Source organism: Deinococcus aquatilis DSM 23025 (assembly GCF_000378445.1).
GTDB lineage: Bacteria > Deinococcota > Deinococci > Deinococcales > Deinococcaceae > Deinococcus > Deinococcus aquatilis.
Map to the genome: position 1 here is coordinate 1 of NZ_KB899695.1, position 226,901 is coordinate 226,901.

At 63.2% G+C, this 226,901-nt stretch carries 216 protein-coding genes, 6 tRNA genes and 1 other RNA gene (1 of these 223 running past the window's edge); 116 read left to right on the top strand and 107 right to left on the bottom strand.

Annotated features, from left to right (window positions below; translation table 11 throughout):
* A partial coding sequence (locus tag F561_RS0100005) for a 3-oxoacid CoA-transferase subunit B (protein WP_019007877.1) occupies positions 1-429 on the bottom strand: 429 nt, incomplete at its 3' end.
* Positions 429-1,124 (bottom strand): CoA transferase subunit A, encoded by a 696-nt coding sequence (locus tag F561_RS0100010; RefSeq protein ID WP_019007878.1) that lies wholly within the window; start codon positions 1,122-1,124, stop codon positions 429-431. The genes F561_RS0100010 and F561_RS0100005, both read right to left, overlap by 1 nt.
* A gap of 133 nt (positions 1,125-1,257) precedes the next feature.
* Between F561_RS0100010 and F561_RS0100015 the strand changes: the two genes are divergently transcribed.
* The 3 genes from F561_RS0100015 (at position 1,258) to F561_RS0100025 (ending at position 4,367) form a co-directional block, all read left to right on the top strand.
* A complete protein-coding gene (locus F561_RS0100015; protein WP_019007879.1) occupies positions 1,258-2,526 on the top strand; it encodes an MFS transporter in 1,269 nt (422 codons plus the stop codon).
* Between the two features lie 127 nt (positions 2,527-2,653).
* Complete coding sequence (locus tag F561_RS0100020) at positions 2,654-3,175, top strand: pyridoxamine 5'-phosphate oxidase family protein (protein ID WP_019007880.1); 522 nt, start codon at positions 2,654-2,656, stop codon at positions 3,173-3,175.
* Positions 3,176-3,443: 268 nt separating this feature from the next.
* Positions 3,444-4,367 (top strand): DMT family transporter, encoded by a 924-nt coding sequence (locus tag F561_RS0100025; protein WP_019007881.1) that lies wholly within the window; start codon positions 3,444-3,446, stop codon positions 4,365-4,367.
* 152 nt (positions 4,368-4,519) lie between these two features.
* On the opposite strand, the gene F561_RS0100030 is transcribed toward F561_RS0100025, so the two are convergent.
* Complete coding sequence (locus F561_RS0100030) at positions 4,520-4,951, bottom strand: hypothetical protein (RefSeq protein WP_019007882.1); 432 nt, start codon at positions 4,949-4,951, stop codon at positions 4,520-4,522.
* 376 nt (positions 4,952-5,327) lie between these two features.
* Between F561_RS0100030 and sdhC the strand changes: the two genes are divergently transcribed.
* From sdhC to F561_RS0100055, 4 genes are all read left to right on the top strand, one after another.
* Positions 5,328-5,684: a succinate dehydrogenase, cytochrome b556 subunit gene (sdhC, locus tag F561_RS0100040; protein ID WP_019007884.1), complete on the top strand. Its 357-nt coding sequence runs from the start codon at positions 5,328-5,330 to the stop codon at positions 5,682-5,684.
* On the top strand, positions 5,684-6,061 hold the full coding sequence (locus tag F561_RS0100045) for a succinate dehydrogenase hydrophobic membrane anchor subunit (protein ID WP_019007885.1): 378 nt from the start codon (positions 5,684-5,686) through the stop codon (positions 6,059-6,061). The genes sdhC and F561_RS0100045 overlap by 1 nt, the downstream gene beginning before the upstream one ends.
* A 62-nt stretch (positions 6,062-6,123) precedes the next feature.
* A complete protein-coding gene (gene sdhA, locus F561_RS0100050; RefSeq protein ID WP_019007886.1) occupies positions 6,124-7,875 on the top strand; it encodes a succinate dehydrogenase flavoprotein subunit in 1,752 nt (583 codons plus the stop codon).
* A 102-nt stretch (positions 7,876-7,977) separates the two neighbouring features.
* Positions 7,978-8,739, top strand: coding sequence for a succinate dehydrogenase iron-sulfur subunit (locus F561_RS0100055; protein WP_019007887.1), 762 nt, complete (start codon positions 7,978-7,980; stop codon positions 8,737-8,739).
* Between the two features lie 70 nt (positions 8,740-8,809).
* On the opposite strand, the gene F561_RS0100060 is transcribed toward F561_RS0100055, so the two are convergent.
* Positions 8,810-9,058, bottom strand: a complete 249-nt coding sequence (locus F561_RS0100060; protein WP_211214784.1) for a hypothetical protein — start codon at positions 9,056-9,058, stop codon at positions 8,810-8,812.
* A 105-nt stretch (positions 9,059-9,163) separates the two neighbouring features.
* Positions 9,164-9,670 (bottom strand): lipoprotein, encoded by a 507-nt coding sequence (locus F561_RS0100065; RefSeq protein WP_019007889.1) that lies wholly within the window; start codon positions 9,668-9,670, stop codon positions 9,164-9,166.
* 204 nt (positions 9,671-9,874) lie between these two features.
* Here F561_RS0100065 and F561_RS0100070 point away from each other — a divergent pair, with 204 nt between their 5' ends.
* A complete protein-coding gene (locus tag F561_RS0100070) occupies positions 9,875-11,548 on the top strand; it encodes a glycerol-3-phosphate acyltransferase (protein WP_019007890.1) in 1,674 nt (557 codons plus the stop codon).
* A gap of 22 nt (positions 11,549-11,570) precedes the next feature.
* Here the strand turns inward: F561_RS0100070 and F561_RS0100075 are convergent, their stop codons facing one another.
* Positions 11,571-12,527, bottom strand: coding sequence for a glycerophosphodiester phosphodiesterase family protein (locus F561_RS0100075; RefSeq protein WP_245556391.1), 957 nt, complete (start codon positions 12,525-12,527; stop codon positions 11,571-11,573).
* Positions 12,528-12,661: 134 nt separating this feature from the next.
* Between F561_RS0100075 and F561_RS0100080 the strand changes: the two genes are divergently transcribed.
* A complete protein-coding gene (locus F561_RS0100080; protein ID WP_051096773.1) occupies positions 12,662-14,215 on the top strand; it encodes a phospholipase D-like domain-containing protein in 1,554 nt (517 codons plus the stop codon).
* A 45-nt stretch (positions 14,216-14,260) separates the two neighbouring features.
* Positions 14,261-15,259 carry a 4-hydroxy-3-methylbut-2-enyl diphosphate reductase gene (gene ispH / locus F561_RS0100085; RefSeq protein ID WP_019007893.1) on the top strand — a complete coding sequence of 333 codons (999 nt, stop codon included), beginning with the start codon at positions 14,261-14,263 and terminating at the stop codon, positions 15,257-15,259.
* A gap of 242 nt (positions 15,260-15,501) precedes the next feature.
* Here the strand turns inward: ispH and F561_RS0100090 are convergent, their stop codons facing one another.
* The 3 genes from F561_RS0100090 to F561_RS0100100 all read right to left on the bottom strand — a co-directional run bounded on the left by F561_RS0100090 (position 15,502) and on the right by F561_RS0100100 (position 17,723).
* Complete coding sequence (locus F561_RS0100090) at positions 15,502-16,638, bottom strand: hypothetical protein (RefSeq protein ID WP_019007894.1); 1,137 nt, start codon at positions 16,636-16,638, stop codon at positions 15,502-15,504.
* Positions 16,635-17,156, bottom strand: coding sequence for a gamma carbonic anhydrase family protein (locus F561_RS0100095; RefSeq protein WP_019007895.1), 522 nt, complete (start codon positions 17,154-17,156; stop codon positions 16,635-16,637). Before F561_RS0100095 ends, F561_RS0100090 begins: the two co-directional genes overlap by 4 nt.
* 126 nt (positions 17,157-17,282) lie before the next feature.
* Positions 17,283-17,723 (bottom strand): NUDIX hydrolase, encoded by a 441-nt coding sequence (locus F561_RS0100100; protein WP_019007896.1) that lies wholly within the window; start codon positions 17,721-17,723, stop codon positions 17,283-17,285.
* 426 nt (positions 17,724-18,149) lie between these two features.
* On the opposite strand from F561_RS0100100, the gene F561_RS0100105 reads away from it, so the two are divergent.
* From F561_RS0100105 to F561_RS24380, 3 genes are all read left to right on the top strand, one after another.
* Complete coding sequence (locus F561_RS0100105) at positions 18,150-18,416, top strand: cold-shock protein (RefSeq protein ID WP_019007897.1); 267 nt, start codon at positions 18,150-18,152, stop codon at positions 18,414-18,416.
* Between the two features lie 141 nt (positions 18,417-18,557).
* Positions 18,558-19,736 (top strand): YjgN family protein, encoded by a 1,179-nt coding sequence (locus F561_RS0100110; RefSeq protein ID WP_245556392.1) that lies wholly within the window; start codon positions 18,558-18,560, stop codon positions 19,734-19,736.
* A complete protein-coding gene (locus tag F561_RS24380) occupies positions 19,736-20,890 on the top strand; it encodes a M48 family metallopeptidase (protein WP_019007899.1) in 1,155 nt (384 codons plus the stop codon). The genes F561_RS0100110 and F561_RS24380 overlap by 1 nt, the downstream gene beginning before the upstream one ends.
* A 138-nt stretch (positions 20,891-21,028) precedes the next feature.
* Here the strand turns inward: F561_RS24380 and F561_RS0100120 are convergent, their stop codons facing one another.
* Positions 21,029-22,867 carry a WD40 repeat domain-containing protein gene (locus tag F561_RS0100120; RefSeq protein WP_019007900.1) on the bottom strand — a complete coding sequence of 613 codons (1,839 nt, stop codon included), beginning with the start codon at positions 22,865-22,867 and terminating at the stop codon, positions 21,029-21,031.
* A gap of 355 nt (positions 22,868-23,222) precedes the next feature.
* Here F561_RS0100120 and F561_RS0100125 point away from each other — a divergent pair, with 355 nt between their 5' ends.
* Positions 23,223-24,002, top strand: coding sequence for a class I SAM-dependent methyltransferase (locus F561_RS0100125; protein ID WP_019007901.1), 780 nt, complete (start codon positions 23,223-23,225; stop codon positions 24,000-24,002).
* A 63-nt stretch (positions 24,003-24,065) separates the two neighbouring features.
* On the opposite strand, the gene F561_RS0100130 is transcribed toward F561_RS0100125, so the two are convergent.
* From F561_RS0100130 to F561_RS0100185, 11 genes are all read right to left on the bottom strand, one after another.
* Positions 24,066-25,409, bottom strand: a complete 1,344-nt coding sequence (locus F561_RS0100130; RefSeq protein WP_019007902.1) for an alanyl-tRNA editing protein — start codon at positions 25,407-25,409, stop codon at positions 24,066-24,068.
* Complete coding sequence (locus F561_RS0100135) at positions 25,406-25,798, bottom strand: cupin domain-containing protein (protein ID WP_019007903.1); 393 nt, start codon at positions 25,796-25,798, stop codon at positions 25,406-25,408. Before F561_RS0100135 ends, F561_RS0100130 begins: the two co-directional genes overlap by 4 nt.
* A 115-nt stretch (positions 25,799-25,913) precedes the next feature.
* The gene (gene gnd, locus F561_RS0100140; protein WP_019007904.1) at positions 25,914-27,422 is read right to left on the bottom strand and encodes a decarboxylating NADP(+)-dependent phosphogluconate dehydrogenase; all 1,509 of its coding nucleotides are present in this window, start codon (positions 27,420-27,422) and stop codon (positions 25,914-25,916) included.
* A 166-nt stretch (positions 27,423-27,588) separates the two neighbouring features.
* Positions 27,589-29,478, bottom strand: a complete 1,890-nt coding sequence (locus F561_RS0100145; RefSeq protein WP_019007905.1) for an MDR family MFS transporter — start codon at positions 29,476-29,478, stop codon at positions 27,589-27,591.
* Positions 29,475-30,044 carry a MarR family winged helix-turn-helix transcriptional regulator gene (locus F561_RS24385; protein ID WP_019007906.1) on the bottom strand — a complete coding sequence of 190 codons (570 nt, stop codon included), beginning with the start codon at positions 30,042-30,044 and terminating at the stop codon, positions 29,475-29,477. Before F561_RS24385 ends, F561_RS0100145 begins: the two co-directional genes overlap by 4 nt.
* A gap of 294 nt (positions 30,045-30,338) precedes the next feature.
* On the bottom strand, positions 30,339-31,190 hold the full coding sequence (gene lysX / locus F561_RS0100155; RefSeq protein WP_019007907.1) for a lysine biosynthesis protein LysX: 852 nt from the start codon (positions 31,188-31,190) through the stop codon (positions 30,339-30,341).
* Positions 31,191-31,397: 207 nt separating this feature from the next.
* On the bottom strand, positions 31,398-31,571 hold the full coding sequence (gene lysW, locus F561_RS0100160; protein WP_019007908.1) for a lysine biosynthesis protein LysW: 174 nt from the start codon (positions 31,569-31,571) through the stop codon (positions 31,398-31,400).
* Positions 31,572-31,801: 230 nt separating this feature from the next.
* Positions 31,802-32,155 carry a hypothetical protein gene (locus F561_RS0100165; protein WP_019007909.1) on the bottom strand — a complete coding sequence of 118 codons (354 nt, stop codon included), beginning with the start codon at positions 32,153-32,155 and terminating at the stop codon, positions 31,802-31,804.
* A 111-nt stretch (positions 32,156-32,266) separates the two neighbouring features.
* Entirely contained in the window at positions 32,267-34,132 is a 1,866-nt protein-coding gene (locus tag F561_RS0100170; protein ID WP_169389467.1) for a PD40 domain-containing protein, read from the bottom strand.
* A 157-nt stretch (positions 34,133-34,289) separates the two neighbouring features.
* The gene (locus F561_RS0100175) at positions 34,290-34,793 is read right to left on the bottom strand and encodes a LeuD/DmdB family oxidoreductase small subunit (RefSeq protein WP_019007911.1); all 504 of its coding nucleotides are present in this window, start codon (positions 34,791-34,793) and stop codon (positions 34,290-34,292) included.
* Between the two features lie 467 nt (positions 34,794-35,260).
* Positions 35,261-36,544, bottom strand: a complete 1,284-nt coding sequence (locus F561_RS0100185; protein WP_019007913.1) for a 3-isopropylmalate dehydratase large subunit — start codon at positions 36,542-36,544, stop codon at positions 35,261-35,263.
* 250 nt (positions 36,545-36,794) lie between these two features.
* Here F561_RS0100185 and F561_RS0100190 point away from each other — a divergent pair, with 250 nt between their 5' ends.
* A complete protein-coding gene (locus F561_RS0100190) occupies positions 36,795-38,219 on the top strand; it encodes an esterase/lipase family protein (protein ID WP_019007914.1) in 1,425 nt (474 codons plus the stop codon).
* Between the two features lie 70 nt (positions 38,220-38,289).
* Here F561_RS0100190 and F561_RS0100195 read toward each other — a convergent pair whose 3' ends face one another.
* The 5 genes from F561_RS0100195 to icd form a co-directional block, all read right to left on the bottom strand.
* Positions 38,290-39,828, bottom strand: a complete 1,539-nt coding sequence (locus F561_RS0100195; protein ID WP_019007915.1) for a class I adenylate-forming enzyme family protein — start codon at positions 39,826-39,828, stop codon at positions 38,290-38,292.
* Entirely contained in the window at positions 39,825-40,808 is a 984-nt protein-coding gene (locus F561_RS0100200; protein ID WP_019007916.1) for an SDR family NAD(P)-dependent oxidoreductase, read from the bottom strand. The genes F561_RS0100195 and F561_RS0100200 overlap by 4 nt, the downstream gene beginning before the upstream one ends.
* A gap of 155 nt (positions 40,809-40,963) precedes the next feature.
* Positions 40,964-42,442: a radical SAM protein gene (locus F561_RS0100205; RefSeq protein WP_051096786.1), complete on the bottom strand. Its 1,479-nt coding sequence runs from the start codon at positions 42,440-42,442 to the stop codon at positions 40,964-40,966.
* 280 nt (positions 42,443-42,722) lie between these two features.
* Positions 42,723-43,130, bottom strand: a complete 408-nt coding sequence (locus F561_RS29835) for a hypothetical protein (protein WP_019007918.1) — start codon at positions 43,128-43,130, stop codon at positions 42,723-42,725.
* Positions 43,131-43,256: 126 nt separating this feature from the next.
* A complete protein-coding gene (gene icd / locus F561_RS0100215; protein WP_019007919.1) occupies positions 43,257-44,513 on the bottom strand; it encodes an NADP-dependent isocitrate dehydrogenase in 1,257 nt (418 codons plus the stop codon).
* 260 nt (positions 44,514-44,773) lie between these two features.
* Here icd and F561_RS0100220 point away from each other — a divergent pair, with 260 nt between their 5' ends.
* The 11 genes from F561_RS0100220 (at position 44,774) to F561_RS0100270 (ending at position 53,630) form a co-directional block, all read left to right on the top strand.
* Entirely contained in the window at positions 44,774-45,022 is a 249-nt protein-coding gene (locus F561_RS0100220) for a hypothetical protein (RefSeq protein WP_019007920.1), read from the top strand.
* Positions 45,023-45,168: 146 nt separating this feature from the next.
* A complete protein-coding gene (locus tag F561_RS0100225) occupies positions 45,169-46,104 on the top strand; it encodes a carbohydrate ABC transporter permease (protein WP_019007921.1) in 936 nt (311 codons plus the stop codon).
* Positions 46,097-47,041 carry a carbohydrate ABC transporter permease gene (locus F561_RS0100230; RefSeq protein ID WP_019007922.1) on the top strand — a complete coding sequence of 315 codons (945 nt, stop codon included), beginning with the start codon at positions 46,097-46,099 and terminating at the stop codon, positions 47,039-47,041. Before F561_RS0100225 ends, F561_RS0100230 begins: the two co-directional genes overlap by 8 nt.
* A 161-nt stretch (positions 47,042-47,202) precedes the next feature.
* Positions 47,203-47,469, top strand: a complete 267-nt coding sequence (locus F561_RS0100235) for a hypothetical protein (RefSeq protein WP_211214785.1) — start codon at positions 47,203-47,205, stop codon at positions 47,467-47,469.
* A complete protein-coding gene (locus tag F561_RS0100240; protein ID WP_019007924.1) occupies positions 47,466-48,881 on the top strand; it encodes an FAD-dependent oxidoreductase in 1,416 nt (471 codons plus the stop codon). The genes F561_RS0100235 and F561_RS0100240 overlap by 4 nt, the downstream gene beginning before the upstream one ends.
* Positions 48,878-49,453 (top strand): DinB family protein, encoded by a 576-nt coding sequence (locus F561_RS0100245; protein WP_019007925.1) that lies wholly within the window; start codon positions 48,878-48,880, stop codon positions 49,451-49,453. The genes F561_RS0100240 and F561_RS0100245 overlap by 4 nt, the downstream gene beginning before the upstream one ends.
* On the top strand, positions 49,450-49,965 hold the full coding sequence (locus F561_RS0100250) for a histidine phosphatase family protein (RefSeq protein ID WP_019007926.1): 516 nt from the start codon (positions 49,450-49,452) through the stop codon (positions 49,963-49,965). The genes F561_RS0100245 and F561_RS0100250 overlap by 4 nt, the downstream gene beginning before the upstream one ends.
* Positions 49,962-50,759: an alpha/beta fold hydrolase gene (locus F561_RS0100255; RefSeq protein ID WP_019007927.1), complete on the top strand. Its 798-nt coding sequence runs from the start codon at positions 49,962-49,964 to the stop codon at positions 50,757-50,759. Before F561_RS0100250 ends, F561_RS0100255 begins: the two co-directional genes overlap by 4 nt.
* Positions 50,756-52,315: a DUF4127 family protein gene (locus F561_RS0100260; RefSeq protein WP_019007928.1), complete on the top strand. Its 1,560-nt coding sequence runs from the start codon at positions 50,756-50,758 to the stop codon at positions 52,313-52,315. The genes F561_RS0100255 and F561_RS0100260 overlap by 4 nt, the downstream gene beginning before the upstream one ends.
* Positions 52,312-52,662, top strand: a complete 351-nt coding sequence (locus F561_RS0100265) for a hypothetical protein (protein WP_019007929.1) — start codon at positions 52,312-52,314, stop codon at positions 52,660-52,662. Before F561_RS0100260 ends, F561_RS0100265 begins: the two co-directional genes overlap by 4 nt.
* Before the next feature lie 11 nt (positions 52,663-52,673).
* On the top strand, positions 52,674-53,630 hold the full coding sequence (locus tag F561_RS0100270; protein WP_019007930.1) for an ROK family protein: 957 nt from the start codon (positions 52,674-52,676) through the stop codon (positions 53,628-53,630).
* A 90-nt stretch (positions 53,631-53,720) separates the two neighbouring features.
* Here F561_RS0100270 and F561_RS0100275 read toward each other — a convergent pair whose 3' ends face one another.
* Positions 53,721-54,767: an HD-GYP domain-containing protein gene (locus tag F561_RS0100275; RefSeq protein ID WP_019007931.1), complete on the bottom strand. Its 1,047-nt coding sequence runs from the start codon at positions 54,765-54,767 to the stop codon at positions 53,721-53,723.
* Between the two features lie 368 nt (positions 54,768-55,135).
* On the opposite strand from F561_RS0100275, the gene F561_RS0100280 reads away from it, so the two are divergent.
* The gene (locus F561_RS0100280; protein ID WP_019007932.1) at positions 55,136-55,984 is read left to right on the top strand and encodes a TIGR00282 family metallophosphoesterase; all 849 of its coding nucleotides are present in this window, start codon (positions 55,136-55,138) and stop codon (positions 55,982-55,984) included.
* Positions 55,968-58,493, top strand: a complete 2,526-nt coding sequence (locus F561_RS0100285) for a phosphoenolpyruvate carboxylase (protein ID WP_019007933.1) — start codon at positions 55,968-55,970, stop codon at positions 58,491-58,493. Before F561_RS0100280 ends, F561_RS0100285 begins: the two co-directional genes overlap by 17 nt.
* A gap of 187 nt (positions 58,494-58,680) precedes the next feature.
* Here the strand turns inward: F561_RS0100285 and F561_RS0100290 are convergent, their stop codons facing one another.
* Together F561_RS0100290 and F561_RS0100295 are read right to left on the bottom strand one after the other, a co-directional pair.
* Positions 58,681-59,205 carry an NUDIX domain-containing protein gene (locus tag F561_RS0100290; protein ID WP_019007934.1) on the bottom strand — a complete coding sequence of 175 codons (525 nt, stop codon included), beginning with the start codon at positions 59,203-59,205 and terminating at the stop codon, positions 58,681-58,683.
* A gap of 28 nt (positions 59,206-59,233) precedes the next feature.
* A complete protein-coding gene (locus F561_RS0100295) occupies positions 59,234-59,758 on the bottom strand; it encodes a hypothetical protein (RefSeq protein WP_157451426.1) in 525 nt (174 codons plus the stop codon).
* A gap of 134 nt (positions 59,759-59,892) precedes the next feature.
* On the opposite strand from F561_RS0100295, the gene F561_RS0100300 reads away from it, so the two are divergent.
* Together F561_RS0100300 and F561_RS0100305 are read left to right on the top strand one after the other, a co-directional pair.
* Positions 59,893-61,104 carry an ABC transporter permease gene (locus F561_RS0100300; RefSeq protein ID WP_019007936.1) on the top strand — a complete coding sequence of 404 codons (1,212 nt, stop codon included), beginning with the start codon at positions 59,893-59,895 and terminating at the stop codon, positions 61,102-61,104.
* Between the two features lie 139 nt (positions 61,105-61,243).
* Entirely contained in the window at positions 61,244-62,269 is a 1,026-nt protein-coding gene (locus tag F561_RS0100305; RefSeq protein ID WP_026298480.1) for a PEGA domain-containing protein, read from the top strand.
* A 118-nt stretch (positions 62,270-62,387) separates the two neighbouring features.
* On the opposite strand, the gene F561_RS0100310 is transcribed toward F561_RS0100305, so the two are convergent.
* Both F561_RS0100310 and F561_RS0100315 read right to left on the bottom strand, forming a co-directional pair.
* A complete protein-coding gene (locus tag F561_RS0100310) occupies positions 62,388-62,972 on the bottom strand; it encodes an NUDIX hydrolase (protein ID WP_019007938.1) in 585 nt (194 codons plus the stop codon).
* Positions 62,969-63,607: a MazG family protein gene (locus F561_RS0100315; RefSeq protein ID WP_019007939.1), complete on the bottom strand. Its 639-nt coding sequence runs from the start codon at positions 63,605-63,607 to the stop codon at positions 62,969-62,971. The genes F561_RS0100310 and F561_RS0100315 overlap by 4 nt, the downstream gene beginning before the upstream one ends.
* 238 nt (positions 63,608-63,845) lie before the next feature.
* On the opposite strand from F561_RS0100315, the gene F561_RS0100320 reads away from it, so the two are divergent.
* The 7 genes from F561_RS0100320 (at position 63,846) to F561_RS0100355 (ending at position 72,208) form a co-directional block, all read left to right on the top strand.
* Positions 63,846-64,316 carry a hypothetical protein gene (locus F561_RS0100320; RefSeq protein ID WP_019007940.1) on the top strand — a complete coding sequence of 157 codons (471 nt, stop codon included), beginning with the start codon at positions 63,846-63,848 and terminating at the stop codon, positions 64,314-64,316.
* A 527-nt stretch (positions 64,317-64,843) separates the two neighbouring features.
* Positions 64,844-65,560, top strand: coding sequence for an SDR family oxidoreductase (locus F561_RS0100330; RefSeq protein ID WP_019007942.1), 717 nt, complete (start codon positions 64,844-64,846; stop codon positions 65,558-65,560).
* Between the two features lie 253 nt (positions 65,561-65,813).
* Positions 65,814-66,245 carry an SsrA-binding protein SmpB gene (gene smpB, locus F561_RS0100335; RefSeq protein ID WP_019007943.1) on the top strand — a complete coding sequence of 144 codons (432 nt, stop codon included), beginning with the start codon at positions 65,814-65,816 and terminating at the stop codon, positions 66,243-66,245.
* Positions 66,242-67,660 carry an N-acetylmuramoyl-L-alanine amidase gene (locus F561_RS24395; RefSeq protein WP_051096775.1) on the top strand — a complete coding sequence of 473 codons (1,419 nt, stop codon included), beginning with the start codon at positions 66,242-66,244 and terminating at the stop codon, positions 67,658-67,660. The genes smpB and F561_RS24395 overlap by 4 nt, the downstream gene beginning before the upstream one ends.
* Positions 67,661-67,665: 5 nt before the next feature.
* Complete coding sequence (locus F561_RS0100345; RefSeq protein WP_026298481.1) at positions 67,666-68,208, top strand: GerMN domain-containing protein; 543 nt, start codon at positions 67,666-67,668, stop codon at positions 68,206-68,208.
* 161 nt (positions 68,209-68,369) lie between these two features.
* The gene (locus F561_RS0100350; protein WP_019007946.1) at positions 68,370-71,735 is read left to right on the top strand and encodes an AAA family ATPase; all 3,366 of its coding nucleotides are present in this window, start codon (positions 68,370-68,372) and stop codon (positions 71,733-71,735) included.
* Between the two features lie 89 nt (positions 71,736-71,824).
* Positions 71,825-72,208, top strand: coding sequence for a hypothetical protein (locus F561_RS0100355; protein ID WP_019007947.1), 384 nt, complete (start codon positions 71,825-71,827; stop codon positions 72,206-72,208).
* Between the two features lie 88 nt (positions 72,209-72,296).
* On the opposite strand, the gene F561_RS0100360 is transcribed toward F561_RS0100355, so the two are convergent.
* The 6 genes from F561_RS0100360 to mraZ all read right to left on the bottom strand — a co-directional run bounded on the left by F561_RS0100360 (position 72,297) and on the right by mraZ (position 78,387).
* Positions 72,297-73,811: an alpha-amylase family glycosyl hydrolase gene (locus F561_RS0100360; protein WP_083922234.1), complete on the bottom strand. Its 1,515-nt coding sequence runs from the start codon at positions 73,809-73,811 to the stop codon at positions 72,297-72,299.
* A gap of 128 nt (positions 73,812-73,939) precedes the next feature.
* Positions 73,940-74,605, bottom strand: coding sequence for an RlpA-like double-psi beta-barrel domain-containing protein (locus F561_RS0100365; protein WP_019007949.1), 666 nt, complete (start codon positions 74,603-74,605; stop codon positions 73,940-73,942).
* A gap of 586 nt (positions 74,606-75,191) precedes the next feature.
* Positions 75,192-76,538, bottom strand: a complete 1,347-nt coding sequence (locus F561_RS0100370; protein ID WP_019007950.1) for a peptidoglycan D,D-transpeptidase FtsI family protein — start codon at positions 76,536-76,538, stop codon at positions 75,192-75,194.
* A complete protein-coding gene (locus F561_RS0100375; RefSeq protein WP_019007951.1) occupies positions 76,529-76,939 on the bottom strand; it encodes a hypothetical protein in 411 nt (136 codons plus the stop codon). The genes F561_RS0100370 and F561_RS0100375 overlap by 10 nt, the downstream gene beginning before the upstream one ends.
* Entirely contained in the window at positions 76,936-77,889 is a 954-nt protein-coding gene (gene rsmH / locus F561_RS0100380) for a 16S rRNA (cytosine(1402)-N(4))-methyltransferase RsmH (protein ID WP_019007952.1), read from the bottom strand. Before rsmH ends, F561_RS0100375 begins: the two co-directional genes overlap by 4 nt.
* 69 nt (positions 77,890-77,958) lie before the next feature.
* The gene (mraZ, locus tag F561_RS0100385; protein WP_019007953.1) at positions 77,959-78,387 is read right to left on the bottom strand and encodes a division/cell wall cluster transcriptional repressor MraZ; all 429 of its coding nucleotides are present in this window, start codon (positions 78,385-78,387) and stop codon (positions 77,959-77,961) included.
* A 348-nt stretch (positions 78,388-78,735) separates the two neighbouring features.
* Between mraZ and F561_RS0100390 the strand changes: the two genes are divergently transcribed.
* Positions 78,736-79,149: a DUF423 domain-containing protein gene (locus tag F561_RS0100390; RefSeq protein WP_019007954.1), complete on the top strand. Its 414-nt coding sequence runs from the start codon at positions 78,736-78,738 to the stop codon at positions 79,147-79,149.
* Between the two features lie 94 nt (positions 79,150-79,243).
* Here F561_RS0100390 and rnpB read toward each other — a convergent pair.
* From rnpB to F561_RS0100400, 3 genes are all read right to left on the bottom strand, one after another.
* An RNA gene (rnpB, locus tag F561_RS26960) (RNase P RNA component class A) lies at positions 79,244-79,682 on the bottom strand.
* 190 nt (positions 79,683-79,872) lie between these two features.
* Positions 79,873-80,685 carry a pseudouridine synthase gene (locus F561_RS0100395; RefSeq protein WP_019007955.1) on the bottom strand — a complete coding sequence of 271 codons (813 nt, stop codon included), beginning with the start codon at positions 80,683-80,685 and terminating at the stop codon, positions 79,873-79,875.
* Positions 80,682-81,062 carry a hypothetical protein gene (locus tag F561_RS0100400; RefSeq protein ID WP_026298485.1) on the bottom strand — a complete coding sequence of 127 codons (381 nt, stop codon included), beginning with the start codon at positions 81,060-81,062 and terminating at the stop codon, positions 80,682-80,684. Before F561_RS0100400 ends, F561_RS0100395 begins: the two co-directional genes overlap by 4 nt.
* A 212-nt stretch (positions 81,063-81,274) precedes the next feature.
* Between F561_RS0100400 and truB the strand changes: the two genes are divergently transcribed.
* Positions 81,275-82,219, top strand: coding sequence for a tRNA pseudouridine(55) synthase TruB (gene truB / locus F561_RS0100405; protein ID WP_019007957.1), 945 nt, complete (start codon positions 81,275-81,277; stop codon positions 82,217-82,219).
* Between the two features lie 164 nt (positions 82,220-82,383).
* On the opposite strand, the gene gatA is transcribed toward truB, so the two are convergent.
* On the bottom strand, positions 82,384-83,853 hold the full coding sequence (gene gatA / locus F561_RS0100410) for an Asp-tRNA(Asn)/Glu-tRNA(Gln) amidotransferase subunit GatA (RefSeq protein ID WP_019007958.1): 1,470 nt from the start codon (positions 83,851-83,853) through the stop codon (positions 82,384-82,386).
* A gap of 537 nt (positions 83,854-84,390) precedes the next feature.
* Here gatA and F561_RS0100420 point away from each other — a divergent pair.
* The 4 genes from F561_RS0100420 to F561_RS0100435 all read left to right on the top strand — a co-directional run bounded on the left by F561_RS0100420 (position 84,391) and on the right by F561_RS0100435 (position 88,962).
* Entirely contained in the window at positions 84,391-85,650 is a 1,260-nt protein-coding gene (locus F561_RS0100420; RefSeq protein ID WP_019007959.1) for an ABC transporter substrate-binding protein, read from the top strand.
* Positions 85,651-85,886: 236 nt separating this feature from the next.
* Complete coding sequence (locus F561_RS0100425; RefSeq protein WP_019007960.1) at positions 85,887-86,819, top strand: carbohydrate ABC transporter permease; 933 nt, start codon at positions 85,887-85,889, stop codon at positions 86,817-86,819.
* A 15-nt stretch (positions 86,820-86,834) separates the two neighbouring features.
* Complete coding sequence (locus tag F561_RS0100430; protein ID WP_019007961.1) at positions 86,835-87,686, top strand: carbohydrate ABC transporter permease; 852 nt, start codon at positions 86,835-86,837, stop codon at positions 87,684-87,686.
* Positions 87,687-87,840: 154 nt separating this feature from the next.
* Positions 87,841-88,962, top strand: coding sequence for a hypothetical protein (locus F561_RS0100435; protein WP_019007962.1), 1,122 nt, complete (start codon positions 87,841-87,843; stop codon positions 88,960-88,962).
* 19 nt (positions 88,963-88,981) lie between these two features.
* Here F561_RS0100435 and trpC read toward each other — a convergent pair whose 3' ends face one another.
* The gene (trpC, locus tag F561_RS0100440) at positions 88,982-89,794 is read right to left on the bottom strand and encodes an indole-3-glycerol phosphate synthase TrpC (protein ID WP_019007963.1); all 813 of its coding nucleotides are present in this window, start codon (positions 89,792-89,794) and stop codon (positions 88,982-88,984) included.
* A gap of 106 nt (positions 89,795-89,900) precedes the next feature.
* Here trpC and hpt point away from each other — a divergent pair, with 106 nt between their 5' ends.
* The 5 genes from hpt to F561_RS30265 all read left to right on the top strand — a co-directional run bounded on the left by hpt (position 89,901) and on the right by F561_RS30265 (position 95,482).
* Positions 89,901-90,428 carry a hypoxanthine phosphoribosyltransferase gene (hpt, locus tag F561_RS0100445; RefSeq protein WP_019007964.1) on the top strand — a complete coding sequence of 176 codons (528 nt, stop codon included), beginning with the start codon at positions 89,901-89,903 and terminating at the stop codon, positions 90,426-90,428.
* A gap of 118 nt (positions 90,429-90,546) precedes the next feature.
* Complete coding sequence (gene arsB, locus F561_RS0100450; RefSeq protein ID WP_019007965.1) at positions 90,547-91,821, top strand: arsenical efflux pump membrane protein ArsB; 1,275 nt, start codon at positions 90,547-90,549, stop codon at positions 91,819-91,821.
* Between the two features lie 33 nt (positions 91,822-91,854).
* Positions 91,855-92,316 (top strand): GNAT family N-acetyltransferase, encoded by a 462-nt coding sequence (locus tag F561_RS0100455; protein WP_040379416.1) that lies wholly within the window; start codon positions 91,855-91,857, stop codon positions 92,314-92,316.
* A 223-nt stretch (positions 92,317-92,539) separates the two neighbouring features.
* Positions 92,540-94,996 carry a leucine--tRNA ligase gene (leuS, locus tag F561_RS0100460; RefSeq protein WP_019007967.1) on the top strand — a complete coding sequence of 819 codons (2,457 nt, stop codon included), beginning with the start codon at positions 92,540-92,542 and terminating at the stop codon, positions 94,994-94,996.
* Between the two features lie 363 nt (positions 94,997-95,359).
* On the top strand, positions 95,360-95,482 hold the full coding sequence (locus tag F561_RS30265; RefSeq protein ID WP_019007968.1) for a hypothetical protein: 123 nt from the start codon (positions 95,360-95,362) through the stop codon (positions 95,480-95,482).
* An 80-nt stretch (positions 95,483-95,562) separates the two neighbouring features.
* Here F561_RS30265 and F561_RS0100470 read toward each other — a convergent pair whose 3' ends face one another.
* Positions 95,563-95,817 (bottom strand): hypothetical protein, encoded by a 255-nt coding sequence (locus F561_RS0100470; RefSeq protein ID WP_019007969.1) that lies wholly within the window; start codon positions 95,815-95,817, stop codon positions 95,563-95,565.
* Positions 95,818-95,854: 37 nt separating this feature from the next.
* Complete coding sequence (locus F561_RS0100475) at positions 95,855-96,880, bottom strand: alpha/beta fold hydrolase (protein WP_083922242.1); 1,026 nt, start codon at positions 96,878-96,880, stop codon at positions 95,855-95,857.
* A gap of 159 nt (positions 96,881-97,039) precedes the next feature.
* Between F561_RS0100475 and F561_RS0100480 the strand changes: the two genes are divergently transcribed.
* Entirely contained in the window at positions 97,040-97,312 is a 273-nt protein-coding gene (locus tag F561_RS0100480) for a hypothetical protein (RefSeq protein WP_157451427.1), read from the top strand.
* Between the two features lie 62 nt (positions 97,313-97,374).
* On the opposite strand, the gene F561_RS0100485 is transcribed toward F561_RS0100480, so the two are convergent.
* On the bottom strand, positions 97,375-97,794 hold the full coding sequence (locus F561_RS0100485) for a hypothetical protein (protein ID WP_019007972.1): 420 nt from the start codon (positions 97,792-97,794) through the stop codon (positions 97,375-97,377).
* Positions 97,795-97,970: 176 nt separating this feature from the next.
* On the opposite strand from F561_RS0100485, the gene F561_RS0100490 reads away from it, so the two are divergent.
* Complete coding sequence (locus F561_RS0100490) at positions 97,971-99,200, top strand: lipid-A-disaccharide synthase-related protein (RefSeq protein ID WP_019007973.1); 1,230 nt, start codon at positions 97,971-97,973, stop codon at positions 99,198-99,200.
* Between the two features lie 96 nt (positions 99,201-99,296).
* Here F561_RS0100490 and F561_RS0100495 read toward each other — a convergent pair whose 3' ends face one another.
* Positions 99,297-99,992 (bottom strand): response regulator, encoded by a 696-nt coding sequence (locus tag F561_RS0100495; protein ID WP_019007974.1) that lies wholly within the window; start codon positions 99,990-99,992, stop codon positions 99,297-99,299.
* Between the two features lie 366 nt (positions 99,993-100,358).
* Positions 100,359-102,113, bottom strand: a complete 1,755-nt coding sequence (locus F561_RS0100505; protein WP_019007976.1) for an ABC transporter substrate-binding protein — start codon at positions 102,111-102,113, stop codon at positions 100,359-100,361.
* Between the two features lie 414 nt (positions 102,114-102,527).
* Between F561_RS0100505 and hslO the strand changes: the two genes are divergently transcribed.
* From hslO to F561_RS0100530, 5 genes are all read left to right on the top strand, one after another.
* Positions 102,528-103,439: an Hsp33 family molecular chaperone HslO gene (gene hslO, locus F561_RS0100510; RefSeq protein ID WP_019007977.1), complete on the top strand. Its 912-nt coding sequence runs from the start codon at positions 102,528-102,530 to the stop codon at positions 103,437-103,439.
* A 117-nt stretch (positions 103,440-103,556) separates the two neighbouring features.
* Positions 103,557-104,834 (top strand): S1C family serine protease, encoded by a 1,278-nt coding sequence (locus F561_RS0100515; RefSeq protein WP_019007978.1) that lies wholly within the window; start codon positions 103,557-103,559, stop codon positions 104,832-104,834.
* Positions 104,831-105,982: a tRNA nucleotidyltransferase/poly(A) polymerase family protein gene (locus F561_RS0100520; RefSeq protein WP_019007979.1), complete on the top strand. Its 1,152-nt coding sequence runs from the start codon at positions 104,831-104,833 to the stop codon at positions 105,980-105,982. Before F561_RS0100515 ends, F561_RS0100520 begins: the two co-directional genes overlap by 4 nt.
* Positions 105,979-106,620, top strand: a complete 642-nt coding sequence (locus F561_RS0100525) for a hypothetical protein (RefSeq protein WP_019007980.1) — start codon at positions 105,979-105,981, stop codon at positions 106,618-106,620. The genes F561_RS0100520 and F561_RS0100525 overlap by 4 nt, the downstream gene beginning before the upstream one ends.
* A gap of 82 nt (positions 106,621-106,702) precedes the next feature.
* Positions 106,703-107,311 (top strand): site-2 protease family protein, encoded by a 609-nt coding sequence (locus F561_RS0100530; protein ID WP_019007981.1) that lies wholly within the window; start codon positions 106,703-106,705, stop codon positions 107,309-107,311.
* A gap of 102 nt (positions 107,312-107,413) precedes the next feature.
* Here the strand turns inward: F561_RS0100530 and trhA are convergent, their stop codons facing one another.
* Both trhA and guaB read right to left on the bottom strand, forming a co-directional pair.
* Positions 107,414-108,073 carry a PAQR family membrane homeostasis protein TrhA gene (trhA, locus tag F561_RS0100535; RefSeq protein WP_019007982.1) on the bottom strand — a complete coding sequence of 220 codons (660 nt, stop codon included), beginning with the start codon at positions 108,071-108,073 and terminating at the stop codon, positions 107,414-107,416.
* Between the two features lie 148 nt (positions 108,074-108,221).
* Positions 108,222-109,748, bottom strand: a complete 1,527-nt coding sequence (gene guaB, locus F561_RS0100540; protein WP_019007983.1) for an IMP dehydrogenase — start codon at positions 109,746-109,748, stop codon at positions 108,222-108,224.
* A 140-nt stretch (positions 109,749-109,888) separates the two neighbouring features.
* Here guaB and F561_RS0100545 point away from each other — a divergent pair.
* Positions 109,889-109,964: transfer RNA gene (locus F561_RS0100545), tRNA-Ala, on the top strand.
* 66 nt (positions 109,965-110,030) lie between these two features.
* On the opposite strand, the gene F561_RS0100550 is transcribed toward F561_RS0100545, so the two are convergent.
* Positions 110,031-111,749, bottom strand: coding sequence for an outer membrane protein assembly factor BamB family protein (locus tag F561_RS0100550; protein ID WP_019007984.1), 1,719 nt, complete (start codon positions 111,747-111,749; stop codon positions 110,031-110,033).
* Positions 111,750-111,884: 135 nt separating this feature from the next.
* Here F561_RS0100550 and F561_RS0100555 point away from each other — a divergent pair, with 135 nt between their 5' ends.
* The 4 genes from F561_RS0100555 (at position 111,885) to F561_RS0100570 (ending at position 114,591) form a co-directional block, all read left to right on the top strand.
* Positions 111,885-112,448 carry a hypothetical protein gene (locus F561_RS0100555; RefSeq protein ID WP_169389468.1) on the top strand — a complete coding sequence of 188 codons (564 nt, stop codon included), beginning with the start codon at positions 111,885-111,887 and terminating at the stop codon, positions 112,446-112,448.
* Between the two features lie 84 nt (positions 112,449-112,532).
* Positions 112,533-113,003 (top strand): metallophosphoesterase family protein, encoded by a 471-nt coding sequence (locus F561_RS0100560; RefSeq protein WP_019007986.1) that lies wholly within the window; start codon positions 112,533-112,535, stop codon positions 113,001-113,003.
* A 34-nt stretch (positions 113,004-113,037) separates the two neighbouring features.
* The gene (locus F561_RS0100565; RefSeq protein ID WP_019007987.1) at positions 113,038-114,030 is read left to right on the top strand and encodes an MBL fold metallo-hydrolase; all 993 of its coding nucleotides are present in this window, start codon (positions 113,038-113,040) and stop codon (positions 114,028-114,030) included.
* A gap of 105 nt (positions 114,031-114,135) precedes the next feature.
* Positions 114,136-114,591, top strand: coding sequence for a hypothetical protein (locus F561_RS0100570; protein ID WP_019007988.1), 456 nt, complete (start codon positions 114,136-114,138; stop codon positions 114,589-114,591).
* Positions 114,592-114,681: 90 nt separating this feature from the next.
* Here the strand turns inward: F561_RS0100570 and F561_RS0100575 are convergent, their stop codons facing one another.
* Positions 114,682-115,812 carry a citrate/2-methylcitrate synthase gene (locus tag F561_RS0100575; protein WP_019007989.1) on the bottom strand — a complete coding sequence of 377 codons (1,131 nt, stop codon included), beginning with the start codon at positions 115,810-115,812 and terminating at the stop codon, positions 114,682-114,684.
* A 154-nt stretch (positions 115,813-115,966) separates the two neighbouring features.
* Positions 115,967-116,698, bottom strand: a complete 732-nt coding sequence (locus tag F561_RS0100580; protein WP_157451429.1) for a hypothetical protein — start codon at positions 116,696-116,698, stop codon at positions 115,967-115,969.
* 381 nt (positions 116,699-117,079) lie between these two features.
* Between F561_RS0100580 and ccsA the strand changes: the two genes are divergently transcribed.
* The 10 genes from ccsA (at position 117,080) to F561_RS24410 (ending at position 124,118) form a co-directional block, all read left to right on the top strand.
* Positions 117,080-117,808: a cytochrome c biogenesis protein CcsA gene (ccsA, locus tag F561_RS0100585; RefSeq protein ID WP_019007991.1), complete on the top strand. Its 729-nt coding sequence runs from the start codon at positions 117,080-117,082 to the stop codon at positions 117,806-117,808.
* Positions 117,801-117,992 carry a hypothetical protein gene (locus F561_RS24400; RefSeq protein ID WP_019007992.1) on the top strand — a complete coding sequence of 64 codons (192 nt, stop codon included), beginning with the start codon at positions 117,801-117,803 and terminating at the stop codon, positions 117,990-117,992. Before ccsA ends, F561_RS24400 begins: the two co-directional genes overlap by 8 nt.
* A 1-nt stretch (position 117,993) precedes the next feature.
* The gene (gene ccmE / locus F561_RS0100595) at positions 117,994-118,470 is read left to right on the top strand and encodes a cytochrome c maturation protein CcmE (RefSeq protein ID WP_019007993.1); all 477 of its coding nucleotides are present in this window, start codon (positions 117,994-117,996) and stop codon (positions 118,468-118,470) included.
* A 22-nt stretch (positions 118,471-118,492) separates the two neighbouring features.
* Complete coding sequence (locus F561_RS0100600) at positions 118,493-120,490, top strand: heme lyase CcmF/NrfE family subunit (RefSeq protein WP_019007994.1); 1,998 nt, start codon at positions 118,493-118,495, stop codon at positions 120,488-120,490.
* 131 nt (positions 120,491-120,621) lie between these two features.
* Entirely contained in the window at positions 120,622-121,200 is a 579-nt protein-coding gene (locus F561_RS0100605; RefSeq protein WP_019007995.1) for a TlpA family protein disulfide reductase, read from the top strand.
* Positions 121,201-121,241: 41 nt separating this feature from the next.
* The gene (locus tag F561_RS24405) at positions 121,242-121,733 is read left to right on the top strand and encodes a cytochrome c-type biogenesis protein (RefSeq protein WP_019007996.1); all 492 of its coding nucleotides are present in this window, start codon (positions 121,242-121,244) and stop codon (positions 121,731-121,733) included.
* Positions 121,730-122,776, top strand: coding sequence for a c-type cytochrome (locus F561_RS0100615; protein WP_019007997.1), 1,047 nt, complete (start codon positions 121,730-121,732; stop codon positions 122,774-122,776). Before F561_RS24405 ends, F561_RS0100615 begins: the two co-directional genes overlap by 4 nt.
* The gene (locus F561_RS0100620; RefSeq protein WP_019007998.1) at positions 122,773-123,357 is read left to right on the top strand and encodes a Rieske (2Fe-2S) protein; all 585 of its coding nucleotides are present in this window, start codon (positions 122,773-122,775) and stop codon (positions 123,355-123,357) included. The genes F561_RS0100615 and F561_RS0100620 overlap by 4 nt, the downstream gene beginning before the upstream one ends.
* A 33-nt stretch (positions 123,358-123,390) precedes the next feature.
* Positions 123,391-123,624, top strand: coding sequence for a KTSC domain-containing protein (locus F561_RS0100625; RefSeq protein WP_019007999.1), 234 nt, complete (start codon positions 123,391-123,393; stop codon positions 123,622-123,624).
* Positions 123,625-123,674: 50 nt separating this feature from the next.
* On the top strand, positions 123,675-124,118 hold the full coding sequence (locus F561_RS24410) for a GNAT family N-acetyltransferase (RefSeq protein ID WP_019008000.1): 444 nt from the start codon (positions 123,675-123,677) through the stop codon (positions 124,116-124,118).
* A gap of 22 nt (positions 124,119-124,140) precedes the next feature.
* On the opposite strand, the gene F561_RS0100635 is transcribed toward F561_RS24410, so the two are convergent.
* Positions 124,141-124,428 carry a hypothetical protein gene (locus F561_RS0100635; RefSeq protein ID WP_019008001.1) on the bottom strand — a complete coding sequence of 96 codons (288 nt, stop codon included), beginning with the start codon at positions 124,426-124,428 and terminating at the stop codon, positions 124,141-124,143.
* Positions 124,429-124,889: 461 nt separating this feature from the next.
* Here F561_RS0100635 and metH point away from each other — a divergent pair, with 461 nt between their 5' ends.
* On the top strand, positions 124,890-128,735 hold the full coding sequence (gene metH / locus F561_RS0100640) for a methionine synthase (RefSeq protein WP_019008002.1): 3,846 nt from the start codon (positions 124,890-124,892) through the stop codon (positions 128,733-128,735).
* A gap of 92 nt (positions 128,736-128,827) precedes the next feature.
* The gene (locus F561_RS0100645) at positions 128,828-129,505 is read left to right on the top strand and encodes a methylenetetrahydrofolate reductase (RefSeq protein WP_019008003.1); all 678 of its coding nucleotides are present in this window, start codon (positions 128,828-128,830) and stop codon (positions 129,503-129,505) included.
* Positions 129,506-129,616: 111 nt separating this feature from the next.
* Here F561_RS0100645 and F561_RS0100650 read toward each other — a convergent pair whose 3' ends face one another.
* The 13 genes from F561_RS0100650 to F561_RS0100705 all read right to left on the bottom strand — a co-directional run bounded on the left by F561_RS0100650 (position 129,617) and on the right by F561_RS0100705 (position 141,703).
* Positions 129,617-130,147 carry a transposase gene (locus tag F561_RS0100650; protein WP_019008004.1) on the bottom strand — a complete coding sequence of 177 codons (531 nt, stop codon included), beginning with the start codon at positions 130,145-130,147 and terminating at the stop codon, positions 129,617-129,619.
* A gap of 32 nt (positions 130,148-130,179) precedes the next feature.
* Complete coding sequence (locus tag F561_RS0100655) at positions 130,180-130,680, bottom strand: helix-turn-helix domain-containing protein (protein ID WP_019008005.1); 501 nt, start codon at positions 130,678-130,680, stop codon at positions 130,180-130,182.
* An 88-nt stretch (positions 130,681-130,768) separates the two neighbouring features.
* Positions 130,769-132,055, bottom strand: coding sequence for a DUF4139 domain-containing protein (locus tag F561_RS0100660; RefSeq protein WP_019008006.1), 1,287 nt, complete (start codon positions 132,053-132,055; stop codon positions 130,769-130,771).
* Positions 132,056-132,181: 126 nt separating this feature from the next.
* Positions 132,182-132,979, bottom strand: coding sequence for a hypothetical protein (locus F561_RS28520; RefSeq protein ID WP_051096776.1), 798 nt, complete (start codon positions 132,977-132,979; stop codon positions 132,182-132,184).
* An 86-nt stretch (positions 132,980-133,065) separates the two neighbouring features.
* Positions 133,066-133,509: a hypothetical protein gene (locus F561_RS28525; RefSeq protein ID WP_051096778.1), complete on the bottom strand. Its 444-nt coding sequence runs from the start codon at positions 133,507-133,509 to the stop codon at positions 133,066-133,068.
* A gap of 125 nt (positions 133,510-133,634) precedes the next feature.
* On the bottom strand, positions 133,635-134,537 hold the full coding sequence (locus F561_RS24420) for an ABC transporter ATP-binding protein (RefSeq protein ID WP_019008007.1): 903 nt from the start codon (positions 134,535-134,537) through the stop codon (positions 133,635-133,637).
* 130 nt (positions 134,538-134,667) lie between these two features.
* The gene (locus F561_RS0100675; protein WP_019008008.1) at positions 134,668-135,714 is read right to left on the bottom strand and encodes an ABC transporter ATP-binding protein; all 1,047 of its coding nucleotides are present in this window, start codon (positions 135,712-135,714) and stop codon (positions 134,668-134,670) included.
* A gap of 125 nt (positions 135,715-135,839) precedes the next feature.
* Positions 135,840-136,982: an ABC transporter permease gene (locus tag F561_RS0100680; protein WP_019008009.1), complete on the bottom strand. Its 1,143-nt coding sequence runs from the start codon at positions 136,980-136,982 to the stop codon at positions 135,840-135,842.
* A 7-nt stretch (positions 136,983-136,989) separates the two neighbouring features.
* A complete protein-coding gene (locus tag F561_RS0100685) occupies positions 136,990-137,970 on the bottom strand; it encodes an ABC transporter permease (protein ID WP_019008010.1) in 981 nt (326 codons plus the stop codon).
* Positions 137,971-138,049: 79 nt separating this feature from the next.
* Positions 138,050-139,807, bottom strand: coding sequence for an ABC transporter substrate-binding protein (locus F561_RS0100690; RefSeq protein ID WP_019008011.1), 1,758 nt, complete (start codon positions 139,805-139,807; stop codon positions 138,050-138,052).
* Positions 139,808-140,155: 348 nt separating this feature from the next.
* Positions 140,156-140,380, bottom strand: a complete 225-nt coding sequence (secG, locus tag F561_RS0100695) for a preprotein translocase subunit SecG (RefSeq protein ID WP_019008012.1) — start codon at positions 140,378-140,380, stop codon at positions 140,156-140,158.
* A 136-nt stretch (positions 140,381-140,516) separates the two neighbouring features.
* A complete protein-coding gene (locus tag F561_RS0100700; RefSeq protein ID WP_019008013.1) occupies positions 140,517-140,912 on the bottom strand; it encodes a hypothetical protein in 396 nt (131 codons plus the stop codon).
* Between the two features lie 362 nt (positions 140,913-141,274).
* Entirely contained in the window at positions 141,275-141,703 is a 429-nt protein-coding gene (locus F561_RS0100705; RefSeq protein ID WP_019008014.1) for a hypothetical protein, read from the bottom strand.
* Between the two features lie 156 nt (positions 141,704-141,859).
* Here F561_RS0100705 and F561_RS0100710 point away from each other — a divergent pair, with 156 nt between their 5' ends.
* The 4 genes from F561_RS0100710 (at position 141,860) to F561_RS0100725 (ending at position 147,381) form a co-directional block, all read left to right on the top strand.
* A complete protein-coding gene (locus F561_RS0100710) occupies positions 141,860-142,351 on the top strand; it encodes a hypothetical protein (protein ID WP_019008015.1) in 492 nt (163 codons plus the stop codon).
* Between the two features lie 197 nt (positions 142,352-142,548).
* Positions 142,549-143,178, top strand: a complete 630-nt coding sequence (locus F561_RS0100715; RefSeq protein ID WP_019008016.1) for a hypothetical protein — start codon at positions 142,549-142,551, stop codon at positions 143,176-143,178.
* A gap of 385 nt (positions 143,179-143,563) precedes the next feature.
* Positions 143,564-144,370, top strand: coding sequence for a hypothetical protein (locus tag F561_RS0100720; protein WP_019008018.1), 807 nt, complete (start codon positions 143,564-143,566; stop codon positions 144,368-144,370).
* Between the two features lie 302 nt (positions 144,371-144,672).
* Entirely contained in the window at positions 144,673-147,381 is a 2,709-nt protein-coding gene (locus F561_RS0100725; RefSeq protein WP_157451431.1) for a PcfJ domain-containing protein, read from the top strand.
* Positions 147,382-147,696: 315 nt separating this feature from the next.
* On the opposite strand, the gene F561_RS0100730 is transcribed toward F561_RS0100725, so the two are convergent.
* The 4 genes from F561_RS0100730 to F561_RS0100745 all read right to left on the bottom strand — a co-directional run bounded on the left by F561_RS0100730 (position 147,697) and on the right by F561_RS0100745 (position 148,171).
* A tRNA-Ser gene (locus tag F561_RS0100730) sits at positions 147,697-147,786 on the bottom strand.
* Positions 147,787-147,828: 42 nt separating this feature from the next.
* Positions 147,829-147,916: transfer RNA gene (locus F561_RS0100735), tRNA-Ser, on the bottom strand.
* A gap of 3 nt (positions 147,917-147,919) precedes the next feature.
* A tRNA-Ser gene (locus F561_RS0100740) sits at positions 147,920-148,009 on the bottom strand.
* A gap of 75 nt (positions 148,010-148,084) precedes the next feature.
* A tRNA-Tyr gene (locus tag F561_RS0100745) sits at positions 148,085-148,171 on the bottom strand.
* Between the two features lie 347 nt (positions 148,172-148,518).
* Between F561_RS0100745 and F561_RS0100750 the strand changes: the two genes are divergently transcribed.
* Positions 148,519-148,797, top strand: a complete 279-nt coding sequence (locus F561_RS0100750) for a hypothetical protein (protein WP_157451432.1) — start codon at positions 148,519-148,521, stop codon at positions 148,795-148,797.
* A gap of 118 nt (positions 148,798-148,915) precedes the next feature.
* Here the strand turns inward: F561_RS0100750 and F561_RS0100755 are convergent, their stop codons facing one another.
* A complete protein-coding gene (locus tag F561_RS0100755) occupies positions 148,916-150,001 on the bottom strand; it encodes an erythromycin esterase family protein (RefSeq protein WP_245556393.1) in 1,086 nt (361 codons plus the stop codon).
* 548 nt (positions 150,002-150,549) lie between these two features.
* On the bottom strand, positions 150,550-150,867 hold the full coding sequence (locus F561_RS0100760) for a hypothetical protein (RefSeq protein ID WP_019008022.1): 318 nt from the start codon (positions 150,865-150,867) through the stop codon (positions 150,550-150,552).
* A 709-nt stretch (positions 150,868-151,576) separates the two neighbouring features.
* Between F561_RS0100760 and F561_RS24425 the strand changes: the two genes are divergently transcribed.
* Complete coding sequence (locus F561_RS24425; protein ID WP_019008024.1) at positions 151,577-151,888, top strand: hypothetical protein; 312 nt, start codon at positions 151,577-151,579, stop codon at positions 151,886-151,888.
* 305 nt (positions 151,889-152,193) lie between these two features.
* Here F561_RS24425 and F561_RS24430 read toward each other — a convergent pair whose 3' ends face one another.
* The 3 genes from F561_RS24430 to F561_RS26955 form a co-directional block, all read right to left on the bottom strand.
* Positions 152,194-153,378, bottom strand: coding sequence for an ADP-ribosylglycohydrolase family protein (locus F561_RS24430; protein WP_019008025.1), 1,185 nt, complete (start codon positions 153,376-153,378; stop codon positions 152,194-152,196).
* Between the two features lie 279 nt (positions 153,379-153,657).
* A complete protein-coding gene (locus tag F561_RS0100780; protein WP_019008026.1) occupies positions 153,658-154,437 on the bottom strand; it encodes a hypothetical protein in 780 nt (259 codons plus the stop codon).
* A gap of 89 nt (positions 154,438-154,526) precedes the next feature.
* Complete coding sequence (locus F561_RS26955; protein WP_157451434.1) at positions 154,527-155,312, bottom strand: HNH endonuclease signature motif containing protein; 786 nt, start codon at positions 155,310-155,312, stop codon at positions 154,527-154,529.
* Between the two features lie 3 nt (positions 155,313-155,315).
* Here F561_RS26955 and F561_RS28530 point away from each other — a divergent pair, with 3 nt between their 5' ends.
* On the top strand, positions 155,316-155,528 hold the full coding sequence (locus F561_RS28530; RefSeq protein ID WP_157451435.1) for a hypothetical protein: 213 nt from the start codon (positions 155,316-155,318) through the stop codon (positions 155,526-155,528).
* Positions 155,529-155,675: 147 nt separating this feature from the next.
* Here the strand turns inward: F561_RS28530 and F561_RS0100800 are convergent.
* From F561_RS0100800 to F561_RS29415, 4 genes are all read right to left on the bottom strand, one after another.
* Positions 155,676-155,758 (bottom strand) — tRNA-Leu (locus F561_RS0100800).
* An 84-nt stretch (positions 155,759-155,842) separates the two neighbouring features.
* Positions 155,843-157,126, bottom strand: a complete 1,284-nt coding sequence (purD, locus tag F561_RS0100805; protein ID WP_019008029.1) for a phosphoribosylamine--glycine ligase — start codon at positions 157,124-157,126, stop codon at positions 155,843-155,845.
* Positions 157,126-158,082 carry an MBL fold metallo-hydrolase gene (locus tag F561_RS0100810; RefSeq protein WP_019008030.1) on the bottom strand — a complete coding sequence of 319 codons (957 nt, stop codon included), beginning with the start codon at positions 158,080-158,082 and terminating at the stop codon, positions 157,126-157,128. Before F561_RS0100810 ends, purD begins: the two co-directional genes overlap by 1 nt.
* Entirely contained in the window at positions 158,079-158,252 is a 174-nt protein-coding gene (locus tag F561_RS29415; RefSeq protein WP_169389470.1) for a hypothetical protein, read from the bottom strand. Before F561_RS29415 ends, F561_RS0100810 begins: the two co-directional genes overlap by 4 nt.
* Before the next feature lie 327 nt (positions 158,253-158,579).
* On the opposite strand from F561_RS29415, the gene F561_RS24445 reads away from it, so the two are divergent.
* On the top strand, positions 158,580-159,362 hold the full coding sequence (locus tag F561_RS24445) for a substrate-binding periplasmic protein (protein WP_019008032.1): 783 nt from the start codon (positions 158,580-158,582) through the stop codon (positions 159,360-159,362).
* Between the two features lie 151 nt (positions 159,363-159,513).
* Here the strand turns inward: F561_RS24445 and F561_RS0100825 are convergent, their stop codons facing one another.
* Entirely contained in the window at positions 159,514-159,867 is a 354-nt protein-coding gene (locus F561_RS0100825; protein ID WP_019008033.1) for an RNHCP domain-containing protein, read from the bottom strand.
* Positions 159,864-160,340, bottom strand: coding sequence for a hypothetical protein (locus F561_RS0100830; RefSeq protein WP_157451436.1), 477 nt, complete (start codon positions 160,338-160,340; stop codon positions 159,864-159,866). The genes F561_RS0100825 and F561_RS0100830 overlap by 4 nt, the downstream gene beginning before the upstream one ends.
* Before the next feature lie 129 nt (positions 160,341-160,469).
* Here F561_RS0100830 and F561_RS0100835 point away from each other — a divergent pair, with 129 nt between their 5' ends.
* Positions 160,470-161,141, top strand: a complete 672-nt coding sequence (locus F561_RS0100835) for an MOSC domain-containing protein (RefSeq protein ID WP_019008035.1) — start codon at positions 160,470-160,472, stop codon at positions 161,139-161,141.
* A gap of 57 nt (positions 161,142-161,198) precedes the next feature.
* On the opposite strand, the gene msrA is transcribed toward F561_RS0100835, so the two are convergent.
* The 3 genes from msrA to F561_RS0100850 all read right to left on the bottom strand — a co-directional run bounded on the left by msrA (position 161,199) and on the right by F561_RS0100850 (position 162,890).
* Entirely contained in the window at positions 161,199-161,756 is a 558-nt protein-coding gene (gene msrA / locus F561_RS0100840; RefSeq protein WP_019008036.1) for a peptide-methionine (S)-S-oxide reductase MsrA, read from the bottom strand.
* 91 nt (positions 161,757-161,847) lie between these two features.
* Positions 161,848-162,036 carry a hypothetical protein gene (locus tag F561_RS0100845; RefSeq protein ID WP_019008037.1) on the bottom strand — a complete coding sequence of 63 codons (189 nt, stop codon included), beginning with the start codon at positions 162,034-162,036 and terminating at the stop codon, positions 161,848-161,850.
* 89 nt (positions 162,037-162,125) lie between these two features.
* Positions 162,126-162,890, bottom strand: a complete 765-nt coding sequence (locus F561_RS0100850; protein WP_019008038.1) for a TSUP family transporter — start codon at positions 162,888-162,890, stop codon at positions 162,126-162,128.
* Between the two features lie 754 nt (positions 162,891-163,644).
* Between F561_RS0100850 and F561_RS0100855 the strand changes: the two genes are divergently transcribed.
* The 3 genes from F561_RS0100855 (at position 163,645) to F561_RS0100865 (ending at position 166,933) form a co-directional block, all read left to right on the top strand.
* A complete protein-coding gene (locus F561_RS0100855; RefSeq protein WP_019008039.1) occupies positions 163,645-164,757 on the top strand; it encodes a prephenate dehydrogenase in 1,113 nt (370 codons plus the stop codon).
* Positions 164,758-164,841: 84 nt separating this feature from the next.
* The gene (locus F561_RS0100860) at positions 164,842-165,948 is read left to right on the top strand and encodes an acyltransferase (protein ID WP_019008040.1); all 1,107 of its coding nucleotides are present in this window, start codon (positions 164,842-164,844) and stop codon (positions 165,946-165,948) included.
* Between the two features lie 82 nt (positions 165,949-166,030).
* Entirely contained in the window at positions 166,031-166,933 is a 903-nt protein-coding gene (locus tag F561_RS0100865; RefSeq protein WP_026298491.1) for an alpha/beta hydrolase family protein, read from the top strand.
* Positions 166,934-167,006: 73 nt separating this feature from the next.
* Here the strand turns inward: F561_RS0100865 and F561_RS0100870 are convergent, their stop codons facing one another.
* From F561_RS0100870 to F561_RS0100885, 4 genes are all read right to left on the bottom strand, one after another.
* A complete protein-coding gene (locus F561_RS0100870) occupies positions 167,007-168,839 on the bottom strand; it encodes an arginine--tRNA ligase (RefSeq protein ID WP_019008042.1) in 1,833 nt (610 codons plus the stop codon).
* Positions 168,840-168,890: 51 nt separating this feature from the next.
* Entirely contained in the window at positions 168,891-169,508 is a 618-nt protein-coding gene (locus F561_RS24450) for a hypothetical protein (protein ID WP_019008043.1), read from the bottom strand.
* Positions 169,508-170,074 (bottom strand): hypothetical protein, encoded by a 567-nt coding sequence (locus tag F561_RS0100880; RefSeq protein WP_019008044.1) that lies wholly within the window; start codon positions 170,072-170,074, stop codon positions 169,508-169,510. The genes F561_RS24450 and F561_RS0100880 overlap by 1 nt, the downstream gene beginning before the upstream one ends.
* Positions 170,075-170,187: 113 nt before the next feature.
* The gene (locus F561_RS0100885) at positions 170,188-172,176 is read right to left on the bottom strand and encodes an N-acetylmuramoyl-L-alanine amidase family protein (RefSeq protein WP_245556394.1); all 1,989 of its coding nucleotides are present in this window, start codon (positions 172,174-172,176) and stop codon (positions 170,188-170,190) included.
* Between the two features lie 149 nt (positions 172,177-172,325).
* Between F561_RS0100885 and F561_RS24455 the strand changes: the two genes are divergently transcribed.
* The 5 genes from F561_RS24455 (at position 172,326) to F561_RS0100910 (ending at position 178,160) form a co-directional block, all read left to right on the top strand.
* Positions 172,326-173,450 (top strand): GTP pyrophosphokinase, encoded by a 1,125-nt coding sequence (locus F561_RS24455; RefSeq protein ID WP_019008046.1) that lies wholly within the window; start codon positions 172,326-172,328, stop codon positions 173,448-173,450.
* A 101-nt stretch (positions 173,451-173,551) separates the two neighbouring features.
* The gene (lysS, locus tag F561_RS0100895) at positions 173,552-174,748 is read left to right on the top strand and encodes a homocitrate synthase (RefSeq protein WP_019008047.1); all 1,197 of its coding nucleotides are present in this window, start codon (positions 173,552-173,554) and stop codon (positions 174,746-174,748) included.
* A gap of 94 nt (positions 174,749-174,842) precedes the next feature.
* Entirely contained in the window at positions 174,843-175,673 is an 831-nt protein-coding gene (locus F561_RS24460) for a PhzF family phenazine biosynthesis protein (protein ID WP_245556395.1), read from the top strand.
* Positions 175,628-176,878 carry a benzoate/H(+) symporter BenE family transporter gene (locus F561_RS0100905; RefSeq protein ID WP_245556396.1) on the top strand — a complete coding sequence of 417 codons (1,251 nt, stop codon included), beginning with the start codon at positions 175,628-175,630 and terminating at the stop codon, positions 176,876-176,878. Before F561_RS24460 ends, F561_RS0100905 begins: the two co-directional genes overlap by 46 nt.
* A gap of 70 nt (positions 176,879-176,948) precedes the next feature.
* A complete protein-coding gene (locus F561_RS0100910) occupies positions 176,949-178,160 on the top strand; it encodes a cysteine desulfurase-like protein (protein WP_019008050.1) in 1,212 nt (403 codons plus the stop codon).
* Here the strand turns inward: F561_RS0100910 and pyrF are convergent.
* Positions 178,157-179,017, bottom strand: coding sequence for an orotidine-5'-phosphate decarboxylase (pyrF, locus tag F561_RS0100915; protein WP_019008051.1), 861 nt, complete (start codon positions 179,015-179,017; stop codon positions 178,157-178,159). The genes F561_RS0100910 and pyrF overlap by 4 nt on opposite strands.
* A gap of 99 nt (positions 179,018-179,116) precedes the next feature.
* On the opposite strand from pyrF, the gene F561_RS0100920 reads away from it, so the two are divergent.
* The 9 genes from F561_RS0100920 (at position 179,117) to F561_RS0100960 (ending at position 187,372) form a co-directional block, all read left to right on the top strand.
* Positions 179,117-179,647, top strand: a complete 531-nt coding sequence (locus F561_RS0100920) for an Rrf2 family transcriptional regulator (protein ID WP_019008052.1) — start codon at positions 179,117-179,119, stop codon at positions 179,645-179,647.
* A 314-nt stretch (positions 179,648-179,961) separates the two neighbouring features.
* Positions 179,962-180,447 carry a DUF4395 domain-containing protein gene (locus F561_RS0100925; RefSeq protein ID WP_157451437.1) on the top strand — a complete coding sequence of 162 codons (486 nt, stop codon included), beginning with the start codon at positions 179,962-179,964 and terminating at the stop codon, positions 180,445-180,447.
* A 42-nt stretch (positions 180,448-180,489) separates the two neighbouring features.
* Complete coding sequence (locus F561_RS0100930; protein WP_019008054.1) at positions 180,490-182,082, top strand: nitrite/sulfite reductase; 1,593 nt, start codon at positions 180,490-180,492, stop codon at positions 182,080-182,082.
* Positions 182,079-182,621, top strand: coding sequence for an adenylyl-sulfate kinase (gene cysC / locus F561_RS0100935; RefSeq protein WP_019008055.1), 543 nt, complete (start codon positions 182,079-182,081; stop codon positions 182,619-182,621). Before F561_RS0100930 ends, cysC begins: the two co-directional genes overlap by 4 nt.
* Positions 182,618-183,328 carry a phosphoadenylyl-sulfate reductase gene (locus F561_RS0100940; RefSeq protein ID WP_019008056.1) on the top strand — a complete coding sequence of 237 codons (711 nt, stop codon included), beginning with the start codon at positions 182,618-182,620 and terminating at the stop codon, positions 183,326-183,328. Before cysC ends, F561_RS0100940 begins: the two co-directional genes overlap by 4 nt.
* Positions 183,329-183,443: 115 nt before the next feature.
* Positions 183,444-184,619, top strand: coding sequence for a sulfate adenylyltransferase (gene sat / locus F561_RS0100945; RefSeq protein WP_019008057.1), 1,176 nt, complete (start codon positions 183,444-183,446; stop codon positions 184,617-184,619).
* Between the two features lie 167 nt (positions 184,620-184,786).
* Positions 184,787-185,770: an ABC transporter substrate-binding protein gene (locus tag F561_RS0100950; RefSeq protein ID WP_019008058.1), complete on the top strand. Its 984-nt coding sequence runs from the start codon at positions 184,787-184,789 to the stop codon at positions 185,768-185,770.
* 1 nt (position 185,771) lies between these two features.
* Positions 185,772-186,605, top strand: a complete 834-nt coding sequence (locus F561_RS0100955; protein WP_019008059.1) for an ABC transporter permease — start codon at positions 185,772-185,774, stop codon at positions 186,603-186,605.
* On the top strand, positions 186,602-187,372 hold the full coding sequence (locus F561_RS0100960; RefSeq protein WP_019008060.1) for an ABC transporter ATP-binding protein: 771 nt from the start codon (positions 186,602-186,604) through the stop codon (positions 187,370-187,372). The genes F561_RS0100955 and F561_RS0100960 overlap by 4 nt, the downstream gene beginning before the upstream one ends.
* A 181-nt stretch (positions 187,373-187,553) precedes the next feature.
* On the opposite strand, the gene F561_RS0100965 is transcribed toward F561_RS0100960, so the two are convergent.
* The 6 genes from F561_RS0100965 to F561_RS0100990 all read right to left on the bottom strand — a co-directional run bounded on the left by F561_RS0100965 (position 187,554) and on the right by F561_RS0100990 (position 192,862).
* Positions 187,554-188,981, bottom strand: coding sequence for an MATE family efflux transporter (locus tag F561_RS0100965; RefSeq protein ID WP_019008061.1), 1,428 nt, complete (start codon positions 188,979-188,981; stop codon positions 187,554-187,556).
* 178 nt (positions 188,982-189,159) lie between these two features.
* On the bottom strand, positions 189,160-190,518 hold the full coding sequence (locus F561_RS0100970) for an aminotransferase class III-fold pyridoxal phosphate-dependent enzyme (protein WP_019008062.1): 1,359 nt from the start codon (positions 190,516-190,518) through the stop codon (positions 189,160-189,162).
* Between the two features lie 99 nt (positions 190,519-190,617).
* On the bottom strand, positions 190,618-191,241 hold the full coding sequence (locus F561_RS0100975) for a pyridoxamine 5'-phosphate oxidase family protein (RefSeq protein WP_019008063.1): 624 nt from the start codon (positions 191,239-191,241) through the stop codon (positions 190,618-190,620).
* Entirely contained in the window at positions 191,238-191,699 is a 462-nt protein-coding gene (locus tag F561_RS0100980) for a GNAT family N-acetyltransferase (protein WP_019008064.1), read from the bottom strand. The genes F561_RS0100975 and F561_RS0100980 overlap by 4 nt, the downstream gene beginning before the upstream one ends.
* Positions 191,700-191,831: 132 nt before the next feature.
* On the bottom strand, positions 191,832-192,434 hold the full coding sequence (locus tag F561_RS0100985) for a DJ-1/PfpI family protein (RefSeq protein WP_019008065.1): 603 nt from the start codon (positions 192,432-192,434) through the stop codon (positions 191,832-191,834).
* Complete coding sequence (locus tag F561_RS0100990; protein ID WP_157451439.1) at positions 192,431-192,862, bottom strand: cupin domain-containing protein; 432 nt, start codon at positions 192,860-192,862, stop codon at positions 192,431-192,433. Before F561_RS0100990 ends, F561_RS0100985 begins: the two co-directional genes overlap by 4 nt.
* Before the next feature lie 34 nt (positions 192,863-192,896).
* Here F561_RS0100990 and pdxR point away from each other — a divergent pair, with 34 nt between their 5' ends.
* Together pdxR and F561_RS0101000 are read left to right on the top strand one after the other, a co-directional pair.
* On the top strand, positions 192,897-194,405 hold the full coding sequence (gene pdxR / locus F561_RS0100995) for a MocR-like pyridoxine biosynthesis transcription factor PdxR (protein WP_026298496.1): 1,509 nt from the start codon (positions 192,897-192,899) through the stop codon (positions 194,403-194,405).
* Positions 194,402-194,761 carry a 2Fe-2S iron-sulfur cluster-binding protein gene (locus F561_RS0101000; RefSeq protein ID WP_019008068.1) on the top strand — a complete coding sequence of 120 codons (360 nt, stop codon included), beginning with the start codon at positions 194,402-194,404 and terminating at the stop codon, positions 194,759-194,761. Before pdxR ends, F561_RS0101000 begins: the two co-directional genes overlap by 4 nt.
* A gap of 383 nt (positions 194,762-195,144) precedes the next feature.
* Here F561_RS0101000 and F561_RS0101005 read toward each other — a convergent pair whose 3' ends face one another.
* The 3 genes from F561_RS0101005 to F561_RS0101015 all read right to left on the bottom strand — a co-directional run bounded on the left by F561_RS0101005 (position 195,145) and on the right by F561_RS0101015 (position 199,033).
* Positions 195,145-196,986, bottom strand: coding sequence for an ATP-binding protein (locus F561_RS0101005; RefSeq protein ID WP_019008069.1), 1,842 nt, complete (start codon positions 196,984-196,986; stop codon positions 195,145-195,147).
* Between the two features lie 172 nt (positions 196,987-197,158).
* Entirely contained in the window at positions 197,159-198,199 is a 1,041-nt protein-coding gene (locus F561_RS0101010) for a nuclease (RefSeq protein WP_157451440.1), read from the bottom strand.
* Positions 198,200-198,406: 207 nt separating this feature from the next.
* On the bottom strand, positions 198,407-199,033 hold the full coding sequence (locus F561_RS0101015) for a Crp/Fnr family transcriptional regulator (RefSeq protein WP_157451456.1): 627 nt from the start codon (positions 199,031-199,033) through the stop codon (positions 198,407-198,409).
* Positions 199,034-199,312: 279 nt separating this feature from the next.
* Between F561_RS0101015 and F561_RS0101020 the strand changes: the two genes are divergently transcribed.
* Positions 199,313-199,951: a hypothetical protein gene (locus F561_RS0101020; RefSeq protein WP_019008072.1), complete on the top strand. Its 639-nt coding sequence runs from the start codon at positions 199,313-199,315 to the stop codon at positions 199,949-199,951.
* Positions 199,952-200,105: 154 nt separating this feature from the next.
* On the opposite strand, the gene F561_RS0101025 is transcribed toward F561_RS0101020, so the two are convergent.
* On the bottom strand, positions 200,106-201,767 hold the full coding sequence (locus F561_RS0101025) for an FAD-binding dehydrogenase (protein ID WP_019008073.1): 1,662 nt from the start codon (positions 201,765-201,767) through the stop codon (positions 200,106-200,108).
* A gap of 37 nt (positions 201,768-201,804) precedes the next feature.
* Positions 201,805-201,969: a hypothetical protein gene (locus F561_RS28535; RefSeq protein ID WP_019008074.1), complete on the bottom strand. Its 165-nt coding sequence runs from the start codon at positions 201,967-201,969 to the stop codon at positions 201,805-201,807.
* A 371-nt stretch (positions 201,970-202,340) separates the two neighbouring features.
* Here F561_RS28535 and F561_RS0101035 point away from each other — a divergent pair, with 371 nt between their 5' ends.
* The 3 genes from F561_RS0101035 (at position 202,341) to F561_RS0101045 (ending at position 206,025) form a co-directional block, all read left to right on the top strand.
* Positions 202,341-203,933, top strand: a complete 1,593-nt coding sequence (locus F561_RS0101035; protein WP_019008075.1) for an L-glutamate gamma-semialdehyde dehydrogenase — start codon at positions 202,341-202,343, stop codon at positions 203,931-203,933.
* A gap of 100 nt (positions 203,934-204,033) precedes the next feature.
* A complete protein-coding gene (locus F561_RS0101040; protein ID WP_019008076.1) occupies positions 204,034-204,543 on the top strand; it encodes a DinB family protein in 510 nt (169 codons plus the stop codon).
* A gap of 147 nt (positions 204,544-204,690) precedes the next feature.
* Positions 204,691-206,025: an aminotransferase family protein gene (locus F561_RS0101045; RefSeq protein WP_019008077.1), complete on the top strand. Its 1,335-nt coding sequence runs from the start codon at positions 204,691-204,693 to the stop codon at positions 206,023-206,025.
* A gap of 257 nt (positions 206,026-206,282) precedes the next feature.
* On the opposite strand, the gene F561_RS24465 is transcribed toward F561_RS0101045, so the two are convergent.
* Positions 206,283-207,842 (bottom strand): lycopene cyclase family protein, encoded by a 1,560-nt coding sequence (locus F561_RS24465; RefSeq protein WP_019008078.1) that lies wholly within the window; start codon positions 207,840-207,842, stop codon positions 206,283-206,285.
* Positions 207,843-208,057: 215 nt separating this feature from the next.
* Here F561_RS24465 and F561_RS0101055 point away from each other — a divergent pair, with 215 nt between their 5' ends.
* From F561_RS0101055 to F561_RS0101065, 3 genes are all read left to right on the top strand, one after another.
* The gene (locus F561_RS0101055; RefSeq protein WP_019008079.1) at positions 208,058-210,301 is read left to right on the top strand and encodes a phospholipase D-like domain-containing protein; all 2,244 of its coding nucleotides are present in this window, start codon (positions 208,058-208,060) and stop codon (positions 210,299-210,301) included.
* 270 nt (positions 210,302-210,571) lie between these two features.
* Positions 210,572-211,714 (top strand): LCP family protein, encoded by a 1,143-nt coding sequence (locus F561_RS0101060; protein WP_026298498.1) that lies wholly within the window; start codon positions 210,572-210,574, stop codon positions 211,712-211,714.
* Positions 211,715-211,879: 165 nt separating this feature from the next.
* On the top strand, positions 211,880-213,499 hold the full coding sequence (locus F561_RS0101065) for an alpha-amylase family glycosyl hydrolase (RefSeq protein ID WP_019008081.1): 1,620 nt from the start codon (positions 211,880-211,882) through the stop codon (positions 213,497-213,499).
* A 132-nt stretch (positions 213,500-213,631) separates the two neighbouring features.
* Here the strand turns inward: F561_RS0101065 and F561_RS0101070 are convergent, their stop codons facing one another.
* Complete coding sequence (locus F561_RS0101070) at positions 213,632-214,384, bottom strand: serine/threonine-protein kinase (protein ID WP_019008082.1); 753 nt, start codon at positions 214,382-214,384, stop codon at positions 213,632-213,634.
* Between the two features lie 139 nt (positions 214,385-214,523).
* On the opposite strand from F561_RS0101070, the gene F561_RS0101075 reads away from it, so the two are divergent.
* A complete protein-coding gene (locus F561_RS0101075; RefSeq protein ID WP_019008083.1) occupies positions 214,524-215,366 on the top strand; it encodes a patatin-like phospholipase family protein in 843 nt (280 codons plus the stop codon).
* A 58-nt stretch (positions 215,367-215,424) separates the two neighbouring features.
* Positions 215,425-216,201 carry a signal peptidase I gene (gene lepB / locus F561_RS0101080; protein ID WP_019008084.1) on the top strand — a complete coding sequence of 259 codons (777 nt, stop codon included), beginning with the start codon at positions 215,425-215,427 and terminating at the stop codon, positions 216,199-216,201.
* 88 nt (positions 216,202-216,289) lie between these two features.
* Here the strand turns inward: lepB and F561_RS0101085 are convergent, their stop codons facing one another.
* The 3 genes from F561_RS0101085 to F561_RS0101095 all read right to left on the bottom strand — a co-directional run bounded on the left by F561_RS0101085 (position 216,290) and on the right by F561_RS0101095 (position 217,428).
* Complete coding sequence (locus F561_RS0101085; RefSeq protein WP_019008085.1) at positions 216,290-216,610, bottom strand: DUF503 domain-containing protein; 321 nt, start codon at positions 216,608-216,610, stop codon at positions 216,290-216,292.
* A 5-nt stretch (positions 216,611-216,615) separates the two neighbouring features.
* Positions 216,616-216,831 carry a heavy-metal-associated domain-containing protein gene (locus F561_RS0101090; RefSeq protein ID WP_019008086.1) on the bottom strand — a complete coding sequence of 72 codons (216 nt, stop codon included), beginning with the start codon at positions 216,829-216,831 and terminating at the stop codon, positions 216,616-216,618.
* A 75-nt stretch (positions 216,832-216,906) separates the two neighbouring features.
* A complete protein-coding gene (locus F561_RS0101095; protein ID WP_019008087.1) occupies positions 216,907-217,428 on the bottom strand; it encodes a DUF1999 domain-containing protein in 522 nt (173 codons plus the stop codon).
* A gap of 93 nt (positions 217,429-217,521) precedes the next feature.
* Between F561_RS0101095 and F561_RS0101100 the strand changes: the two genes are divergently transcribed.
* Positions 217,522-218,304: a nucleotidyltransferase domain-containing protein gene (locus F561_RS0101100; RefSeq protein ID WP_019008088.1), complete on the top strand. Its 783-nt coding sequence runs from the start codon at positions 217,522-217,524 to the stop codon at positions 218,302-218,304.
* A gap of 45 nt (positions 218,305-218,349) precedes the next feature.
* Here F561_RS0101100 and F561_RS0101105 read toward each other — a convergent pair whose 3' ends face one another.
* Positions 218,350-219,255 carry a ribokinase gene (locus F561_RS0101105; protein WP_019008089.1) on the bottom strand — a complete coding sequence of 302 codons (906 nt, stop codon included), beginning with the start codon at positions 219,253-219,255 and terminating at the stop codon, positions 218,350-218,352.
* Between the two features lie 132 nt (positions 219,256-219,387).
* On the bottom strand, positions 219,388-219,969 hold the full coding sequence (locus F561_RS0101110) for a nucleoside deaminase (RefSeq protein WP_019008090.1): 582 nt from the start codon (positions 219,967-219,969) through the stop codon (positions 219,388-219,390).
* 408 nt (positions 219,970-220,377) lie between these two features.
* On the opposite strand from F561_RS0101110, the gene F561_RS0101115 reads away from it, so the two are divergent.
* The 6 genes from F561_RS0101115 to F561_RS0101140 all read left to right on the top strand — a co-directional run.
* Positions 220,378-222,105 carry a long-chain-fatty-acid--CoA ligase gene (locus F561_RS0101115; protein ID WP_019008091.1) on the top strand — a complete coding sequence of 576 codons (1,728 nt, stop codon included), beginning with the start codon at positions 220,378-220,380 and terminating at the stop codon, positions 222,103-222,105.
* Between the two features lie 114 nt (positions 222,106-222,219).
* Positions 222,220-222,606: a response regulator gene (locus tag F561_RS0101120; protein WP_019008092.1), complete on the top strand. Its 387-nt coding sequence runs from the start codon at positions 222,220-222,222 to the stop codon at positions 222,604-222,606.
* Positions 222,607-222,647: 41 nt separating this feature from the next.
* The gene (locus F561_RS0101125) at positions 222,648-224,999 is read left to right on the top strand and encodes a transglycosylase domain-containing protein (protein ID WP_019008093.1); all 2,352 of its coding nucleotides are present in this window, start codon (positions 222,648-222,650) and stop codon (positions 224,997-224,999) included.
* Between the two features lie 130 nt (positions 225,000-225,129).
* A complete protein-coding gene (locus tag F561_RS0101130) occupies positions 225,130-225,516 on the top strand; it encodes a hypothetical protein (RefSeq protein ID WP_019008094.1) in 387 nt (128 codons plus the stop codon).
* 168 nt (positions 225,517-225,684) lie between these two features.
* Positions 225,685-226,371: a cytochrome c biogenesis CcdA family protein gene (locus F561_RS0101135; RefSeq protein WP_019008095.1), complete on the top strand. Its 687-nt coding sequence runs from the start codon at positions 225,685-225,687 to the stop codon at positions 226,369-226,371.
* Positions 226,372-226,449: 78 nt separating this feature from the next.
* A protein-coding gene (locus tag F561_RS0101140) for an ABC transporter ATP-binding protein (RefSeq protein WP_019008096.1) crosses the window boundary here: on the top strand, positions 226,450-226,901 show its 5' portion. 241 nt of this gene lie beyond the right edge of the window; 452 of the gene's 693 nt are visible here — the first part of the coding sequence; its start codon is at positions 226,450-226,452; its stop codon lies off the right edge, out of view.

Here is a 226,901-nt window from a genome sequence, read left to right on the forward strand (position 1 = left end):
CATCAGCACCACCACCCGCCGCACCCCCGCCACCAGATCCATCGCCCCACCCATGCCCTTGACCATCTTGCCCGGAATCATCCAGTTCGCCAGATCCCCCGACGCACTCACCTGCATCGCCCCCAGAATCGCCAGATCGATGTGTCCCCCCCGGATCATGGCAAAACTGTCCGCACTCGAAAAAAAGCTGGCCCCCGGTAAGGCCGTCACCGTCTGCTTGCCCGCGTTGATCAGGTCCGCATCCACTTCAGCTTCGGTGGGAAACGGCCCGATGCCCAGCAGTCCGTTTTCGGACTGCAACATCACCTCGATTCCCACCGGAAGATGATTGGCGACCAGGGTCGGCAGGCCGATCCCCAGGTTCACGTAAAAGCCGTCCTGCACTTCCTGCGCCGCCCGCGCCGCCATCTGCTCTCTCGTCCAGGCCATCAGAGCCTCACCGTCCTCTGCTCGATACGTTTTTCTGGGGCCGCATTGACCAGGAGCCGCTGCACATAGATCCCCGGCGTATGAATCTGATCGGGGTCCAACTCGCCCACCGCCACCACTTCCTCCACCTCGGCCACCGTCACCCGCCCACAGCTTGCCACCACCGGATTAAAGTTGCGTGCCGTCTTGCGGAACACCAGGTTGCCGCTCGTATCGGCCTTCCAGGCCTTCACGAGCGCCACGTCGGCCACGATGCCGCGTTCGAGCAGATAGGTCTGCCCGTCAAAGTCTTTGTGTTCCTTGCCCTGGGCCACCAACGTGCCGACGCCGGTTTTGGTATAGAAGCCCGGAATGCCCGCACCACCGGCCCGCATCCGCTCGGCCAGGGTGCCCTGCGGGGTGAATTCCAGTTCCAGTTCGCCCGCCAGATATTGGCGCTCGAATTCCTTGTTCTCGCCCACGTAACTGGAGATCATCTTGCGAATCTGACGGGTGGCGAGCAGCAAGCCCAGCCCAAAACCGTCCACGCCCGCGTTGTTACTCACGGCAGTCAGGTCGCGGACCCCGCTGTCGCGCAGTGCGGCGATCAAGGCTTCGGGAATCCCGCACAGCCCGAAGCCCCCCACCGCCACCGTCTGACCATCGGCCACCACCCCCGCCAGCGCTGCCTCCGCACTCGGATACACTTTGTTCATAGGCTGGCAGCATAGCGAATTTGAGTGGGTAACCAAACGGGCGTTAGGTAAGCAACAGCCAGTTGCCCGGAAGGGAAAAATTCCCCACACTCAAGACAGGGAGCAGACCTCACCCGTCCTATACTCGCGTCACATGACCCTCTCTTCACTTCCCGCGCCTGCCGCGCCCACTGTGTCGCCGTGGACGCTCTCGGCGTTCTGGTTTGGCACGGCGTTTCACTGGCTCCTGCTGCTGATCATCCTTATTCCGGCCAACGTGGTGGGCTTCGTAGGCGAGACCAACAAGGGCACGTATCTGGGCATTCTGACGGCGGTGGGCGCGATTATGGCGCTGGTGCTGCCGCCGCTGGTGGGCGCACACTCCGACCGCACGGGCAAGCGGTTGCCCTATATCCGGCTGGGCCTCACGGTGAATCTGGTGGGTCTGGGTGTGATGGCTCTCGCCGCCTCACTGATGACAGGCATGAGCGGATTTCTGGTGTATGTGCTGGGCTTTCTGCTGGTGCAGTTTGGCAACAACTACGCCACGGCGCCGTACAGCGCACTGATTCCCCAACTTGTGCCGCCCGCTCTGCGTGGGCGTTACAGCGGCGTCATGGGCATGCTTCAGGCGGTGGGCCAACTGCTGGGCGCGGTGGTGGCCTTTGCAGTCGGCACGCTGAATCTGCCCGTTTTCGTGTCATTTGCTGTCATTGCCGTGGTGCTGCTGGTTCCGGCCCTGATCACCATGCGCGGCGTGCCCGAAACAGATACGCCCGCGCCCGAACTCTCGGCTGGCCCCACGCTGTCCTGGCGACAACTCTTCGCCTATCAGCCGTTTCTGTGGGTATTTATTACGCGGGTGCTGTTTGCGCTGGGCCAGTACAGCGTGCAGCCCTTCTTGCAGTACTACAGCGTAGATGTTCTGAATCAGAAGGACGGGGTGACGGCCAGTTCACTGTTGGCCGCCTGCATCATCGTCGCCTCTATCCTGAGTGCCTTTCTGGGCGGGCGAATCAGTGACCGGGTGGGCCGAAAACCCGTCATCTACGTTGCAGGAACCACGATGGCGATTGCCGCCATTCTGTTGCTGATCGCACCCGGATTCGGCACTGCCCTGGCATTGGCCGTGGTATTCGGCCTGGGCTTCGGCGCATTTACCAGCGTGGATTGGGCCTTGGGAAGTGACGCCATGCCCAGCGCCAAATCTTATGCCCGCGACATGGGAATCTGGCATGTGGCCTTCGTGGGGCCGCAGTTTGTAGGCGCACCCCAGGGCGCGTTGCTGGACTGGGGAAACCGTCAGAGCGATAACTTCGGCTACACGCTGGTCTTCGGTATCGCCGCCGCTTTCTTCATGCTGGGTGTGTTGCTGGTCCGCAATGTGCCCGATACAGCCCACGCCAAGGCCGCCAAAGCCTGAGAATTACGGAGGCTGAATGCCCCGGCTCACGCAACCTGTCCATTTTCTTGAGACAGCATTGAGAAGGTATTGAGACGGTACGTCAGCCGCCAAAGTACGCCACAAGAACCGTGCCAAGCTCGGCCTTATGAGCAACCAGAACTCCGATCAGAACTCCACCGACACGACGCCTGAACAGAGCATCAAGGCTGTGGCAGCCATCATCAAGGACGTGAAGTTTGCCATGCTGACCACCGTGACCTCGGAGGGCCGCCTGCACTCGCGCCCTATGACCACGCAGGAGCAGGAATTTGACGGCGATATCTGGTTCCTGGGCAATAAGGACGCCGAATCCACCGACGACATGCGCCACCGCCCGGAAGTGAATCTGAGCTTCTCCAACCCCGGAAAAGGCAGCTATGTCAGCCTGACGGGTACGGCAGAACTGGTCGAAGACCGCGCCAAGCTGGACGAACTCTGGAATGACTTTTACAAGACGTACTTCGAGGGCGGCAAGGAAGACCCGAACATCCAGTTGATCAAAGTCCATGCCCACGGCGCGGAATACTGGGAAAGCGACGGCAAGATTCGCAGCTTTATTCAGATGGCGAAGGGCGCGATCACTGGCAAGCAGCAGAACGTAGGCAAAAACGATACGGTCGAGCTGTAAACACTGCTGACCGAGCAGAGCGGGTGGCTGAGGCTGCCCGCTTTTGCTGTATCGCGCTCTTTTTCTCAGCGCTGCCTCCTTTGACCCGCTTTGACTCTGCTGGACTGGCAGCAGGTGATCTGGCGCGGGCAAAGGCTGTCCATTTTCCTCACTGCCCGCCGGACAGCGTATCGGGACAGCTTCTAACCGGGCCGGATATGCTCTGGCCCGTGACTCCACAACACTCCAACGCCAGATTCCAGACCGCCGCTGCGCCTGACCTCTGTCCATGACGGCCCCTGCCGCAGTAGTTCAACGGCGTGCCCTGGTGGGCGTGCTGCTGACGGTCATGATGTGGGGCGCAAACGTGGTGCTGCTGAAGGCCCTGCTGGGCGGCGCCAGTGCCGAAACCATCAATGTCGGGCGATTTCTGATCGCGGGCGGGGTACTGGTGGCCCTGAGCGTGCGTGCGCACGGCTGGCCCCGCTGGGATGTCCGTACCTGGCTGGCCGTGGCGCTGGTGGGTTTCGTCGGCAACAGTTTGTTTCAGGCCTTTTTTCTGACCGCTATCCGGGCCAATCCGGCGGGCGTGGGCGGCCTGGTCACGGGGATCGTGCCTGTGCTGGTGCTGCCGCTGGGCCTGCTGCTGGGCCACAGGGTCAGTGGGCGGCAGGCAGCGGGCGTGGCAGTGGCCTTCACCGGACTCCTGGGGCTGCTGGCCGTGACGTTGCAACCGGGGGCACATGTGACGCTCGGCGGCCTGGGATGGGTGCTGGCCGCAGCGGGCGCGTGGGCCAGCTACACACTCTTCAACCGCCCGCTGACGGCCAAATTGGGGGCGCTGCCGTTCGTGGCCTTCAGTCTGATGCTGGGCTGCCTGCCCTATCTGCTGTGGGCCGTGCCACACCTGCACGACCTGAACCGACTCGCACCGCTGACCGTGCTGGGCATCGTGGTCAGTGCACTGGGGGCCAATGTCCTGGCCTATCTGGCCTGGGCCAACGGAGCCAACATCCTGGGCGCAGCCCGCACAGCCGTCTGGAACAGCCTCGCGCCCGCTGTTGCGCTGCTTCTCAGCGCCGCTGTACTGCACGAACGACTGGCCGGAGCGGTCTGGATCGCGGCGGGTGTCATCCTGCTGGGCGCGGCGCTCGCCAACTGGCCTGAACCAAGAATCAGGGCGCGGGAAACTGTGGTGTCTCCCCCGCCCTGAGCTTCAGGTTGTTCAGGTCATCTGTCCAGTCCAGCAGGACAACTTGCTTAACTCGCCCGAAGGTTCAGGCTGTTGCTGGCGGCGTGAATAGCCCGGCATCTGCTCAACACGCCCACTGTTGACCGCCATAACCCAGCATCTTTGGTCCGTCCTCAGTCCAACTGCATGTCGATGACAGGCGGTTTGTCAGTTTTGGCCTCTGCTTCCGGTACAGGCTGGGGAGGACGCACCCTGGGAGTAAAGGTGTTTTCCTGCGCCATGATTTTGGCCTGCACGATAGGTGTGGCGGGTGTCACCGACTGGCTTCCGGGCACGCTGACCCAACCCGCAGTGCCTGCTGCTGGGGCGGCAGCCTGTGTGGCACGGGGCGCAGTCAACTTGACCGGGGGCAGGGTACTGGTCTGAGCCACCCGAGCTGCGTTCTGGCTGGCGGCGGTCTGGGCGGCACGCCGGGCGGCCAGCATGATGGAATCGACTTCGGCAGCCGTCAAAATCCCTTTGGACTGCAGGGTACCGAGAATAGCCAGCGCGAGTTTTCGGGCGTATTCGCCATCGTTTGGAGGGGGGGAAGCGCCGAGAGTCATACGCCGCTACCTTACTCTATTCATGGCCCAATTGGATGCGGCCCACCCAGGCCAACCCAGCTGCATTTGCATCAGGAAGCACGGTGTTTTCAGCCATACGCGGGAGAATGGACCCGGTGCAAAAGACGACGAGGTTCGCCACCATCCGACCACGTCTCTGGACTGGCTCTGTCATCGCAGGCGCGTCCATCCATGCGGGGCAGCCGAGAAAACACTGCATTGGTGACAGGGTCTTTTCGTTTTCGGGTGGTATTCTGGAGCAGTCTGACATGGTGGCGTGAAACCCTCACCCACACGAAAGCGCACCGACTCGGAACTAGCCAAGTATCAACCCCGGGCGGTGCGGTAGGCGCGAACTGTTGAGGAGGACTGAGGAATGTACCGAGGAAGAGAGGGGCAGTGGGCGTTCCTGCTCCACCGTCTGTCCGGGCTGGCGATTCTGGCTTATCTGTTGCTGCACGTATTTAGCATCGGATCATTCATTTTCGGCGAGCGTTTTTATATGGCCATCCATCACACGTATGACCTGTGGCCGTTCCGTATCGGTCTGGTCTTCATTACGGCAGGTGTCGTCTATCACGCCTTCAATGGTCTGCGGATCATTGTTATGGACTTTACGGGTGCGGGCGTGGCCTACCAGCGGCAGATGTGGTACGCCGTGATGCTCATCAGCGTGCTGAGCGCCGTGTACGCTGCATATCGCCTGTACCCCAGACTGGTCGGAGGCTTTTAATGATTCGTGCTCGCACCTTTACCGATGCGCGGCAGCAGTCGCACTCCAACGCCGAACTGAATTGGTGGATTTTCATGAGAATCAGTGGCCTGATCCTGGTCTTCCTGATCCTCGGCCACATCTACATGACTTTTATTCAGGTCAGTGAGGCCGACGCCACCTTCGATGCAGTGGTCAGCAAGCTCAGCAACCCGGCATGGAAATTCTATGACTGGTTGATCCTGGCCCTGGCACTGATGCACGGAGCCAACGGCGCACGCTACTCGATTGAGGATTACGTGCGCTCACGTCCTAACCGGGCCTGGGTCAAGGGCATCTTCTATACGGTCATCGCCCTGATCTTCGCGTTCGGCACGATTGGCCTGTTCGCTATCTGATCTGCGGTCTGAACGACCTGTTTAAGCTGCAACTCTTCTCATCCGAATAAAGGAAACCAACTATGCATCATCGTTATGACGTTCTGGTGGTGGGAGCAGGCGGCGCGGGGCTGATGGCTGCCCTCTACGCCGCCAAGGGCAATGTCAGCGTGGCCTGTATCTCCAAACTGTACCCGACCCGCTCGCACACGGGCGCGGCTCAGGGCGGGGTCGGCGCGGCGCTAGGCAACGTGCAAGAAGACCACTGGGAATGGCACATGTTCGACACGATCAAGGGGGGCGACTACCTGACCGATCAGGACGCCGCCGAGATTTTCTCCAAAGACGTGATCGAAGCTGTGTACGAGCTGGAACACATGGGCCTGCCCTTCTCGCGCACCGAGGAAGGCAAGATTGCCCAGCGCAAGTTCGGGGGCCATACCCGCGAGTTCGGTAAAGCTGCCGTAGAACGCAGTTGTTACGCCAAAGACCGCACCGGCCACATGATTTTGCAGACCCTGTACCAACAGAATGTAAAAGCCGGAACCACCTTCTACAACGAGTTCCACGTCACCGACCTGATCATCGAAGACGGGCGTTGCCGGGGTGTGGTGGCCTACGACCTGTCTACGGGCGAGATTCACACCTACCATGCCAAAGCCGTGATTCTGGCGGCGGGCGGATACGGGCGTATTTTCAAGATCACGTCCAACGCACTGACCCTCACGGGCGACCTGATGAGCATCTACTACCGCAAGGGCCTGCCCCTAGAGGACATGGAGTTCTATCAGTTCCACCCCACCGGCCTCTCGAAGCTGGGCATTCTGGTCACGGAAGGCATTCGCGGTGAAGGCGGCATTCTGCGAAACAGCACGGGCGAACGCTTTATGGAACGCTACGCGCCGACCATCAAGGACTTGGCCCCCCGCGACATCGTGAGCCGTTCGATCATCACCGAAATCCGCGAGGGCCGGGGCGTGGGCCGTGACGGCGACGCCATCAACCTCGACCTGACCCACCTGCCGCGTGAAACCATCGAGCAGAAGCTGGCCGAAATCACGGACTTGGCCCGCACCTACCTCGGCCTCGACCCGATCAAGGATCTGGTGCCGATTCAACCCACGGCCCACTACGCGATGGGCGGCATTCCCACCGACGTCAACGGCCTGTGCCTCAGCGACGGCCACGGCGGCAGCATCGAGGGTCTGTATGCGGCGGGCGAACAGGCCTGCGTGTCTTTGCACGGGGCAAACCGCCTCGGCACCAACAGCCTCGGAGACCTGATCGTGTTCGGACGCCGCGCCGGGATTTATGCCGCGCAGTACGCCCGTCAGGTGGATTACGCGCCCATGCCCGAAAACCCGGAAGCCGAGAGCAAGGACATGCTGAACCGCATGAAGAATGCCAGCGGCACCGACAACGCCGCCCTGATCCGCAAGGAACTGCAAGAAACCATGATGAACAACGTGGGCATCTTCAGAAACGGCCCGGACATGGAAAAGCAAGTGGACATCGTGAAGGAACTGAAGGCCCGCTACAAGAACGTCAGCGTGTCCGATCCCAGCCAGCGGTACAACAGCGAGCTGATGGAAGCCATGGAACTCGGCTTTATGCTGGACTGCGCCGAGGCCATGACCGCCAGCGCTCTGAACCGCACCGAATCGCGCGGCGCACATGACCGCGAGGATTACGGCGAACGGGACGACGCCAACTGGCTGAAGCACACGATGGCCTACAAAGACCTGAACAACGACAACAACGTGCTGATCGGTTACAAAGACGTGAGCCTGAAAGGGTATACGCGAGCCTTTGAACCCAAGCCCCGAGTGTACTAAAGGGGTGTGGGACGTGGGCAGTAGGTTGTAGGCAAAACTTGAAGCCAGAGACGGTAAGTCCACAACCTACATCCCACACCTCACCTCCCCAAAAGGACTGACATGACCCAAGCACAAATCACTCCCAGCACTCCCGCCACCGCTGCGGCAATGATGACCCTCAAGGTCAAGGTGCTGCGGTTTGACCCCGAAAAAGACAAGAAAGCCCACTGGGAAACCTACGAAGTGGAAGCCAGTGCCGGAGACCGCGTGTTGGACGTGATCAACCACGTCAAATGGTACGTAGACCCCAGCCTGACCTTCCGCCGTTCCTGTGCCCACGGCATCTGCGGCAGCGACGCCATGCTGATTAACGGGCGCAACCGCCTCGCCTGCAAAACCCTGCTGCGCGACGTGGTGAAAAAGAGCGGCGACACGATCACCGTGGAACCCATTCGCGGCCTGAAGGTCGAAAAAGACCTGCTGGTCGATATGGAGCCGTTCTTCGACTCCTACAAGGCGATCATGCCTTATTTCATCAACGAGTCGCCGGAACCCGCCGCCGAGCGGATCCAGTCGCCGGAACTCGCGGAGCGGATGGCCCACTCCAGCAACTGCATCCTGTGCGCGTGCTGCACCACCTCCTGCCCGATCTTCTGGGTCAACGGCTCTTACCTCGGCCCCGCCAGCATCGTGCAGGCGCACCGTTTTATCTTCGATAGCCGCGACGAAGCCACCCAGCAGCGCCTGAATATCATGAACCAGAATACGGGCGTCTGGCGCTGCCGTACGGCCTACAACTGCACCGAAGCCTGCCCCCGCGACATCCCGATCACGCAATTGATCGAGGAAGTCAAGCGGGCCGTGATGTACCAGCAGGCGTAAATCAGTTCAGAAATAGTTCGACAAAAGACTCCATAGAAGGACGCGGAAAGCTTCGGCCTCCCGCGTCTTTCTATTGCTCTTGCAGATAGCGTACCCGTTTGTCCTGCTGCTGGGCATAGGCAATTTCTGCACGGGTGCTTTGGCCCAGATAACCCCCCACGTTGATGACCAACACTTCGTCGGCCAGATCGATCTTGTGACGGTGCAGAACGGCAAGGCGGTCAAATAGTTCTGTCTGCTCCGCTGCGGTCAGATGGGCCACAGCCTCGGCATCAGGAGTGCGGTGGCTGCCAAGGCTGAGAACGATGCGACCCGCCAAGGTTTCGGTCAGGCTTGCTGCGTCGAATTCGGCCAGGAAGCGAGTGCTTCCGCAGAGGCAAACAACGGTTGGGCGCTTTTCCTTTTGCAAAATGTGAGGCCGGGTTCAGAATTGCAGGACGTAGCGCACGCCGCCGCTGTCGGTGCAGTCGCCGTAACCGTGTTCCTGCACATCTACAGTCAGAGTGCAGGTCAGGGTACGGGATGCATTGCCGTCGGTACGGGCGATCAGATTGCCAGTGCGCGAAACGAGGCGCGGGGCTGGAGTGCGGGCACTACCGCCAACGCCCAGGTACGGATCGCGGTTGCCATTGAAGTCCCAGGCATTGCCAAAATTGAAAGACAGGCCGAAGTCCAGCGGGGATGGCGCAGGGCTGGCCGTATCTATGATCACGCTGCGGCCCACATAGGTTCGGTTTCCAATTTGAATGGTCGCGTTATTGTCGAGTCTGGATGTACCCAGGCGCGGTTGCAGCGAACCGCTCACAAAACTGATGGTGCCTTCTTCACCTGTAGTGTTATTCACGATGCGCCCCGTGGGAGGGCCAACCAGGGCAGGCGTGCAGGAGGCGAGAACGGCGGCCAGACCCAGCAGCATCAGAGGGCGTTTCATATGACGCTCAGTTTAAGCCGCCCACCTGACGGAGCGGTGAGGACAGCTGGAAGCAGAGAGGGACTTTGCCCACGCAGTCCTTTTGCAGCCCAATCCCGCTGTCAGCGCAGGCACTCTGCTGGTGCACGCTCTTCTTCAGGAAGCAGGAGACCGGGGGATCGTGGAGAATCCAGCCCTATTCACAGACGGGGTATATTGACCCTTATGCTGTTCCTTTCCGCACTCCTGCTTGTCGTCGCTTTTCTGGTGGGCAGTTTGCCGCTGGGAGACTGGCTGCTCAGGCGCTCTGGCGTGGATTCGCGGATCAACAACGCCCATAACCTGGGCATAGAAAATATGTTGCGGCGCGTGGGGCCAGGACTGGCGGTATCAAGCGCGGCGCTGGATGCTGGCAAGGGCTTTTTTGCCGTGCTGATGGCCTCCAGCCTGGCCCTGCCCGAGGTGATGATCCTGGCGGCACTGGCCGCCTATCTGGGGCACCTGAATCCGCCGCGTGCCCTCTACGGCCCCACCCTGCCGCGTGGCCGGGGGAATCTGGTGTTGCTGGGCATCCTGGCGGGTCTGTCGGCCACCGGAGCCGTACCGCTGTGGGTGGCAGCCCTGCCAGTGCTGATCTATGCCGCTGTCGCTGGATTCTGGGGATACATCGGCGCGGCCACGGTGGCGGGCCTGGGCGTTTTTGCTCTGGCTGTGGCCCTTCTGCCGCTGGGCGTTTCGGCAAAACTGGCCGCGTTGGGGTTGCTGGTGGCCGCCACCTGGCGCTTCAAGGAAAACCTTGGCCGGATGATAGACGGCACTGAACCGCGTGTGGGCGAGGAAGTTCCGATGGCCGGAAAACGCGCCGACGTGGTGGTGGCTGCCTTCATGATCCACCCCATGACCCTGGAGAATTTCTGGCAGTCACGCCGCTTTGCGTGGATGAAGCCCCTCCTGGAGCGCGGCATTATCAGTGAATCCACGGTGCGCCAGTTTGCCGACGAGTTGCGGCCCATGAAAGTAGGCGAACTGCACGGCATCCGCACGGCAGAGGGCAAGGAGATTCGCTGTTATCTGCTCAGCAGCCCCCTGCTGCCCGACCGTTTCCGGGACGCTCCTGAACTCGCCACTCGCCGGGCCATCGAGGGTGCGCGGCTGGCGCACGAGCTGGGGGCCGAAGTTTTCGGGCTGGGAGCCTTCTGGAGTGTGGTGGGCAACAAAGGCGTGGACGTGCAGGCTGCCGTGCCGCAGATCACGATCACCAATGGCGGCGCATATACCAGCGGCACCATCAAGGCGGCCATCCCCGGAATTCTGACCCACTTTGCAGGATCGGGACGCGACCTGAAGGCGGCCACTGCCGCTGTGGTCGGCGCAAACGGCGTGGTGGCCTTCGGTATCGCCCGCACCATCGCGCCGCAGGTCGCCAAAGTGATCATGCTGGGACGCGACCTGGAAAAGCTGGAACGCAGTGCCAACACTCTGCGCCGCGCCAACAAGGACACCGAAATCGTCACGACCACCAGCTACGACACCCTGCGCGAGGCGGACCTGATGTTCACGGCCACCAGCGACCCCAACCCGGTGATTTTTCCTCAGCATGTGAAACCTGGGGCCTGGATTTTTGATGAGGGACGGCCCGCCGACGTGGATATCAGCGTCGAAGCCATTCCCGGCGTACGCGTGATTCCTGGTGGTGTGGTACGGCCCCCCGGCTCCATGACCAGCAACATAGACCTGCAATTTGGAGAAGGCGCGGTGCCTGCCTGTCTGGCCGAAACGCTGATTATCGCGGCCACCGGAGAGCATCACCGCAAGAGCCTGGGCGCACAGACCCTCACCGAGAACATCAATTTCTTCGTAGAACAGGCCGAGGTATTGGGTTTTACAGTGGTGGATTAAACGTGGGACGTGGGCTGTAGATCTAGCGTTTTTCTTCCGCCAGCACGCGTCTGAGCAGGTTGGGCCTGTCGGTGTCGATGCCGTCTATGCCCAGCCGCAGCAACCGCCTCATTTCGGCGGCGTCATTGATGGTCCAGACATGTACGGCCACGCCGCGTGCGTGCATCTGGGCCACAAAACTGGCGGTGACCACCTCTATACCGCCCGCCCGTACCGGAACCTGCGCCACCCGGCCCGGTGCAGAGGCGAGGCCCGCCAGACCCACGCGCCCCAGTCCCACCTTGCTCAGAATGACCAGCGGGCGCAGTTCCTTTTCGGTCATGCTCGTCGCCACTTCGGGGCAGGCGGCGCGGAAATCCTGCATGGCCCGGTCACTGAAACTGGCGACGATCACACGGGACGTGACCTGGCGCTGGCGCAGGGCAGCGCAGAAGGGCACGGCGATGCTGGGGGTGTCCTGCTTGATCTCTATCGTCCAGGGCAGATTCGGATGGGCCGCCAGCGCCTCCTCCAGCGTGGGAATGGTCAGCCCCTGGCCCCGGTAAGGAAAGGTTTTGCCCCCGTCGCGGCTGAAGCGTGCCCCCGCATCCAGCCGCCGCAACTCGGCCAGCGTCAGGTCACGAATGCGTCCCGTGCCGTTGGTCAGGCGGTCAACGGTATCGTCGTGAGACAGGACGAGCTTGCCGTCAGCGGTGGCGTGCATGTCGGTGTCGAGCATCTGCACGCCCAGCGCCGCCGCTTCCCGGAAAGCGAGCAGCGTATTGCTGGGCCACAGCAACTCACCGCCCTGATGGGCCAGATTCCACGCCGGAGACACCATAAAAGGATTGGGGGAAGCGGCGCGGGCGAGGCCGGAGCGCAGAGCCGAGGCTGCGAAAAGTACCAGCAGCACACCCAGGATGACGGCCACCCACGTCCAACCCCGCCGCGCCCGAACCGCTCTTTTGCGGCGGGCTGGCCCATCTGAAAGTCGTTGCATCGGCCTCAGCATAGGACGCGCCAGGTTCCTCCGACTCAAATTGCCCCGGCTGTCCAGACGACCCGCGACTGTATGAACAGGACGTCAGATTTACAGCTTTCGCCTCACGGGCAGCGCAGTAGGGTAAGGCATTCATGCATGCCTCTGTAGTGGGCTGGTCAGCAACATACACAAGAGTTGGATTGTTGGCGCTGGTGGCCCTGGCACTGCTGGGACAGGCCCGTGCTGTCGAACTTCCCCTGTTTCTGGGTGCGCCGCTGCCTGCGTCTCCTTTGAATCTGAGCAACGCGGCCTGCCCGCCGCCCACCGATCCGCTGGAACTGGCCGTGTGGCGCGTGACGACGGCTGGGGGCCACCCCGACCTGTCTTGCGGCAACTCTTTCGTGGAATATCAGCGGGTGCCGCGTAGCCCGGACACTCCGGTAGACGCCTTCGACCAGATTGCAGCACAGATTCGGGAGGCCAGAACCGAGGTCCTGCTGGCAAGCATGGAGTGGCATGCGGGCGAGGGCCGCCCCGGTTGGACACTTGCGCTGGCAGTGCGCGACCTGTATCTGCGGGTACAGGCCGATCCTACCGCCTATCCGCAGGGCATGACAGTGCGGCTGATGCTGGGCAACTTCCCCGACCTGCTGCGTTCAGACTGGGCCACGCTGCCGCTGGCCCTCGTGCGCGATCTCAGAACGCTGGGCGTCCCCTTTCTGGACAAGGAAGCGGGCTGGAGCCTGAGCGTGCTGAATTACCGCTATTTTCCACACAGCCACGTCAAACTGCACATCATTGACGGCCAGGATCTGACGGTGGCCGGATTCAATTTCACCGACACGCATCTGCCCCAGAATGCCCGGAGCAGCGCTCTGCACGATCTGCACGACCTGGGCCTCCGCATGACCGGGCCAGTGGCCCAGGACGGCGTGGCCGCCTTCGACGACCTCTGGCGGCACTCACAGCAGGTGCGTTGCCCCGCAGATGCGCCGCCAGAGCAGGTTTCCACCGTGTGTACATTGGGCGACCCCGACCCGCCGTCCCATCCCGCTGCCGCCCGTCAGGCCGTCCTGACCGGCACAGCGCGGGCCTTCATGCTGTTCCGCCGCCCCGGATTCGACCTCGCAGACCGCGCCCATATCAGCCTGCTTGGTGCCGCCACCACCCAGGTCGACCTGATGCAGGCCACCTTCAGCCCGCTGCTGCCCTGCTGGTACGGCTACCTGACGCCCGACGACTGCACCTACGACACCCTGCCCGTATACCTGCGGGCCGTGGTAGACGCCATTGGACGCGGGGTGCGGGTCAGGGTGTTGATGGTGGACTACGGGATAGATAGGGACCCCAACCGCAGCGGCGCGGCGCTGATCCGCCTGATGGCGCGGCAACTTGGCAGAGAAGACCTGTTTGAAGCCCGCTACGTGACCTATGCCATGCACACCAAAGCCCTGACAGTGGATGGCCGGATGGTGTTGGCAGGCAGCATGAACTTTCATTTCAGCGCGTGGGGGAACCTGGGGCTGGCCGAGGCGGCGCTGGCGACCTCCGATCTGGCAGCAGTGCAGCAGCAGGAGCGCAGCTTTGAAGACGTGTGGGCCAACCACAGCCGCCCTGTACCGCCTGAATGGTGGCTGCGGAATGTGACACCGGGCAGCGCCGCGACGCCCGCCGACCTGCCCGTTTCCCGTTTATCCCACCCTTAAGGGCTGCCGCCACCGCTACACTGGGTACGTGAGAGGTCAAGCTCAGTGACAGTTCAGCGGGTCTATCTGGCCAAGCCGCGCGGCTTTTGCGCGGGTGTGGTCATGGCCATCGGCGCAGTGGAGCGGGCCGCCCGTGAGGAAGCCAAACCCGTGACCGTCTACCATTCCATCGTGCACAACCACACGGTTGTAGAACGTCTGGAGAAACAGGGCGGCGTGCATTTCGTGGAAAGTCTGGACAACATAGACGCTCTGCCTGCCGGAAGCGAAACGGTGGTCTTCAGCGCCCACGGCATCAGCCCGCTGGTGCGCGAGCGGGCGCGGCAACTGGGTCTGGCAACCATAGACGCCACCTGCCCCCTGGTCACCAAAGTGCACACCGAGGCCAAAAAGTACGCACGGGAGGGCTACACCATTTTGCTCATCGGGGACAGTGCCCGGCATCAGGAAGTGATCGGCACACGCGGCGAAGCCCCTGAACACACTGTGCTGGTGGGCGTACTGGGCAAAACTGGTGAGGGACTGCACGACCCTCACACCGTGGAGGTTCCTGACCCTGAACGCCTCGTGGTCCTGACCCAGACCACCCTCAGTGTGGACGATACCCGGCGCACGGTGGATATTTTGAAGGCCCGCTTTCCGGCGCTGGTGATTCCGCCCAGCGAAGACCTGTGTTACGCCACCAAAAACCGTCAGGATGCCGTGAAGAACATCGCGCCCCACGTCGATGCCTTTCTGGTGCTGACCAGCACGCATTCCAGCAACGGCATGCGCCTGCTCGAACTGGCCGCAGAGACCTGTGGCCGCGCCTACCGCCTGGAAACTGATACCGACGTGGTGAGCCTGAACCTGAGCGGCGTGACCTCGGTGGGGATTACCAGCGCCGCCAGCACCCCCGACGATCTGGTGCAAAACCTCGTGGCCTACTTTCGCCGCCTGAATCCTGCCCTGGAAGTGACCGAAGAAGGCGAGTGGGAAAACATCGAATTCCGCGAGCCGAAGAAGATTCTGGCCTCACAGGATTTGCCCCGCACGATGCGCTGAGCGGAGGGCGAAGAGCGTTCCAGCAGATGTTTGGGCTTATGAACTCAGACAGCCGTTCCGCTCGTTGCCCTCGCCGTTTGCCAGAGAGATCAACGTTCATCTCAAGATGAATCGGGCGAAGCGACTGCCGAAAGAAGTACGTTGCACTGGGATTCTGGCGCTGTTCTGGAAACGCGCAACACCAAGTACAACGTACCTAACTCCGGTGTCCTGGATTGCGACCACGACCCGCCACCCTTTCCTCAGCCTTCGCGCACGCAGCCTGTCTTGATAAATTCCTGCACCAGCGGTTCCAGGTCGTGCAGGGCGACGTCACTTCTGGTGGCATATTCGGCTGGGGTCAGATTTTCGCCCAGCGCACGCAAGAAGGCGATTCCGGCGAGGCCGTGCTGGGTGCGGAACTGCTGATACACGCCCGTAATGGCGTTCATGGCGTCTTTGCCACGCAGGGTCAGCGTGTACTGATGGTGTGCCCAGCCCGCCAGGCTGCGAGGCAGAATCAGGGTCTGGGGACGCAGCGGGGCCGGAAACGCGCCCTCGTAGGGCAGGGTGGCGGGCAGGGTGGCTACGATTTCGCCGCGTGCATAGAAGATGGCTCCGGTGGGGCGGGCGTGCAGACCCGTGAAATCTTCGGTCAGGTTGAACTTCCAGGCACGGTTGCCGACGCCGCTGAGCACATGCGCCAGCACCGCCGGAAGCGGATGGGCACTCAGGGACGCGCCCTGCTCGTACAGGTTCAGCAGTTCGCCCAACGCCTGCTCACCCGTGGCGCTGGCCGCCGCCGCCGTCACCGTGCGGCCCTCGAACAGCAGCACATAGGCGGTCTGGTCGCCGAGGCTGGCCTGAAGGTAGCCGTACCACGCGGCCTCATGCAGATATTTCAGGAAGGCATGGAGATCGCAGAAATTCTGATTCAGGCCCGCGTGGGTGGGGGGCGAATAGGGCAGGAACCGCGCCAGAAAGGGACCTGCACCGGGGAACATCGGCACAAGCTCGGGCGTCAGGCCGTCCGGCTCATCGTCGTTCCCAGCTTCTGGCAGGTCGGCTTCTGGCAGGTCAGAAGTATCTGATCTGGGCGGCCCTTCAGGCAGCGGGGCAGTTGGAGGCAGAGTTGCTGGAGACAGGGCTACCGGACCGGGCAGCGAGGCAGATTTGCGGGACGGTTTGGCGGTTGGCACAGGCGTCGTTGGCACAGGCGAGGCGGCATTTGCAGGCTGAATCTGCACCGACTCTGCGGGCTGCTCCAGCTCTGGCTGCTGGCCGTTCTTCTCACGCGTCTCTCCCCCGTTGTTCTTTCTATTGTCCCCACTGTCTTTTCTGCTTTCCCCACTTCGGCCCCCGGCACCGGGGCGTTTGCGGGCGTCGTCGCGTCCGGTCATGCTCCGGCCTCTGTCTGGGCAGGCTGCAACTCTGCCAGATAACGCGCTGCATTCTGCCTGTATCTGTCGGCGTTGGCGGGCGCGTTCACTGGCCCCACCACCCGCGCCGGAACGCCCACCGCCAGCATTCCGGCGGGCACCTCGCGGCCTTCGGGCAGCAGCGCCCCGGCTCCCAGCACCGCACCTTCTCCCAGTCGGCTGCCGTTGAGCATCACAGCACCCATGCCCACCAGACTGCCCGCACCGCACCACGCCCCATGCACGATGGCCCTGTGGCCCACGGTGACGCCTGCTTCCAACGTACAGGGAAAGCCGGGATCACTGTGCAGTACGGCTCCGTCCTGAACATTACTGCCCGCGCCGACAACGATAGGTTCGAGGTCGCCGCGCAGCACTGCACCGAACCACACGCTGGCTCCCTCTGCCACAGTGACGCGCCCGATCAGGTCGGCACTGGGGGCAACAAAGGCGCTGGGGTGAAGATCGGGTGACGATTCGGCGAGAGCGTAGAGCGGCATTCGGCCTCCAAAATTGCGGCTGGGATAGGTTCTGGTTGAATCCTGTTGATCCTAGGATTCGGTTAGAGCAGAGCGGAGAAAAACAGTACGGCAATACGGACTTCAGGAACTGGACAGAGTCCGCAGCTATTCGTCTACCTGTGCTCCGTCCAACTGGGCAAGTGCAGCACGCAGAAGCTGTTGATCTTCGGGATAGGAAAGTTGGGTGAGGGCCTGCACAGGGTCGACAAATCCGCCCTCTGCGAAAATGTCCTCCAGGGTGGTGACTGCGGCCTCTACCTGCATTCTGAACCAGTGGATCTGGCGGGCCTCGCCCCGGTCGTTGGTGTAATGGGTTGCCCGGAGCGGCGCAACGACGCTGGCGCGGATGCCCGTTTCCTCCTGAACCTCGCGCACGGCGGTTTGTTCCAGCGTCTCGCCTGGCTCGACGTGACCCTTGGGAAAAGCCCATGCGCCGCTTCCCAGGTAGCGTACCAACAGCACGCGCCCCAGGGAATCGAACACCACGCCGCCCGCACCGAGGATGGCGGAATTGACTGTTGAAAAGTTATCGTGCGCCGCCGTCATGGTTGGAGTATACGCATGAGCCGCCGCCCCATTCGCAAGATCGGCCTCTGACAGGAATGCGTCTCACTGGAATTGAGCTGCTCAGAATGGACCCGGTTCAGCGTAGAGCAGCCAGAGCGGAAGAGGTCTATGGGTCACCTGTCATGCAGTTCGCCAGCTTCACAGGATGACAACCCAGAGAGTGCACGAGAAACCGGGGCAATCCAGATCAAATCCTGCCTGCCTAATCAGAGGAGCCAGCACATCTCCATTTTGCCAATCGTTGTCAGAAAGACCCAAATTGCTTTCATACTTCCCGCATTCTCTGGACAGTCGGTGCAGGCTCTATGCGATACTGCACATTGTCTCAAACCTTGCCCCATTCGTCGGCGCTGACCCAGAGGGCCAGTGGCTGGGAGGCAGATCCGTAGAGATGTAAGGAGAGTTATGGCTCAGGGTCGAGTGAAATGGTTCAACGTCGAGAAAGGGTACGGATTTATCGAGCATTCCGGCAATCCCGACGTGTTCGTCCACTACAGCGCCATTCAGAGCGGCGGGTTTCGCAAACTGAACGAAGGCGATGAAGTCGAGTTTGAGGTGGAGGCCGGGCAGGGCAGCAAAGGCCCGCAGGCCAAAAATGTGGTCGTGACGGTGGCTGCGCCCGCACCGATGGGCGGCCAGAGCGACAGCCGGGGCGGGGGCAACCGCTGGTAATTCGGCACGCTGGAACGGGTCAGACTTCAAAAAATTAATCCTCTGTGGGGTGCGCCGAAAGCTGGTGCATCCTCATTTTTTTGCCCTTCTCTCACCGCAAACCTGACAGGCCCAGGTGCCCTCACCCTCTAGACTGACCGTATGCCCGACCCCTCTTTTTCCTCAATGCCGCCGGAACGTCAGGCGGATGCATTACCCCTGACACTGACCAAGTCGGGGCCAGATTCCCAGCTTCCGGCCCTTCAGGCCACGCCGACCATCAGTGCCTACCCCATGCGCTTTACAGGTACGGCAGGCGAATTTTTCCGGCTGTGGATCGTCAATACGGCGCTGAGCATCGTGACGTTGGGGCTGTACTTACCCTGGGCGCGGGTCAGGACGCGGCAATATTTTTACGGACACACCTGGGTCGACGGCCAGAATTTTGAATACACCGCCAACCCAGTCGCCCTGTTGCGCGGGTACCTGATCGTGGCAGCGTTTTTCGGTGTCTACACGCTGGCGACCAATATTCAGTTTCAGGGCTGGGAATGGGTGGCGGGCATTATCGCGGTCAGTTTCGTGGCCCTGTATCCGTGGCTGGTCATGAAATCGCTGCGCTTTCTGGCGGCCAGCACCACGCACCGGGGGCTGAATTTCCGCTTTCACGGGCAGGCGGGGGGCGCGTATGTGGCCTACGGGGTCGCCAACGTCGCAGCGGTCATCTCGAGCAGTTTGGCGCTGCCCTGGGCGTGGTTCATGCAGCGGCGCTATCAGGTCGAGAACGCCGCCTATGGTCGCGCCCGCGCCACTTTTCGGGGAGACATCGGCAACTTTTACATCATTGGCCTCACGGCACTGGGAATGGTGATCGGGGCCGGGATCGTGCTGGCCGTGCCCGTGATTACGGGGTTTGCGCTGCTCACCTCCGATGACCCTTTTTCGGGGAGCCGGGACGCTGGCTTCCTGGGAGCTATGGCCGGAATCGCGGTGCTGTATCTGGCTTTTCTGGCGGCCTATTCACTGGCATGGCAGTACATCCGGGGCGCAACGCTCAAGCTGGTGCTGAACAGCACCGAACTCGGCGGGGTGGTACGGACCCGCGCCACTTTCAGCCCCTGGATGCTGGCCTGGATCGGCCTCAGCAATGCCGCCGTGCAGGTGATCACGCTTGGACTGGCAACGCCCTGGGCCGCCGTGCGCCGCACCCGATACATCATGGAGGGCATCCAGGTTCTGGCGATTGCCAGCCTTGATGATTTTGCCGCCGACGTGACGCTGAACGAGAACGCCCTGGGTGAGGCCGCCACCGAACTTCTCGACATCCAGTTGGGCTTCTGATGAACGGTAAGAGCGGCGAAAGCCTGAGCACTGTGGAAGTGGAGGGCATCTATTTTGATGGCCGCAGCAGCCGTGACCGCGCCGCCCGGCTGACCGTACAGGGCGATCAGGTGACCGTGCAAACCAGTGCGGATGGCGTTTCCGGCGGCACCGAAGCCCGCTGGCCGTTGGCGCGGGTCAGCATCGATCCGCCGCTGCCGGGCGTGCGCCGGGTACTGAAATTCCCTGACCGCACCCGCTTTGAAACAGAAGACGATGCGGCGATTCGGGCCATAGAACGCCGCGCCCGCCGCACCCGGCCACTGAGCGACCGCATGCTGGGCGGTGTGCGGCAACTGGAGGGAAGCTGGGGCCTCACGTTCGCGGCACTGGGCCTGATGGGAGCGTTCGTGTGGGGTTTCATCGCGTTCGGGCTGCCTGCCATCGCACGCGGCGCGGCGGCGGCCACTCCGAGTAGAGTGCTGACCACCTTTGACCGCGAAACCGTAGACCTGTTGGATAAACCGCCCTATCTGGGGCCGTCCAAACTGAGTGCAGCGCGGCAGGCCGAGTTGCAGCGCGGGTTCCGGCAGGTGGTGGGCTGGGCAGGCGGCGCGTACTCCTACCGCCTGCTCCTGCGGGACGGCGAACCGGAAGACGATGGCAACGGCAGCTTTGGCGGCTTTTCACTGGGGGCAAATGCATTTGCGTTGCCGGGGGGCACGGTGGTCATGACCGATCAACTGGTGGCACTGGCCCGCAGCGACCGGGAACTGTTGGGCGTACTGGCGCACGAATCCGGCCATGTCACGCACAGGCACGGGCTGGCGGGCGTGTATCAGGCACTTGGGCTGACGCTGCTGACCACAGTGGTCACGGGCGATCTGGTCAGCGCCGGAACCTTTGCCGCCGCCGCACCTGCCGCCCTGCTTCAACGCGGCTATTCACGGGCCGCAGAGACGCAGGCAGATGAGGTGGCCGGAGCCTTTATGCTGGAAAAATACCGCACCACCAGACCCCTGCGCGACATCCTGGCCCGCCTAGAAAACAAGGACGCCAAAGCCGACGAGAGCAGCGTTCAGAGCGGCAACCGAATAGAGGATCTGCTGCAAAGTCATCCAGGAACGGCAAACCGTATCGAACATCTGCGGGCACTTGAGCAGGCAGCAAAATAAACGTTCTGGAAGTGGCGAGTAAAAAAGCCTTGTCGCCATAAAAGTGGCGAGCGGTCAAAGGTAAGGTTTTTAAAATTCTGTGAGAGGAATCAGGGCGCAGAGCTCTGCGCCCTGATTCCTCTCTGACAGCTGTCCGATTCAGCGCTTGAAGTTCAGGAGCGTCACGCTGCCGACTTTGCCGTTAACGCCGCGCCCGACCAGAACTCGTGTCCCATCTGCGTTCCAGGCGAGGCCCCCTGCGTACATGCTCAGGGGCACGCTGCGGGCCAGTTCTGCGCCGCTGTCAGGGTCAAGCACGGTCACTCCCGAATAGTCGCCACTGACACTGAGGGCCAGCGATCTGCCGTCTGGACTGAACAGCAGATCATCGACCCAGCCGGAGTACTGAAGTTCTTTGAAAGGCGTGGTGGCATTTTTCTTGAAGAGCCACACTTCCGCCTGATCGTCGCGGCGCACGGCAAGGGCAATCGTGCCGTCTGGGGCGATGTCGAGCAGTCCTGCCTCTACGCCCTCGGGCAATTGCGCGGTGGTCGTAATCCGATCGGTTCGGCTATCGACACGCAGGGCATATCCATCAGCGGTCACGATGGCAAGTTCACTGCCGTCCGCATTGACTGCTGCCAGGTCGAACAGATCGTCTCCAAAATCCAGATCATCGGCGCTGTGGGTGGCCGTGGCATTGCGGGCCAGATCGGTGACGGCCAGCGTGGAGCCGTCATGGGTCAGCAGGTATTTGCCGTTGGAACTGAGTTGAAAATATTTAAGATTTTCCTTGAAGTCGGTGAGCGCTGGGCCGGGCACTACTTTGCCGCCCTGCACCAGACCCACTTCAAAGCCGTCCTCGCTGTCCAGCAGGGCCACCGTGACGCCCGCTGCCGAGGTCAATACGGGAACGGAGGTGCGGCCAGAATCCACAGCGCGGTTGGCATTGACCAGGGTGCCGCTGCCCAGCACAAAAGCTTCGTCGTACTGCACCGCAATGGGCTGCGCTCCGTCCAGTCCCACGCCCTGCGCTTTGCTGGCCGGGAAGCGCAGAAAACTGCTCCCTGAGGGTCTGGCGATTCCAAACACACTCGGGGGATAATCATCGGCCAGCCCGATAGCCACGCCGCCCGCCGACACGGTCAGTGCATTTTCCAGCAGTGGAGATTTCAGGACGCTGCCGATCTTCTGGCCGGTGCCGATTGCCAGTTGCTCCAGATTGCCGCCTTCTATCAGCAGCAGCGTGGCACTGTTCAGAAAGGCGATTCCCGGCACCTTGAGGCTGGTCGACAGGGTTCGGGCGGGGGCAGCCGCACTCAGAATCTGCACCTTGCCGCTGTCGCCTGCAATGGCCCCCAGTGTCCCGTCCGGACTCAGCGCCGCATTGCCGATCTTGGTGTAGGTCGCGGCTGGGCCTTTCTTCTGGAAGGTGGCCGTATCCACCATGAAGGCGTTGCCGTAATCCACGACCAGAGCCGTTTTGCCGTCTGAGGAAGTGATCAGGTCTTCGGGGCCGACTTCGGCCAGTTGGGTGGTGGCTCCGGTGGCCGGATTCAGTACCAGCAGGGGCGCATCCTGATCATTTTGCAGCAGCAACAGGGAATTGTCGGCCCGGAAAGCGCCGCGCACCACCGGGAAAGCTCTGGTGTCTCCCACAGGCGGCCAGCGTCTTACCACTGCCCCGCCCGACACGCGCCACACGTACAGCACACCGTCCGAACGCCCGGCCACCAGTGTCCCGTCCGGGCTGATGCTGAGGCGCTGCACCGGCTCGGTGGGGCCGCGCAGGGTGGTCAATGTTTTGCCGGTCGCATCGGCAATGACCACCGTATTTTCTACGGCAATGGCGACCCGTTTTCCGTCCCTGAACCACGCGGCGTCCTGTGCAGCGGCATCGTTGAGCGTAGAGGTTTGCATGACGGTCAGGCTTCCGGCCAGGGCAGAAGACAACGTCAGGGCAAGAGACAGCGCCAGCAACGAAGAAACACGTTTCATAAGACCTCCAGATGGCAGGAAAGAGCTGAACGGGAAACCTGTTGCACTTCACGCGGATCAGTGCGGGAAATTGATCATGACAGTGGAGCATAGACGCGGGATGGGTGGAAACATAAGGGCGGGTGTACACCCAGTACAGAGGGGCGTGCAGATTCGGGGCCGTACACATTCAAAACGGTGCGTTGTCTGCTGCTGCTGCCTTCACATGTTAGGCTGACGCCATGACCATTGCTGACCAACTTCTTTGCTGTGGGGCCACCGCCGGGTAAGGTCACCCTGCCGATGTTCGCCCCCTCTCCTGAGCTGGAGAGGGATTTTTGTTGTTACCAAACCACTGTGCCTGACAGGAGTCACCATGACCCACGAACCCCAACCTATTGACGCTGCCGCCTGGAACGCCGAGCATTACCGCGCCCGTCATGCCTTCGTCTTTGAATCCAGTGCAGACCTGGCCGGAAGCTGGCTGGAGCCACAAGCAGGCGAGCGCATTCTGGATCTGGGCTGCGGCACAGGCGAACTGACGGCCCGCATTGCCCAGTCAGGTGCGGAGGTGGTGGGCTTGGATGCCAGCCCAGAGATGATCGCCGGAGCGAATGCGGCCTATAAAGACGTGACTTTTGAGGTCGTGGACGCCCATGCACTGGCCTATCAGGCCGAATTCGACGCCGTGTTCAGCAATGCCGCACTGCACTGGATGAAGCCGCTGGACACCGTATTTGCGCGGATGGCCGACGCCCTGAAACCCGGTGGACGGCTGGTGCTGGAGATGGGCGGCGCGGGCAACGTACAAACGGTAATCGACGCTGTGAATCACGCCACCCATACGCTTGGCCTGCCAGAAGCGCCGCACCCGTGGATTTTTCCCAGCACGGGGCAACTCGCCACCTTGCTGGAATCGGCGGGCCTGAGGGTAGAGCGCACCCACTGGTTTACCCGTCCCAGCGTGCTGAAAGGTGAGGACGGATTCCGTGCGTGGCTGGAGGGCTTTGGCGGCGCATGGCTGGCCCCGCTGAGTGCCGCAGACCGGGCCGCAGTGCTGGCCGAGGCGGAAGCCTACGCCCGCCCGAAATTGTGGAACGGGGCCGAGTGGGTGGCCGATTACCGCCGGTTGCGGGCGGTGGCTGTAAAACCGTAAGTGGTGAGTGGGTAGTGGTCAGTGGGAAAAGCGGCGTGTGGATCACACTTTTATGGGATCTTTCTAAGCCTCGTTTGAAGGCGTGGGCTTCAGCATGCTGACAATCTCTGCTTTGACAATCTCTGTTTTGTCTGGGCCTGAAGCTGGAGCAGCGGAGCTGTCGAATGCGTGCGCGTACTCCAGGTGGGCCTCTGGTTGAGATTCGGGAACTGGCTGGAAGATCAGAACCGACAAAGCGTCTTTGACCGCCGCAAAAAACCCGTCTGGCTGGGGCGTGGTGCCCTGAGCGATGGCCGGTTTGCCGCCGCCCTTGCCACCTGTGGCCCTCAGGACTGTTCCCAGAACCACCCCCGCATTCACCTCCTCACGGGGGGTCGCCATTCCGCAGCGCCCACCCGGAGCGAGGGCCAGAAGCACTTCACCCACAGGCACGGCATTGAGCGTGGGCAGCAGCAAGGCCAGATCATCCAGCGTGACGCAGCGCACAGGTAAGCCGTTCACGATTTCTACAGGCGCGGCCCCCACCAATGTTGCGGCCAACGCTTCTCGCAACGCGGCGGCTTCGGCTTTCAGCGCGTCGCGTTCGGTATTCAGGGCGGCCACCCGCTCGGGCAGACGGTCTACGGGCACGCTGAAGCCCTGAGCCAGAGCGCGGGCGTCGCGGTACACGCGGGTCAGATATTCACCCGCTTCTTCTCCGGCCATGAAGACCACCCGTGTCAGGCCAGCGCGAATGCGTTCGGTACGCAGAATCACCACGGGCGCGGCGAGGCTGGCACGCGGCACATGCAGGCCGCCGCACGCGCTCACATCAAAGGCATCTCCCGCCTCATCCCGGAAAATGACCAGCCGCACCTGCCCCCGCACCTTGGTTTCTCGGCGCGGGGCGTAGAGGTGCAGATCGTCTTCGGAAACGGTGGGGGTTTCCAGCGTCAGGTCGGTGCGGCCCAGAGTTTCGCGCAGCAGGGTTTCGGCGGCCTGCACATGAATTTCTGCCGGGTCGCCTTCCAGATCCAGCGTGCATTCGGGGTTGCGCATGCCCACCGCTGCCACACTGAAGGCCGGACTGACCCGCTTGAAGGCCTGCGCCAGCAGATGCTCGCCGCTGTGCCGCTGCATCTGCCGCCAGCGCCGCGCCGCATCGACCTCGCCCGAAACCTGTGTGCCCACCGGGGGCAACGTGCCTTCCAACCTGTGCCAGATCAGCCCGGTGGCCTTGTCCTTGCGGGTGTCCAGCACGGTTGCCGTCTCTTCTGCCCAGCTCAGGCGGCCCGCATCCCCATTTTGCCCGCCTCCCTCGGGATAAAAAGCGGTAGCCTCCAGCGCGATTTCGGAGCCGCTGACCTCCTGCACGACAGATTCAAAGGTCAGGCGCGTGCCGTCTTCGTAGTACAGAGCGCGGGTCAAAGCTGGGCCTCATCCGTAGAAATCGCCAAGGGTACGGCGTCGCGAGTGAGTTCGCCGCCTACGTCGCCCGTGTTCAGGGTGCTGGCAGGCTCGAACAACAAAACCCAGCATTCTTCGTGGGCGTCGGGGCAATGCCGCACGCCACGCGGCACAACAATAAATTCCCCCTCGCGGATGGTACGGGTGGGACCATCTTCAAAGTGCATCAGCAGTTCGCCGCGCTGCACCAGAAACAATTCGTCCTCGTGAGGATGAGAATGCATCACAAATCGGCCCTGAATCCTGGCGAGTTTGACCATCTGCCCATTGAGTTCGGCGGCCACACGCGGAGCATAAACTCCATCAAAACTGGCAAAAGCGGCAGCAAGGTTCACAGGCTGGGGAGTCATAGGGGAAGTCTAGAGCGTGAAAGGAACGTGGATCGCAGAACGTGGTTTAGCCTTCTCCACGATCCACGATCCACACTCCGTGTTTTTCCTACTCACCACTCACCACTGACGGTGTTTAGACGTTGTACGTGCTGCTCGCTGTCTCCCCGCCGCGCCCGGTCCAGTTAGTGTGATGAAATTCTCCGCGTGGGCCGTCGGTGCGCTCGTAGGTGTGCGCCCCGAAGTAGTCGCGCTGGGCCTGAAGGATGTTGGCGGGCAGGCGGGCGGTGCGGTAGCCGTCGTAGTAGGCCAGCGCACTGGCAAAAGCAGGCGTGGGAATGCCGTTGACGGCGGCGGTGGCAATCGTCTGACGCCACGCGGTCTGCACGCCCTGCACCGCGTCCTGAAAGTAGGGGGCCAGCAGCAGGTTAGGCAGGTCGCGCTGGGCGTCGTAGGCTTCCTTGATGCGGTCCAGGAACTGGGCACGGATGATGCAACCGCCGCGCCACATCAGCGCAATGGCCCCGAAATCCAGCGTCCAGCCCGCATCCTGAGCCGACAGCCGCAGCAACTGAAAGCCCTGTGCATAGGCGGCGATTTTGGAAGCGTAGAGCGCCTGGCGCACGCCCTCGACAAAGGCGGCCTGATCGGCGGGCGGCGTGATTTCCGGGCCTTTCAGGAAGTGGCTGGCGGCCATGCGCTCCTCTTTCAGGGCGCTCATGGCGCGGGCGTACACGGCTTCGGTGATGGTGGCGGCGGGGCTTCCGGCGTCCAGCGCGGCCACGCTGGTCCATTTGCCTGTGCCTTTCTGCCCGGCGGCGTCCAGAATCACGTCTACAAGGGGCTGCCCGGTCTTGTCATCGGTCTTGGTCAGAATGTCGGCGGTGATCTCGATCAGGTAGGAGTTAAGCTCGCCCCGGTTCCACTCGGCAAACACGTCGGCAATCTGGGGAGCGCTCAGGCCCGCCACGTCGCGCAGCAGGTGGTAGCTTTCGGCAATCATCTGCATGTCGGCGTACTCGATGCCGTTGTGAACCATCTTCACGAAGTGACCCGCGCCTTCCTCGCCCACCCAGTCGCAACAGGGCGTGCCGTCATCAACCCGCGCCGCGATGCCCTGAAAAATGGGCTTGACGGCTTCCCAGGCCAGAGGGTTGCCGCCCGGCATGATGCTGGGGCCGGTCAGAGCGCCTTCCTCGCCGCCCGAAACACCGGTGCCGATAAACAGTAGCCCCTCGGCGGCCAGTTCTTTGGTGCGCCGTGTGGAGTCGGCGGGGTGGCTGTTGCCGCCGTCGATGATGATGTCGCCGGGTTCGAGCAGGGGTTTGACGTGGCTGATGAACTCATCGACTGCCGCCCCCGCCTTCACCATCAGCATGACCTTGCGGGGCCGCTTGAGCAGCGCCACGAAGCCCTCCAGCGAGTCTGCGCCCACGATGGTCAGCCCTTTGGCCCGCCCACCTGTGAAGGCCGCGACCTTGCTGACCGTGCGGTTGAAGGCCGCCACCGTAAAACCTTTACTTGCCATATTCAGAATCAGGTTTTCACCCATCACCGCGAGGCCGATCACGCCGATATCGGCCACAGGAGCAGTGTTGGTCACGGATTCGGAAGCGGCGGCAGGCTCGGCAGAGGGTTGCGTCATGCTACAAGTGTACGCTGGACGCAAAGGCAGCAGCGGGGGGTTGCTCTAGGTGAGGTGTAGAAAGCAGTGGGGAAAAGGCCGTCTTGCTGGCCTCTCCCCCACTGCGTCAATTGCAGATGGTTATCTTTGTTCTACGTTCTAGCTTCCACGAACCACGCTGTAACTCTCAGACTTCCACATGTACTGGCGCGGCTTTCTCGCCCTTGGGACGCCGGGGAATCATGAGATTGGGCATCATCAGTGTGGCGAGGAAGGCCACCAGCGCCACCCCGATGGCGTAGCGGTAGATCGTGGAAATGGTGTCTGCAAAAGCCACCTTCTGTACGCGGGCGCTGGCAAGGGCGATCTTCTCGCCGTCATCGATGCCGCTCAAGGCTCCGGCCAGGGCAGCGGGGCGGGCCTGTGCGGGCACGCCGCCTGCGGGGACGTTGGCAAACTGCGCTTTGGCTTCGGCGGGCAGGCTGGCATTCGCCTGAATCGCCTTGATCGCGGCTGCGTCGCCCGTTTCGATGGCTTTGGTGACGTTGGTCCGCAGCGCGGCAAAGCTGGCCTTGATCTGCTCCGTGGTCTGCGGAACGGCGTTCCGGTTGCCGGTGCCCCCGGTGCCGCTCTTGATGGCGTTGCCAATGGTGGTCAGTTGGGCGGCCACATTCCCGGTGTTGGCCTGAGCCTGCACCGCAAATTGCGTGGACAGATTGGCGGTCAGGCCAGCGGTCAGCACTGCGCCGAAGATGGCCGTGCCGATGGTGCTGCCCATCTGCTGAAAGAACTGTCCGGCGCTGGTCGCCACGCCGATTTCCCAGGGCTTGACGGCCAACTGAACGGCGGTAGTGTAGAGAGGCAGGGCGGGGCCGAGACCGAGGCCCAGCAGCACCATGCGGAAAATAACGCTGCCATACGAGGAATCGGCGTTCAGGGTGGACAGCACGAAGAAGCCCAGCGCCGAGGTCATCAAGCCGATCAGCATCAGGAATTTGTAGCGCCCGACGCGGCTGGCAAGCTGCCCGCTGCCCACTGCGCCGAAAATCAGGCCCACGGTAAGGGGAATGGTGGCAGTTCCGGCTTTGGTAGCACTCACACCCTGCACCTGCACCAGATAAAGGCTCAGGAACAGAATGGCTCCGAGGAAGCCTGCGCCGATCATGAATCGGGCGATGGCTCCCCACGCAAAGGTGGGATTCTGGAACAGGGTCAGCGGCAGGATGGGACTGGGGTGACGGCTTTCCACAAACAGGAAGCCGATCAGGGAAGCGATGCTGAGGCCGAACATAGCCAGTAGCGTGGGGCTGGTCCAGCCGCCCGACGCGGCGTAGGTGCCGTCTGCGCCCCATGTCAGGGCCAGCAGCAACGGCACAGTAAACAGCAGGATCAGGAACGCGCCGAACCAGTCGACTTTGGCCTGCAATCCGCTGGCAAGGCGCGGCATTTTGGTGAAGATAAAGGCCAGAGCGATCAGGCCGATGGGCAGATTGACGTAAAAGACCCAGCGCCAGCTGACCTGATCGGTGAGGAATCCGCCCAACAGTGGCCCGATGACGCTGCTGAGGCCGAAGACGGCTCCGAACAAGCCCTGGTAGCGGGGACGGTCAATCGGCTCAAACAGGTCGGCAATGATGGCAAAGGCCACCGAGCCGAGAGCCGCCGCGCCCACGCCCTGCAGGCCACGGAACACCACGAGCTGCATCATGCCGCCGCCGAACAGGTTGCCGAAGAACGGCTCGCCTGCCAGTCCGCACAGTGCGCTGCCGATCAGGAAGATCACGATACCCAGCATCAGAATGGGCTTGCGCCCGTACAGGTCCGACAGCTTGCCGTAAATGGGCACCAGCGCCGTGTTGGTCAGCAGGTAGGCGGTCGTGACCCAGGAATACAGGCTAAAGCCGTTGAGCTGCTGCGCGATCTTGGGCATGGCCGTAGACACGATGGTCTGGTCAAGGGCACTCAGAAACAGGCCCAGCAAGACGCCGATCAGAATCAGGCGTTTGGTGGGTAGATCCAGCGTCTTGGCGTAATCGATACGGCCTTCGGGTGCGCCGGGTTGTGCAGGTGCGGTCATGGGTTCTCCGGGGATGAATGGGGTGAATGGACAGAACAGAAGGCCGGATCGTTCAGGTCAAGCTGATCCAGCAAGGTGCGAATGGCGCGGTCAGCGGTATGAATAGACTCGGCAGACAGGGTGGCGAAAACTGAGATGTAAGCGTCCACAAATCCGGCGTCCATACGGGTCAGCACATCGCGGCCATCGTCGGTCAGGGCCACCAGCTTTTCACGGCGGTTTTCAGGATTCTCCTGCCGTCCGGCCAGCCCGCGCTGCACCAGGCGTTCGACGAGGTGGCTGGCTGCTGGCACGCTCAGGCGGGCACGTTCCGAAAGCTGCGTGACTGTGAGCGGACTGAGCGCCCGGAGTTGGTGTAGAGCGGCCATCTGCGTAAAGCTCAGATCGCGTTCCTGCAACTCGTCTTGCATTCCAGTCATCACCCGGCTGCTGATATGGCGGTGCAACCGTTTCATGGCCTGACCCAGTTGTACGGCGGCGGCGCGGTTTTCTGCCGATATCTCCAGGGTGTCCGGATCTGAATGACCTGAGTTGGGAGCGTTAGCGAGTGGTTCGGTATCTGTCATAGTTTCAAGCTTGCAACTGTCTTATTCATAAGAAGGTATCTTGAACCCGACGGTATCGTTTCGTCAAGTGTCAGCTAGATGGCCTATTGGGGGGGTATAGAGCAAAAGCGCCGGCTCTCCGAAAGAGGAAACCGACGCTCAGCTTTCTTGAAGTGTTGTCAGGAAAATGCTCTGCTTTAGACCGACTGGAACAAGTGAATCTGGCCCCGCCTCTGGGGAAATGACTGTGCCAGAAGCCTTGATTCTGGTGCAGTTATTCTGACGAAGGCACTGATTAACCCACTCCCACCTGCTTCAGCCGATCAGACCCAGCGCGTATTCACCCATCAGGCGCGGGATGTTGACGCCCGTGGTGGACACTGAATTCTTGAATTCCATCGTGTGGTTGATCTCGATGACCAGCAGGCCGCGCTCTGGGTCTTCGACGAGATCAATAGCCACGATTTCGCCGTGTACGGCGGCGGCAGCTTGAAGCGCCAGTTCCTCTATTTCAGGTGTAACGGGACAGTTGCTGGCTTTCGCGCCGCGTGCCGTATTGGTGATCCAATGTTCACTGGTGCGGTAGATCGCGCCGATGCACTGGCCGCCCACCACGAAAGCCCGGATATCGCGCTCGGGCTTGCGGATCAGTTCCTGAATATAAAAGACCTGATGCTGCGGCCCACCCAGCACTTCCTTGTGCTCAATGATCGCTTCGGCGGCGTCGCGGTCGTTGATCCGGCTGACCATCCGGCCCCAGGAGCCGACAGTGGGCTTGATGACCACGGGGTAGCCCATCCGCTCAATCAATTGCAGGGCAGCTTCTCCATCGAAAGCTACAGCGGTGCGCGGTGTGGGCAGGCCCGCCGCAGCCAATCGCGCATTGGTCGCCAGTTTGTCGCCGCACAGTTCTATTACGTGGCTGGGGTTGACCACGCGCACGCCGAGGCCCTCCAGCGCCCGCGTGACGGCATGTCCACGAGACTGAGAAACGCAGCGTTCCAGCGCCACTTTCCAGGGCACAGCGGCGCGGCCTGCCTCATCGAACGTGACCGTGAGTTGGGGCGCATAGACCTTGTCATAGGCCACGCCAAGGCCGTCGAGCGCTTCAAACAACATTTTTTCGTCGGGGCGAATACGGTCATAGATAATGGCGAGATCGGCCATGGGAATCCTCCAACATCAGCAATATCTGGCATCACACTGGGATGCTCAGCACAGCAAAGCGGCCACGCTGCATTCGGCCAGGGATGCCCACTGGGGACCTTCCCTCCAACCTGCGCGTGACCGTTTCCAAGGACAGCGTTTGGGACCTGCATTTCAACACAGGGCGTCGGTAGCGGCCAATTCAGGGGCCACACCGACGCCCACAGTTCATTCGCCCCAGTCCTCGGCTTCCTGCGGGGCCTGCTCCAGCCGGGGAGGATCGACCGAGACCACTTCGTACTCCACGCCCGTTTCATCGTCTATCACGAGTTCACCCAGTTCTGGGTTGGTCAGTTCTATGATCGCGCCCGTTTCCGGGTTTTCAAATTGAATGGTAGCCATGTCTATCTCCTTACGGATGCTAGGTTAGCGCAGCCTAAGCTTTTCAAACGATGTTGCCTAGACCACTTGAGAAGATCCAGTTCGTCTCCGAATGAACTGGGCAAAGCCCCTCGCAGAGCGGCGAACTGGTCACAGCGGCGGAGCAGAGCGCAGGACCGAAGAAAATACGCCTTGTTAAGAAGGCACCTTCACTGTGCCGTACGGGATCAGGTGGCTGAATGAACGACGTTCTAGACCGCTGAAGTATCTTCCGGCTCGTCGCTCTCGAACGCCAGTTCGATGCGGGCGCGGCAGTGCGGGCAGTCCACGATGCTCACCACCTCACCGTCTACACCCTCCACCACGGGCGCGGCAGCCAGCATGTCCTCTGTCACGTCAAATTCCTCGCCGCAATTTGGGCAGGTGGTCAGCACACCCAACAGTTCCAGTTCAAAATCTTCACCTTCACCGTTGCGCGTCACTTCCATCTCTGCGTTGCACGAATCGCACACGATCACGTCGCCCACCTCCAACTGGGCGCGGTCTTGATCGTCAAGTTCCAGAATTTCTTCGCATACGGGGCATTCCACTTCCAATGTTGCCATGATAAGGCTCAGTGTAAAGCAGGAACCACAGCGCACCGGAAAGAGGACCGGGGCACGTCTGCCTTGACGCCTGGCCCGGTGGTTACTCTGTTGCGCCTGCTCAGCGCAAACTCAGCGCAGATCGAGGACATTGACGCTGCCCTCACGCCCGTACACGCCCGCACCGATCAGCAGTTGTTTGCCACTGGCCGACCAGGCCAACACTGGCGTCCCCAGCGATAGACGCGGCCCCCGCGCCACGACGTTGCCTGTGGCGATGTCGATCAGCAACACGCCCTGAGGGGCACTGGAGAGGCTCACGGCCAGCGTTTTTCCATCTGGACTCAGCGCAACGGCCTCGATATAGCCGGGGACAGGCACCGTTTTGAAGGCTTTGGTACTGCCGGGCTTGATCAGGGCAATCCGGTCTTCGGTGTCATTGGTGAGCGTAACGATCAATGTGCCGCCTGCACTCATGGCGAGCCTGAGGGGTTCGTCGCCTTTGGCGACTGTATAGGCCGTCGTTTGCCTGCCTGTCGAGAGGTCGTAGCGCACCACGTCACCCGTATGGGGAATCAGGATCAGAGCCTTGCCGTCCGGCGTCGGAATGGCCTCGTGAACGTCTTCCATCTTCAACTGCTCGGCACTCAACGCCTTGGTGATCTTGCCAGTTGCCAGGCTGATGACCGACAGGCCCGGATAACTGGTCGAAACTGCAAACGTGCCTGCTGCATTCAGTTCCAGTGCCCTGCCGCCCCGGTCTTTGGGCAGGTCGGCCAACTTGGTGTATCGCCCATTGTTGATGATTCCCACACTGCTGGAGGTACTGCCCCACAGATTGCCGCCTGCCATTTTCAGCAGGCGCAACTCTCCGGGCAGATTGGGCACGGCTCTGGCTCCGGCGGCGCTCAGTTGTCTGGCCTCACTGACCCCGGCCAACACCTGTCCAGTGGGCAGAAATCCGCCGATCGTCACGTTGCTGGAAAAGGGCGTCAGGCTGGCCCTGACCGCAAAACTCTTGGCGTCCAGCAACTGCACTTTCTCCGACTCACCGTAGCTGACCAGCAGATTCTGGCCGCCCGCCCTGACCTGACCTTCAATATCTACCGGTATTTCTTCGCCCACAGCCTCGCCAGTGGTCAGGCTGTAGCTCTGCGCCACTCCACTGTCCATATAGAGCACGGTTTCATTGTCCGGGAGGGTGATTACCCCGTACTTCTCCACGTCTTCGGGCAGTTCGACCGGCTCCGCGCCTTCTGTCAGCACAAAAGAAACATCGGTCAGCACCACTGCCGTTTTGCCGTCCGGACTGAACTCCACCTGCCTCACGCTCTCGGATTCATCCAGTTCACGCTCCACGAGGGGCTTGGAAGGCGCGGCAGTGGTCACGAGTTGCGCCGACGCCTCCCAGATCAGGACTGCCCGCGTGCCGTTGGCCGAGACGTGCAGTTCTGCGGGTGCCTGCTCCTCATCCAGAATCAGGCGCTGGCGACCCGTTTGAATATTCAGTGCCTTCAGTGTTTTCCCCAGAATCAGCACCTCGCCCGTGGCTGTAAAACCCAGATCCTGTCCCCCTTCCAACGACTTGCGCTGCATCTCGCGTCCGTCGGAAGCCCTCCAGATGACCACCTCTGCACGGGTGCGGGCCGCCACAAATTGACCATCCGGACTCACGGCCACGTCGGTCACAGGGCGGTCGAAGGCCAGCCATTGCCGCTGCACTTTGGCCTGTGTATCCAGGATCATGACGGCGCTATCGGCAGCTACCACAGCACGGGCACCGTCTGGAAACCACGCTGCGTCTCTGACTGAGGCCCCAGTCACTGTGTAGGCCGCGCTCGGCACCAGAGTAACGGCTGCTGCCTGACCTGCCAGTCCCAACAACAGGGCGGCCCCAAGTGCAGCGAGATGCCCCTGAGCACGGCCAAAAACTCCAGGGCGACCCTTTCTCTCAGGCTGAGAATCGAATGCCGAAAGCTGGGAGGAAGCTGGATTCATCTGTAAAACTATAAGGAACCACCCGGCGTGACTGAACCTCAAGTCAGCACCACATAGATCATGAAGTCTTAATTTTCGGCTCATAAAAATGAGCTATGCGCGGGCAGAGAGGCTATACCAAAACGTTCGGGTCAGCTATCCCGTGATCTGCATACCTTTACTCCCCCGGATTGCGTTCCCCCGGAAAGCGTCCATGCTTCTTGAAAAAGGCCAAAATGCTCCCTTCTGCCAAGGCTTCGCGCAGGAATTCGGGGGCGGGCGGCAACTGGAATACGTCTGAGCCGCGTGTCAGGCGACCCGTAGCAATGTCCAGCGACACTTCGTCGCCGTCGTTCAGGCTGCCCGTCAGGTCGGCTTCAAAGGCGGGGATGCCCAGATTCAACAGGTTGCGGTAATGAATACGGGCAAAACTGGGGGCGATAATGCCGCCCACCTGCAACTTTTTCAGGGCGGCGGGGGCATATTCGCGGCTGCTGCCGAGGCCCCAGTTTTTGCCCCCGATCAGGAGATCACCGGGCCGAACTTCTGCGGCAAATTCAGGCCGAATATAATGAAAGGCGAAGGTTTGAAAGACATCCTCGCCTGCCATAAAGGGAGCGAATTTACCGGGCAAGATGTCATCTGTATTGACGCTGTCACCAAATTTCCAGATTCTGGGCATAAGTATCCTTACTGTGTTTGAGCAAAGCTCTGAAGAATGAAAACGGGCCTTATCTGTTCAGGCGGTAGTTCCAGCAAGTATGGAGAACCACATCAACCGCCCGCGTAAATCCGTGAGGCGCTTGGACACGGAACCAAATCAAGCCAGAGCCAATTTCGTCCCGCTTGACAGCCACGACGAGTTTGCCCACAGGCAGTTCATACCAATGGTCTTCTTCTGTGCCGATCAGGCCACCCTCGAAGGCGGATTGAACCCCAGCATCTAAGTACGCTGCACTTAACATTGCGCGTTTCCAGAACAGCACTGGAACCGCTCCATTCCCAGTGCAACGTACTTTCTTCGATACTCGCTCCGCTCGGTTAATCTAAAGATTAACGACGATGTACTTAGCTCAACTTCGCCAACTTCAGCCAGCAATTGAAGACATGGAATGAAGTTGCTGTCAGCTATAAAGGCAGTTTGATTCTTCAAACGCCCGCCACGGCCAACACATCTTCCGGCAAGGCGATTCGGCCCATGACTGCTGTAGCTGCGGCCACCGCCGGACTTGCCAGATACACCCTGGCATCCTTGTCGCCCATGCGCCCGATAAAGTTGCGGTTGCTGGTAGACACACAGACCTCACCAGGAGCCAACACGCCCTGATGGCGGCCCATGCAGGGGCCACAGCCGGGGGTGCCCAGCGCCGCGCCCGCCCGTTGCAGGGTCAGCAGTGTGCCGTCTTCCATCGCCTGTTCCATGACCTGACTGCTGGCCGGAATGATCAGCAGGCGGGTGCCGGGGGCGACCCTGCGGCCCTTCAGGACGGCGGCAGCCTCGCGCAGATCCTCGATGCGGCCATTGGTGCAGGTGCCGATAAACACCTGATCCACATGCATTCCGCGCAGTTCGGCACTCAGGGCGGCCACGTCGTGTACGTTGTCTACCTCGTTGGGGGCACTCATGCGGGGGCGCAGGGCATCGAGATCCAGCACCACCTCACGCACGTAGTTGGCTCCGGGTTGCGGGTAGACCCATTCGGGGATGTCGTAGCCGTAATCGGTGAGGATTTCGCCCCCCGGCACGACCAGACCAGCTTTTGCGCCCGCCTCGACACACAGGTTTGCCAGCGTCATGCGTTCGCCGCGTGTAAACCGGTCTCCGGCGTGCATTTCTACACTCTGGTAGGTGGCTCCATCTGCGCCCAGCACGCGAATCATCTCCAGCGCGGCGTCCTTGGCACTCACGCCGGGTTGAAGTTGGCCCGTAAAGGTGACTTTGACGCTTTCGGGTACACGCAGCCACGTTTTTCCACTCGCGGCGGCCAGCGCAATGTCGGTTGCGCCCATGCCCGTGCCGAAAGCCGCCACCGCGCCGTAAGTCGTGGAGTGGCTATCAGACCCCAGCACGATCCAGCCGGGGCGGGCCAAACCTTCCTCCATCAGCACCTGATGGCAGATGCCGCGCCCCACATCAAAGAGCTGCACGCCCGTGGCGGCGGCGTATTCGCGGGCTTCTTTCTGGGCCTGCGCCACGCTGACCGTGGAAGCCGGGGCCACATGGTCAATGACGATAGAGACGCGCTCAGGGTATTTGGGCACGGCGGCCAGGTCGCGTTCCATGCGCTCGATAAAGCTCTGGGCGATAGAATCCACGACCATCACCTGATCCACCTCAACGACGGCCAGATCTCCGGCGTACACGGTTTTGCCGCCGCGCATCGACAGGATGCGTTCAGCCATCGTCTGGGGCTGTAGGGCAGGCAGGGTCATGACTGAATCTCAGAAGAAAATGGGAGCTGCAGAGGCATGGGCGCATTTTCGCGCAAATGGCAGCGGGCGGCGTGAGCTTGACTGGAATTGAGCCGAAGCGGTTGGCGTTTGAAAGGCTTATGTTCAAAATATTGTACTCGGTTCAAGCATTCTTCTCATAAAGTGTGAAAAACTTTACTTAGTTCAACAAACTAACTTGCTACTTCGAGAGAAGGAGCGCAACCGAGTCTGCCTGACTCAGGGGTTCACTATGAAAAAATTTCATGTCAAGCTCGCTCTCTTCCCTTTTTTGAGCACTGCCCTGCTGCTCTCTGCTTGCGGTCAGCCTCCAGTCCAGGAAACCGGACAATATGGCGGGCTGGACAGGACAGACGCTCTGGCACAGGCCACCACCACCACGCTGGAGCAGCGGCAGGCCTGGTTAAATAGCCAGCAAAACAAGCCTGCCAAGCCGGGTATTTTGCCGCCCGTCACAGACCTGAGGACCACCCAACCTGATGGGGGCAGGCTCCATTCTCAGGCTCTCAACAAGAGCATTCCTATCGTGCTGGTCCACGGGCTGGCTGGATTTGGCCGGGATGAATTGCTGGGCCTGCACTACTGGGGCGGCGTCAAAGACATTCAGGAGGATTTACGCGCACAGGGCTATCAGGTCTTTACCGCTTCCGTCGGCCCCATCAGCAGCAACTGGGACCGGGCCGCCGAGTTGTATGCCCAGATCAAAGGCGGCTGCGTCGATTACGGAGCAGCCCACAGCGCCGAACATGGACATGCCCGCACAGCGGCCAACAAATGCTATCCGGGCTTCTATCCAGAATGGAGCGCCCAAAAACCCATCAATTTGATTGGACACAGCATGGGCGGTCCAACCTCTCGCCTGCTGATCAAACTGCTAGACGATGGCAGTCCGGCCAACAGTCAGAACGGCAATCTGTATACCGGTGGCCGCAGCGGGTGGGTCAAGGGAGTCATGTCCATCAGTTCCCCCAACTCGGGCAGCCCCGCCGCCGACAACTTACAGGTCATGATTCCTATGTTCAAAAACATGATCCTCGCCTTGGCATCCGGTGTCGGCACCCTCGGAGACAACTTCATTTACAACTTCGATCTGGAACAATGGGGCCTCAAGCGCTTGCCCACAAAGAGTTTCCAGTCTTATCAGAATCGGGTCTTCAATTCGCCCGTCTGGGCCAGCCGTGATCAGGCCGCTTATGACCTGTCTCCTGATGGCTCGGCTCGGCTCAATTCTTTGATAGGACGCAGCAAGCGCACCATCTACAGCAGTTGGCAAACCAGCGCTTCTTACGCCGGACTGCTGACCGGTTGGCATTACCCCATCCCAAGCATGAATCCGGTCATGATCGCTACGGCCTATCCGTTTCCGCGCCCCCTGACCCCCGGACTCGGCAACGTCTTCGGCACAAGCCCAGAAGGCCTCGTCACCTACAACTCCAGTTGGTGGGAAAATGACGGTCTCACTCCGACGCGGATGATGGACGCGCCCCTAGGCGAAACCAGCACCCAGTACACCGGACAGACCATGACGCCGGGGCAGTGGTACAGACTGGGCAAACTCAGCGGTTACGACCACCTCGACATCACGGGTCTTCTTACCACTCAGGATGTCACGGCGTTCTACCGAAACCAGGCGGCATTTCTGAGCAGCTTGCCCTGATCCGGCGTTTTCTCTTGGTGATCTCCTCTCCCGTCGTGACAGAGGGGATCACCACTAGGGGTGGCACTCTTTAGCCCTGTATCGCCCGCTCTGCTCCATCAGCCAGAAGTTTCCTGCTCTCAGCGCCTGAGACGGGCTGTTGCAGCCGCCCGCGCATCAGCTTGCCCACCGCGTTTCTGGGCAGGGCCGCCAGCAACGTGATGCGCCTGGGCCGCAGCGTGCGCGGCAGCAACCGGGCCAGATCGCGCTGGAGGTCGGCGGGGGCCGCTTCCGGCTTCAGCACGATAAAGGCGTGCAGCCCTTGGCCGTATTCCGCGTCTGGGACGCCCACCACCGCGCATTCGGAGATGTAGGGCAGCCGCGCTATCCGGGCTTCGATCTGCTCTGGAGACACATTTTCACCCCCGCAGATCAGCAGATCATCGGTGCGGCCCGCCAAAAACAGCAACCCAGCCGCGCCCAGCGTGCCCAGATCGCCCGTGCCGAACCATTCCCGCGCGGGCGTGAGGCCAGAGCGCACCCGCACCTCTCCCGCCCTGATCTGTACCGCCACCCCCGGCAGCACGCGCCCCACCGTGCCCGGAGCCGCCAGCAGGTGCAGAGGCGTCGCCAGCGAAATCAAGCCCGCTTCGCTGGAGCCGTAGAGGTTGTACAGCACAGGGCCAAAGGTCTTCAGGGCCTGGTCGGCCAATGCCTCCGGCAGAGGTGCAGAGCCGCAGATGATGGCTTGCAGCGCAGGTAGGGCAACTCCTTCTGGCCCCTTCAGGAGGCGGTGGAGAATCGTGGGAACCAGCACCAACACTTCTATGTTGTGCTGTGCCAAACAGCGCCAGTACGCTTCAGGTGTACCACGTGCTGACACATGCAGCGGCGCACCAAGTAGCAAACTGACACAGAGGGTCGCCAGCCCGTGCCCGTGAAACAGTGGCAGGGTCAGCAACGTGGGCGCACCGGCCCGCAACGGCAATTGCCCCAAAAGCGCGGTCAGGGTGGGCAGCAACGCCGCTGGATTGGCCCTGCGCTGCACTGTTTTGGGCGTACCCGTGCTGCCGGAAGTCAGGATGGAAAGGCTACCTCTGCTGGAGTGACGCCGGATTGAAACCTGTTTCGCTGAGCCAGCCAGAGACGAAACGGGCCACAGAATCACACTGTTCAGGCTCAGGCCCTCGGCCAAAGCATCGTCGGATATGACCAATTCCAGCCGCTCGGAGGTGCAGACGGCAGCCACTTCCTCCGGGCCAAAGGTGGTATTCAGCAGCACCACATCCAGCCCGAGGCGGCCACAGGCCAGCAGGGTCGCCACAAAAGTCAGGTGGTTGCGGCACAGCAGCCCCACCCGTTGCACCCGTTTGGGTGGGCTTGCCAGATGCGCGGCGATGGCGTCGGCCCGCGCCACCAGTTGGCGGTAGGTGGTCGGGCCATCATCGTCTATCAGGGCCAGCGCCCCCGGTTGCCGCCGCGCCGCCCACACCGCCAGCGTGTACAGCGAGGGGGGGCCAGCCTGGGCCAGTGCCGCACCCAACTGGGCCAGCGCCCACACCGGACGGGTGCCCAACAATCCGGTGCCGGAAAGGGCCGAGACTGCCGCCCGCATATCGCCCAGAATCATGCTTTTTGCCGCCCTGACAGCCTGACCTCCAGCGTTTCCAGCCCGCTGAGGAGGCGGCCCAGTGGCCCCGGCAGCAGCAGGGCGGCCAGTTCCAGCAGCCTCATCCACCACGGCGCAACCCGCTGGGCAGTGGGGTGAACCAGCGCGTAAGCCACGGCTTCGGCAGCCTCTAGCGGGGTGAGGGCGGGGGCAAATCGGTAGGCGGGCGTGGGGGCGATCATGCGGGTGCGAACCAGCGGCAGATACACGCTGCACACGCGCACGCCCTGTCCCCGCAGACGAACTGGCTCTGATTCCCGAACATCCGTAAAGGCACCGGATGTTCGTCCATCGCCGCCAGTTCGTCCTTGTTGCTGCTCGCTCTGCTCGAATGATTCTGGCGAATCATCGCAATTTGCTCTCAACTCTGCACCCAGACTTCTGACCCACAGGTCGAAACCCGCCTTGCTGCCCTGATAGGCCCCCCAACGCGGCAACGGCGGCGGCCCAGCCGATACGCTGGACACGTTGACGATCTGCCCGCCGCCCTGCGCCACCATACGCGGCAGCAGAGCCAGCAGCAGCGCCGCAGGGCCGGAAAAATTAACGGCCAGCAGGCGTTCCAAGTCTTGCTTCTGGCCCGATTGCAGCACCCGCCGCCGAATAGAGCGCCCCGCATTGCTGATGATCACGTCAATTCGCGGGTGCGCCGCCTGAACCTGCGCCACCACCGGGGCAAGGTCAGCGGGCCTGGAGAGGTCGAGCGGATAGGCCCTGGCCTGCCCACCCGCAGCGCAGATGGCGCTCGCCAGTTCTGCCAATTTGTCGCCGCTGCGGGCCAGCAACAGCACTTCGGCCCCCGCCCTCGCCAGCAGCCACGCCGCCGCTTCTCCGATGCCGAACGACGCCCCCGTGATCAGAATGGTTTTGCCCGCTACTGCCCGCCGAAGCGCCGAGGAGTCCCGGCAACTGGGCGGCGAAAGCAGAAGCTGACGCAGCAAAGATGAAGGCGAGGGCAACAGGGGCACAGCTCATCTTTAGCACAAATGTGAGATGAACCACCTAATATCTGCCCACCAGACGACAAAGACCACGCCCGCCTTCATCCCAGATAAGGGACGAGGACGGGCGCAGAATTCAGAGATCAGTTTGAGGTTTAAACAGCCAAGCCCTGCGCGTGGGCGCTGACTTCTCCGGGGGCATACTGACCGGGCGGCAGGTCGATGGCGGCGGAGTTGGCTTCAAATTCGTCGCTCCAGCCCACCTCTTCCAGCGCCTTTTTCCATGCGCCGATGCTCTCGTTGCGGTAGATGGAATAGGCCGCCATGCCCACCTCGGGGCCGCCGCGTGCCACGACGCTTTCCACCCAGGCCCACTTGGCCGAGACGTTGCGGAGTTCTGCGGTGGTGCGGAGTTCTTTCTGAATGCGTTTCATGCGCTTTTCGATGACCTGCACGCCTGCGAAGGCGTCGGCAAAGTGCGGCGTATGGCGCTTGGGCACAAACGGGCTGATGCCCAGCGCGATGCGGTTAATTTTGGCGAGGTCTTTGGTAAACGCGATCAGTTCCGAAATATCGTCGTCGTTTTCGGGGCCGAGACCGATCATCATGTACACCTTGACGCCCTTGAAACCCAGATCGCGGCTGATCTGCGCGGTTTTGGTGAGGTCTTCGGTGGTGATGCCTTTCTTCAGCCAGCGGCGCAGACGCTCGGACGGCGCATCGGAAGCCACCGTGAAGGTTCGCAGGCCGCCCGCCTTCAGAATTTCGGCCAGTTCCGCGTCCACGGTATCGGCGCGGATGGACGACACGCCCAGTTTGATGCCCCGGTCAGTCAGGGTGCGGCCCACATATTTGGTATGCGGAAAGTCGCTGAGGGCCGCGCCCACCAGACCCACTTTCTGTACCCAATCGGGAATCACGTCCAGCAGTTCCTGCGCCTGATTGTTGCGGTTGGGGCCGTACATGGTGCGGGCAAGGCAGAAGGTGCAGGGGCGGGGGCAGCCGCGCTGGGCTTCCACGAGGAACATATTGCTCAGTTCGCTGTGCGGCGTCACGATCTGGCTGTAGGCGGGCAGAAGCTCTTTGGGCGCGGTGGCCCACTTGGGTTCGTGCGTGTGGCGGGCGGGCAGGAACACTCCCGGCATGCCGTCCACAAGATCATAAAAGTCCTCGCGGGAGGTGGCTTCACGCAGCGCCTCGGAAACCACGGGCACGATCTGTTCGCCGTCACCAATGATGATCACGTCAGCAAAAGGGGTCAGCGGGTAGGGGTTGGAACTGGTCAGCGGGCCGCCCACCATGACCACAGGGTCGGAGTCGTCGCGCTTCTCACGTAGGGGGTGCATTCCGGCAATATCGAGGAGCCGGATGATGTTGGTCAGGTCAAGCTCGAAGCTGACGCTGATGGCAAACAGTTCGCAGTTGCCCGCCGCACGCCCCGTTTCGATGGTCGGAAGCGGTTGGCCGCCCTTCTCGAAGGCTTCCACATCGTCGGGCAAAAAGGCACGTTCGCAGGCCACGCCTTCTTCCTGATTGAACATGCGGTAGATGACCTGATAGCCCAGAGACGCCATGCCCACGCTGTAGCGGTTGGGGAAGGCCAGGGTGACCCGGATAGGCGCGTGTTTGAACATGGTACCGGTTTCTGCGTCCAGCAAGGGCTTGATGGCCGTGCGCCAGTAATCGGAACCATAGGAAATAGTGTTGCCTGAATTGCTGCTGACTGAACTCAAAAGTCCTCCGGGAGTACGCGCCGGGGACTTATTGCACCCAAGGCTGGAGCGCCTCTGGAGCAATGGGGCGGCAGCGCGTCACAATCTGGTATTCTACCCGGTTTTGTTGCCTCAACTGAAGCGTGGGTTACGGCCACACGGATGAACCCTGTGCCAGCACGCCCAGAAGAAATGGCCGGGGTCAGTCCTGTTCTGTATTGCTCTGCTTGGGGCTGCTCTGTGGTGGGTCGGTACCCAGGGCTTCTGTGGCCGCCTGAGTGACTTTGCTGGTACTGGCCGGAGCTGCCCTGAAGTTGAATCCCTTGGCTTTGACGGGTCTGGTTCTGGCACTTTTGGCGGGCCGTACCTGCACCTGCGCCTGAACCGGAGCCACGCGTGAGGCGGGCCGCCATGCACTCGCCACAAAAAACACGATGCCTGCCAGCACGCCTGTAAAGGCCAGATACCACAGCAGCCGCCCCAGCACACCCGCCGCGCCCACCACGAACACGCCCAGACCCAGCAACAGTTGTCCGGCCAGCCAGACCAGTGCCAGCGCAGTCACCGCCAACAAAATGACGCCCAGAAGGGCAAAGAGAAGGCGGGTCATGGAGGAAGTATAAAGCGTGAGTGGGGAGTCGTCAGGGGTGAGTGGAAAAAGACGGGACAGCCACGGCAAAAGCAGGAGCCGAGGCACCCAGCCCCGGCTCCTGCTTTCCTGCTGCGGTGCTAGGGCTTAAGCGCCTGCCCCACGCATATTTTCAATGATCTTGTCGGCAAACTGGCTGGTCTTGACTTCGGTCGCGCCTTCCATATTGCGGGCGAAATCGTAGGTCACGACGCGCTGCTGAATGGTCTGGTCAAGGCCCTTGAGGATCAGGTCGGCGGCTTCGGTCCAGCCCATGTAGCGCAGCATCATTTCGCCCGACAGAATCACGGAGCTGGGGTTGATGACGTCTTTGCCCGCGTACTTGGGGGCCGTGCCGTGCGTGGCCTCGAAGATGGCGTGGCCCGACACGTAGTTGATGTTGGCTCCGGGCGCGATGCCGATGCCGCCCACCTGCGCGGCGAGGGCGTCGGACACGTAATCGCCGTTGAGGTTCAAAGTAGCGATCACGTCGTACTCGGTGGGGCGCAGCAGGATCTGCTGGAGGAAGTTATCCGCGATCACGTCTTTGATGACGATGCCGCCGGGGAGCTTCAGCCAGGGGCCGCCGTCGATCTCCACGCCGCCAAATTCGCGCTTGGCGAGGTCGTAGGCCCAGTCGCGGAAGCCGCCTTCCGTGAACTTCATGATGTTGCCCTTGTGCACGATGGCAACGCTCTTGCGCCCGTTGTCGATGGCAAACTGAATGGCGGCCCGCACCAGACGCTCGGTGCCTTCCTGAGACACGGGCTTGATGCCGAAGCTGGAGGTGTTGGGAAAGCGGATTTTGGTCACGCCCATTTCATTGACGAGGAAATCGCGCATTTTATCGGCTTCGGGCGTTCCGGCCTTGTACTCGATTCCGGCGTAGATGTCTTCGGTGTTCTCGCGGAAGATCACCATATTCACGTCTTCGGGGCGCTTGACCGGGCTGGGCACGCCCGCGAAGTACTGCACGGGACGCACGCAGGCATACAGGTCGAGTTCCTGACGCAGAGCCACGTTGATCGAGCGGATGCCCGTGCCCACAGGCGTGGTCAGGGGGCCTTTGATCCCGAACAGGTACTCGTCGAACGCCTTGATCGTTTCAGCGGGCAGCCACTCGCCCTCTCCGTAGACCTGCGTGGATTTCTCGCCTGCGTAGACTTCCATCCATTCGATCTTCTTCTCTGCGCCGTAGGCAACTTCCACGGCAGCGTCCAGCACGCGCACGCTGGCCTTCCAGATGTCTGCACCCGTGCCGTCGCCCTCCACGAACGGGATGACCGGATGATTGGGGACGCTGAGCTTGCCGTCCTGCATGGTGATTTTTTCGCCCTGCGCGGGCACCTTGATATGAGTTTCCATTTCAGTTGCAACTGTAGCGTGCCGAAGATGAGTGCCGTCAAAGTGGGGCTGTTACCGTATAGGTTTAGACGCGGTTCAAAGTTTTGGCGGCCAAAAGTCAGCTTCTCTTCCCCTCAACCGGAGAACCTCCAGCGCGTTTTATCCGTCCTGCCCCCCGCCAAAGGTAACGATCCGCTGGGAATCTCCTCACCTGAAACCCGGAGGCCGGGCGCAAGCTGGACAGACCCAATCGGGAATCCAACGGACAGGAGGTTCACGCGATGAGTGAAGACAAAAGTACGCTAGGAAATATGGTGGACGCCGCCAAAGCCAAGATCAACGAGGGTGCAGACCGCGCCCGCGCTGCTGGACATGAAGTGGCAAGCCATGTTGGGGGCAGCACCGCCGACAACGCCATGGACAAAGCCAAGGCCACGGAAGACCGCGCCAAGGCAGAACTCCATAACCGTCAGGCCCATGCCGAGTACCAAGAAGGCAAGAGCGAAGCAAAAGACGGCGACGGGCGCTAAGCCTAACCCTCCAATTTCCTAGCAAGCCTCAGCGCAGGCGTTCGGAGCCACAACCTCCTGAGCGCCTGCTTTTTTGTTGGCCCAAAGCGCTGGCTTGCCCACATGTCTTCATCCCGTAGGCCGCCCGCCCCCGTAAACTGCCGGGCATGACCATCCCTACCCGGCGTGAATCTCGCCGTGAGCAACACAAGCGGGGCGGCACCGGGGCGCAAGTGACCGTGCGAAATACCCTGATCGCCTACGCCTTCATGCTGCCGTTCCTGATCCTGCTGGTCGTGTATCACACATGGCCTGTGTTTTTCGGCACCTACTTGGCCTTTACCAAATACAACGTCATCTCACCGCCGGAGTGGGTCGGGCTGGACAATTTCCGGGAGTTGACAAGCGACGAGCAATTCTGGTCGGGCCTCCGCAACAGCCTGAAATACATTCTGGTGGTTCCGATCATTCAGGGCCTCAGCATCGCCGTTGCCATGCTGGTCAACCGCCCCATGAAGGGCATCGGCTTTTTTCGCACCGCCTATTACGTGCCGGTGGTGACCAGTTTTGCGGTGGTCGGACTGATCTGGACCTGGATGTATCAGCAAGAAGGCCCCGTAAACTTCGTGCTGCAAGCCCTCGGGCTGATGAAAGAGCCGCACAGCCTGCTGAACAATCCGTTTACGGCGCTGTACGCGGTGATGTTCGTGACGCTCTGGAAGGGCATCGGCTATTACATGGTGCTCTATCTGGCAGGATTGCAGGCCATTGCGCCCGAGCTTGAAGAAGCCGCAGTCATTGACGGCGCGACCCGCCTGCAGGTGTTCTGGAACATTACTCTGCCGGGGCTGCGGCCCACGATTCTGGTGTGCAGCCTGCTGTCCACCATCAGTGCCATCAAGGTCTTCGAGGAAATCTACGTGATGACCAGCGGCGGGCCTGCGGGCAGCACCTATACGGCGTTGTTCTATACCTATTCGCGGGCGTTCGTGGATTTCAAATTCGGTCAGGCCGCCGCCGCCGGATTGATCATCGCCGTGATCAGCATTCTGTTTGGCCTCGTCAACTTCCGCCTGACTCGGGGAGGACGCGCCGATGCTTGAGCAACCTGCCACCACACCGCCCCAGCGTCAGGCCGCCACCGCGCAGGAAACCGCCCACGTCGCCTCCGGCCTGCGTGCCCGCAAGCGCCGCAAAGACCGCCTGACCAACGGCTTGGCCTACTTCGTGCTGGGCGTCATCGCGCTGATCATGCTGTACCCGTTTTACTGGACGCTGATCACGAGTTTTGAACCCACGGGCAACATCTATCAGGCCAAGCTGTGGCCCTCCGGCTTCAGTTTCAAAAATTACGTGGAAGTGTTTCAGGGCACCACAGTTCCGTTCTGGCGCATGGTGCTCAACAGCGTGATCATCTGCACGCTGGGGGTCACGCTGACGGTCAGTTTTGCGGCGCTGGCGGCCTATCCGCTGGCGAAGATGCGTTTTCCGGGCCGCGACCTGATCTTCTACGCCATCCTGACCCTGATGGTGCTGCCCAACGAGGCGGGCCTCATCGTCAACTATTCCACCACCGTAAATCTGGGCCTGCTGCGCCAGGACAACCCGGTTCTGAACGTGCTGGCGCAGTACGCCGCTGTGGTGCTGCCGGGCATGGCCTCGATTGTGGGCCTGTTTCTGATCCGGCAGGCTTATCTGGGCGTACCGATGGAACTCATCGAGGCCGCCCGCATCGACGGCGCAAGGGAACTGACCATCTGGCGGCGCGTGATGCTGCCGCTGGCGCTGCCGACCATCGTGGCCTTCTCCATTCTGGAATTCGTGGCCTACTGGAATTCCTTCCTGTGGGCACGAATCGTGCTGCGAGACAAGGAACTGTTGCCGCTGTCGGCGGGCCTGCTGGAACTCAGCGGCACCTTTTCCACCAACAGCCGCGCCGTGATGGCGGGCGCAGTGCTGACCATCCTGCCCATTCTGATCGTGTTTGCCTTCGGGCAAAAATACTTTATGAAGGGGATCGAAGGCGCGGTGAAGGGGTGAGCCGAATAGGAAGGAGCCGCACAGGACTGAACCAGGCCGCTCTGATCCTGCTCTGTGCCTTTTCTTCTCCCGGACAGGCGGTTCCCTCATCTGCGGATTCCTACGTAAACCTTTCCATTCAGGCGGTGAGCTTGCCCGCAGAGGTCAGGGCCGGGGCCTTGTTGACCGTTAAAATCTTGGCGGGTGGGAATGGGTGCGCCACCTATGACCGTATGATCGTCACCCGTTCTAGTGGACAAATTAACCTGCAACTCCAGATGTTGCGCCGTAGAGATGCATCTCAGCCATGCACTTTGGAGCTTCGTACTTTCCCAGTGCGCTACACGGAAGCACTCTTTCCCAGTGCGGAAGGCAATGGCATGGGAGACAAAATCGCCGTCAGCGTGAACGGCAAGCTGGCGGGAGTCGTTAGGATCGTGTTCCCGTGACCCTTCCAGCCCACACCCATTCAACCCAAACCCTCCCCTACCGCACTCTGGAGCGCCAGTGGGATGTGCTGGTGGCAGGCGGCGGCACGGCGGGCACGATGGCCGGAATTGCCGCCGCCCGCAGCGGGGCCAGCGTGCTGGTCATTGAGGCCTTCGGCAGTCTGGGCGGCACGGGCACCAACGCCTGGGTCACGCCGCTGATGCGGAACGTGTCGGGCGGGCGCAACCTGAACCGGGGCCTGACCGATGAACTCAAAGCCCGCCTGATCGCACGTGGCGACGGCGGCATAGATGCCAACGGCAACGACAACTGGTTCAATCCAGAGGGCATGAAAGTGGTGCTGGAGCAGATGCTTCTGGAATCGGGCGGCGAGGCGCTGTACCACACGCATGTGGTGGCCCCGGTAATGCAGGGGCAGCATTTATCAGCCCAACATGTATCGGCACTGGTGATTCACAACAAGGGCGGCCTGCAAGCCCTGCCCGCCCGCGTGGTCATCGATTCCACCGGAGACGCCGATGTTGCCGTGGCCGCTGGCGCAGGCTTTCACGGCGGCGATGCAGACGGCGTTCATCAGGCCATGAGTCTGCGCTTTACGCTGGCAGGCATAGACACGGCGCGGCTCTGTGCCTTCCTGCGGGCACAGGGGCAGGGACAGGAATCGCCCGACTTCATGCATTTCTGGATGGTCTGGGGCAAGGGCAGCACGCTGGAATCCCTCTTCCGGAAGGGGATCGAAGCGGGCGTGCTGCGGGAGCGCGACGGCGACTATTTTCAGGGCTTCAGTGTGCCGGGGCGTCCGGGCGAAATCAGCTTCAATTGCCCGCGCATCCGGGCCGAATACAACGACGGCGCAGACCCCTGGCACCTCACGGGCGCACAGATTGACGGGCGAGAAGCGGTAGACCGCCTGACCGCCTTCTGCCGCGCCTTTTTTCCGGGCTGTGAATCGGCCTTCGTGGGCACCTACGCGCCGATGGTGGGCGTGCGGGAAACGCGGCGCATCGTGGGCGACTACACCCTCACGCTGGAAGACATCTTGGATTGCCGCACCTTTGCCGATTCGATCTGCCGCAACCATTACCCGGTGGATATTCACAGCCCACGCGGAGCCAAACTGATCCACGAGCGCGAAGGCAGCGCCCCCTATTTTGCGCCCGACGCCTTCCACGAGATTCCTTACCGCGCCATCGTGCCCCAGGGGGTCGGCAACGTGCTGGTGCCGGGGCGGGCGGCCAGCAGCAGCTTCGAGGCACAGTCGGCCATCCGCGTGCAGCAGAATTGCCACACGATGGGCGAGGCGGCGGGCATCGCGGCGGCGTGGGCAGCGCGGGATTCTGGGGGCGACGTGCGGGCTGTAGATGTGGCGGCGCTTCAGGCCGAGATGAGGGCGCGGGGAGGGCTGGTATGAGCAGAGCAGCAGATTTACGCAGCGTGCGGGCCTACCGGATTTTGCCGCAAGACGACCCCCTCCTTACGCCGCACATCGGCGCACTGATCGAGATGCTGCACTACACACGCCTGACCACCATGCATGAAGTGGCTGGCCTGACGGTAGAGCAACTGGACACCATTCCTGCTGGCTTCGGCAATTCGGTGGGGATGCTGCTGGCGCATATCGCCGCCGTTCACCGCATCTACCACGGGCTGTCGTTTGAGGGCCGGGACGTGTTTGATGATGAAAGCTACGCGCCGTACCGTCTGGCGCTGGACCTGAACGAGGCCGCCCGTGAACATATCCGGGGCCGCGAGTTGAGCGAGTATCTGACCGAGCTGGAAGCGGCGTCGGCCCTTACGATGGACGGTCTGGCGGCGCGGGACGATGTCTGGCTGGCCTCCGACCTTGGCGCTGGCAGCGGACAGGAGATGAATCAGCACTGGGCGTGGTTCCACGTCATAGAGGACGAGGTGAATCACCAGGGCCAGATCCGGGTGATTCGGAAAATTGTCGCGCCGAGGGTAAAGGCGGGAGAACAGACATGAGCGGGAGGCTCCTGCTGATTCGCCATGCCAGAGCCGCTGGGCAAGCGCCGGACGCCCCCCTGACGCCGGAAGGCGTGGCGCAGGCCGAAGCTTTGGCGGAAAGCCTGTCTGAGAGCGGCATCACCCGGATAGTGAGCAGTCCCTGGCAGCGGGCCGTGGCGACGGCAGAACCATTGGCACGGCGGCTGGGCCTGCCCGTGCAGACCGATGAGCGCCTGACCGAACGGGTACTGAGCAGTGCAGACCGCGCCGACTGGATGGAATGCCTGCGCGAAAGCTTTGGCGATGACCACCTGACCCTCCCCGGCGGCGAATCGGGCCACGCTGCCCGCGCCCGGATTCTGGCTGTGCTGGAGGATGCTCGCGACCCGGCTGGGACGACCGCCGTCGTATCGCACGGCAATCTGCTGGCGCTTGCGCTGGGGCTGGATTATGACGGTTGGGCGGGCCTCCGCAATCCAGATGTGTGGGTGTGGGATGCTGGCACTTCTGCCCGCTGGGAACCCGCATGACCCGCGACTTTTCGCCCAGCGACCCACACGCCGCGCCCATGTCCGGCCACACGCCATATCAGATAGAGCGCCGCGTGCTGGCGGGCGTGCCGTGCCTGATCGAACGCCCGCTAGAAGGCACGGAGATTCAGACCGTGTGCCTCGTGTACCACGGCGCTTGGGCGGCCAAAGAGGGCAAATTGGGCGTGTATTCGGCGCTGACGGCGCGGGGCGTGGCGGTGGTGATTCCAGACGCGGCCCTGCACGGCGAGCGGCAAGGCGACACGCCACCCGACCACAACGCCCGCGAGTACGTCTGGGAAAGTGTGCGCCGCACGGTGGCCGAGGCTCCGGCGCTGATCGACGCACTGGAAGACCTGTTGGGACCGCGCCCGCTGTGGGTGGTGGGCAGCAGCATGGGCGGCTATGTAGCCCAGACGCTGATGCAGACCGAGCCGCGTGTGGCGCGTGTGGCGGCCCTGATCACGTCGGGCGTGTGGGCAGAGCCGGAGGTGGGGCGGCCCGAATTGCAGGCTTTTCTGGAGGCTTATAGGCCCGTGACCCACGCCGACCAAACCCCGCCCACTCCTCTGCTGCTCGCCAGTGGCGAGGCCGACCCGACCTTTCCTCTGGCTGCTCACCACGCGCCTACCGCCGCCGCCTACCGCACTGCCTATGCAGAGGCCGGGACCGCCCACCTGCTGCACGAGGCGACCTTTGCGGGCGTGGGCCACTACACCAGCGTCAGGATGCGGGATCAGGTGTTGGCCTTCTTTCTGGCAGACTCCGTATTTCTGGCAGACTCTGAGCCGTGACCCGCCTGCTGCTGATTCCGCCCGATACCCGTCCACCCACGCTGGCGCACCCGCTGGGGCTGGCCCACATGACCGGAGCCGCCGTTCAGGTGCCGCCCACCGAGGCTCTGCCACATTTTTTTACCCCCGGCAATACCGCCACGCTGCGGGCCTGGCTGCTGGATAAGGTGCAACAGGCCGACGCCCTGATCGTGTGTCTGGAAACCCTGTGCTTGGGCGGCATGATCCCGGCGCGGCGCGTGTCAGACGGGTTGGAGGTGGCCCTGGAGCGGCTGGACGTGCTGCGGGAAGTCCGGGCGCTGAATCCGAACCTGCACATCTATGCCCACGGCGTGGTGGTGCGGGTGGCCCACGACAACGACCCACACGAAGAAAAAGAATATTACGGGGAGTGGGGGCCGGGGCTGCGGGCCTATTCGGTGGCCGCAGATCGGCACGCCCGCCACGGTGAAGCCGAACGAGACGCCCTAACCGCTGCCCACGCTGCCCTGCCCCCGCACATTCTGGCCGACTGGGTGGGCACCCGCCAGCGCAACCGCGTCCTGCACCTGCACGCGCTGGAGCTGTTGGCGCAGGGAGTGCTGACCCACCTCAGCGTGACTCTGGACGATACCAGCGAGTACGGTCTGGCCGCTCTGGACCGCCGGATGCTGGAAGCCCGCGCCGATGAACTGGGCGTATGGGCGCACTTCGACTGCTACCCCGGAGCCGACGAGGTGCCGTGCGCCCTGCTCACTCGGGCCTTGCGGCGCGGCCTGCCCCCGGCGCGGGCGTGGGTGCGCTACAGCGGCACACTGGGCGCGGGCGCGGGCCTGATCTACGAGGACCGTCCGGCGGGGGAACTCGTGCGGGCGCACCTGCGCGGCGCGGGCTGCGTGCTGGCCGACAGCCCCGCCGAGGCTGATTTCGTGCTGGCCGTGAATACGCCGGGGCTGCGTCAGGCCAATGTGCAGCCCGATTTCGCCACCGTGGATACACCTCACCGCCATCTGCCCGCCTTCGTGGACACCCTTCAGGCCGATCTGGACGCAGGGCGGGCCGTCTCGCTGGCCGATATCGCCTATCCCAACGGAGCCGAGCGGCGGCTGTGGACGCTGCTGCAAGGGCTGGCGCTGGCCGACCTCGCAGGCTTCAGCGCGTGGAACACGGCGGGCAATACGCTGGGCAGCGCAGTGGCGTTCGGGGCGCTGGCCGCACAGGTGCAGAACCGCGCCGCCCACGCCGAAGCCGTATTTTCCCGAGTGGTAGACGATGTGCTGTATCAGGCGTTCGCCCGCGCCGAGGTTCGCGCCCATCTGGGCAGCCCCAGCCCCTACGATCTGGGAGAAACCAGAGCCGACGCCGAAGCCACATTGCAGGAGCTGATCACACCGCGCATTCAGGCCGTGTGGGACAGGCATTGGGGCGGGTCAGGGCTGAAGCTGGAGCTGGGGCAGCCGCACCTGAGCTGGCCGAGGCTGTTTACGGGCGTGTTTCCGCTGACGGTCACTGCTGACCCAGCCTCTATCCAAAGTGGGACGCCTCCAGAGAGCGTGACTGACACACTGCCCCAATGATCTCCCGGCGCATCTGGCTCACGGCTTTTCTTCTGTTGGGCCTGCTGAGGCTGGCTGCACTGGGTTTCTCTGCCTTCTCGCCGGTTGTCGATTTGCAAGTCTTGAACCGGAGTGGCGCGGCGGTCACGGGCGTGCGGGTATGTTTGAAACCGGGAAACTGCGTTCAGCAGCCGGAACTCAAACCCAACAGGACTTGGTGGGTTCCCCTCAAAATCACGGATGACGGCGGGGCGGTGTTGACGTTTGACCAACAAGCAGCGAGCCAACGCTCAAGCACCTACATCACCCGGGGCATGGGCGTGCATTGGCTGATTCTGCCGGGTGGCCGAATCCAGCAAAAGCAGTGAGAATGGCGGGAATGACCGACGCCCTGACCACTCCTGATGCTCTGAACGCGGCCCCTCTGAACTCTGCCCCACTGCTGGCGCTGGACATCGGCGGCACTTCCATGCGGGCGGCCCTGATTCAGCACGGACAGATCACCGAACGCCGCGAGGCCCGCACGCCCAAGCCCAGTACACCCGACGCCGTGATTGCCGCTGCCACCGAATTGGCCGCGCCGCTGGCCGCGCACGCCGCCGCACTGGGGGTGGCCTGTGCAGGGGCGGTGGCAGGCGGCAGCGTCACGGCCACCGCTGTTCACACCTTTCCCGGCTGGATAGATGTGGCCTTGGCCGAACGCCTTGGCACAGGGCTGGGCCTTCCCTGCGCCGCCCTGAACGATGCCCGCGCCGCCGCGTGGGGCGAATGGGCCGCCGGAGCGGGCCGGGGTACACGGGAATTCATGTTCATCACGGTCAGCACAGGCGTGGGCGCGGGGCTGGTGCTGGGTGGGCGGCTGCATCTGGCGGGCAACGGTCTGGACGCCGAATTGGGCTTCGTGAGCGTGCCTGCCGCGTGGCAACCCGGACAGACTGTGCCCCCGCTGGGCCAGTTGGGGCCACTGGAATTTGAAAGCAGCGGCACGGCACTGGGTGAACAGGCCCGCCGCCTGGAGCTGGCCGATACCCGCGCCCTGTGTGACGCCGCCGAAGAGGGCCATCCAGAAGCCGAAGCCGCCTACACCCGTTCGGCTGCCCTGATGGCGTGGAAAATCGCGGATGTGGCGGCCCTGTTGGGCATTTCGCGGGTGGCGCTGGGCGGCAGCGTGGGCCTGCGCCCCGGCTATCTGGCCCGCGTACAGGCCAGCCTTGACCTGTTTCCGGCCCGCTATCAACCAGAAGTGGTTCATGCTGCCCTCTCAGCCGACGCGGGCCTGATCGGAGCGGCACTGTGGGCCGGGCAGAGTGATCAGCAACCGCTGCCGAATTCTTGATAGAGGACCGCTCTATTGCGCAGTGACTCCTGCGCAGTGGCCCCCGCTCCTGCCGAGCTTTTCAGGTCTACTTCGGAGCAATGACCGCGCTCACTCCTGCCTCTCGAAACGCGGCAGCAGATGGCTGAAACCCAGGACTTGGCACACGAACAGTTGCGTCAGTTCTGGATCGAACTGGCAGCCACTTTCGCGGATCAGGTGTTCGACGGCATCCTGATAGGGCCAGGCGGGTTTATAGGGCCGCACACTGGTCAGGGCGTCAAAAACATCCACGATAGCCATGATGCGGGCCACCAGGGGAATTGCCTGCCCACGCAGACCCAGCGGGTAGCCGTGTCCGTCCCAGCGCTCATGGTGGTGACGCACGGCGTCCACCGTCTGGGCGGGCAAAAACGGCAGTTCGGCCAGCACCTGCACGCCCCACAGGGGATGCTGCAAGATCACCTCGTATTCCAGCGCGTTCAGCGGGCCGGGTTTGTGCAGGATCTCCTGCGGCACCCGCGCCTTGCCGATATCGTGCAGGGCGGCTCCCCAACGCACGGCCCGCACTTCACTCGGCCCCAGTCCTGCCGCACCCGCCAGGCGCTGAGCAAAATCCACGATCCGGCGAATGTGTTCGGCCTGCCACGCATCCTGACTGACGCCCAACAGATGGATGGCCTCGTCCAGAGCACGCTCGGTGTGGTTCAAGCGCTCACTGAGATCGAAAGTCCGCTGGGCACTGATTTTGAGGGCTTCCAGGCTGCCCGCGATCATGGAACCGCGCTCGGCCCAGATGACCCGCACCACATGATGGGCACGGCGGGTCAGCAGTTCGGCCTCTTCGATTACTCCCTGCCCACGCCGCAACGCCGCCGGGTAGCAGGCGCGGTCGTAGCGCAGCCATTCCAGCAGCGGGCGGCCCCGCACCTCGTCAGCCCTCAGCCCGGTCAGGGTTTCCCACGCGCCGCCCACTTCCAGAATCAGGCCCGCCGCATCCAGCAGGAACAGAGCTTGCGGTTGAGCTTCAAGCATGATCTGCATCAGATTCGCTTCCGTGGCAGGGTCGGGAAGTGCAGCCTCGCCGCCCACGACAGAAGCAGAGCGCAGCTGAGGTTTGCGGATGAATGGAGAAGGAAAATCGATGTCTTCAAACATGAAGTGCCTGAGTGGACTGTTGACATTGACGGGGCCACCGGACAGAAGAGGTGAAATAGAAGAGTCCAGTGGGCATACTGTCAGGGTAGATCATGTGCTGTGAGTAGCCCGTGAGGGATTCTGACCACAGGTACATTGAACAAACTGCCAGTTGTTCCGCTCATAAGTAATCAACTGGTCAAAAAAATTGATCGCAGACAAAGTTGGGAGAATATTTAATTCTCAATAGACCCTTTACATATTGCCCCAGCAAGATCAAGCAAGAGGATGCCCTCAGCAACAAGTCGGCCACAGGCGATTTGGTCTGGTTTGGTGTCCGGACTACACAAAACGTCAGCTTGAGTAGGCGGCTGCGCTAAGGTACGGCCATGCTTCGTGTGTTGTTTGTGGGAGATGTCTATGGTCAACCGGGACGCCGTGTCTTGGCCGCTCATCTCCCCACCTTGCGGGGGCCGGACGGCCTGAAAAAATTTGATTTCACCATCGTGAATATGGAAAACGCGGCGGGCGGCTTCGGGCTGCACCGGGACGCCGCCGAATCCGCGCTACGGGCGGGCGCAGACTGCATGACGCTGGGCAACCACGCCTGGCACCACCGCGATATTCACGCCCTGATGGCCGATGCCGAAAGTTATCCCATCGTGCGGCCCCTGAACTATGCCGACCCCGCGACCCCCGGCGTGGGCTGGCGCACCTTCGACGTACCCACCCGTGTGGGCGGCAAACCCGGCCCCACAGAGCGTCTGACGGTGATTAACGTGCTGGGCCGGGTGTTTATGGACGCCGTATCGAACCCCTTCCGGGCCATAGACGAGGTGCTGGAACTGCCGAATCTGGGCAGCATTTTTGTGGATATTCACGCCGAGGCCACCAGCGAAAAGGCGGCGCTGGCCTGGTATCTGGATGGACGGGTGGCCGCCGTGATCGGTACGCATACCCACGTTCCCACTGCCGACACGCGTATTTTGCCAGGTGGCACGGCTTTTCAGACCGATGCGGGCTTTACCGGGCCGCACGACAGCATCATCGGGGCCGCGCCCGAAGGCCCCATTCAGCGCTTTCTGACCGAACGATCTTACCGCTACGCCGTGGCCGAGGGCCGGGCCGAACTGAACGGGGTCGCGCTGGAGTTGCAAGACAACCGCGCCCTGAGCGTGGAGCGTTACCGTTACCTTGAAGCAGACCACCGGGAGGACGACTATGGGCATTCGCAATGATGTAAATCTGCTGGGGCGCACGCTGGGGCAAGTGCTGAAAGAACAGGAGGGCGAGGCGTTTTTCGATCTGGTGGAACGCACGCGGTCTCTGGTGCGGGACGTGCGGGGCGGCGGCGACGATACCGCGCTGCGCGGCCTGATCGCGGGCCTGAACGAGGCCGATGCGGGCAACCTGACGCGGGCCTTTACGTGGTACTTCCAACTGGTGAATCTGGCCGAGGAATACGAGCGGGTACGGGTGCTGTCGGGGTCGCAGGGCACGCGCCCACAGAGCATAGAAAGCGCACTGATGGAGCTGAAAGCGCAGGGCCTCAGCGCCGACGATGCCGAGAGCTTGCTGGCCCGCTTAGACCTCGGCCTGACCTTCACAGCCCACCCCACCGAAATGCGCCGCCGGACCATCCGTAGCCATCTGGTGGAGGTGGCCCGCGCCATTCCCGAACTGCACGGGCAAGACGAATCGGCAGTCGAGCGCGTGGCCGCCCACGTCGAGGCCATGTGGACGACCCCCGAACTGCGCCGCCTGAAGCCCACGGTTCTGGATGAGGTCAAGGGCGGCCTGAATTACGTGACCTCTATCGCACAGGCCCTCCCGGCCCTCCAGCGCGATCTTCAGCGGGCCTTCCGCACGGTGTACGGGCGCGAGACGGCGGCCCACGTACCCCTGAGTTTCAGTTCGTGGATGGGCGGAGACCGCGACGGCAACCCCTTCGTGACGCCGCAGGCCACCCGCGAGGCGCTGGAAGTTCACCGCGAACGGGCGCGGGAAGTCCTGCTGGGCGCGATCAAGCAGGCGTATGCCGATCTGAGTCAGGAGGGCGCGGGGGAAGAAACTGGGCAGGAGGCGGCGGGCAGCTACCGCGAGGAACTGCGCGACCTGCACAACTCGGTGCGCGACGGATTACCCGTGGAGCTGCTGCCCCGGCTGGAAGCCCTGCGCGAGCGCCTGCACGCCGAGGGCCAGCAGCGCAGCGCCGACCAACTGCTGACGCCCCTGCTGACGGTCGCCCGCGTGTTCGGGCAACATCTGGTCAGTCTGGATGTGCGCGAACACAGTGCCCAGACAGGCGCGGCTGTGGCCGAACTGCTGAAGGCCGCGGGCGTGGAGGCCGACTATTCGGCTCTGCCCGAACACGCCAAACTCGAACTGCTGACCCGCGAACTGCGCTCTCGCCGCCCGCTGTGGCCCGCTGGCGAGGCCCTGACCGACACGCTGGAAACCGCCATCGGCCCGATTCGTGAGGTGCAGGCAGCCACCCGTTTGGTCGGCCCCCGCGCTTTCGGGCATTACGTGATCAGCATGTCCGAAAGCGTGTCGGACGTGCTGGAGCCGCTGTTGCTGGCCCGTGAGGTGGGATTTGGCATCCTGCCTGTGCCGCTGTTTGAAACCCTGGCCGATCTGGAACGTGCCCCGCAGGTGGTCTGGGAACTGCTCTCACTGCCCGAATACCGCGCCGTATTGGGCCACAACGTGCAGGAGATCATGCTGGGCTATAGCGATTCCAACAAGGATGCGGGCTTTCTGGCGGCCAACTGGGCTTTGCACGAGGCGCAGCGCAAGATCAGCGACGTGTGCAGGCGGGCGGGCGTGCATTGGCGCTTTTTTCACGGGCGCGGCACCAGCATCGGGCGCGGGGGCGGGCCTGCTTCCCGTGCCATTCTGGGCCAGCCTGCCGGAACCATCGACGCCGGAATCCGCATCACCGAGCAGGGCGAAGCCTTGGCCGACAAATACAGCCACCCCGTCTTGGCCCGCCGCAATCTGGAACAGGCGTTGTATGGCCTGATGCTGGCCGCCGCCCGCCCCGCCCTCGACCCGCCCGCTGAGTGGATGGACGCCCTAGACCGCGCCGCCCGCGTGAGCGCCCGCGCCTACCGCACCCTTGTCGACGACCCAGATTTCCTGCCCTTTTTCGAGCGGGTCACGCCCATTCACGAAATTGCCCGCCTGAACATCGCTTCCCGGCCCGTGCGCCGACCCGGTGCGCCCACCCTGGGTAACCTGCGGGCCATTCCGTGGGTCATGAGTTGGACCCAGAACCGCGCCAACTTACCCGGCTGGTACGGCCTGACCGAAGGCATCCGCGAAATCGGGCTGGAGCAGGCCCGCGCCATGTACGCCGACTGGCCTTTCTTCCGCACCGTGCTGGACAACAGTCAGATGAGCCTTGCCAAAAGCGACCCACTGATCTTCAGTGAATACCTGACCCTGCTGGACAGCGGAGACGGCACCGCAGAAGGCAGCGCCCGCCTTGCCGAGCACCTGAAGGCCAGCTACCACGACGCCGTGGAAGCCGTGCAGAGCGTGATCGGCGCGGAGCTGCTGGGCAACGAACCCCGCCTGCGCGAAAGCATCGCCCTGCGGAATCCGTATATCGACCCGATTCACCGCATTCAGGTGGAACTCCTGCGCCGGGCCCGCGCCACCGCAGATGGTCTGGACGAATACGAACGCCCCCTGCTGCTGAGCTTGCAGGGTGTGGCGGCAGGGGTACGCAATACGGGGTAAAAATAGCTATTGATTCCTACCGAGGTGGGCAACGTCGTGAATGTTGGGCGACTCAACCCCCCCGTTGCTGACGCAACGCCCCCCCTTAAAGGTGGGGACAACAGCTCTTTTGCGCTCCCCTTAAGGGGGGCTGGCGGTGAAGCCGACTGGGGGGTTATGCCCTGAACGTTGCTTAACCCAGCAGAGATCAAGCCGAGCTTGAAGATAAAGATTGCTGGCCCACTCTCAGCTCTTTGTGGAGCGGGCTTTTTATAGAGCGGGCCAGCAACCAATGTTCCGCCCACTGTGCAGGCTGACCACGCAGCGGGGGCAGGCTCTTCGCACCGAAAAAAGCCAGTTCAGCCCCCTCTATGCCGTCTGCAACAGGTGTGCCCTGCCAATGCGTGACGTGGTACACCGCCGTATAGAAATAGGCTTCGTCTCCGTTGGGTAGCCGACGGTGAGGCGTGACCAGCAGCTCAAGCAAACTGGATTGCAACACTTCCAGCCCTGTTTCCTCGTGCACTTCCCGCGTCATGGCGTGCTGGGGCGGTTCTCCAAGCTCGCAGAGGCCACCAGGCAATCCCCACACCTCGCGCCCTGCCAAGCGCTGAAGCAACACTTCCCCCGCATCGTTTAGCAAAATTCCAGCGGCTCCCATCAGATTCACCGGGCTGGTGCCGATCATCCGGCGCAGAGAAGAAATGTAGTCCTGCACGGTGCCAGCAGTCACTGCTCCTCCCGTGTCTCCCGCATCCTCCTTACAGGCGGCCCCGGAAGCGAATGGAGCTGATCTTGATCATTTCGTCGGCAGCCAAGTTACCTTCTAAAATTCTGGCCCCCAAATACAGCGTGCCGTCTCGCACAGCCTGATCCAGAATTGGATTTTTGAGAGAAACCGACTGGGCACTATTGGGACTTACAAGCAGTTCTGTGAGGTACTCGCCGCCTCCCGGCCCTTCGCACAGCAGCGCTCCGGTAAAACCTTCTCGGCTGGATTCAATCTGGGGGCAGTCGGGCCTGTGGTTGAGGGCAAAGAATTGTAGCCGCAGCCGTGGAGAGGTTCCGTAATACGTGCCTACGGCATCAAAAGTCACCTGCTGATAAGGCAGCTTGGGAATCTTGAGGTACTCCAACTGATTGGCGTCCATGTAGGCCACCTGAGAAGGCTTGAACGGCCCCAGATCATTGACCACGTAAAGATCGTTTCCCGTCTGTTCGGGCAAGGAAATCAGGCCACAGGCGGAGAGCAGAGGCGCAAGCAGCAACAGTCGATGGAATCTCATAACTGACCCCCACTCTACTTGCTGGATGTGCGCTGGATGACCGCAGATCCAGCAAGTTCTCTGGAAGCCTGTTCGGTTCGGCCCTTTCGCTGCTCGTCCTTGCTTCTCCAGAGTTTCGGATAAGCTCTAGCCTCATGCCCGCTGCCTACCCGACACCCAACCGCACTCCTCCCACCCGCGCCCGCGTGCCCGATCTGGCATGGACGCTGGCGCGGGCGCACCTGTCGCGGCGGCGCACACAGAATGTACTGACGATTCTGGGGATTGCCGTGGGCGTCATGGTCCTCATCGCCGCCCTCAGTCTCACCAACGGCTTTACCCGCTCGCTGATCGACGCGACTTTGCGGGCCAGCCCTCACCTCAGTATCACGTCTTTTGCGCCCCAGCCACGCGATCCGGCGCTGGAAAAGGTGATGGCCGCCAACAGGGAAGTTACAGCAGTCACACCCTTTCTGACCGATAAGGGATTGCTGACCCGGCCTGCCAGCGGTGGTCGCAGCGCAGGCGTGGATTTCGCCACCCTGTTCGGCGTGCAGCCCAGTGCGGCGCAGGTGCTGCAACTTCAGCCGGAAGAAGGCAAACTGCTTTCTGACCTCAAAGACGGCGAGGTGATGCTGGGCGCTTCGTTGGCCCGCAGCGTGGGTGCGTTTACAGGAGATGAGGTCAGGCTGCTCAACAGCACCCAGCGCCGCGCCACCCTGAAGGTGAAAGGCGTGTTCAGCACGGGCAATTACCTGATCGATAGTGCCTATGCCTTTACCAATCTGGGCACGCTGCAAGCCCTGCAACAGACCACCAATATCACGGGCTATCAGTTGCGGCTGCGCGACCCGGCCACCGCGCCCGCCGTCGGCTCGGCCCTCACCCGCACGCTGCCCTACTCGGCGCTGCCGTGGCAGAACCTGTACGGCACGCTGCTGGATCAGTTGGCACTGCAAAAACGGGTCATTGCCTTTGTGGTGTTCCTGATCGTGATCGTGGCGGCGTTCGGGATTGCCAATGTGCTGACGCTTGCCGTCTTTGAAAAGACGCAGGAAATTGCCATTCTGCGGGCCATCGGAGCCACCCGCAACCTGATTACCCGTGTGTTTGTTCTGGAAGGGCTGGTGCTGGGCTTCAGCGGCCTGCTGCTGGGCAATCTGCTGGGCCTTGCCATCAGCGCCTACTTCACGGTGCGGCCTTTTCAGTTGCCGGGCGACCTGTACTTCATCACGGCCCTTCCGGTAGAAGTTCGCCTGACCGACCTGTTGTGGGTCAATGCCGTGGGTCTGGGAACGACCATGCTGGCGGCCCTGATTCCGGCACGGCGGGCTGCAAATGTCGAGCCAGCGCGGATTATTCGCTGAGACCAGTGAAGGTAAGCAGTGGGCATCAGGTGACAGTTACCTTCCTGACCGTGGGCTGAAGCACTATTAACGTTGTGGTGTGGGTTGCTCATGGGGCGTCAAGTGAGTGCCACTAGTCTGCTTCTCGGAGGTACCACCCATGAAAAAACTTCTAATGATTCCCGCCGCGATGCTGCTGAGTACTGCCGCCGCCGCCCCCAAGATCAGCGCCCAGAGCATTATCGTGAACCCCACCCAGCCTGACCTGAGCGTCAGCGTGCGTGTAGACAAGGACCAGAGCGGCAACGCCAGCCCCAACTACCGCGTCAACGAGCCGATCCGCATCAGCACCAGCGTGAACCGTGACGCCTACGTCTACCTGTTCAACCTTGACTCCAGCGGCGAAGTGACCCAGATCCTGCCCAACCGCATTTCTGGCAACGAAGCACTGGTCAAGGCCAACACCACCCGCGTCTTCCCCGCTGCTGGCGACAACTTCACCTTCAGCGTAGACGGCCCCATCGGCCTGAACAAGGTCCTGGCTCTCGCCAGCCTGACCCCCCTGAATCTGGACCAGATCAGCTCCTTCAAGACCCAGCAAGACCAGTTTGCCACTGTGGCCGCCAAGGGTCAGGACAAGCTGGCGCAGGCCCTGAGCATCGTGGTCAACCCCCTGCCCCAGAACAGCTGGGTCAGCGACACCGCCTTCTTTAACGTCGTCGGCCAGACGCCTATCCAGACCGGCAGCCTGTTCGTGGGCACCAACGTCTCGGGCAGCACGGTCGTTCTGAACGGCCAGAACCTCGGCGCGGGCAACACCACCTTCAGCAACCTGCGCCCCGGAAGCTACCCCGTGCGCGTTCAGGCCCCCGGCTTCCGCGACTACACCACCACGGTGTCCATCCGCGCAGGCAGCACCACCAACCTGAACGTCGAGTTCGCTCAGGTCATCGCTCCCGCACCCACCCCGGTCAACCAGTTCACCATCGCTATTCGTAGCAACGTGACCGGCGCACTCGTGTTCGTGGACGGACGTCAGGCAGGCACCATCCAGAACGGTGGCCTGAGTGTGGGCGTTGCCCGCGGCAGCCACGAGATTGTTCTGATCGCCCCCGGCTACACCACGTTCGTCAACACCTACAACGTGCAGCAAAACGGCCAGATCACCATCAACCCCACCCGCTAAGCCGCAAGGCTGGCCCAATGAATGGACGGCAAAAGCTCCTCACCTTCGGGTGGGGGGTTTTTTGTGGTTCGGTAGAGCCTATGCCTTATCCGCCGTATCCCCAGCCCTGCCCTACACCCTACTCTGGCCCCTGCGTCAGCAGATCATGCAGAATTCGGGCGGTCATGCCCCAGATGTCATGGCCCTGCCAGGGGTAGCGGTACAGAATCACGGAGGTGCCGTCAGGCAGGGTGCGACGCTCCCGGATCACCTGCAGGGCGCGGAGTTCGGCCAGCGTGGGCAGAATGATCTGGGCCACTTCAGCGGTGGGGATCAGATTCAGTTGCGCCGGGACACGCGCCAGTACAGGCGTGACATGAAAGCCGATGGGCGTGAACACATCGTCAAGCTCCCCCAGCACTTCGGGCAGGTGGGGAGCCAGACCCACTTCCTCGTCGGCCTCGCGCAGGGCGGCCTGTAAGGGCGTTTCTCCGGGTTCGAGGCTGCCACCGGGAAAGGCGATCTGGCCCTTGTGGGTGGGAAGGTCGGTCGAGCGTACCGTGAGCAGCACGCGGGGATCAGGTTCGCGGGTCAGGGCCACCAGCACAGCGGCGCGGCGATACTGGGGCAATTCCAGGGGCTGACGGGTACGCCCACCGAGCCACACGGCCCAAGGGTCGAGCTGGACTGCGTCGAGGGGATCAGTGAGGATTGGGTCGGTCATAACGGCTCGGGCAGCGCAGCCAACGCCGCGTGTGTATGGACACGTAGGGCCACTTCAGGATCGATGCCCAGCCCCCGCGCCCACGCCACCACTGCGGCCAGAGCTTCGGCCACACCTGCCTCGGTGGGAGCGGCAGTCTGAAGGACCGACAGCGCTCCTGACCGTCCGGCAGCGTCTGTCAATCTGGGGCTTTTCGCCAGCTTCTGTGCCTGGGTTTCGCGGGCCAGCGCACCCAGCGCAGCGGGTACATGATCAGCGGCGCTGCGAGGTTTTCCGCCCCGCTCGGCGGTTTTGATGGCCTGCCAATTGGACACCACTTCGGCGCTCGTATCTGCCGTCACGTCTGCAAAAACGTGCGGATGACGGCGCACCAGCTTGTCTACGATGCTGCGCTCCACATCGGCATAGGCAAAGGTGCCCTCCTCCTCGGCGATCACCGAATGGAAGGCCACCTGCAGCAGCACGTCGCCCAGTTCGCCCGCCAGTTCCAGGCGGTTGCCGGAGGCCACAGCATCGGCGGCCTCGGCAGCCTCTTCCAGCAGATAGGGGCGCAGCGTCTCGTGGGTCTGTTCTCTGTCCCAGGGGCAGCCGTCCGGGGCACGTAAGCGGCGCATGATTTCCAGCAATTCCTGCATGGCCCAGTCTAGCCTGCCTTCTCCCTGACTCCCTGTACTTGGCTCGTTCCCTTCCGGTCACCGCCGAAGGTGAGAAGAAACGTGAGCAGGCCAACCTTCCAGTCTCCATGCTTTTGGCTGCACCCACCGCCCTTCCTTACACGTCAGTCCTCTCCCTGCTGACCCAGGCTGACGCGCCTGCCCCCGGCCCTCACGCTCAATTCACGGTGAGTCAGACAAGCTGTGATGGAGTGGGGACATGAAGACCCCGATTCTGTCCTGCACCCTCCTGGCCGCCCTCACATTTGGCGCGGCCAGTACCGTGACCCCAAGCCCGGCCCCGGCCTGGACCCATGAGGGGCTGGCCGCCGCCACCTACGTGATCCTGGAACCCCGCGTAGAGGGCAACATCAACCTGGTGGGAGCCGATCAGCGTAAAAGCATTCTGGAAGCCATGAAACGTGACTCGGCAGGAGCCATCACCCGCCGCTACCCCACCGCCAAGATTGCAGCCGACGGTGCTACCCCCGGCGCAATTCGGGTAACGCCGACCTTTATCGCCCCCCGGAGCCTAGTGCCCTGGGCCAAACTTGGTGGGCGTCTGGATTTCGAGCTTCCGAGCGGCCAGAAGGTATCGCTACGCGAAGATTTCGGCATCAGCATCCTGCTGCAAAAACGCTCAGAATTCGTCAATTACATGTACGACACGGTTGCCAAGCAACTTCCCTGAAGCGGGGCACTCAGGAGACGATCAGCAAGAGTCACTCCCCGCCCCGTCTGAGCTTCGCCCTCATCGGCAGGTGTAAAGCACCCATTCGGGTGTAAGGTTTTCCGGATCTGGGGGCAAAGTTTGTAAGAAACTTGGCATAAGATGCTCCGATTCTTATGTTCCAGTTGATAGATCTGCCCCTCCCTTCACGTCTGAAAGCCTCTCATCTGAAAGAAGCCTCGTCGTTTCTCCGAAGGCGTAACCACACCTATCTGCGGAGATGTGTGGGAATCAGCCTCACAAAACGCTGGGGCTGGATCGTTGCAGTCTCGGTTCTGGGGTTGGGATCGGGCCTTAGCTCATCAGTGGGCCACGCCCTGTTGACCATGCTGCTGAGTGCCGCCGTCATGATCATCGTGATCACCGTCCGTTCTGTCCTGCGCCACCGAAAGGACTGGCAGGCTCACGACAATCCCATCAGTCCATTTTTAAGGCGTCTTTAGGTCGCCTGTCCCTTCCGTGCTGAACCGGCGTGTTAGCGTCCGGGCATGACTGAACCGACCACCACCCAGAAAAGCGCCTTCGTGACCGGAGCCAGCAAAGGCATCGGCCTGGCTGTGGCGCACGCCCTGGCCGCACAGGGCTACGCCGTGACGCTGACCAGCCGCAAGGCCGACGAGGTGGAAGCTGCCGCCGCCGCTGTAGGTTCCGGCGCACGGGGGGTCGTCTGTGACGTCAAAGATCACGCCGCCCTCGTGCAGGAAGTAGACGCACACGTGGCGGCCTTTGGCGGTCTGGACGTGCTGTTCGTGAATGCAGGTGTGGGACACTTCGGCAATATTGCCGACCTGAGCATCGAGGAATGGCAGGACGTGATCGACACCAACCTAAGCGGCGCGTTCTACACCATCAAGGCGGCGATTCCGGCCCTGAAAGTGCGCGGTGGATACATCTTCACGCTGTCCAGTCTGGCGGGCAAGAATCCCTTCGCAGGCGGCGGAGCCTACAACGCCAGCAAGTTCGGTCTGAACGGCCTCTCGGAAGTGCTAACGCTGGACCTGCGCGAACACGGCATCAAGGTGACCCAGATCATGCCCGGCAGCGTCGCCACCCACTTTGCAGGCCACACCCCCGACGACCAGAAGGACGCCTGGAAAATTCAGCCGGAAGATATTGCACAGCTCACCGTAGACCTGCTGGACATGCCCGCCCGCACACTGCCCAGCCGGGTGGAAGTGCGCCCCAGCCGTCCGCCCAAGAAATAATCCAAAAACAATAGAGAACAACTTCACCCGCTCTGTACCGGAACCCACCAGCCCGGCACGGAGCGGTTTTTCTATTCCGTCTGTGCCTCCCACTTCACCTGGCCCGCCTTCCCTCTTCTACCCAGATAAACTTTCATCCTTCTGGGAACAGAAATGCAGATTACGCGGTGACCACGCCTTTCCCGCTGAATGCTGATCCGCCCACGCTCACAAAACGCCTCACCCGACCGGAATTCATGTCGGCCCTGCTAGAATGCCCGGCGTGTACACGAATCGCCGCGCTCATTACGAGTACGAGTTGCTGGAGCGCTTCGAGGCGGGCATCAGTCTGACCGGAAGCGAGGTCAAAAGCGTGCGGGCGGGCGGAGTGGATTTCCGCGACGCCTTTGCACGCCTGACAAATGGAAATGTAGAACTGGAAGGGCTATACATTCCGGTCTATACGCAGGCGACCTACAACAACCACGAACCCCGCCGCACCCGCCGCCTTCTGCTGCACCGCCAGGAGATCATGAAACTGAAGCGGCAGCTGGAGCAAAAAGGCCTGACACTGGTGCCCACCCGCCTGTACGCCAAAGGCCGGGTGTTTAAAGTAGAACTGGCGCTGGCACGTGGTAAACAGCTGCACGACAAGCGCCGCGCAGAGGCCGAAAAAACCGTGCGCCGGGAACTGCGGAACCTGTGAGGAGGACGACGTGGGCCGGACGGTGGCAGCAGTCACGGCCTCTGTTGCTGTCAGCGGCGCTGCTGTGTGCGGGCATCGCAGGGGCGCAGGTGGCCCTCACACGCCTGAATCTGGCCGGAGCGCAGGTGCAGAGCATCGGGTTGTACGGCGCGGAATACGCCAGCCGCGACGTACTGAGCCGCCTGCTGACCATCGAACAGGACGGCAGTGTGGTGCGGGTGGAAGGCTACGGCCACACGCTGCTGCTGCCCATAGATGAGGACAATCAGCGGGCTACGACTGCCTTCAATACCGTACAGCTTGATACCGTGCGGGTCACGGGCCGCACTGCGACATTGGTCAACGGGAATCTGTATCTGCCGCTGGACACGCTGGCAAGGGGACTGGGGGCCAGCTACGAACTGGGCAATTTCCGGGTGGCCGCACCCAATCTACAGGGCGTCAGCAGCCGGGCCGGGAAGGATTCCGACCGACTGGTGCTCGACCTGACGCGGGACGTTCAGTTTAAAGACGAGCTGCGCGGCACCACTGTTCAGATCACGCTGAGCGGCCTGAAAGGCGAGGCGAGGCGCTACACCACGCGGGGCGCATTCGTACCCACCGCCGAAGTCAAGGCGCAGGGCAACGATCTGGTGCTGAGTTTTGCCCTGCCCCCCGGCAGCGGTTACCGCGTGTACCGGGTGGTCAGGCCCGGCGGGGCGCGGGTGGTCGTTGACGCCGGGCCGGGCATTCCGCGAAACACTGTGGCCCTGCTGGACCGGATTTCTCGCCCGCTGATCGTGCTCGACCCGGCCCGCGTGGACGGCCTGGGCCGCGACGTGACCCTGGATGTGGCCCGCCGCGCTGCCGAGCTGCTGGCAAAAGCGGGCTGGCAGGTTAAGGTGACGCGGGAAACCGGCACAGCGCTGGGCCTGAACGAAAAGCTGACGCTGGCCCGGCAGAGTGACGTGTTTCTGGCCCTCGATCTGGGCCGTTTTCCCGGCACCGGGCGCGGCGGCGTCACAGTCTACGAGCAGACGGGGCGGGCGGGCGCACAGATTGTCAATACGCTGCGGGCCGGAAGCACGCCGCCCTACGGTTCTCTGGTCGTGGGCGGTGCGGGCGGGAGCCGACGCCTCAGCGAGCTGCTGCGCGGTGAACTGCGCGGCGGCGGCATCACGGCCAAGCAGGACAGCGTGTCGCGCCTGCTGACGCTGGGAGAAGCGCCTCAGGCTGCCCTGCTGCTGGAACTGGGCTGGACAGGCAACGCCGCCGACCGCGCCAATCTGGGCACCGAAGCCCGCCTGCAGGCGATGGGCGTGGCGCTGGCCCGCAGCGTGGCAACCTACCTGACGGCCCGCGCCAACAATGCCAGTCAGTTGGGGGCAGCGAATCAGGGCACCCAAGGTCAAGCAGCGCAGGGAGCCACCCAGTGAACGCCATCAAACGTCTGTTTTCTCTGTTCAATGTGGTGGCGTTGCTGCTGCTGATCGCCGCATATCTGGCCTATGAGGCCGTACAAAAACCGCCCATGACACCCGCCGCGCCGCAGTTGCAACTGGCCCAGCAGCGCGACGTGAAAGTCAAGGTGTACTACAGCGACGCGCAGGTTCAGAACATGAAGGCCGAAACCCGCACCGTACAGGTGACGCAGGAAAACCCCGGCGCACTCGCGCAGGCGGCCCTGAACGTCTGGGCCAAGGGGCCGAGCGCGGCGGGCAATCTGGCTGTGGTACCCAAAGGAACTGCCGCCCCACGCGTGTATATTCGCGGCGCACATTATTTCGTAGACCTGCCCACCGCCTACCAGAACCTGAAGTACGGCAGCAGTGGCGAGCGCATTTTGCTGTGTACCATGACCCGGACCCTGCTGGAAACGCGCGGCGAGGACGTGACCTTTCTGGTCAACGGTCAGGACGTGGACACGCTGGGCCACCTCGATCTGCGGGAAGCTTTTACGCGGCAGGACTGCGCCGATCAGTAGGCACCGGCTGTGTCTGGGCCGTGAGCTGTCGGCCCTCAGCCTTACGCCATAATTTCTAAGCTCTTCCAACGCCAACCCGACCAGCTCCATCACTCGAATTTCTCATCATTCCCGCTCGAAGCTTCAGACTCGAAGCCCTGCGCTCAGGGCCTCCTCTTCCCATGACCCCAGCCTCCACCACACAGCCCACTCCACCAACACCCGCTCCCCAGCCACACATCCTGCAAGCGATCACCCTGCAAGGATTCAAGTCGTTTGCCGACCGCACGCGGCTGGAATTCGGGCCGGGGGTTTCTGCGGTCATCGGACCGAATGGCAGTGGAAAAAGCAACGTGGTGGAGGCGATCCGCTGGGCTACACACGGAGCGCGGGCGCGAGAACTGCGGGCAGGGCGCGGCAGTGAACTGATTTTTCACGGCAGCGGCGGCAAGGCTCCGCTGGGGCTGGCCGAAGTGGGCCTGGAACTGCACACACCTGAAGGCCGGGTGAATTTGCTGCGCCGGATCTACCGCGACGGCACAGGCGAGCAGGATTTGCAGGGTCGTCCCGTGCGTGCCCGCGACGTGCAGGCCGCGCTGCGGGGCACGGGGCTGGGGCCGGGGGGCCTCGCGGTGATCGGGCAGGGCGAGGTCAGCGGCGTGGTGCAGGCCGAGGGAAGAACGCTGCTGGGCTACGTCCAGGAGGCGGCGGGGCTATCGCGGGCAGTGACGGCACGGCAGGAAACGGAAGGTCGGTTGCGGGAAGCCGATACGCACCTGGACCGCCTGCGCCTGCTGCTGAACGAACGCGAAACGGCCCTGAGCCGCCTGAACCGCGCTGCACAGGATGCCCGCACCCACCGTACCCTGAGTCTGCGCGTGCTGACCCTGGAAGACGCCCTGAAACGCGAGCGGCAGGACGCCCTGCGCCGGGAGATTGCCCAGGCCAGTGCAGACGCCGCCGCTGCCGAAGCCCGAAGTACCGCACTGGCTGCTGAGGTGCAGGCCGCCGCTGCACAGGTGGAAACCGCCCGCGAGGCCGCCCAGACTGCCCGCGCCCGCCGCGACGCTTTTGCCGGAGCATTGGACACTCTGCGCGCCGCCCGCGACGCCCACGCACAGGCCGAACGCTACCGCGCCCACCTGCAAGCTGAGGCCGAAGCACTGACCGCCGAACGCGCCAGCCTGCCCACCACGCCACCTGCCGAGGCCGCCCCCGATCTGGCCGCCCTGAGCGCTGTGGCCGCCACTGCCCGCACCCAGGCCGAAGCCGCAGAACGCCGCGTCCGCACACTGGACAGCGACCTGACCCGTGCCCGCGCCGCCGCCGCACAGGCCGCCGAGACTGCCGCCCGCGCCGATGCCAGTGCCGGAACCCTGCGGGCCGAACTGGAACGCGCAGAGGGGAATCTGGAAACGGCAGCGGAAGCGTTGGCAGCCGCCACAGAACGGCTCAGCGCCGCCGCCGTTGCCCGCCAGCACGCCGAAAGTGCCTTTTCTGGGTTGGCGGCAACCAGACTGGAAGCCCAGAACCACGCCCGCCACCTGGAGGCCGAACTGGGGCGCGTGAAGGCCAGCGTCGCGCCCCTGCGCCGCGAGCGCGAGCGGCTGGAACAGACTCTGAACAGTTATGCCCGCTACGGCGAGGGCGCACGCAACGCTCTGCGGCTGGATCATCCTGGCATCGTAGGATCGGTGGCCGATCTGCTGACCGTGCCCGCCGAGTACGAGGTGGCGTTGGGCGCAGCGCTGGGGCGGCGGCTGGAGCAGATCGTGGTAAACCGGGGTGACGATGCCCGCGAAATCATCGAGGAACTCAAGCGCAGCGGGGGTCGGGCGACTTTTCTGCCGCTGGACCTGATCCGTGCCCGCCCGCGCCGAGACGCCGCCCTACTGAAAGAAACGGGTGTGCGCGGCAATCTGGCCGACCTGTGCCCCACCGATCCGCCGCTGGTGGGCGAGGCGATTCTGGCCGATACCTTGATTGTGGAAACCCTGCGCGACGCAGGCCGAATTGCCCGTATGCACCCCAATCGTCCCCGGCTGGTCACGCTGGAGGGCGAGGTGGTGGAACCCGGTGGGGCGATGACCGGTGGCCGCCTGCGCGATACGGGCACGGGCGTACTGACCGATCAGCGACGTTTTCAGGAACTGGACGCGGAGCTGGAAGACGCTGACCAGGTGACAGGCAAGCTGGAAGCCGAACTCAGCCGCGTACAGGTCAGACTTCAGGCTGGTGCGGCGCAGTACGCTGAATTTCAGCAGGCCCGCGAAGCCGCCACCGGAGAGGAAAGGGCTGCCGAGCGCCGCGTGACCGAACTGGACGCCCAGACCCGTAGCCTGACCACCCACCGCGACCGACTGCTGAGCCGTCTGGTGCCGCCCTCTGCTCCCCCCTTCCCCCAGACACCCGATCCCGCCACGCCCGACCCAGACACGCTGGAAGCAGACCTGCACGCCGCCCGCCAAGCCGCCGAGGAGGGCCGGGCCGCCGAACGAGGAGCGCTGGAAGCTCTGGCCTTGGCCCGTGAACTGGACGCCGCCTGGCGGGCCTACCGCGCCGCCGCCACCCGCGCTGCCGATCTGGAGGCCCGCCTGCACGCCAACGCCGAGGCCGCCCGCACCCAGGGGACACACCTGCTGGCCGCCGCTGCCGAGGTAGGCCGCCGCGAGGCCGCACTGGGCACGCTGGACGAGGGTGAGTTGGCCCGCGCCGAGGCCGCCCGCGAAACCGCAGCAGCGGCCTACGCCCATCTGATTGCCGAGCAGAACAGCGTACGAACCCGGCTGGACGACCTGCGCGTGCTGATGGCTCGGCGCGAGGGTAGCCTCGAACCCCTGCCTTTCGGCTGCACCCCCCCCGGCACGCCCCGCGAATGGACGGCGGAACTGAGCCGCGCCCGCACCCACCTGACCGAACTGGGGCCGATCAATGCCCGCGCAGAAGCCGACCACGCAGAAGAAGCGGCGGAACTGGAACGCCTGCAAGCCGAACTGCACGACGCTGAAACGGCTGGGGCCGAACTGCGTACCCACCTCTTGGAACTGGAAGAGCTGGAAACGGCGGCCACCCGCGCGGCCTTTGACCGGGTCAATGCCGCTTTCCGCGACTATTCCACCGAACTGCTGGGCGGTGTGGGAGAACTGGAACCCGAACGCAACGAGGCCGGACGGCTGGTGGGCCTGCGGTTGGCCGTGCAGCCCAAGGGCAAGCGCACCCGGTCCATGACCCTGCTGAGTGCCGGAGAACGCACGATGGCGGGGCTGGGCTTCCTGTTCGCACTGAACCATGCAGGCGGAGAATCCAACATGGGCGGCCTGCCTCTGGCGGTGCTGGATGAGGTCGATGCGCCGCTGGACGAGGCCAATATCCGCCGCTTTACCGCCTTCCTGAAACTGTTTGCCGAACGTGGCGCACAGTTTTTGCTGGTCACCCACCAGAAGGCCACGATGGAAGTGGCGCAGGCGCTCTGGGGAGTGACCACCGATCAGAGCGGCGCAAGCCGGGTGCTGAGTATCAAACAGACAGACGACGCACGGGCGGGCTAGGGAGCGGTTGCGATCTCAGCTCATCTGGGCCAAACACCCTAAGCCACTTGCAGTAAGGCGGTAGCCCCGCCCGTGTGCCATCCTGCGCCATGAAGACCCATACCCCCCAGCAAGCCGTCACCGAATTCCTGACGCTCTGGCAGGCCGGGGCGTACAACGAAATGGCCCGGCTGCTTCCCAGGCAGGGCATACCGCTCAAAAAGCAACCTGTGGGAAAGGTGCGCCAGACCTACCGCGTCAGAACCCTTCAGACGTTCGTGGTGCTGGCCGCCGCCGATACCGACCCCGCCGCCGCCAACGTGGATGTTCAACTGGTGTACGCCGAGGCAGGAGAACTGCATTTCAAACGCTGGAGATTTCGGATGGTTCACTTCGGCAAGGGCGAACAACCTGTTTCTCGCAACACGGCGCAGGGCCGCTGGAAGCCGCAGGCCACCTATCTGCTGCCCGACCCGCCTGCCCTGCGGGCCTGAGTCGCAGGGGCGGTGGGCCGTGGCGCGTGTCTGTGAAACAGCGCAAAACCAGCAGGAAACACCCTCTGGGACGCTGCCCTAGCCCACCTCACTTCAGGGCAAAAGCTGCCGCATCCCGCCCCGGCAGACTCAGGTGCAAAAAGCCCCCGCTGACGCTGACTTTGGCATCCTGCCCCGCAAACAGGCTGCGTGTGGCCGCCAGATTGCCCACCGTCAGGCCCAGAGCAGAGAGGCGAAGGGAATAGGACTGGCGGGCCTTGCCGTTGTGCCACGCGGCCAACACAGGTTCGCCGTTCAGTTCGCGGGTGAAGAGCAGCAGGTCACTTTCCAGCCTGGGCGGCAGGGGCAACAGCTTCTGCGCTCCCCGGCTCAGCGAGGGGCTGGCCTTGCGAACGGCGATGGCGTCGCGGGCCACGTCAAAGACGCTGCGTTCGGCGGGTGTCCAGTCGGCCTCGAAGCGCATGTCGCGGCGGTTGTCGGGATCGGAACCGCCGCGCATGGCGATTTCGGTGCCCTGCCAGATCACGGGCACGCCGCGCAGAGTCATCAGGGCACGCAGGCCGTATTTGGTGCGTGCCTGTCCATCGTCTTCAAAAAGAGTCCCGTTGGCAAAACGCGGCACGTCATGGTTGTCCAGAAAAAGGCCCACCTCACCGGGGCGGGACAACTCGCCTGCCCGCGCCAGCACGCCCGCCACCCGGTCAAGCCCCTGCCCGCTCATGATGGCGTCGCGCATGGCGGCCTGGAGGCTGAACAGAAACAGGCTGTCGAATCCGGCCCGCTGCCACTCGGCCACCGTGCCTGTATCGGCGTCGAACCATTCTCCCAGCGTCCAGGTTCCGGCGGCGCGGTCACGGGCCAGCAGCGCATTCAAGAAAGGCCGCTCGACGTGCTTGATCGCGTCGTAACGGAAGGCGTCCACGCCCCGCGCCCGCCAGAAGTCGGCGGCATCAAAAAGAACTTTCTGAACCTCTGGATTGGACTGTTTGAGATCGGGCAGACCGGCCAGGGCACAGTCCACGTCCTTGTTGGTGGTCGCGGCGCACTCAGTCTCTCCGTTGAACCAGGCAGGCCGCTGCTTCACCACCTCTGCGGCATAACCGTAATGATTGATGACCTGATCGAGCACCACCCGCATTCCGGCCTTCTGGGTCGCACCGATCAATGCATCAAAATCGTTCAGGGTGCCAAAATGTGGGTCTACATCCTGAAAGTTGGCGGGCCAATAGCCGTGATAGGCCGCCGTTTCAAAGGAATTGCCGGATTGCTGGCGGTAGATGGGCGTCATCCACAGCGCCGTTGCACCCAACTGCTGGATATAGGGCAGTTTGGCATTCAGTCCGGGCAGATCGCCGCCGTGCCACGCACGCGGATTGGCCCGGTCCACACCTGTATTGTTGGCCGGATCGCCATCTGCAAAGCGGTCAGGCATGACCTGATAGATGATCTGTCCCTCGAAACTGGGCTGGGGCGACGCTGTTGCGGGAGGGGCGGTCTGCGCTATTGCCAGTGAACTCAGAAGCGCAGACACCAGCAATGTCCGCCGCGCAACGGGAGAACATAGGCCCGCCAGAGGCCGCGATTTGGAAAACTGCTTGGGCATGGGCCATGTTACCGCCTCCGCCGATCGGCCAAAAATTCGGCTCCTACAGATCAACAAACAGCCAAAGAAAGTGGCCTCCCCCGGTCAGGGCAGGCCACTTTTCTGAATGTTCGGCTGAGATTCTTGCGTCAGCGGACGGCGGTAATTCGCAGGGTACGTGCGCCAAAGCGGATGGCTTCGCTGCGGGTGCCCATCCAGATGTCGAGGCTGTTGGTTTTGCGGGCAGCCATCGTGTCTTCCACGATAAAAATCCGGCCCTTCAGCAGATTGTTGTAGCGCCCGCTCATGTCTTCCAGCATGATTTTGCTGCCGTAAGGGAAAGTGCGCAGCAGGTCGCGGCTGAGCGCCACCACGCCGGGGCGGACGCGGGTGCCAGTGGCCGTGATAAACGGCGAGCTGTCGGTCTGACCGGGCAAGCTGTTGTAGGCGGTGGCCCGCACGATGGCGGTACGGCCCGTCCTGACAGGAGCCTGCGCAATCGGCGCAGTCGTAGGAACAGCGCGGACAGGCGCGGGAGTAGCAACACGGGCCGGGGCAGGCGCAGGGCGAGCGACCTGGGCAACAGCGGCGGCCCGGTTCTGTGCCGCTGTGTTCTGAGCTGCACTGTTCTGAGCTGCCGTACTCTGAACAGCAGCAGCCTGCACCGGAGCCGCAACGGATGGGGCCACGGCAGTCAGCACATCCTTGACGGCATCGGCAGCCAGGGATGCGGCGGGCAAAGCAGGCGTCGCAGCTGCCACACCAAAGGTCAACACGACAACAGTCTGGATCAAGCGGTTAAGCGTTTTAAGCATGAATTCTCCTGCGGACGGGCACGGGGCGCGTCCGTGGTGGTTCTCGGTTTTGTAGATCAATCAAGCTGAGAGTGGCATTGAAACTTATGCTCTGGCGATGATTTGGGGAAACACTGCCGGAGATACATTCTGATCAAGCAACTTTTGAATGGGTCAGCCCACAACTCACAGGATGGCCGACCCGCTTTCTTCCTGTATGAGCTTAATGGGCTGAAATGGCAGCCTTATGAGATTATGGGTTTTCTAAGCTCATATTTATAGAAAAAACTTTGTGATTTTTTAGGCATTGGCCGTCCTGCGCACCGTTTGGTACGAAGTTATGTTTATGAGATATATTCTAATCTACTCATTTAGTTTCTCATGATGAACAAAAATGAGGATCCGGATAAACCCCTATTTGGGGGCTATAGACTCGGTAACTGTTCAGAATTTGCCTCCCCTCTCCTGATTTGGGAGGAGCGAAGCTGTTCCGGCATGAGGTACGGAGTGACCAGACGCTCAGGCCACTCCGCTCGCTCATGAAACTCACATGTTGTGTTCGGGCTAGCAACTCAGCCCGAACTGTCGATTACGGCTTGCTGCCGTTCTACTGACCGGGTTTCTTCTCGGGCACAGTGGGGGCTGCTGCCCACTCGGAGAGCGTCCCCGAGGCCAGTTCGCGGTAGATCGGGGCCGCCAGCATCGAGCCGTGATAATCGATTTTCGCGCCGTGAACCATGACGGCCACTGTCACGCGGGGGGCATCGGCAGGGAAAAACCCAGCGAAGACGCTGTCGTAGAGGCTGTTGGAATATTTGCTGTCCACGACGACCTGCGCTGTACCCGTTTTGCCCGCCAGCGCGTACCCCTTGATGCCCGCTGCGTGGAAGATGCCGTCCTCGATCACCGACTGCAACAGGCCGCGCATGGTTTTGGCCGTTTCGGGCCGCAGCACTTCACGCCGCTCGCCTGCGCCGGAGCCTTCGACCAGTCGCGGCGAGACATATAGACCATCATTGGCCAGTACGTTGAAGGCAGCAGCCAGTTGCAGCGTGGTGCTGCTCATGCCCTGCCCAAAGGCATTTGTGGCCCGCACCAGATCATCCCAGTTGCGAAGGGGTTGCAGGCGACCCGTGGCAGTAGACACCACTGGAATAGACACGTCTTGCCCAAAGCCGTACTGGTTCAGGTAATCACGCATATCGGCTGCCGGAAAATGCTCGACGATATGGCTCATGCCCACGTTGCTGCTGTAGCGCAGCACCTGCTTGGTGGTGAGCTGGCCGGGGTGCGCCACCGCGTCTCCGATGGTGCTGCCCCAGCGTCCGCCCACATAGCGGCGCATGGGCGTGTCGTACACGGTGGCAGGGGTGGTGTGGCCCTCGTTCAGCGCCGCTCCCACGACCAGACCTTTGATGGTCGAACCCGGCTCGAACACATCCAGAAACGGACGGTTGCGGCGGGCATCGGGGCTGTAGGTGCGCCAGTCGTTAGGGTCGAAGGGAGGATAACTGGCCGCCGCCAGCACCCGGCCCGTGCGGGTTTCGATGACCACCACAGAACCGTACTCGCCCTTGTGGGTCTTGACACCGCGTGCCAGAGCCGCCTCCGCGTTGGCCTGGGTGCGGGGATCAAGCGTGAGTTTCAGGTCTTCTCCAGCTTCCAGAGAGCGGTTATAGGCGGCTTCCAGCCCTTCCAGCCCTTCCGTGCTGCCCATCATGCCCACGACCTGTCCGGCCAGCGTGGCCTGCGGATACACCCGTTTGCCGCCCACACTGCGGGCCAGCACCGACCCGTCGGAGGCCACGATAGAACCGCGCGACTGCATCACGGTGCGCCGGATTCCCTGCGGCAGCCCCCATTCCAGCTGAGCGTAAGCCCACACCAGCAACGTGAACATGGCAAGGGCCAGGACCTGCATCACACGGGATCGGTTGTGAATCTTTACTTCCACTGTGTTCTCACCTCCAAAGCGGTTTGGGGCACGGGGGCCGGACGCAGGCCAGAATTGCTGGAATCAGGAGGGGACGAACTGAGACTGGCGGGCAGAGGAATCGTGGGCAGGTCGGCGGTAACTTTGGGGGCTTCGGCAAAGCGGCGCATGCCCTGAGCAAAAGCCCATTCGCGTATCCGCTGAGGCGTGGTCAGCGCCTGTACCTGCACCTCCAGGGTGTCGCGCTGGGCGATCAGCACCTCTTCACGGTCTGCGGCGGCCCGGAGTTGCACGCGTACGTCGTGTGTGACGTAACGCACGCCGACCAGAACCAGCGCCAGCAGCACATAGATCAATACGTAACGCATGGCCCGGCCTCGCCAGGTGGCTCCACTGGTGTCCAGGGTCAGGCGGGCAATCACACTGATTCCTGAGCGCTGGCCTTCTTCTCTGCGGCCCGGAGTTTGGCGCTGCGGGCGCGGGGGTTGCTGGCCTGCTCTGATTCGGCGGCAATCACCGGGCGCTTGGTCAGGGGCGTGAGGCTCTCGTCACCCAACAGAAACCGCTTGACGATCCGGTCTTCAAGGGAATGGAAGCTGATGACCGCCAACCGTCCGCCTGGAGCCAGAAGCGACGAGGCAGCGCTCAGACCGTCGCGCAGCGCTCCAAGTTCATCGTTGACATGGATCCGGAGCGCCTGAAACGTGCGCCGCGCCGGGTGAATGCCCTTGCTGAAGCCCGGATAGGCCCGCTTGATGATCTCGGCCAGACGCACCGTGCTTTCTATCGGAGCCTGCTCGCGGGCGTACACGATGCCGCGTGCAATCCGGCGCGACAGACGGTCTTCGCCGTACTCGTAAATAATCGAGGCCAGTTCTGCCTCTTCGTAGCCGTTGACCACGTCGTAGGCGCTTTCTCCAGACTGGCTCATCCGCATATCCAGCGGCGCGTCGGTATGGTAGGAAAAACCGCGCCCGCCGTCGTCGAGTTGAAAAGAACTGACACCGATATCCAGCAGCACACCGTCGACGTGCGTGACGCCCGCACCAGCCAGCAGCGCCGCCATATCGCGGTAATTGCCTTCCAGCACAGTCAGGCCCGCCAGTCCTGCCTCGCGTGCCCGTTCCAGTGCAAAGGGGTCTTGGTCGATGCCGTACACTGCCGCGCCCGCCTCCAGCAGCAGCCGGGTATGGCCCGCGCCGCCCAGCGTGCCGTCTACGTACACCTTGCCGGGAGCAGGCGCGAGGGCCGCGACCACTTCAGAGGCCAGCACCGGCACATGCGAAAAGCGACCTTCTGGGCCGTCTTGATGGTCTTCAATTTCAGGGAAGTTGGATTCGGGAAGGTCAGGGATCAGGTCGGATTCAGTCATGGAGTACGTCACAGGGGGAGGCAGATCGGAGGTTGAGCAGATCAGGGTCAGGTGAGGGATCAGCAGTTGTTACGCCACAAAGTTGGCGAGCAGTTCGGGATTGGGTGGATTGTCCTGCACGGCGATAATGGCGGCTTCCCAGCGGGCCGGATTCCAGAGTTCCAGCCTGCCGGGTGCGCCTGCCACAATGACCTCATCTTCCAGCGCTGCAAAGGACCGCAGAGTCTGGGGCACAGAAACACGGCTCTGGTTGTCCAGCCGCGCCTTATTGGCACCGGAATAAAAAAAGCGCACAAACGAGCGCGATCCGGCGTCGGTGAGAGGCAGGTTTTCCAGTTGTTCTTCTACCCGCCGCCAACTTGCCAGCGGAAACACGTAGAGGCAGCCTTCCATACCGCGCGTCAGGATCATCCCGTCTTCGACGAAATCGCGGAACGTGGGTGGCAACACCACACGGCCCTTATCGTCGATCGTATACGGATATTCCCCAAACGGCACGCAGACTCCTTCCTACACGGTTTCCGACAGTTCAGAGCAGCGGGGCTGAAACGGCGGGTGAGTGGCTTTTGAGCGGGCATGCACCGAATCTTCAGGAGGAGCGCAGAAGGAATTTGAGGTCTTTTCCCACCTACCGCCCCTTCAGGGTTCGGTAAATTCGGGTCGGAAAACAACCAGAAACGTGCGTGGGGTGCAATTTCAGGCTGATGCCGGAGTGTAACAGGCATCTCCATGAATTTCCACAGATTCCCACCTTTTCCCCCTTTTTCCCACCTAATCCCCCCAACATTCCCACTTCGGTCCAGATGCGGGACACTCTGCCGGACTCTTTCCCGCTACGTTTGAGCCATGTCTGCCCTCCGCTCTGCCCGCGCCGACGCTGCTGCCGTCCGTCTTTCCCGTGTCGATGCACTTGTGGCCGGATTGCTGCTTGCCGCCCTTGGTGTGGCCCTCGGCGCATTCGGCGCACACGCGCTCAAAACCCGTCTGGAACCGGCCATGCTCGCCAACTTTGAAACGGGCGTGCGCTATCAGATGTACGCGGCACTGGCCCTGATCGCACTGGGCACGCAGACTCAGCTTCGGCGTGCCCCCGCGCTGATACTGGCTGGAGCCATCATTTTCAGCGGCACGTTGTATGTCTTGGCCCTCACCGGGCAACGTTGGCTGGGAGCCGTGACCCCGATTGGCGGCGCACTCCTGATTGCCGGATTCGTGGTGGCCGCGCTGGAAGCAAGAAGGGGTGCGGAAGGCAGGTCGTAATACGGACTCCGCTTCGTTCCCACCGCCTACACCCCACATCCCAAAAAAGCCACTGCCGCCACCCCAAACGATCTAGGGTGGCGGCAAATGGTGTTGGTGCGGGGGAACTGTAAGCCGGGTTCTGTATCGCCCTTGCGGGCATAGCGGTCATCTCTCTGGGACGGCTGTTGCCAGACGCCTCGTGCGACCATCCTGACGGTCAATGGAGCGGGCCGCTCCTCGCGTACTGTCGGGTCTTGCACCGGATGGGGTTTACCAGCACCCTGCGTCTCCGCCGGATCTGGTGCGCTCTTACCGCACCGTTTCACCCTGACCAACGTTCAGTCTTCGCCCTGACCTTGCCCGGAGGCAGAACATTGGCGGTCTGGTTTCTGTGGCACTGTCCTTCAGCTTCGCCGCTTCCTGCACGCTCTGGGCGCTCATGCAGGCGCTTGACTCGCCGACCAGCCGTTAGCTGGCATCCTGCCCTGCGGTGCCCGGACTTTCCTCACTCCTTCCCCGAAAGGTCGGAGCGCGACCGCGCATTCCCCCGCGTGGCCGAGTGTAGCAGGAAGAACCGTGAGTGGTCAGAGGTGAATAGGAAGTGACAAAAGATTTGGTCAGAAAGAGGGGCTGGGCTGCCGGAATGGGCTAGAGGAAAACATAAAACCCAGATTCACGCGGCCACCACCGCTTTTGACCTTCCCACTCACCACTATCCACTTCCCGGCGTGGAGCGCCCCCTTACCCCCAGCGGCCCATCGTTTCGCGTTCATCGCGCTCGCGCACATGCGGCGGCACGCGGTCTGGGTTCTGGAGGTTGTACAGTTCGCGCTCGCTGAGTTCGCGGTATTCGCCGGGTTCGAGGTCGCCCAGCCACAGGCCGCCGATTCGGTAGCGCATCAGGCGAATGACCGGGTGTCCGATGGCGTCCAGCATGCGGCGCACCTGCCGTTTGCGCCCGTCACCGATGGTTACGAACGCGCCCACGCGGGCCGGGGTGGCGTCGATGGCTTTGGCAACGCCGTCGTCGAGAAGCACGCCTTCGATCAGGCCATCAAGTTCTTCCTGGGTGGGCGGGTATTCGCCGTCTGTCCAGGCACGGTAGGCCTTTTCGTGGCCGTAGCGTGGATGGGTCAGGGTGAGGGTCAGGTCGCCGTCGGTGGTCAGAAGCAGCAGCCCTTCGCTGTCCATGTCCAGCCGCCCCACCGGGTGCAGGCCCGGAATGTTGGGCATGGCTTCCATCACGGTATGCCGCCCCAGTTCATCGCGGGCGGTGGTCACGTAGCCCGAAGGCTTGTGCAGGATAAAGGTGACGCGCTCGGTGGTGGCCGTTTCGATCAGGCTGCCGTCCACGCGCACTTCGTCGGTGGGGGTCACAGTGCGGCCCAGCGTTGCCAGTTCGCCGTTCACAGTCACGCGGCCCGCCGTGATCAATTCTTCTGCGGCGCGGCGAGAGGCCACCCCAGCACGGGCCAGACGCTTTTGCAGGCGTTCGGCGTTGGTGCCGGAATTGCTGCCGCCACCACTCTTGTCGGTCTTGTCATGTCCAGTCATAGGCGACTCCTGCGGGAAGGAAAGGTGATCAGGGCAGCAACGGCCAGCAGCGTCAATACGCCCGCACTGCCCAGCAACAGGGCACGGAGGCCAGCAGGCATACTCTCTCCCTGACGGATCACCGCCGGAATGAGGGTCGCGGCGCTGAGCAGATTACCGCCCACGAGGCCGCCCACCGCCGTCGCCTGAGGCTGACCAGAAACGGCTCCAGACGCGATCAGGAAGACGCCCCAGACGGCCAGAATGCCGCCGCACACGCGGGCCAACCACAGCGGAGACACGCCCACTGTGCCCGCCAACGTTGCCGGAAGAAAATAAAGCAGGAGGCCGAGGGGCAAAAACACCACAGCCGTCAACCAGAAAGAAGCACGCAACACACTGGGCAGTGTACGGGAGGCGGCGGGGAAAAGGGGAGCCGTGGGGCACACATGGGATAGGGAAAGCCAACAATCTTGATCCCTCGTATGCCAATGCTTGTCGAAAGTGTTGTTCCACTTCCTGTCGAAAGTGACAGAGATTTCGACCCACCCGCTTTTCCCACTGACCACGCATCACTGACTGAACCTCGGCCTGATAGCCTCAAGTCCATATGCCCGTGATTGCTGTAGACAAGCCGCTGAACCTGACTTCTCATGACGTGGTGGGCCGGGCGAGGCGGGCGCTGGGCACCAAGCGGGTGGGCCACACCGGAACGCTTGACCCGCTGGCAACCGGAGTGCTGGTGCTGTGCGTGAACGACAGTACCAAGGTCGTGCAGTTCATGGACGCCGACAGCAAGGACTATCTGGCCTGGATCAGCCTCGGTGCGGGCACGCGCACGCTGGATGCGGAAGGGCCAATCGACGACACCGCCGATGTGCCGCCCCTGACCGAAGACACCGTGCGCGAAGTGTTGGCCGACTTCGTAGGGCCGCTGGCGCAGGTGCCGCCGCAGTACAGCGCCATTCAGGTGGGCGGCGTGCGGGCCTATGCCGTGGCACGGGCCGGGGGCGCACTGGACTTGCCCGCCCGAAACGTGGTGATCCATTCGCTGGAACTGCTGGGCATTTACGGCAGCGTGCAGGACGCGCCCCACACCTTCTCCCCTACCCCTCAGGGCTGGACCCCCAGCGCAGAAGGCAAGGCAGAAGGCAAAACCTTCCCCTTTCCTGCCCCACTGGGCGAGTTTCCTACCCTGCTGATCCGTGCCCGCGTGGGCAGCGGCACCTACCTTCGTTCGTTGGCGCGGGATGTGGGCGCGGCGCTGGGCGTACCTGCCCACCTGTCGGGACTAGTGAGAACCCGTGTGGGCCGCTACGACCTCGCTGCCGCCGCCGATCTGGACAATCTAGCCGAAGCCAAAAGCATTCCCGATCTGGACGCCCTCGATTTTCCGCGCCTGGAAGTGGATGAACGCGTGGCCCGCGAACTGCGCCAGGGCAAACGCCCCCAGCACACGGCACAGGGGCGACAGGTGGTCACGCTGAACGGCGAATTGGTGGCGGTGGTGGACGGCGACGGGGAACAGTTGAAGGTGGTGCGGGCGTGGGCTTAAAAGCGGTGAGTGGGTTGTGGTGAGTGGGAAAGGCGCAGGTGGGCAGAAGCGCTCAGACTTTTCGGTTTTGAACTTTGGCAACAGACCTAAAAACTAATTTCACACGCTCCACGCTCCTTTTGCCCTTCCCACTGACCACTCACCACTCACAGCGTGCAGCGCCCTCAATACCCCGCTGGCCCTTCCATCTGCACCGCTCCCACACCTTCCAGACCCCCGGCCAGCGTCAGCAGCACTTCATCCTTCAGGGTGGGCGCGATGAACTGAATGCCGATGGGCAGGCGTACGCCGTCCACGGTTTCAAATCCGGCAGGCACGCTGAGGGCAGGCAACCCGGCCAGATTGATCGCCACGGTATCCACATCGGCGGCGTACATGGCAAGGGGGTCGCTGGATTTCTCGCCGCGCCGGAAGGCCGGAAAAGGGCTGGTGGGCGTGACCAGCACATCGAAGTCGGCAAAGGCTCGGGCAAAATCCTGTGCGATCAATCCACGGACTTTCATGGCCTTGGAATAATAGGCGTCGTAATAGCCGCTGCTGAGGGCGTAGGTGCCGATCAGAATGCGGCGCTGCACCTCACGCCCGAAGCCGTGTTCGCGGGTCAGGGTCATGCTGGTGTTGACGTCTGCACCGGGGGTATCTCGATCACCGTAGGTCATGCCGTCATAGCGGGCAAGGTTGCTGCTGGCTTCGGGCATGGCGATCAGGTAATACGCGGCAATAGCGTGCCGTACGCTGGCAACGCTGACTTCCTGCACGCTGGCTCCGGCTCCGCGCATGGCGTCCAGGGTGGCGTTCAGGGTGGCTTCTACGCCCGCCGTATTGCCCTCCAGACTCTCGCGGATCACGCCCACGCGCAGGCCGCGCAGGTCGTCGGGCGTTCCGGCGGCAAACTGCGGCGGGGCTTGCAGGCTGGTGGCATCGCTGGGATCGTGTCCGGCGATCACGTTCATGATCAGGGCGAGGTCGGCGGCGTTGCGGGCAAACGGCCCGATCTGATCGAGGCTGCTGGCATAGGCCACCAATCCGTAACGGCTGACGCGCCCGTAGGTGGGTTTCAGGCCGTACACCCCCGTAAAGGCGGCGGGTTGGCGCACGCTGCCGCCGGTATCGCTGCCCAAACTGATGGGTGTGAGCTGGGCCGCCACGGCCACCGCGCTTCCGCCGCTGCTGCCCCCCGGCACGCGGGCCGTATCCCAGGGGTTGAGGGTAGGGCCACTGGCGCTGGATTCGGTGGAACTGCCCATCGCGAATTCGTCCATGTTGGCCTTGCCCACGATGACGGCCCCAGCCTGCATCAGGCGGCGGGCAACGGTGGCGTCGTAGGGGCTGGTGTAGTGGGCCAGAATCCGGCTGCCGCAGGTCGTCCGGGTGCCGCGCACGTTGATGTTGTCCTTCACGATGATGGGCACGCCCGCCAGCGGCAACATTTCGCCCGCCTGCACCCGCGCCTGTACGGCATCGGCCTGCTGAGCTGCGCCCTCATTCAGGCTGATCAGGGCGTTCAGATGTTGGGCGGCCTCTATACGTGTCAGCGAGTCGGACAACAGGGCTTGTGGGGTCGTTTCCTGCACCGAGACGGCACGCGCCAGATCAGTAGCAGAAGGCAGAGAAGAATTCACGGGAACTGACATCACGCCAGTGTAACGGGGGACTTGCGGCGAGGAGAGCAGAAGACCAGATCAGGGCCAGCGGCAAGGTGGGAGCCGCAGACCGGACAACATCTAGACCGCTCAAACGGATTCCGTATTCGGTCTCTCCTCTACCCTCCCGGGCCTCCAAGATTCTGCTGACTCCGATGGACCGGCCCAACCCTGTTGAGGTCTCCTGTGGCCTCTAAGACACTGAACAGCCGCCGCAGGTCAGCTTTCGCACGTTTTAGCCAATCATCCTGGAAGACACCAAAGTCAATCGAAAACATCACATACCCTCCTGTAATCGGTTACAAATGAGTGCTGCATGTATCCAAGAGACAGAGAGTTGACCGCCGTGTCACAGCTCAAGCAGCACACTAACGATTGTTTTCTAACTTCCGATTCTTAAGACAACATTGACACACCCGATTCAACGGTGTAGCCTTCACGTACCAACTTTTAGACTTTCGTGGAACCGCTTCCGAAACGGGGCGGGGCTGCACGCCGGTGCAGTTTTAAAGCCACCAAGGGGGATGCATGAAGAAAGTAATCGCCATCATCGGTCTTACGGCTGCTATCGCAGCGAACTCTCAAGCCGCAGCAGTCACGGTTACGCTGGCCTGTGGTGCTGTGGGTCAGGAACTCGAACTGTGCAAGGCTGGCGCTGATCGCTGGGCCGCCAAGACGGGCAACTCTGTCAAAATCTTTGAAAGCCCCAACCTCACCAATGACCGTCTGGGCCTGTACCAGCAGCAATTGGCCGCCAAGAGCAGCGACATTGACGTGTATCAGCTCGACGTGGTGTGGCCCGGCCTGCTGGCCCAGCACTTCGTTGACCTGAAGGGCAAAGTGCCTGCCGCCGAAGTCAACGCTCACTTCAAAGGCATCGTCGCGGCCAACACCGTCAACGGCAAACTGGTGGCTATGCCCTGGTTTACCGACGCGGGCCTGCTGTACTACCGCACCGACCTGATGACCAAATACGGCTACAAGACTGCTCCCAAGACCTGGGCTGAGCTGGCCGCAATGGCCAAGAAGATCCAGACGGGCGAGCAGAAGACCAACAAGTCCTTTGCTGGCTACGTGTGGCAGGGCAAGAACTACGAAGGCCTCACCTGTGACGCGCTGGAATGGGTTGTCTCCTTCGGCGGCGGCACCATCGTCGACGACAAGGGCGCGATCACCATCAACAACGCCAAGGCTGCTGCCGCGCTCGACGCTGCCGCAAGCTGGGTCAAGAACATCAGCCCCGCTGGTGTGACGACCTACGGCGAAGAAGAAGCACGCGGTATCTTCCAGTCGGGCAACGCCGCATTTATGCGCAACTGGCCCTACGCCTGGGCACTCGGCCAGGGCGACGACAGCAAGGTCAAGGGTAAGATCGGCGTCGCTCCTCTGCCCAGCGGCGGCGCAGGCAACGCAGCCACGCTCGGCGGCTGGCAGCTCGGCGTCAGCACCTACTCCAAGAACCAGGCCGCCGCGATTTCGCTGGTGCGCTACCTCGCCGGACCCGACGAGCAGAAAATCCGCGCCATCGAAGGTGCTTACAACCCCACCATTCAGGCCCTCTACAAAGACTCCGCCGTCCTGAAGGCCAACCCCTTCTTCGGGAGCCTGCTGAACGTGTTCACGAGCGCCGTGGCCCGTCCTTCCGGCCCCACCAAGAGCAAGTACAACCAGGTTTCTCAGGCGTTCAGCACTGCTGTCAGCGACGTGTTGAACGGCAAGAGCAAGGGCGCAGCCGCCGTTGCCAAGCTCTCCACCGACCTCGCCCGCATCAAGGGTCGTGGCTGGTAATCCTTAACCGCACTCTTTTCTGAGCTTGCGGGGAGGACGTCCACAGACCGGGCGTCCTCTTTTCATTTCAAGTCTTTATTTATGTCGAATTTTTCTCATGACGCGGGACTCCTGCTAGGCGCACGCTGGACATTCAAAGCCGCTCGACAACCTCGCGTCAGCCTCTTCACACCGCCGCCGCACGGCCACTATTGCGGCCACCATCCTGCCTTACCGGGCGGAACAGGGGGACATCCATGACGACCAATGCCACACCCAAAATTGCCGCTCCCGTCAGACGCCGGGGCATCGAGGCGGCCCGCGCCCGGCAAGCCGTGTTGCTGCTGCTGCCCACGCTGATTGCCATTGCACTTGTCGCTGGCTACCCGCTGTACCGCACTATTTTCTTCTCGATGTTCGAGGCCAACCTGACCAACCCGGATCAGCGCACCTTCCTCGGCTTTGGCAATTTTTGGTTCACCACTTCCGACGGCATTGCGTTGGGCTTCCTGCAAGATCCGAAGTGGTGGGGCGCAGTCAAGAACACGATGTTGTTCACGGTGGTATCGGTCTTTTTAGAAACTGTATTCGGCATGATCATTGCCATGGTCGTCAACAGCGCCTTCAAAGGCCGCGCCTTTTTGCGTACGGCCATGCTGGTGCCCTGGGCCATTCCTACGGTGGTCAGCGCCCAGATGTGGGCCTATATGTACAACGACTCCTTTGGTCTGATCGGACGCGGACTGCTGGGCGGGCAGGCGCTACTTGCCAACACCGACAGCGCGATCTGGGCCTTGATCGCAGTAGATGTGTGGAAGACCACCTCATTTATGGCGCTCCTGATTCTGGCGGGTCTGCAGAGCCTTCCCACCGACATGTACGAAGCCGCCGACATGGACGGCGCGACCAAGTGGACGCAGTTCTGGCGGATGACCTTGCCTCTGCTCCGGCCCGCGCTGCTGGTGGCCCTCGTGTTCCGCAGCCTCGACGCCCTGCGCGTATTCGACATCATGTCGGTGATGCTGGGCAACGTGAACGCCGCCAGCACCTCTATGACGGGGTACGCACGTCAGGCGCTGATCGATAACCAACTGCTTGGCATGGGCAGCGCCGTCAGTATCGCCGTGTTCGTGATCATCATGGTCATCGTGGTGATTTACGTAACCGCCTTCCGCGTGAAGTTCGACTAAAGGAGGCTGACAGACATGGTTCTCAAACGCACCAACCCCACGCTCTACTACCTTCAGCGCACCGGTTTTTACCTGCTGGTCATCGTCATTACCCTCTACCTGCTGGTGCCGTTCTTCTGGGCTGTCCTGACCAGCTTCCGTAAATCGGGCGACCTGTTTCTGCCTCCTGCCCAGTTTATCGGCGCGGCCAGCACCTTCGGTAATTACATCGACGTTTTTGCCAACCCCAACTTCCAGAAAGGTCTCCTGTTCAGCCTGCTCGTGGCTGTCGGTTCGGTGGTCATCAGTCTGATTTTCGGCAGCTTTGCCGCCTACGCGCTGGGCCGCTTCAAGTTCCGGTTCAAATCAGGGGTGCTGTACGTCATCCTGGCCGTCAGCGTGTTTCCGCAGATCGCCGTATTGGGCGGCCTGTACACGCTGATCAGCAACCTGAGTCTGTATAACAGCCCGCTCGGTCTGATCCTCAGCTACCTGATTTTCACCATTCCCTTCACAGTCTGGGTGCTGACCAGCTTTGTGCGCGACATTCCCGGTGAACTGGAAGAAGCCGCGCTCGTGGACGGCGCTTCGCCCCTGCAAACGCTGTTTCAGGTGCTGTTTCCGGTCATGATGCCTGCCCTGGTCACCACCGGCCTGCTGGCCTTCATCAATGCCTGGAACGAGTACCTGTTTGCGCTGACCTTTACCAGCACCAACCGCACCGTGCCTGTGGTGATCGCCAACTACTCTGGGGCCACGCAATTCGACCAGCCCTGGGGACAGATCATGGCCGCCAGCATCGTGGTGACCGTGCCGCTGATCATTCTGGTCTTGGTCTTCCAACGCAACATCGTCTCGGGCCTGACTGCCGGAGCCGTCAAAGGCTGAAGCCCCCTTCTCTCCTCCACTCTCTTGCAGCCGCTTCCTTGTTGGAGGCGGCTTTTTCGTGCGTGACACGCAGAGGTCTCTTTTATTGGCCCAGTTGACACGCCGTCATACAATTGACCTTCACCCCCACTGCCATTCCCGCTAGGCTGACTGCATGACCGACCCGCCCTCTGCTGTTCCACGCCGGGTTCAGACCGGGCGGTGGGTGTCGGCGGTGTTGGCTCTGGCGTTGTTGGCCTTCAGTCCCACCGTGGCGTTTTATGCCCAGCACCTGTTGGGCGGCCAAGCACAGCAGGCGGCCCCTCTGCCAGCGGCGCGGGTGGGCACGCTGTCGGCAGAGGTGGTGCAGAGTTACGCCCTGACCACGCCCAGTTTTCAGCGGGCTTTGGCGGATGTGCGCGTCAGCGAGCGACGCCGCCTGAATCTGGCTCAGGCGCAGTATCAGACCTATTTGCAGGCCAGACAGACCCTTGGCCGTGCGCGGGCCAGTGCCGTGATGCGGCTGCTGGACACCGAAATCCGCAACCAGAACCCGGCCCTCAGCCGCCGCAGCGTGTTCGGCAGTCCCGAGGCCGCGCTGAACAACGTGCAGAGCTGGCTGGCATTTCTGGCCTGGGCCGCCGAGACCCGCCCCGGTGACCGTGCGCTGGCGCGGCAAGCTCCGGTGCCGATTGCACCACAGATTGTACGGACCAATCGGCAGAATCTGTTGCGGGCAGCCAATGCCCTGCACCTTACGCCCGGCGGTCTGGCTGCCATTCTGGACAACGAGCAGGCAGGTGCACGCAGCGGCCTGGGCCTCTCGGGGTGGCTACGAACCTTCACTGACACTGTGGCGCTGCGGGCCACCGAAGCCTACGGCAGCAGCGGAGCCACAGGCCGCCTGTCGCGCACAGTCGGACTGACCCAGATGAGCTGGGAAGACGCGGTCGGACAGGCCGAGCGGCTGCGGTCGCTGAAAGTCACGCTCAACGGCCCCTATCCTACCGACGAAGCGCAGGCCAGAGCTGCCCTCAACTCGCCCTACGATCATTTCCTGCTCAGCGCGTCACGGTTGCGCGGGTACCTGCTGGCGAGCCTTCCCACCAAACCTGAACCGGATACCGACCCCCTCAGTCCAGCTATTCAGGCCTACCTGACCGATGCCTGGGCCAATTTTCTCGGCCCGGCCTGGCACAACAACCCGGCCCTTGCCAGCAGCGGGCAAACGTGGCCCTACGCCTGGAATGCTTTTTTCAAGGCCTGCCTGTATGAACAGCGGCTGTTTTCAAAGTGAAGTCCAGACGCGGTGGAGTTTAGACGCTCAGCAGTTCCCGCGTGGCCTGCGCCAGGTCTGCGCTTCCAGCAAGGCTGCTGCCCACCAGCACGGCGTCGGCCAGCCCACGAACCACGCTCAGGTCGGCGGGAGTGCGGTAGCCCGATTCGGCCACCAACAGGCCCGTAAATCCGGCGGCACGGGCGCGGGCGATCAGGCGCGGGCTGACGGCCAGATCGATGTGCAGCGTGGTCAGGTCACGGTTATTGACGCCGATGATTTCGGCTCCGGCCTGCACCGCGATATCCAACTCACGTTCGTCGTGGACTTCAACAAGGGCGTCCAGGCCCAGATGGTGCGCCATCTGCAAATACTCGCCCACCGCCTCGCCCAGCACGCTGACCATCAGGAGGGCGGCAGACGCGCCCCAGTCAGCGGCCTCCCGCAGCATGGCGGGATGCACCACGAAATCTTTGCGGAGAACCGGCAGCGCAATCGAGGCGACAACGGCGTGCAGGGCTTCCGGGTTGCCGTCGAAGTGGCGCGGCTCGGTCAGGACACTGATGGCCGCCGCGCCGCCCGCCTGATAGGCCAAGGCCGCCTGTGCCGGGTCAAGCGGGGCGATGGCTCCCTGACTGGGGCTGGCCCGCTTGACCTCGGCAATCAGAGACAGGCCTGCTGCCCTCAGCGCAGTTTCAAAACGGTGGGAGCGGGGACGGGCTGCGCCCAGGCTGGCGTCTGCGCCCGCATAATCGGCCACCCGTTCGGCCACAATGCGCCCCAGCACCCCCGGAACCCTGCTGAAATCCAGCTCTGCCGTGTTGCTCACCGTTTCCACACTGCCTTGCACCATAAACCGAAGTATAGGGGCCGGGGCAGGCGCACCGGAGGGCTGTCCTAGCCAGAGTTGCGCTTCATCAGCCCCATGTCACGGGCAGGCGTGTTAGGTTATGAGGCATATGAGCCTCGCCCCCGGCAACGGCCCCGTGCAAATCACGCAGGAGCAACTCCAAGCCCGCATTCACGAACTCGCCCAGCGGATTCGGGACGATTACGCCGGACGCGACCCCCACCTGATCTGCGTTCTGAACGGCGCATTCATGTTCCATACCGACCTGGTGCGGGCGCTGAACGTGCCCTGTACCATCGATTTCTTGCAGGCCAGCAGTTACGGCAACGAAAAACAGAGCAGCGGCGAGGTCAAACTGGTCAAGGATCTGCAGTTTCCGATCAGTGACCGCGACGTGATTCTGGTCGAAGACATCGTGGACACGGGTATCACCATGAGCTACCTACTGCACTACCTGCAGGGGCGCGGCCCCGCCAGCCTGAAGGTCGCCGCCCTGCTGAGTAAACCCAGCCGCCGTAAAGTGGAAGTGCCCGTGGAATATCTGGGCTTCACCATTCCCGACGCTTTCGTCTACGGATATGGCCTGGACCGCAGCCAGTACGACCGGAATCTGCCTTTTATTACCAGTCAGGATTGAAGCGCCTGTAAATGGTCAGTGGTCAGTAGTGAGTGGGAAAAGATGAAGGTCTCGCAGATAAGTCTTCCCACCCGACCGCTCACTACGGTCAGGCTCTCACTGACCTTCCGCTAATCCCATGCTTGCCGTTCTGATCGTCCTTGCCACCGTCGCCCTCGTGGTTTGGCGGCCCCTCGGCATCGGCGCTGCGCGGGCAGCCAGCCTGGGTGCGGTGGCGGCGCTGCTGGCAGGCGTGGTGCAGCTTGCTGACCTGCCCGTACTATGGTCGGCCACCTGGAATGCCACGCTGACGCTGGTTTCGCTGATTGCCCTCAGTTTGCTGCTGGATGCAGCGGGCTTTTTTCGTTGGGCCGCGCTGCATGTATTGCGTTGGGGTGGCGGCAGCGGGCGGCGTCTGCTCGTGCTGCTGACCCTCTTCAGCGCAGTCGTGGCGGCCCTGTTTGCCAACGATGGCGGCGTACTGATCCTGACCCCGATTGTGCTGGAAGTGGCCCTGCTGCTGGGCGTCAACCGGGCGGGCACGCTGGCTTTTGCGCTGGCTGTGGGCTTTGTGGTGGACGCGGCCAGTTTGCCCCTGCCCTTCAGCAACCTCACCAATATCATTGCCGCCGACGCTTTTGGCATTGGCTTTGCCGATTATCTGCGGGTGATGCTGCCCGTGAATGCCGCCGTGGTGCTGGCCTGCGTGGGCGTGCTGCTGCTGGTGTATGGGCGCACCGTACCGCGCCGCTATGATCTGTCGGGGCTGCCTGCTCCGGCCAGTGCGGTGGTGTCCTGGGGGGTATTCCGGGCCGGGTGGGTGGCGCTGCCGGTGCTGCTGGCCGGAGCAATTCTTGCCGAACAATGGCACATTCCGCTATGTGTGGTGGTGGGCGCGTGTGCGCTGGGGGTGTGGTTGGTGGCAGGCCAGAGCCGTAACGTAGGCAGCCGCGCCGTGCTGCGGGCCGCACCGTGGAATGTGGTGGCCTTTAGCCTGGCGATGTACACGGTGGTTTATGGGCTGCGCGGTGCAGGGATCACGGACGCTTATGGCGCGTGGCTGGCGGGCGCGGCGGTACACGGCACTCTGCCCGCCGTCCTCGCCAGCGGCCTGAGCGTGGCGGGCCTCAGCGCGGGGCTGAACAACCTGCCTGCCCTCCTGACCGCCATCTTGGGCATTCAGGACGGCGGCGTTTCTGGCCCCGCCCGCGAAGCCCTGGCTTACGGCGCGGTGGTCGGCGCGAATATCGGCCCCAAGCTGACGCCGATTGGCAGCCTCGCCACGCTGCTGTGGCTGCATGTGCTGGCTGGCCGGGGCATAAAAGTCAGTTGGGCCGAATACCTGCGGGCGGGCCTGATCCTGACGCCGCCTGTGTTACTGGTGGGCCTGCTGGCGCTGTGGCTGGTGCTGTAGGGAGTGTGGGAAGTGAAAGGTAAGGTGTGGGAAATGACTCCGCTGATTCGCCCCTTTGCCCCTGCCGATGCCGCCGCTTGCTTGGCCCTCTTCGATTCCAATATGCCCGAGTTCTTCCTGCCCTTTGAGCGGATAGATTTTGAGGCGTATCTGCTTGATCCCGGCGCGTACTGGGTCGTTGAGCAGCAGAGCCAATTGGTGGCATGTGGCGGCGTGTGGCAAGACTCCAGCAGGCCGGAGCGTCCGGCGGGGCTGGCATGGGGCATGGTGCGGCGCGACCTGCACCGAACTGGCTTAGGCTCCTTGTTGCTGCGCCACCGTCTGGACGCTCTGCGGGATATGGGATCAGCCCAGTGCTGGATAGATACCAGCCAACACAGCGCCCCCTTTTTTGCCCGCCACGGCTTTCAGGAAATAAGCCGCACGCCGGACGGCTACGGGCCGGGGCTGGATGAGGTGGTGATGGTGAAAAAGCTGGAAGTGGTGAGTGGGTAGTGGTCAGTGGGAAGGTCAAGAGCAAGAGCGGAGTTGCACGGCGACCCTTCGACCCTAACCCTGCCCGCGCCAATTCCGCTACACTGGTTCCATGATCCGCTCTGCGCTTACCTGCCGGGGACGGCGCGACTAGCCCAGGCTTGTGCGCGTGTCCCCGGTCTGTGTTTGGCCGGGGCTTTTCTTTGCCCCAACCCCATCTCATTCCTTACAGGAGAATTTGCCCATGACCGACATCAAAGAACCCCGCGCCGAGCGGTACAATCCGCACGCCATCGAAGGCAAATGGCAAGACCAGTGGGCCGCCGACGGCCTGTACACCTTCCGCGAAGATGCCAGCAAAACCAAGTATTACGCGCTGACCATGTTCCCCTACCCCAGCGGCAACCTGCACATCGGGCACTGGTACGCCAACGTTGCGCCCGACGCCCGCGCCCGCTGGATGCGGATGCGCGGCTACAACGTGCTGTTTCCGATGGGATTTGATGCCTTTGGCCTGCCCGCCGAAAACGCCGCCATCAAGAACAATGTGAACCCGGCCAAATGGACGCGGGAAAACATTGCCTACATGATCGGGCAGTTTGGACGGATGGGCACAATGATCGACTGGAGCCGCAGTTTTGCCACCTGTGACCCGGAATATTACCGCTGGAACCAGTGGTTTTTTACCGAATTCTTCCGGAGGGGGCTGGCCTACAAAAAAGATGGTCTGGTGAACTGGTGCCCCAAAGACCAGACCGTGCTGGCAAACGAACAGGTCGTGAACGGCCACTGCGAGCGCTGCGGCACCGCCGTCGAGCGCCGCAAGCTGAGCCAGTGGTATCTGAAAATCACCGACTACGCCGATGAACTGCTGGATTTTGGTGACACCGACATGCCCGAGCGCGTGCGCCTGATGCAGACCAACTGGATCGGCAAATCGGTGGGTGCGGAGATCACCTTCGACACGCCTGCTGGCCCGGAAACCGTGTTCACGACCCGCCCGGATACCCTGATGGGCGCAACCTTTCTGGTGCTGGCCCCCGAACACAGCAAGGTGGCCGCACTGACCACGCCTGAGCAGGCCGATACCGTACGGGCCTATCTGGAAGCCGCCGGACGCAAAACAGACGTGGAGCGCCAGCAGGACAGCGGCGAAAAAACGGGCGTATTTACGGGCAGCTACGCCACGCATCCCGTCAGCGGCCATCAGGTGCCGATCTGGGTGGCTGACTACGTGCTGGTCACTTACGGCACGGGTTCGATCATGGCCGTGCCCGCACACGACGAGCGCGATTTTGCCTTTGCCCGCAAATTTGGGCTGGAAATTCGGGAAGTTATTCGGCCCGAAGGCGAGGAGGGCATGGGCGAGAACCCGCAGGCTTCCTACAACGGAGAGGGCCTGATCGTGAACAGCGGCGAATTTGACGGCTTACGCGGCGGCAAAGCCAGCATCGCCCAGATTATTGCCCGGTTGGATGAGCACGGCGTCGCCAAGGCCAAAACTACCTTCCGCCTGCGCGACTGGCTGGTTTCGCGCCAACGCTACTGGGGCACGCCCATTCCGATCGTGTACTGCGCCGAACACGGTGCCCAGCCCGTCCCCGCCGATCAGTTGCCCGTAAAATTGCCCGATGACGTGGAATTTACGCCCAACGGACAAAGCCCGCTGAAGCTGAACCGCGAGTGGGTGCAGACCACCTGCCCCGTGTGCGGCGGCCCCGCCGAGCGCGACACCGACACGATGGATACTTTTGTGGACAGCAGTTGGTACATGTACCGCTTCCTGTCGCCCCGCGACGACCAGCACCCGTTTGACCCGGCGGAAGCTGGCAAACTGCCCGTCGATCTGTACACCGGCGGCATCGAACATGCCATTCTGCACCTGCTGTACAGCCGATTCTGGACGAAGGCCATGCGCGATATGGGCCTGACCGAGCAGAACGAACCCTTCAAATGGCTGCGAAATCAGGGCATGATCCTGGGGCCGGACGGCGACAAGATGAGCAAGTCTCGCGGGAATGTGGTCGACCCCGACGATCTGGTGCGCGAGTACGGAGCCGATACCGTGCGGGCCTACCTGCTGTCGATTGCGCCGTGGGAAGACGGCGGGCCGTGGGATCCCACCGGGATTCAGGGGCCAGCGCGTTGGCTGTCGCGGGTGTGGCGCCTGTACTTTGATGAGGAGGTCAGTGGGCCAGCCAAGACCATGACTGAGGCCGAGTTGCGCTACGCCACCCATTCGGCCCTGAAGCGCGTGTCAGACGACTTCGAGCGCCTGAACTTCAACACCATCTTCGCGACCCTGAATATCCTGACCGACGCGCTGGCCGATGCCAAACGCAGCCCGGTACGCGGCACGCCCGCCTATGCAGAAGCGCTGGACATTCTGAACCTGATGCTGGCCCCGGTGGTGCCGCACGTAGCTGAAGAAGTCTGGCATGAGCGCGGCAACGCAGGCAGCATCCACACCCAGAGCTGGCCGCAGGTAGACGAGGCCGCCGCCACCCGCGACACCGTGACCCTGGGCGTGCAGGTCAGCGGCAAGGTACGCGGCGAAGTCACCATTTCCAAAACGGCGACTCAGGCCGAGGCAATGGCCGCTGCTCAGGCTCTGCCTGACGTGCAGAAATACACAGAGGGCAAAACGGTGGTCAAAGAAGTGTATGTGCCGGGCCGAATCATCAATATCGTGGTGAAATAAACAAATAGGCAGTTCTCTCAAGTCAGGCTCATTCCCATTCCCCAGTGCAGGCTGGCGAATGGGATTTTTTGTCGGGCAGTTACTTCACAGCTTCTCTTCAACTCACCTGGTTATGGGGAGGGCGTGACAGACTCGGAGCCTTACAAAGCAGGACAACCTTACCCGCACAACTCTGCTCTTGCCCAGTGTGCATGAGCCAGGTGCTGTTGCCGATCACCCACCTGAACGTAAGACCCTTGTCAGTTCTTCATACCTATGATGAAAACAGTTCCAAGCAACCGCTATCAGCGCAAGAGCAATCTGCAAAGCCATGGCAGTAGGCCCGCTGTCCTTCATTCATTCCCGCCTGACAGGAGTTTCCCGATGAGCTACGTTCTAAAAGTCCTTTACGCCGTGTTCGTCGTGCCTGTCTTCGCCTTGTTGGTCGTGTGTTCGGCCATGAGCGGGCGCATCAGCCGCCGCGAGATGGAAGCCGAAGCGATCTGATCCAGAGTTTTCCAGAAGACGTGGCAAGCCAACAAAGACCCCCCAGACCAGGGGGGTTGTTCAGTTCTGAAAGGCAGGTTTCAGGATGACTGGGTTGGCTGACGGGCCTTCCACTCCACGAGGGCCACTCTTCCCGCATCGCTGATTTCAAACATGCCGCCGCCAACGAGGAAGCCCGCATCTTCCAGTACCAGCACATCTGCTACGGCGATGTCCTGCTCGGCAAAACGCAGGTAGAGCAGCACGCACACGTCATCTCTGTGATAACCCAGCGCCCCGCCTGCCAGCTCTTCGAGAATCCAGAGTTGTGAGGGAGTGAGATCAGAGAGGGGCATCACACCGGGTCAGAGCAGACTGGTGCCATGCCGAGCATCACGGGTTGGCCCGCCAGAAGGCATCCAGAGTGACCTTGACGTCCAGCATTTTTTCCCAGTGGGGCAGGCCGTCGGTGTCTGCGATCCTGACCGCACTTTTACCGGGCAGGGCGGCAAAGTCGGGCAGGCGGGCAAAGTTGACGAAGGCGTCCTGGTCGTACATCACGACAGTAGGAATGGTCAGTTTGCTGTACAGGTCCGTATAGGCATCAGGGGTAAACAGTTGGCCGCTGATGAAATAGATGGGCGCGTACTTGGCTCCGGGCTGGCGACTGGTGTCTACCGCGTAATTGATCAGGCCCACATTCACGGGGCCGCGGAACGACGGGTTCAGGAACAGTTCGATGACCGGGCGGGTTCGCAGGAGGGCAAACAGGGGGGTTCCGAAACGGCTCAGGGTGCCGTAAAGCCGCTGGCCGCCGTCGTCGGCATTGGCCTCCTGCGTGCCGCCGCGTGGAGTGCCGAGGCCACTGGGACTCAGCAGGGCAAGGCTGCGGATTCGGGGGTCTTGCAGGGCGGCGCGGGCGGCAAATTCGCTGCCGAGGCTCATGGAGGCCACGTCTACATCGGTACCGAGTTGGGCCACCAATGAAAGCAGGGCGCGGGTCATCAGGTCGCGGGTGTAAACCACGTCTGGGCGGGCACTGCTGCCGAAACCGGGCCATTCGAGGGCATACACGGGCCGCGTGCCTGCGTATGCATCCCACAGGGGTTTCATCTCATAGGCGCTGGCCGCAGCATTCACCGAATGGGTGAGGATCAGGGGACGCCCCGCGCCGCGTGGATCGGCGTACACGTTGACCGTGCCGAAGCCGGACAGCTCGAAGCTGTACCGCTGCCCACCCAGTGCGGGACGCAAGGTGCTGACAGTGGGGACACCGATACTGGGAGCCGAAACCGTGACCGTGGTCTGAACTTGAAGCTGTGGGGTGGCTGGCTGGGTGGAATCACCCGTCTGGGCGAAACTGGACGATCCAAACGACAGGGCAAGCGCGGTAGTCAGTATTCTTAGACCGGAGTTCATGACCATATGGTCTGGTCTTGGCCCGTCAATCAAATGTAACTTAGACTGCTATGGTCTTTGGTTGATGATCTCTGGTAACTGCTCAGCCAGAGGCTTGGACTTGGGGGAGCAGATAGAGTAAAGATATGTCCTACGATGCCTGCCCAAAGTGTAAAGAACATGGGTGATCTCGAAAAAGACCTTTCCCCGACGCAGAAACTGAGCCCACAAGAGGCTGCAGATAGACTTGCGACCCGACTCGAAAAATACCGTTCTCTGACTCAGGGAGTGAGCCCAGAAGAGGCTGCGGATAAACTCGCGACCCAAGGTGTGTTCATTGGGGAGATCGTCTACACCATATTTAAACTGTTCAAACTTCCTCTGAGCGAGGCGAAGGGAATAGGAGAAATTGCTTGTCGAGCAGCTAAGGATAGGAAATCTGTTGGTGATTAACCGTCACATCTGTAGTCTTTGTGCTGAGTAGTCACGATCTCTGGTCCTATACGCGATCAGTATCAGTTGAGCTGACTTGTAGTCCCTAAACTCTGGTTGGCGTAGGTGGCGGCCACATCGCGCAGCAGTTGGCGGGCCAGCGCGATCAGATCTTCTTCTGAAGTGCGCTCCAACTGGAATGTACCGCCTGCGCCGTATTCACCCTGAAATGTCCCTTCTACGCGCCTGACCCGTACCAGCACTTCACACAGGCCCAGCCGGAGCCAAGCCGCCACCCAGCCACCGGGCGGAGCCGGACGCAGGCGGTTGGCAGGATCGGGCGTGAAGTCCAGCGTGACGTTGTTGAGGGGCAATCCTGGCCCACTGGCCGTTCTGAGGGCGTGGTACAACGCATTGATAAACGCCTCGCACGCCCGCTGTTCGGCCTGCCGCGCATCTGCATGGCGGCGAATAGCGGCTTGTAGTGCGTCGAAGTCGCTCATACAGGAGTGCTCATCGGGCGTGACTCATCTCTGGCCGTATTCCTACCATGTTTGGCTTCGGCCTGTGCTCTGCTGAAAATAAAAGAAAAGGCCGGATGAAAGGAGCGGCCCCAGGTATCTCAGCCCCATGTATATCCCACGTCCACGCAGATCTCAGACCCAGTATCCTGCGCGGCGTGACTGCTGCCGCCGCTGGCCTGCCCCCCTCCCCTGCCCTTCTGTCTGGCGTCAAGCCCGCCCTCCTGATCTCCAACGGCACGGCAGAAGACCTGATCGGAGCGCAGTTGGCCCGCCTGCTGCGCGTGCCCGTGCGCTACTCGCCGCTGGTCGGAGAAGGCCATGCTTATGGCCGGGTGCCGGGAGCCGTACAGGTGGGCCGGGTGCTGCGGCTCCCCAGCGGCGGCTTTCCTTTCGGCAGCCTTGAAAATCTAAAAGGAGATTTGGCGGCGGGGTTGGTGGGCGAGTCGCTGGGGCAGTGGCAGGACGCCGTGAGGGGGGCACGCGGCGCGGGTGTGGTGGTCGTGGTGGGCGACGCCTACGCCCTGATGGTGGGTACTCTGGCGGCGCGGCGGGCCAGCAGGGCGCTGATTCATGTACAGCCGCTGCTGAGTGCCCTGTACCTGGAGGGCCTGAGCCTGCGCGGGGCCATGCAGGAACTGAATGCGCTGGGAGCCAATCTGCCCATGCCCTACGAGCTGAGGCTGGCGGCGGGGGCCAGGGTCGTGTATGTGCGGGACGCCCCCACCGCCAACTACTACGCGGCGCGGGGCGTGGCGGCACGCTGGGCAGGCAGTTTTGCGATGGATGTGCTGGCCGCCCCAGAGCGCGACCTGAGCCGCTGGACGCAGGGCAAGCCCATACTGGCCCTGATTCCCGGCTCCCGCGAGGATCACCGCCAGAGCCTGCCGCTGATGCTGCTGGCCGCCGCCCGTCTGCCCGAACTGACCCCACTGGTGGCCTGGCCGCACGGCTGGGACGCCGTGACCCTGCCCACAGGCTGGACGCTGGAGATTCAGAGCGAAACGGAGGCTGTTGCAGACAGCGGCGGCGTGCGGGTGCCCTTGCTACGCGGCGCATTCGGGGCCGTGGCCCACGCCGCAGACCTCGCCATTGGCACGGCAGGCACGGCCAACGAGCAACTGGCCGGACTGGGGAAGCCCGTGGTGGCCTTTGCCACATCTGGCCCGCAGTTCACCACCGGCTTTGCGAGGCGGCAGGGACGCCTTTTGGGTGAGGCTCTGAGTGTGGTGGAGGCCGACGCCGACGCGCTGGCCGCCGAAGTCAGGGCACTGCGAAATGATGGCCCCCGACGCGCCCGCGCCGCACTGGCAGGCATGACGCGAATTGGGCCAGCCGGAGCGCTGGGAGTGGTGGCCGAAGAAGTGCATAGGGCGGCGGGAGTGTAGAACGTGGATCGTAGAAACAGCCACACCCACGATCCACGCTCTTCCCTCAAGCGCCTTTCCCACTCACCACTGACCACTCCCCACTCACCGTTTTCTCTATCCGATCTGTTTGGGATCGATCCAGCCCCGCTTGATGCCAAACAACACCGCTTCTGTGCGGCTGCCCACGCCCAGCTTGGAAAAAATATTGGCAAGGTGAACCTGCACCGTGCGCGGGCTGATGTCCAGATCACGGGCAATTTCTTTGTTGGTGCGGCCCGTGGCGGCCACCAGCAGCACTTCCAGTTCACGCGGGCTGAGGGCGTCCTCGGGCGGCGTTGGCGTGGTCTGGGCGCTGAAGCGTTCCAGCACCTTGCGGGCCACGCTGGGGTGTAGGGCGCTTTCGCCTGCCGCCACCGCACGCACCGCGCCCAGCAGGTCGTCCTCACTGGCATTTTTCAGCAGGTAGCCCGCCGCGCCCGCTTCCAGCAGGGCAAACACGTAGGCGTCATCGTCATAGCTGGTCAGCACCAGCACGCCCACACCGGGCATAAAAGCTTTGATGGCGCGGGTGGCCTCGATGCCGTTCATACCGGGCATGGACACGTCCATCAGAATCACGTCGGGGCGCAGGGCGCGGGCCTTTACGATGGCGTCCTCGCCGCTGTCGGCCTCGCCCACCACGCGCAGGTCGGCTTCGGTTTCCAGCAGCTCCCGCGTGCCCTTCCGCACCACCGGATGATCGTCTACGAGCAGCAACGTGATGGCGCGGGGCATATCGGTGTCGGGTTCACGGGGATCTGCATCAAGCATAGGCGCAGAATACGCGGCTCAGCAGGGAGAGATGGGCCGTACGCCTTGGGCTATGCGCCATGAATGCGGCGGCCTAAGTATGTCCTTGCAGCCGTTTCGGAACTTTGCAAACAGCGCTCCATCCCTCCACTCTCGCCAGGACGTACTCCTGTCCTTTCTCGCTCTGCTCGGAAACCCTCAAGGGTATCAAGAAGCTACTTAGAGAAGATGCGCTCAAATCTGGGCGTTTGGGAGAAGCTGCCGCTTTTGCCCGGCCCTCTCAAGACTTCCCTGTTGCCCAATCAAAACCGCCGTCCCATCAAGGAACGGCGGCGCTGAGTGAATCTGAATCTGAACGGGGCTGACGAGGTTCAACCCTGAGCGGCTTCAGCCTTTGCTGAGCGCCTTCCAGAGCGTCCCCGTGCGGAACGCCAGCATCGGGTTGAACGCGTCGTTGCTGACGCCCTTGAGGGTATCGCGGTAGGCCAGAATGCCCGGATTGCTGGGCAGCAACACGTAGTAAGCCTGATCTGCGGCGCGGCGGGCAATATCGCTGTACAGCTTGTTGCGGCGCTCGGTATCGGTGATGCTGCGGGCCTCGTTGATCCACGTATCAAGCTGCGTGTCCTTGAGGTTCAGGCGGGGCTGATAGTAGCCGTCGCTGCTGTAGAAGGTATGCACGTAGTTGTCGGGGTCGGCATAATCGGGTGCCCATCCGGTCACGATCATCAGTTCTTTGCCCGCGTTGCCGTCTCTCAGAATATCCGACCACTGCTTGGCAACGATGTTCATGCGGAACTTGGGATTCAGAGACTCGATGTTCTGCTTCAGCAGTTCCATGCCCGTCTGAGCCGTCACGCTTCCGGCGCGGTAGGTGGCGTTCAGCGTGAAGCCGTTCTTCCAGACCTCACCGTTCCAGGCTTTCTGGAAGGCGGCGCGGGCAGCGTCCAGGTCGAACTTGGGCGCGGCCAGATTCTTATCGTAGCCGGGGAAGGTATCGGGCAGGAGGAAGTTACGGGCCTCGCCCTTCCCTGCCTGCACTTCCTTGATGTACTGCGGCACGTTGAACGCAGCCACGAAGCCCCGGCGTACATCCACGTCGCTGAAGAAGTTGGCCGGAATACCCTGACCGTCCAGTTTTCCACTGCCGATCTTGGTGGCATCTTTCATGTTCTGGTTCATAGAGAACCCGAATGCGCCCGTATCTGGCAGGTTGTCCAGAATGGCGATACCAGGCTTGCCCTTCAGTTGCTCCTCGATGATGGGGCGGCCACCCGTTTCCACGATGTCGGCGTCACCCTTCTCGAAGGCCTGGAGGCGGGCGGCCTGCTCAGGCACGAGCTGAATGATTACGTTCTTGATCCGGGCCTTGTCGCCCCAGTAATCGTCGAAGGCGGTAGCACTCAGAGAGGTGGCCGTTTTTTCATTCAGGCGGTAGGCACCCGTGCCGCTGGGGTCCTTGGCAAGCGGACTGCCCATCAGGTCTTTGCCCACGGCGGCCTTCCAGGTGGCCTCGGTGCCGTCCCATTCGCCAATTTCTCTGGCATGGGCACTATCTACGATGCCCTGGCCGGTATAGGCCAGTTTCGCCAGGAACGCTGGGTCGGCCTTGGGAAGGGTGAAGACCAGCGTTTCCCCGTCGCACTTCACGGCATCGGTAATACGCTGCCAAGTGATGGACTGATCGTCGTTGGCGTTCGCGCCCGTTCCGAGCAAGCTTTCGGACAGGAACCAGTTGCCGCTCTCACCCGTGTTGGTCACCAGATTTCGGCGAAAGGTGTATTCGGCGTCGGCACACTTGAATTCATTGCCGGCATGAAACTTGACGCCTTCGCGCAGGGTGAAACGGTACTCGCGCCCGTCGTTGCCCTCGGTCCACTCGGTTGCCAGCAGAGGCGTCAGTTCGGTCAGGCTGTTACCTTTGTAGGTCAGCAGCGTTTCGTACAGGTTTTCCACGACCTGACCGCTGCCCGTGTCATACGAAGTGCCGGGATCGAGGGTAGGAATATCAGCAGATTCCTGAATAACGAGGGTACTGCCCGCCCCCGTATTGCCCTGCTTGTTACAGGCGGCGAGGCTGAGGGCCAGGGTGGCGAGCGCGACGGCGCTGAGGACTTTTTTGGGACTCTGAGATAGGTTCATGGTTCTCCTTGGGCGGAACGTGGCCGTATCCGAAGACGAGCAAATACGGCACCAGAGCGGCAGATTAGAGAGAAGACATGAGTGACCCTTGGGAAAAACATCAAGGCCAGCCCCTTTGCAAGTCAGATAGAGACCGACAGGCTCACCAGCACATTGGACTTGATGTAAAAAGACTCAAGAAAAGGCCCTAGCAGATGCTTGAGAGCGACTCATGCCGCCTAGAGTCAGTCTTTACCCAGCCACCGAGATTGATCAGGACGAAGGGTTGACCAGTCCAGAAGCCGGGGCGGCATTTTGGAAACTCGGCTCAAATTCTCAGGATAGCTGCCTCTGATGAACACACTCAGTGAGCGCCTCCCGATGAATGCAAGTCGTCCCACATCAGCCTTGAGTGCCTTCATGTAAGATTCCCTGATGATTTCCAGCCAAAATTCTGACTCTTATGTGTTGCGCGGTACTGCGGCAGGTGGCACGCTGCGTTTTGTGGGCATCGATGCGACCCGAATCGTAGAAGATGCTCGCCTGCGCCACGGCCTCAGTAAAACTGCGACGGCGGCGCTTGGGCGCACTCTGGCGGCTTCTGCGCTGCTGGCGGTGGTGCTGGGCAAAAAGACCGACAGCCGCGTGACCCTGCGTCTGGAGGGCGGCGGCCCGGTGGGATGGATCGTGGCCGAGGGCAGCACCGACGGCAGCGTGCGCGGCTATGTGCGCCAGCCGGGGGCCGACCTGCCCCTGCGTGAGAGCGACGGCAAGCTGGACGTGAGCGGCATCGTGGGAAAAGAAGGCGAACTGGCCGTGACCCGTCTGCTGGACAACGGTGAGCCGTACACAGGCAGCGTAGACCTCGTCAGCGGCGAGATTGCCGAGGACGTGAGCATGTATCTGGGCGTTTCGGAGCAGATTCCGAACGCGGTGCTGCTGGGCGTCTACGAGGAAGGTGGCCGGGTGGCCCACGCGGGCGGTCTGCTGGTTCAGGCCATGCCGGGCGTGACCGATGAAACGCTGGGCAAGCTGGAAGCCAACATCCGCAGCATGGGCCAGATCACCGACAACCTTCGCCGGGGCAGCCTGATGGAAACCATGCACCGCGCCGCCGAGGGGCTGGAATTACTGCTGGCCGCCGAAGCCCAGTCGGCCCGCTTTCAATGCCGCTGCTCCCGCGAGAAGGCCAGCGACAGCCTGAAATTCTTTGATGCGCAGGAGCGGCAGGACATGATGGACGCGGGCGGTCAGGAGATCGTGTGCCACTGGTGCGGCGAGCATTACCAGATCAGCCCCGAAGAAATCGCCGCGCTGGAAGCGGCCCCGGAACGGGCCAAAGCGTAAGCCCTGACGCGCTGGGAAGTGGGCTGTGGGAAAGGCGGAGATGTCTAGAGGGTTGCCCTTCCCACTGACCACTCACCACTAACCACTCACGCCCCTTCCCCACCCTACAATTCCCCCATGAAGGCCCGCATTCTTGGAATTTCGCTGGTATTGGTCGGACTTGGACTGGGCGCAACGCTGCTCAGAGATCAGGTGCCGGTGGGCAATGCCAGTTCTCCTGCTCCAGCCGCCCGCCCCAACGAAGCGGCCGCCAAGTTGCAGAACGAACTCAACACCATCGACATCGTGAAGCGCTTCGAGCCGGGGCTGGTGTATATCAGCACCGAGCAGGACATTGCCAGCAGCGATCCCTTTGGCTGGATGTTTGGCGGCGGCGGTGAGACGCAGGTGCAGCAGGGTGTCGGCAGCGGCTTTTTTGTGAATGCCGGGGGCGACATTCTGACCAATTACCATGTGGTGGCGGGCGAGGCAGGCGCAGGAGCCGCCGACAGAATCCGCGTGCGCGTGATGGGCCGCACGGATACGGTGACGGCCAAAGTCATTGGGTTGGCCCCGCAGTACGATCTGGCCCTGATTCGTCCGCAGGGACTGGATGCCAGCCTGATCAAGCCGATTCCGCTGGGCAACTCTGACAGCCTGCAAGTGGGCCAGAAGGCCGTGGCGATGGGCGCTCCGTTCGGTCTGGATTTCAGCGTGACTGAGGGCATCGTCAGCAGCACCTCTCGCCAGATTCCGATTGGTTTTTCGGCCACGGGCAGCGGCGAGGGCATCACGCAAAAGGCCATCCAGACCGACGCGGCCATCAATCCAGGCAACAGCGGCGGACCTCTGCTGGACAGTGGTGGGCGGGTCATCGGCATCAATACCCAGATCTATTCGCCCAGCGGAGCCAGCGGCGCTTCCCAGAGTGCGGGCGTGGGCTTTGCCATTCCCATCAACGCGGCCAAAAACCTGCTGCCCCGCCTGCAGGCGGCGGGCGGCGGCGTGGTATATGCGCCCAAACTGACCGGGGTGACGCCCGGACTGGTGGTTCAGCAGCGCACGGCGGGCGGCGCACGCAACGTCGCCGTGGGCCTGAGTATGCTGTCCAGCGAGGGGAAAAACACGCTGAACCTGCCTGAATCGGGGCTGGTGGTGGGCCAGGTCGCGCCGGGAACGCCTGCTTACGCGGCTGGACTGCGCGGCGGCAACGATACCCAGGCCTTCAGGGGCGGGGTCATTCAGCTGGGCGGAGACGTGATCGTTGCCGCCGATGGCCTGCCCGTGGACGGTCTGGAAGACCTTCAGGCGGCCCTGATCGACAAAAAAGAGGGCGACACGGTGACGCTGAAGGTGGTCAGCGAGGGCAAGACCCGTGAGGTGAAAGTGACGCTGGACGCCGCCGCCTTTCAGTGACGGGCAGATCAGAGCAGGAAGCCAACGCCGTCTGGAACAGCCTGCCCACCGCAGACCGCGAGTGGCTGAAGCACCTGACCGCCCTGGCTCCGGCGGGGGCACGGGTGGCCCTGGTGGGCGGCGCGGTGCGGGACGGTCTACTGGGAATTTTCTCCAGCGCCTCACCTGACCTGACCTCGCCTGATCTGGACCTGGCGATAGAAGGCGCGGATATTCAGGCTCTGGCCGCAGCCACAGGCTTGCCTTTCACCTTTCATCCCGCCTTTGGCAATGCCACCGTGACCTTGCCGGATGAACGAACAGTGGATCTGATCCGCACGCGGCGCGAAAGCTATCCGGTGGCGGGCGGAAATCCGGTGCCCCATCCCGGAACCCTCACCGAAGATTTGCAGCGCCGCGATTTCGGCATGAATGCGCTGGCGCTGATGCTGGAGCCGGGGGGCGGCGTGAACCTGCTGGACGTGGTGGGCGGTCTGCCGGACGTGCAGGCGCGGGTGCTGCGGCCCCTGCATCCCGGCTCTCTGCACGAGGATGCCAGCCGCTTGGTGCGGGCGGCAAGGCTGGCGGCGCGGATGGGATTGACCCCTCACCCTGAGCTGTTGGCACAGGTACCCGACGCCCTGAAGATGGCCGACCACACGCCGCGCCTGTGGGCCGAACTGCGGCTGCTGCTGGCCGAACCCCGTCCGGGCCGAGCAGCCAGAACACTGGAACACTGGGGCGCAGGGGAACTCTTGCCGCCTGCCAGCCTGCCCCTTTTCGATGCGCTGGACGTTCAGCAGGATCAGCGTATTCCCGTTTCGTTTCAGACCTACGCCGCTGCCCTGCTGCACGCCGCGCCCGATCCCACCACCCTTGCCGCCCGCCTGAATCTGGGCGACAGGCCCGCCGCGCTGCTGGCCCGCGCCCTCTCGGACACGCCTGCCCCGCAAGACAGCCCCGAACGAATCTTGCGGCAATTGCTGCGCCCAGACGCCTACACGCCGCTGACCGGGCGCGACGTGGTGGCGCTGGGTGTTCCGGCAGGCAGGGAGATCGGGGCAGCTCTGGCCTACCTCGCGGAGTTGCGGGCGGCGGGGCAGGTGAAGTCGGCAGAGGACGAACGGGCCGCGCTCAGGCGCTATCTGGCGACCCGCCTCGCCCCATGATCGGCCCCCTGACCCTGCTGACCACCGAACCCCTGCTGCTGCTGGTGCAGGTGGCCGCGCTGCTGGCAGGGATGATCCTGAAGGGTGTGGTGCAGGCCCGCCTCGCCGCACATTGGGGCGACTGGCGCGGCGTGCAGGCGGGTTTTGGCTGGCCCGAACCGGCCATTCACCTTGATTTTTGGCGGCTGGCCCTGCATCTGCTGATCGGTGTGGCCCTACCCCGCCCCGTGCCGCTGGACCTGCATGGGCGAAAAGCCGCCGCTGTGCTGCTCAGTGGACCCCTCACCCTCGCGGTTCTGGCCCTTGTGCTGCTGGCGTTGCAGCGTGCCCAACAGCAGTTTTTGCCCGCCACCGCCGACGTGATCGGCACCGGACTGGGCCGCGCTGCCTATAGCCTGTGCCTGCATGCCCTCTTCAATCTGCTGCCGTTGCCGGGGCTGGATCTGGGGCGCACTTTGGGCAAACTGTCTGAGAGACAAAACGTCCGGTTTCCAGCCGTGCCAGCAGTTCCCCGGCCTCTGCGCGGCACGCTGCTGCCCGCGCTGACCTGGGCGGCCCTGTTTCTTACCGGAACGCTGCAACAGGCCACTGCGCCGCTCTGGGCAGGACTCCAGAGCACCATCGCGCTGCTGCCCTAGCGCCCGTCTGGGCTATCCGTCCGGGCGGGCAGGAAGAATGGCCCCTGTTTGGTTTGCCCCTTCCCCGTAGAATGCAGGGCCTATGGGCCTTCTCAGTCTGCTGACCTCCAATCCCACCGCGTTCGTGATTATCGCGCTGGCCCTCGTTCTGTCTCTCACCGTGCACGAATTTGCCCATGCCTATGTCGCCGACAGGCTGGGAGACCCCACGCCGCGCCGCTTTGGACGGGTCACCCTGAATCCGGGCAAACACCTTGACCCGCTGGGTACGCTCCTGCTCCTGGTGGCAGGCTTCGGATTTGCCAAGCCCGTGCCGATCAATCCGGCCAACCTGGGACGCTGGGGCACGCTGTGGGTTTCGGCAGCAGGCCCGATCAGTAACCTGCTGATCGCTTTCGTTTCGGCCATCTTGCTGCGGGTCCTGCCCCAGAACGACCTGACCTTTCAGGTGCTGCTCACTGTGCTGGGAATCAACGTCGTGTTGGCCGTCTTCAACCTGATTCCCATTCCGCTGCTGGATGGCAGCCGCATTCTGGGCGCACTCGTGCCCTCTCTGGGCCGCAGCCTCGCACAGTTCGAAGCCATGCCGTTCAGCTTCGTCCTGGTGATGGCCTTCATTTTTATCGCCCGCGAACCCATCAACGGAATTATCCGCACAGTGCAGGGTTGGGTCCTGGGTGTGGTGGGTTAGGCACAGAAGACATACTCCGTGGCAATTCAAGGCCCCCGCTCATCGGTCGGGGGCCATTTCCTTCACTTTATTTTCCAGCACATCTTTCTGATCCCTGAATTTTTATTTCAGGCTGAACATCATGGCGATATGTGCGCCCGTACCTGCAAGCACAAACAGGTGCCAGACCTCATGAAAGCCCCAGTGCTTGGGGAATTTGCGCCCGCGTGGGCCGGGCAACCAACGCTTGGTGCCGTACACGACTGCGCCCAGCGAATACATCACGCCGCCTGCGGCCAGCCAGAAAATAGCGGCGGGGGATAAATTGTGGATCAGTTGCGGCATCAGGGCCAGAGCCGTCCAGCCCATGCCCGCGTACAGCAGCGTACTGATCCAGCGTGGCAGGCGCATGGTGACCAACTTGAGGGTGATTCCGGCCAATGCGATTCCCCAGATGACCCACAGGACGGCCTCGCGCCACACTCCCTCTAGGCCGTAGTAGGCGACAGGGGTGTAGCTTCCGGCGATCAGCAGGAAAATTCCGGCGTGGTCCAATTTACGCAGCCACAACAGGCCGCGCTCGCCTGCCCGGAAAGAGTGGTAGCTGGCCGACGCCGCATAGAGCGCCACCATACTGACCCCGAAAACCACGAAAGGCCACAGACTCAGGCCGCGTGAGTGCGCCCACCACAGCAGCGGCCCCAGCACGATCAAGGCCCCCGCCGCCCCCGCCCAGTGGGTGATGGCGTTTACAGGCTCGCGGGGGGCAGACAGTCGGATCATGACTCCAGAGTAGTGCGCCGTGGGATGTAGGGTGTGGGAAGTGGTACACGGTGCAAGACGCCGGAAAAGAGGGCTTTTTGGTGATACAACGGCTCAGGAACAGAGCAGCCCTGCCGCCGCGCTGTTCCTGCTCCCCACTTCCTGTTCTTTATTTGCCCCCGTAGTTGGGCGCTTCCCGCGTGATGGTCACGCCGTGCGGGTGGCTTTCCACGAGGCTGGCCCCGGTGATCCGTACAAACCGGGCGTGGTCGCGCATGGCCTGCAGATCGGGTGCGCCGCAGTAGCCCATGCTGCTCCTGAGGCCGCCCACGAACTGATAGATGACCTCGCTGGCCGTGCCCCGGTAAGCCACGATGCCCTCGATACCCTCGGGAACGAATTTGCGGCTGCCCGACTGGAAATAGCGGTCGCTGCTGCCCTGATCCATCGCGCCCAAGGAACCCATGCCCCGGTAACTCTTGTAGCGGCGGCCATCGCGCAGCACGGTTTCGCCCGGAGATTCATCGGTTCCGGCCAACATGCTGCCCATCATCACGATGCTGGCTCCGGCGGCGATAGCCTTGGGCACGTCGCCCGTCTGCTTGATTCCGCCGTCGGCAATGACCGGAATTCCGGCTTCCAGGGCCACGCTGCTGGCCTCGAAAATGGCGCTGATCTGGGGCACGCCCACCCCCGTCACGATACGGGTGGTGCAGATCGAACCCGGCCCGATACCCACCTTAATCGCGTCTGCACCGGCCAGAATCAGGTCTCTGGCCCCGGCTCTGGTGGCGATGTTTCCGGCGATCACGTCCACGTCAAACTGCTCTTTGACCCGGCTCAGGGCGTTCAGGATGCCCTGGCTATGGCCGTGGGCACTGTCCAGCACCAGCACGTCCACGCCCGACTGCACCAGCGCGGCGGCCCGGTCCATCAGGTCGGCACTCACGCCGATGGCGGCGGCCACGCGCAGACGCCCCAGATGGTCTTTGGCGGCGCGGGGGTATTTCACGCGCTTGGTCAGATCTTTGATGGTGATCAGGCCGCGCAGCATACCGCCCTCATCCGTGACCAGCAGCTTTTCGATGCGGTTGCGCTTGAACATCTCGTGCGCCTGCTCCAGCGTGGTTCCCACCGGCACCGTGATCAGGTTTTCGCGGGTCATCACGTCGGCAATCGGCGTGGTCAGATCGTCCACGAAGCGCATGTCACGGTTGGTGATGATGCCCAGCAGAAGGCCGTTCGGGTCGGTGATCGGCACGCCGCTGATGCGGTACTCACCCATCAGACGGTCGGCATCTCCGACGGTGGCATGAGGGGGAAGCGTGATGGGATCGACGATCATGCCGCTTTCACTGCGCTTGACCTTGCGAACCATTTCGGCCTGCGCGTCGATGCCCATATTTTTGTGAATCACGCCGATGCCGCCCTCACGGGCCATCGCCACGGCCATCGCCAGTTCGGTCACGGTGTCCATCGCCGCCGACACGAACGGGATATTCAGGCGCACGCGGCGGGTCAACTGGGCTTCTACATTGACCTCGTGCGGCAATACGGTAGAATGCCGGGGCTGCAACAATACATCGTCGAAGGTAATGCCTTCTTGTCCAAACTTGTAGGCAAAACGGTCTGATCCACTGTCTGGCGTTTCTTCCGGCAGATGGGGGGCAGTCGGGGTCGTCGCTGGCGCACTCATGGCCCGGAGTTTACTCCGCTCCGTGAAGGCGTGCGGTGATGGTGTCCACACCAGTGGGCCAAGCACTCTCCTTTTTGTGGATTGCCGCGCTGCTTGCACGCTTCAGAACCTCATGCTAGATTTTCTGTCGCCATGAATGTGGGGTCGTAGCTCAGCTGGGAGAGCGCGTCGTTCGCAATGACGAGGTCAGGGGTTCGATCCCCCTCGACTCCACCAAATCAAAAAACCCGCCATCATCGGCGGGTTTTTTTATGATTCGAGGCCAGTTCTAGAGGGTCGGTCTCATTTCCGCACGATCACGTCTGGATATTCCGGCTGAGCTTTGATCGGCGTCAGCTTGGGCAGATTCAGCGGGAAGGCGGTAACGCGCCCCGAACGGGTCAGGGTAATGGCAGGCGTGGGCGTACGGGTCAGCTTGACCTGGGTGGCCGGAAGTTTGGCGAGCGCTGAGAGCGGCACGTACGCGACTTTGCCGAACATTCGCACAGGAATGGCCTGACCCACATCAGTGGTGTTGGCAGCCAGCGTTACCGTGCGCGGCGTCAGAACCCGCACAGTAAGGCCCAGGGCTCCGGCAGCAGGGGTCAGGGGAAGGTAGACCAGTCCGGCTTCGGTACGGGCGCCCGTGGCCGCCGCCTGAGCCAGTTGCGCGGGCGTCAGCACTGGCGCGGGCGGCGTGACCACCACCGGGGGCTTGGGCGTGGTGGGCTGTGTAGGTGTGGTCGGCTGAGTCGGGGTGGTTGGGCGGGGCGGCGTGACCGGAGTGGTGGGGGTCGTGGGTGCGGGCGGCAATCCGGCCAACACCGCAGTGGCCGCGGCGCGGCGGGCCAGCGTGCGGGCCTGCGCCTCTGCGGGGTTCAGGACACGGCCCCAACCACTTGGCACCCCCCGAAAGGTCGTCCATGCGCCGTCGGCCAGAGGACGCTGCTTGGCAAGGGCGCTCAGGCCGCCGCCCTCGGTGACGAAATAGAGCATGCCCTGATCGCTGACTGCCACACCCGTATCCAGCTTCTTGCCTGTTTTGATCGTCCAGAGCGCCTGTCCTGCCTTGCCCACCGCGTGCAGCGTGCCGCCCAGGTCGCCCACGATGACCGTGCCGTCGCTCAGTTCGGCGGCGGGCGCAGCGATGGGCGAGCCTGCCTTGTACGTCCATTCGGTTTCACCCGTGGTATTGATGGCATACAGGCTGCCGTCGTAGCTGCCCACTACCACCAGACCGCCACTCGTGATGATCGGGCTGGCATTCACGAAGAGGCCGGTGGGCTTGGACCAGCGCACCTTACCGTCTGCGCCCACGGCATAGATTCGCCGGTCACTGGAACCGAAGTACACGTTGCCCTGCGCGTCTACGGCGGGGCTACTGAACACCAGCGACCCGGCAGTAAAGGTCCACTTCAGTTTGCCTTCGGGCGTCAGGGCGTGCATGCGGTTGTCCTGGCCGCCGAAATAGATCGTGCCGTCTGGCGCAATGGCCGGACTGCTGAAAATGGGCGCGGCGATCTTGAGCGTCCACAGAATTTTTCCGGCAGAACTGACGGCGTACACGCTGCCGCCCGCTGTGGTGGCGACGATGCTGCCATCGGCACGCAGCGCGGGGCTGGCATACAGGTCCCCGTCCAGCCTGACCCGCCACAGCAGTTTTCCAGCGGCGTCCAGCGAGTACAGATAATCGTCGTAAGAAGCGGCGATCACGTTGCCTTCAGGGGTAATGACCGGATGAGCGCGGCCTATGTCACCTGTGGCATAGTTCCACTTCTCCACGCCGCGTGCGTCGGTACGGTGAATCCGTGCATCCGAACCCACGAACACCAGATCGCCAGTATCAGAAACGGCCACGCCCGAGAGCACACGCAGTTCCTTGAACCAGGCCACCTGCGGCGCGGCAGTGGGTACAGTGGCCGAAGTGGTTGTAGGACGGGCAGGCTGATTGGAACCGGGCTGGGTGGTCCGCGCCGGAGTTTGTGCAGAAGCAACTTGAACGGCCAGCAGAGCACCAGTCATGAGTGTCAGGCTTGTGAGTTTTGAGTGAAGTTTTCTCATTTGAAGGTAAGCTCCTTTACATTGCCTTTACGGTGAGGCGGGTCGGGCGTGAATGGCTGGACGCCCGCTAGGGTAGCCCTTAAGATGCGTTTCGTTATGAAGAAGATTCTCATGCTGACCGCGTTCGCGCTCGCTGGCCTCGCCGCTGCGCAGGACACCACCACTCCTACGGAAACTCCGACCACCACGGAGACGACCACCGATACCACCACCACGACGGAAACCACCACCGATACCACCACGACCGACGCGACCGCGACGATGCCCATGAGCGCCAGCGACGCGTTTGGCAAGGCGCAGGAATACGCCGTGCAGGCCGACGTGGCCTACCCCGTCTCCTTCTACGACCGCACGCTCTGGAAGGCCGCCGTGGACTCCGCCTACGTGGCCGCCACCACCGAAGCCACCAACCGCGACTACAACGCCTACCTGGCCCAGCTGTACACCAAGACCCAGTGGTGGATCAACGCCTACAACGCCTGGGACAAACTCGGTGAACTGAACGACACCGAAAAAGAATACGCCTCGCTGAGCGCAGCAAAACTGGCCTACCTGGCTCTCCAGCGCGGCGACATGGAAGGCGCACGCGCCTACGTCGAGAAGGGCATGGCCTGGAAAGACAGCGCCAGCCTGCAAGCCATCATGAAGCGCTTGATGTAATCCAAACAACTCCAAAAGCCGCGCCCCCACACCGGGAAGCGCGGCTTTTATTTTTTCTTTAACAACAGGGGGAAGTGACAGGTTATGGGCCAGAAATTGCTGGTGATCTCGGATACGCACGGCCTCTTGCGGCCCGGAGTTCTGGAACTGGCAGGGCAGGCAGACGCCGTGTTGCATGCGGGCGACGTGGGAAAGCTGGAGATTCTGAACGCTCTGCGAGAAGCCGAACCGGGAAAGGTTTACGCCATTCGCGGCAACGTGGACCGTACATCCCCACTGAACGCCCTCCCCGAGACTCTGATGCTGGAACTGGAGGGCGTGTGGATCTATCTGCTGCACGACCTGGCCCAGCTTGACCTCGTGCCAGCAGCGGCGGGCGTGCGCGTGGTGATCAGCGGGCATACACATCAGCCAAAGCTGGAGGAACGGGGCGGCGTGCTGTACCTCAATCCGGGGTCGGTGGGGCCGCGCCGTTTCCGGCTGCCGGTGGCGTGTGCGTGGCTGCACATCATTGATGGCCGGGTCACGGCGGAGCCTGTCACGCTAGAGGTTTAGGGAACACGCGGAGGCCGGGTGCTACGCTCGCCGCATGACTGCCGCCGCGCCCCTGCTGACTCCGATTATCGGCACCTTGCATGCCCTCCAAGTGCCGATTCCGTACCCCATGAAAACGGTGACGGTCCTGATCGACACCGGCGGCGGCCAGAGCCCGGTCACCATGATCGACACGGCGCTGGACACCCCAGAAGCGCGGCAAGCCATCGAAGACGGCCTGACCGGGCTGGGTCTGCACTGGCCCGACATAGAGCGGGTCATCATCACGCACCACCACCCCGACCACTACGGTTTGGCCGGGGTCATAGAGGAACGCAGCGGCGCGAGCATCTTCATGCTGGACGTAGGAATAGGGCGCGGCGAGCGCTACTGGCACATGTGGGAGGACTGGTTGCCGGGGCACATCAAGCATATGCAGGATCATGGCCTGCCGCCCGAACTGCTGGCGACACTGGAGGCCGACAGCCGCCGGGGACGCACCCGGGTTCAGCCCGCCGCCCGAGTACAACCCCTGCGCGAAGGCCAGCACGTCACGCTGGCGGGCCGAGAGTGGGAGGTACTGTGGCTGCCCGGACATGCCGACGGTCACCTGGGCCTGTGGAACGAAGGCGATTCTCTTCTGATTGCCGGAGACGCCATTTTGCCGCGCATCAGCCCCAATATCGGCCTGTATGCCTACACCCGGCCCGATCCACTGGGCGACTATCTGCAAACGCTGGGCAAGCTCGAAGCGCTCAACCCTCGCCTGGCGGTCGTGGGGCATCACGGCCCGGTGATGGACGGCGTGCAAGCCCGCGCCCGCCAGTTGCGGGGCCATCACCACGAGCGGCTGGATTTTATTCGGGCAGAGGCCACCGCCCAGCCGCGTACTGCCTATGGCCTGTCTCTGGCCATGTTCAACCGCGAACTGAACACCAGTGGCCGCCGATTCGCGCTGGCCGAAACACTGGCCCACGCCGAGCATCTGCGGCTGCTGGGGCAACTGGCCCGCACCTGGCAGGATGGGGCCTGGGTCTATCACGGGTAAGAAGAGGGTAAGTGATGTGCTCTGAGGTCCTGGGAAAGCAAAACTGACCCCGGAATCCCACCCAAGCCTCAGAACTCTGACCTCAGGCGGCTCTATACTCCGCGCATGACGGAACTGGGGCGCATCGTGAGCGCGTTGACGGCAACTGGACTGGCCGTGGAGACGATGGAAGACGGCGCACTGGTTCAGTACGGGGAAAGCCGGGTGGCACTGTTTACCGAACCGGATCACCGGGGAGGCGTGCTGGTGCGCCTGCACCTCGACCTCGACCTGTTTGTAGAAGAAGAGAGTTTGCCCGACATTCTGGTGGGCATGAACCTGATGAACCAGGGCCTGGATTATGGGGCGCTGATTCTGGACCCCGTAGAAGACGACGAAGACGATTCGCCCTCCGACGCGCCAGTGGTGGCTTTTGCTGTGCTGGGACGCGCCGTGCTGTGGTTGCCCGACCTCGGCCCCGCCGAACTTGACCGCCTGAACGAACACCTGCGCCGCTTTGAAGCAGAGGTGACGCAGGCGGTCGAACGGACACTTCACGGCGGCAAAGGGATGAGCGCGTAAAAACGGAAAGTGGGCTGTAGGGTGCAGGAACAGATGAAGCAGGGCCAGAGATTTGAATTCTCTGGCCCTGCTGTCTGGTGATGCCTGAGCTTAGCGGTCTTGCAGTTTCACGTAATGCGCGTCTTTCTCGCCCGTGTACACGGCGTCAGGGCGCAGCAGGCGGTTGTCGCGGGTGTACTCGTTGACGCTGGCGCACCAGCCGCTGATGCGGGCCAGAGCGAAAATCGGCGTGAAGTATTCCTTGCGGATGCCGAGATCGCTGTAGACGGTGCCGCTGTAGAAATCCACGTTGGGGTAGATGCCCTTGGAGCCGATGCGGTCCACCACCGTTTTCTCGATGGTTTCGAGAATCTGGTAATAGGTGCTCTTGCCCTCTTTGTTGGCGACATGCTCGGCGTAGTCGCGCAGCACGCGGGAACGGGGATCGAAGTATTTGTAGACGCGGTGGCCCACGCCCATGATCTTCTCTTTGCGGTCGAGTTTGCCGTTGATGTACTCGGCGGCCTTGTCGGGCGTGCCCACTTCGTCCAGCATGTCCATCACGGCTTCGTTGGCTCCGCCGTGCAGTGGTCCCTTCAGTGCACCGATGGCGGACACGATGCAGGAGTAGGTATCGCTGAGGGTCGAAGAGGTGGCGATGGCCGTGAAGGTACTGGCATTCATACCGTGATCGGCGTGCAGCACGAGGGCGATGTCAAACAGGCGGGCCTGTTCGGGAGTCGGCTCTTTGCCCGTCAGCATGTACAGGAAGTTGGCGGCGTGCGTCAGATCCATGCGCGGCGCGACGATCTCTTGACCTTCGCGGCTGCGGGCGCTGGCGGCGATGATGGTGGACATCTGGGCAATCAGGCGCACGCTGATGTCGTAACGGCCTTCAGGGGTGGTGTCCTCGGCCTGAGGGTCGAACAGCGCGAGGTAGCTGACCGCCGTGCGGAGCGTCTGCATCGGGTGGGCGTGGCGCGGAAAGGACGCGATCTCTTCGACCAGCTTTTCCGGGAGGGCGCGGTTGGCCCGCAGATCGGCGTCGAACTTCGCCAATTCTGCGGCTTTGGGCAGACGGGCGTGCAGCAGCGCAAAACTCAGTTCCTCGAAGGTACTGTTTTCGGCCCATTCCTGAATGGGAATGCCCAGATGGGTGAGGATGCCCTCGGTTCCGTTGATAAAGGTCAGCTTGCTCTCGGTGAAGAGGACGCCTTCCAGCCCCTTGGCGATATCTGTCATGTTGCGCCTAACATACCACCGGTCAGGGCAGCGGCGGTTCAGAAGCCCATCAGAAATCCGGTTCGTCCCCGCTGTGGTGACAACACTGACCTGAAGAAACTCAATGGAAAAAGGCCAATCCTGGCTGGACTGGCCCTCCCTCCAATCCTCCAGCCTACTCGCGGGCGACGAGAATCACCGCGCAGCCGTCATGGTCTGCTGTGGTTTCCGTGGCCGTATCGATTTTGGCTTTCAGGTCTATGTAGCCCTTTTTCTTGAACACTGTGTTGGCCGTCAATTGGTCGGCCAGATTTTCACGGGCAATCATAAAGTTGTTGAAAGAATGACCCGGACTGGGCAGCAGCCGGAAATCTTCGGCACTCACTGCACCGATGAACACGTAACCGCCGCTGGTTTTGACCGGGCCGAACATACGCCCGTGATTGTTGCTCTTCCACCACGGGCCATCGCTGAAGGCCTCACCGCTTCCCTGCGGATATTGAGCGTACAGGCGGCCATTCAGGTAGCCAAAATACCCGGTGCTGTGCCCACCCTTGGGACCGTAGCCCGCCTTATTCATACTCTCCAGCATCCGGGCGGTAGCCGCCTCAGGTGTGGGGGCGAATTTGTCGATCAGAATCACGTTCACGGGTTCGCGGAGGATGCGGCCTTTATATTTTTCTCCCAACCAGGTCGCATTTTTCAGGTCTCTGGTGATCATCCACAGGCCCATATCACCCACGTCGTCGATGCCCGCAAACACTTCTCCTGGGGCGGGTACAAACGTGGCTGGGCTGGGTGCGGGGCCGCCGCTCTGGGCTGGTGCACAGGCATTCAGCAGCAGAGCGGCAGACAGAACGACGGTAGTGGTGGCGAGGGTGGTCAGGGCAGAGCGGGGTCCGGGCATGGTCATTCCTTTAGGCGCAGAGAGAAGAGAGGTGAGGTCGCGGCCAACACAGCGGGGGCACTGGTGAGGCCAGGCGTTGGGCCACTCATCGGGCCAGTGCCGAAGCCACACTGAATGCGTGGTTTATCACAGACACTTCTTCTAAAGTACCGCACAGCGGCCCCGGCTTTCTTGAGCTGGCAAAGGAATGAATCGCAGCCCACAGCGGGGGACACTCGCACTTGGTTTGCGTGTGCTCAAGCGCCATCCTTTGGCGGTAAGGTAGCAGGACAAAAAACGAGGAACACCCAACCACAGAGCAATCGACAGAACACGGATCGCCCGCCCGGTCAAACGTCACGGTAACGCTGAGGGGCGCGGATCAAAATAGGGAGTGTGAAGATGAAAGACCGCGTGACCACCCCACTGGGGGCCGTAACACTGCTGCTGCTGCTGGTGGCAGTGGGGCTGGGCCTCAGTTCGCCGCTGGACGTGAATCAGGGTTCTCTGGTGCGCCTGATGTTCGTGCATGTCCCCACCGCCTGGGTCAGTTACCTCGCTTACGGCGGCACGGGTCTGTTCGGGCTGCTGTACCTGATCACCCGGAAGCGCCGCTGGGACCGGCTGGCAATGGCAAGCGGAGAACTGGGCGTGCTGTTTACGGTGGCGACCATCGTGGGCGGGATGCTGTGGGCCAAGCCGACCTGGGGCACCTACTGGGTCTGGGACGCCCGCCTGACCACCACCGCCCTGAGCCTGGTCGTGTACGGCGGCTACCTGCTGATCCGCGCCATGATCGACGATCCCGAACGCCGCGCCCGCGTGTCGGCTGTGGTGGGCATCGTGGGCACGCTGTATGTGCCGATCAATTACATGGCCGTGGAGTGGTGGCGCGGCGTGCACCAGACGCAGACGCTCAAGCTGCTGGGCAAAGTTCGTTTCGACGCCGCGCCCATTTACGGCTGGGTGCTACTGATCGCCACTGCCGCCTTCACTCTGCTGTACATCTACCTGCTCCGGGTGCGCGGCATCGTGGCGGCCCGCGACGAGGCCCGCGAGGAACGCGAATTGATGAATGACCTACAGGGTGACCTGAACAGCCTGACCCCCCAGGGTGGTTTACGTGGATAAGTACGCCGTGTACGTGATCGTGGTGTATGTGGTGACGCTGCTCTTGCTGGGCGCGTATCTGGTGTGGCTGGCCCAACGCCTACGGGCCACCCGGAATGAGGCTGGATTGACCGAACAGGTCAGAGCTACCAGCACTCCGGGCAACCAAACTTCTAGCCGCCAAACTCCAGGAAAGAGAGGCTGAAATGACCGTTCCTTCGTCTCCCCCCTCCTCATCGCCGCTGCCGCCCGCCCGCCGCCGCAAGCGCAGCCCGCTGCCTGTGGTGCTGGGCGTGGTGGCGCTGGTGGGCCTGACCGGATTTATCGCCTTTGGAAACCTGGGCAAGAGTTTGGAATATTTTGTGACCCCCAGCGAGTACCTTCAGCAGCGCACAGAGCTGGAGGGCCGCCCCATCCGCATCGGCGGGCTGGTGAAGGCCGTGCAGTACAACCCGCAGACGCTGGACCTGAGATTTACGGTCAGCGACGGCGGGGCCAGCTTTCCCGTGACCTACAACGGCGCAGTCAGCGACCTGTTCAAGGAAAATCAGGGCGTGGTGGTGCGCGGTGAATTTACGGGCGATACCTTCCATGCGCGTGAACTGGTGGTCAAGCACAGCGAGGAATACAACGTGCCGAAAACCCAGGCCGAACTGAAAGACCTGCTTCAGCGCACCGAATGAGGTCGATACGGAAGTCTCTATGATGCTGAATCTGATCTCCTTCCAATCCAGTCCGTTGGGTGCGCTGGGGCAACTGGCCCTGCTGGCGGCGCTGGCCTTTACGCTGGCAGGCACCTGGCTGGCGGTGTTGGGCGGCGTGCGGGCCGATGCGCGGGCCACCGAAGCAGCGCGGCGGGCCACTTGGGCTGTATTCGCGCTGGTGTCTCTGGCGGCTCTGGTGCTGATGACGGCCCTGCTGCGCGATGATTTTTCGGTGCGGTACGTGGCCGAACATTCCATGCGGGCTTCTCCGGTCTGGGTCAAAATCACCAGTCTGTGGGGGGCGCTGGAAGGCAGCGTGCTGCTGTGGGCGTGGCTGCTGGCGGGCTTCACCTTTGTTCTGAGCCTGACCCTGCGGCGCGATTCGCTGCGGCCCTGGGCACTGGGAGCCATGTTTGTCAGCCTGCTGTTTTTTGTGGGCGTGTGCGCGTCGGTGGCTTCGCCGTTCACGCCCGTTGCCACCCTGCTGGCCGATGGGCAGGGGCCGAATCCGGCGCTGCAAAACCATTGGATGATGGCCGTACACCCGGTCCTGCTGTACCTGGGCTTCGTGGGCCTCAGCGTGCCGTTTGCCTACGCGGTGGCCGCCCTGATCACGGGCCGCCTCAGCGATCACTGGGTCACGGTCACGCGGCGCTGGACGCTGGTGGCGTGGGTCTTTCTGACCGCCGCGATTGTGGCCGGTGGCTGGTGGAGTTACGAAACGCTGGGCTGGGGCGGCTACTGGGCATGGGATCCGGTCGAAAATGCCAGCTTCATTCCGTGGCTGCTGACCACCGCCTTTTTGCACAGCGTTCAGATTCAGGAGCGCCGGGGCATCATGCGCTCCTGGAACGTGTGGCTGATCGTGTTGGCCTACGCCAGTACGGTACTTGGCACCTTCCTGAACCGTAGCGGCATCGTGCAGAGCGTTCACGCCTTCGCGGGCGGCCCGGTGGGGCCAGTCTTTCTGGGCTTCCTGGCCTTCTTGTTGGTGGCCGGAATCGGGTTGGCCGCGTGGCGTGCCCCCCAACTGCGCGACGACGGCGATCCGCCTTCCGCCCTCAGCCGCGAGGGAGCCTTCTTGGCGGGCAACTGGTTGTTTGTCGTCTTCGCCGTGATGGTCCTGATCGGCACGTTGTTTCCCACCTTTATCGAGGCCGTGCAGGGCCGACGGGATGCCAGCGTGGGGCCTGCTTTTTACAACGCCTTTGCCATTCCGCTGGGCCTTGGCCTGATGCTGATGATGGGCGTAGGCCCACTGCTGCCGTGGCGCAGGGCCGATGGACAGACGTTCTGGCGGGCGCTGCGGCCCCTGCTGATCGTGGGCGTGGGCGCGGCGGCTCTGGCCTTCGTGCTGGGCGTGCGCGGTGCGGGCGTACTGGGGACGGTGGCGCTGGCCGCCTATAACCTGCTGGGGCTGGGGCTATTGACGGCCCGCGCCCTCAAACAACGCCGCGAAGCAAGGCAGGGCGGTGGCTTCCTCGGTCTGGTGCAGGAGCAGCCCCGCCGCTACGGAGCCTATACCGCTCATATCGGGCTGGTGGTGCTGGCGCTGGGGCTGGCCTTCAGCGGAGCCTACCGGGGCGACGCACAGGCTTCACTGAGTGCCGGGGCGGCCCCCAAGGCCCTCCTGCACGAGCAAGTTCAGCTGGTTTCTCTGCGCCAGGAAGACAAACCCTATGGCACCAGCGCCATTGCCCGCGTGCTGATCGATGGCCGCCCCTTCGAGGCCCGACTGAACACCTTCCGGCAGGCTCCCGGCACGCTCTTTCCCTCTCCTGCCGTGCGCTACGGAGCACTCACCGACACTTACCTTGTACTGACCAGCATCGACCCGGCAGGCAAGTGGGTCAGCGTGCGCCTGATCGAAAGCCCGCTGGTGTCGTGGATCTGGTGGGGAACCCTGATCGTGTGCCTCGGCGCGGGCCTGACGCTGGTTTCTCCCCGTCAGGTGCGCGTGCGGCGCGTGCCGTCTGGACTGGCTTCCGCAGCAGACTAGAAACCCTGAGTGGTGAGTAGGCAGTGGGAAGAGCAACGGCAGAAAAAGAGTTTGACAGCCACCCTTCGATCCTCGCCCAGCTTCCGCAGGGGGCGAGGGCACAGACCAGAGAACCTGACAGAGAGAACCTGATGACTGACTCCAGCACACCCACATCCAAATCCGTACCCGCACCCACCTGGCGGCGTTTTGTTCCGCCCCTGCTGGCGGCCTCGCTGGTGGCTGTGCTGGGAGTGGCCCTGCTCAGCCCTGCCCGCAACAACACGGACGGCGGCCCGCTGATCGGCAAACCCGCGCCCGCGTTCGCGCTCAAGACGCTGGACGGCTCGACCCTGAGTCTGGCCTCACTGAAGGGGCGGCCCGTGGTGGTCAATTTCTGGGCCTCCTGGTGCGCTCCGTGCCGCGAGGAAGCGCCGCTGTTCCGTGAACTGAGTACCCGTCAGACGGCGGGAACCGGTCTGGCGGTGGTCGGCGTGCTGTTTCAGGAGACCAGCGAGAAGAGCGCCCGCGACTTTATCCGCGAATACGCGCTGGCCTACCCCAATCTGCAAGACCCCGGCATCAAAACGGGCATCAATTACGGTGTCAGCGGCATTCCTGAAACCGTGTTCATCGACGCTTCCGGCATGGTGAAGCACATGGACAGAGGCGGCCTGACCCGCGAGCGGCTGAATGTGGGGCTGGAAAAAATCGGGGTGAAGGGGATTTGAGGGGGGCTGTGGGGGGTAGGAGGTGGGATGTAGGAAGGGCGTTGGCACTGGCTTTCGCGCTGGGCGCTTCTGCCCTGGCCGCCGCACCCCTCACGCCGCAGCAGGAAGCGCAGGTGCGGCAGATCGCCGTGAATATCCGCTGCCCGATCTGTACGGGCGTGCCCATCACCGAAAGTACCAACGACATCAGCCGCGAGATGCTGCGCGACGTGCGCGAACAGGTGGCCGCCGGACGCTCGGCGCGGGATGTGTACGCCTACTTTTCGGCGCGGTACGGCAATTTCGTGTTGCTGGATCCGCCCAAAGAGGGCAGTAACCTGCTGCTGTGGGGTGCGCCACTGGCGGCTCTGGGCGGCGGCGGCGCGGTGTTGTGGCTGTTTTTGCGGCGCAGGCAGAATGCGGCGGCTCCGGCCCCCCTGACCGAAGCCGCCGCCGATGAACCCTTCGACCCCTTTCTGGCACAGGTTCGGCGCGATCTGGGCCAAAGCAGTACAGACAGAAGCAATCCAGGCAGAAACGGGGGCAACCCATGATCCTGAGCGTGCTGCTATTGGTGCTGATCGTGGGCGCGGCGCTGCTGCTGATGCTGTCTCCCCTGCGGCAAGGCACCCCCGATGACCCCGACGCTCCCGAACGTACTCGGCTGCTGACCGAACGAGACCGGCTCTATACCGAACTGGCCGCACTGCATGAGGACGACCCCAAACGCCCTGACCTGGAGCGCCGCGCCGCCCTGACCCTGCGCGGGCTGGACGCCCTGCCGCCCGCCGTACAGGGCAACGCCCGGCGCACGGGCCGACTGGCCCTGATCGGCGTGGGTGTCATGGCCCTGCTGACGGTGGCCGGAGCCTTGACCTTCGTTCCGCGCTGGCAATTGGCCGCCCTGAATGCAGACGAATCTCGGAACGTGCAGGCGGTCCTTGAGTTGCCGGGATTGCGCCGCGCCGCCGAACGCACAGATACGGACGCCGCTTACATGGCGTGGGGCAAGGCCGCCTTCGATTCCGGGCAATACGATCAGGCGGTCACGGCCTACGGAAATGCCCTCAAGCAAAATCCCCGCCAGCCCGAAGCCCTGCGCCGACTGGGCATCTTGCTGCTGACTCGCGGCGAGCAGACCGGACAGAAGATCAGTGATGCCGACGCCGAACGCGCCACGCTGCTGATTCGCACGGCGGCGCAGTTGGCCCCCAGAGAGGCCGAATCCCAGTTGTTGCTGGGCTTTGCGCTGGCCCGCTACGGACAGGACGACGCGGCCCTCACCGCGCTGGAAAGCTACCGCACCCTTGACCCCAAGGGGCGCGACGCCGATGAGCTGATCACGGCCATCCGCGCCCGCCAGAACGACAGCGACCCGGCCCTGCGCGTGTACGCGGCCAGTTGTGCCAGTTGCCACGGCGCGGCGGGCGGCGGCGGCATCGGCCCCAGCCTGCGGGCGTCTCGCCTGACACGGGAATCTCTGAAAGCCGTGACCTTGCAGGGACGCGGAGCCATGCCCGCCTTTCCCAATCTCAGTGCTGCTGAATTGACCGGGCTGCTGGACCTGATGGAGAAGTGGCAAGAAGAGGGCCAGTGAGCCGACTGGAAGGCCGCCGTATCCTGTCGCGCCGCGCCCTGCTGGAGCGGTGGTGGCTGCTGCCGGTGGCCGGAACCGTCGGCGCGTTCGGCTACATGGGCTGGTACGGCTCCCGCGTGCTGCTGGGCAAACAACAGGTCGGCCCGCCTGAATTCGTGTCAGGCACGCCGCAACGGGTCGCGGCCCTGTCTGAACTGACACAGGACTGGGCCGAGGTGAACTTCAACTATGACCGGCGACCCTGTACCGTGCTGCGTGTGCCCACTGCGGTGGCGGGCGGCCTCAGCGTGGGCGGGCAACATTACGCGGCCTATTCGCGCATCTGCACCCATCTGGGCTGCACCGTGAATCTGGTCCGCGACCCGGAAGTCCTGGCCTTCGCCTTCAATTACCGCCCCCCACCCGACGCCAACCATCCGCAACTGGGCTGCCGCTGCCATTACAGCGTGTTTGACCCCTTGCAGGCAGGCGAGGCCGTGTTCGGCAAGGCAAACGGCCCGCTGCCCCGCGTGCGACTGGAAGTGCGCGGCCAAGAGCTGTACGCCACGGGCATAGAATCTGCGCCACAATCGGGCCAATAGCAACACGCTGTGCGGCGGGCATAACATACTTCTATGAGCGTCCCACTCTTGCCTGTGGAATCCAGCATGATCACCCATGTAGGCTACGACCCCGCCACCCAAACCCTGACAGTGTTGTTTGGAAACGCCAAATTATACGAGTACAGCGAGGTCGAACCAGAGATGTACGAAGCGTTGATGGCGTCTTCTTCCAAGGGCAGTTTTATGAGAAACGAGATCATCGACTGTTACCCTACCCGACTCGTCAAGAAGCAGGGCCGCCGCTGAATCCCCTGACCATCTCTCACGGCGATGTACAGACCGCCTCCGCAATCCTGATGGCCTCTGCCGAAGCGCTGGCGGCACGCGGCCAACCGCTGTGGCCCGCACAAAGTCTGACGCCTGAACGCCTGGCGCGGTACTATCCCGATTCGGGCTGGCGTGTGGCCTGGCAGGGGGATCAGGCCGTCGGCGCTTATGTGCTGCTGGAACAAGACCCGCCTTTCTGGCCCGATGACGCACCGGGAACGGCCCGGTATCTGCACAAGCTGGCCGTGCATCCTGCCGCACAGGGAGGCGGTTTGGCGCGGCGGCTGCTGGCCGAAGCCGTACAGGAAACGCGCCGCGCAGGCGTGCCCTACTTGCGGCTGGACACTGCCTCAGACCGGGCCAAATTGCGGGCACTGTACGAGAATTTCGGATTTCAGAACGTGGGAGAGCGGCAGGTCGGGGCCTACCACGTGGTGCTGTACAGCCTGAATGTGATGGATTCTGGACTCTAAGCCCGCTCAGACGGAATCCATCTCAGCTGCCCCGCCCCACCAGTTCGCTGCCCTTCAGAACCGTGCGCTGGAAGGTGTGCAGCGCGTCTACCTGAGCCTGCATATGGGCGATGCTGCCGCGCACCAGTTCAAACTCGGCGGGGGTCGTCCAGCCGGGGCGCGGAATCAGCTTCAGCAGGCGCTCCAGCGAATCCGACGCGGCCAGTTCGCGCAGGCTCAGGCGCAAGGCCCGGACTTCACGGGTCAGCGTTTTGATGTCGTGCAGGGTGTCTGAGGGATGGGGCTGGGTGGGGGCAGTGGATGCAGTCATGGCACTTCCTCCGAAGGGTAAAGTTGGCCCGCGCCTCCGCTTCCAATTCAGCTTGGCCCGCGCCTGACCTCATCATCGTCACACGGCATGATCAGGCCATGATCAGCCCGGAGACTGGGCGCACCTGTCTGACCGACGCTCTTTTCTCTGAGCCGCGCCGCGCTAGACTGCTCAGCGTCGTGCCCCCGCACGGCCATCCCACAGAGCGCCGAAGGGTTTTTTCTGCCCTGTGATGGCGCGGCAACCGGCCTTCATCACGGCATTCGGTGCCCCAAAAGAAAGGCTTTGCCGCAAGGGCGCCGACGATGGCGCGGCGGCAAGCAGATGGCCCACAGGCGGCGCAAAAGAGCGCATACGTTGCATAAGCGGGCAGTGAACACCAAACAGGTGCTGACCCGGCCACAAGATTGAACCCAGAAGGTTGAATCGAGCAGAGTGAATCCAGAAGGTTGAATGAGGTGATGGGCGTGGAAAACAGCAGTGAAAGCCGTGTACAACGTCTGCTTGAGCAGGCGCAGGAACGAATTCTGGTCCTAGACGGCGCGTGGGGCACGATGCTTCAGCGGGCCAACCTCACGGAGGCCGACTTCCGGCTGCCCGACGCCGACCCCCTGCGGATGTACCGGGGCAATTTCGACCTGCTGCAACTGACTCGGCCCGACATCATCCGGGAGGTGCACCGCGCTTATTTCGAGGCGGGGGCGGATATTGCCAGCACCAACACCTTCAATTCCACGACCATCAGTCAGGCCGATTACGGCACCGAGCGGCTGGCCCGCACCATGAACGAGGCAGGCGCACGGCTGGCCCGCGAGGTGGCCGACGAATTCGAGGCCCGTGATGGTCGCCCGCGCTGGGTGGCCGGAGCCGTGGGGCCGACCAACCGCACCGCGACCCTGTCGCCCGATGTGGAGCGCCCCGAATTCCGCAACGTGACCTTCGATGGGCTGGCCGAAGCCTACGGAGAGGCCATCGAAGGGCTGATGGTGGGCGGGGCCGACCTGCTGCTGATCGAAACGGTGTTCGATACCCTGAACGCCAAAGCCGCTCTATTTGCCACCGAAACGGTATTTGAGCGAATGGGCCGCCGCCTGCCCGTGATGCTGTCGGGCACCATTACCGATGCCTCGGGCCGCACGCTAAGTGGGCAAACGCCCGAAGCTTTTGCGATCAGCACGGCGCACGCGGGCCTGTTCAGTTTGGGTCTGAACTGTGCGCTGGGAGCCGACCTGCTGCGCCCCCACCTGCGGGCCATTGCCGCCAGCACCGAAACCCTGGTCAGCGTGCATCCCAACGCGGGATTGCCCAACGCTTTCGGCGAATACGAGGAAACGCCCGAACATACCGCCAGTGTGCTGGCCGAGTTTGCCCGTGACGGCCTCGTGAACATTGTGGGCGGTTGCTGCGGCACCACGCCCGAGCACATCCGCGCCATTGCCGACGCCGTGGCCGGAATCGTGCCCCGCACCGCGCCCAAGCTGCCGCCCTCGCTGCGTCTCAGCGGGCTGGAAGCCTTCACGGTGACACCCGAACTGAACTTTGTGAACGTGGGCGAGCGCACCAACGTGACCGGCAGCCCGCGTTTTTCCAAGGCGATTCTGGCCGGAGACTACGACGCGGGCCTGAAAATTGCGCGGCAGCAGGTGGCAAACGGCGCACAGATCGTAGACGTGAACTTTGACGAGGGCATGCTGGACGGCGAGGCGGCGATGGTGAAATTCCTGAACCTGCTGGCCGGAGAACCCGACATTTCCCGCGTGCCGCTGATGCTGGATTCCAGCAGGTGGGACATTCTGGAAGCGGGCCTCAAGCGCGTGCAGGGCAAGCCCGTGGTCAATTCCATCAGCCTCAAGGACGGCGAGGAAAAGTTTCTGGAACGCGCCCGCTTGCTGCGCCGCTACGGAGCCGCCGCCGTGGTCATGGCCTTCGACGAGCAGGGGCAGGCCGACAATCTGGAACGCCGCATAGAAATCACCTCCCGCGCCTACCGCCTGCTGACCGAGGAAGCTGGCTTTCCGCCGCAGGACATCATTTTTGACCCCAACGTACTGACGGTGGCCACCGGAATAGAGGAGCATGACCGCTACGCGCTGGACTTTATCGAGGGCACGCGCTGGATCAAGGCCAACCTGCCGGGAGCGCTGGTGTCGGGCGGCATTTCCAACGTCAGCTTCAGCTTCCGGGGCAACAACCATGTGCGCGAGGCCATGCACGCAGTGTTCCTCTATCACGCGATAGGCGCGGGGCTGGATATGGGCATCGTGAATGCCGGGATGCTGGCCGTGTACGCCGACATAGAACCCGAACTGCGCGACGCCGTGGAAGACGTGATCCTGGCCCGCCGACCGGACGCCACCGAGCGACTGCTGACGCTGGCCGAGAGTTACAAAGACATCAAGCGGGAAGCGTCGGCGGTCAGCGCGTGGCGGGAACTTCCCGTCACCGAACGCCTGACGCACGCACTGGTCTCGGGCATCACCGATTATGTGGTCGAGGACGCCGAGGAAGCCTATCAACTGCTGGGATCGCCGCTGGCCGTGATCGAGGGGCCGCTGATGGACGGCATGAACGTGGTGGGCGACCTGTTCGGGGCCGGAAAGATGTTTCTGCCGCAGGTGGTCAAGTCGGCCCGCGTGATGAAGCGGGCGGTGGCGCACCTGACGCCCTACATGGAGGCCGAACGTGCCAATAGTGGGCAGGAAGCAGTCGGCAAGGGCAAGGTGCTGCTGGCAACCGTGAAGGGCGACGTTCACGACATCGGCAAAAATATCGTTGGCGTGGTGCTGGCCTGCAACGGCTATCAGGTCATCGATCTGGGCGTGATGGTGCCCACCGAGCGCGTGCTGGACGAAGCAGTGCGGCTGGGGGTAGACGTGATCGGCCTCAGCGGACTGATTACGCCCAGCCTCGATGAAATGGTGACGGTGGCCCGCGAGATGACGCGCCGGGGCATGACCCAGACGCTCCTGATCGGCGGAGCGACCACCAGCCGCGCCCATACCGCCGTGAAAATCGATCCGGCTTACGGCGGGCCAGTGGTGCATGTGCTGGACGCCAGCCGCGCCGTGACCGTGACCGCCGACCTGTTGGCCGACCCCGCCGCCGTGCAGGAGCGCATCCGGGCCGAATACGACGCCCTGCGCGAGCGCCACGGAGACCGTCAGGTGCGCCTGCTTCCCATCGATACGGCCCGCGAACGTGCGCCCCGGCTCTCCCCCACCCCGCCGCCCGCGCCGCGCCAGCCGGGTCGCCAGATCATCGAACAGCCCATCAGCGGCCTGCTGGATTACATCGACTGGACGCCCTTTTTTATCGCGTGGGAGATGAAAGGCATCTACCCCAACATCCTGACCGACCCCCTGCGCGGCGCGGAGGCCCGCTCGCTGTTTGCCGATGCTCAGGCGCTCTTGAGGCGCGTGGTAGACGAAAACCTGCTGACGGCGCGGGGCGTGATCGGGCTGTGGCCTGCCGAGCGCGACGGCGACGATATTCTGGTGGAGGCCGAGCAGCACACCGATTCTCTGGATCACCACACCCACGAACTGGCGGCGGGGCGAACTCCTCTGGCCCACCTCACCCGCCTTCATACCCTGCGCCAGCAGCGCGACCAGACCACCCCCAACACCGCGCTGGCCGACTTTATTGCCCCTCAGGGCGACCATATTGGAGCTTTTGCTGTCGCCATTCACGGGGCCGAAGAGTTGGCGAAGGCGTTCGAGGCCGCGCACGACGATTACAACTCCATTCTGGTGAAGGCCATCGCAGACCGCCTGGCCGAAGCCTTTGCCGAAAAACTTCACCGTGATGTCCGGATGGAGTACTGGGGCTACGCGGCAGATGAGACGCTGGACAACATGGATCTGATCCGTGAGCGCTATGACGGCATTCGCCCTGCTCCCGGCTACCCCGCCCAGCCCGACCATACCGAAAAACGCATCCTCTTTGCCCTCCTGAACGCCGAGGAGGTGGGCCTGACCCTCACCGAATCCTGTGCGATGTGGCCCGCCGCCGCCGTCTCAGGCGTGTATTTCGGGCACCCCGACGCCCGCTATTTCGCCGTGGGCCGAATCGGGCGCGACCAGATCGAAGACTACGCAACGCGCAAAGGCTGGCCCGTGGAGGAAGCCGAGCGCTGGCTGGGGCCAATTCTGGCCTACGACCCGGCTGGTACAGCGTCTCAGGGGGCGCAGTCTAAGGGTCAAGGGTCTAAAGGTCCAGGAACGGCGGAAGACAGGGCCACTGGGGTTCTTAGTCCCTCAGACCCTTTGACCCTTAGACCTTTACCATCAACGGGCGGGGCACAGTGAGTCAAAGTTCTGTGACTCCACCCCTCCCCCAAACCCGCATTTCCATCGAACTCGTGCCGCGTTCCCGATCTGGCCTGCGGGCCGAACTGGAGATGGTGCGGGCGCATCTGCCGGGAATAGATACGGTCAACATTCCCGACTTTCCCCGGTTTTCCACCCGTTCCTGGGCAGGCTGTGCGCTGGCGCGGCCCCATCACCAAGCCATTCCGCACATCCGGGCGGTGGATATCAACCCACGCGAACCGCTGCCGATGCTGGAAACGCTGGCGACGCATGGCATCACCGAAGTGCTGATCATTACCGGAGACGCGCCCGCCGATATGAGCGCCAGAGTGTATGACGTAGACGCTGTGGATGTGATTCGCCGCTTCCGGCGCGAGTTGCCGGACGTGCGGGTCTACGCGGGCCTCGACCCCTACCGCCAGAGCTTTGCCCGAGAGCGTGATTATCTGGAACGCAAGCTGGACGCGGGCGCGGTGGGCTTTTTTACCCAGCCCTTTTTCGACCTGCGCCTGATGGACGCCTACGCCGACCTGATGCCGGAAGGGGCAGACGTGTGGTGGGGCGCGACCACCGTGACCACCGAGCAAACCCTGAACTACTGGCGGGCCAGAAACCACGCCGTGTTTCCCCGCAGCTTCGAGCCGACCCTCGACTGGAACCGCGCCTTTGCCGCCGCTACCCTTCAATTTGCCAGAGAACGCGCCCAGCACGTGTATTTTATGCCTGTACGGGCAGATGTGCGGGAGTATCTGGAGGGAATTGTTTAGGGGCGGAACGGCACCGCCCGAACGTGGATCGTGGTAGGTAGATTGTGGAAACAGCGAAAAGGGCCAGTCGTGATAGACGGCCCTTTCTGTTTGGTTCTGGCTCATACCAAACTAAACTGAGTCCAGAACATGTTTGATCCAGGGGAAAAGGGTCAGCGATTTGACTTCTTGGGGGTTGTGCTGGAGCCGGACACACTCTGCGGCGATCAAGTCCTCGACCTCTTGAAGAGTTTTGAGTGTCTGGTTAGCGATGGGAAGTTTCAGCTTGGTGACCATCGGCTCAGCGGGGGACAGTTCCGGCGTATACGCCGGAAAGGGCAGGAGGAAGAGATTGGGCGGCACCTGGAGTTTCTGGCTGGTGTGCCAACCGGCCTGATCAAGCAACAGGACGATGAGTTGCTGCTGGTGTGGATCCACAGCCCGGCTGAACTCGTCAAGCGCGACCTGCATCAGGGCAATGCTGACACTCGGGAGGATCAGGAAATCGCTCTGTCCCGTGAGGGGTTCGACAAAAATGTAGGTATAGAGCCATTGATATTGACGGCGCTGAGCAATGACGGGCCGCTGACCCTGAAGCGCCCAGAGGCGCTTCAGCACAGGTTTCAGACCAAAGCGCCCTTCATCCTGCACCCACAGCCGCACCTGTTTTTCAGGGTACGCGGCCCGTGCGGTTCTCAGGGCCGCTTCGACTTTTTGATCCAGATCGCCTGTTCCTCCGGCGTCGCCGCCTGCACATGAGTTGGACGCGGTACTTGCACGGTAAACCCCAGCTTTCTCAAGTAGCCCCAAGCACACACTGACGTCATCTCTACTTTGAACTGCTCGTGGACGTAGGTTTGCACTTTCTGACTCGTCCACAGGCCACCCGAAACGGGTGGCTTCTGGAGCGCACTGAACAACACCTCTTGTTGTTCCACATTGAGCGCAGGAGCCGATTTATTCCAACGGCGTTTGTCCACCACCCCTGCTGGCCCATTTTCGTTGTACGCCCGAATTAACGTGCTGATCGTGGTGCGCGAAAAACTCGTCACCGCTTTGATCTCTGGAATCGACAGTCCTTTGCTTTTGAGCCACAAGATTTGCCAGCGGGAGCGCTCCACCGCTCGCTCGGACTGGCGGTAGGCCAATTCCAACTCATCGGACGTCTGATGCGGGAACAGCGAGGCAGGTCTCATATTCGCGACTCAGTTTAATCCCGTATCAGTGAGCGGGAGGAGTCTTCAAGCCCTTCTCTTTTCCCACGCTCCACGATCCACAACCTACTTACGAATTATCGATCACCAATACAAAGCTCTTGCTGGCCTTGCCGTTAGCGGGCACATCCACCTTCAGATTTGCCACGCCCTGATTCTGTACGGCTGGGGCGGTATCGATGATGATTCGGCGGCCCCCGGCGCGTTCGGTCACTTCGGCGCGGATGGCGCGGTCTTTGCTGCTCTCGAAGGCGTAGGTGACGCGGTAGGTGGTGCGGGTCACGTTGCCCTTGCTGTCTTTTTGCTGGTTCTGGGTTTCCACGCTGCGGGTGTAGCGCACGTCTGGATCGTTGCCGAGGCTAAATTCCACGTCTGCGCCCTTGCCCGTTTCGGGGATGGTGGTCTGACCCACGATGCGGCCATCCTCACGCACAGTCAGGCTGCCGCTGGGCAGGCGTTGATCGGCCTTGAAGCGGTAAAAACGGTTCATGGTGCCCTTGCTGGTTTCAGTGTTGAAGTAGGTATTCAGGCCCGCGTATCGCTCGAAACTGGTCAGCTTGGGCGTCAGGAAAGGCAGCGTGACCATGCTGCTGGCGGGCAAGGTAAACGGCGCAGACAGGTCATAGCGGGTCAGGCCACGGACCTCGCCCACGGTGTTGATCTTGGGGGCGGCAAAATCGGCGGCGGCGGCTTCGGCCCGCATCATCGGCGCAGGTGCGGGCACCGGTTGGCCTTCCTGCACTTCCACGTCTCCAGCGTACAGTTCGGTGTTTTGCACGTTGTAGGGCAGTTCAGTGCCGTTGCGAATATCGGCCAGCGCCGAGAGTTGCGCCCCGGCATTGCTGGCCTTGAGCGTAAAGCGAGGCGACCAGGTGACGGCCCGCGTCAGGTAACTCAGGGTTCCGGTTGCGCCGCTGGGCACCATGTAGGTCAGCGTTTGCGTGGGCGACTGAGGATTCAGCGGGGGCAGGTCGCTGAAGCTGAGATCGCTGTAGGACACGTTGCGGTATCGGCCCTGCGCGTCCTTGATCAGCAGGTCGCGGGCGCGAATCAGCGTCACAGTTTCGATCTTGTCGCCGGTTCGCAGGAACACAGGCTTGCCTTCCAGACTGGTCAGCCAGTTGGCTTCCTGCTTTTGCACGGCGCTGGAAAAGGCCACGCCGTCCAGGTCCAGCGAACCGGGAATCACGCTGTTCCACGTCTCCTGCGGCAAATTCACGCCGAGGGTGGTTCCGGTGGCCTTCACGGTTTCGCGCACTTCTGAGAAGCTGGGGTAGATGCGGAGATCGGTGGCGGACGCCGCGCCAGAGAAAAGAGCCAGTGCCATCATCAGACTGTAGGACAGATTGGGTTTCATGGGTCTATCCTTACGCCGCTCCGAATATGAGATGTGAGAGGGTCAGTCAGACGGGCGACAGATTCGGGGAATACAGGGGCCAGAGCTGCGCCAGCACGATAAAAAGACCCCCTCGGTGACAGCTGATTACTGCAGCAATTCCACGGTATAGAACTTGGTCACGCTGCCCCCGGCGGGCAGGTCGAACAACAGGACAGCGGTGGCCGAACGCTCGGCGGTTTTGCCGTCCAGCACGACCTGAGAGCCGTACACCTCTTCGCGCACTTCGGCCCGCCTCGGCTGGGCCTGTTCGTTTCGCAGGGTATAGGAGACGCGGTAGGTGCGGCTGCCTCCGCCAAGAAAGCCACGCTGCACGTTCTGGAGGGCCACAGTGCGGCTGTAGCGCACGTCTGGGTCTGCCCCCAAGTCCAGAACAAACTCGGTGTTCTGGGCCAACTCGCCAACGGAAGCTTGCCCGGTCAGGCGGTCTTCTTCCAGCACGCTGACCACCCCGGCGGGGAGGCGTTGGTCGGCCTTCAGGCGGTAGGCGCGTTGCAGGGTGCCTTCGGTGTCGGTGGGCTGGAAGCTGGTATTCAGGCGGGAAAACGGTTGGAACAGCGTCAGGGCCGGTTGCAAAAACGGCAGTGTGACCGTACTTCTGGCGGGCAGGGTCAGCGGCTGAGTGAGGGCAAAGCGGTAGAGGCCACCCAGTTCGCCCTGAGAAACGACGTGTGGAGCGGAGTTATCTGAGGCAAAACTATAGCTCCCACTGACCGGACTGACAGTACCAACTCTCCCAACAAGACCGTACACATCAGACTGCTCCGACAATCTCACGTCTCCGGCGAACAATTCGGCCACCAGAGCCGAAACCGCCTGATCCGTGCCGTTGCGGATGTCGGCTAGCCCACTGAGTTCAGCCCTGGCCGCTGCACCCTTCCCCACAATATTCAGCGTGTAGCGCGGCGACCAATTCAGGGCGCGGGTCAGATACGACAGCGTTCCGGCTCCCGGTTTCGGCAGGGTAAAGGTCAGGGTCGGGGGGCAGTTTCGGCGTCCAGTGGCGGCAATTCGGGGAAACTCAGTTGCGCCAACGCGACCCGGCGAAATTCTCCGGCTGTGTCCTTGATCGTCAGGTCGGCGGCCCGGATCAGCGTCACGGGTTCGGTCTTCTCCCCCGTTCGGAGGGTCAGGAGTCTGCCTTCCCAGCGCGTCAGCCATGCCGGGTCCTGGCCCTGAACCGCGCTGCTGAAGGCCAAACCGCGCAGGTTGACCGTGCCGGGAATCACCCCCGCCCAGGCTGCGGGCGAGAGCGAAACGTTGAGATTGGTCGTGGCGCTGCTCACGGGTTCCTGCACCTCGGCAAAGCCCGGATACAGCCGCAGGGTCGTCGCGTACCCCACCGAGGCCAGAGCAATAGCCGCCGTCATCAAGCCTGTTTTGCATGCCGCCGCCATCCACCGGGTATCAATCATCAGGCCCCTACCATGCCACATTTGACCTGACCCGGAGAACAGATATCAGCATATTGATTCGCATATCAACAAAAAACCGCCCCCGAAGGAGCGGCCAAGATTTAAGGTACAGACTTGAAGCGAGATTACAGAATATCGTCGCGGATACAGGCTTTGAAGTGGTTCGGGGCCACCTCGCGCAGTTCGGGAATCACGTTGGCGCACTCGGCAATCGCGTAGCGGCAACGGGTACGGAACACGCAGCCACTCGGCGGATTGATCGGGCTGGGAATATCGCCTTCCAGAATGATGCGCTGGCGCTTGACGGTGGGATCGGGCACCGGAGCCGCCGACAGCAGCGCCTCGGTGTAGGGGTGCTTGGGATTGTTGTTCAGTTCGCGGCTGGGCGCGATTTCCATGATTCGGCCCAGATACATCACGATAATCCGGTCACAGATGTATTCCACCACGGCCAGATCGTGCGCGATAAACAGCACCGTGAGGCCCAGTTCTTCCTGAAGGTCTTGCAGCAGGTTCACGACCTGAGCCTGAATCGACACGTCGAGCGCCGAGACGGGTTCGTCGGCCACGATGAAGGCCGGGTCTACGGCCAGAGCGCGGGCAATCCCGATGCGCTGGCGCTGACCGCCGGAAAACTCGTGGGGGTAGCGGCGCATATGCTCGGGGCGCAGGCCCACTTTTTGCAGCAGTTCCGCGATCCGGTCTACGCGGGCCTTGCCGGGGTGCAGGTTATGAATCTGCATGGCTTCCCCGATGATGTCCGAAACCGTCATGCGCGGGTTCAGCGACGCGAACGGATCCTGGAAGATGATCTGCATTTCGCGGCGGTAATCACGCATCTGCCCTTTGCTGAGCTTGGTCACGTCGGTGCCGTTGAACAGCACCTGCCCGCCCGTGGGTTCGATCAGACGCAGGATGGCGCGTCCTGCGGTGGTCTTGCCCGATCCCGACTCACCCACCAGACCGACCACTTCGCCGCGTCCGATTTTGAAGGAGATGTCGTTGACGGCCTTGACGTTGCCCACCACGCGGGAAAGCAGGCCGCCGCGAATAGGGAAGTACTTTTCAAGCTTGTTGACTTCCAGCAGGGTGTCTCGCCCGTGGTGGGCATGTTGCGGCGGCTGCCACTGGCGGACTGAACAGAGGATGTGGGAGAAGTCATGCGCTCACCTCGTGCTGCGCCTGATCGAACTCGCGCCAGCGAATGCAGCGGGCCATGTGGCCCTGTCCGGTGTCTTCCAGGGCAGGCACGGCCTTGCTGCAATCGGGCACGGCAAACTTGCAGCGCGGCTCGAAGGCGCAGCCCACGGGCAGATTCAGCGGGTTGGGCACGTTGCCGGGAATGGCTTCGAGGCGGCCCTTGGGCTGTCCGGGCACATGCACATACTCGCCGGGGCGCGGAATGGAATTCAGCAGGCCCATCGTGTAGGGGTGGCGCGGCGCTTTGAAAATCTCCACGACATCGCCTTCCTCGACCACGCGCCCGCCGTACATCACGACCACACGGTCAGCCATTTCGGCCACCACGCCAAGGTTGTGGGTGATGAACAGGATGCTCATGCCCACTTCGGATTGCAGCTTACGCATCAGGTCCAGAATCTGGGCCTGAATGGTTACGTCGAGGGCGGTGGTCGGCTCGTCGGCAATCAGGAGGGCGGGTTTGCAGCTCAGGGCCATGGCGATCATCACGCGCTGACGCATGCCGCCCGACAACTGGTGCGGATACTCGTTCACGCGCTTTTCGGGAGCAGGAATACCCACGAAGCGCAGCATGTCGGTCGCCACCACCATCGCGTCTTTCTTGTTCTTGTTCTGGTGCAGCATCACCGCCTCTGCGATCTGGTCGCCCACCGTGTACACGGGATTCAGGCTGGTCATGGGTTCCTGGAAAATCATGGAGATGTCGTTGCCGCGAATCTTGCGCATTTCTGCTTCGGGCAGCGTCACGAGGTTTTTCTGCTTGCCGTCCTTGCCGGTAAACAGCACCTCGCCTTCCACGATTTTGCCCGGAGGCATCGGAATCAGGCGCATCACGCTGAGGCTGGTCACGCTCTTGCCGGAGCCGGATTCCCCCACCACAGCGAGGGTTTCGCCTTTGTTGATGTGGAACGTAACGCCGTCAACACTCTTGACGACACCGTCGTCGGTATTGAAGTACGTCTTGAGGCCGTTGACGGCCAACAGAACTTCACCCTGATGGGTCATTTCTTCTCCTGAAACATGAAGTGCATCATACAACCCAATGCCGCAGTAAACATGGCAGCGTCAATTTCTGGGGCCAAATGTGCCGGGATATGGAACGGAATGCAGAATTATCCACATAAAACAACTTATTGGCGCTTACGGGGATCAAAGGCGTCGCGCAGACCGTCACCCAGAAGTTGGTAACACATGACAGTAAACACGATAAAGAAGCCTGGAATCAGCACCCAAGGCCGTTGGGTAATGCTGGCAAAGCCGCCTTCCTGCGCCTGACTGAGCAGGCCACCCCACGACACATACGGCTCTACTGCGCCGATGCCCAGAAAGCTGAGGCCCGATTCCAGCAGGATGTAACCGGGAATAGACAGGCTGAGCGTCACGATGATGTAGGTGGTCATGGTGGGCAGCATGTGCCGCCACATGATGCGGCCATTGCCTGCGCCCAATGCCTGCGCCGCCGACACGAAATCCTGCTCGCGTACGCTCATCATCTGCCCACGCACCACACGCGCCAGGCCGCCCCAACCGATGAAAGCCAGGAGACCCAGAATCATGTACAGCGCGAAAATTGGGTTGATGTCCTGCGGGAACACCGAGCGCAGCAAGATCAGGAGAAACAGGCTAGGAATGGCCGCGAGCACTTCCACAAAGCGCATGATCAGGGTATCTGCGATGCCGCCGAAGAAGGCCGCCATTGCGCCCATCAGCAGGCCAATGACCGTAGAGATCAGCACTGCTCCCACGCCGATAGTCAGCGAGATTTGGGAAGCGTAGATGGTGCGGGTAAACAGGTCGCGGCCCAGTGCCTCACCGCCGAACAGGTACACCTTGCAGTTGGGGTTTTCGGCCCCCGTCCCGAACAGGTGCAGCGTGCCCGGAAACAGTCCCAGCACACGGTACTCGTCGCCACGCACGCCAAAAAAGATGGGGCAACGGGTTTCGGTGGGTTTGTACTCGTTGACAAAGGTGTCCATATTCAGCTGTTGGCCGTACTGATACACGAAGGGCCGAGTCAGTCCACCCGTCTGGGGATCGCGAATATGGATGGGCGTGGGCGGATGGAAGCGCGTAATATTGGACGTGGAATAGTTGGACAACCCGTCGGGCGCGATAAAAGGCGCAAAGAGGGCCAGCGTGTACAGCAAGATCAGCATGAAACCGCCGATCTTGGCCAGGCGGTTCTTGCGAAACTGCGACCAAGCCACACCAAACTGAGACTGACTGCGGGGCGAAGTTGGCTTGGCGGGACGTTCTGGAACAGTGGTGGTCATAGCAGCCTCAAGCGACCTTGACGCGGGGATCGACGACGGCCAACAAAATATCGCTGATGACGTTGCCAACAATCAGCAAGACAGTGGTGATGACAGTAAATCCGGCGATCAGATACAGGTCCTGTGTACCGATGGCCGTGAGCAGCATGGGCGTGATTCCCGGATAGGCAAACACCACCTCCAGAAAACCGACGCCACTGATCAGGGCTGGCAACAATCCACCGATGCCCGCCACGATGGGCAAAATGGCATTGCGGAAGGTGTGCTTCCAGATGGCCGTGCGCTCACTGACGCCTTTGGCCCGCGCCGTCCGAACATAATCCGAACGCATGACTTCCAGCATCTGACCGCGAATGACCCGCGTGAGGCCCGCTGCATCGGAAATTGCCAGAACGAGTGCCGGAATAATCAGGTGTTTCAACACATCGAGCATCTGCCCGAAAACGGGAAGTTCATCGAAATTGTTGCTGGTCATGCCACCGATAGGAATATCCAGCCCAGTAGCATTGCGAAGTTGAAGGATGAAGTAGATAACGATCAGGGCCAAGAAGAAGCTCGGAAAGCCCAGCAAGAAGTACAACACAACGTTGATGGCATTATCGCCAGGTGAATTCTGCCGAACTGCACCGTATACACCGAGCGGAATAGCGATCGAGTAAAACAGCACCAGGCTCATGACTGCCAGATAAAGTGAATTGAGGATGCGGGGCCAGATGATGTCCAACACAGGCTGCTGGTACTGAAAGGACAGGCCAAAGTCGCCTTTGAACATGTTGCCCATCCAGAGCAGATATTGCTGCCAGGCCGGGCGATCCAGGCCAAAGTTACGCTCCAGCGCGGCAAGTTGCTCACTGCTGATGTTTGGGTTGAGCTTGGCTGGCGTCAGGAAGTCGCCTGGGGCCAGTTGAATGACAAAGAAAATGAGGAGGCTGGCAAGCAGAAGCGTCGGGATGGACTGAACCAGCCGCCGCAGGAGAAATGGAATCATGGGTGCTCCTGAAAACTTCACGCGATTGGGGGGCAGCCCGCTTGCGCGAGCCACCCCCCGGAATCGTGCGGGCGGGAGGTTACTTGACGAAGGTCAGGGCCTGCTCACGCTGAAGGTAATAAGCGTTCATCAGGGCGCGGGGGTATTCGCCGCCAATACGCTCATTGTAGGCAACGTGGTAGTTACCGCCCACGAGGTAGATCACGGGCTGCAATTCGCCTTCGGCCTTCATCAGCTGTCCACCGATGGCGCGGCGCTTGGCGTCGTCGAGTTCAGCGTCGCCCTGGTAGTAGAGCTTGGTCATCAGGCTTTCCTGAGAGGTCAGGCACTTGCCGTTGGTGGGGTTGTTGTAGCTGTGCAGGTTGGCTCCGCAAGGCGTCACGTTGACCCCGAACGGCCAGATGTTGTCGCCACCGCTGAGGCCCAGCAGGATGGCATCAAAGGGACGGTCTTCACCCTTGGAGGTCAGTTGGCCCACCAGGTTGTTGAAGTCGATGGGCGTAAAGTTGACCTTGACACCCACTTTCTTGGCTTCGTCGGCAAAGATGCGGCCCAGTTGCTCGCGGGTGGTGTTCCCTGCGTTGGTGCTGAGGTTGAACTCCAGCACTTTACCGGCCTTATCGACGAGGTAGCCCTGAGCGTTCTTCTTGGTGTACCCGATCTGGGCAAGCAACTTGCTGGCCTGAGCGAGGTTGTAGGTGTACTTGGGCGCACTGGCCCCGGCGGCGATCTGCTGAGTGAAGATCGGGTAGACGCTGAAGTAGGTTTCGACACCCAGACCGCCCAACGCCAGATCGACCATTGCCTTGCGGTTGGCGATATGGCTCATGGCGCGGCGGAAGCGCACGTCACGGAACAGTTTCTGCTTGGCAGGATCACTGGCTTTGTTCCAGTTGAAGGTGATCCAAGAGCTCTGGGCCTGGGGGCTGACATTGGGCAGCAAGGTGGCCTTCAGATTGCCCGCGTCAATGGCACGCTTGGTCTGAGCCAGGTCGTCGGCGTTGCGCATACCCACCGTGTCGATCTGTCCGGCGAGGAAGGCCGCCAGTCCGGCGTTGGCGTCGCCCAGCACGCGGTAAGAGAGCTTGTCGAGGTAGGGCAGTGCATTGCCCCGGCTGTCCTTGTTCCATTCGCCCCAGTTGGAGTTCTTGGCAAAGACGCTGCGCTCTCCGGCGCGGAAGCTTTCCAATACCCACATGCCGGGAGAAACGATCTGGCTGGGCGACGTACCGAGCGTCCAGAGCTTCTTGACGGCTTCTGCGCCGCCTTCACGGTAGGCCTTGCCGAACACGTGGTCGGGCCAGGGGGTGAAGGACATCGTGGCGTAGGCACCCGCGCTGACCTGCGGGAAATCAAACTGCAGGGTGTAGTTGTCAAGCTTCTTGATGGTGATGGGCTTGCCGTTCAGGAAGAAAGAATCGTAGCTGTTGCTGCCCACTTTGTCGTCGGCGTGAATCTTCCAGGTGGTGATCCAGTCGTCGGCGGTGATGGCCTGACCGTCACTGAACTTCATGCCCTGGCGGATTTTGACCACGAACCGCTTGCCACCGTTGCTGACCACAGGCTTGGCATCGGCCATGTGAGGCAGGAATTCATCGTTGCGAGGATCCTGAGCAAACAGACCTGCGCCGCCTGCCATCGTGTTAGGAATGCTATCGGCTTCTGCAGAAGTAAAAGGGTTGATGGTCTTGAAATCCGACAGGATGCTGAGGCGCAGTTCGCCGCCACGCTTGTTAGCGGTGTTCTGCTCAGCAGTCCATGCTGCCGGATAAACGAAGGGTGCCGCCGAAGCAGATGTAGCAGCCAGGGCAAGAGCAACGAACAGAGCTTTTTTCATGATGTACCTCCGAAAATTCTGGAAACGGAAAAGGTGCCTCTGGCCTAAACCAAGGGCGTATTTCGCGTTGAGCAATCTGTTCCAGCGCCGTCAATATATGAATAGGCTTAAGGGAGGTCAAGCATAAAAGTTACGAAAATAAGACAAGAAAGTGTAACTTAGGACTCAAACCTGGCGGTCATCAAAACAAGACGTTGATAAGCTTTCAAATGCCCAGTCCGCCCCTCATCTGACCTAAATTCATCCAGATAGGCACCTTAATAGTCATAGGCCCGCCTTCCTGGTTGGAAGAGCGGGCCTACGAGTAGAGATATGAAATTTCTTACTTATTGATTGACCTTATCTCATTCAGCGGGAAACAAAGCTGATCAGCAGGGCCAACAGCATAAAAAAGCCGCCCAAAACACTGGTAATTCGGACGAGGCCACCTTCTACGCCGCGCCCACCCAGCAGCGAGCCGCCGGAAGCCATGCTGGCCGAGAGTCCTGCCTGCTTGGGCACTTGCAACAGCACGAAAAAGATCAGGCCCACGCTGACGAGGGCGAACAATACGATGAATAGGGTCAGAATCATGATTTACCTCGGGAGAGTCGGTGAACCGGGTTACTTGCCCCCAGCTTCACCGCTGTTTGACCCCAGTTTACACCACCTGGTCTGCGCCAATTCTGACCGAGCCAGTGCCAGCAAAGCGGAGGCGGATTCGGAAGACTTATTTTGGCTGCGGCAGTTCGATAATGCAGATGTCGGTGGTGTAGCGGTCCACAGTGTCGAAGTGAACGATATGGGTGGTTTTGCCGTCCTTACCCTGCTCGTTGGTATAAAACCCCTGCCCCTTGTCCGACGTATCGCCCACAGGCTTGAAACTGTCGAGATAAAAAGCATTGTCGACGGTGGATTTGACGATGAAAAATGGTGTCTTGGTGATGCGGTAGGCTGCGTAGCTCTGTGCCACACCGCCGTATTTTTTGAGGGCATTACAGAGGGTATTTTCACGGACCTCATAGGGTTTCAGTGCGTCTCGCCAGGGAGCGGCAGTGGCTGTAGAGAGACCTGAAAAGAGCGCCAGCAGCGGTAGCAGAAGCACGGGCAGTTTCGACTTAAACATAGTCTCCTCGGAGGGTGCGGGGGAATTGGCAGAACATATTGGCAAGCAAAAACCCCCGCGTAGGGCAGGGGCGATTGCGTGGTTGGTGCCGAAGGGGGGACTCGAACCCCCACGGTTTCCCGTTCGATTTTGAGATACACATGGAGGATTCACCCCCAGGAAAGCCGCGCTGCACGGCAAATATAGCACACCCCAGACTAGACCTATTTTAGAGGACACCCGATTCCCATCGTGCCCAGACGCCTGCGCCAACGCCCTCCCCAGCCGAGGCCAAGGTTCCGAACCCAGATGAACAGCACCTTCTATATAGGCAGGCCTGGAGAGCACCCCCCAGCCGTCTGGGACAGGGCAGCTGGAACACCTCATCCCCGTGCACGCTGCACCAGGCGCCACCACAACCAGAGGCCGACCAGCGGGAGAACAAGCAGCAACGCGAACGGCATCGGCCTGTCCAGCAGCAGCCCAGCGGAGGCCAGCAGCAACAGGCTGCTGAGGCTGGCCCGCCAGATCTCAGGGCGACCCCAGGGTTCCGGTGCGCTCCAGCTCCGGCCCTGCGCCACCGCACTCACGACCACCACCACAGGAAGCAGCATCGGAACCATGTCCGCTGAACGGAACGGCGACTCCCCCTGGAAGAAGTCGATGATGCCGATGATCACCAACGTCAGAGGCAGCAGGTAGACCAGCACGGCGACCCCAGCACTGACCCAGGCCCAGGCCCAGGCCACCAGCAGGAAGCGCAGCCAGCGGGGCAGCAACAGCGAGCGAACAGACCGGGGAGGCAGAGGCATTCAACCCAGCTTACCGGGCGGCAGCTCGCCGGTCCCCTGAACTTCCTGTGCCGACCCAGATCCCTTTCCAGAAGAACCACGGGATGAACGGCGTTGCTGAGACCTGCCCAGGGATCCCACCGGACGTCTCTGAAGGGACCTGCGATCATGACGCGAATGACCCCAGACGACACTCCCCTGTTCTCAAAGGAAGCACTGCGCAGGAGCCTTCAACAGGAACTGAGGCGTCAACCCCGTCCCCTGGAATACCGGCACTGGAGCTGGGGCCAGGCGCGTTTTCTACAGCAAGAAGAGGAACTTGAACTCTATCTGGGGCCCAGCGCTGACTATGAGAGTGCCGTTCACTTCTACTGCCGAACCGTGGTGCACCCGTGGAGCCGTGACGGCGCTGACCTGCATTCGGCACATCAGAGGGACCAGAGAGGGCAAGAATGGCTGGCGTTCGCTCAACCACCGCCTGTCGAGCGCATTCCAGCTGCCCGGTATCATGAACTGACCCGCCGGATCCAGCCTGCCCTTCCTGCACCAGACGTGCTGGGCAACTTGCTTTCGGCTCTGACCATCGGTCCATGCGACTGGGAGTCAACCGTCTTGCTGAGCTACTTTGAGCATCAGTGGATTTTGATCCATCTCGTTAACCTGGCCTGACGGATGGTCTGGAACGAATGCAGACCGATCACCAACTTCAGGCGTTCCAGCCTCCTGCTGCACAGAGTGAAGAATGATGCGGTGGCGTTCGGAAGCGGTCCGGTGCTCTCTAAACTTCAGACCTTACAATGGACCTCCTTTAGAGACGGCCGAGGCTCACCCCGAATGACACAGACTCCAACGCTGATCCCACTCCCATGAAGATCCCCTTCCTGCCCTCCTTTCTTTACGGCGACGACAGCTTCGAGGTCAGCCCGCGCCTCAAGCCCAGTATTCGCAGGATCGCGTGGGACAACGCCACGGTGCTCAGTGCCCTCAACCCTGCCCCCAGTCCCGAAAGCCAGCGCTCCAGCACTCCCGTGGTCATGACGGCGCGCGACTTCGGTCCCGGCTTCCACCTCCTGGCGCTGCTTCCCAGCCTGTATGACGCCCTCATTGAAGTGGCCGTGGAGATGGGGAGCGAAGAGGGCTACGAGCAGATGACGCTCCGGCAGACAGAGCTCTACGCCGAGGTGCTGGCCCAGCCGTGGGGCGTCCTGTGTGCGCTGCCCATCGATGCTCAGCCGTGGGTGTTCGACGGGGATGGGGTAGAGGACCGACTGAGCCCGGAGCGCGTCCGGCTGCTGCTTCAGGCGGTGATCAGAGAGCGCGACTGGCTGCGCTCGATGGATGGGCGCTACGAATACCGTGGCGAGAAGCCCGGACACCTCTGGCAGGCGCAGACAATCGTGAACTGGCTCGCCGCACGTCACAAGCTGCCTGTCCCCACCTCGCAGGCCACCTGGGACAGCACGGTCCAGTGCCTGCTGGAACTCACCCCAGTCTGACCCTTCATCCCTTTGCTGCCGCTACTACCGCATTGATCAGGAGGGCCGCCTGCCAGTGTGTAGCGGGGCCGAGGATTGGAGGCCCGGATGTTCGGGCCAGCCCTCCAGACTCAGCAGCCGGCCGGCGTTGACGTCACCTCTAAGTCTAGGCCCGGAAGGCAGAGGGCAGGCGTCAGTGACCCCGCCAGCGGGGCGACCAGCCTGGAACACTGGTTCCCACATCGGGGAAAGGAACAGGGCCTGCCTTGAGGACCCTGTGTTCCACGCAGTAATCAGCCCCATGCCTGAGGACAGGCCGCCTGAACAGGGATCTTTCCAGTGCACGGCTCTCCTGGTCAACCGCAGTTCTGCTGAACAACCACCGTTGGGACAGGTAGTATGCCGCATGGCTTCCCACCGGCTGAGGACTGTCGCCCGCACCCTCGGTCTGGTGCTGTCCAGCGTGCTGTCACCGGTTGTTGCGGTGCCGGTGGTGCTGTATGACCCGCGTCCAGCCTCACCGGTGCAGCACCTGACTCAGGCGGAACGCGCCGAGGCCGGACGCCTCGTCACCTGGTTACGCGCCTGGGATCAGGGGGCGCGGCGCACGAACGTGCTGCAGGGCCTGCCGAGCGATCTGGATGCCTTCGGCTCCCTGGAGCTGCGTGACGTACAGTTCACGCTGGTCGCGCCGTGGCGCAGCTCCCGCCCGGAGCGGCTGACGCTCGTGGATCTGGGCAAGCGCGAGGGCATGCGGTATCTGGTGGTCTTTGGAGAAGGCGCGGGGCGCGAGGTGTGGTCCCTGCGGCCCACCTCGAACTACTCGATATGTGGCATCCGGCAGGTGTATGCCCTGAGAGACGTGGATCTCGACGGACAGCGTGAACTGGCCTTCGTGATGGAGTGTGGGGACAATGGACAGAGGTCTTCCTCGTTACTGATGGCCGAATTTACCCCCTCGGCGGCGCGGCTCAGTGCTCTGGATTTCCAGAACAACCGTCAGCTGTGGCCCGAGGGCGGACAGGTGCGCGGGGGGTTCCAGATGCTGCTGAACGTTGAGAAGGGACGCACCCCCCGGTATACGGCCCGGACGCTCTACCGTTACGGGGAGTTCTATTTCCCGGCCGTCCACGCCTATCAGGCGCCGCCTGTCGGGCAGACCGTCGCGGTCCAGCCCAGGCCCGTGGACGTGGAGTTCCTCCGCCTCAAGTAAGCCGGGGCACCACCGTGCGCGGCAGCGGAGGCAGAGGGTCAAGGTGTGAATGGTCCACAGGGGACCGGGCCGCTTCAACTGTTCCATTGCTCCCCGAGTGGAAGGTGGGCGGGCAGTGAACAGGGTGCGTGGCGGGGGGTAGTCGCCTCCATTCCCTGGCCCACGTCAGGCAGCCGCCCTTCTGCTGAACCACCTGGCCTATCCCGTCCTAGGCCAGCGTGCAGACGTCAGGCCTGAACCTCCAGACCAGAATCAGTCCGTGCGTTCCAGTCTGGTCCTCTCCCCTGCCCCCGGAAGCTTCATTGCCCCGTAGCCACTCGCCTTTTCCTCCTCATATTCAGCTTCAGGTGCAGCAGCAGGCGGCCCTGGGCCGCAGCACCGTTCAGGTGGACCTCTTTCCAGACCCCGCCCACGGGTTTGCGGGTGGCCTGAGGCTGCATGCGGGACCCCGCTCCGTGCTGATCGGCTCGCTCCAGGCCCCCCAGGAACCGCTGCGCCCCTGGCAGCAGTGGGACGCCGGGCATCTGGATGCTGGCCTACGCGCCCTGCATGCCCAGATTCTGGAGGAGGCGCTTGACCTGCCCGCCCTGCTCGCGCCCCTGGAAGCGGCGGACCCGGAAGCGCCAGCCCCCCGCACGGTTCAGCGGCGGTTGCAGCGGATGCTGGGCCTGCGCAGCCTGCTCGAACTGGTCGCCTGCTGGCAGGACGCCCCGGTTCCGGGCGGGGAGGCGCCGGGCTGGCGCGGCCGCCCCAACCGGCCCACCGGCGTGCTGCTCCCCTGGCATACGGAGGGTCAGGCCGTCCGTGCCGGGAACGCGTGGCACCTGCATGACCTGCGCCGCTGGCACTGGCCCCGGGTGGGTGGGGAACGCTGGGCGATGATCACGGCGCGGCACCTGACCGTGACGGCCCTGTTGCAAGATCGCGGATACCCGGCTGCGCCGCTGGCCCATGATCTCCAGGAACGCCTCAAGCAGCGTGCAGACCTGGCCAGCGGCAGGCGGGGGCACCAGCAGAGCGTTCCCTCCACCGTGGACCGGGGGGCCGACGCGTTCGTGCAGCGGGTTCGTGTGGCCCTGGGCGCGGTGCTGGAACCCGCGCTGCTCGCCTTTCCCCCGGAGGAGAGCCGGGCCGCCGCCCTGGGGGTCCGCAGCGGGCAGGAAGCCATGCTCCGGCTGCTCCCCGGCGTCGCGCCAGGCCCAGTGGCCGCCCTGACGGCCTCATTACGGGAGGAGTGGCGCGAAGGCGGTCACATCCGTGGGGAGGCGTCCCGACCCGCGCAGCTTGCGGGCCACATCCGGATCCGCCGGGACGCCTGGACGGCCGCCCGGGCAGGGGCCGCGCAGCCCGCGCTGTGTCTGGCAGCGGAGGCGGCCGCCGGACCGCTGCACACGCTGGTGCCCGGCCTGGCCCAGCTGGGTGCAGGCGACATCCGCCTGACCGACGGCCTGGTGGCCCTGGCCCTGAATGAGGTGTGCGACCTCTTTTCCGGAGTGGCGGCGCTGCCTGCCGGGCAGGACCTGCCAATGGCAGACGTGTCGGGCCTGCTCACGGGCCGGGGCCAGTTGCGCCTCGGGCCACAGGCCGCTGGGGCTGCCGCAGAGCTGGACCGGGTGGATGAGGACCCGGAGGTGGGGCGCTCGGCGGCCGCCCTGGCGCTAGTGCCTGGACTGTCCACCGCCGTCCGGGTCCTCCAGGAGCTGATCGAGACCCGGGAGGGGCACCAGGCTCACCTGAAAGCGCAGGCGTGTCAGGCCGCCGGGATTCAGGAAGCCGACTTCGATGGGGCGCTGAGCGGCGAGGAGGCTTTTGTGCTGACGCCGGAAGATCACGCCCTGGAACGGGTTCTGTCGTGGTCCGGCGGCGTGTGGTTCCTGCAGGTGGCCCGCCATCCGCAGGATCTGGTCACCGACGGCCGCCGCCTGGTCCACTGCGTGGGCTGGGGCGGCTACGCCCACGCAGTTCAGGCGGGACACGCTCGGATTGTCCGGGTTCTGGCCCGCGGCGCGGAAGAGGACGCCGCGGTGCCGGTCCTGACCCTGGAACTGCAGCCTCTGTACGGAGGTCCGGGCAGGCAGGGCTGGCAGCTCGTCCAGGCCAAAGGACTGAAGAACCGCAGGCCCAGTCTGGATGAGGCGGCCCTGCTGATCCTCTGGGCACAGGAGGTCGGCGTGAAGCTCACTGCCAGCGGCGACCTCAACGCCCTCTCTCCTCCGGCCCTGCAGGCCAGTCTGACCCGGTTGGCCCCCTGCTGGCTGCCCGCCGTCTCACCGGCCCCGCTGCTGGCCCCCCTCGCTGAAGGCGTCCGGCAGGCCACCGCCCATCTCGCGGCGTCCCGGGCGGCGTGGTGGACCCCGGCGGCCACCCGCCAGCACCGGGAGAGCCTGCGCCGCGTGGCCCTGCTGGTTGACCGCGCCCATCATCACATCCAGGCCGAGCTGACCCGCCTCCACGATGAGGGAGAGACCCGCCTTGTCGGCCACTACGACGCGGGGGACCTGCTGACCGGGACAGGTCTGGTGGAGCTTCCAGCCGACCCGCGGCCTCTTTTCGAAGCGCTGGAAGCTGGCGGCGGCGGGCCGGTGGGACTACGCGCCCAGCGCCAGCTGGGGCTGTTTCTTCAGCGTTCGCTGGAGGTGGAGGCACACCAGGAAAGCCTTGAACTCCGGAGGGGTCAGCGCCCAGGTGAGCTGAGGCTGACCTTCGAGGGCCGCTGGCGAGCAAGCCTGAATATCAGTCTCGACCCGGCCACCACGGCGGGTCTCCTGGCCCCCGTTCCAGCCCTGCTGCCACCGGGCCGGGGCGGTCGGCGGCGGGAACCGGCCTTCGCGTTGCTCCGGGCGCTGCTGGATGAACCTCTGGGCGAATGCGGCAGGGCAGCCACCGCCGCGACTGGCCAGGCGGGGGGAACCCTGCGCCTTCAGCTGCAGGCCTGGCTGAGCGTCTGGAGCCGGCGGCAGAAAAAACCGAACAGGACGCACGCCCGGGAGGCACGTCCTGTCCGCGCCTGACATGATGCAGGCCACACCGCTGCAGGCCACAACCCCGGAAACGGCAGGTCAGAGCAGGTGTGCGAGACGACGAACGATGTAGCGTTCATCTTCCTCCCAGCTCTCCGGCAGGGGCACGGGTAGGGGCCGTTGACGCCCGCCGGTCACCTTGCACACGGTGATGCATTGTTTGCTGAGTCCACTGAACATCTCGCTGGTGCGTTCGCGAACCCTGGCAAGCAATGGTCGGTGCGCTGTGCCTGAAGCAACCTGTCTGGGACGGCAGCGCACCGCTGGATTGTACCGACCACGCTTACATGTCAGAACCAGGAGATCTGGCGGAACCGGCAGGATTTGAACCTGCGAACGCGTTGCCACGTCTTCCGCTTTCAAAACGGACGCCTTCAGCCGCTCAGCCACGGTTCCAGAGGAGGCTCCTGCAGGGCGCAGAAGCTGGTGGTCATTTGACGGAACCTGCAGGATTCGAACCTGCGGGCGCTCTTGAGACGCCTGCGCCTTTCCAGGACGCCGCTTTCGGCCGCTCAGCCAAGGTTCCGGATGGCGAAGAGGGAGGGATTCGAACCCATCGGGACTGTTGAGATCCGCCTGGCTAGCAACCAGGTGCCTTCAACCACTCAGCCACCTCTTCGTGTGTTGTGAACAGCTCTATGGGCTGTCCTGGACGATCCTGCCTCTCGCGGAGGCTGTTGCCTGATCGATGGAGTGGTGGGCCGTGCGGGAGTTGAACCCGCCTACCCCGAAGGGACCGCTTTTACAGAGCGGCGCAACTCACCATCTTTGCCGCCGACCCTTGGGTCAGGCGCTGCTCTCAGACGATCGGGAGGATCGCCCAGAGGAATATCGAGATGAACTTGAACTTGGACTCATAGGGAACCTCCTTCGTCTGGTCTTGGAAAGAACTATGCCGCGCCGCCCCCCGCCCCGCATCGGTCAGGTGGCTTAGGCCTGACTACGCCAATGCGCTGCCCTGAAGGCGCCCGCATCCGAGGTTCTGCCGCGGCACATAGGCAGGCCTGATCCACGGTTCCCGCGTGCCATGCTGTTCTCATGGCCCTGACCCATTCCTGCCGTGCTGGTTCCTGTGCCGCTGCCTCCACGGGCAGGGGCTGATTGCCCATGTCGCCCAGGCGGCTTCAGGTGCAGCTGGGACTGACGCTGCTGTCTTTTGTGGTTCCCGCGGTCTGGACCAGCTGCAACCGCCTGATTCATCCGCAGCCGGTGGTCAGTGCGCCGGTCAGCCCAGCGCTGGCTGGGACTGGTGCATTGGCCTGTCCGGTCGGTGGAGGTCTGGACGACGCTGGCGACAACCTGGCGCCTCAGGCCAGCTCTCTGGCCGGAACGGCCGCTTCAGACGGCGAGGTCTGCCGGGTCCGAGACATGGTTGAAGAACTGCGTCAGCTGCAGGCCGACCAATAATCCTCGAGCGGCTCTCTTGAGAACGGTAGTGGTCTGCATTGGCCTTGCATCCTCCGACGCCGATGAGCGCTGAGAGCAGCGGCAGAGCGGAGGGCGGACTGAGTGCAAAGCTCCCCCCTTATCGATCACCCAACTGCGCTGACTCAGGAAGAATGAGCACGCCATCCCTTTTCAGGCGTCCTGGTGTGGCGTAGAGGTGGGCACCGCTCTGCCCAAGTCCTTCCCCGGCCTCTGGCAAGAGCACCGCTGCACCCTCGCCGCTGGACATGGCAAGAACGGCGTATGGTGCATCCCGACCAAAAAGATGCGCTCCAGCAGGCCACCAGTCGGCGTTCATGGTGTCCATCCGAATCTGGCTGGCCCCGCGTTGCAGGTGTGAGGTGTGGGCAAAGACCAGCGTGGGGCCGCGCTCCTCTTCTCGTTCGGCCATAGCCAGAAGATTGTCCGTCATCATCACCGCGCGCAGGGCCAGCATCTGTGAGATGCGGTCCGGCGAAGGGGCGGCGAGGTTGGCGTGGTAGCGCAGCAGCCCCAGGGCCGTCCGGGCATGCACCTGCGCGGTCCAGAGATCAGGCTGCGCCCCAAGTCCAGGGCGCTGTGTTTCGAGGAACCCCACGAGGTCATCGGCCAGCGCCCGCAGGTGCCAGGTCTCCGCTGTGGCCCCGATGGACTGGCTGGGATCCATCGCGGCGGCCTGGTTCGTCCAGCGGGAGTCATCTCCGCAGAGCTGCTCCAGGGTGGCCCTGGTCACGGGCAGGTGAGAAAAGTGCTGGGCCAGGACATCATGCAGGGCGAGCAGGGAATGTCGTGGACTGGCCGCCCACATGTTCTCAATGGGTGGATCAAAGCCATGAAACCTCAGGCGGTCTGTTTCATTGCGTCCAGCGTTGAACTGACGCATCCAGACCACCAGCTCCCGATTGGCCGGTCTCGCCCCGAAGCCGTGGCTGAACCCCTCCGTCATCACCTCGTCAAGAGTACCCCGGCCGGAAGCGATATAGGCGTCGACCTGCAGCCCCGCGATGATGTCGCTCTCGATGGCGATGGAACGGAATCCCTGGGTTTCGACCAGGGTCTGGAAGACGCGGTTGCGCCAGAGAGCGAAAGCCTCGACGCCGTGGGTGGGTTCACCCAGCCCCAGCAGTTGAGGCGCGGCAGAGAGAGTGGCGAGAAAGGCGGAGAGGGCGGCCGCCGGATCGGTCATGGGCCAGTTCATTTGAGACATTTGGTTTGGCATGGTGGGCTCCTGGGCCAGAGGGGGCGCCCGCACTGACTCCCTCAGCATTCCTGTGTCTCATATGAGAAGTCTTACGGAAAAGTGTTCATCGAACCTTCATCGCTAGTTCCAGGGCACGAGCCATCCACTCTCACGCTGACGAAGGCAGGCTGGAGAGTGGGGATGCGGAGCCAATGCAGACCAATCCCGTTCTCGATCAACCGCTCCTGAAGAGGACTCAGGAGGCTTGAACGCCCCCAGGTAACGCCCTCTCAGACACCCCACGAGCAGTGGAGTCTCGAGCAGCTCTGGAAGCGGCGCGATCTGGATCTCGACTCCCTGAAAATCAACACCATCGGGGCGGACGACGCTGTCATCCAGACCGCTGGACGCTGCCCCGAAATGGAGCCGCGCTGTTCACCACGTGGATTAACACCTGCAGGGCGCCCAACATGGCAGATGGGTTGATCCTTGCACCCGTTGTCGCTCACCACGCGCCCATAAGCCCAGGTTCCCGCCAATGACAGGGGCAGTTTCTAATCCATCTCAGCCATCAACACTGTCACGAGGATGGCGACTGAGACGGCATCCAGGTCAAAATACAGTTCAGCAGAATAGTCATCAAGTCCAGTCTCGTCAGGGCTCAAGTGGATCTGTGTCCTGGAGCCGCGCTGCTGGATGTAAAAGAACTCCCCCGGGTGACGCGTGGTTAACTCGGCCGCGAGCGAGAGCGCGCCGGCCAGCTGCGCGTCTGTCAGCTGTAGGCCCAGGGTGACCGCATCTGGGTCGAGCGGCTCTCCTGCAAGCACCATGCCCAGGAAAGCGCCCCTGGCCCGGTCAGGCGTGACGGTCATTGCGCCTCCGTGGGCTTACTCCCGTCGGCCGAACCCAACGCTTTCTGCTCAGCGGCACGCAGGTGACCGACACGTGTAGCCAGGCGAGGCTCCAGGTGAACGTGCGCTGGTGCCGGGGCAGGTGTGAATTGCTGTAGACCATCCGCGTGGTCATCTCGCGCCAGGCCAGGGGGTCGCTCTCTCGCACCTCATTCCACAGGGCGAGTGCCGCTGGGGAACCCCGAACCTCGCCGGAAATAAGGAATTCATTGAAGTGCGCCCGCAGCCGTTTCGCCGCCATCACTGTCTCTCTCCGCGTGACGCAGTCGTTCCGGGAAGCGGGTGGGCGCAGCAGGGCGCCGGAGCGCTTACCATGCGTGATCCATATGATGAACAGTCTCTCTGCTTGTCGCTGTGATGTCATTTGCCGTGCCCTCCTACGTCAACCAGCCCACGGTTTGCCGGGGCGCCTTTTTTCTGGTCTTCAGGGAGCGGACGCCGCACCCATCAGGTCACCACCCGCAGATGCGGTGATTCTCGGCAAGGCAGTGCTGGAATGTTGCTGGCAGGCCACACATCCTTGCTGCACCTGCAGCCTGCGGTCGAACACCGCCTCCGGACCCAGAACCAGAGGAATGTCCGTATGGCTCGGTGGATGTCTGTACTGCCCTTTCTGGTCCGGCTGTTTCTGTATCCTGCTGCTCAAATCGTCTTCTGAGGAGCGTGGAGTATGGCGAGCACGGTGGAATCTGACTTTCAACAGGCGCTGCTCAACAGCGCTGCTGATGCCAGGAAAATAGGCTACAACCCCACCCGCTTTAATCAGATGGTCGCCCAACTGGGTGGGGTCGCGACTGCCAGGCGGCTCCTGAGCACCGGGGATTCCACCTCGGGATTCGCGGAACTGTATACGCACGGAAGGCTTGACCTGTCGCTGGAAGCTCTGGTTCTGAAAACGCCCTATTACACCCTGTTCACCGAGGAAGAAATCGCGGTTGCTCGCCAGAGACTGATAGATGCGGGCTACCTGAAAGGCTACTGATCTGGCAGGGTGCACCTGATTGATGATTCAGATCGCCGCGCGCTGCCTCGACGATAGATCGCTGGGTGGGGCACTGGAAGGGCAGACACGTGCGGGCCTTAAGAGTTATGCATTCAGAAGCGCTGTCTGAAGCGCCCGTTCGCGAGATCCAGAGCATTGACGCCTCTGATCCTGAACCTATGGGGCAGCCCTGATTTCTACCCAGCCAAGCACGAAAAGATACTCCCCTTTTCGCAAGGTTCAATCTCTGGCCAACAGTAGACGTGCTTCAATGGTGCTGCGTCCCTTCAGCAGGGGAGGTCAATTCAAGCGTGTTCTTCCAGCGCAAGACTACCCTCTCCCCTATGCCCATCCTGGGGCTCTGCCCTCTTGAGGCTGACCTGTGGAAGATCACGGAGGCACCCTTGACCTCGTAATGGGCGTCGATGGGAACCTGACTGGGGCCGAGCACCTGATGCACCTGGGTCATTGACACCTTTATCATAAGTTGGAATCGAGGGTTGAAGCTGAGCCAGCTGGAGCCGAAGGTTCACGTCAGGAAGGGCACTGAAGTGTTCTGGCAGAGGCTCCCGGGCCTGAAGCCACGAAGTGGGAAGCGTCTGTGGTGCCCTGAGATGGACGATGCTGCCGACCATGGCGCAGATGGTGTCGCGGTCTCCCCCACCGCTGACCGCTGTCCACAGCGCTTCTTCAACATTTTGCAGGTGCCTGCTGGCACACCATAGGGCAAAGGGCACGGTGTCCTGAGCAGAGAGCTGAACGCCGTTGCCCAGGGTGGAAACCGCGAATGCAAGTGTGGCGCTCTGGGGCAGGTCTCTGGCACGCCGAATCTTGCTGGCGACTTCGCTTGAAGGAACGCGGCGCTGCACCAGGTCGAGGAAGGTCGGGGGAGAAAGGTTCTGGTGTCCTTCAGCCCCCTGGGCGCAGAGGGCGGCAGCGACAGCCACCGCAATGGCGCCGGCCACAGCTTCAGGGTGGCTATGGGTGACCAGGCTGGACAGCCGTGCCTGCTCCACAACCCGATCAAGGTCAGGAGCGAAATAAGCACCAATCGGCCCAGCACGCATGGCTGAACCATTGCCGTACGAGCCCTGGCCCTCGAAGGCTTCCCGCACGACCATCTGCCAGTGGGCGCCTTCCTGCATCTGCCGCAGGGCCCGCTGCATGGAAGGGCCGTAACCGCGAGAGGGATCAAAATGTTGCGCGAAACGCCTGGCCAGGTCGTTTTGGCAGATCTCCCCGTGAGCCTCCAGAACCGCAACCACCGAGAGCGCCATCTGCGTGTCGTCGGTCCAGGACCACACACCTGCAGGAGGTTGACGGGACGCGACCACGGCGTCGAACGCTTCAGGGATGAGAAAGAACTGTTCCCCGAAGGCGTCGCCGACACTGAGTCCTTCCAGCGAGAGAAAGGCCCGGGACAGGGCTGAGCCTGATTCTCTGGAAAGACCGCCGTTAGGTGTGTTGCCTGTCATGACGAGGATCAGCATAGAGCGCGTGATTCGCAGGACTGCTGACCGTAACTCACCGAACAGCGGGTTCAGTCAGCTGGAATGTCGTCCAGCTGCTTCATCTCCAGTCTTGGTAGCGTCAATCGGCAGAGCCTCTGTCTCCATGGTTCTGCCCAGCAATGCAGGTGCAGAAGAACTGAACGGAACGGAAAGGAAGCAGCGCCCTCAGTGACCAGAGCCGGGGCGGCCAGTTTCTCCTCGACAGAACGTGTCCAGAACAAAAAAATCCTCCCAGAATGAGAGGCAGGAGGCACAGTGTTACTGGCCCGGCCAGCGCTGGTCGACGGCTGCCCGCAGCTCCACCAGGACAGCGGCGCGTTCCGGGCCCTCGTCTGTCAGCTGGCTGTAGGCGTCCTCTCCCAGCAGATGGATGCTGAGCCAGCCCTGGGCAAAGCGCAGATGATCGTCTTCGCGGCGCGCGAACACTTCCGGGAGATGCGCGCCGCCGCTGCCCGTGTCGGCCCAGGCCACCTGGCGGGCCAGCGGGCCCAGATCCGGGTCACCCGCTTCCAACTGGTCAAGCAGAAACATCAGCAGGGTTGCCCGCTGCGCCCAGCTGTGCAGTTCGTCCTGGGTGGCCAGCAGCGCGGGCACAACCTCCGGGTCCAGGCCGCTGCGCAGGTGCTCGACGCTGTCGGGTCCGCCCCAGACCGCCTGCAGGGCGCGCCAGGCCTGGCTGGGCTCCTGCTGTTCACGGCCAGGTTCGGGGGGCAGAATTTCAGTGAGCCCGAAGCGCGGGATCTTGCACGTCGCGGTGCCCCGGTCGGCCTCGTCGTCCAGTTCCAAGAGGGACCACACGGTCTGTTCAGCCTCCTCCACCGGGGCCTGGCCGTGCCAGGACATATGCAGCCAGGGGCCGTCTGCCCAGATCAGCCGGCCTGGAGAGGGCCGGCTCAGCACAGTGCCCGACTCGGGGCTGCTGAGGTGCTCGGCCCAGCGGCGGGCCGCCTCAGGCTCCGGGAAGTGCAGGCTGCCGCCGACCGAGACGCGCACGAGAGGTTCAGGAGGGGCAGGATGTTTCTTCGCGCGGCGGAACATGACCCTATCCTGCCACGGTCTGGGCGACTTTTCTGGCCCGTCTGTGCGCCAGAAAAGCGCGGCCGAAATCGTGCTGCAGCTGTATCAGTTCAGTCCTGCTGGTCCGGATCTGGTGTGATCTCCAGCTGGGTGGCGCAGGGCAAGGTCCTATCTGGGCCGCGCTCGTGCACTCCATGGGCCTCCACCGCACCAGGCCAGGCTGGGTCACCGGGCATCGGCAGGTGAAGCCAGGTGCGGCCGGTTCGGGCCAGGTGGACGGTGGACACCGAAGTGCCGTGCTGCCGGGCCCGGGCCGTGTCGAGGCCCCGGAAGTACGGCAAGGCGCGCAGGCGAAGCACGTCGGCGGCCGTCAGGCGGCTGCGGCCGTTCCCCTCCCCGGCCACCCTCCGTCCGGGACCGGGCAGCCGGCCCTTGCGGGCTGCGTCGGACATGTTGTCCTGCGGCGTGCCGAGGAAGAGATGCGCAGGATTGACACACAGCGGGTTGTCGCAGTGGTGGCAGGCGAACAGGGTGGCAGGCGGCAGTTCGCCGTGGGTCAGCATCCAGGAGATCCGGGTGGCCATGTATTTGCCAGCCGGTCCACCCACCGGGGTCAGACTGAACATCCCGTAGCCCCGGCTGGTGCCGCCAGTCCAGTTCCAGCAGGCGTCCGGACCGGCACTGCGATCCACGTAGAGAAACAGCAGCAGCGCCCTGTTCCTGAGCGGCTGGGACAGCTCCGCGGCCACCTTCAGGCAGACGGCCACCTCGTGCGGCTGGACGGCGGGTGGCCTCTCCTTCGGCAGCGTGGGCATGCGGATCTTCAGGGTTGGATCTTTCTCGATCAGCTCTTCGAACAGCGCCCAGCGGAACGTGGCGCGGATGGCCCGCAGCACGGCATGCTCCCCGCCTGGGCCCAGGCCACGCGCCTCGCGCAGCCACAGCTGGAACTCCGTCAGCACGGCCCGCGTGATGGCGTCCGTGTCCGGCGCAATGCCCTAGACCTTCAGGAACTCTTGGAGCGGCTCCAAGCCGTACTTGTAGTAGGTGATCGTGGCGGGACTCCGCCGCATGGACGAGAGGTGGCGGACGTGCGCAGCGTGGAGCGATGACAACAGCATAAAACCCCCTGTTGCAACGCGCAATGCCCCTGCTGGGCGACACTCGATCTCCGCTCCAAGTCCCTAATCCGGCACCCGGCCGTAGTTCTAGGCTAAATGCCAAAAACCCCCGCTGGGCGCAGGGGCATGAGGCTTAGGTGGTGCCGAAGGGGGGACTCGAACCCCCACGGTTTCCCGTTCGATTTTGAGTCGAGTGCGTCTACCAATTCCGCCACTCCGGCCTACGCTTTTCCTGCAACATCCACAGGGTTGGGCGCGGAGCGGATACTAGCGCAAGGAAGGGCGACAGGTCAAACGGGGGCCGGTCAGAGGGAGGCCGGATCAGGCACCGGGCCTGGGGTGGACACCGGGCTGGGGACTGCGCCGATGCGTGCGCCGATATCACGCCGCCTCTGTGCGCCTGCAAACTCTATCCGGTCTGCCAGAGCGTAAGCGCGACCCAGCGCAGCATTCAGCGTGTCGGCCGTGGCGGTGACGGCCAATACGCGCCCGCCGTTGCTCACCAATCGACCTTCTTTTTCGGCAGTTCCGGCGTGATAGATGATCTCCCCTGCGGCGGTCGGCGGCAGCGTGATCGGAATATCTTTCTGCGGCTCGGCAGGATAACCGGGGGCGGCCAGGATAATGACGGCGCTGGCCCCGGCACGAAACTGCACCGTTTCCGGGTGCAGGGTGCCGCGTACTGCGTCCAGGGCGTGCTGGGCCAGGTCGGATTCCAGCAGGGGCAACACGGCCTCGGCCTCGGGATCGCCGAAGCGGGCATTGAATTCCACCACCCTGGGACCGCTGGGCGTCAGCATCAGGCCCGCGTACAGCACGCCCGTATAGGGCAAGCCCTCCGCCCGCATTCCGGCCAGCGTGCGCTCGATGATCTCGGACTGGATCACGGCCAGTTGCTCGGCAGGCAGCGGAAATGGGCAGATGACCCCCATACCGCCCGTCATGGGGCCGACATCTCCGTCGAAGATGGTCTTGTGATCCTGACTGGGCGGCGTGAGGGCGTAACGCACGCCGTCGGTGAGGGCCAGCACCGTCACTTCCTGCCCGGTCATGAAATCTTCGATGACGGCACTCGCGCCGGGCTGCGTAAAAATGTCTTCCAGGGCGGCCTGTGCCTCGGCAGAAGTGTGGGCAATCGTGACGCCCTTGCCTGCCCGCAGGCCCGCATCTTTGATCACGGTGGGCAGCGAACAGGTGGCGGCGTGTGCCAGAGCCTCCGCCAGATCACCGAAGGCGCGGTGCTGCGCGGTGGGAATGCCGTGGCGGGTCATAAACGCCTTGCTCCAGGCCTTATCGCCCTCCAGGCGGCTGGCAGCGCGGGTGGGGCCGAAGGCTGGCACGCCACGCGCTGTACAGGCGTCCACCACTCCCGCCGCAAGGTAGGCTTCCGGCCCCACGATCACCACATCCACGCCTTCTTGCACGGCCAGTTCAGCCAGACTTTCTGCATCCTGGGGACTGGACAGGATGCGGGCCAGCGCCGCTATGCCGGGGTTGCCGGGAGTACACAGCACCTCGTGACCGTGGCGGGCGCAGGCGTCCACGATGGCGTGTTCGCGCCCACCGCCGCCGATGACCAGCACGCGCATCAGCGGCCCGCCTGTGCTGCTGGAACCGATGCCGGAGCAGCAGCACGCGCCGCCTGACGTTGCCAGTAACGCACCAACCCCTGCACGCTCATCCACGGCGGGCAGGCAAATTCATAGCGGGCGGGCAGGTCAGGGCCTTCTTCACGCAGTTCGGCCAGCAGCGCTTCCGTAAAAGCGTCCGATAAAGCTTGCGGTTCCTGGCCTGCCGTCAGCCCAGCGCGGATGCGTTCGGCGTCGGTGTGGAGGTTGGCAAGCAGGGCGTCCCAGTGGGCCTCTGTCTGGGCATAAGCGCCGAAATGGGCCAGATGCAGGGTGTGGGCATCTCTGCCGCGCAGCAGGGCGATGCTGGCCCGCCATGCTTCCAGATCGATGTCTGGTGGCGGTGTCGGGGCGCGGGGCGTCTGGCGCACGTCCAGCCGAATGCCGCCCACATCCCCCACGAACAGATGTTCGCCCACATGGTAGGCAAGGTGATGCACGGCGTGACCGGGGGTATACAGCGGCAGCACATCGGTCTGACCGAGCCGCAGCTGTTCTCCGCCCGCCAGCACGGTCAGACGTTCGGCGGGCACGGGCAGAAACTCGCCCCACAGCCGCTCCATCTGATCGCCGTAAATCTGCGTGGCGCTGGCAACCAGACGTTCAGGCCGCGACAGGTGCGCCGCGCCGCGCTCGTGGACATAGGCCCGCGCTTCCGGCACCCGCGCCAGCAGCGTTCCTGCCGCTCCCGCGTGATCCAGATGAATATGCGTGAGCAGGACGTGGCGCACCTCCTCCAGCCGTGCGCCCAGCGCCGCCAGACCTGCCTCCAGCGCAGGCAGGGTGGAACTGGGGCCAGTATCGACCAGGGCCAGACCATCGCCCGTGTCGAAGACGGCAGAGGCCACAACCCCTGGCGTGTCCTGAAAATGCAGATCGATGGTCTGCACCTGTCCGAAACCCAGCGCTGAAGTCATGCGATACCCGCGATCCGTGCGCCCGCCAGGGCCGCCGCCGCCGCGTACTGCACCGCAGCGATAGACCGGATGACCCGCACGTTGGCCGCCGCCTTCATGGGGCCGTAAGTCAGGGCCAGAATCAGCGTCGCGCTGAGAACGATAAATACCACCACCACCCAAAGAACCATGCCTGGAAGCATACCAACCCGGCACAGAAGGCGGCCCACCCTGCACAGCCCGCCTCCCACACCCGCCCTTTTTGCTTGTTCTGGGTACTGTTCTGATCAGCAGATGACCTGATGAAGAGTCAATAAGACAGAGTGGTCATACAAATGGTGACGGTCTTGAAAGAACGGGCATTTTATGCTCGGTATCACAATTTATCTGTATGGCACTGGACACCGTTCCTGAGATTGGCTGAGATCACAACCATCGGCAGGCCTGACCTTTGCAGATTCGGCCCCAAAACGCTCCTATTTTCCGAACATAACTCTCTCAAGCAAGAAAAGGAACCAATGAACTCTACCCTGTTTACTGCCCGGACTCTGACCGCTACCCTCCTGACTCTGCTGCTGGCTGCACCGCACGCACAGGCCCGCACACTGGCCCAGATCAGGGCTTCCGGCGTGCTGCGCGTGGCGACTCCTGCCGATGTGCCGCCCTTTTCGTTGGTCAGCGCGGGCAACCACTTCGGTTTCGAGGTCGAACTGCTGGAAGCTCTGGCCGCCGATCTGGGCGTCAAAATCAGCTTCGAGCTGGCCCGCATCGACCAACTGACCAGTCTGTTGCAGGAAGACAGGGTTGATGTGGCGTTCAGTGCGCTGGGCATCACCAGCACCCGCGAAAACAAGATCGACTTTACGGTCCCCACCGCCTGCGTGGGCGTCTCGGTGGTCTCGCTCGATCCCAAACTCAACCTCCACACCGACCTGAAGGGCAAAACCATCGGAGTGATCGCGGGTTCCATCATGACCTCCTATGTCCAGAAACTGCCCTTCGACAAGAAAGTAAACGTGTACCCCAGTAACAATGACGTGGTACTGGCGGTGTTCTCCAAAGCTGTGGACGCGACGGTGGCCTACAGCGTAGCCGAAGGCATGGTCAAGAAGCTGTACCCCAAAGCCAACGTCCACTTTGGTCCCGAACTCTGGAGCGTGCCGATTGGCATGATGCTGCGCGAGGACAACGACAGCACCCGCCTCGCGCTGAACGCCAGCCTCGTCAAGTTTCAGCAGGGCGCGGGGTACGCGGCGCTGAGCAGCAAGTATTTCGGGAAGGATCTGCGCTGCAAGGGGTGAGGACCACAGAGACAGGCTGAACTCTTGGGCGGCCAAATCCCTGATCGGCACCGCTGAAAAAGATTCACCCTCCGCATTCCAACCAGAAATCAGCGCCCCGATGACGGCAGGGGCGCTGATTTCAACTTCCGATTTCAACTTCTGCCGAGGGCTAGCGCTTGCTGCTGATGGCAATCAGCGTATTCCAGTCGTCGGGTTGGGCGGGGTCGTCCAGTGCGGCACGGTTGCGGCCCACAAAGCCGCATTTCTGGCACTCGTGCACGAGGACCCAGCCTTTTTTGCCGCTCTGCTCCACGCCCACCGGGGCCATCAGGCCGTGGCAGGTGCTGGCGCGGTCTCCGGGCAGAATGTCCACATGTTTGCTGTGCAGGCAATGGGGACAGTGGTTACGCACGCTGCCATTTTTCAGCGGCAGAACTTCCTGCCCGCAGTGGCCGCACACGAACGGATTGTTGGTGCCCTGCACGGTAAATCGGCGCGTCCCTGTTTCTGTGGGCTGGCTCATCGGCGGCCTCCTGCCTTGGCGTCCTGCCTGCCTGCCGAAGTACGGGACAACCAGCGGGCATCCAGAAAGGCGCGGATGGTGGGAGTGGCGACCAGGGCCGTGCCCAGCAGCAGAAAGGCGATGCCCGCCACGCTGATGACCCAGCCCTGCCAGCTGGCGCTTTCTTCGGATACACCAGCGGCCAGCATGCCCACAATAAAGACCAACAGGCCCGCCGCCATACACAACCCGAGCGTGATGCGCCACGCCCACACGCTGCCGCGCCACACCTGCCCGAGCAGGACCGCCGTTGCGCAGGCATACAGAATGTTCCGGGCAAGGTTGGCGGTCTGGCCCTGAAGCAGTCCCCCCAGAAACGGCGTGACCGTGAGCATGAAAATGCACAGCAGCACCGCCAGCGTCGGCACGCGTCCGCGCTCGGCCAGCGTGGGGGGCAAAGGGGAGGATGGGGTGGGGCGGCGGGTCTGGCTCACGGCTCTATTTCACCACACACGGCGCGGGCAAACCGGAGCGGGGGTTACGGGCGCGTCTGCCTGGGCAGGGGTCTACACAGGTCTGGGGGCCAAGCTCATCGGCGGCGGCCATCTCCATTACCCTGAGCCATGCCCGCACCTGCGCTCCAGATTCTCAGCGTGAACATCGGCCAACCGTTGGCACTGACTATTGGCCCGGACAGCGCCGCACCACGCACGGAAATCACCGGCATTCATAAGCAGGCCACCAGCGAGCGCGTGCGTGTGGGACGGCTGGGACTGGAAGGCGACCACGTCATGGACACCCGGCATCACGGCGGCCCCGGTCAGGCGGTCTACGTGTACACGCAGGAAGATTACGACCACTGGGCCGAAGTGCTGGGGCAAACTCTGGACCCCGGCACCTTCGGAGAGAACCTGCTGATGGCCGGGTTGGAGTCGGTAGACGTGCGCGTGGGCGAACGCTTCTGGGTGGGCAGCACGGTTCTGGAGGCCACCGCCGCCCGCATTCCCTGCATGGTGCTGGCCGCCCGCATGAACGATCTGGGATTCGTCAAACGCTTCAAGCAGGTGCGCCGTCCCGGTTTTTATGCCCGCGTGGTTCAGGAAGGCGACGTGGGCCAGGGCGACCCTGTGCGCCGCGAGGCCGCCCCAGACGGTGCACCCAGCATCGGAACGACTTTTGATCTGTGGTTCAGCGAATCGCGCGACCCGGAAGAGTTGCGCCGTTATCTGAACTACCCGCTGGCCGAGCGACTGCGGGCCGATATAGAGGAATGGCTGACAGCGGCAAAAAACTGAAGATTGGGCTGACAGCGTGTCCTCCCAATCTCCAATCCCCCACAACCTGCCTCCAACTTACGCCCGCAGTTTGTCGCCGTAATACTTGCGGAGTTTGGCAACTTTGGGCGCAATAACCGCCATGCAGTACGGCTGACGCGCATTGTTGGCGTAGTAGTCCTGATGGTACGCCTCGGCCACATGGAAGATGGTGGCGGGTTCGATACTGGTCACGATGGGGCGGTCAAAGACAGCCTGTGCGGTCAGGTCAGCAATAACTTCGCGAGTTTCCTGTTCCTGCTGGGGCGTGAGGGGGAAAACGGCGCTGCGGTACTGGGTGCCCGCATCGGCCCCCTGACGGTTGAGCGTGGTGGGGTCGTGGGTGGCAAAAAACAGCCCCAGCAGATCGCGGAAGCTGACCTGCGCCGGGTCGAAGGTGACGCGGATGGCCTCGGCGTGCCCGGTGGTGCCGCTGCAAACGCTGTTGTAGTCGGGGCGGGGCGTATGGCCGCCGATATAGCCGCTTTCTACCTTCTGTACGCCGCGAACATCGGTCATCACGGCTTCGGTGCACCAGAAGCAGCCGCCCGCGAGGATGGCTTGCTGCAAATCAGGAGTGAGATCAGGCTGAGTCATGGCCCTATTCTGCCGCGCTCAGGCTGATCTGAAGGCGCGGAAAGGCACGGTTGGGCTTGGACTCTGCTCCGGGTCTGAACTTTGCTAAAAGCTACGTCTCATCATCGGCGGGAAGCGGCGCTTCTGTGGGGTCGGCCCGCTCCAGAGACTCGTTGCCCAAAGGCACTTCGGTGTACGGATTGCCCCGTTCCTGCTCTGGAATCTGGGCGTCTGGGGCCGGGTGCCGCACAGTGACCTGCGGCGCAGCGGCATCGGGGGTGGATTGATCCGGGTTGGTCATGACTCCAGTGTGCCCGCAAGGGATGTGGATTGTGGGCAGAACCATAAACACCAGGCTTACTGTTCTGTCTCAGTGAGCCTTTCCGTCTCTCAGGTGAACAGGAGCCGCGCCGCGACCAGCAGGACGATTCCCCCGTACATCCATTTGACGAAGGCACTGCCCCGCAGCATCGCCATGCGTGCGCCCAGAAATGCCCCGGCAGCATTGGCAACACCCATCGGCAGGCCAATCCACCAGACCATATGGCCGCCGATCAGGAAAAACAGGAACGCGCCCAGATTGGTGGCAAAGTTAATCGTGCGGGCATTGCCGCTGGCCCGCACGAGATTGAAGCCGACGATGGCAAACAGAAACATCAAAAAAGTGCCAGTGCCGGGGCCAAGAAAGCCGTCATAGACGCCGATGATCAGTGCCCCCGGCAGCGTGAGGGCCAGCGTACGGTTGGTCAGGCCCGGATAGCGGTCTTCCAGTCCGAAGCGTTTATTGACTAAAACCAGCGCCCCCACGCCCAGAATGACCACCCCGACAAGAGTACGGAAGGTGTTGGGGTCTACAAACCGCACCAAAAATGCGCCCAGCGCACTGCCGATCAGGGCCAGCGGGATCAGCCGCAGCACCAAGGCCCGGTCTACATGGCCCTTGCGCCAGTACTGCACGGTGGCGCTGCCGGATCCAAAAATAGCCAGCAGCTTGTTGGTTGCCACCGCCTGCGCCGGACTGAGGCCCATAAAAAACAACGTGGGAAGCGTGATGGTGCCGCCGCCCCCCGCCACCGCATCGATAAAGCCAGCCAGGAACGCCAGTGGCAGGCCGTACAGGAGAACTTCGGGACCAGGAGAAAAAGGATCGGGCACGGGGGGCAGGATAGGGGAAACGGTGAGTGGTCAGTGGGAAGTGGTGAGTGGGAAGGGCGAACCCCCCCATTGCTGTGCAATGCCTCTCCACAGAGGAGAGGAGCAAACACCCCGACACTCCCACTCCAAGTCGTCCCCGCCCAAGTCCGTGTGAGGCCGTCGTGCGTGAAACGCGCGGGCCAATTCCATCTCAGAATGAACAGGCAATTCCGCTTCAAAGGGACGATTCAACCAAGCCAGCACACGACAAGATCACTCCTCCGTAGCGGAGCGCCAACTCCCCTGACCCCTTTGGGGGCGGGGGCTGGGGGGTGGGGGAATCCACCGTGGAGCAAGCCCCAAAATTCCTGACCCCTTTGGAGACGGGCGGCAAGGGCACCCCCCCCTTGCCCTGCAATGCCCCCCCTCAAGGGGAGGAGAAAAGACCACCCCACCGCCGCCCAGATCGTTCGCGCCCCATCCGTGTGAGGCCGTCGTCCGCGCAGCGGGCGGGCCAATTCCAACGTCAAGACGACAGGCGATTCAGCTTCAGGTGAGCAATTTAGCCAGGTCTGAGCACGACAAGAGCACTCCTTCTCAGCGGACTCGTAGAGCTGCGAAGCAGAGCGACACTCCCCTGACCCCTGTGGGGGCGGGGGCTGGGGAGTGGGGGTGAACCGTGGCAACGAACAAAAAACGCCGCCACACCCAAAACCCCCCACACGTCCCGACAAGCCCCGGCTCTCTCTCCCCCATTCCTGCTAGCCTCGCCCCCATGACCACGCCCGCCGACCCGTCCACCCTCCCGCCCCCACTGTTCGAGACCGCCGTCGTGGCAGGCGTCGGGCTGATCGGCGGAAGTGTGGCGCTGGGGCTGCGTCAGCGCTTTCTGGCGCGGCGGGTCATCGGATACGACGCCAACCCGGACGTGTTGCGGGAAGCCGAGGCACTGGGCGTGGTGGACGAGGTGCGGGCCACGCCGGGCGAATGGCTGCGCGGCGCTGATCTGGTGGTGCTGGCTGCGCCAATGCGGGCGCTGACGCCACTGGCCCGCGACCTCGCGCCGTATCTGAACCCCGCCGCACTCGTGACCGATGTGGGCAGCGTGAAGGCCGGAATAGCCGCCGAAATGGAGGCGCTGGGCGTGCGAAACTTCGTGCCCGGACACCCGATGGCAGGCAGTGAGCGCGGCGGCGTGACCCATGCGCGGGCGGCCCTGCTGGAAAATGCCGTGTGGGTGCTGACGCCCACCGACCACACGCCCCTGACCGCCCTGAGCCGCGCCCGCATGCTGGTCGAACATCTCGGCGCGGCCCCGGTGGTCATGCCGCCCGAGGCACACGACGCGCTGGTTGCCACCGTCAGCCACCTACCCTACCTTGCCAGCCTTGCCCTGACGCACATGGTGGCCCGCGACGAACGCCTGAGCCTGCTGGCCGCCGGGGGATTTCGTGACCTGACCCGTGTGGCAAGCGGCGATCCGCGCATGAGCCGAGATATGGTCGTGGAAAACAAGGTGGCGCTGCGGGAAGCCCTGACCCGTTTCCGGCGTCAGCTGGAGCGCCTGGAGGCTGATCTGGACGAACCCGAAGAGCTGCTGGCCGCCGCCACCGAGGGCAAGCGTACCCGCGACAGCCTGCCCGTGGTGCGCCGCAGTCTGCTGCCGCCCAAGCATGATCTGGTGGTGGCCGTGCCCGACAAGCCCAACCAGATCGGCGCAGTGACTCAGGCGCTTGGTGCGGCGGGCGTAAACATCAAAGACATTGAGGTGCTGGCGATCCGTGAGGAAGGCGGCGCGATGCGGCTGGGGCTGGAAACGCTGGAAGACGTGGCCCATGCCAGCCAGATTCTCCGCGAGGCCGGATTTGAAGTGCGGGGCCGAGGCTGAGGGCGTACTGCCGAGTTGGTCTTTTTCTCATGATGCACAGCGTTCAGGAGCCTGCGCTTTTTTCCCGCTACAGTGAATGATCGCATGACGGCGCTTCCTCCTCCCCTCTCGTCTTCGCCGCCTGCCAGCGACCCTGCAGTCCGCACTCCGGCCCGCCTAACGCCCATCGATACTTTCCGGGGACTGACGATTCTGGAAGTGGTGGGGCACCACGCCAGCGGAATGGCCCTTCGCCACGCCGAGGCCGGATCGCTGACGCATGAAGCGCTGCTGATCCTCAACCGCACCCTGCACTTTGCCGTGCCAGCCTTCGTTTTTCTGTCGGCGGTGGTGTTGACCCGCAGCCTGCTCAAGCGCTTCGATCCAGCCCGCTATTTCTGGCGGCGGCTGACGAGGGGAGCGTGGCCGTATCTGCTCTGGAGCGGCCTGTATATCGGCTGGTACGTCTGGACAGGCCAGCGCACGCCCGATACCCTCACCGACCCGGCCCGCTGGCGCGACTGGCTGCTCTACGGGAAGGCCAGTTTTCACCTGTATTTCTTGCTCGTGGCGCTGGAAGTGTACGTGGTGCTGCCCTTCCTGTTGCCGCTGGCCCGCCGAAAACCCAGTATCACGGCGGCGCTGCTACTGGGGCTGGCGGCACAACTGGGCCTGTACCTCCTGAACCGCGAGGTACTGAGGCTGCCGTTTCCGGCCAGTACCGTGCTGTGGTACGCCCTGCCCATCGCGCTGGGGGTGGCGGTGGGATCGCGGCTGGATGAATTTCAGGCCTGGTGGCGGCGGCGGCGACTGGTGCTACTGCCTGTATTGGTGGCAGCCTACGCGCTGTATCTGCCGATAGCCCTGGCCTATGCGCGGGGAACACCCGTAACCCCCGTGGTCTACAGCGGCCTCAGCTGGACATACACGGCACTGGTGGCCCTGACGCTGCTGGGGCTGGCCTACCACCTGGAACGCGGTCCCGACTGGTTGCGGCGCGGCGTGGCGATTATCGGTACAGTCAGCCTGCAGATCTACCTGATTCACCCGGCCATCCTGCAACTGCTGGAGCGGCGCGGATTCCCGGATGGACGGCCTATCATGTTGCTGGTGACCACGGCCATGTACGCCCTGATCGCCTTGGCGCTCCCTGCCCTGCTGGGCCGCCTGCTGCTGGGCACGCGGGCAGGAACCTTTCTGTTTGGGCGCTGAATTTTATAAGGTCCATCTGAATGAAGCCAACATCCAAGTCAGGATGCGGTCATTCTCGCCGCGCTAGGATGCGCCCCGTTCTATGCGCTCCCTTCTGACTCTGCCCGTTTTGACCCTGCCCCTCATGCTGGCCGCGCTGTGGACTGGGGCACAGGCCGCCACGCCTCAGAGTGTTCCCGCCCTTCCTGTATCGGTGCCAGGAGTTTCTGTTCATCAGCCTCAGCCTCCCGCACCCGCCGAAACCGTGACGCTGAACCGCCTGAGTGGGCCGTCATTCCTGCGAATTCCAGACACCTGCCGTGAGCGGCCCTGTGCGCTGGTGGTGGTAGCGCACCCACGCGGCCAGAGTGCCGAGCGCCTGCATACCAGCCCTCAGGTGAACGTGCTGGTCCAGGCGTTGCTGGACGCTTCCTTTGCCGTGCTGCTCAGCGATGACGGCGGCGCAAATACCTGGGGCAGCCCTGCCGCGCTAGATCAGGTGGCCGGACTGCACGCCGATGCCGTGAGCCAATTCGATTGGAATGGCCGGACCTACGCACTGGGACTGAGCATGGGCGGCCTGCTGGCGCTGCGTTCAGCACTTCCCGACAGCCCCTACGCAGTCAGCGGCGTGGCCCTGATTGACGGCTGGGCCGATCTGCGGGCCGCATGGGGAGGCTCCATGGCCCGCCGTACCGAGATCGAGGCCGCTTACGGCCTGGCCGCCGTCCCACCAGACGTGTCCCTCAATCCTCTGACCGAGGTGATGAACCACGCGCCACTGCCCCTGTTCGTGGCCGCCAGCCCAGACGACGCCGTGGTTTCGATGAAAGCCAACGCTGACCGCCTGTACCCTCATGCGGAAGCGGGCGTCAGCGAATGGGTGGCATTGACTGGGCCACACCTGGGCGGCAACCGCTTTTCGCCCACGCTGGCCCGCCAACTCGCCGGATTTTTTGGGCGGCTGGAAGCGCGGGAACTGGCAAGGCTGGTGCCGAGGCACTAAGAAAAAGATCACGGCCCATAGCGCGGAGCTTTGAGCCATGAGCTATGGGCCGTGAGGAGCGTGCCGCCGTGCTTTACATCGCGCTGGGAACCTCAATTCCGATCAGCGCCAGCGTTTCTTCAAAGGCGCGGCGCAGGCGGGCGACCAGAGCAAAACGGGCCTCCCGCAGACCCTCGGGGCTTTGCAGCACGTTGGTTATGGGCTTTCCGGCCTTGTCCTTGGCGTTGAACCAAGCATTGAACGAGGTCGCCAGATCAAGGGCGTAGGCGGCCACCACATGCGGCGAGTGCACGCGCACCGACTGGGCCACCACTTCGGGCAGCTTGGCGACGATTTTGGCAAGCGTCAGGTCTACGTCCAGCAGCGCGTCCCAGTCGGCTCCAGTGCCGCTCACATCGTGTCCGGCTTCCTGACCCTTACGGAGAATGCTGGCGGCACGGACGGCGGCGTACTGCACGTAGGGCGCGGTGTCGCCGTTGAGGGCCAACGCCTGATCCCAGCGGAAATCGATCTGGCGGGTGGGTTCGGCCTTCAGCATGGCAAAACGGATTGCGCCAATACCGATACGGCGGGCAATCTCGGCGGCGTCATCGCGAGCGGCCAGGGTGGGGTTCACTTCGTTCAGCACAGCCAGCGCCCGCTTTTCGGCCTCGTCCATCGCGTCATCGGCACTCACGGCGATGCCCTTGCGCCCGCTGATGGTCTGGCCTTCCAGCGTCACGAAGGCGTAACTGAGGTGAATGCTGCGCTCCTTTTTCTCCTGTTCACCTGCCACGCCGAGGCTGCTGCGAACCACCGTCTGCGGGTGATCCTGACGCGAGTCGATCACGTTGATGACCTCCTGCGCGTGCCCAAAGCGGCGCTCCAAGTCGGGCTGACCATCGGGGGCGCTTGTCCAGACCGTATGGCCTTCGGGGTCGGTGGTAAAGGGCTTGAATTTCATGCCCTCGAACAGGCCGAATTTCCAGAACTGGTAGCCGATGTCTTTGGCGGCATACATGGCGGTTCCATCGGTGCGGATCAGCACGACGTTGGGTTCTTCCAGCCCCGGCATAAATTCCGAGACATCCATCACAAACGCGCCCACGTACTTGCCCTCGGTGGGGCGCGAGGTATACGGGCTGTTTTTCAGGATGTTCATGGCTTCGGTCAGAAAACCGCTGCCCACCACATCGGATTCCCAGTTCAGCAGGTCGTAGCGTGCGCCGAGGCGAAAGCAGGTTTGCAGGTGGGCGTGAACCACTTTTTCCACCTCTGCACGCAGTTCCCCGGCTTCCAGCTTGTGCATGATTTCGGCAATGCCGGGTTCCAGCGCGGCCTTCTGCGGGTCGGCATTCAGGCGCACGTAGCCTTCCCCCAGCCAGCGGTCATACTTCTGCACGCCGTCCCAGGTCAGGCCGTAATGGTTGACCGCAAAGATGGATTCCGCCGCCTGCCGCCCGGTATCGTCGATGTAATTCTGCACTTCCACGGTGTGGCCCGCCGCCCGGAAAATGCGGGCCATAGAGTCGCCCAGCACCACGTTTCTGAGGTGGCCCACATGCAATTCCTTGTTCGGGTTGACGCTGGTGTGCTCGATCACCACTTTGCCCACACGGGCCTCGATCTGGGCCGGATTCTCCACGACATTCCGCACGAATTCGCCCCGGTTCACAAAGAAATTCAGGAACGGTCCGGCGGCTTCCACCTTCTGAATTCCGGCGGGAAGCTGAACGGCGGCGGCCAGTTGCGCGGCGATCTGCGCGGGATTACCGCCCAGTGCCTTGGCGATCAGGAAGGCGGCGGGCGTGCCGTAGTCGCCCGCTTTGCTGGGGGGCGTTTCCTGAATGGCCGCGTCGGTATCCGGTGCGCCAAGTTGTGCGGCAGCCGCTTCCACGGCGAGTTTGAGTTGAGCCTTGAGATCCATAACATGGGAGTTTATCAGCGCCGCAGATCAGAGAAGCAGCGCCGCCACATCTCAGCGCACCACCAGCGCCACCGGTTCGGCCTGCACCCGCATCGGCATTCCGGCGGATTCGGCGTCCAGCCACGCGGTCAGGCGGTAAGTTCCCAGCGTCAGGGGCGGCAGCAGGCGCTTGAGGGTCAGGGTATCGCCGGGAGCCAGCGTGCGCGTCAGCAGAATTTCGGTGCAGCCGATGCGCCCGCCCGTGCTGGGCGCAGCTACTGCTTTGCCATCGCCGCGCACAATCGCCACCAGCGGAGGCAACTCGCACGACCCCCAGTTGACCTGCGGCGTATAGCGGAAGGTCACGGGGCGGCTGCCGGAATTGCGAATTCCCAGCGTCACGGTCACGCCCTTGACGTCGGCAGAGGCGCTGGCAAGGGCGATCAGGCCGGGGGTGGCGGGTGTGGAATTGACAGGGGCCGGGACTTCCATCAGCGGTTTGGAGGGCGTGGAATTGGGCTGATTGCCGGACTGACTGCCGGGTGAAATGGGCGGCAATTCAGCAGGAGCAGAAGCGGGCGGCGGCACAGGGGCAGCACCCGGCCCACGCAACCCGCCAAGCACGGCGCACCCACTCAGCAGAGCAGGCATCAGCAGCAGCGCCAGTCCTCTTGCAAACTGTGGCCTCATCACCGCACCGTCACCCGCACCGGTTGGGCTGAAAGTTTGGCAGGCGCGGCATTGACCGAACCCGCGAACCAGCCCTCGATCATGTACTCCCCGGGCAACAACTCAAGGTCACGGGTATAGGTCACGGCCTCGCCCGCGCCCGCCGCGTCAGTGCGGAAATCCTGGGCGCACAATCTGGGTTCTCCGGCCACCGGATAGACCACTTCCCGCGTGCCTACCCGCAGCACCCGCACCAGCGGCGCAACGGCGCAGTTCTGGTCGTTGTCGCGGGCTGCACCAAGCTGCACGGCGGCGTTACCGGCGTTGGTCACTTTGAGGCTCAGCGGCACACGCCCAGCCACACTGCGCGGCGCGGTCAGGAGGGCGGTCAGTCCGGCTGGAACGGCCACTGCGCCGGGAGAACTTCTTAGGGCGTCAGACGAACTTCCCACCGGAATCGGCGCGGGCTGCACAAAAATGGGCTGCCAGTTCTCGGTCTGCGGCGGCAGTTCGGGCAGTGCAGCGGCCCCAAATCCCAGCGTGGGCCAGAGCAGCAGGGCAACAAGCAGGGCAGGGCGCGGGGGCATACCTCCAGAGTACGGCGCAAGTGTGACGGGGGGCTGATAGCAGAGAGAGACCGGAAGCAGAGACGCCAGAAGCCCACACTCCCGCGCCCTCCCTCCAACCCACGACTCCCTCCCTAGTTTTGCCCCGCATAAAACGCCGCGATTCCCTCGGCTATGGCCTGTGCCAGCCGTTCCTGACCGCCCCTGTCCATCAAGATCCGCAGGTTGCCGGGGTCGGTCAGGTAGGCGGTTTCGATCAGGAGGCTGGGCTGCGTGGTGGGGCGGGTCAGGGCCAGATTTGCGCCGGGCTTCAGGCCTGCGCCGGGGCCGAGATCGGGCAGGATGCGGCGGATAGAGGCCAGAATCTGGGCTGCCACACCCTGCGCCTGCGGGTGCGTGAAGTACACTTCCGGCCCCCGAATGCCGCGTGGGTCGCGTCCATCGGGGAGGGCGTTGGCGTGGATAGACACCAGCAGATCGGCGCGGGCAGTTTCGGCGGCCTCTCCGCGTTCATACAGGCCCAGTGTGAGGTCGCCCGTGCGGGTCAGATTTACGGTGGCCCCCTGTGCCCGCAGCAGTTCGGCGGCACGCAGGGCGATGGGCAAGGTCAGGCCTTTTTCGGGTACGCGCAGACTTCCGGCCCCGCCCCACTGCGTGCCGCCGTGACCCGGATCAAGCGTGATAGTGCGTCCGGCCAGGGGTTGAGTTGCGTTCAGCGTAGGCGGGCGTCGCACTGTCAGCAGCAGGTCTGCGCCGTCGTAGTTGGCCCCGAAGCCCCATGCCTGCGCCGAGGTCAGCTCCAGGATCAGGCGGGAAACCCCCACCCCGGCAGGCACGACCGTGAGGCGCGAGAGCAGCGGGTCGGTGGGGAGGGCATTCAGCGCAGGCGGCGCAGACAGGCCGTACAGCGTCAGCGTCAGCCTGCGCCCGTCGCCGGATTGTTCCATCGTGAAGGGCACGCGCAGGCCATTCAGGGGCACCCGCACCCGCAGGTCACTTGTAGGCGCGGCGGGGGTGGGCAGTGTGGGAGTGGGCACATTGCCCGGAGGCGGCGTAACTGGAGGCGGCGCGGCTGGCTGGAGGCTGACCTGTTTGGGGCGGGTGGGTTGCGGGACCAGTTCCGGTAGAGCGGAGGCCGGATCGGTGGGAACCGGAGCAGGGACGGGCACAGAAGTAGGAGCTGGAGCAGGAGGCACAGGCAGGATTTCGACTTCTGGTAGGACGGAAGGGGCAGCGGGCAGACCCTCCAGCGTAATGGCTCCTGCCGCGCCCACACGCGGCGCGGCGGGCGTCAGGGCCACCTGCGTCGCCGTGACCAGCGCCGACACGCCGGGGGCCAGCCTCACACGCAGGTCATTGCCCTGCCGCCCGACTGCCGCAAAGGTCATGCCTTCGCGGGGATACAGCAGCGGTTCTCCGGTCAGGGTGGTCAGCACGTTGCCCGCGTCGTTGAGGCCCAGACCCGGCACCGTATCGGGGCGCTGGCTGGCGGTGCGGGGGCCAGCCGCCGTACTGGTCAGGCGTCCGGGAGCGGCGGCGGCGGTGGTGCGTCCATCGCGTCCCGTGAGCGACACTGTGAAGGCGGCATTCTGCACGCGGGCGGCGGCTGGCAGCGTGTAGGTGGCCGAATACTGGCCCGCTGGTCCCTCCTGCATAGGCTGAATCCCGCCCCCCGCCAGCCGGAAGGTGGCCCGGCCCCCCGGCGACCCCCGGAAACTGACCAGAATGCTGCGCTCGGCGGGAGAATCGGCGGCGGCGTCCCAGAATTCGCGGTGTTCGCGGGGGGTCAGACTCTCCCGGTCGATGGCTGTGAGCGTGGCAGGCAGGGTACGGGGCACCGTCCGCACCACCCTCAGGGTTCGGCTGCCCGTCTGCCCACCCACCGAGGCCACCAGCCGCAGATCGTTGGTGCCGACCCGCAGCGGCCACCACAGCATGAACAGCCCATCTGCCCCCACAGGCGCGGCCTGCCCGCTGACCTTCAGGGTGGCTCCCGGCGTCACGCTGCCTTCCAGAATCACGTGGTCGAAAGCGACGCGGTAATCGGCAGGCGGGTAGGCCACAAAAACGTCCGGGGCAACGCGGGCAGCGGAAGTGAGCGGGGCGGCGAGCAGAGCGAACATCAGAACAGAACGGGACGACAACGGCATACGGCAGGGTCTAGCACGGCAGGCGGCGGGCCGGATGTGCGCCGCAAGTGAGAACCGGGGGATGTAGAAAACTTTACAAATCCTCTCCTGTCCCCTCTGGCTGTCCTATCATGACTGCACCCATGAATGACGATCTGCTGCGGGCTTACCGGGAAGCGATGCCGGACTACGAGGCACTCAGAGACGCGGCGGTGGCCCATACCACGCGCCTGCTGACAGCGGCGGGCCTGAACATCCATCACATCACCGGGCGCGTCAAACGGGTGGGAAGTCTGGAAGACAAGCTGCGGCGCAAGGCGGGCCGCTACGACTCGCTGGACGACGTGACCGATCTGGTGGCCGTGCGCGTCATCACCTATTTCGAGTCGGATGTGGGCGTGGTCTCGCGCCTGATCGAAAAAAACCATGAGGTGGACTGGAACCATTCGATAGACAAATCCAAGATGCACGACCCCGACAGATTCGGTTACATGGGCGTGCATTACGTGGTGCGCGTGCCCGAAGACGGCTTACAGGGACAGGCGGGTGGACAGCTCGCGGGGGCCAGATTCGAGGTGCAGATTCGCTCTATTTTGCAGCACGCCTGGGCCGAGATAGAGCATGACCTGGGCTACAAAAACCGCGACGCCGTGCCGCGTGAGGTGCGCCGCCGCTTTTACCGGTTGGCGGGCCTGCTGGAGATGGCCGATGAGGAATTCATGGCCCTGCACCGCATGACCCGCGATTATGCGGCCACCCTGCCCGAACGGGTGGCAAGCGCCCCCGACGACGTGTTTATCGATGCCCAGAGCATGACCCATCTGCTGACGCTGCCGCCCGTGCGTGATCTGGATACGGCGGTGGCGCGGGCGCTGGGCGTGCGCCTGCTGTCTCACTGGTCTGACCCGGAACGCCCGCAGCGCCTCGCCAGCCTGCTGCATTACGTGGGGGTGCGCTCAGTGGGCCTGCTGCACAAGGAACTCAAGCGCAACGACGATGAGATCACGCGCTTTGCAGCCGCGCTGATGCCCCGGCTCCGGCAGGCCTGGACTCCGGCAGGCGGCGCACGCCCCGGCACCAGCGTGGTGCATTACGCGCTGTTGCGGGCGTGCAGCAACGCCAACCTGGAACCCGGTGAGGTGGTCACGCTGCTCGATCTGAGCGGCGCGGGCAATGAGGCCCGGATGGTGCAGACGGTACGCGAGGTGTATCAGGAGGTCATGGGCACGCCTGCGGCCATCCCGGTTCCCTCGGCTGGCAAGTCCTGAAGGCCTTCACAACCCCCCAAACACATTTCAATTGAAAATCATCTGCCCAACAAACTTGACATTCATTAAGTGAACGTCCAGAATCCGGGGCAGAGATACCCATGACCCATGATGCCCCCCCTGCCGCCGACGCTGACACCATCTACACGCCGCTGATTCCCGCGCATTCGTGGGCCATCATCGATTCCACGCTGCGGGAAGGCGAGCAGTTTGCGCGGGGCAACTTCAAAACTGCCGACAAGATCGAGATTGCCCGCGCCCTCGACGCCTTCGGGGTGGAATTCATCGAGGTCACGACCCCGATGGTCAGCGCCCAGACCCAGGCCGACATCCGGCAACTGACCGGGCTGGGGCTGAGGGCCAAAATCCTGACCCATGTGCGCTGCCATATGGAAGACGTACAGCGGGCCGTAGACACGGGCGTAGACGGCCTGGATCTGCTGTTCGGCACCAGCAGTTTTCTGCGCGAATTCAGTCACGGCAAGAACATCGGGCAGATCATCGAGGCCGCGCAGGAAGTGATCGGATGGATCAAAACCAACCGCCCGGACCTGCAAATTCGTTTCAGTGCCGAAGACACCTTCCGCAGCGAGGAAGCCGACCTGATGGCCGTGTACGCGGCGGTCTCCAAGTTGGGCGTCCACCGGGTGGGCCTGGCCGATACCGTGGGGGTCGCCACGCCCCGGCAGGTCTACACGCTGGTGCGCGAGGTTCGCAAGGTGATTCATGACGGCTGCGGCATCGAGTTTCACGGCCACAACGACACCGGCTGCGCGATCAGCAACGCTTATGAGGCCGTAGAAGCCGGGGCCACGCACATCGACACGACCATTCTGGGCATCGGAGAACGCAACGGCATCACGCCGCTGGGCGGATTTCTGGCCCGCATGTTCACCTTCGATCCGCAGGGCCTCACCGAAAAGTACAATCTGGAACTTCTGCCCGAACTGGACCGCATGATTGCCCGCATGGTGGATCTGCCGATTCCGTGGAACAACTACCTGACCGGAGAATTTGCCTATAACCACAAGGCCGGAATGCACCTGAAGGCCATTTATCTGAATCCCGGCGCATACGAGGCCATTCCGCCGGGGGTGTTCGGCGTGGGCCGCCGCATTCAGGCCGCCAGCAAGGTCACGGGCAAGCACGCCATCGGCCACCGCGCCCGCGAACTGGGCCTGCACTACGGCGAAGACGCCCTGCGCCGCGTAACCGACCACATCAAGGCACTGGCCGAACACGACGAACTCGACGACGCGCATCTGGAACAGGTCTTGCGGGAATGGGTGAGCGCGTAGGAAGGGCCGTGGGGCATGAGCGCTGGGCCTTGAACTCGGAGAAATACAGAAGAGTCGGTCTGCCCCGCCCCCGCCACACGCTACCCTCTAACCCGTGAGCGCCGACCCAGCCCCCAACTCCACTGCCCCCCAACAGGCGACCTCCTACCGCGTCTTCCCACCTGTGGGCAAAACCGTCACCGTCTTCGCCACGGCGGCGGGCGACCTTCAGGCTCAGGCGAAGGAGGCCGCCGCGCCGCTGAGCGCCTTCATTCAGTCAGCGGATTTTTCGGGCGTCAGCTTACGCATCTTTACGCCCACCCGCGAAAAGGGTGAAAGCGATTCGGCGGCAGTGGCGGCCCTGGCCCACCTGTTTGCAGCGGGCCAGATTGCTGACGTGACCGAGGTGCAGATGGGCGGCCAGAGCGTAGGGGCGCAGTTGTGCGGCGGCGAGTGGCTGCTGCTTCAGGGCGACGTGACGGCGGCGCAGATTCAGGCCGATCTCTCCCCTGTTGGCCTGTCTGGAACGGCGCATACAGCCTCGGCGGGCCGCGCCAATCTGGTGATTCAGGTGCAGAGTCTCGCGGCACTGGACGCCTTCACGCCCGATTCGGCAGCCATTTCTGACCTGAACCGGGCCACCGATACCACAGGGCTGATCCTGTATGCGCTGGAATCGGAAGGCCGCGAAGACGTGAGTTTCCGGGCCTTCGGGCCACTGAAGGGCTTCACCGAGGACGCCGCGAGTTCCAATATGTTCGCCTGTCTGGTGGGTGTGCTGGCCGCACGGGACCAAGTGCCAGCGGGCGCGGAAACCATTCGCGGGGCACAGCGGCAACCCGGACGATTTGCACGGCTCACGGCGCAGTTTGTGCCCACCGCCACAGGTGCAGGCGGCGTGTGGGTGGGCGGCAAAGCGGTGAACAACGGTTCGGCCCCAGCTTGAGCATCGCGGCACGGCGCACCACTCTGGCTGACCTGCGGCGCGATTGGTCGGCGGGCGCGGGCATTGCCGGTTTTGTGGTGGTGTTGGTGGGGGCGGCCAGCAGTATCGGCCTATTAGTCGGTGCGGCGCGAGATTTCGGCCTGTCTTCCGGTCAGACGGCCAGTTGGGTTCTGGCCTGCTACCTTGCCATCGGAATTTCAGGCGCGGCACTGACATGGCGCACGCGGGCACCGATCAGCATGGCCTGGAGTACGCCGGGGCTGGCGCTGGTGGCCTCGATTGCTGCCGCACACAGCCTGACCTATGCCGAGGTGCTGGGCGCGTATGTGCTGAGCGCCGTGGTCATGGTGGCGCTGGGCGTCTCGGGCGCGTTCGAGCGGGTCACGTCGCGCCTGCCACCTGCCCTGGCAAATGCGCTGTTGGCGGGCGTGCTGCTGCCCTTCGTGCTGGGCGCATTCCGGGCCTTGCCTCTGGCCCCGCTTCCGGTGGGGGGCATGTTGGCCGTATTTCTGGTGGGCCGCGTCGCCTTTGCACGCTGGGCCGTTCCGGCGGCGCTGGTGGTAGGCGCGGGCCTGTCGCTGGCAGCAGGCATGGTCGGGCCGATCAATCTGTCCAGCACGTCTCTTTTTGGCACCCTGGTCTGGACGACCCCCGCATTCAGCGTGCGGGCCGCCCTCACGTTGGCCCTGCCCATGACCATCCTGACGCTGGCTTCTCAGCAGTTGCCGGGACTGGCGGTGCTGCGGGCGTGCGGATTCGGGCGCGTTCCGGCCAGTCCGCTGATCACGGCGTCCGGCATCGGGAGTCTGCTGGCAGCCCCCTTCGGCGGGCACTCCACCAATCTGGCGGCCATTACGGCGGCCATCTCTGCCGGAGAAGAAGCCCACCCCGACCCGGCGCGGCGCTGGCCTGCCAGCCTCAGTGCGGCCTTCTTTTATCTGCTGCTGGGCGTGTTCGCGGGCTGGTTGGTGGGCGCGGTGGCGGCGATTCCGGTGGCGGTGGTGTCAGCGCTGGCGGGGCTGGCCTTGGTGGGGACGGCCCTCAGCAGTCTGGTGGCCGCACTGGGCGAGGAGCGCGGGCGAGAAGCGGCCTTTCTGACCTTTGCGATTACCGCCAGCGGGGTCACGGTGTGGGGCGTGGGAAGCGCCGTGTGGGGCCTGCTGGTGGGGGGCGCGGTGCTGTGGCTGGTGCAGCGGCGAAGGTAGGGGCGCGTAAGCAGATCGGTAGACCTTCCCCCAAGCCCACATTTTCTCGCCCACGCCGTATCCTTTCCCCATGCCTTCCCCGGATACCCTGCCGTTTGCGCTGCACGCCCTCCGCGACCAGTTCCCGCCGCTTTCGCAGGGGCGGGCTTACCTCGACAACGCGGCGGGCGGGCTGCTGCCCCGGCGAAGTATTGAAGCCATCACGGCGCACCTGACGCAGTTTGGGGCCACCAACGCCATGCCCAGCCACGCGCCCGGGCAGGCGGTGCTGGACCTCAAAACGCGGGCGCGGGCCGCCACTGCCCTGTTTTTGAATGCCGAAGCCCCCGATGTGGCGCTGGGACCAAGTGCCACCGCCCTGAATTTCCGGCTGGCAGCGGCGTTCGGGCGGCTGTGGGGACCGGGTGACGAGGTGATCCTGAGCGGTCTGGAGCACGAAGCCAACGCCAGCCCGTGGCGCGAACTGGAGCGCGTGGGCGTCACCGTGCGGGTGTGGCACGCCCGCCAGCCGGATATGCGCCTGCATCTGGAGGATCTGCAAGCCCTGCTGACGCCCCGGACTCGCCTGGTGGCCGTGACCGCCGCCAGCAACGTGCTGGGCGTGACCGTGAACATTCCAGAAGTTGCGGCGCTGGCCCGCGCTGCCGGAGCCTGGACAATCGTGGACGCAGTTCATGCCGCCCCACACAGCTTTCCCGATGTGCAGACCTGGGGCGCGGACTTCGTGTCGTTCAGCCCCTACAAGGTCTGGGGGCCGCACCTGGGGGCGCTGTGGATTCGGCCCGAACTGCGCGGGCAATTGCCCTGGCCCAAGCTGAGTTTTGTGCCGGACGGCGATATTACGGGCATGGAACACGGCACGCCGCCCTTTGAACTGCTGGCAGGCTGGCTGGGAACTCTGGATTATCTGCGCGAACTGGGCGGGGGCCAGAGCCTGAACCGCGCCGCTTTGCAGGCCGCCTCCACCCGCATCACCGACCTGGAACGGCCTGTGCTGAAGCACATGCTGGAAGGACTGCTGCACACGCCCGGTGTCACGGTATACGGCCCACAAAGCGCAGAAGGCCGGGTGGGAACGGTGGCCTTCCGGGTAGAGGGTCAGACCCCGGCCCAGACTGCCGAGAGCCTCAGCGCACGCGGCGTAGATGTGGGCGCGGGGCACTTTTATGCCGTGCAGCCCCTCAAGGATCTGGGCGTGTATCCAGAAGGCATCGTGCGGGCCAGCATCGCGCACTACACGACAGGAGAAGATGTGGAGCGGATGCTGGCGGGGTTGCGCTAGAGTTCCAGCACCCCGTTCAGTTCATCCCGGAACCGCCGCGCCGCCGCCGCACTCGCCGCCACATCCAGCCCAGCCGCACCTGATCCAGCCGCATACTGCACGCCCCGGCTGGCGCTGGCAAGTGCGCCCGTGCCCCCCGCATGAAAGGCGGGCGCGAGATCGGCGGCGGCGGCTCCCTGTGCGCCCAGTCCGGGCAACAGCAGCAGGGCGCGGGGCATCAGGGCACGGAAGGTGGCAAGGTCGCGGGGATGGGTGGCCCCGACCACTGCGCCCACGCTGGCATAGGTTCCGGCCTCTCCCTCCTCCTCGGCATTCAGGCGGGCCACTTCCACGGCCACCCGCTCGCTGATGCCGCTGCCCTGCACATCGTTCTGATCGGGGTTACTGGTCTTAACGAGCACGAAAATGCCGCCGTCATTGGCCCGCGCCGCCTCCACGAACGGGGTCAGGGTGGCAAAGCCCAGAAATGGATTGACCGTCAGGGCGTCTCCGGCGTGGGGGCCGCCCAGCCACGCACGGGCATAGGCTTCGGCGGTGCTGCCGATATCGCCACGCTTGCCGTCCAGAATAATGGGCAAACCCAGCGTGCGGGCCAGCGCACAGACCTCTTCCAGCAGGGCGAAACCCGGCAGGCCCAGCGCCTCGAAAAAAGCCAGTTGAGGCTTGACGCAGGCGGCAAAAGGCGCGGTGGCTTCCAGCACATCCAGCGTATGCAGCCGCAGGTGCGCCGTGTCGCGGTAGGCGTCGGCGCGGGGGTCGAGGCCCACACACAGCCGGGTCTGAAGGGTACGGGTGCGCTCGGTCACGGCGGCGGCAAAAGCAGGCAGCGTCGGAAGGGGAAGTGCGGGCTGAGACATTGGAAAGCAGGCTAACACGGCAGCAGAGGGCGGCAAAAGCTGAAGGCAGGCCAATCAGGGGCAACTTGAATCGGGCACTGCCGCGCTACACTGGCGGCTATGCGGCTTTCGGCCACCGACGTTTACGCTTTTCAGGCACTGGGCTATCTGGGCCTTCAACATGGCTTGCCGCCAGTGACCGAGCCATCCGCCACCGAGTCGCCCTCAGGTCAGGCCGGGATTCAGACTGCACGCTGGATTTCCAGCGATGAGATCAGCGAGGCCACTGGAATCCACCGCCCGTATCTGGTCAGAATCCTGGCCGCCCTGACTGCCAAGGGCGTGGTCAAGAGCAAAAAAGGTATCGGCGGCGGCTACGCGCTGGCCCGCAAGCCTCAGCTTATTTCCCTGTGCGAGGTCGTGCGGGCCATCGACGGCCCCGTTGCGCCGCTGAGCTGTATCAGCCTGAACTGGCACGAGGAATGTGTAGAACAGGAGCGCTGCCACGCCCGCAACACCATCTATACGCGCATGCGAGACGCGATGCTGGCCGTGCTGCAAGAGTTCAGTGTGCATGATCTGGTGATCGATGCGCGGCAGGGCGTGAGCTACGGCCACTGCCTGGGCCACCTGCTGAAGCCGAACGCCTGAGCGGGGGAAGGTCGGGGCTGAGGACAGGGTTCAATTCTTGATTCTTGTCTTGATTGTTGGGGAGGTGGGCAACCTACCCCCCCGTTGCTGGCGCAACGCCCCCCCTTAAGGGGAGGACAAGGGCTGGGTGCTCCCCTTAAGGGGGGCTGGCGGCGAAGCCGACTGGGGGGTGATGCCCCCCGCTCCCTGCTGAACTCATAGAGCAAAACGCCGCCCTCAGACTCGCCCCACCCACCTCTCCACCCCCATCACCGCCGCACCCGAAAAGCAGACAAGTTGAGTATTCTTGTCATCTAATGCTCTATGCTGGGGGCATGACGGTTCTGCCTTCTTCCCCAAGCGCTCCTGCCCCGAAGTTGGCCGCCCGAACCGACCTCGCGGCGCTGCGGTTCAACCAGTGGACAGTGGTGGGCGTAACACTGCTGGGCCTCGTGCTGGTCGCATTTTCTAGCGTTGCCTTTGTGCTGCTGTTGGCTCTGGGCGCGGCCATGTTGCTCGGTGCGGTGCGCCCCGAACTCTCGCCGCTGCAGGCGACTTACCGAATGCTGGGGCCAGTGCTGGGCCTGAAACCCGAAGTGGTGGAAGAAGACCCCCGTGCCCATCACTTTGCACAGGGCGTAGGCGGAGTATTCCTGCTGGCAGCGGGCCTCAGTGGTGCCGCTGGCCTGACGGTGCTGGGCACGGTCCTGGGCCTGATGGTCGTGGCTCTGGCCGCCCTGAACCTCTCTCAAAAAATCTGTGTGGGCTGCCTGATGTACTTCCAGTACCGCCGCCTGCGCTACGCCGTCCTGAGCCGCTAAAGTCTTCCCAAATCCGATCACCGCCCACCAAAGGAATCTGCCATGTCTGACATCGAAACCCTGAAAAAAGAACTGCCCCCCTTTGAAATCTTCGACCTGATTCCGCAGTACGCGGCGGCGGGCCAGATCGACCCCGAAAAGATCGACCTGCTGAAATGGGCCGGGGTCTATCCTCAGCGCCCACAGGAAGACGGCTTTCTGATGATGCGCGTGAAGGTGCCCACCGCCGAACTGAGCGCAGCGACCCTGCGTGTGGTGGCGGGCATTGCCGAGGACTACGGGCGCGGGCTGCTGGACGTGACTGACCGTCAGGCGTTCCAGTTTCACTGGCTGCGAATTCAGGATATTCCCGACATTCTGAACCGGCTGGAAACGGTGGGGCTGCATACCCGTGGAGCCTGCGGAGACACCGTGCGGGCCGTGATCGCCTCGCCGCTGGCCGGACTGGACGCCCGCGAGCGCATCGACGTTCGCCCGCTGGCCGCCGCGATGGAAGGCAGCCTCAGCGGTAACAAGGAATTTGAAGACCTGCCCCGCAAGTTCAAGATCAGCATCACGGCCACCCCCGAACTGGAAGGCATCCACCACATCAACGACATCGGCTTTCTGGCCCATGAAGTGAATGGAGAGGTCGGATTTGACGTGTGGGTCGGCGGCGGCCTCGGCGCAGTGGCGCACCTTGCCAAGCGGTTGGGCGTGTTTATCCGGCCCGATCAGGTCATCGAGGTGGGCCGCGCCATCACCGGAGCCTACCGCGACCACGGCTACCGCCAGAACCGCAAAAAGAGCCGCCTGAAGTACCTGATCAAAGACCTCGGCCCCGAAAAATTCCGCGAGATCGTGGAAACGGACTACCTCGGCTACAAATTGCAGGACGGCCCCGCCGCACCCGTGGCCCGCTTCGGCGGCAGCGATGTACTGGGCGTGAACCCGCAGCGTGACGGCCTGAATTACGTGGTGCTGTCCACCACCGTGGGCCGCATCAACCCCGACAAAGCCCGCGCCCTCGCAGACCTGTCGGAGCGCTACGGTAAGGGCGTTCTGCGGACCACCGCCTTCCAGAACATGATGATTCCGCACGTGCAAACCGAAGAGGTAGACGCACTGGTCGCAGAGCTGGCCCTGCTGGAACTGGCCCCCAAAGCCACCCTGCGCGGCACCACGATTGCCTGCACGGGCACGCAGTTTTGCCGCCTCGCCCTCACGGAAACCAAGGCGCGGGTGGCGGGCATGATCGATGAACTCGAACCCAAGCACGCCGATCTGGACGTGCCCTTCGTGATCAACCTGACGGGCTGCTCGAACGCCTGCACGCGCTATCAGGTGGCCGACCTCGGCTTCATGGGAGCGCAGCGCATCCGCAAAGACGAGAGCGGCGCAGAGATCACCGAAGAGGTCTACAACGTGCATCTGGCAGGCAGCATCGGGCAGGCCGAGCGCCTCGGGGCCAAGCTGAAAGGCATCGTGCCCGCCACCCGCCTGACCGAATACACCGACCGCGTGATCAGCGACTTCAAGGCCCACAAGAGCGCGGGCGAGAGCTTTGTGGAATACGCTGACCGCGTGGGCCAGAGCCACTTTTTGCCCGATACCGTGCTGACCGAAAGCCAGGTGCCCGAAGGAGTGCTGGCATGAGTTCGGCGGCGACTGAAGGCCGGGTGCTGTGGTTCACCGGGCTGTCGGGCGCAGGCAAAAGCACGCTGGCCTCTGCGCTGCACGCCGAATTGCTGGCCGCAGGTGTGAAGACCGAACTGCTGGACGGCGACGCGGTGCGCGAGAATCTCAGCAAGGGCCTCGGCTTTTCCAGGGCTGACCGGGATACCAATGTTCGGCGGATCGCGTTCGTGGCGGGCCTGCTGGCGCGGCACGGCGTCACGGTGCTGGTCAGCGCCATCAGTCCTTATGCCGATACCCGGCGCGAGGTGCTGGCCGCCCTTCCCAACGCCGCCGAAATCTTTGTGGACGCGCCGCTGGAAACCGTGACCGAACGCGATGTGAAGGGCCTCTATCTGAAGGCCATCGCCGGAGAAATCGCGCACTTTACGGGCGTTTCCGATCCCTATGAAGCGCCCACCGCGCCTGATCTGCACCTGCGAACAGACCGCCTGAGCGTGGAGGAATGCCTGAATCTGCTGCGCCCATTGGCCGGACTGCGGGAACCTGTTCTTCTATGACCGCGCTGGAGGAACGGCCCACGCAAAACGGTGCGGTGTTTGCGCCCGCCTTCGATGCCCAGACTGATCCGTTGGACGTGATTCGCTGGGCACTGCGAACCCATCCCGACCTGATCATGCCCAGCGCCTTCAATCTGAATGGCGTGGTGCTGCTGGATCTGGCGGCGCGGGCGGGCTACACGGGTGAGGTGGTGTTCGTGGACACGGGCTACCACTTTCCCGAAACGCTGAGCACCCGTGACCAGTTGGCCGCCCGCTACCCGCAGATGACCTTCGTGACGCTGAATGCGGGAGCCACGCCCGAAGACGGCCAGACCGACCCCACGCTGTACGCCGCCGACCCCGATGCCTGCTGCGCCGTGCGGAAGGTGGCCCCCCTGCAAACCTACCTGCGCCAGCGTGCGCCCTCGGCCCTGCTGAATGCCCGCAGCCGTGATCAGGCCAGCACCCGCGCCGATATTCCTTTTGTAGAGGAAGGGCCGCGCCGCAAGATCAACCCGCTGGCCTTCTGGACGCGGGAAGAGCTGGAAGCCTACGCCGCCGCCCACGAATTGCCCGTGAATCCGCTGTACTTTGACGGCTTTCTGAGCATCGGCTGCTGGCCCTGCACCCGCGCCGTGAAACCCGGAGAGGACGCCCGTGCAGGCCGCTGGGCAGGCAAGGGCAAGACCGAATGTGGCCTGTGGGCCGGAGAAGGCAAGCTGTGAAGGTTTATTTCTGCCGCTGTATGACCATGACCCGATGTTCAGGGCTTTTTTAATACCGGAATAGTTGACCTGTTTTATCCACCTTAACCTCCAGACTCGCCCACAAGGACCCCCCATGACCATCCTGCTGCCCACCGATCCCACCGCCACCCTCCCCGCGCCCCTCGGCGGAGTTCTGGTCAACCGAATTCGCCGTGCCGGACATGACTTTGACGCCGCCGAACTGCTGGGCCTCCCGCAACTGGAACTGGATGACCGCGCCTACGCCGACCTTGAAATGCTGGCAACCGGGGCCTATTCGCCGCTGACGGGGTTTGTGAACGAGGCCGATTACCTCAGCATCATCGAGCACCTGCGGTTGGCCGATGGCACGCCGTGGAGCATTCCGATCACGCTGCCGGTGCGACGGGAAGAGGCAGGCGCGTATCAGGGCCGTGTGGTGCTGACCCGCAGCGGCGAGGCTGTGGGCTGGATCGACGTTCAGGAGCAATTTGACGCCCAGAAAGGGCTGGAATCCCGCGAGGTCTACCGCACCGAAGACCCGGCCCACCCCGGCGTGGCGGCGCTCCTGGCGCAGGGCGACGTGAACCTCAGCGGCCCGGTGGCCCTGTTCGAAGTGCCGCGTGGAGCGTTTGCCCGCCACCACCGCACGCCCGCCGAGGTGCGCGAGGTCATAGAGGCGCGGGGCTGGCGCTCCAGCGTGGCTTTCCAGACGCGCAACCCGATTCACCGGGCGCACGAGTACCTGCAAAAAGTGGCGCTGGAACTGGTCGATGGGCTGCTGCTGCACCCACTTGTGGGCACCACCAAGGGCGACGACGTACCCGCACACACCCGCGTAGAGGCATATGAAGTCCTGCTGGACCGCTATTACCCGCAGGCCCGCACCCTGCTCAGCGTGTACCCGGCGGCCATGCGCTACGCCGGACCGCGTGAGGCGATTTTGCACGCCCTGTCCCGGCGCAACTACGGCGTCACGCATTTCATCGTGGGCCGCGACCATGCAGGCGTGGGCAGCTATTACGGCACCTACGACGCGCAGGAGATTTTTGGGACTTATACGGCGCAGGAACTCGGCATCCAGATTCTGAAGTTCGAGCATACGTTCTATTGCCAGACCTGCGGCCAACTGGTCAGCCCCCGCACCTGCCCCCACGACAGCAGCCACCATCTGGTTCTCAGCGGCACCAAGGTGCGCGAAAAGCTGCGGGCCGGAGAGAGTCTTCCTGCCGAATTTACCCGCCCCGAAGTGGCCGAAGTGTTGCGGGCGGCGTACACCGTTCAGCCATAACTCCCATCAGTTCTGCGGCCAGCACGCTTTCCAGCCCACCAAGCACAGAGCGCCGTGATGAGCCGAAAGAGGCCATGAACAACCTGTAAAGGCGATCCCGGCCTTTTTCGCTTGTGTTTGAGCCATCCAGCGTGTTCACTGCCCTCACCACTTCTGGAGGAACCTTTATGACACCCCATCTGACCCCCACCAAACGAAGTTTTTTGACCCTCGCCGCCCCGCTACTGTTGGCCGTCGCCCTGTCTCCTGATGCCCATGCACAGGCGGCCACCAGCGTTCGCCTCGGCTTTTTCCCCAATCTGACGCATGCGCCTGCCCTGGTGGGCCTGGAGCGCGGCACCTTTCAGAAGGCGTTTGGGGCCGTCAAACTTGATCCCAAAGAATTCGTATCGGGCACCACGCTGACTGAGGCGTTTGCGGCGGGACAAATTGATATCGCCTATGTCGGCCCCGGCCCAGCCATCAACGCTGCGGGGCGCGGAATGCCCATTCAGTTTCTGTCAGGGGCAAGCGAGGCGGGCGCGGTGTTGGTGGCCCGCAAAGACAGCCCCATCAAGAGCTACAAAGACCTCAGCGGCAAAAACGTGGCCGTGCCCAGTCTGGGCAATACGCAGGACATCAGTCTGCGCCACATCCTGAACGAGAATGCCCTGAAGTCGAAGACGGACGGCGGCACCGTGCTGATTACTCCAATCGCGCCCGCCGATATCGCTGCGGCTTTTGCAGCCAAGCGGGTGGATGCCACGCTGGTGCCCGAACCCTGGGGCGCGGTTCTGGAAGCTCAGGGTCACCGCATCATCGGCAACGAAAAAACCGTGTGGCGCGACGGCAAATACCCCACGACCATCGTGATCGTGAACACCAAGTTTGCACAGGCCAACCCGCAACTCGTGGCCGCGTTCCTGAAAGCGCACACCGACGCGGTGGCCTTTCTGAACAAGAGTCCAGCGGCGGCGCAGGCGGCTGTGAATGCCCAGTTGCTCAAGCTGACCGGGGCCAAGATCGACCCCCGCGTGATGCAGCGTGCTTTTGCCCGCACGCGCTTTACCACCGCGCTTGATCTGGAGGCGCTGAAGGACTACTCGGCCCTGAACGTGGAAGCCGGATACGCCCGCACCGCCCCCGATCTCTCGCAGTTCCTGAAGAAATAACATGACGACGCGCCCCACGGAACTTCCCCGCCTGACATCCGGTCAGCCTTCCCGCTGGCGGGTGCTGAGCTGGCAACTTCTGGGCCTGATCCTGATTCTGGGCGTGTGGTGGCTGGTCACGGATGTTCTCAAGCTCTATCCGCCCTACGTGTTTCCCAGCCCCAGCGCCGTCTGGAAGGAAATCGAATACGGCCTGTTCGGGACTGGCCCGCAGGACGGTAAGTTGCTGAGCGCCATTGGCGGAAGCCTGCGCCGAGTCCTGACCGGATACGTGATCGCGGTCGTGTTGGGGGGCGTCGTGGGGCTGCTGATGGGCGCGTGGCTGCCGCTGCGAACCACCCTGGGTGCGTATCTCACCGGCATCCAGAGCGTGCCCAGCATCGCCTTCGTGCCGTTTGCCATCCTGTTTCTGGGCCTCAACGAACGCGCCGTGCTATTTGTGGTCATTCTGGAAGGCTTTATTCCAGTGGCGCTGGCGGTATCGGGGGCGCTGCTGAACGTATCGCCTGCCCTGCGCGTGGCAGGCCGTACCCTCGGCGCACGCGGGCTGAGTCTCACCTTGCGCGTGCTGCTGCCTGCCTCTTTGCCCAATATCCTGACCGGACTCCGCACCGCCTGGAGCTTCGCTTGGCGGGCGCTGGTCGGCGGTGAACTCCTGATTGCCGGGGTCGCCAGCCTCGGAGAGCAACTGGAAGTGGGCCGCAATACCGCCAATGTGGGCCTCGTGCTGGGCACCATCATCATCATCGGCATCATCGGCGGGCTGTTCGATACCGTGTTACGGGCCATAGAAGGCAGAGTGCGACGCGATTACGGCCTGGAGGTGCAATCATGACAGCCACGATGGAGACTCAGGCCCAGTCCACCCCCCGCACCGCCAATGGACGCGGAGCCAGCCTGACGCTCGATGGGGTCAGCTACCGCTATGCAGGCCGCCGCGCCGAGTCTGCTGCCGCCAAAGCAGGCGTTGGGCCACTGAACCTGAAGGTAGATGCCGGAGAGTTCCTGTGCGTGGTGGGGCCGAGCGGCAGTGGCAAAAGCACGTTGCTGTCTCTGCTGGCCGGATTCCTGAGGCCGCAGCAGGGTCAGATTCTGCTGGCCGACACGCCCATCACCGGGCCGCACCCCCGCCTGACTCTGGTACAGCAGGAAGCGGCCCTGTTTCCGTGGCGCACTGTGGCGGGCAATGTGGCTTTTGGCCTGGAAAGCCAGCGGTTGCCCCGTGCCGAGCGCACCAGCCGAACCACCGACGCCCTGCGGCAGGTGGGCCTGAGTGGATACGACGAACGCCGCGTTCACGAACTGTCGGGCGGCCAGCGCCAACGCGTCAGCCTCGCCCGCGCACTGGCGACCCAGCCGGGGCTGCTGCTGTTGGATGAACCTTTCAGCGCTCTGGATGTACAGACCCGCACCTCTCTGGCCGACGAACTGTTGGGCATCTGGTGGCAACAGAAGATTACGGTGGTCTTCGTGACCCACCAGCTCGATGAGGCCCTGCATCTGGGTCAGCGTGTGGTGGCCCTCAGAGACGGCGCAGTGGCCCTCGACGCCCGCGCCAAAGACGTGAGCGTGAAGCAGCTCCGCGAAACGCTGGAAGTGTAGAGAAAAGCGAAGAACAAAGACAGGCGACCTTGTAACGGGTCGCCTGCTTTTGTTCTTGATTCTTACCGAGGTTGTCAACCCCTCAACCGAACCCCCCCGTTGCTAACGCAACGCCCCCCCTTAAAGGGGAGGACAAGGGCCTGTTCTCCGCTCTGCCCACACCCCACGTCCCACACCCCAATCAGTGCCCGCTGACCACCTCTTTACCCTGTTGCTCCTGCGCGAGCTTGGGCCAGTTGATGCGGCGGCGGCGGATTTCAAAGATGATGACTTTGATGATTTCTTCCAGCCCGCGTGCCAAAAAGACGCCCCAGACGCCCAGCGGGGTATAGAGGCCCAACCAGATCGCCAGCGGCAGGCCGACCACGAACGCGCCCACCACGTCGCCCAGAATCACGCCTTTGCCGTCGCCTGCGCTGGGTAGCACACCGCCGCCCACGATCATGTTGCGAACCTTGAAGACCTGTGTGGCCGCGTTGATCAGGATGCCAAAGAAGGCGATGTGACGCACTTCCTGACCCACTGCCGGGAAGAGAGGCGAGAGCAGCAGCGCACTGAGGGCAAACAGCAGGCCAAAGCCCACGCCCGTCAGCAGGCCCGCATGGGTGATTCGGCGCAGCCAGGCCACAGCACCGGGGGCGTCTCCGGCTCCCAGAGAGCGGCCAATCAGAACGGTGGCGGCGCTCATCAGGCCAAAGCTGCCCACGATGAACACGCCCTCCAGGGTCATGACGATCTGGCTGGCCGCCAACGCCACCGTGCCCACACGGGCAAAAACGGCAGCGTACATGAATCCGCCAAGGCTCCACGCAAATTCGGTGAAAGCCAGCGGCGCGGCCACCGTGAGCAGCGGGCCAGCAATGCCGCGCCAGGCAGCACGGGCAGGCAGCACCAGCGCGGCCAGATGGCGCGGTCCATAAACCTGATACCCCAGCAGCAGGGCCTTCAGCGTCTGGGCAATGACGATGGCCCAGGCTGCGCCGACCACGCCCAAAGCAGGCAGCGGCCCCACACCGAAAACCAGGCCGTAGGCGATCAGGCTTTCGATGAGCACCGTGATCATGGTGGCGACCATCGGCGTGCGGGCGTGTCCCAGGGAACGCAAGGCCCCGCTCAGAATCCAGCCGATGACCCCCGGCACCAGCGCCAGCATCATCACTTTCATGTATGGAATGGCCGTGGCGGTCACATCTGCTGCGCCGCCCGCCAGCCGCAACAACGGCCCCGCACCCAGCACGATGGGCACCGTACACAGCCCCGCCAGCAGAAAGCTGACGCCCAGCGCGATGGTCAGCGTGCCGTTCACGCCCGCCTGATCGCCCGCCCCGGCCCGCCGCGCCACCAGAATGCTGGTGCCCGAACCCAGCGCCCCCAGCGTCACGAAGAACATGAAACTGACACTGCCCGTGAGGCCCACCGCTGCCACTGCCACCGCCCCCAGCGTGCCCACGATGACCTGATTCACAAACGTCAGTACCAATTGCAGCACCATCTCCAGACTGACAGGCACGGCAATACTCGCCATCTCGCGGGCAGGCGAGAGAACCGGGCCGGGTGGGGGAAGTGCGGTTTGAATCGATTCAGAAGAAATGGGAGCAGTCACCGTCATATCATGCACGCTACACGCTTGGGACCTGCTGAACATCAGCCAAGTGGCGGGGCAGCAGACCTGAACTGGTTGAGTGACAAGTATGAAGGGTGCAGTCAAAAGGGCGGCAAGTGAACAGGACAGCGGGCCTGGGGAGGCGGGGCTGTCCTGCTTGATGCTGTGCTAGTTGATAGAGGGGTTACTCAGTCTGCTTGTCCGGGGCCTGCTGCTCTGCCGACCGTGCTTCTGACAACTGAGCCACACGCTCGGCGCGGGGATTGACGCTGTCGAGCACACGCGCAAAGGCGGCGACGACCTGATCGATCTGCTCTGTGGTGATGACCACCGGAGGCAGGAAGCGGACGACCAGCGGCGTCGCTTGCAGGGCCAACACGCCTTCCTGATGCTCCAGCGCGTCGATGTAGGGCGCACTCTTTTCTTTCAGTTCCACGCCGATCATCAGGCCCAAACCGCGTACTTCACGGATTTTGGGCGAGGCGATGGCCCGCAGCTTTTCTATGAAGTATTCACCCTTCACGCGGGCCTGCTCGGCCATACCCTCGTTCTTCATGGCGCGGATGGCCGCGACTCCGGCAGCCATGCTCAGGGGATTGCCGCCAAAGGTGGTGCCGTGGCCGCCCTTGGGCATCTTGTCAGCTACCTCGCCTGTCATGACAAATGCGCCGATAGGGACGCCGCCCGCCATTGCCTTGGCAAGCGTCATTCCATCGGGTTTGACCAGGCAGTTTTCTGCGACCTGACAACCGCAGCGAATGCCATCGGCATCCTGACAGGATTCGGCGCAGAAGTGCTCTACAGCAAACATTTTTCCGGTGCGGCAAAATCCGGTCTGGATTTCGTCCATGATCAGCAGCGCACCCTTTTCGCGGGTGATCTGGCGGGCAGCACGGATAAACTCGGCATTGGCCGGACGCACGCCGCCTTCTCCCTGCACGGGTTCCAGAATGACTGCGGCGGTGTCTTCGGTGATGGCCGCTCGCAATTCTTCGATGTTGCCGTAGGTCACGAACGACACGTTTTTGTTGTCTACCGCCTCGCCGAAGGGTTCACGGTACTTGGGTTCCCAGGTCAGGGCCAACGCTCCCAGCGAACGCCCGCTGAAGCCGCGCTTCATGCTCACGAAGTGCTGGCGGCCCGTGGCGGTAATGGCAAACTTTTTGGCCGCTTCCATCGCCTCGGTGCCGCTGTTGCACAGGAACACACGGTCCAGACCCTCGGGCAGCACGCTGACCAGTTCGGTCAGGAACTCGGCCCGCTTGTCGTTGGGCAGGCTCTGGGGCATGACCAGCAGCGTATCGGCCTGATCGCGGATGGCCTGCACCACGTCGGGGTGACTGTGACCGATGGTCGCCACGCCGTAACCGCCCACGCAGTCGATGTATTCGCGGCCATGCTCGTCCCAGACGTTGGAACCCTTGCCGCGCACCATGACGACCTGATGCTTGCTGTACACGCCGCTGTCATGGCGATTTTCGGCGCTGAGCCAGTTGGAAGGGGCGGTATTGGTTTCGGTCTGGATGGGATCTTGTACGGTCATAAGACCTCCTCGTGGAGCCTTGCTCTAGTTACTGCTCAGTGTAAGTCGTCGGGGGCGGACAAAGTGGAAGAAGGTTAGTCCTGTGCAGGTCAGCGCAGGTCAATCCTGGGCCGGATTCAGGCGGGCCAGTTCAGGAATGAGGGACGGCCAGTCGGCAGTCTGGGTGGCGGCAGGCTGCCAGTTTTCCTTGCCGCTCCAGTGGGTAATGCTGAGGGCATACACGCAGGTTCGGGCCAGATCGCTGCCCGAAACGGGGCGGGTATCGCGTCCGATCTGAAGGCCCGCAAATACCCGCTCGGACATGACCGTCAGGGCGGCGCGGGCCTCGGCTTCATCGGTCAGGACTCTGGCCGTGCCAAACGCGATGACGCTGCGGTACTGCACCGACAATTCCAGAGGATCGTTGCTGGGCAGCAGCGCCCCGAGTTCGGACGCCTCGAAGGTGGCGCGGGTCGGCTCGGGTGTGCCCTGCTCGGTGTTGGCCCGCAGCCGTCCGGCGATATTGGTGTGATACACGATGTCGTGGTGTTCGGGTCGGTAGGCGAAGGCCAGCGGTGTGATGAAGGGAAACGCCTCGCCGTCGTCGCCCACCCACACGGTGGAAATCCGGCCTACGCGCACGCGGGCCAGCAGCGCCCGAATCCAGTCATCGTCGCGGCGATTGTTGGGGCGGCGGCTGAGGCTGGGGTCACGGGTGCGGGGGTCGTAATAGTTGGCAGTCAAGACAGCTCCTTCAATTCCTTTTCAAAGTGATGGCAGGTGATGTTGAATCCCGCTTTCAGGTAGAGGCGGTGGGCAGCAAAGCGGTGTGGCCCCACACCCGAATCCAGATGCAGCGCCCGGCACTCCAGCCGCCGCGCCTCGGGTTCCAGCCAGTGCAGAAGTGCGCCTGCATGCCCCCGGCCCCGCGCCCCAGGCAGGGTAGACAGGTCGTCGAGGTACAGGATTCGGCCAAAGGCCAGGGTATTCATGATCCGGTAGCCCGCGACGGCTACGGCATCTTCACGCCCAGATTCAAAGGCTCCGGCCAAGCGGTAGCCTTCCGGCGCTACGGCATGCAGGTGAGCGGCCAGGGCTTCGGCAGTTGCCAGAGCGGGCGCGTGAGGCCGCAGTTCGCGCAGGGCCGACAGGGCCAAACCCGCCTGCGCGGGGCCGAGAGCGTGGATCACACGGTCAGTCATACGGACTCCGCTTAATTCCGCCACAATCGGGAAAGCACCGCTTGCGGCTCCATAACGCGTAGCCCGTACTTGTTCCTACTCGTTTCACTCGAATTAAACACCGAAAAGCACGGTGTTTAATCGGAATCCGTATCATATGCCCGCCTCTGTCCAGCGGTATTCCATCTGCCGCGCCGTGCGTTCGGCCAGGGCGCGGGAATGCAGCCGCTCCACCAGATGCAGGGTCATATCTATGCCTGCACTGATGCCCCCAGAAGTCACGACCCGCCCCTGATCCACCCAGGACACCCCCGACACCACACTCAGGGCCGGAAACAGCCGCGCCAGATCGGCCTGATCTTCCCAGTGGGTCGTGACCTTCAGGCCGTTCAGCAGCCCCGCTCCGGCCAGCACGAAGGCCCCCGTACACACCGAGGCCAGCAGCTCGACCTGTCGGGCCTGCTCCTGCACCCAGTCGGTCACGCGCTGATCGGCGGCCACCGCGTCTACCACGCCCCCCGGCACGATCAGCACATCCAATCGGGGGGCTTCCTCCAGCAGCAGGTCAGGCAGCACCCGCAACCCGCCCCGCGCCACAATCGGCCCCGGCTGTGCCGCGATCAGCAACACCCGGAAGGGCTGCGGCTCGCCGTCCCGCTCGGCCAACCGTGAAGCCACACTCAGCACCTCGAAGGGGCCGCCCAGATCCAGCACCTCGATCTGATCGAAGACCAGCAGGCCGATGGTGCGGGTCACACTGAACCCCGTTCGGCAAACATCTGGCCCAGCACCGTCCGTTCTGGTGCACGCTCTCCCCCATCCGGCCCGTAAAAGATGACCCACACGGCCAGATCGTCGCTGAATGCCTCGAAGCGGTGGTCCTGACCTGCCGCCACAAACAACAGGTCGCCCGGCCCAAAGGCTCGGCGTTCTCCGGTGCAGAAGAATTGACCGGAGCCGCTGATCACGACATACAACTCATCCTGAGCATGCGGCGTCTGCGGGTCGTGATGGCGGGGGCAATACAGCTCTACGCTGAGGCTTCCCCGCCGAAAGACTTCCAGAAAACCGGGAACCGAGATGAGCTGCCGGGCATCCTGAAGGGCCACCCCGGAGGTGTCAGCACCAGAAAGCCTTGAAGTGGTCACCACCGGGTTAAGGGTCAACGCTGGGTCAGGGGGCATCACAGGTCATCCTTCATGCCCGTACACTATCCAAATGGTGGCCCCCCCAACAGTACCGCGATTGGCAAAAAAGACAGGTCCACCTTTACTGGCAAATCTTCCGCTGGCCCTGACACTAGACCGCCAAGGCCCGGACGCCCTGCACCTGCAACTGGCGGCCCAACTGCGGGCTGGGGTCACGTCTGGCACACTGGCGGCGGGCGTGGTGCTGCCCGGATCGCGGGCACTGGCTGGGGCGCTGGGCATGACGCGGGGCGTGGTGACGTTGGCGCTGGCAGAGCTGGCCGCAGAAGGCGTGCTGGACGCCGTACCGGGGGTGGGAATGCGCGTGGCGACGGGAGCCGCCCGCCCATCCAACACGCCCACGGCGGCGGCCCTGCCTGCATGGTTCGTTGTGCCGCCGCCCGCTCCGGTGGACTCGGGGCAACGTCTGGAAGGCATCTCCTTTAAACCCGGTGTGGCCGCCTCGCACCTGCTGGATGGGCGGGCCTGGCGGGCGGCGTGGCAGGCGGCGACCCGCACCCCACCGGGCGGCGATTACGGCCCAGCGGCGGGGCAATGGCCGCTGCGGGTGGCGCTCGCTGCATTTTTGGCGCGTTCGCGGGGGCTGAGCGTAGACCCGGCACGCCTGATGGTGACGGCGGGCAGCCTGAGTGCGCTGGGATTGATCGCGGGATTGTTGCCACGCGGCAGCCGCATCCTGTTCGAGAATCCGGGCTACCGGGCAGCGCGGCAGGTGCTGCTGGACGCGGGCCACACGGTGGTTTCTGTGCCTGTAGACGACAACGGCCTGATCACCGACGACCTACCCCCGGCGCGGCTGGCGGTGGTCACGCCCTCTCATCAGTACCCGCTGGGCGTGAGGATGAGCGTGCCCCGGCGACTGGCGCTGCTGGAATGGGCACGTCAGCACGACGCCCTGATTGTAGAAGACGACTACGACGGCGAATTCCGCTACGGAGCGCCGCCGCTGCCGCCCCTGACCGCGCTGGATGAGGAAAGCGCGGGTGGAGGCCGGGTGCTGTATCTGGGCACCCTGAGCAAAGTGCTGACGCCAGCGGTTCGCACCGGATTTCTGGTGACGCCGCCCGCCCTGTTGCCTGCGCTGGAGCGGGCGCGGGTGCTGGCCGACGCCGGACACAACACGGTGACGCAAGACGCCCTGACCCATTTTATTCTGGCGGGCCACCTTGACCGCCATGTGCGGCGGGCGCGGCGCTGGCATGGGCAACAGCAGGCGGCGTTGGCCTCAGCCCTGTCCCCGCTGACCGAAGGAACCCAGCCTTTGGCCCATCTGGGCGGAATCGAGGCGGGCCTGCACGCCTGCTTGCACCTGACCCCACCGCTCAAGGCCGAGGCGGTGGCCGCCGCCCTCGCCGTGCGCGGGGTTTTTGTGGGCACGCTGCGGCCCTTTACGGCAGGAGAAACCGCGCAGCAAGCCCTGGTGCTGGGCTACGGCGGCCTGACGGTGGCCCAGATCGGGGCGGGAGCGCAGGCCATCGTGGAGGTTATTCACGCCCAGTCCAGTAGATTGGCTCCATGATTCAGCTCACAGTAGACGGTTACGGAACAATACAGGCCAACGAAGGCGAACGCCTGGTCCTGGCCCTGGAGCGCGGCGGCGTGGACATTTTGCACCGCTGCGGCGGCGTGGCCCGCTGCACCACCTGCCGCGTGGAATTCAGCGCGGGCGAACCGGAAGCCATCACGCAGGCCGAACAGGACAAACTGACCGAGAAGGGAATGCAGATCGGCGGAGCGGGCGGCGTGCGCCTCTCCTGCCAGATCAAATGCCACCACGACATGAGCCTGAAGCCGGTGCAAACGGTACAAAACAGCGGTCTGGAAGCCGGAAAAGCGCCAGCAGAGGGGCTGGAGCCGGAAGCGGTCTGGGTGTAAAGGGAGAAGGAGCGAAAACCCTCTCATCGCTCCTGCCCTAACAGGCGTAACGGGTGGCAGGGACGAACCCCCCCATTGCTTTGCAATGCCCCCCCTTGAGGGAGGAGCAAACACCACCCCGACACCGCCACCCCAAATCGTCCCCGCCCAAGTCCGTGTGAGGCCGTCGTGCGTGCAACGCGCGGGCCAATTCCATTTCGGAATGAACTGGCGATTCAGCTTCAAGGGGACGATTCAGCCAAGTCTGAGTACGACAAGATCACTCCTCCTCAGCGGAGCGACACTCCCCTGACCCCTTTGGGGGCGGGGGCTGGGGGGTGGGGGAAAACCATGGGACAAGCCCCAAAACCCAGCCAAATTCACCCTAAAGCTTCAGCACTTCTTCACCGCAACCAATCTTCCCCGACCTCCTCCACAGGCCGCCCCGCCAGATCGTCCACCTCATCTTTGCGGGTGGCCCACGCCGGAAACGGGTAATTGACCAGCAACGGCGTGGGCACATCCGGCTGAGAAATCAGCATCGTGCCGGGTTGCAGGATGCCTGCCCGCGCCCGGAAACTCTGGGGCAAGAAGCGGTATTCGGGCCGCTCGGCTTCGGCCAGATCAAGGCGGCCCACCACGCGGATGGCGGCGTTGGAGACGATGCGGCGCTCCACTTCGCTGGCAGTCTGCTGCGCCCCGATCAGGATGATGCCGAGGCTGCGGCCACGCTCGGCAATGTCCAGCAGAATGTCCTTGATGGGGCCGCCGCCCTCGCGGGGTGCGTACTTGTTCAGCTCGTCCAGCACCACAAAAACCGTGTCCTGCCGCCCGTTTTTTTCCTTGTGCTCGAACAGGTCGCGCAGCAGCACCCCCACCACGAACATCTGCGCGGGGCCAGACAGGTTGTGAATATCCACGACGCTGAGCTGGTGCGGGCCGCGAATCAGGTTGGGCCGGAATTGTTCGGCCTGTAGAGGCGTCAGGTCGCCGCGCACCAGTGGCGTCAGGGTTTTTTGAACTCCACGCAGGCGGCGCGTGAAGGCCCGCAGGGTGCCCTGATTCTGGTTCAGCACCCAGCGTTTGTCGCCCAGACCATCGTTTTCTTCCAGCAGCTTGTATTCGAGATAGGAAATCAGTTGCGAAAAGGTCTGAATGCGGGTTTTGCCGAGTTCATCAAAGCTGAGTCCCTCGTCGATGATCTGATCGGGTTCGGCCTGCCAGTCCTCGACGTGCAGCGCGGCGCTGTTGTCCTTCTGGGCCTGCGCCAGCTTGAACAGTTTTTCCTCGATGTTGCCGATCACGAAGCCCAGATTCAGGCTGCCGCCCGCGTCGCTGAATACGTAGGGCAGCATCCGCCCGAGGCAAAATTCGCGCAGGGTGAACACGAACGGCGTGACGCCCTCGGAACGCTGGTCTACGTGCGGCACGATCACGCCGCCCACCGCGCTCTCACGGGGCGGGGCCAGAAACTGCACGTCGCGGAAGGGGGTCATGGGCAGGCCCAGCATGCTGTACCGGTCTGTATCAAAGCCTTTGCCGAGGCGGGCTTTTTCCTCGCGGTCCACGACTTTGGCGTTGGGCTTGTCCAGAAACAGCAGATCCTCGCCCTTCACGTTAAAGATGATGGCCCGCCCACCCGCCGTGCCCGCCATCTGGCCGCCACTTTTGGCCGCGACCCGGTCCATCACGCCGCTTCTGAAGATGGAATGCAGCAAAAACAGGGCGTAACTGGTTTTGGTGGCGACCCCGCTGATACCGGAAATGTTGATGTGGCCGCCGCTTTCGCCGTTGATGAAGCGGAAGTTGAGCGGCAGGGTCTGCCCATCGGCCAGCAGGCCCGCCGGAAACGCGGCTTCCTCCATCTTGTCGGCACTGAGGGCCATGTGCAGTGCCTCATTGCGTGCGTGGGCCACCAGATCCCCCGGCTGGGGCGGGATAAAGTCTTCGGGGCTGACCCGAGTGACCAGCACGCGTGCGGCGTAACTGACGGCGGCGGGCAGCACTCCGGCCACCACATCGGCCACATCGGATTCAAAGGCAATGCCTTCATGCCGTTTGCGTACGCTGTCCACCAGACCATAAAAGTTGACGGGCTGGCCGTCGGGCTTGTGGGTCTGCACCACCACCAGATCATCGAGCTGCACGCTGGAACCGGGCGTCACCGCGAACCAGAAGATGGTGGGGGTGGCGTCCTCGGTGCCCAGCACCATTCCAATTGGACGGGGCGGCGTGATCAGCTTCATACGAGTACCTTCATACGAGTACCTGTTTCAGACCGGTCATACGAATTCCGTATGATTCCCGTACAGTCGGAACCCCACCGACTGTCCGTCCATCTCCCGGAATCCGTCTCTTTTCCTACTCGCTCTGCTCGAATTGAACACCGAAAAGCACGGTGTTCAATCGGAATCCTTATCATGCCAACACCGCCGGATCGAAGGTGCGGGCAATGTGCGCCCGAATCCGGCGCGTGACCAGATCGGCGCTGCCCATGCTGCGGGCCATGGCCTGTTCCAGCGCCGCTGTGGGAATCAGGTTTTGCGGGGCGCGGGGGTCTTTGTGGGCGTGGCTGCCCAGTCTCAGCAGCAGGTTACCGCTCAGGTTCGCCACCTGCCTGACGATGGGCGGCAGGAAATCGGGTTCGTCGGGTGCGTACATTTCGAGGCGCATCACGCCGCTCATGGGGTGCTGATAAAACGCCGCCTCGCTGAGCCGCACGTACCAGATAAAGCGCGTGACCGTTTTGTTGTTGTACTGCATGTGCAAAATCGGCGTGCGCTCGCCGGGTTTCAGTTCGGCCAGCAGCGAGGCGCGGTCCGGGGGCAGGTACATGGTCTGGATGGTCTTCACGCAGCCCACCACCGCGCCGTACAGGTTTTTGCCGCGCAGGGTGCCGTCCTGTACGCTCAGGGTGGTCAACCATTCGCGGTCATCCTGTTCGTCTATCGGCACCGCCGAAGCGTACCCGTGCGAGAGTTGCTGTTCGGCAGCCAACATCGTCTGCTGCAGCGTGTGCAGCGCCGCCAGTGGATCGGAAGTCGTGTTTTCTACCGGCTGATACAGCAGGGTTCCGGTGTGTGGGTCGCGGGGCGAGAGGGTGCAGGGATCGAGCCGCAGCCCCGGCGCGTGCGCCAGCATCCGCATGGCCTTTACGTCGGTCAGCTCGGCAGGCCGCGTGCCGTGCGGGCACAGACTGACCGCGCCTACCACATACGCCCCAAAGCCGCCCATGCCCGCCGCGCCGTCGTCATCCTCGATAAAGACGCGGGATTCCATGCGCCGCTTGCCGTCCACGACATACACCCGCTCCAGCCGCTCGGGAATGGGACGGGCTGCCACAGCCGCCCAACGCGGCGTTTCTATATCGATCAAAGCGCCTTCGAAGGGCGTCAGGGCGAGTTGCCCACCCTCTATATCTACAGGCCAAGGGTCAAGTCTAATCCGCATTGGGCGCATTGTAGAGGGGTTATGGGCCGTGGGATGTGGGCTGAGGTTGTGGGCGAACCCCCCCGTTGCTCACGCAACGCCCCCCCTTAGAGGTGGGGACAACAACTCTTGCGTTCACCTTTGAGGAATTGGTTTTACCCAAAGAAGAAGGCAGGGCACCCCATCTCTGTGCCCTGCCTTCCTCTTTCCCCCACTGACTACTTGCTACTCACGGTTTTACCCGTGATACCCGCTCAAAGCACGCAGTTCTTTCTCATTGGTCAGGGTCAGGCAGCGGTAGGCGGGCGTCAGAAGGCCGTCGTCGCGCATTTCTCCGATCAGTTTGCTCACGCTTTCGCGGGTGGCTCCGGTGCCCTCGGCAATCAGTTCGTGTGTGGCACGGACAAAACGCAGATTGTCGGGGTGGGTTCCGCCAAGGCTGGAATCGGCCAGATTCAGGAGGTAACGGGCAATGCGTTCGCGCAGTTCGCCGTCCTGAATATGGACGCCATCGTTCATCACGCGCTGGAGTTGCGTGCTGAGGCTGCGCGTCACTTCCCAGAGTTCTGCGCCCGTGAGGTGCTGCAAATGAATGGGCGTGATGGTGGCGTCGGTCAGAGCCATGACCTGATGGCTGCGCGGCTGATCGTGCAGGGTCTCTTCGCCAAAAATGTCGCCGGGACGCATGTGGCGTACAGTCAGGTTACGGCCCTGGGGCGTGAGGCGCACGGCCCGCAGCAGCCCAGTTTCGACCCGGTACAGCGTGGGAGCCTGATCGCCCGCGTAGTACAGCGTGTCACCCCGCCGAATTGGGCGGCTACGGAGATCGAGGGCGCTGGGTAGCATGCTGGCGGTGGTGCTCATCGGGTTGGACGGATACAGGGCCATGACGCGCTCCTTGGGGGTGAGGACGGCGGGGCCGCTGGTGGGTCCAGACGGTCAGGCTGCCGTGCCTTTGTAAAGAGACTGTACAAGGTTTGTACAACCTTAAATTGTTCAAACTCCACACTGCTGGGGGGAAGCCACCGCCCTAAAGATTGCTTTAAGGTTAAGCAGTTAAGCTGAATGAAAAAAGAGAACAGTCTGAACGCAGTCTGACATTCGTCCTCACGCCGCTTATGGCCGGGGCAGTAAGGTACAGGGGTGCTTATTCCTTCCAGAACATTCGCCCTGACGCTGGTGGCCCTTGGCCTGAGCACAGCGCAGGCGGTGACCTTCGGCGGCCTGACCGTGACCCCGCGCGGCCCCCAGACGCTGAATCTGGAAACGGGCGCAACCGAATTGCCTCAGGGCGGCACCGCCACCGATAACCGGGGAGGAATCAAACTGGTGGCCTCTGCCATGCAACTCAGCCCCGGCACTGCGCTGAAGGCCCAGAACGCCACATTGACCACGCGGCAGGGCGGCACTCTACGGGCGCAGAACATGACCTACGATCTGAAGGCCGGAACCCTGACCGCTACTGGCAATGTGACCTACGCCGACGCGAGGCTCAAAGGCGTGAGCGCCAACAAAGTCACGCTGTACGTGAAAACAGGTTTTGTGGCCGCGACGGGCGGCGTGAAGGCCACCACTCCGGCCCTGTCCGGCACGGTGCTGGTCTTCGACAGTCAGACCATGCAAACGCTGCTGGGCGGCCCCTACAACCTGAAAACATCGGCAGGTGCGACAGCAGGAAAAGCAGGTGAGCGGCTTCTATTGGCTTTCGCGGGCAACCGCCTGACCCGCAGTTCTGCGCCAGATGCGGGCACGCTGGCCCGGTTCGCGCCGTACCTGAAGTAGATGGTGAGTGGTCAGTGGGAAGTAGGGAGTGGGAAAAGCATGGAGGTCGTGAATTCTAGGCGGTGGTTTGGGGTGTACGTTTTTAGAACGCTGTACCCAGTGAGGTCGGTGGCTTTCTCTGGACTCTTCGACCCTCAGTCCTGAGACGCCTCTGCTATCCCCGCCCTGCCGCCGCCCGCCCCGCGATCCGGCCACTGAACAGGCAGCCGCCCAGAAACGTGCCTTCCAGCGAGCGGTAGCCGTGCATCCCGCCTCCGCCAAAGCCTGCCACCTCTCCAGCGGCATACAGGCCCGGAAAAACTTCGCCGCCCGCCCGCAGCACCCGGCCCTGAAGATCGGTTTCCAGGCCTCCCAACGTCTTGCGGGTCAGGATATTCATCCGGACGGCAATCAGGGGGCCATGCGCCGGGTCAAGGATCGGAGCAGGTGGGGCCACGCGCACCAGCCGTTCTCCGGCAAGGGCGCGTGCGCCGCGCACCAGCGCCAGTTGCGGGTCTTTTCCGGCCCTGTTGTGGGTCTGGGCGTCGCGATCTTCAAGCTGGGTCTGCACCGTGGCGAGGCTCAGCAGGTCGTTGCCTGCCAGCGCGTTCATGCCTGCCACCAGTTCGGGCAGGGTACGGCGCACCACGAAGTCTTCCCCGTGATCCATAAACGCCTGCACCGGAGCCTGCACCCCCGCCACCCGCCGCAGGGTCAGGCCGATGTTTTTGCCGGTCAGATCGGGGTTCTGTTCTGAACCGGAAAGCGCGAACTCTTTGCGGATGATCTGGCGGTTCAGCACAAACCACGTATACGGATACCCACTGCGCGTGATGTGAGACAGCGTGCCCAACGTATCGAAGCCGGGGTAATGCGGGTGGGGCAGGCGCACACCGTGGGGATCGAGCCACAGACTGCTGGGACCGGGCAACACCCGGATGCCGTGCTGGGGCCATACCGGATTCGGGTTCCGCAACCCTTCGGTGTAGTGCCACATCCGGTCTGGGTTGATCAGGCTGGCTCCCGCCGCCTGTGCGGTGGCCTGCATCTGACCATCTACGTGCTGCGGCACCCCCGAGACCATAAAGGTCGGAGCCGCGCCCAGCCGCTCTGTGGGCCAGTTGCGGCGCACCAATTCCTGATTGCCGCCTATTCCGCCCGACGTGACCACCACCGCGCCCGCGCCGTAGCTGAAATCGCCCACCACCACCCGCGAGGAAGGCTCGCCGCGTGCCACGTCCGAGGCTTCCAGCAGGTCGCCGGAAACGCCCACCACCACGCCATCGGTGACGGTCAGGGCACGCACCCGGTGACGAAAGTGTAGGGTGATTTTTCCGGCCTGTGCGTGTGCCCGCACCCGCCGCACGAAGGGTTCCAGTACCCCTGGTCCCGTGCCCCAGGTGACGTGAAAGCGCGGCACGCTGTTGCCGGGGCCAGCCGCGCCCTGACCGCCGCGTTCGGCCCAGCCCACAGCCGGAAACCAGCGCACGCCCATGCCGTGCAACCAAGCCCGCTTTTCTCCGGCGGCAAAATCGAGGTACGCGTCGGCCCAGCGCCGGGGCCAATGGTCTTCGGGGCGGTCGAATGTGGCGGTATTTTGCCAGTCGCGCCGTGCCAATTCGGGGCTGTCGCGGATGCCCAGCCGTCGCTGCTCGGGCGTATCGATCATAAACAGGCCGCCAAACGACCAGAACGCCTGACCGCCCAGATTCTGCTCGCCTTCCTGATCCAGCAGCAAGACCCGTGCGCCCGCATCGGCGGCCTCGGCAGCGGCCACCAACCCGGCCAGCCCCGCGCCCACCACGATCACATCAGCCTGCACCCGAATTGTCGTCATGGCCTACAGCGTAGCGGCTGGGCACAGACTTGTCAGTTCAGGACAGATTGCTGCCCATGATCCAGCCGTCGATCACGATCACGGGAGGGCGCTGAAGCACATTCACCAACACCAACACGTCGCTCAGAGACTGCGTCTGTACCCGGTACCATTGATCGACAATCTGAACATCGAAGCGGTAGGGGTCGTCAGGGTTATTCATATCAATCCTGTAACTACTGACCGGATGAGTTCCGTCAGGCGCATTGGGTACGGCAAGCATGTTGTCTCCTGGGCACGAGGCCTTTGGTTCCGTAAGTGGAACATGACTGCCGGACGAATAGTTGGCCCGCGGTCTCTATCTGTTCTGCTTGTCAGGTTAACACTGCTGAGTTCCAAACACGTTGGGTTAAGCCACCTTCATCTGCTCAAGCTTACATTTGCCAGGTCATTATGCTTGAACGATCTCAGGATGTACGGAACATGACTTTCAAAATTTGTCGTCTGCGAGGGGTTTTGTAGACCTGGCGGCCGCGTGTTAGCCTCTGCCCCAGACCAATCGCACCACGTAGCACCACCCAAAAGGGGGCATTTATGACCGCACACCTGCTGGCAGGTTTTCTGCCGTTTGAACACGAGCCGTACCATAACTTTGCCCAGCCCGATATCGCGCAGAAGCAGCGAGACGCCTTTGCGCGGGTGCGCCAGCAGTACGTGGGCCGCACCTTCCCGCTGTATATCGGCGGCCAGAGAGTCGAGGGTAGCGATTCCTACGAGGTTCGCAACCCCGCCGACCCGCGTGAAGTGGTCTGGCGCTTTCCCAAAGCCACCGCCGAGCAGCGCGACGATGCCCTGACCGCCGCGCAACAGGCCTTTGAAACGTGGCGCTTTTCAGATCCTTTTCAGCGGGCCAGCATTTTTAAGCGGGCCGCCGAACTGCTGCAGGCGCGTCGCATGGAATTCAATGCCGTGATGACGCTGGAAAACGGCAAGAACTGGGCCGAGGCCGACGGCGAAGTGGCCGAATCGGTGGATCACTTTGAAGTCTTTGCCCGCGAAACCCTGCGCTGGGCCGAGGGCAAGCCCGTATACCCCATGCCCGACGAACATGTGACCACCATCTATGAGCCGCTGGGCGTGGTGGTGTGCATCAGCCCGTGGAATTTTCCGAGTGCCATTCCGCTGGGCATGGCGCTGGGCGCACTGGCGGCAGGCAACACCGTGATCTGGAAACCGGCCTCCGAAACGCCGCTGTCGAGCCTGTTGATGCTGGAACTCCTGTTCGAGGCGGGCCTCCCCAGAGACACGGTGCAGTTTCTGACCGGAACCGACGACGTACTGGGTGATCCCCTCGTAGACAGCCCACAGGTCCGCATGATCGCCTTCACGGGCAGCAAGGAAATCGGCTGCCGTATCGTGGAACGCGCCGCCAAAGTGCAGCCGGGGCAGCGCTGGATCAAGCGCGTAATTGCCGAAATGGGCGGCAAAGACCCGACGGTGGTGTGCGCTGACGGCGATCTAGAAGCCGCCGCAGTGGGCATCGTGCAGGCAGCCTTTGGCTACGCGGGCCAGAAGTGCAGCGCGTGCAGCCGGGTCATTGCCGAAGACAGCGTGTACGACGCCCTCTTGGACCGCGTAACTGAGCTGGCACGTGGCCTGAAGGTGGGCCTGCCGGAAAGCAACGCGCCTATCGGTCCCGTGATTCATGCCGGAAGTGCCGAGCGAATTCACCGCGCCATCGAAGCTGGACGGCACACGGCGCGGCTGGTGCTGGGTGGCGAGCGGCCCGAAGTGACGGACGCACAGGGCACCCCTCTGGAGGGCGGCTACGTCTCCCCCACCATCTTTGCCGATGTGGACGCCCGCGATCCGCTGTTTCAGGAGGAAATCTTCGGCCCGGTGCTGGCCTTCACCCGCGCCCGCGACTGGCAGCACGCCATCGAGCTTGCCAACGACTCGGAATATGGCCTGACCGCCGCCTTCTACAGCCGCGATCCCCACAAGATCAATGAGGCACGGCGGCGAATGCACGTGGGAAACCTGTACATCAACCGCAAATGCACGGGCGCACTGTCGGGCACGCACGCCTTTGGCGGCTACGGCATGAGCGGCACCAACGCCAAGGTCGGCGGCCCAGATTATCTGTTCTGGTTTTTGCAGACCAAAACGGTGGCTCAGAAATACTGATTGGGGTGTGGGACATGAGGAGTGGGAAGGTCAGGAGAGACATCTTGCCTTGCCCCTTAGAACCGCCTACAACCCATCACCCACAACCTAAACTGTGCCCATGACCGACGCCTCCACCCCAGACCGCTTTGAACGCGCCCAGATCGCCTTTGCCCGCCTGCTGCCCAAGCTGTTTCGGGGCGGGCAGGCGTTTGTGGGGGTAGAAGCAACCTTATCGGGTCTGGATGCTGAAATCGCCTGCCAGCGCCCGGACCGGTTGCCGCACAGCGTGGCCGAACTGGTGGCGCACGTGAACTGGTGGAACCGCTGGATGCTGGCAATTATCGAGGAAGGCCGCGCCCAGCCCTACCCCGCCCACGCCGCCGAAACCTGGCCCGCCGTGCAGCCTGCCGATTGGGGCCGCATCCGCAACGAGTTCTATGAACTTCTGGCCCGCATCGACCCCCACGCCGCCCGCCCCGACCTTGCCAGCCCCGTGAACCATGAAGAAACCATCGGAGAGCTGCTGGCCGATATGGCCCTGCACACCGTGCACCACTTCGGGCAGATCGTGACCGTGCGGCAGGCGCTGGGGGCTTGGCCTCCGGCGGGGGGCGGCGATACGTGGTGAAGCGGGCAAACCCCCCAGTCTGCTTTGCAGCCAGCCCCCCTTGAGGTGAGCGCAAGAGCCATTGTCCTCCCCTTGAGGGGGGGCGTTGCAAAGCAACGGGGGGGTTCACCTTCCAACCCCATTCTCTTCCCAAAAAGGCCCCCAACCATGACCCAGACTGCCGCGACTCCCGCCGACCAACCCACTCAGCCCACCACGTCCAACGTCTTTTACCGCTCCAGCAAGGCTTATCCGCTGGCCGTGCGGGGTGAGGGCGTGTATCTGTACGACTCGGAGGGCAGGCGTTATCTGGACGGCAGTTCGGGGGCGCTGGTCGCCAATATCGGGCATGGGCGGGCCGAGGTGGGGGGGGCGATGGCGGCGCAGGCCCACACTCTGGCCTTTGTACACGGATCGCAGTTCACGTCGCCGGTGCTGGAGGAATACGCTGCTCGACTGGCGGCTTTTCTGGACCTGCCCGAGTTCCGGTTCTGGGCCGTCTCGGGCGGGTCGGAGGCCACCGAAAGCGCGATCAAACTGGCGCGGCAGTATCACGCCGAGCGGGGCGACACGGCGAGGTTCAAGATCGTGACGAGGATTCCCAGCTATCACGGGGCCTCGTTGGGGGCGCTGGCAGCCAGCGGCATGGGCGCACGCCGCAGCCTGTATCTGCCCCTGATGCGCGAGGACGCGTGGCCCAAAATGCCCAAGCCCGACCCCACTTTGAGCGGGGAGGCTGACGCCGAACGCCTGCGGGCTGTGCTGGAAGCGGCTTCCCCCAATACGGTGGCGGCGGTGATGGTGGAACCTGTGGTGGGCGCGTCGGATGCGGCGCTGTCGCCGGGGGCGGGCTACCACGCACGCCTGCACGCCATCTGCCGTGAATACGGCGTGCTGCTGATTGCCGATGAGGTCATGAGCGGCATGGGCAGATGCGGCGTACCCTTGGCCGTGCGCCTCGGCGGTGAGGTGACGCCCGACATCGTGGTGCTGGGCAAAGGGCTGGCGGCGGGTTACGCGCCCCTGGCCGGACTGATGGCAAGCCCCGACATCTACCGCACCGTAATAGGCGGCAGCGGCGCATTCAAGCACGGCTTTACCTACGCGGGCCACCCGGTCAGCGTGGCGGCGGGCCTCAGCGTGCTGAACATCGTGCAGCAAGAAGGCTTGGTCGCAGCGGCACAACAGCGCGGCGCACAACTGCTGGCCGGACTGCAAGACCTGCAAGCCAGACATCCAGCCGTGCTGGAGGTGCGGGGGCAGGGGCTATTGCTGGGCCTGGTGCTGGGCGATCCGGCCACCGGGGAAGCCTTCCCGACACCCGGTCTGGCCGAACGTGTGGCCGCCGCCGCCCGCGCACACGGCCTGATCACTTATCCCGGCAGCGGCGCAGTGGACGGCGTGCGGGGCGATCATCTGTTGCTGGGGCCGCCACTGAGTATTTCGGAGGCAGAGGTGGCAGAAATGCTGGCGGCGCTGGACAGAGCACTGGAGATAAGCTGATCCAGGCTGTGCAAAGGGCAACGACACCCCTCACATCGTTCCTGCCCCAGCCAGGTGAGGCCGTCATCCACGCCGTGAACGGGCATTGCTACTTCAAGTGAGCCAGAAAGCCAAGCCTGGATGCAGCAAGATCACTCCTGCCCAGTGCAACTAAACCCCCCCTGCCCCCTTCAAGAACGGGGACTGGGGGGCTAATAGTGGAAGCGAATCAGGAACAGAGAAGTTGTTCCAATCCCACCGGAAATTAAACGCTGCGCCTACCTCTCAGCGATTTCTGCTTTGGCTTCCTCTAACCGCTGGCCTTCTTCGTGGGTCATGTCGGCCAGATTCTCGCGCAGTTCATCCAGCTTCTCTTCCCGGTCTACGTTGGGGTCGAGGCCGTTGGAGTCAGCGTTTCCGGTGGCTCCCTGCATGCCGTCCTCTACAATTTCGTGTTGATCCTCACGCTGGCTCTGCTCTGGTTGGGTCATACCTGAGCCTGAGGCACGCGCATGAAGGCCAGCCGGGAAAAGGGTCAATGCGGCATTTAGAGAAGCCTTGAACGGAGGCAGCAGCGACCCCAGCGCCCGCACACTGACGCCGGATGCCGCTACCGCCGCCCCCACCAAGGGCAGGCGCACCGAGTTGGGCGCGTGGGCAAAGACCCGCAGCATGGTTCGGGCCAGCACAGGCGTGGGCGTGCGCGGGGCCAGAAATGCGTGCCAGTGCGCGGCAGGCAGCCGGAAAAACGACTGGAAAAAGGCAGGCAGGCCGTCGGCGGGGAGCCTGAGCAGGGCGTCCAGTCCCATCAGGGCCAGTTCACGGGCGGCGCGGCGTTCGGGGGGCCAGAGGACGTGCCACGCGGCGCGGGTGGCCGCGTCACCGTCGGGCAGGGCGTCGGCTAGGGCCTGCGCCACCGCCGGAGCATCGGCCAGTGCCCCCGATACCTGAAAACCGCTGACCGGATGCACCAACCCGCCCGCCGACCCGAAGGCCAACACGGGGCCGGGGTCGGGGGCCGCCGTATTCATCGGGAAGGCCACCCACTCGGTGAATTCTATGGGGCCGGGAGGCGTGCCAGCTGCATTCAGGCGGGCGTATAGGCGGGCTTCCAATTCGGTGCGGGTCAGGCCCGGACGCCCCACCAGACTGGTTTCCTGCACAAAATACCGCTCGCCGCCGAGGTGCATGGCATACAGGAAGGTGGGCGCAGCCTCCGGCAACGCGGATGGAGGTTGTCGCCAGTCCATCCAGACCATCGCGCCGGGTGCGCTGGGCGGGCGGGCAAAGGTAGCCGTAATACCGTAAGCGGTTTGCAGGGCCGCGCCGCCCGGATGTGTGGGCCGCGTGAGGGTGCCGCCGTGCCCGCCCGCATCCACGATCACGCGGGCAGGCCAGCGCTCACCCGCCGCGCCGTGAGCCAATAGCAACGCGCCGGGGCTGGAGCGAGGATCGGCGCGAATGACCGTGCCTTGCGTCCAGATCAGGTGTTTTCCGGCGCGGGCCAGCATGGAGTCCAGCAACGCGGCATTGTCGAGCAGGGCGTAAGGGCGCGTCAGCGAGGTGGCGTGCGGCCCCGTATAGGCCCGGACATCGGCCCAGACATCGGCGGTGCAGGCACGTGCCCAGGCGGGCAATTCATCCAGCCACGCGCCGTAGGTCGGTGCAAAGGGCCGAGGCAGATGGGGGGCCACCAGCCGCACCTGCAAGCCCCGCACCGCCAGTTCGGAGGCCAGCGCCACACCCGCCGGGCCGCCACCCACCACCAGAACATCGGTCATGAGACTATCTGCGGGGGGCGTGGCTTCTGGGGAACGGGCCGCCGTGTCGTGCTGCATTCGGTTCAGCCTAGCGCGGGGCAGGGCGGCGGGAGTGTGGGGATTGATTCGGGGTAAGAGCCGAAGCCGCTCATAGATAGCCTCTGATCTGCCGGACCGGTCTACAGTGACCGGGCAAAGCAGAGGGGGTGCGGCAAGGTGGGCGCTTAACGGCTCAGGCCTCATGGCCCACCCCCCAGTGAATCCCCCCTTCCCCCTCCCGTATTCTGCCCCCGATGCGCCTCTTTCCCCGTTTCAGTCCCTGGTCTGTGGTGGGCCGCCTGAGCCTTTCTGCGGTGGTGGGCGTGCTGGTGGGGGTGCTGCTGGCCCGGGGGGCGGTGTCGGTGGTTCTGGCCCTCATTCCGGCGGGACAGCCCTACGTGCGGGGCGCTGTGGGTACCCTGGCCGCCCTCCTGAGCGTGATGGTGGGTTTCGGTCTGTCTGGAGCGCTGTCTACCCGCGCCCTGCCGATTTCCCGCCTGGGCCTCACACGGGCACAGGCGCGGATTCGCGGCGGCGTCGCGGCGGGGGCCACCGCTGGCCTGCTGATCGTGCCGGTGGGCGCACTGATGGGTCTGGCAGGCATCTACCGGGGCGGCCTGCTTGGAGACAGCTTCGGCGCGGGTCAACTCACGGCAGGACTGGCTCTGGTCGCGGCCCTCTACGGCCTGTTGTCGGGCGGCGTCCTGGGACTGCTGACCCTGCGGGCGCGGCTGGCGTGGCGTCCGGCGCTGGCAGGACTGCTGGGCTTCGGGGCCGTGGGCATCCTGGCAGGCGCTGGGCTGGGCGCGGTGGGCGTGCCTAACCTCCTGAGCGGTGGGGGCTGGGTGCTGTTGGCCGCACTTGCCGGGGTGCTGGCGCTGGGGCAGGTGGTGGGCGACCTCCTGATCGCGGCCAGCATCGACGCTGCCTCTGACCGGGGCGAGCAAGACCGGGCGCACTACGGACAGGTCGTAGCCACGCTGCTGGTGCTGCTGCTGTCGCTGTCGGGGGTCTGGACTGTGGCACGGACGGGGGTGGATTTCGTGCAGTCGCGGCCTTCCAACCCGGTGCCGCTGGCTGTACCGCAGCGCCCCAACCTGAGCAACAGCCTGGGCTGCCGCGCACCCACCGACCCGCTGGAACTGGCCGCCTGGCGCGTGACCACGCGGGATGGTCGCCCGGATTTCTCGTGTGGCAATACCTTTCTGGGCTTTCTGCACACGCCTGATCTCGACCCGGCCTTCAGCGACCTTCCCCCGACCCCGCACGGCGGTTTTGATGGTCTGGCCGCGCAGATGGCCGCCGCAAAGCGTGAAGTGCTGTTTGCCGTCATGGAGTGGGACGACGATCCGGGGCGCGGGCCGGGCGCGGTGCTGGCGGGGGGGTTGGCCGAACTTTACCGGCGGGTGCGGGCCACACCTGCGGCCTATTCAGGAGGAATGACGGTCAGGATTGCACTGGGGAATTTTCCGGTGGCGGCCAACCTGGAATGGGGGCCACAGGTATATGCGGCGGCCCGAGACCTGCTGGCGGCAGGCGTTCCTCTGTCCGATCCGGCCCACAGATGGCGCGTAGAAGTCGCCAACTACATCGGCACTTTTCCGCACAGCCACGCCAAATTGCTGGTCACAGACGGCACCGACCTGACCGTGATGGGATTCAACGTGGGGCCGCTGCATCTGCCCGCCTCGCCAGACGGCACGCACGGCGGCAACGTGCGCGACCTCGCCGTGCGGGTGCGTGGCCCCGTCGCTGCCGATGGCCTGAACGTGTTCGACGACCTCTGGACACGCAGCCGCCTGCTGACCTGTGCCCCAGACGTGACCGCCGATGCTGTGCGGCGGGCCTGCCAGTTGGGAAAATCCGCCCAGGCCGCTCATCCGCAGGGCACCGACCAGCTTCAGATTGGCGTGAAGGGCCGCGAGCGTGTGTTCAGCCTGTACCGCCGCGAGGGCTTCCGGGCCGCTGACGACGCCCTCTTCGGCATGATCGGCGCGTCCACCCAGACCATAGACCTGATGCACGTGTCGTTCAGCATGGGCGTGCGCTGCAATCTGGCGCTGCTGAATCCCGGCCTGTGTACCTTTGACGACGCCCTACCGTGGATGCGGGCGCTGGCCGACGCCGCTGGCCGGGGCGTGCAGATTCGCGCCCTGCTCTACGAACACGGCTTTCTGGGACTGGAAAACCGGGTGGGCCTCGCCGTACTGCGCCGCGAACTCGAACGGCGCGGCGTGGCAGACCGCCTGGAAGCCCGCTGGTATCCGGGGGCGGTGCACGCCAAAACCATGCTGCTGGACGGCAGGATGCTGACGGTGGGTTCTCAGAACCTGCACTATTCCTCGTGGACGCCGCGTGGCCTGAACGAATACACGCTGGCGACCACGGCCCCCGCCGCCGCTGCCGGATACGCCCGCGAATTCGCCTTCTTCTGGGATGAAGCCCAGCCTGCCGAGTTACCGGGCTGGCTGAGCGGGACGGACAGTGAAGTGGATTGAGGCCGAGGGTCTAAGGGTTGGGCCGTTGGAGATTTCAGCGAACCCCCCGTTACTTTGCGGCGCCCCCTCCCTTCGGGCTGTACCAGTCAAGGGGAGGAAAGAGCGTTGAGGCGCTGTGATTTTGCCTGTGGTAGACCCTTAGAGCCTCGACCTTTGGACTTCTGCACTCCCAGCCCCACAAACCCGGCCCCCAACTGACCGCTATTTCCCCTACTGCGCTGCATCTTTGGGATGTTGGCGCGGCGGCCCTGCGCCCGCTACACTCGCCCTGTGCGCCGTGGTGTGGTTCTTCTTGTTGCTCTGGCGGGGGCTGTGGCCCTCTGCTCTCCGGCTTTTCCGGCCCTCGCCCGCTACGGTACGTTGCCCCGCAAAGCCGATGCTCCCGTCACGGTGCTGCTGGCAGGTGTAACGCCCAATTATCCGCCCAGCGCGGTGTGGCCCTATCCCGCCTCCCCCGAAGATTACAGCGGCCTGACCGATACGCTGGTGCTGGCGCAGTTGCGGCCCGATGGCAGTGCTCAGCTCCTCAGCATTCCGCGTGATACCTGGCTGAATATTCCGCGCTGGGGCTTTGGCAAGATCAACGGCGCGAACGTGCACGGCGGCCCGGACATGTTGGTATCGGCCGTCGAAAGCCTGACAGGAGTGAAGGTGGATGCCTACGCCCTGCTGAGCCTCCATGCCGTGCGCTCGATGACCGATGCGGCGGGCGGCGTGACCCTGGATGTGGCCCAGCGCATGAAATACGACGATACGGCAGGCAAGCTGCACATCGATCTGCAACCGGGGCGGCAACACCTGAACGGCGAGCAGGCCGAGGGCTTCCTCCGCTTTCGCAAAGACGGTCTGGGGGATATTGGACGTGTGGCGCGGCAGCAGACCTTTCTGAGTGCCTTTACGGGGAAACTGAAAAATCCGGTGAACATGTGGCGCGTGCCGGGCGTGATCGGGGCGCTGAACAGCAACGTGAAATCCAACGTGTCCCGCGCACAGGTGGGGGCGCTGCTGGGCGGAGCGCTGAGTGGGCCAACCGTGACCATGCACACCCTGCCCGGCGATTTTGGCGGCGGTGGCACCTGGATTCCAGACCGCAGCGCCCTGCGTACCCTGGTGGCCGAGCACTTCCGCGATCCCAACGACCCACGCACCCTGAATATCGCTGTGGTGAACGTCGCCGCCCCCGGTGGCAGCGCCCGCCGCCTCAAAGAAAAGCTGGAGGCAATGGGCTACCAGAACGTCAGTATTTCATCGGCACTGGGAAGCGCGGCCACCACCACCGCGTCGGGCAAGGCAGCAGCGCGGGTGCTACAGGACGTGGGATATGGGCGGGTAGAGGCGGCCCAGAGCGCGGCCAAAACTGTGGGCGGCGCAGATGTGACGGTGCGGCTGGGAAGCGACACGCCGGGGAAATGAGGGTGTGACACGCGGGAAGCGCGGCGGCCAGAGAATAAAAGAAAATCACGTTGCAGCGGGGTCGCCCTTCTCACTCACCGCTGACCACTCACGTTCCTGGCTTCCTGTCTAGACTTCTTTTCTGAAACGATTCAGACCCGCTATCTTTCCTGCTACGATTTTCCCATGACACAGGCTCCGCAGGTTGACGCGGCAACCCTCACGGGTGAACTCAAATGGTGGCAACACGGCATCATTTACCAGATTTACCCCCGCTCATACCAGGACAGCAACGGCGACGGCGTGGGCGACCTCCCCGGCATTACGGCGCGGCTGCCCTATATCGCCAGCCTCGGCGTGGAGGCGGTGTGGCTCTCGCCCATCTTCAAAAGCCCCATGCGCGATTTCGGCTACGACGTGGCCGACTACTGCGATATAGACCCGCTGTTCGGCACGCTGGAACAGTTCGATACCCTGGTGGCCGAGGCGCACCGCCTGGGCATGAAAATCATGCTGGACTACGTGCCCAACCACAGCAGCTCGGATCATGCCTGGTTTCAGGAGGCCATCAGCAGCACCGACAACCCCAAGCGGGACTGGTATGTGTGGCAAAACCCCGCCCCAGATGGCGGCCCCCCCAACAACTGGAAGTCATTTTTTGCTGGCCCCGCGTGGACGCTGGACGCGGCGAGCGGTCAGTATTATCTGCACCAGTTTTTGCCCAGCCAGCCCGACCTGAACTGGCGCAATCCCGACGTGCGGGCCGCCATGTTCGATGTGCTGCGCTTCTGGATGCGCCGGGGCGTGGACGGCTTCCGGGTAGACGTGATCTGGCTGCTGGCCGAAGACGAGCGCTATCTGGACGAGCCGGAAAACCCCCACTGGCAGCCCGGACAGCCGGACCACTGGCGCTTGGAGCATCCCTATACGCAGGATCAGCCCGAAACCCACGAGTACATCCGTGAGATGCGCCGCGTGCTGGACGAGTTCGATGACCGCATGATGGTCGGAGAAATCTACCTGCCCCTTGAACGCCTCCTGCCCTATTCCGGCACTCCCGATGCCCAGATGGTGCACCTGCCCTTCAACTTTCACCTGATCTTGCTGCCGTGGACCGCGAATGAGGTGCGGGCCTTTGCCGACAGCTACGACGCGGCCAGCACCCTTGCGGGTGCGTGGCCCAACTGGGTGCTGGGCAACCACGATCAGCACCGCTTCAAGTCTCGGGTGGGAGCAGCGCAGTACCGCGTGGCCCAGACCCTGCTGCTGACCCTGCGCGGCACGCCCACCGTGTACTACGGTGATGAACTGGGCATGGAAAACGTGGCGATTCCCTTCGAGCAGATGGTTGACCCGGCGGGCCTGCAACAGCCCGACGTGCCCAGCGCCAGCCGCGACCCCGAGCGCACCCCCATGCAGTGGGAAGCAGGCCCGAACGCCGGATTTGCCCCCGCTGGCGTGACGCCGTGGCTGCCGCTTGCCCCCGATGCCGATACCGTCAACGTGCAGGCCCAGCAGGACGACCCACACAGCGACCTGAACTACTTCCGCGCCCTGACGAAGCTGCGGCGTGACTATCCGGTGCTGTTGGGCGGCGATTACCGCAGCCTGGACACTGACCACAGCGATGTCTTCGCCTTCGAGCGCACGCAGGGAGGGCAACGCCTGACCGTGCTGCTGAACTTCGGTGCAGAAACGCGGGATCTGTCAGGAATCAGCGGTCAGACCGTCCTGAGCAGCCTGAACGACCTGCCGGACAGCACCTCTGCCCTGCGTCCCAACGAAGCGCGAATCATCCTGAACTGAGACTGAAGGCGGCAAGGCAAAAGGAGAAGGCACGCCGAAGTGGCTTGCCTTCTCCTTTTAGTGACCAGGGGCAACGAACCTCTGATACTTCAGCTTTTCCCAACCGCCAAGCGCCCACCACCGACCTCTCACTCAGTACAACAATCCAGCCAACGCCAACAGCTCTGACCGCGCCCACAGTGCATTGTTAGGCCGGGTCGCCGAGTCGCGGCGGGTCAGAATGATGTGCAGATGCGACAGGGGATCATCGCTGTGGGGCGGCAGTTCGCCCGGTTCCAGGACCAAGCCGTGCAGCCCCCAGCCCAGGAGCACCCCCACGCCGTACAGGTCGCTTTCTGGCCCCAGGGGTTCTCCCCGGTAGGCCTCGGGACTCTGAAAAGCTGCCGTGCCCATGCGGGTCGGGGCATTCATAACTTCGTGAAGCGGCCCCGACAGGTCAAAATCCACCAGCTTGGCACTCCCGTCGGGTTCGGCCATGATGTTTTCCGGCTTGATGTCGCGGTGAACCATTCCGCGTGCGTGCAGGTAGGCCAGAGCGTCTAGCAGATGCACCAGCGTCAGCAAAAAGGCCCGGCGTTCTTCGGTCAGTGCGGGGCGGGCGGCGTAGCGGTCGAACAGGGTTTCGCCGCGTGCCAGCGTGACCACCAGCGCGGGCTGATCTGAAACCGTGGTGCGCTCCAGCACACGCACCAGGCGCGGATGATCGAGGGGCGCGGCGTTCTGATATTCGCGGTCTGCAAAGGCGGCCAGATGCTGCGGAAAGATTTTGACCGCGCACGGCGTCCCTTCCTTCGACACGGCAAAATACACGACGCTATGCGAGCCACGCCCGACGGGACGAATCAATCGCACCCCATCGCCTACAAGTTGACCCGCCAGAGGCATCGGCTTCACGCTAGCGCAGGAGTGAGCCACATGGGTAGACACCCCAAACAGATGAAGAGGCACGCGGCCCGGCAACGACCTGATCCTGTTGCGCTGTTTTCGCCCAGGCACGGGCCTCTGGCACTTAGAATCGCCCTATATGACGGAGTATGGACTGGTACTGGGGGGCGGTGGGGCGCGGGGATTGGCGCACATCGGCGTCTGGCGGGTGCTCGAAGAGGCCGGGCTACGGCCCACCGTATTGGCCGGAACCAGCATGGGCGGATTGGTGGGCGCGTTTATTGCAGCAGGCTATTCGGGCGCGGAACTGGAAAAGATATCGGCGTCGGTGTCGTGGCGGCGTCTGGTGGACTGGCGGCCCGGCACAGGTCTGATCCGGGTGTCGGCCTTCGAGTCCTGGCTGTCTCAGCATCTGCCCGCCACCTTTGAGGAACTGCCCATTCCGCTGGCAGTCACGGCCACCGATGTCCTCACGGGCCGGGGCGTGTACCTCTCGCGGGGCAACCTCCTGACGGCCTTGCGGGCCACCACCGCCTATCCGGGTGCGTTGGAGCCTGTACCAGTCGGCGAGATGCTGCTTTCGGACGGGGGCGTGCTGAATCAGGTTCCAGTAGACGCCGCGCTGTTTCTGGGCGTGCGAAAGGTGCTGGCTGTAGACGTGACGGTCCCCAGCCCGCTGGCACTGCACGGGCGGCGCGTGCTGCTCTGGCGGCGTGAGGCACATCTGGGGCCAGTGCAGGCGCTACGGCGGGCGGTAGAAATCATGCAGGCCCAACTGACCGACGCCCGGCTGAGTCTGTACCGTCCCGATATCTTGCTGCGCCCCGTACTGGGCGACGTAGACCTGCAAAACTTCAACCGCTCGGTGCAGGCCATAGAAGCGGGCCGGAACGCAGCGCTGGCCGAGCTGCCGCGCATTCAGACAGTGCTGGGCAACGGACAGGGAACCGCGCCACTCCCGCCACACCCCCCCACAGCCTGAAGCGCTCTCCGGTGAGGGTGGGTGTTCCTCACCCTGTATCCGCTATCCTGCGCGTTGCATGACCAGATTGCTCAAGTCCGCCCCCGGCCCCCTTCAAAAACTGTGGAAGGAACTGCTGGAACCCATCGTTTTCGCGGTGGTCATCACGCAGTTTGTCGCCACATTGGTCGGTGTGGACGGCGTCAGTATGATGCCCAACCTCCGCAACCGCGAGCGCGTGTTCGTGCCCAAATACGAAACGTGGCTGCACAAGGCGGGCGTCGGAGAATTCAAACGCGGCGATATCCTGATTTTTAAACCGCCCCGCGAGGCCGCCGACAAGATTTCCAACCTCCAGAAGAGTGCGCCGCTGAACCTCTGGACCTACCGTCCCTTTCTGATCAAGCGCCTGATCGGGCTGCCCGGCGACAAGATCAGCATCAGTGGCGGCGAGGTGACGATCAACGGCACCAAACTGGATTCGAGCTGGACCACCGATTACTGGCGTCAGCAGGGATGCTGGGACAACCAGAGCGACCTGGCGAATCTGGCCGCCTCTGGCCGAAATGGAGTCCTGACCGACCAGCCTGAGATTACCGTGCCTGCCGGACAATATTTCGTGATGGGCGACAACCGCACCCCGAATGGCAGCGAAGATTCGAGGCTGTTCGGGCCGGTGCTCAAGCGTGATGTGGCTGGCCGAGCCGCCGCCGTGATCTGGCCCATCATGCGGAAAACCAACATCAAGTATGACTGCGCTGCCGATAAGGTCGCCGACGACGGCCTCAGCGGAGAAAACGTGCTGAACTGGCGCGTGTTGACCCGGCCAGAAGGCTTCGACAACTTCAATAAGTAGGCGGTAGCCGCACCAAAGCAGAGGGAGCCAGTCATTCAGACGGCTCCCTCTGTGGCGTCGGCATGCGTGGGGAAGCCTCCCGCGTTATCTACTCGTCCTGCTCATCATCCTCGCCGAGCACGGTGATTTCGGTGGTTTCCCACACGACGCGGTATTCGCCTTCGCGGGCGATATAGTCAGCGGCCATCCGCAGGGTTTCTTCGACCCACACGTAGTCGTTGCTGAGGGTTGCCACACCGATGATCTCCCAGTCGTGGGCATCCAGACCGTCCAGACGCGCGACCGTTAAAGGGTAACGGGCCTTCAGGCGCTCCACGACGGGCCGCACCAGCGCCCGTTTTTCCTTGAGATTACTGACCCACGGCATTTCCACACGCACGGTCAGCACACCTACGTAGCCCAGCGCCACCGCGTCTAGAGCATTCCGGCAAGGAATCCCTGCCCGCGTACTGCGCGAACCAAGTCCATGACCGTCAATTGAGAGGGGTCGTAATGTACTTCAATTTGGCCGTCGTCGGGCAGAGCGCGAACGACGCCGGGCAGGGCACGGAGCGCCCCCGACACCTTTTCGCCTGCCTCTCGGTTCATGCCGCGTACACCGAGCAGCACGCGGGTTGCAGATTTCGTCATGCCCAGCAGTATAGAGACTCTAAGTACGTCCTTGCTCGCTCTGCTCGGATACCCCAAAGGGGATCAAGGAGCTACTTAGCGGCCCAGTTCAGGCAATTCCGAATTCCCTGTCTTCTGGTCTCCCAACTTCTGACCGGGCGCAGTCTCGGCCCGCGTGCCCAGGTGCCGCACTGCGTAGCGCCCCAGCACATGTGCGCCCTCGGCAAAGGCGGCAGCCTCCAGCGCGGGCGTGACTGCAAAATGCACCTCATAGACGGCGGTATCATAGGCACTCTTGACGGTGGCGTGCAGCAGACCCTCGGCGGTGGCGGCGGGCGCAGCAGGTGCCAGGGCAACGGTGCGAACCAGCACGATAGGCCGGTCTCCCTGCCACACGCTCTGGGCGAAAATAAAGCCGTGCAGCACGCCGTCATCTTCGGCCACAAAGGAATGCTCGCTGCGTTCGTAGAACTTGAGGGCAGGCAACGTGGTGGAGATCCGGCCCTCGCGCTCGCGGGGCGGCAGGGTGTCGAAAGCAGGGTCGGCATGGGCCAGTGCGGTCAGATCTAGCGCGTGCAACGCGTCGTAATCATGTTCGGTAAAGACTCGGTAACGCATAGAGAGCAGCGTATCAAAGGAGGGCGTAACGAAAGGCCGTGGGGCAATCGAGGCGGCACAGTTGCAGCGGCGCAGCCTTAGCATGGAGAAACCATGTGGCCTTCTGCCGTCACTGCCCTCCTTGATCACCTGCTGGCCGAACAAAAAGCCATTCTGGGGCCGAATCTGGTGGGCCTCTACCTGCGCGGCTCCTTGGCTTTGGGCGACTTCGCGCCTGAGACCAGTGATGTGGATGTCTGCTGCATCATGGACCAGGCGATCAGTTCCACAGAATTTGCTGCACTGGCCGCGCTGCATGCCTGCATGTTCGCCTCCGGACAGCCCTACAGCCATGATCTGGAAGTGGCTTATCTGCCCCGCGCCAGTGCCGAATACTGGCGGCCAGAAGAACGGCACCCCACGCTCTCACGCGGCGGAGGGGTGCTGGACTGGCACACCCACCACGAAAACTGGGTGCTGGAGCGCTGGGCCATGCTGCATGGTCGGAGCCGATGGTTTGGCCCTGAGCCGCATACCCTCATCGCGCCCGTATCGGACGCACAACTTCGCCGCGCCGTGCTGCACCGCCTCCAAGATTGGCGGGCCTTTGCCCTCACACCCGGAGATCCCGGTTGGAGCCACCGGGGCCACGCCGTATACGCTGCCGAAACCCTATGCCGTATTGCCCACACGCTCAGCACCGGCCACCTGAGCAGCAAACCCACCGCCGTACGCTGGGCAGCGGCCACCTTTCCAGAACCTTGGCACACGCTGATCATCAGTCTGGAAAACTGGAGAACAGACCCGGCCATTGACCCTGATCTGAACAGACAGGTTCAACAGTTGATCCTTTGGGCGGCACAACAAATCGATAGTAAATCACTGGGGGCCACCTGACGCGGCGGTCCAGGAGACAACTTCAGCACACCTTTACTGAAAATCTCAGCGCAAAACCTGCGCTTCCAGCACCTCCTCCCAATTCGGCATGCTGTCCTGTGCGCCGGGGCGGGTACAGGCCAATCCTGCCGCCAGGCCCGCCCAGTGCAGCGCGGCGGACAGGAAATCTTCAGCAGACACCCGCGCCGCCAGCATGCCGCAGAAGGTGTCGCCTGCTCCAGTGGTGTCCACGACCTGTACCGGGTGGGCCGCCATCCGGTCGGTCGTCTCAGCGGTAACGGTGAGGCTACCCTGTGCGCCCAGCGTGACCGTCACCGCCTGCGGCCCAAGTTCCAGCAATGAGCGGGCGGCGGATTCCAGTTCGGTGGGTTCGGAGGGTCGCCCCACCAGCGCCTCCAGTTCGTGTTCGTTCACAATCAGGTGATGGGTGTGGGCCAGCAATTCCGGGTCGGCAGCGCGGGCAGGCGCGGCATTCAGGATCACGGTCAGTCCGGCGGCGTGGGCACGGCGGGCGGCCTCCCGCGTTACGGCGGGCGTGAGTTCTTGCTGAAGCAGCAGATGGGTCAGGCCGCTCCAGTCTGTGGGCAGATGCTCTGGCCCAAAGCGGGCATTTGCGCCGCTGGCAACGGTGATGGCGTTTTCTCCGTTCGCCGCCACCGTGATCAGGGCCAGTCCGGTGGGGGCGTCCAGCGTATGGAGCAACGACAAATCCACGCCTGCACGGGTCAGGCCCGACAGAGCTGGAGGCCGGAAGGGATCGGAATCGCTGCCCACCGCCCCACACAGCCTGACTTGTGCACCTGCCAGTGCTGCTGCCACCGCCTGATTTGCGCCCTTCCCACCTGGCGATACACGGGCGTCACCACCCAGCACAGTTTCACCGGGGGCAGGAATTCGGGTGGCCTGCACAGTCAGGTCAGCATTGACGCTGCCGATGACAAGAATGGTCATGGGAACGAGGGTAGAGCAATTGGGACCTGTACCCTGGTCGATGGGCCACCAACAAGCGCCTGAATTCGTTGAGCTTTATAACCGCAGTAAGAGACTCAGAGGCATCAGACTCCGCAGATAAGGCGCAGGCCCTCAACCCTGGTCCTCTTCCGCGTCCTGTTCTTCCACATCCTGCGTCTCTGCCGGATACCGCTTGCGCCACAGTTCCCAGCCCTCGTCGGGGAAGGCCCGCCTGGCTTCGGGGGCGAACAGGCGTGCGCCTTCTGCCTCCAGGTCAGGGTATGGGCAGGCCATGACTTCGGTGGCCTGCATCGCGGGATGGTCGGCCCACTTGATCAGGCGGCCTGAACCGCCCCAGGCATCGTCGGTGGCCCACACCACGCGGCCCATGCCCAGCAGTGCAGACGCGCCGCCGCACATCAGGCAGGGTTCGAGGCTGGTATAGAGGGTCAGCTTGCCGGGGTTTTTCAGCTTGCCCAGCGCAAAAAACACGTCCATTTCGGCGTGCGCCACACTCGCGCCGCCCACATGCTCGGCGGTCTGGTCTTCGCCCACCCGGTTTCGGCCTCTGGCAACCACTTCGTCCTGCTCATTGACCAGTACGGCCCCCACAGGGGAGCTGCCCGCCGCCACAGCTTCGCGGGCCATTTCCAGTGCAGCTTTCAGGTGTGCCCGGTGGCTGAGGGTCAGGGGTGGAGCAGGCTGTTCGGTCATGAGGTCAGTCTGTCAAAAGGCGCGTGAGAGGGGCTTGAGGCAACCTTGGGTCGGATTGTGGGTCTGCTGGGGCAAGTCTGGGTCGGTGGGAGTTGGCTCAAGCCTCAGGCCTCAGTCACAAATTCAGGTTCAGAACTACCCACCCATACGCCCCTATTTCTCTGAGAAAGATCATGGCGGCCCGCTGAGGGTTTTGTTATACTGAGTTCAATTACAAAGTGTTCGTGTGTCTCGTGCGTGCTTTTCGCTGCTTGGCCGCTTCCTGTCTGCTCTCTACCCGCCTCCCTCATTGCCGGTCCTTACCGCTCCCTGCGCTGAGGCCAATTCTTTTCCGACCTGCACTTCACCCCGGCCCAACTCCGCACCGAAGCTGTTCACCGAAGTTTTTTAAAGGAGCGTGTCTGCGCCATGACTGCACCCCAACCCCCTGCCGCGAGTCCTCTGCCCCGCCCCTGGCTGGCCCACTATGAAGCGGGCGTGCCGCACGACTTCGTGCCCAGCAACGACACGCTGCCGATGCTGCTTGAACACGCCGCCGCCAGGTTTCCGGGCCGCCCCGCGCTGACCTTCGTGGGGGCCAGTACCTCCTACCGCGAACTGTGGCAGGACGTTCAGCGGTTCGCGACGGCCCTCCAGAAAGCGGGCGTGAGTCCGGGCGAGCGGGTGTCGATCATGCTGCCCAATTGCCCGCAGTTCGTGGTCAGCTTTTATGGGGCGCTGCTGGCGGGCGCGGTGGTGGTGAATACCAGCCCGCTGTACACACCCAAAGAGCTGGAGCATCAGCTCAACGACAGCGGCAGCGAAACCCTGATCATGCTGGACACCTTTTACCCGCGATTTGCCGAAATAGAGGCCAGCGTGGGGGTGCGCCGCGTAATCGTGACCGGAATTCAGGACGCTCTCCCCTTCCCCAAAAATCTGCTGTATCCGGTCAAGGCGCGGCGCGAGGGAACGTGGGTGGGCGTGAAGCCGGGCGGCAAGGTGCTGGGGTTCAGGGCACTGGTCAAGAGCCAGCCACCCGCCCCCCGCGCCGTGCGGGTAGAGCCGGACGATGTGGCGCTGCTGCAATACACGGGCGGCACCACGGGCGTGCCCAAAGGGGCCATGCTGACCCACCGCAACCTGGTCGCCAACTGCGAACAGGCCCGCGCCTGGATGACTGATCTGCGCGAGGGTCAGGAAGTGACGCTGGCTGCCATTCCGTTTTTCCATGTGTACGGCATGACGGTTGCCATGAACCTGAGCGTGCTGGTGAGCGCGACGATTGCCCTCGTTCCCAACCCGCGCGACATCAAGATGGTGCTCGGCGCGATTACGGCCAGCAAAGCCACGCTGTTTCCGGGCGTGCCGACCCTGTACAACGCCATCAACAACCATCCCGACACGCCCAAGCACGACCTGACCAGCATCCGCGCCTGCATCAGCGGCAGCGCCCCCCTGCTGCTGGAAACCTCGCGCAAATTCCGTGAAATCACGGGCGGCGCGAATCTGGTGGAGGGCTACGGCCTGACCGAAGCCAGCCCGATCACGCACACCAACCCGATTTTCAGCGGCCAGCGCGAGGGCAGCATCGGCCTGCCCATGCCCGGCGTGGACGCGGTGGTGGCAGGCGAGGACGGCCAACCTGTTGCCGCTGGAGAGGTAGGAGAACTGTGGGTGGCCGGGCCGATGGTCATGAAGGGCTACTGGCAGCGCCCCGATGAGACCGCCAAAACGCTGCGGGAGGCGCATGGCCGCACGTGGCTGATGACCGGCGACATGAGCATCATGGGCGAGGACGGCTATTTCAGCATCGTGGACCGCAAAAAAGACCTGATCATTGCCGGGGGATTCAATATCTACCCGCGTGAAGTGGAAGAGGTATTGATGAGCCATCCGGCAGTGCTGGAAGCCGCCGCCGTGGGCCTGCCGGACGCCTACCGGGGCGAGAGCGTACACGCGGTGGTGGCCCTGAAACCCGGCATGAAGACCACCGAGGCCGAGATCATCGCGCACTGCAAGAAAGACCTGAGTGCCTATAAGGTGCCGCGCAGCGTGGAGTTCCGCTCCGAACTGCCCAAGACCGCCGCCATGAAAATCCTGCGCCGCCAGTTGGCACAGGAAGCGCGGGAAGCGCAGGCCGCAGGCAAAAGCTGACGCCCCACCCACCACATTGCTGACCTACCCCCGCCCGACCCCCGCCACTGTGTGGGGGTTTCTCACGCCCTTCTCGTGCGGGTGACGTTTCTTACAGGGCCGCGCTGCACTATCATGGGCTTTATGGCATATACCATCCTCGTCGCTGATGACGAACCGGCCATCCGAACTATGCTGGAGGTCATTCTGTCGGCAGACGGGCACGAAATCGTAGCTGTTCAGGACGGCAAGACCGCGCTGGATTACCTCCGTGACCACACCCCCGACGCAATGCTGCTCGACGTTAAAATGCCGCACATGGACGGCTTCGAAATCTGCTCACGGGTCAAGCGGATCAAACGTCTGCGTGATACCCCCGTGCTGCTGCTGACCGGATTCGACGACGACCAGACCCGCGACCATGCCAAATTGGTGGGCGCAGACGACATCGTCTATAAACCCCTTTCCGGCAAGAACCTGCGGGGCCGCGTGAACCAACTGATCGAGGCCCGCCGCCGCTGACTGCTGCTGCGCTCGCTGATCCGGGCCAAGAGGAGAGAGGCTTGATTTTCGTATTGAGGTTTTTAAAATTTCTGACTTCCCTGCTGATCGCGGCGTTGGTCGCGGGTGCGGGGGTCGCGGCGACGTATGCCAGCAAATGGGCACGCGAACTGCCCGACTACCGCCAACTCGATTCCCTGACCCGCTCTCTGGGGGCAGAAACACGGGTCTTTGCCCGCGACAACACCTCGCTCGGCAGCCTGATTCCCAAAATCGGTGAGCAGGCCATCAGCCGCACGCTGGTTACGCTGGACGAAATCAGCCCCTTTATGGTGGCCGCCCTGATCAGCAACGAGGATCGGCGCTTTTTCGAGCATTACGGCCTCGATCCCTACGGGCTGGCACGGCAATTCCAGCGGCTGGCACGCGGCGACGAGGTACAGGGCGGCAGCACGCTGACCAATCAACTCGTCAAAAATACGCTGCTGCTGGAGGAATACAACCAGGCCCGCACGCCTGACCGCAAGCTGAAAGAGTGGATGCTGAGCGTGCAGGTCGAGCGCAGCTTTACCAAGGAAGAAATTCTTCAGAATTACCTGAACACGATCTATTGGGGCGACGGCGGCCCGGTGGAGTTGTACGGCATCTACGCGGCATCTCAGGCGTATTTCCGCACCACGCCCAAGCGCCTGTCGCTGGCCCAGAGCGTGTACCTGACGATTCTGGTGCCCAGCGCCGGACGTTATTTCAACTATGCCGAGGTGCGCCCACTGATGAAGGTGGTGCTGGCCCGCATGGTGGAAGACCAGTGGATTACGCAGGCACAGGCCGACGCCGCGTGGCAGGAAAAATTGCAACCGCGTGGCTGGCAGGTGGTGTACGCCGGGAACGGCGACGTGAAGACCGCCAAACTCGTGGACCGCACCGCCAAAGAACTCAAGGCCGTGACCACCACCCGCGCCCCGCACTTTATGGGACAGGTGGAGGGCGAACTCGTGCGCCGATTCGGGCGCGAGAAGGTGTACGGCAGCGGCGGCCTGCGCGTGTATACCACCCTCGATCCCAAACTCCAGAACGCTGTGGAAACGGCCAGCCGGGAAGCCACCGGTCTGCCCCCCGGCGCGACCCTGGGGGCCACCATCCTCGACCCCTATAGCGGGGAAGTGCTGGGCATGATCGGCCAGAAACTGGTGGGCAACGCGCCCCCAGACGAGTGGAACAACGCCGCACAGGGACAGCGTCAGATCGGTTCCACCATCAAGCCGCTGCTGTATACCACCGCGCTCAGCACCGGCCTGACCCAGGATCACCGCGAAGACGACAAACCCGTGTCCTATCCGTGTATCGGCTGTAAAGACGGCGTGTACGAACCCAAGAATTTTGAGGGCGCGACCACCTACCGCAGCATGACCATTCGCGAAGCCCTCGACCGCTCACTGAATCTGGTCACGGTGCGCCTAGCAGACCGGATCGGCCTTCAGACTTTCTTTGGCAAGTTGCGTGATGTGGGAGTCCCGCCCAACGACGGAACCGGGCTGGCCGCCGCGCTGGGCGCAGTAGAGACCACTCCGGTGAAGATGGCGGCGGCCTACGCTCCCTTCGTGAACGGCGGTCTGTACCGTGCGCCGCGCTACCTGACCCGCGTGACCACCGCACGCGGCGAGGTGCTGTATGACGCCGGAACGACCCCGGTCAAACCCAAGCGCGTCTGGACGCCGCAGGTCGCCTATCTGGGTCTGAATATGATTCAGGGCGTGGTGAACGACCTCACGGAACGTCAGGGCGGGCTGGCGACCAAGGCCAAATTCGGAGACTGGCCGGTGGCGGGCAAAACGGGCACCAGTAACGGCCCCAAAGATTTCTGGTTCGTGGGAACCACGCCGCTGTATACCGGAGCCGTCTGGGTGGGCAAGCAGAAGGGCGGCGAGATGCCCACCTATTTCTACTCTGGCTACGTAAATGCTCCAATCTGGCGGCGCATGATGGAAATCGCCCACGCGGGCAAAACAGTCACGCAGTTCAATGAGCCTCCAGGAATTCTGACAGCGGATGCACCTGACCCCGGCTACCTGCCTGGCGTCAAGATTGCTCTGCTCGACCCTGACTACCGCGACGCCGCCGATACCCAGATTCAGCCCGACGCGCCTGTGCCGACCGTGTACCGCGAAACCACCTTTGCGCCGGGCAGCGTCGATCCCCGCACCGCCATGATCGACATCGACCGCACCACCGGGCGGCTGGCCACCGAATTCACGCCCCCAGCCAACATCGTGCAGAGGCGTGTGTACATCGAGGAGCTTCCCGGTTATGCGCCTGACCCCACGCCCGCCCCCCTGCGCGACGAGAAACCCGACCCGGCAGCCCTGAAAGCCGTGAAAGGCCAGTCCAGTACCCTGACACCCACTGCGCCCTAGGGCTGGGGGCCACCTACCCTCGCCTCTACTCCTAGCTTCAATCTGGCGGCCCCCGGACCTTCGGTGGGCCGCCTTCATTGCTGACTGTTCTCATAGGTCGGTCACGCAAGGACGGCGCGGGTGGCGCATCATGGCCCCCATGCGCCACGCTCCGCTGCTGACTCTGCTACTGACCCTGGGGGCGGGCCAGGCCGACGCCCGCGTGAGACTGGGAGACACCCTGCCCCCCCACCCCTGGACAAGTGCTGCCGACCGTGAAGTGGTCGTGGTGTACTCCCACGACTGCGGCGATCTGGGAGACCTGTGGCAGGCCGTGCTGGACAGTGGCCTTCCCGTAAGGGCCGTCAATGCCGAAGACACCCCCGCCCCGGCCCCCGCGGGCATCAATCCCTGGCGCGGCGCAGAGGCCACCACCTTTGCCCGCAAGTTAAAAGTGGGGGCCTATCCCACGGTGCTGCTGGTGCAGGGAGGACGCGTGCTGAATGCCTGGGAGGGAACGTTTCAGGGGGAATGGTAGGGCGCTGACGCGCTGGGAAGTAGATCGTGGAACGTGGGCAAGACGCAGGGGGGCAGGAAGTTCAGGGGTTTCGGTTGTGAACTTTCGGAACAACCCTAGAGATTCATTTCGCCGCTCCACGCTCCACACGGGACGCCCTGCCCATCCCTCGCCCGCTAGACTGCCCCTATGCTGACTTCCGGCCTCTCTGCACCCACGGTCACGGTGGCATTTCTGGCGGGACTCTTTTCGTTTCTCAGTCCCTGCGTGTTGCCGCTGGTTCCCAGTTATCTGGGCGTTATTGGCGGCGCACGCTCACCCCTGCTGCGGGCGCTGGGATTCATTCTGGGATTTGGCTTGGTGTTTGTGGCGCTCGGAGCTACCGCCAGCAGCCTCGGCGCGGTGCTGGCCCCGCACAAAATCCTGCTGGGGCAACTGGCCGCCGTCCTGATCATCTTTTTTGGACTGGTGATGCTGGGTGTGGTGCGTTTTCCCTTCCTGATGCGCGACACCCGCGCCCTGGCCGATGCGGGCGGATACGGCCCGGTGGCGCTGGGCGCGGCGTTCGCCTTCGGCTGGAGTCCCTGCCTCGGCCCCGCGCTGGGCAGCATTCTGGGGTTGGCTGCCAGCAGCGCCAGCCTCGGCCAGGGCGTGGGCCTGCTGGGTGCGTATACCCTGGGCCTCGCCGTGCCGTTTTTGCTGGCCGCCCTGCTCTGGAACCGCCTGAACCTGCGCCGCCTGAACCGCTATTCCGGCATCTTCGAGCGCGTGGGCGGCGGCATTCTGGTGGCAGTGGGCCTGCTGATGGTCACGGGGCAATTTACGCGGCTGGCAACGTTTTTTTATGGAGTGATGCCCGAATGGTTGAGGATTTGAAGATCGTGGAACGTGGATCGTGGATCGTGGAAAAAGATGTGGGGCCGTTGTTCTGGCTCCTAGAGACCCGGACACAGAATGTCTGACTCCGCCTTTCCCACTGACCACTCACCACTCACCACTGACCCGCCCCACGCCGTCCAGTTGCGCGGCGTCTGGCTCCGGCTGGGCCGCGAGGTGGTGTTGCGGGGGCTGGATCTGGATGTGGCGGCGGGCGCGGGTGTGACCCTGCTGGGAGAAAACGGTGCGGGCAAAACCACGCTCCTACGGCTGATTTCTTCTGGCCTGAAACCCACACGCGGAGAGGGCCGGGTGCTTGGCTTTGACCTGCGCGATGGCCGTGCAGTGCGCGAATGCATTCATCTGATGCCCGTAGACGCGGGCCTGTACCCCGATCTGACGGGCGAGGAAAACCTGAATTTTGCTCTGCAAATGCACGCCATGAAGGGCGATGCGGCTGCGGCGCTGCGCCGGGTGGGGCTGGAACGGGCAGCGGCGCGGCGGGTGCGCTTCCTGTCGGCGGGCATGCG

Coding starts and splice junctions, on each gene's coding strand:
- F561_RS0100010 (WP_019007878.1), bottom strand. CDS start 1,124: ATGAACAAAGTGTATCCGAGTGCGGAGGCAGCGCTGGCGGGGGTGGTG.
- F561_RS0100015 (WP_019007879.1), top strand. CDS start 1,258: ATGACCCTCTCTTCACTTCCCGCGCCTGCCGCGCCCACTGTGTCGCCG.
- F561_RS0100020 (WP_019007880.1), top strand. CDS start 2,654: ATGAGCAACCAGAACTCCGATCAGAACTCCACCGACACGACGCCTGAA.
- F561_RS0100025 (WP_019007881.1), top strand. CDS start 3,444: ATGACGGCCCCTGCCGCAGTAGTTCAACGGCGTGCCCTGGTGGGCGTG.
- F561_RS0100030 (WP_019007882.1), bottom strand. CDS start 4,951: ATGACTCTCGGCGCTTCCCCCCCTCCAAACGATGGCGAATACGCCCGA.
- sdhC (WP_019007884.1), top strand. CDS start 5,328: ATGTACCGAGGAAGAGAGGGGCAGTGGGCGTTCCTGCTCCACCGTCTG.
- F561_RS0100045 (WP_019007885.1), top strand. CDS start 5,684: ATGATTCGTGCTCGCACCTTTACCGATGCGCGGCAGCAGTCGCACTCC.
- sdhA (WP_019007886.1), top strand. CDS start 6,124: ATGCATCATCGTTATGACGTTCTGGTGGTGGGAGCAGGCGGCGCGGGG.
- F561_RS0100055 (WP_019007887.1), top strand. CDS start 7,978: ATGACCCAAGCACAAATCACTCCCAGCACTCCCGCCACCGCTGCGGCA.
- F561_RS0100065 (WP_019007889.1), bottom strand. CDS start 9,670: ATGAAACGCCCTCTGATGCTGCTGGGTCTGGCCGCCGTTCTCGCCTCC.
- F561_RS0100070 (WP_019007890.1), top strand. CDS start 9,875: ATGCTGTTCCTTTCCGCACTCCTGCTTGTCGTCGCTTTTCTGGTGGGC.
- F561_RS0100075 (WP_245556391.1), bottom strand. CDS start 12,527: ATGCAACGACTTTCAGATGGGCCAGCCCGCCGCAAAAGAGCGGTTCGG.
- F561_RS0100080 (WP_051096773.1), top strand. CDS start 12,662: ATGCATGCCTCTGTAGTGGGCTGGTCAGCAACATACACAAGAGTTGGA.
- F561_RS0100090 (WP_019007894.1), bottom strand. CDS start 16,638: ATGACCGGACGCGACGACGCCCGCAAACGCCCCGGTGCCGGGGGCCGA.
- F561_RS0100095 (WP_019007895.1), bottom strand. CDS start 17,156: ATGCCGCTCTACGCTCTCGCCGAATCGTCACCCGATCTTCACCCCAGC.
- F561_RS0100100 (WP_019007896.1), bottom strand. CDS start 17,723: ATGACGGCGGCGCACGATAACTTTTCAACAGTCAATTCCGCCATCCTC.
- F561_RS0100105 (WP_019007897.1), top strand. CDS start 18,150: ATGGCTCAGGGTCGAGTGAAATGGTTCAACGTCGAGAAAGGGTACGGA.
- F561_RS0100110 (WP_245556392.1), top strand. CDS start 18,558: ATGCCCGACCCCTCTTTTTCCTCAATGCCGCCGGAACGTCAGGCGGAT.
- F561_RS24380 (WP_019007899.1), top strand. CDS start 19,736: ATGAACGGTAAGAGCGGCGAAAGCCTGAGCACTGTGGAAGTGGAGGGC.
- F561_RS0100120 (WP_019007900.1), bottom strand. CDS start 22,867: ATGAAACGTGTTTCTTCGTTGCTGGCGCTGTCTCTTGCCCTGACGTTG.
- F561_RS0100125 (WP_019007901.1), top strand. CDS start 23,223: ATGACCCACGAACCCCAACCTATTGACGCTGCCGCCTGGAACGCCGAG.
- F561_RS0100135 (WP_019007903.1), bottom strand. CDS start 25,798: ATGACTCCCCAGCCTGTGAACCTTGCTGCCGCTTTTGCCAGTTTTGAT.
- gnd (WP_019007904.1), bottom strand. CDS start 27,422: ATGACGCAACCCTCTGCCGAGCCTGCCGCCGCTTCCGAATCCGTGACC.
- F561_RS0100145 (WP_019007905.1), bottom strand. CDS start 29,478: ATGACCGCACCTGCACAACCCGGCGCACCCGAAGGCCGTATCGATTAC.
- F561_RS24385 (WP_019007906.1), bottom strand. CDS start 30,044: ATGACAGATACCGAACCACTCGCTAACGCTCCCAACTCAGGTCATTCA.
- lysX (WP_019007907.1), bottom strand. CDS start 31,190: ATGGCCGATCTCGCCATTATCTATGACCGTATTCGCCCCGACGAAAAA.
- lysW (WP_019007908.1), bottom strand. CDS start 31,571: ATGGCTACCATTCAATTTGAAAACCCGGAAACGGGCGCGATCATAGAA.
- F561_RS0100165 (WP_019007909.1), bottom strand. CDS start 32,155: ATGGCAACATTGGAAGTGGAATGCCCCGTATGCGAAGAAATTCTGGAA.
- F561_RS0100170 (WP_169389467.1), bottom strand. CDS start 34,132: ATGAATCCAGCTTCCTCCCAGCTTTCGGCATTCGATTCTCAGCCTGAG.
- F561_RS0100175 (WP_019007911.1), bottom strand. CDS start 34,793: ATGCCCAGAATCTGGAAATTTGGTGACAGCGTCAATACAGATGACATC.
- F561_RS0100185 (WP_019007913.1), bottom strand. CDS start 36,544: ATGACCCTGCCTGCCCTACAGCCCCAGACGATGGCTGAACGCATCCTG.
- F561_RS0100190 (WP_019007914.1), top strand. CDS start 36,795: ATGAAAAAATTTCATGTCAAGCTCGCTCTCTTCCCTTTTTTGAGCACT.
- F561_RS0100195 (WP_019007915.1), bottom strand. CDS start 39,828: ATGATTCTGGGCGATATGCGGGCGGCAGTCTCGGCCCTTTCCGGCACC.
- F561_RS0100205 (WP_051096786.1), bottom strand. CDS start 42,442: ATGTTCAAACACGCGCCTATCCGGGTCACCCTGGCCTTCCCCAACCGC.
- F561_RS29835 (WP_019007918.1), bottom strand. CDS start 43,130: ATGACCCGCCTTCTCTTTGCCCTTCTGGGCGTCATTTTGTTGGCGGTG.
- icd (WP_019007919.1), bottom strand. CDS start 44,513: ATGGAAACTCATATCAAGGTGCCCGCGCAGGGCGAAAAAATCACCATG.
- F561_RS0100220 (WP_019007920.1), top strand. CDS start 44,774: ATGAGTGAAGACAAAAGTACGCTAGGAAATATGGTGGACGCCGCCAAA.
- F561_RS0100225 (WP_019007921.1), top strand. CDS start 45,169: ATGACCATCCCTACCCGGCGTGAATCTCGCCGTGAGCAACACAAGCGG.
- F561_RS0100230 (WP_019007922.1), top strand. CDS start 46,097: ATGCTTGAGCAACCTGCCACCACACCGCCCCAGCGTCAGGCCGCCACC.
- F561_RS0100245 (WP_019007925.1), top strand. CDS start 48,878: ATGAGCAGAGCAGCAGATTTACGCAGCGTGCGGGCCTACCGGATTTTG.
- F561_RS0100250 (WP_019007926.1), top strand. CDS start 49,450: ATGAGCGGGAGGCTCCTGCTGATTCGCCATGCCAGAGCCGCTGGGCAA.
- F561_RS0100255 (WP_019007927.1), top strand. CDS start 49,962: ATGACCCGCGACTTTTCGCCCAGCGACCCACACGCCGCGCCCATGTCC.
- F561_RS0100265 (WP_019007929.1), top strand. CDS start 52,312: ATGATCTCCCGGCGCATCTGGCTCACGGCTTTTCTTCTGTTGGGCCTG.
- F561_RS0100270 (WP_019007930.1), top strand. CDS start 52,674: ATGACCGACGCCCTGACCACTCCTGATGCTCTGAACGCGGCCCCTCTG.
- F561_RS0100275 (WP_019007931.1), bottom strand. CDS start 54,767: ATGTTTGAAGACATCGATTTTCCTTCTCCATTCATCCGCAAACCTCAG.
- F561_RS0100280 (WP_019007932.1), top strand. CDS start 55,136: ATGCTTCGTGTGTTGTTTGTGGGAGATGTCTATGGTCAACCGGGACGC.
- F561_RS0100285 (WP_019007933.1), top strand. CDS start 55,968: ATGGGCATTCGCAATGATGTAAATCTGCTGGGGCGCACGCTGGGGCAA.
- F561_RS0100295 (WP_157451426.1), bottom strand. CDS start 59,758: ATGAGATTCCATCGACTGTTGCTGCTTGCGCCTCTGCTCTCCGCCTGT.
- F561_RS0100300 (WP_019007936.1), top strand. CDS start 59,893: ATGCCCGCTGCCTACCCGACACCCAACCGCACTCCTCCCACCCGCGCC.
- F561_RS0100305 (WP_026298480.1), top strand. CDS start 61,244: ATGAAAAAACTTCTAATGATTCCCGCCGCGATGCTGCTGAGTACTGCC.
- F561_RS0100310 (WP_019007938.1), bottom strand. CDS start 62,972: ATGACCGACCCAATCCTCACTGATCCCCTCGACGCAGTCCAGCTCGAC.
- F561_RS0100315 (WP_019007939.1), bottom strand. CDS start 63,607: ATGCAGGAATTGCTGGAAATCATGCGCCGCTTACGTGCCCCGGACGGC.
- F561_RS0100320 (WP_019007940.1), top strand. CDS start 63,846: ATGAAGACCCCGATTCTGTCCTGCACCCTCCTGGCCGCCCTCACATTT.
- F561_RS0100330 (WP_019007942.1), top strand. CDS start 64,844: ATGACTGAACCGACCACCACCCAGAAAAGCGCCTTCGTGACCGGAGCC.
- smpB (WP_019007943.1), top strand. CDS start 65,814: ATGCCCGGCGTGTACACGAATCGCCGCGCTCATTACGAGTACGAGTTG.
- F561_RS0100350 (WP_019007946.1), top strand. CDS start 68,370: ATGACCCCAGCCTCCACCACACAGCCCACTCCACCAACACCCGCTCCC.
- F561_RS0100355 (WP_019007947.1), top strand. CDS start 71,825: ATGAAGACCCATACCCCCCAGCAAGCCGTCACCGAATTCCTGACGCTC.
- F561_RS0100360 (WP_083922234.1), bottom strand. CDS start 73,811: ATGCCCAAGCAGTTTTCCAAATCGCGGCCTCTGGCGGGCCTATGTTCT.
- F561_RS0100365 (WP_019007949.1), bottom strand. CDS start 74,605: ATGCTTAAAACGCTTAACCGCTTGATCCAGACTGTTGTCGTGTTGACC.
- rsmH (WP_019007952.1), bottom strand. CDS start 77,889: ATGACTGAATCCGACCTGATCCCTGACCTTCCCGAATCCAACTTCCCT.
- F561_RS0100390 (WP_019007954.1), top strand. CDS start 78,736: ATGTCTGCCCTCCGCTCTGCCCGCGCCGACGCTGCTGCCGTCCGTCTT.
- F561_RS0100395 (WP_019007955.1), bottom strand. CDS start 80,685: ATGACTGGACATGACAAGACCGACAAGAGTGGTGGCGGCAGCAATTCC.
- truB (WP_019007957.1), top strand. CDS start 81,275: ATGCCCGTGATTGCTGTAGACAAGCCGCTGAACCTGACTTCTCATGAC.
- gatA (WP_019007958.1), bottom strand. CDS start 83,853: ATGTCAGTTCCCGTGAATTCTTCTCTGCCTTCTGCTACTGATCTGGCG.
- F561_RS0100420 (WP_019007959.1), top strand. CDS start 84,391: ATGAAGAAAGTAATCGCCATCATCGGTCTTACGGCTGCTATCGCAGCG.
- F561_RS0100425 (WP_019007960.1), top strand. CDS start 85,887: ATGACGACCAATGCCACACCCAAAATTGCCGCTCCCGTCAGACGCCGG.
- F561_RS0100430 (WP_019007961.1), top strand. CDS start 86,835: ATGGTTCTCAAACGCACCAACCCCACGCTCTACTACCTTCAGCGCACC.
- F561_RS0100435 (WP_019007962.1), top strand. CDS start 87,841: ATGACCGACCCGCCCTCTGCTGTTCCACGCCGGGTTCAGACCGGGCGG.
- trpC (WP_019007963.1), bottom strand. CDS start 89,794: ATGGTGCAAGGCAGTGTGGAAACGGTGAGCAACACGGCAGAGCTGGAT.
- hpt (WP_019007964.1), top strand. CDS start 89,901: ATGAGCCTCGCCCCCGGCAACGGCCCCGTGCAAATCACGCAGGAGCAA.
- arsB (WP_019007965.1), top strand. CDS start 90,547: ATGCTTGCCGTTCTGATCGTCCTTGCCACCGTCGCCCTCGTGGTTTGG.
- F561_RS0100455 (WP_040379416.1), top strand. CDS start 91,855: ATGACTCCGCTGATTCGCCCCTTTGCCCCTGCCGATGCCGCCGCTTGC.
- leuS (WP_019007967.1), top strand. CDS start 92,540: ATGACCGACATCAAAGAACCCCGCGCCGAGCGGTACAATCCGCACGCC.
- F561_RS30265 (WP_019007968.1), top strand. CDS start 95,360: ATGAGCTACGTTCTAAAAGTCCTTTACGCCGTGTTCGTCGTGCCTGTC.
- F561_RS0100470 (WP_019007969.1), bottom strand. CDS start 95,817: ATGCCCCTCTCTGATCTCACTCCCTCACAACTCTGGATTCTCGAAGAG.
- F561_RS0100475 (WP_083922242.1), bottom strand. CDS start 96,880: ATGAACTCCGGTCTAAGAATACTGACTACCGCGCTTGCCCTGTCGTTT.
- F561_RS0100480 (WP_157451427.1), top strand. CDS start 97,040: ATGGGTGATCTCGAAAAAGACCTTTCCCCGACGCAGAAACTGAGCCCA.
- F561_RS0100485 (WP_019007972.1), bottom strand. CDS start 97,794: ATGAGCGACTTCGACGCACTACAAGCCGCTATTCGCCGCCATGCAGAT.
- F561_RS0100495 (WP_019007974.1), bottom strand. CDS start 99,992: ATGCTTGATGCAGATCCCCGTGAACCCGACACCGATATGCCCCGCGCC.
- F561_RS0100505 (WP_019007976.1), bottom strand. CDS start 102,113: ATGAACCTATCTCAGAGTCCCAAAAAAGTCCTCAGCGCCGTCGCGCTC.
- hslO (WP_019007977.1), top strand. CDS start 102,528: ATGATTTCCAGCCAAAATTCTGACTCTTATGTGTTGCGCGGTACTGCG.
- F561_RS0100515 (WP_019007978.1), top strand. CDS start 103,557: ATGAAGGCCCGCATTCTTGGAATTTCGCTGGTATTGGTCGGACTTGGA.
- F561_RS0100525 (WP_019007980.1), top strand. CDS start 105,979: ATGATCGGCCCCCTGACCCTGCTGACCACCGAACCCCTGCTGCTGCTG.
- F561_RS0100530 (WP_019007981.1), top strand. CDS start 106,703: ATGGGCCTTCTCAGTCTGCTGACCTCCAATCCCACCGCGTTCGTGATT.
- trhA (WP_019007982.1), bottom strand. CDS start 108,073: ATGATCCGACTGTCTGCCCCCCGCGAGCCTGTAAACGCCATCACCCAC.
- guaB (WP_019007983.1), bottom strand. CDS start 109,748: ATGAGTGCGCCAGCGACGACCCCGACTGCCCCCCATCTGCCGGAAGAA.
- F561_RS0100550 (WP_019007984.1), bottom strand. CDS start 111,749: ATGACTGGTGCTCTGCTGGCCGTTCAAGTTGCTTCTGCACAAACTCCG.
- F561_RS0100555 (WP_169389468.1), top strand. CDS start 111,885: ATGAAGAAGATTCTCATGCTGACCGCGTTCGCGCTCGCTGGCCTCGCC.
- F561_RS0100560 (WP_019007986.1), top strand. CDS start 112,533: ATGGGCCAGAAATTGCTGGTGATCTCGGATACGCACGGCCTCTTGCGG.
- F561_RS0100565 (WP_019007987.1), top strand. CDS start 113,038: ATGACTGCCGCCGCGCCCCTGCTGACTCCGATTATCGGCACCTTGCAT.
- F561_RS0100570 (WP_019007988.1), top strand. CDS start 114,136: ATGACGGAACTGGGGCGCATCGTGAGCGCGTTGACGGCAACTGGACTG.
- F561_RS0100575 (WP_019007989.1), bottom strand. CDS start 115,812: ATGACAGATATCGCCAAGGGGCTGGAAGGCGTCCTCTTCACCGAGAGC.
- F561_RS0100580 (WP_157451429.1), bottom strand. CDS start 116,698: ATGCCCGGACCCCGCTCTGCCCTGACCACCCTCGCCACCACTACCGTC.
- ccsA (WP_019007991.1), top strand. CDS start 117,080: ATGAAAGACCGCGTGACCACCCCACTGGGGGCCGTAACACTGCTGCTG.
- ccmE (WP_019007993.1), top strand. CDS start 117,994: ATGACCGTTCCTTCGTCTCCCCCCTCCTCATCGCCGCTGCCGCCCGCC.
- F561_RS0100600 (WP_019007994.1), top strand. CDS start 118,493: ATGCTGAATCTGATCTCCTTCCAATCCAGTCCGTTGGGTGCGCTGGGG.
- F561_RS0100605 (WP_019007995.1), top strand. CDS start 120,622: ATGACTGACTCCAGCACACCCACATCCAAATCCGTACCCGCACCCACC.
- F561_RS0100615 (WP_019007997.1), top strand. CDS start 121,730: ATGATCCTGAGCGTGCTGCTATTGGTGCTGATCGTGGGCGCGGCGCTG.
- F561_RS0100625 (WP_019007999.1), top strand. CDS start 123,391: ATGAGCGTCCCACTCTTGCCTGTGGAATCCAGCATGATCACCCATGTA.
- F561_RS24410 (WP_019008000.1), top strand. CDS start 123,675: ATGGCCTCTGCCGAAGCGCTGGCGGCACGCGGCCAACCGCTGTGGCCC.
- F561_RS0100635 (WP_019008001.1), bottom strand. CDS start 124,428: ATGACTGCATCCACTGCCCCCACCCAGCCCCATCCCTCAGACACCCTG.
- metH (WP_019008002.1), top strand. CDS start 124,890: ATGGGCGTGGAAAACAGCAGTGAAAGCCGTGTACAACGTCTGCTTGAG.
- F561_RS0100645 (WP_019008003.1), top strand. CDS start 128,828: ATGGTGCGGGCGCATCTGCCGGGAATAGATACGGTCAACATTCCCGAC.
- F561_RS0100655 (WP_019008005.1), bottom strand. CDS start 130,680: ATGAGACCTGCCTCGCTGTTCCCGCATCAGACGTCCGATGAGTTGGAA.
- F561_RS0100660 (WP_019008006.1), bottom strand. CDS start 132,055: ATGAAACCCAATCTGTCCTACAGTCTGATGATGGCACTGGCTCTTTTC.
- F561_RS28525 (WP_051096778.1), bottom strand. CDS start 133,509: ATGATTGATACCCGGTGGATGGCGGCGGCATGCAAAACAGGCTTGATG.
- F561_RS0100675 (WP_019008008.1), bottom strand. CDS start 135,714: ATGACCCATCAGGGTGAAGTTCTGTTGGCCGTCAACGGCCTCAAGACG.
- F561_RS0100680 (WP_019008009.1), bottom strand. CDS start 136,982: ATGACCACCACTGTTCCAGAACGTCCCGCCAAGCCAACTTCGCCCCGC.
- F561_RS0100685 (WP_019008010.1), bottom strand. CDS start 137,970: ATGATTCCATTTCTCCTGCGGCGGCTGGTTCAGTCCATCCCGACGCTT.
- F561_RS0100690 (WP_019008011.1), bottom strand. CDS start 139,807: ATGAAAAAAGCTCTGTTCGTTGCTCTTGCCCTGGCTGCTACATCTGCT.
- secG (WP_019008012.1), bottom strand. CDS start 140,380: ATGATTCTGACCCTATTCATCGTATTGTTCGCCCTCGTCAGCGTGGGC.
- F561_RS0100700 (WP_019008013.1), bottom strand. CDS start 140,912: ATGTTTAAGTCGAAACTGCCCGTGCTTCTGCTACCGCTGCTGGCGCTC.
- F561_RS0100705 (WP_019008014.1), bottom strand. CDS start 141,703: ATGCCTCTGCCTCCCCGGTCTGTTCGCTCGCTGTTGCTGCCCCGCTGG.
- F561_RS0100710 (WP_019008015.1), top strand. CDS start 141,860: ATGACCCCAGACGACACTCCCCTGTTCTCAAAGGAAGCACTGCGCAGG.
- F561_RS0100715 (WP_019008016.1), top strand. CDS start 142,549: ATGAAGATCCCCTTCCTGCCCTCCTTTCTTTACGGCGACGACAGCTTC.
- F561_RS0100720 (WP_019008018.1), top strand. CDS start 143,564: ATGGCTTCCCACCGGCTGAGGACTGTCGCCCGCACCCTCGGTCTGGTG.
- F561_RS0100755 (WP_245556393.1), bottom strand. CDS start 150,001: ATGACCGATCCGGCGGCCGCCCTCTCCGCCTTTCTCGCCACTCTCTCT.
- F561_RS0100760 (WP_019008022.1), bottom strand. CDS start 150,867: ATGACCGTCACGCCTGACCGGGCCAGGGGCGCTTTCCTGGGCATGGTG.
- F561_RS24425 (WP_019008024.1), top strand. CDS start 151,577: ATGGCGAGCACGGTGGAATCTGACTTTCAACAGGCGCTGCTCAACAGC.
- F561_RS24430 (WP_019008025.1), bottom strand. CDS start 153,378: ATGCTGATCCTCGTCATGACAGGCAACACACCTAACGGCGGTCTTTCC.
- F561_RS0100780 (WP_019008026.1), bottom strand. CDS start 154,437: ATGTTCCGCCGCGCGAAGAAACATCCTGCCCCTCCTGAACCTCTCGTG.
- F561_RS28530 (WP_157451435.1), top strand. CDS start 155,316: ATGCTCCCCGCCTGGGCCCAGGCCACGCGCCTCGCGCAGCCACAGCTG.
- purD (WP_019008029.1), bottom strand. CDS start 157,126: ATGCGCGTGCTGGTCATCGGCGGCGGTGGGCGCGAACACGCCATCGTG.
- F561_RS0100810 (WP_019008030.1), bottom strand. CDS start 158,082: ATGACTTCAGCGCTGGGTTTCGGACAGGTGCAGACCATCGATCTGCAT.
- F561_RS29415 (WP_169389470.1), bottom strand. CDS start 158,252: ATGGTTCTTTGGGTGGTGGTGGTATTTATCGTTCTCAGCGCGACGCTG.
- F561_RS24445 (WP_019008032.1), top strand. CDS start 158,580: ATGAACTCTACCCTGTTTACTGCCCGGACTCTGACCGCTACCCTCCTG.
- F561_RS0100825 (WP_019008033.1), bottom strand. CDS start 159,867: ATGAGCCAGCCCACAGAAACAGGGACGCGCCGATTTACCGTGCAGGGC.
- F561_RS0100835 (WP_019008035.1), top strand. CDS start 160,470: ATGCCCGCACCTGCGCTCCAGATTCTCAGCGTGAACATCGGCCAACCG.
- msrA (WP_019008036.1), bottom strand. CDS start 161,756: ATGACTCAGCCTGATCTCACTCCTGATTTGCAGCAAGCCATCCTCGCG.
- F561_RS0100845 (WP_019008037.1), bottom strand. CDS start 162,036: ATGACCAACCCGGATCAATCCACCCCCGATGCCGCTGCGCCGCAGGTC.
- F561_RS0100855 (WP_019008039.1), top strand. CDS start 163,645: ATGACCACGCCCGCCGACCCGTCCACCCTCCCGCCCCCACTGTTCGAG.
- F561_RS0100860 (WP_019008040.1), top strand. CDS start 164,842: ATGACGGCGCTTCCTCCTCCCCTCTCGTCTTCGCCGCCTGCCAGCGAC.
- F561_RS0100865 (WP_026298491.1), top strand. CDS start 166,031: ATGCGCTCCCTTCTGACTCTGCCCGTTTTGACCCTGCCCCTCATGCTG.
- F561_RS0100870 (WP_019008042.1), bottom strand. CDS start 168,839: ATGGATCTCAAGGCTCAACTCAAACTCGCCGTGGAAGCGGCTGCCGCA.
- F561_RS24450 (WP_019008043.1), bottom strand. CDS start 169,508: ATGAGGCCACAGTTTGCAAGAGGACTGGCGCTGCTGCTGATGCCTGCT.
- F561_RS0100880 (WP_019008044.1), bottom strand. CDS start 170,074: ATGCCCCCGCGCCCTGCCCTGCTTGTTGCCCTGCTGCTCTGGCCCACG.
- F561_RS0100885 (WP_245556394.1), bottom strand. CDS start 172,176: ATGTTCGCTCTGCTCGCCGCCCCGCTCACTTCCGCTGCCCGCGTTGCC.
- F561_RS24455 (WP_019008046.1), top strand. CDS start 172,326: ATGAATGACGATCTGCTGCGGGCTTACCGGGAAGCGATGCCGGACTAC.
- lysS (WP_019008047.1), top strand. CDS start 173,552: ATGACCCATGATGCCCCCCCTGCCGCCGACGCTGACACCATCTACACG.
- F561_RS0100910 (WP_019008050.1), top strand. CDS start 176,949: ATGCCTTCCCCGGATACCCTGCCGTTTGCGCTGCACGCCCTCCGCGAC.
- pyrF (WP_019008051.1), bottom strand. CDS start 179,017: ATGTCTCAGCCCGCACTTCCCCTTCCGACGCTGCCTGCTTTTGCCGCC.
- F561_RS0100920 (WP_019008052.1), top strand. CDS start 179,117: ATGCGGCTTTCGGCCACCGACGTTTACGCTTTTCAGGCACTGGGCTAT.
- F561_RS0100925 (WP_157451437.1), top strand. CDS start 179,962: ATGACGGTTCTGCCTTCTTCCCCAAGCGCTCCTGCCCCGAAGTTGGCC.
- F561_RS0100930 (WP_019008054.1), top strand. CDS start 180,490: ATGTCTGACATCGAAACCCTGAAAAAAGAACTGCCCCCCTTTGAAATC.
- cysC (WP_019008055.1), top strand. CDS start 182,079: ATGAGTTCGGCGGCGACTGAAGGCCGGGTGCTGTGGTTCACCGGGCTG.
- F561_RS0100940 (WP_019008056.1), top strand. CDS start 182,618: ATGACCGCGCTGGAGGAACGGCCCACGCAAAACGGTGCGGTGTTTGCG.
- sat (WP_019008057.1), top strand. CDS start 183,444: ATGACCATCCTGCTGCCCACCGATCCCACCGCCACCCTCCCCGCGCCC.
- F561_RS0100950 (WP_019008058.1), top strand. CDS start 184,787: ATGACACCCCATCTGACCCCCACCAAACGAAGTTTTTTGACCCTCGCC.
- F561_RS0100955 (WP_019008059.1), top strand. CDS start 185,772: ATGACGACGCGCCCCACGGAACTTCCCCGCCTGACATCCGGTCAGCCT.
- F561_RS0100960 (WP_019008060.1), top strand. CDS start 186,602: ATGACAGCCACGATGGAGACTCAGGCCCAGTCCACCCCCCGCACCGCC.
- F561_RS0100965 (WP_019008061.1), bottom strand. CDS start 188,981: ATGACGGTGACTGCTCCCATTTCTTCTGAATCGATTCAAACCGCACTT.
- F561_RS0100970 (WP_019008062.1), bottom strand. CDS start 190,518: ATGACCGTACAAGATCCCATCCAGACCGAAACCAATACCGCCCCTTCC.
- F561_RS0100980 (WP_019008064.1), bottom strand. CDS start 191,699: ATGACTGACCGTGTGATCCACGCTCTCGGCCCCGCGCAGGCGGGTTTG.
- F561_RS0100990 (WP_157451439.1), bottom strand. CDS start 192,862: ATGCCCCCTGACCCAGCGTTGACCCTTAACCCGGTGGTGACCACTTCA.
- pdxR (WP_026298496.1), top strand. CDS start 192,897: ATGGTGGCCCCCCCAACAGTACCGCGATTGGCAAAAAAGACAGGTCCA.
- F561_RS0101000 (WP_019008068.1), top strand. CDS start 194,402: ATGATTCAGCTCACAGTAGACGGTTACGGAACAATACAGGCCAACGAA.
- F561_RS0101005 (WP_019008069.1), bottom strand. CDS start 196,986: ATGAAGCTGATCACGCCGCCCCGTCCAATTGGAATGGTGCTGGGCACC.
- F561_RS0101010 (WP_157451440.1), bottom strand. CDS start 198,199: ATGCGCCCAATGCGGATTAGACTTGACCCTTGGCCTGTAGATATAGAG.
- F561_RS0101015 (WP_157451456.1), bottom strand. CDS start 199,033: ATGAGCACCACCGCCAGCATGCTACCCAGCGCCCTCGATCTCCGTAGC.
- F561_RS0101025 (WP_019008073.1), bottom strand. CDS start 201,767: ATGACGACAATTCGGGTGCAGGCTGATGTGATCGTGGTGGGCGCGGGG.
- F561_RS28535 (WP_019008074.1), bottom strand. CDS start 201,969: ATGAATAACCCTGACGACCCCTACCGCTTCGATGTTCAGATTGTCGAT.
- F561_RS0101035 (WP_019008075.1), top strand. CDS start 202,341: ATGACCGCACACCTGCTGGCAGGTTTTCTGCCGTTTGAACACGAGCCG.
- F561_RS0101040 (WP_019008076.1), top strand. CDS start 204,034: ATGACCGACGCCTCCACCCCAGACCGCTTTGAACGCGCCCAGATCGCC.
- F561_RS0101045 (WP_019008077.1), top strand. CDS start 204,691: ATGACCCAGACTGCCGCGACTCCCGCCGACCAACCCACTCAGCCCACC.
- F561_RS24465 (WP_019008078.1), bottom strand. CDS start 207,842: ATGCAGCACGACACGGCGGCCCGTTCCCCAGAAGCCACGCCCCCCGCA.
- F561_RS0101055 (WP_019008079.1), top strand. CDS start 208,058: ATGCGCCTCTTTCCCCGTTTCAGTCCCTGGTCTGTGGTGGGCCGCCTG.
- F561_RS0101065 (WP_019008081.1), top strand. CDS start 211,880: ATGACACAGGCTCCGCAGGTTGACGCGGCAACCCTCACGGGTGAACTC.
- F561_RS0101070 (WP_019008082.1), bottom strand. CDS start 214,384: ATGCCTCTGGCGGGTCAACTTGTAGGCGATGGGGTGCGATTGATTCGT.
- F561_RS0101075 (WP_019008083.1), top strand. CDS start 214,524: ATGACGGAGTATGGACTGGTACTGGGGGGCGGTGGGGCGCGGGGATTG.
- lepB (WP_019008084.1), top strand. CDS start 215,425: ATGACCAGATTGCTCAAGTCCGCCCCCGGCCCCCTTCAAAAACTGTGG.
- F561_RS0101090 (WP_019008086.1), bottom strand. CDS start 216,831: ATGACGAAATCTGCAACCCGCGTGCTGCTCGGTGTACGCGGCATGAAC.
- F561_RS0101095 (WP_019008087.1), bottom strand. CDS start 217,428: ATGCGTTACCGAGTCTTTACCGAACATGATTACGACGCGTTGCACGCG.
- F561_RS0101100 (WP_019008088.1), top strand. CDS start 217,522: ATGTGGCCTTCTGCCGTCACTGCCCTCCTTGATCACCTGCTGGCCGAA.
- F561_RS0101105 (WP_019008089.1), bottom strand. CDS start 219,255: ATGACCATTCTTGTCATCGGCAGCGTCAATGCTGACCTGACTGTGCAG.
- F561_RS0101110 (WP_019008090.1), bottom strand. CDS start 219,969: ATGACCGAACAGCCTGCTCCACCCCTGACCCTCAGCCACCGGGCACAC.
- F561_RS0101115 (WP_019008091.1), top strand. CDS start 220,378: ATGACTGCACCCCAACCCCCTGCCGCGAGTCCTCTGCCCCGCCCCTGG.
- F561_RS0101120 (WP_019008092.1), top strand. CDS start 222,220: ATGGGCTTTATGGCATATACCATCCTCGTCGCTGATGACGAACCGGCC.
- F561_RS0101130 (WP_019008094.1), top strand. CDS start 225,130: ATGGCCCCCATGCGCCACGCTCCGCTGCTGACTCTGCTACTGACCCTG.
- F561_RS0101135 (WP_019008095.1), top strand. CDS start 225,685: ATGCTGACTTCCGGCCTCTCTGCACCCACGGTCACGGTGGCATTTCTG.